The following is a 225,888-nucleotide window of genomic DNA, read 5'->3' on the forward strand; positions in this document are numbered from 1 at the left end:
GGAGCAAGTAACTCCCACTCCAGGTCGGTGAGTTCATGGCGGCGTATCACCCGACCATGATCCACCACCTGATGATCTTTGAAGACGGACCCTAGATCTCAGCGGACCCTCGACCGAAGCGCCGGGTTGGTCGACCGGCGTCGACAGCTTCCCGTGATGGACCGGTCTCTATAGAGCTACGGATCAGAAGGTGCCCGTGCCCGTTCGTGAGGGGACCTCGGGGAATCACGGTGCCGAGCGGGCACCACTCGACGCAACGGCCCCGACCCTTTTCACCTGTGCACAATTGCAGTGTGACCGACATCGTTGAAGCCGCCTGGCGCAAGATCCTGGCAACCGCCGGGGATCACACCCGGCCGGGGGGTTCGCCGCTCCTGGGGCCGTTCACCAAGATGGTGCAGGTTGCCTACGCCGAGCCGCAGCTCCGTCAGCTCTGCCCGTGGGCGGGTATGTGGGAGCTGCACTTCAGCAGGTGCACGGGGTTCCGTCCCACCTGGGACATCCCCTACATCGGCACTCTGACGGACGGCCGGTACTACGTCGAGGGACCGCATCGCAGCAGCCCGCGGATCGCCGAAACGGACAGCGCGCAGGCCGCCGTAGCCATGGTCATCGAGCGACTACCACCAGGCTGCGGCCCGGCCTTTGTGGGAACCGCCGAGGAACTGGCGGCTTACGAGACGAAGGCGGACCCGAGTGAGAGCAAGAGTCGATGAGTTCCGCGGGGCCGTCTCTGGGCCGTGCGAGGGTGCTCAACGACGACCGACGCCGACAACCGTCGACGGCTAAGTCGCAGGTCGCAGCGTTGGGCGATGGCGGGGGTGCAGGTCGGAGACCCGGCCCGCACTTCTTCGGCTACTGAGGTGGTCCATGATCGCCTGTTCGGATCCTCCCGGAGGTGACCAGGCGGTGCCTTCGAGCCCTGTCCGGGTGGTGGTTGTCCTGCCCGGTACTCGCCGGCTCGATGAACCGGGCACCGTGCGCTAGTGAGGGGCGGCCAGAGCCTGGAACTTGAGCGCTCCGATCCCCAGGACGATGAGCTGCACCGTGCCGGGGATGTGCCATCGCAGGGCCAGGAGGCCACCACCCGTGACCACGGCGCCACCGGCCAAGTACCACATTGCCTGCCGCGCGAACATCTGCGCCTCGGGTGCGATGCTGCCGTCGTCGGTCCATCCCGCGAGCCCATAACCGAACCACAGGCCGACGATGACCACCACGTCGCAGGCGAGCAGCAGTACACCGACCATCACCTGCGCGCCAACGTACGGCGCACTCCCGCGTTTCATACCCACCCCGACCTTGTTCGCAGTCGCCAGTCTGCCGATCACCCGCAGCCCAGCATGCTGACCCGGTGGGTGCCGTGCATGAGTACACGTACTCAGAAGCGAAGCGGGGCGCTCGGCTCTGCCGCACGATCGAGCGGCGAGTGTCCAACCGCATGACAGCCAACGGACAACGGCGGACGGGTACGAACGCCTATGGACCGTCAGCGCAGATGAGGATTGCACCAACCCAAGCTCGAGTGCTTGCCCAAGTTGCTTCGGGGCGAAGAGGTCGTGGGTTCAAATCCCGTCTCCCCGACACAGGTCAGAGGCCCATTCGCTTGATCGCGAATGGGCCTCTCCGCGTTCTTCACGTCCGACCGGACAGGTGTCGCCCGGGACCGAGACGAGGATGCGGCCGTGCGGAAGCCCGGCCGTGGGCCTCAGCGGGCGAGAGCGGCCTCGCTCGGCGCCCGGTCGTGGGGGTCGGCGGGCAGAGCGCGAAGGATCTCCTCGACGCTCTGCTTGGCGTCGCCGAAGAGCATGCCGCTGTTCTCGCGGAAGAACAGCGGGTTCTGCACACCCGCGTAACCGGAGGCCATGGAGCGCTTGAAGACGACGACGTGCTCCGCCTCCCACACCCGCAGCACCGGCATGCCCGCGATCGGGCTGGCGGGATCCTCCTCCGCCGCCGGGTTGACGGTGTCGTTGGCCCCGATGACCAGGACGACGGAGGTGTCGGCGAGGTCGTCGTTGATCTCGTCCATCTCCAGGACGATGTCGTACGGCACCTTGGCCTCGGCCAGCAGCACGTTCATGTGCCCGGGCAGACGGCCCGCCACGGGGTGGACGCCGAAGCGGACCTCCACGCCGCGCTCCCGCAGTCGGCGCGTGAGCTCGGCGACCGGGTGCTGCGCCTGGGCCACGGCCATGCCGTAGCCGGGGGTGATGACGACGGACCGGGCCTGCGTCAGCAGTTCGGCCACCTCCTGGGCGTGGACCTCGCGGTGCTCGCCCTGTTCCTCGTCCCCGCCCGTGGGAGCCTCGATGCCGAACCCGCCTGCGATGACCGAGAAGAAGGACCGGTTCATCGCCTTGCACATGATGTACGACAGGTAGGCGCCCGAGGACCCGACCAGCGCGCCCGTGACGATCAGCAGGTTGTTGTCGAGCAGGAAGCCCGCCGCCGCGGCGGCCCAGCCGGAGTAGCTGTTGAGCATGGAGACGACGACCGGCATGTCGCCGCCGCCGATCGAGGCGACGAGGTGCCAGCCCAGAACGAGCGCGAGGACCGTCACGGCGATCATCAGGCCGAGGTTCGGGCTGATGGTGAACCAGACCGTCAGCGCCACGAACGCCACCAGCGCCGCGACGTTGAGCGCGTTCTTGCCCGGCAGAACCAGCGGACGGGACTTGATGCGCGCCGACAGCTTGAGGAACGCGACGATCGAGCCCGTGAAGGTGACCGCGCCGATGAAGATGCCGATGAACACCTCGGCGTGGTGGATCCCCAGCAGGTCGGCGGTCACGTGCTTCTGGGCGGCTCCGTGCGCCTCGACCTCCAGGTAGCTGTTCCAGCCGACCAGCACCGCGGCGAGGCCGACGAAGCTGTGCAGCACGGCGATGAGCTCGGGCATCTGGGTCATCTCGACCTGCCGCGCCCGCCAGATGCCGATCGCGGCACCCAGCGCCATCGCGACGAGGATCAATGTGACCGCACCGGCGGTGATGCTCTGTGCCGCCAGCACGACGGTCGCGACCAGGGCGAGGGTCATGCCGGCGATGCCGTACACGACACCGGCACGGGAGGTGCGGTGCTGGGACAGTCCCGCCAGGCTCAGGATGAACAGCAGGGCGGCGACCAGGTCCGCAGCGTGGGACGCTGTAGTTGAAGTCATTGCGGCTCAGCCCTTCGAGAACATGGACAGCATGCGGCGGGTGACGGCGAAGCCGCCGAAAATGTTCACGCTCGTCAGCAGTATCGCCACGAACGAGAGCGTGGTGACGACCGCGCTCTCGTGCCCGATCTGCAGCAGCGCCCCGATCACCACGATCCCGGAGATCGCGTTGGTGACGGACATCAGCGGCGTGTGCAGCGCGTGGTGCACCTTGCCGATCACGTAGTAGCCGATCACCACCGCCAGCGTGAAGACCGTGAAGTTCGCCGCGAGTTGCGCGGGTGCGAAGGCGACCAGGCCGAACATCGCCAGCATGCCGGCGCCGATCAGGGCGAACCGGGCCGACGGGGTGAGCCGCGACTCCTTGGGCTGTGCGGCCTGCGCCGCCGCGGCCGCGGGGGCGGGCTGGGACGCCGCGGCCGAGACGGCCACGGGCGGCGGCGGCCAGGTGACCTCACCCTCGCGCACCACGGTCACCGCCCGCTGGACGACATCGTCGAAGTCGATGACCAGCCGGCCGTCCTTGCCGGGTGTCAGCAGCTTGAGCAGGTTCACCAGGTTGGTGCCGAACAGCTGGGAGGCCTGGGTGGGCAGCCGGGACGCCAGATCGGTGTAACCGATGATGGTGACGTCGTTGTCGGTGACCACGGTGCGGCCCGCGACGGTTCCCGCGACGTTGCCGCCCTGGGAGGCGGCCATGTCGACGATGACGCTGCCCGGCTTCATCGCCGCCACGTCCTCCGCGGTGAGCAGGCGCGGCGCGGGGCGGCCCGGGATCAGGGCGGTCGTGACGACGATGTCCACGTCCTTCGCCTGACCGTGGTACAGCTCGGCCGCGGCCCGGTCGTAGTCGGCGGAGGTCGCCTTGGCGTAACCGTCGGTGCTCTCCTCCTGCTCGACGTTCACCGCGAGGTACTCGCCGCCCAACGACCGCACCTGGTCGGCCACTTCCGGCCGTGGATCGGTGGCCCGGACGATCGCGCCGAGACTGGAGGCGGCACCGATGGCGGCCAGCCCGGCCACACCGGCCCCGGCCACCAGCACCTTCGCCGGCGGGACCTTGCCCGCGGCCGTGACCTGGCCGGTGAAGAAGCGCCCGAACACGTGCGCCGCCTCGATCACGGCCCGGTAGCCGGCGATGTTGGCCATGGAACTGAGCACGTCCATGGACTGCGCCCGCGAGATCCGCGGTACCGCGTCCAGGGCCAGTACGCTGATGGGCCGCCTCGCGAGCTCGGCGAGCAGGTCCGACCGCTGGGCCGGACTGATCAGCCCGATCAGCGTCGCGCCGTCGGGCACGCGCGCGATCTCGCCCGGCGAAGGGGAATTGACCTTCAGCAGGACGTCCGTCCGCCAGGCGTCGCCGATCTGTGCGCCCGCCTCGGCGTAGGCGCTGTCCGTGAAGCCTGACGCCGTGCCGGCGTCCGACTCGACGACGACCTCGTAGCCCAGCCCCACCAATTGGCGCACGGTGGCAGGCGTCGCCGCGACGCGCGTCTCGCCCGGAGTGGACTCGGCGACCACTCCGATGCGCTGGGGCGGATGCTGGGCCGATTCTTGTGCGGGCATGGCGATGTCTCCCTCAGGGGGCACAGAGGTGCTGGCACGAAATGGGTCATCAGGGGGAGAGTCCACGCCCCTTGGACGCAGGAACTTACATGGTGGAGCAGGCTGTTTGGCACAGCACGCAGCCGTGACTTGCTTCACGCAAGGTGTGTTGCCGACAACACGACGACGGCGTTCCGTGATCAGGCGTTCCGAAATGTGTTCCCCACTGTTTCGGTGTCGCGGGAGCGGGTATGAATTGCGGTCGCCGATTCGACCTGTCTCCATTCTGTGAAGTCGGCCTTGTGTGCCCGGACCGGACGGACACGGTCACCTCTTCGCACCCGGTACGGGGCGAAGACTCGGGACGGCTGCCCGGCGCGGTGCTCGTCGGCCTGAAGCGTCCGTCGTCCCCGAGGCTGTGCCTTCGGCCGCACCGGCGGAGCGAGTTCCGCAGGGGTCTTCGGCCGCAGTTCCTCGGCCACTCCGTCGTCCGGCTTGCGGTGCTTGCAAGATATTGCATGTTCAGCAGGGCGGTTCTCGCGCCGGGCCTTCCCTCGGTACCGGTCTCAGGGCTGGCTCAACTTCGCTGTTCCAGCGACTAATTGAGCGAGAAACTCGACGGTGCGCGATCGCTGTGCCGCAACACCGGCATGACCCTGGAAGCTTTTCGATCAATGTGGTTGATTTATTTTTCTGAAACTTGCAGAGGGCGGGCGCGGTGGGCTGCGTCAGCCGCTGCGGGCATGCGGCTGTGACAGGGGGCGGACTCGTGAGGGACCGGATGTCGAGCTGGGCCTGGGGCATGGCGGTGCTTGCCCTCGTAGGCGCGGGGACTGCGGGATGTCAGGCCACCAGGAGCAACGTGGTGCTCGAGGTGCGTACTCCGTCGGCGTTGGCGGACGAACCGGTGCACGCACGGATCAGCGGCCTTTCGTCCGGCGAGGAGGTCACCGTCACCTCGCGGACGGTGGACCGCAAGAGCGTTCCGTGGCACGGGCGGGCCACCTTCCGGGCGAACGCCCACGGCACGGTCGACCTGGACACGGCTCATCCGGTTTCCGGCACCTACCGGCGTCCGGACGGCATGGGCCTGTTCTGGTCGATGGTCCCCACGACCGGAGATCCCGAGGCCACGTCCTTCGTCCCGCCCCGGCACGGCTATCGCGTCACCCTCACCGCCACGGCGCACGGACACCGGCTCGCCTCTCGTACGGTGACCCGCGAATGGCTGGGCGCAGGAGTGACCGGCAGAAAACTCACCGTCGCGGCCGACAAGGTCGCCGGGAGCCTGTACCTGCCTGCCCCTGGGACCCCTCGGCATCCGGCGGTGCTCGTCTTCGGTGGTTCGGAAGGGGGAAACAGCGGTACGCCCGTCGCGGCCCTGCTCGCCTCGCACGGCTACCCGGCTCTGTCGCTGGGCTATTTCGACCTCCCCGGCCTCCCTCACGCCTTGGAGAACATCCCCTTGGAGTACTTCGCCTCCGCTGCCCGGCTGCTGGCCGCACAACCAGGGGTCGACGCACGTCACATCCTGGCGATGGGGTACTCCCGCGGCAGCGAGGCGGCCCTGCTTCTCGCCGACGACTACCCCGACCTCATCCATGGTGCCGTCGTCCATTCCCCCTCGGCTCAGGTCAACAGCGGATTCCCGGACTACGGCACCTTCGCCTGGACGAAGAACGGCAGGCCCGTGCACGAGGGACCCATCCCGCTCGGCCACGTCAGCGGCCCCGTCCTGGCCGTAGCGGGAGCCGGTGACCTGCTCTGGACTTCACCCCGATGGGCCCGGCAGATCGTCCGGGAACTCGACGCCGCCGGCAGCCGGTATCCGCACCGGGCACTGGTCTACCCGGACGCCGGGCACGGTGTCGGTATTTTCCCGTACCTCCCGGCCGGCATCCGTTCGGTTCACCCCGTGACGGGACGGGTGACCGACCTCGGCGGCACGCGCGCGGGCAATGCCGCCGCACGAGAGGCGGGGTGGCTCGAAGTCCTCGGGCTCCTTGCCTCGCTCGACTCCTGAAGAACTGCGCATCCGGCGAAAGGTCGAATGAATGCCGGCCGGGGCAACGGCACCTGCTCACGCCGGGGGCGCCAGGCCGTGCTCTCCTTCACGGCCGCAGGGCAAGCGCCGAGCCGAGTTCCTGCGGGGCGGCGGAGGGCGGTCCCGTCTCCTCGGAACGCTCCGTCAACCTTCAGCGCGCCGTCCTGCCTTGTGGTGACCGGCCGCGTGGCGCCGCTTGCCCGTGTTCGCGATGCAGCACAGTGGGCCGGTGTCTCCTCGCCCGCTGACCTTCCTGCTTCTGACGCTCCTGAGCATCACGGGCTGCACCACGGTGACGCCCGATGCACCGCCGGCCGACGGCCGTCCTGACGTGCGTGCCTCGCTCGCGGCGGACGGCCCGGCCTCGCCGACCCCCGCGGCGCCGGCGCAGACTTCCTCCCGGTCCGTGCTGGTGCAGCCCTCCTCCCGGTCCGTTCTGGTGCGGACCGGGCCCCGGCCGCCGCGGCGTACAGCCAAGACCGGCAAGGTTCCTCGACACCGGGCGGCGGAGCCGGCACGACACGCGCCCGGTGTGATCCCGCCGGGCCACCGCGTGCCGCATCCGCGAGCCGTCCCGCAGCACCGGGAGCCGTCGCGAGCGCACGCGTACGCGAAGCGCCGTCGCCCGCGTCCACAAGCGCCGCGTGTCCGTCCGCAGCCCCTGTCCGGCCAGATGCGTCAGCTCTGCCGCCAAGCGGACGGGGTCGCCTCCTCCGGAATCGTCGACCTGTGCCACCGGACCTGGGGTTAGCGCTTGCGCCGGCCCGCGAAGCGAGCGTGACGGACCGGGCGGCATCGACCGTGGCTGCTCCGATCGTGCGGATCACGGAAGAACTGTGTCGCGCGGGGCCCGCAGGGCATGCCGGTCGCCGATCCGCAGCGGGGTGGCACCTTCGCCGGCCGATTCACCGTTTCGGAACGTGTCGGTGACGGCGCGTCCGGAAGCCTTCGGAGTCGCGTTCCCGCAGGGAGTGACCCATTGTCTCCAGCACGTCCTCCTCGCCCCAGCCCAGTGCGAACGCCCAGGAAACGAAGTCTCCGGCCACCTCGGCCCTGTCGCGGGAGGGGGCGTCCGGCGGCAACGGGGCCACGCGTGTTCCGGCGCCCCGTCGGGTGTGGATCAGGGAAGTCGCCTCCGGCTCGCGGTAGGCGCGGGCCACCGTTCCCGCCGCCAGCCCGAGGTCCACCGCCAGTTGTCGTACGGTCGGCAGTCGTTCACCCTTTCCCGCGTGGTCGTCGTGGCCGGTCTCGTCCTCAGGGGTGGGACCTCTCGCGAGCCGTGACCACGGACAGTGCTGCGGAAAGCCGTACGACCGCGCTCACCCGCGCGGATGGATTCGTGCGTCCGGTGAGTGCAACGCCGCTCGTGGTGGCCGTCGGCGCGTGCGAACGCCGCGAGGCTGTCGCACATGATCACACCATATGTACGACCGGTGCGGATGTGGCGCGGCAGACGCCGCCGGTCCTTCCCGGCCCGGGCCGGAACCGTCGGGGCGGCCGTCCTGGCACTGCTCCTGGCCCTCCCCGGCACCGCGACCGCGGCCCCGGGAGGCCTGGACGCCACCTTCAGCGGTGACGGCAAGGTGCTCACCAGCATCGCCGCCGACGATCACGCCAACGATGTGGCGGTGCAGCCCGACGGGAAGATCGTCTCTGTCGGTGCTTCCGTCGACGACTCGGCGACGGAGAGCGACTTCGCGCTGACCCGCCACAACCCCGACGGCACCCCGGACACCGACTTCGGCACCGGCGGCAGGGTGACGACCGCCGTCAACAACATGGACCCGGCCCCGAACCTCCAGTGGAGCGAGGCACAGGCCGTGGCGCTGCAGAGCGACGGCAAGATCGTCGTGGTGGGCAGCAGCTGGCGGGAGTACGAGGACTGCTGCTGGTTCGTGGTGGCCCGCTACAACCCCGACGGGACCCTGGACAACACCTTCAGCGGCGACGGCCGGGTCTTCGCCGACTTCAACGGGCCGACCGAGGCCCGCGACGTGGCCATCGACTCGCGCGGCAGGATCGTCGCGGCCGGCTACACCGGGGGCCAGATGGCGGTGCTCCGCCTCACGGGCAACGGCACCCCGGACACCACGTTCGGGGGCGACGGCACGGTGACCGCCAATCCGGCGGGGCCGGTCCCACAGGAAGGCGGGGACGGCCGGGCCCTGGCACTGCAGCCCGACGGCAAGATCGTCGTCGGGGGCCAGGTCGGCTCGACCGCCTTCGACTTCGCGCTGATGCGCTTCAATGCCGACGGCAGCGTGGACACGAGCTTCGACGGCGACGGCATCGTCCGCACCGACTTCGGCGACTACGAGTCCGTGGAAGGACTCGCGCTCCAGCCCGACGGAAAGATCGTCGCCGCCGGCGCCAGCGGCACCAGGTTCGCTCTGGCCCGCTACCTCCCCAACGGTGCCCTGGACACGAGCTTCGACGGCGACGGCAAGGTGATCACCCCCGGCGGCGGAGCGGCGGACGTGGCGCTGCAGCCGGGCGACGGCCGGATCGTCATCGCCGGAAGCAATGGACCCGGCGGCGATTTCGCCGTCCTGCGCTACAACCCCGACGGCAGCCAGGACACCGGCTTCGGCACCGGCGGGCTCGCGACCGCGGACTTCGGCGGCACCGACGCCGCGCACGGCATCGCCCTCCAGACGGACGGAAAGACCGTCGCCGTCGGCGCGGGCGGACCGGACAGCGACTTCGCCCTGGCCCGCTTCGAGGGAGGCGGTTCCCCGCCCCCGCCCCCACCGCCCGGTGCGGACCTGGCGGTCACGAAGTCCGGCCCCACCACGGCCAGTATCGGTGACCGGGTCGCCTACACCGTGCAGGTGACCAACAACAGCACCACGACCTCCGCCACCAACGTCTCCCTGTCCGACACGCTCAGCGGTGTCGCCGCCTCCGTCGTCTCGGCGACCCCCGGCTCGGGCACCTGCACGACCACCGCCACCACCGCGAGCTGCTCCCTCGGCACCCTCGCCCCCGGAGCCGTCGCCACGGTGACGGTGGCCGCCGAACCGCGGGCCACCGGCACCCTCACCGACCGGACCACGGCCACGGCCACCCAGACCGACCCGAACTCCGGCAACAACACCGCCACGGCGACCACCACGGTCAACAACGCGCGCGGCTGCACCCGCATCGGCACCAGCGGCAACGACACCATCACCGGCACCGGCGGCAACGACGTGATCTGCGCCCTCGGCGGCGACGACACCGTCAACGCGGGCAACGGGAACGACACTGTCCACGGCGGGTACGGCAACGACCGCATCGACGGCGGTTCCGGCAACGACACCCTCAACGCGGGCCCCGGCAACGACACTCTGCTCGGCAACCTCGGCACCGACAACCTGAACACCGTCGACAACGTGTCCGGCAACGACACCGCCGACGGCGGCCCCAACACCGACACCTGCACGACGGACACGGGCGACATCCGCCGCAACTGCCCCTGAGCCGTGCACCCCCCCCCGCGACACCGGCCCCGTGCAGCGTGCGGGGCCGGTGCGGTGACCGTGGTGTCCAGCGCGGCCAGGGCCCCGGATCGCGCACGGGCGCCCTGCGCGGCGCCCGCCGTGCCCGACCGGCCGACCTCAGGGTGACCAGACGTACGGTGTCGTCGTGGTGACGGCGCGCAGGCCGAGGCGGGTGAGGATCGGGGCGCTGCCGGCAGAGGCGTCGACGTAGAGGTAGGGGATGCCACGGGCGGCGGCGAGCCGGGCCCGGTGGGCGACCATGGCCCGGTAGATGCCCCGACCGCGCCATTCCTCGAGAGTCGAACCGCCCCAGAGGCCGGCGAAGTCGACGCCGTCCTTGAACACCAGCCAGGCGGCACAGACGACTTCGGCGCCCGCCTCGGCGACGAGGACGACGGTGTTCTCCGGGGCGTTCTCGATCCGGGCCGCCAGGTCGTCGGCGAGCCAACTCCAGTCCTCGCCCCAGACGGCGCTCTCCATCGCGGCGATGCGCCGGAGGTCCGAGCCGCCGGTGACACGGCGGAGGGCCACACCGTCGGGCAGGACGGCGTCGGCGGCAAGATCCGCGGACCGTCCGACGAGTACGGTCTCGCTGTCCTCGGCGACGAAACCGGCCGCGCCGAGCCGGTCGGTGAGGTCGGCGGGCAGATCGTGGGCACGCGTCTTCCATTCGACGGCCTCGCCACGAGCGGCGTAGAAGTCACGCTGCCGCGCAATGAGGACGTCCAGTTCCGCCCCGCGCACACCGAGGTCACGCGGGCCCGTGACGAAGCCGCGGTGCCAGCCGACGACACGGGTCAACGGGCCGTCCGTCTCGACGCGGACGCCGCCGCCGGGAGGGGTGACACCACGTAGCTGGGCGTCGTACGCGGCACGGAGATCGATGATCGACTTGTCCTTCACCCGGACACCGTACGGACCGGGTCAAGTGATTTTCCCCGTACGGTGAGTGCCGCGTGTGCTTCGTCTCCCCGCCGCCCTCCTCGGCGGCCGCCTTCCTGCCCATGGCAGGGCGCTCTCCTGACGCTCCTCGAGCGACCTCCGGAAACGGGGAAGGGCGGGGCCGCGCCGGGACGCGGCCCCGCCGGGGACGGGGGAGGGAGGTCAGCGGTCCTGGGCGAGCGCGTACAGCTCGCCCAAGAGGCTTCCCTCGGTGGCGACGAGGGCGTCGAAGGTGCCCTCCTCGCGGATGCGGCCCCGGTCGAGGACGATGACGCGGTCGGCCATCCTCACGTTGTCCAGCCGGTGTGTGACGACCACGGTGATCCGGTCCGGAGCCATCTCGCGCAGCTTGCGGAAGATCAGATGCTCACCGCGGGCGTCCATCTCGCTGGTCGGCTCGTCCAGGACGAGCACGGCCGGCTCCCGGTACATCGCCCGTGCGCACGCCAGGCGCTGCCACTGCCCGCCGGACAGTTCGTGCCCGCCCCACACCGAACGGGCCAGCAGGGTGTCGAGTCGATCCGGGAGCCCGTGGAGGACCTCGGCCATGCCGACGCGTTCCGCCGCGTCCCAGACGCGTTCGTCACCGTGCTCGCGGGGCTGGCCGAGGGTGATGTTCTCCCGGGCCCGCAGCGGCCAGTGCCCGTTCTTCTGGGGAACGAGGCCCACGTGCCGCCAGGCCGATTCGGCGTCGGTGGTGGCGAGGTCCGTGTCGTCCCACCGGACGGTTCCGCCGGTCGGCACGGTCAGCCCGGTGAGCATGCGGATCAGGGTCGACTTGCCGGCGCCGTTCTCGCCGACCAGGGCGACGACCTCGCCGCGGTTGAGGGTGAGGGTGACCGGATGCAGGGCCGGGGCATCCTTGTTCGGGTAGGTGAACTCGGCCTCGCACAGGCGGATCTGCCGCGGCGCCGCGGCCTGGGTGGTGCCGCGCGAGGTGGTCATCGAGCCGACTTCGCCGACGAACGTGTAGTAGTCGCTGAGGTAGAGGCCGTGGTGGAACATCACCGCGCCGTACCGCACGATCGAGTTGAGGGCGCGTCCGGCTGTCTGCGAGGCGACGATCGCGGTGCCGGCGATCGCCGTGGACATGGCTCCCGAGAGGGCGAGCGCGGCCAGCGCCGCCCACATCCCGAGCGTGAACAGGCCCGCCAGGGACGCCGCGAGGAGCGTCACCAGCAGATACGGGCGGGCTCCCTGGAGTTCGCGCCCTTCGACCCGGTCGCACATCGCCCGGTACCAGGAGTGCAGATAAGGGCGCATGGTGTTGGCGCGCAGTTCGTCGGCGAGCTCGGAGGTGGTGAGCCACCAGCGCATCATGCCGCGCACATTGCGGGCGGAGAGGGTGCGGTCGTGGACGCGGTAGTCGATACGCGCGGCGATCACCCCGCCCAGGCCCCGGGGAACGACCGACAGCAGCAGCACGCCCAGGAGCAGGGGATGCAGCGAGGTCAGCACGGTCGCGGCGGACACCAGCTGGACGAAACCGTTGGTGAGCGTCTTGGCGTCGTCCGCCAGGTCCACCGCGCGCAGCGCCCCGATCTCCGCCGCCTGGCTCCGGTCGGTGAACCCCTCGGTGTCGTACGCGGACAGCTCGGCCCTCATGTGGAGGTCGACGAGGGTGAGGTCGGCGGCCGAGGCGATCTTCGGGTTCAGACGGCGGGTGGCCCAGTCCGCGAGGATCCACATCCCGGCGCCCGTCGCCATCGCCACGACCGCGACGGTCAGCGCCGGCCACGCGTGACGAAGTCCGGTGCGGGCGTCGGAGCCGGCGAGGTGGGGCAGCGCCTTGGAGACCGCGGTGAGCATGACGGCGGTGCCGAAGCCGGACAGCACCTGGCACAGGAGGATCGTGATCGTCATGCGCCGGTCGACGGACCAGGCCAGCCGGGCCGACTGCGCGAGTGCCATCGGGATCCGGCGGGCCATGTCCCACAACGTGGCGTCGTCCATGGCCCGGCGGTGTTTGCGCCCGTTGTAGTCGAGCTCGGGGGGAGCCGAGGGCCGAGGGGCCGCCGAGCGTGCCGCGGGAACGGCCGCCGTGTCGCCGGCCGTGGACAGGGCCTCTGGCGCGGTGGCCGCCCGCTGTCGGTTCGTCATGCGGAGTCGCTTCACGCGAACACCCCCGTCATCAGCCGGTGCAGGGTGCGCCGTCCGCGAGCGGCGACGTACGGATCGCCGTGGTCCTCGCCCCGGGTGAGGGCGCTCACCGCGGCCAGCCCGGCCAGGCACTTCAGCACGTGGTGCTCCTGTGGTGTCAGCTCGCGTCCGTACCCGCCGAGACAGGCGGTGCGCAGCCGCGGCCGGTCGGCCCACACGCCACTGGCCAGGGTGACGAAGTCCTGGACGACGGGCGCGAACCGGGACCGCTCGAAGTCGATCCAGGCCGCGTGCCCCGACCAGAGCAGGTTCCTCGGCCGGGCGTCGCCGTGGATGAACCCGAGCGGCAACGGCCCCACCCGACGCAGCTGGTCGGCCAGGCCCCGTACGAGCGAGCGCTCCGCCTCGGTCAGCCGGTCACCGGCCTCGTCCAGATGTCTGTGCACGCCGTGCGCCGCGGTGTCCAGCGCGCCTTCGGCCTCGGCGCGCCAGTGGCCGGTCAGGTCACCGGCCGCGTGCAGCCGGGCCAGGAGCAGACCGCCCTGCCGGTGCGCCTCGTACTCCTCGGCGGCCGTGAGCGGGAGTTCCCCCGCCGGGCGGCCGGGCACGGCGGTCGTCAGCAGTGCCAGGTGCTCGGCGCTGGACGCCCGCAGGTGGGGCGCTCTGCCGGCTCCCAGCGCGGGCGCCGCGTGACGCAGGGCGAACGTCTCCCTCTCGTACGTCCGCGCCGTGGGCGAGACCTTCAGGTAGAACCGGCAGCCGTCGGCGCGTACGAGCTCCCACACCCGGGAGTTCTGCCGCGGGTGGGAGGCGTCCCGGGCCTCGGCGATGCTCCCGGTCTCCCGTTCGGCCCAGCCGCGCAGAGCCGCGGGAAGTGTCTTGGTGTCGCTCATGCCCCCCACCTCGGTGACGGTCGTGATGCCGATGCGAACGGGGCGCGGCGGGCGTCCGCCGGACGCTGGAGCACGACGGGCTTGATGGACAGGGCGGGGGGATTTTCGAACGCGGGGTGGGCGGCGGGAAGAGGACGCACGGGATTCACGGTTTTCTCCTCGGTAGGGATCGGGTGGAGCACCCCGGACAACGTGGCTGATCACGGGGCCGATACGGGGTGGACCGGGCGACAGTTCGAGTACAGGTTCGAGAGGTGGTGCGGCGGGCAAGCGCGGTCGGCGCCGCCGCCCGTTCGATTCACTCGGCCAGGGGACAGCGGCGAAGGCGTGACCCGAGCGGGGGATTGCGTGCGGGTGTCGAGAGCACAGGTCTCCTCGGTGGGGCGTGGCGAAGGCTGCGGGACGGAAGCCTCGGCCACGCCACTGACAACCGCGCGGGCCAGGTGCCGCGATCCGGACAATCCGAGCGGTCCCCCGAAGGTGGGCACCGGTTCTCGAGCGGGCCCGATGGCCTGGGGCGGAGTCGGGAGAAAGGATTCTCGAACCGGTCGACGGATCCCCGGAGTTGAGCGGCCGACGAGATGGCTTGAACTGCCCGGACGGTGACGACGGAAGGGTCGGATTCGGAGTGGCGGACCGCGGTCGGGCGTGACCGGCGGCTACCGTCAGCACCTTCGACGCCGGTCGCCCGTCGCCGTTTGCCGGTCGCTCGTGAGGTCGGAGCTCACGCATGTCGAGCCCCGGTCCGGAGGACCGATACGTTCGACGCCCCGGCCGGGGCCCGTGGCACCGCGCTGTCGTGAGCCGCGGCCCGCGGGAAGGTGACGAAGGAGCGCAGCATGGCCATTCCCGGCCCGCACGTTCACGACGCGGTCACCGCCTGTCTGCGTCGCCATCCGGACGAACGAGAGCTGCTGCAGCGGCTCCTCGACCGCCTCGCGGCCGGCCGTGACGTCACCGACCGCACCGACTCCGACGGCCACGTGACCACCTCGGGTGTAGTCGTCCACGACGACGCCGTCCTGTTCGTGCGCCGAAGCCCGGACGACCGCCGCGGTGGTACCTGGGAGCTCCCCGGCGGCCACCGCGTGCCGGGCGATTCCGTCCTGGACTGCCTCATCCGGGGGCGAGGAGGACACCGGCCTGGCCGTCGCGTCGGTCGATCAGTACCTGGGGCACTTCGACCACACCGACGAACGCGACCGCGTCAGCCGCCGGTTCGTGTTCGCGCTGACTCCCGACAAGCCGGCCCTATCACCCCGACCGGGTACGACCGCCACCAAGCGCAGAGCGCACGGCGTAAGCACCTTGGAAGCCGCGAGTCCGTCATCGGCTCCTCAGGCGGGGCGATCATCCAGTCTGACCGCCCACAACGTCTCGTCGTGGCTGCCGGAGGCATCAAGGCCGAACTCCGCCTCGCCGACCGCCTCGGCGCCCGAGTCGTCGTAAAGGAGCACTCGCAAAGGCGGGTTGAGGAGGAGCTTCTGGCGGCGGATGTCGGCAAGGCTCCTGTTCCGGCAGAGCAGGACACGACCGAGCTCGTCCCGCTGGGCGAAGTCGGCCCAGACGCGGGGCGGAGAGACATCGGCAACGTACGAGAGGATCGCCCCGCCCTCACCGTCCCTGTGGAGCCGCCCGCAGTTGCCACAGATGTACAGCGGCGAGAACGACGCCTCTATGGCGTGTTGTCGCTCCGGGGTGCCGAGATCGGCGGGAGCGGGCCAGGCGATCCGGTCGAACAACTCGTCAGGGACGATCCGGAACTGCTGACCCGGGTTGTGAGAACCGCTGAAGCTGTTGCCGCATCCACACTTGAAGCCACCCATGTCCGCCCTCCCTTCCAAGCGTTTCTACCAGGCGCTCGTGCGACGGGAGCAGCGGGGTCGATGAGGCGTGACCGCCGGGCAGGCGCGTGTCTCCCTCGCCCAGTGCCGGACGTCAACGCGTCAACGTCGCTTCGTGGCCGGCCTCATGAATGTCCGCTTTTCGCGACCTCGTAGTAGTCAGCCGGCGCGAGGTCCAGTTGGAATACCATGCCGTACCGCTTGCGGACGGCGGCAACCGATGTGGAGCGGGGCTCCATCACGCATCTGGTCACCGGCGGATCGGGGTGCGCGCAGGGGGCAGGCTCGGCGATCGTGACGTGAGAGCGCCCGTCATGTCTTACGGGGTCCCAGTACAGGGTCTGGCCCGGGCCGCCGGTCAGCAGTGTCGGCTCGTCGGCATCGGCGCCGATCGGGTTCGGTCCTTTCCCCCGGTAGTAGGCGATGAGGTGATCACGGTAATAGTCATGACCGAAGGCCACGTGGGAGTCGGTCATGTCTCCTTTGTCGAGGATGCTGTCCAGCGTGTCTCCCATTCGCTTCGGATCCGCACCGAAGTAGGCCGTCATCCTCAATGAACACTTGATCTTGTACGGGTCGTAGCCGTCCGGGTCGAATAACTGCGTCGCCTGGCCGCCGTGGCAGTCGTCACGGAGCGAGATCAGGCCGAGTTCAAGTCTGGTCTGTTCTGCGTAAGCGCTGACGTCAAATCGGAGGCGTTCCTCCGCGTCCTGCCGCGCTGTCACGGCCTGGGGGCTGTCGGCGAGTCTGCGGACTTCTTCGGGGCTGACGGCCTCGTCCTTGGACGAACAGCCGGAGACCGTTACCACCAGGATCCCCAAGAGGCTTCCCAGCAAGGCCTTGCTTCGCCGGCGACTGTGCAACATGGGGCTCCTCTTCCGCGGGATGTCTCCCGCCAGGCTGCAGAAGGCGCCATGCAAACGCATGAGTATCCGTACTCAACAGGGCTGTGTTCTGGACCCGCTGGCACGCGTACCGCCCGCTGCGATCATGCGGTGGCAGCCTTCGGGACGGCACGGTTCCTCGGCCAAGCCGCATCGCCCGATCCTGGACGAGCTCGGCTCGCAAGGGGATCTGGACTGGTCGCGGCGCGCGATCGACCCCTCGGCCAGGCTCGGCCGACACCGCTGGACCGTCGAACGGACGGTGAGCCGGCTCGGCGGCGTCCGCAGACAGGCCGTGCTCGGCCGCCTTCGACTTGGCGATCTTCTTGATCTCCCGGACCCGCACCCGTTCAGCCACGTGATCATCCTGGCGGCCCGTGCCGGGGCGGGCGGTGAGGCGCGATGCCCGGCTCCTACGATTTCAGTCATGGCACGCTTTGAGGATGTGCAGGCCGGTTTCTGGAAGCCCGGCAGCAGCTACGGAGTGCACCGGCCGTTGACCGATGAGGCGGTGCGCGACGCCGAGCGATTGCTCGGTGTCTCGCTTCCGACTTCGCTTCTTGGCCTGCTGCGCGCTCAGAACGGGGGCGAGTCCGCAGCCGACCGGGACGCCTGCCCAACGGACCAGCCGACTTCCTGGAGTGCCGATCACATCCCGTTCGACCACTTGATGGGCATCGGCGACCACGAACACACGGTCTCTCTGCTGGACAGTCCGTACCTGATCGAGGAATGGGGTCTTCCCGCGCCTGTCGTGCTCCTCTCCGGCGGCGGGCACTACTGGATCGCGCTCGACTACCGGGCATCCGGCCGACACGGGGAACCATCGGTGACGTGGTTCGACGCCGACCGCGATGAAGAGCTGGCCCTCGCCCCGGACTTCCGGTCCTTCGTCGAGAGCCTTACCTCCGCCAGCGACTTCGACAGCGAAGCCGTACCCGACTGACGTCTGGCCGAGAAGAACATCCCGTCGGCGCACAACACCAGCTCAGACGTCACACCAGGGCGAACATTGCCTGACGTGGCACTGGCGTCGCCTCTCATGATCGCGGTGGTCGTCACCATCCGGCTGGCGTTCGTCGGCGCGCTGAAGAAGGAACAGGCCCGTCTGTTGGGGTGACGGCAGGAGAGCTGGCCACGGTCGGTGCGGCGGCGAGCCCGCGTCGGGCGTCGTCGCGCGTGAACTCGTCGATCAGGAAGCCGGATTGGCGGACCTGTCGGCTGTGACCAGGCCACGGGCCGGGAGTTCACCCGTCATTCGCTCCTGGGCGGTCATGACCTCGTCGCCGCCTCCAAGGCCCACGCGTCCAGGGCGTCGACCGGATCGAGCAACGTCCGTCCCGGAGAGGTGAGTTCGTACTCGACACGTGACGGTCTTTCGGCATGGGCATTCCGAACCACCGGTCCGTCGAACTCCAGCCGCCGCAGCGTCTCGGGTTATCCCCACCCCCGGTCCGCCAGCAGTCACCATGGTCCGCGGTGACCGCGATCCGTAGCGTCGAGGTGTCGCTACGAAGAGATCGTGAGAGGACGGAACATTGAGGCTGCGCGGGAACAAGCGGCGAACGACGGACGACCGGGCGGAAGTTCGGGGCACGTCCGGTCTCGCCGTCGAACTGCGCGGTGTCCGGCGGCAGTACGGCCGCGGCAGCGACGCCGTACACGCCCTCGCCGGAGTCGACCTCGCCCTGCCCCGTGGCACCTTCACCGCCGTGATGGGCCCGTCCGGCTCCGGCAAATCCACGTTCCTGCAGTGCGCCGCCGGGCTCGACCGGCCGTCGGCCGGCTCCGTACGCCTGGGCGGCACGGAGATCACCGGTATGCGCGAGAACCAGCTGACCGAGCTGCGCCGCAGCCGCCTCGGCTTCGTCTTCCAGGCGTTCAACCTGCTGCCATCCCTGACCGTCGAGCAGAACGTGCTGCTCCCCATGCGCCTGGCCGGACAACGCCGGGACCGCCGCCGCGCCGCCGAAGTCCTGGCGCAGGTCGGGCTCGCCGACAAGGCCGGGCGCCGGCCCGGCGAGCTCTCCGGCGGTCAGCAGCAGCGCGTCGCCATCGCCCGCGCGCTGGTCGCCGACCCGGACGTGATCTTCGCGGACGAGCCCACCGGCGCACTCGACACCAACACCGCCACCGAGGTCCTCGGCCTGCTCCGGCACGCGGTGGACGTCCTGGACGCCACGGTTGTCATGGTCACCCACGACCCGGCCGCGGCAGCCTGGGCCGACCGCGTGCTGTTCCTCGCGGACGGCGTCTTCGTCGGCGGTCTCGACGGTGGTTCGGCCGAGCGGATCGCGGCGCGGATGGCCGCCCTCAGCTCTCGTACGGGCGTGATGGCGGGGGCCGCGGCATGAGGAGCCTCGCCCCCAACGGCCTGGCCCGCGCGGCCGTGCGCTTCAGACCCGCCTCGTTCGCGGGCACGTTCGTCGCGCTGATGATGGCGGCGCTGATCGTGTCCGCCTGCGGAATCCTCCTGGAGACGGGCGTCCGCGCCTCGGTGCCGGCAGAGCGGTATGCGAAGGCGCCGGTCGTCGTCGCGGCCGACCAGTACGCCCACCTCGTCACCGGCAGCGGCGACGGCCGCTCGGACTCCCCGGAACTCCTGCCGGACACGGCACGCGTGGATGCCGCGCTGGCGGACAGGACGGCGCGCACGCCCGGCGTGAAGGCGGCGGTACCCGACTTCACGTTCCCCGTGCACCAGGGCGAGGACGCGCTCACCGGGCACGGCGGGAGATCACACACCTTCACGGGTGCCCCGCTCACCGGGCACGGCTGGGACTCACACACCTTCACCGGCACCCGGCTCACCTCCGGGGCCGCGCCCCGTACCGGCGAGGTCGTGCTCGACGCCGCGGCCGCGAGAGCCGCGAAGGCCGGCGTCGGCGACACCGTCGTACTCGAAACCGCCGCCGGGCGTGCCGAGTTCCGTGTCTCCGGACTGGCGAGGGCCGGATCGGGTGACGCCGGACCGGGTGACGTGGCCCGAGGCGCCACGGGCTGGTTCGCCGACGCCCAAGCCTCCGCGCTCGCCGGGCACATGGGCAAGGCCGACGCCATCGCCGTCATGGCGAACGACGGCACGGACGTGAACGGCCTTGCCGCCGCCGTGAAGAAGGCGCTCGCCGGCTCCGGTGTCAAGGTGTACACCGGCGAGGACCGCGGAGCCGTCGAGGAACACCGGCTCGGGTACGCCAAGGAGACGCTCACCGGCCTCGGCGGTTCCTTCGGCGGGATCGCCGCCGTGGTCGCCGTCTTCACGGCGGCCGGCACGGTCGCCCTGTCCGTCGCCCAGCGCACCCGGGAATTCGCCCTGCTGCGCGCCGTCGGGGCCACCCCGCGGCAGATCCGGCGCGCGGTCGCCGCCGAGGCCCTGCTCGTCGCGCCCGTCGCGGGCCTGGCCGGCTGCCTGCCCGGAGCCGGGCTCGCGCACTGGTGGTTCGGACAGTTGAAGGACCGCGGAGCCGTCCCGGCGGCCGTCCATCTGCACGTGTCGTTCATCCCGCTCCTCGTCGCCGTCGCGGTCGGACTGCTGACCGCGCTCGCCGCCGGCCGGGCGGCCGGCCGCAGGCCCGCGAAGATCAAGCCGGGCCAGGCGCTCACCGAGGCGTCGGTGGAGCGGCTGCGGCCGGGGGTGATCCGTACCGGGCTGGGCGTCGGCGCTCTCGTCGGCGGGGCGTTCCTCACCGGCCTCGCCGCCCGGTCGGCCGGGGACGACGCCGCCAATGCCGCTCTCGGCGTCGTCATGCTGTTCATGCTCGCCGTCGCGCTGCTGGGCCCTCTGGTGGCGTGGCTGTCTGCCGCGCTGTTCGGGCTGGCCCTGCGCGAGGGCGGCGCCGCGGCCTCGCTCGCGGCCGCCCATTCCCGTACGAACGCCCGTCGGCTGGCGTCCGCGATCACCCCGATCGTGCTGGCCATGGCGTTCGCCTCGACGCTCGTCTTCATGCACACGAGCGAGAGCCACGTCGCCGCGCAACAGTTGCGCGCCGGTGTCATCGCGGACCATGTGGTCACGGATCCGGCCGGACTGCCCGCCGACACGGTCGACCGGGCCGCCGGGCTGCCCGGTGTCGACGCGGCGGTGGGGCTGCTCGACACGCAGGTCCTCGTGCCCGTCGGCTCCGGCGGCGACCGATGGCTTCAGGGCTCGGCGACCCAGGGCATCTCCGGCTCCGGCGCGCAGCTCGCGAAGGTGCAGGATCTCGACGTACGCAGTGGCGCCCTGGACCGGATAGGCAGGGGCCGGATCGCCATCGACAGGACGCTCGCCACGTCGGCGAAGGTCGAGGTCGGCGACAGACTGCCGCTCTACCTCCCGGACGGCACCAAGGCCGACCCCGAAGTCGTCGCCGTGTACGGCCGCGGTCTCGGCCTCGCGGCGGTGACCATGGACCGCGCGTCCCTGGCCGCCCACGTCACGTCGGGCTTCGACAGCACGCTGCTGGTACGGGGCGGAGAGACGAGGGCTCTAGCTGCCCTGGGCAAGGTCACCGGCGCTTCCGGCTACGCCGTCGGCCGGGACTCGGACCGGGAGCTGAACGCCTGGGCCAACTACACGATGGCCGGTGTCCTCGGCGGTTTCGCGGCCGTCACCGCGGTCAACACGCTCGTGATGACCGTGCTCGATCGACGCCGCGAACTCGGGATGCTCCGTCTCGTCGGTTCGACCCGGCTCCAGGTGCTGCGGATGCTTCGCTGGGAGGGTCTGCTGGTGGCGGTGTCCGGCGTGGTCCTGGGCACGGCCATCGCCGCGGCCACGCTGATCCCGATGATGCGCGGCCTGACGGGGGAGTTCCCGTATGTGCCCCCGCTGGTGTACGGGGCGTTCGCCGCGGTCGCGGTGGGCCTCTGCCTGCTCGCCGTCAGCCTTCCGGCACGCGCGGCACTGCGGGATCGGCACGCTTGAGACGGCGGCACGGACGCGTCTCCGTGGCCGACGATCCGCCGGATGTTCCGGTGACCCGGTTCGTCGGACAGCCGATCCGCTCGGTCCGGGAGATCGACTACGACGACGGCCGTGCCGCTTTCACCGTCGGCCTCGCGCTCCGGTTCCCCGCCGGGAGCATCCGCCTGCTCGGACTCGACGACGACCTGCTCATCGCCCAGCCGCGATGACGCGGTCACCGCGATGACGCGGTCACCGCGATGTACTCCGTGCCTGACGACGCCTGGTATCTGGAGTTGGATCTCGTCCGCGGACAGCGGACGCTCGTCACCGTGGTCGTGCCCGACGAGGACCCGTCGCGCGAGCCGACGGTGCGCGTCGAGCCCCAAGGGCACGACCACGACATCCCGTACGAGGTCATGTGCTGGTTCATGGACCAGGTGGACGACGAGACCCGCAGGTCCCGTGCCTGGATGCGGCTGCGGGGGTGGGTGCCGCGCGGCTGCTGACACCCCGATCGAGGGCACCCGGTGACCTTGGCCGGGGCGTGCTCAGCCGACGGCAGGGAGCTCACGGGCGAAGCGGCGGACCGCATCGGTGAAGGCCTCGGGGTCGTCGAAGTTCGCGAGGTGCCGTGCCCGCGGGATCAATTCGACGCGGGCGTTCGGATGCGCGTGGGCGAAGTCCGCCTCCCCGGCCCGGAAGACGGTGTCCTTCTCGCCGTTCAGGATGAGGACCGGAGCCTTCACATGACGCATCGCACCGGCGTCGAAGCGTCCGAGTACCTCGTCCCAGGCCGTCGGCAGGGTGTGGAACGCGTAACCGGAGCGGATGGTCGCCTCCACCACTTCCTGTGGGTAGAGCCGCCGCAGCAACCGGTCGTTCCACCGGGCCAGGCGATCCGCGGGCATACGGGGGACCAACTGGGTGACCCACCGATAAGGCGCTGCCCGGAGACCGAGGGTGGAGGCGCTGGCTCCCGCGAGGACGAGCCCGCGCAGGTGTTCCGGACAGCGCCGCGCGAACTCCAGCGAGGCGTACCCGCCGAGCGAGTGCCCGACGACCAGAGCAGGTCCGCGGCCGAGCGAGTCCACCGCCGAAGCGATGATCTCCGTCGCGGCGCTCAGACTCCAGGGCTGAGTCGAGCGCTCCCCGTGGCCGGGCAGGTCGACGGCGACCACCGGGAACTCGTCCCGGAGCGCGGCGAGCTGCACGCTCCACTGCCCCGCGCTGAAGCGCGTCCCGTGAACGAAGACCACGGGCACCGCATCCGCTGCCGTCACACGTCCCCCAGGTGACACCGTCCTGAGTCCGACTCTACCGACGGGACCCTTCTCGCGATCGAGGGAGATGCCGGAAGGCGCTCGAAATGGACGACTGCGCGGCTCTCGGACGTCTGCGGAGCCGAACGATCACATCCGGTCTCTTGCCTGTCGCGGCACTAGTATCCAGGCATGTCACCTGAAAGCACCCGTCGCGGCCGGGCCTGGCAGAGCAGCCCCGCGGCCGGGGCCGGATCGATCTTCGATGCCGTCGTCGACCGCAGGAACAGCAATTCCATGAAGTGGGCGAGTGCCGACCAGTTCCTGACGGCCGACGAGGCCGCGGCGGACCCGCTGCCCATGTGGGTCGCCGACACCGACTTCAGGGCTCCTCAGGTGGTGATCGACGCGCTCCACCAGGCGGTGGAACACGGGGTGTTCGGGTATCCCGGCGGTGCGACCGACAGCTATCTCGACGCCGTGACCGGCTGGCAGGCGAGGCGCTTCGGCTGGGAGGTGCCCCGGGAGTGGGTGATGCAGACCTCCGGCATCATCACCACGCTCAAGACGGCCGTGCAGGCGTTCTCCGCACCGGGCGACTCGGTCCTGATCCAGCCCCCGGTCTACGTCCACTTCCACGAGGACGTCCTGCTGAACGGCCGTCACCTCGCGTTCGCGCCCCTGCGGCGGACCGGCGACGGCTACCGTTTCGACGCCCGTACGTTCGAGGCGGCCATCCGTCCCGACACCAAGCTGTTCATCCTCAGCCACCCCCACAACCCCACCGGGAACGTGTGGACGGAGGACGAGCTGCGGACCATGGGAGAGATCTGCGCCCGGCACGACGTCCTGGTCGTCTCCGACGAAGTCCACCAGGACCTCATCATCAACCCGGACCGCCGGCACATCCCTTTCGCCTCGCTCGGCGAGCAGTTCGCACGGAACAGCGTCACCTGCACCTCTCCCAGCAAGACGTTCAACCTTCCCGGCCTGCAGAGCGCCAATGTCCTCGTGCCGGAGCCCCGCCTGCGGGCCGAACTGGCCCGCCAGTACGACCGCAACGTGTTCCCGTTGGTCAACGTGCTGGGCATGGTCGCTGCCGAGGCGGCCTACACGCACGGTGAGCCCTGGCTGGAGGAACTGCTCACCTACCTGCGCGGCAATCACGCGCACTTCGCGCGGGCGGTCAATTCCGCCACGTCCAAGGTACGGGTCCTGCCGGCCGACTCCTTGTATCTGGCGTGGATGGACTGCCGGGGCCTGGGGATGGACGCCGAGTCGCTGGACACGTTCATGCTCACCAGGGCGCGGCTGTGGCTCGACAAGGGACAGAAGTTCGGGACCGAGGGCCACGGCTACATGCGGGTGAACCTGGGCTGTCCCCGCTCGACGGTCGACGAGGCCGTAGCGCGCCTGCTCACGGCCATCGAGGACCTCTGAGAAGCGCGGCCCGTCGGCTTCCTGCGGACGGACGCCTCGCGGCATCCGCGTTCAGCGCATCCACGTCGTCACCGGTCGGCCCGCCTCTGTGACAGGGCGGTCCGGCGGCGATCGGCACCAGAGCGCCGTCGTGGAACCCGGTGGGGCCGTCCGGGAAGAGGCCGGCGAGTCCGTGGCCGTCGACCGGTGGCTCCAGACCGAAGCGGGCGAAGCCGCCGAGCTGCGGCTCGCGGACGGCAAGTCGGTCGATGTCGGTGTCCTCGGCGACGGCGGCGACGGCGTGCAGACAGGCGGCTTCGACCGGTCCGTGTCGTTCCGTGGGATTCCTGGCAAACGCCGACGGACGAACCCACAGGCGCGTACCCAGCAGATGTCAGGACCCCGGTAGGTCGGTGGCTTACTCGCGGCAGTCCCCGCGCATGGAGCGCGCCAGCTCGGAGACGTGCCGTGCCTGGGCGCCGGAGAGGCGCCGCGCCTCCCACAGCAGAGCCGAAGCGTCCACCGCCTCCGGTGCCGGGGGCGGCGGCGCCTCGGTCAGGCGGACGCCCGTCAGCGTGGCCAGTTCTCGGGCGTCGATCCCCAGCAGGGCTGCGAAGTCCGTCACCAAACGGGGCGTCAACTCCTTGCGTCCGGAGCCGATCACACCGTACGTGGATGCCGACAGGTAGGTGGGCGTCACCATCGCCAGGACCTTCGCGATGCCCGTCCAGCCCAGATTGCGGTACTGGAGCATGCGGATGACCCGACCGCTCGAACTGGCAAGGGGTGCGAGCACCTTCGGGGCGAAGACGGTCGGCCGTTCCTCCTGCGGCAGTGAGCGGATGAGCCGCAGGAGTTCACGCCGTTCCGTGTCAGGGAGACGCACCGCATCCATCACCATGTACGGCGTCCACCGCGAGGCCTCGGCATCCGACGGTGCCAAGTCGTCCGGGACCTCCAGCCCGGCGAGGACGAAGAGGTCGACGGCGTGGAAACCCAGGGCAGGTGCGATCCGCCGGAGCAGCCTTTCGCCGGGGGCTCCTCCCACGAGCACCGATCGGATCTCGCTGTCCGTCAATCCGGCACGAACGGCCAACTCCCGCCCGCTGAGCCTTCTGTGGTCCAGCAACCGTGCCAGCGTCACAGCGAAACCGGGGTGCTCCGTCATGCCCGCAGCTTATTCAGCTGCGCAGGCCCGGCGCAGCTCTCGCCCAGGTCGGCCGACCCGGGCATGCGACCGGTGGGCTGCCTACCACTGCTGATACCAGTCGTCTCCGCCGGTACGCAGTGAACGGCCGAGGTAGTCCCGCAAGTTGTTGGCCACCCATCGGCGGCTGTCGTTCTCGTGTTCCCACACGAACACGTCCGGACGCTCAGGCTTCCGCACGAAGGCGAACTGGTCCCCGCCCCCGTTGTCCCCGAAGAACAGGAGGGCGTCGAAAGGCATGTAGAGGTGGACGAAGGATTCGGCAGTCCAGAAGAGGAGGTTCTGCTCGACGATCTGGTCGACGGGCCAGACGGTGTCGACATGAGAGTGGCCGGTCACACCGTTGCTCTCCAGAAGCAACTGCTTGAGTTCCAGCGGCAGATACTGCCCGAGCCGCTTCTCGGCTTCGGCGAGCGCCGATGCCTGAACAGGCTACCGGATTCCCGCCCCGGGAAAGACTTCCAGCACCGTTTGCCTCCACATGGCCGAAAGCTTAGTGGTCGGCGCTCGAAGTCCTTCGGGGCAGCGGGCACGGGCATCGGGCAAGGGAAGCGGCATGTGGAAGCGGGCATGTGGAAGCGCGCCGGTAGCAGGCCGAGTCCGTCTCCACGTCCCGTGACGTCGTGACGACATCCCCCGGGGCGCCGAAGAAAATCGCTGGGCTGCCCGACTCGCTTCAGGCACGATCGACTCGTGGACACCTACCTTGAGACCGAGCGCCTGGCCCTGCGCCGCTTCACCGCCGATGACGCGGACCTGCTGATCGAGCTGGACAGCGACCCGGCGGTGATGCGCTACCTGACCGGCGGCAGTCCGACCGCGCCGGAAGTCGTCCGCGAGCGCTACCTGCCGAACATCCTCGCCGGCTACGAGAAGTGGGGCGGCGACCTCGGACTGTTCGCCGCGCACGAGAAGGACGGCGGCGCGTTCATAGGCTGGTTCATCCTGCGTCCCGAGCCGGACGGCCCGCTGGACGAAGTCGAACTCGGCTACCGGCTGCGGCAGGTGGCTTGGGGCAAGGGGTATGCCACCGAGGGCTCGCGGGCCTTGCTGGGCAAGGCGTTCACGGAGCTCGGTGTGCGCATGGTCTGGGCCGAGACGATGTCCGTGAACCGGGGGTCGCGCAACATCATGGAGAAGCTCGCCATGACGCACACGGACACCATCTCCACTCCTCCCGACATGGAGATGATCGAGGGCTCCGAGCATGGAGGCGTGCGGTACGAGATCACCAAGGAGCAGTGGGAGCAGAAGTAGCCCTGGACGGGGCCGTCCCCTGCGTCGACTGCCCGGCCGCGTGGGGCACCGTCACGGAATCCGGGGCGATGGACTTCGATTAGGGTTGCGCAATGTTCGAAGGAAGTTTGGTAAGGCTGCGTGCGCTGCGTTCCGAGGACGCGGAGCATCATCTTCGGTGGCGCAACGACCCGGAAGTGGTGCGCTGGGCAGCGGCCGGCGACCCGTGTTTCGGACCGGTCTCGGCAGAAGCGCTCGGGCTCGGCTTCGACACCATGCTGCGCCTGATCCCGAGAGAGTCGGCCGTGTTCACGGTCGAGGATCTCGCAGGCGGAAGGGTGATAGGCATGGCCGACTATCGGGACCTGGACCCGTACGCCGGAGTGGCCACGCTCGGAGTCACCATCGGCGAGCGGGAGTTCTGGGGTCGCGGCCATGGCAGTGACGCGTTGCGGCTGCTCGTGGGCCACCTGTTCGGCGCGTACTTCCTGAGCAGGCTGGAACTGGACACCTGGAGCGGCAACGAGCGCGCCATGCGCGCCTTCGCCAGGCTCGGCTTCCGAGAGGAAGGTCGCCGCCGGTCGGCGGTGCTGGTGGAGGGGAAGCGCTACGACCGCGTGCTCTTCGGGATGCTTCGTGAGGAGTGGACGCCCCCCGCGTGACTCCGTTGCCCATCGCGGCGCGGGGGTTACGGCATCGGCGGCTTCGATCGCGTCGGCCGCAACGGGCGTCAGGTGCGGTCGGGGGGTGTGGGGTTGGTATGGAGGATCTGGCGGGCCTGTTCGGCGGCGCGCGTGATGCTTTCGCTGATGTGGTCGAGGAAACGGGCGACGTTCTCGAGGCGGATGGCGGCGGGAGTGTCGTGGCCGAGGACGGCGGCGCCTTCACGGGCGGTCTTGACCACTTCGTCGTTGGCGCGGGCGCTGGCGATGGTGGCCTGGTAGAAGAGATCGTCGTCGATGACGTAGCGGTCGCGGCGGCCCTCGTCGCGTTCGCGGCGGACGAGGCTCTGGCTCTCCAGGAAGGTGATGGCTTTGGAGATGGAGGCGGGGCTGACCTGAAGGCGCTGGGTGAGCTGGGACGCGGTGAGGCTGCCTGCGTCGGAGGTGAACAGGCTGGTCAGGACACGCGCGGGGATCCTGGACACGCCGGATCTCATGAGGACGGTGGTGAAGGTCTCCTCGTAGTCCGCTACGGCCCGGGCGTTGCGTCCGTGAGGCTGGGGGGCCGATTCCGGTTCCTGGGAAGGGGCGTTCCTGCTCCGGTGGGCGCGGCGTTCGGTGGCACGGTGAGCGAGGTCGGCGCGGTAGGAGGTGGGCCCGCCGTTGCGCATCACCTCACGAGTGATCGTCGAGGTGGGGCGGCCCAGGTTCCGGGCGATCTCGGCGTAGGGGAGGCTGTCGGCCAGTCCCAGCGCGATCTGCTGGCGTTCCTGCTGGGTGAGTCTGCCTCCCGGCATCGCGGTCTCCTCGGTGATTTCTCGTAGTGCTCCCTGATCCTTCTCACCGTAGTGTTCACCTCCTGCCCATTGCAATGACGTGAGTGCTCTACGTTGCGTCATGCCCCGGAGTGTCCTGGTGGCTTGCTGCCGTTGGCCTGTATGGATGTTGTCCCCGGGTGACAGGTTCGTTGTCCGGCGGTGGAAAGCAACGTAGCGTTTTCGGTGCCGGAAACGACTCGTGGGGTGGATGCGGTGAGCGGGGCGGGTGCTGTCCCGCTCGGTGCAGGGTGTTCCGAGTCGCCGCGAGCGGGAGTCGCCCCGGTTCCGCTGTAGCGTTCACCCTCATTCATTGCAATGTCTGCGATGAAGGTCGTTGCGTTAGGCGCAAGGTCATTGCAACAATTTTGCGTACTTCACCTGTGGAAACGGCGAGTTCTCGCAATTAATACGTTGTCGAACTTATGAATGCAACGTAGCGTTTCTGGTGTTGGAAACGTCGGCCGAAGGTCTCGCGTGCCGGGAGCGTGCGTTTCGGGAAGCGGGCGGACCGGGCGAGCGGCCAAAAGGGGTGGGGACGATGGAAACAGTGCAGGGCCGGCGGCGGGCCACCGCTCCGGGCGCCTTCACCGCGTTCGCGCGTTTCGTGCTCTGCGGCGGGGGAGTGGGGCTCGCCTCCAGCTTCGCGGTGGCGGCCCTCGCCTCCTGGATGTACTGGGGTCTTGCCAACGCACTGGTCACGGCGGCATCCACCCTTCTGGCGACCGAACTCCACGCCCGTTTCACGTTCGGCGCGGGCGGGCGCGCGACCTGGCGCCAGCATGTGCAGTCGTCCGGGTCCGCCGCGGCCGCGTACGCGGTGACCTGCGGGGCAATGCTGGTGCTGCACCAGATGGTGGCGGCGCCCGGCACGGCGCTCGAGCAGGCCGTCTACCTGTCCGCCTCCGCGCTCGCCGGTGCCGCACGGTTCGCGGTGCTGCGCCTGGTCGTCTTCGCGCGCGGTCACGCGAGCGCCGCGCGGGACACGGCCACCGCCGGCCGCGGCCGCGCACGGCGCGCGGCCGGCATCCGCACCGCGCGCCCCGTGCCTGCGGCCGCGGTCCACGGCACGGAACCGGCCGGCCGGGCGGCACTCTGCCGTGCCGCCTGACAGGAACGCGCGAACTCTCCTGGTGGTGTGACCCTTTGGGGCCGTGCCCGGTGGTACCCGCGCATACCGGCTCCGGCATCCCCCGGTGGTGCGATCCACGGGTGGAAGGCCGGAGTCTCCCGGTTCCCGACCGGCCGGGCTCGGCCGGTCGAGCCGTCACATCCGCGGGTCCGGCTTGAGCAGGGCGAATGCCGCGCCGAACGGGTCCGCGAGCCAGGCGATCCGGCCGACCTCCGGGACGTCCGCCGGTGGCATCAGGACCGTCCCGCCGTTCGCCGTGGCCGCCGCGGCCGTGGCGTCGGCGTCCTCCGCGTGGAAGTAGGGCACCCAGCGGGGCTGCTCGCCCTGGCCGTCGCCCATCGGGGCGACCCCGCCGAAGGAGGCGTCCTGCTGGTCACCGTCCTTGGTGCTCAGCACCCGGTACGTCATCCCCGGCGCCTGCATGTCCTGGCTGCGCCAGCCGAACAGGCCCTGGTAGAAGGCGATGGCGGCGAGGGGGTCGGGGACGTGCAGCTCTGCCCAGAGCAGCGTGTTCGGGGCGGAGGCGATCTCCAGCCCGACGGTCTTGCCGGGCTGCCAGAGCGCGAACTCGGCGCCCTGCGGATCGGTGGCCTGCGCCAGATGGCCCTCACCCATGACGTCCATGGGCTCCATCCGGATGGTGCCGCCGCCCGCCGTGACGGCCGAGACGGTGGCCTGGATGTCGTCGGCCTTGAAGTGGATCATCCAGGCGGACTTCGCGCCCTCCTGGGTGAGCGGCCCGAGCGCGGCGACGGTCTTCCCGTCGATCTGGAAGAACCCGTACCCACCGGCTTCCGGTCCGGCGGAGGCGAACTGCCAGCCGAAGACGGCGCCGTAGAACGCGGCGGCGGCCTCGGTGTCGGGGCTGCCGAGGTCGAGCCAGTTGGGCGATCCGGTGCTGAAGTCGGTACCGGGCATGAGGAGTCCTCCAGGGCGTCGGTCGATCGGGCGGGGGCAACGATGCCGACCCGGCCCGCGGCGGGCCACCTGTGACCGCTGGCGGGTCACGTGCTTCACCCGTATGGAGCAGCGCGCGTGCCACTTCGGGTCGGAAGCGCGACCGCTGGGCTCCGCTTCGCTCCTGCCGCACCTGTGCCGTGCTGTCGCTGTGCCGTGCCGCGGAGTGCTGCCTCTGTGCCGTGCAGCGGAGTGCCGCCGTCCGACCGCAGTGGTCCCGTTCGGCATAGCGTTCACCTTCATCCATTGCAATGAATCTCATGTGGGGCGTTGCGTTAAGCGTAAGGCTGTTGCAACAAAAGATGGGCACTCACCTGCGAATAAAGGAACTTGACGCACTAACGGTGTTGCCTGATCCGTGAATGCAACGTAGCGTTTCTGTCATCGGAAAGCAGCGGGCCGGTCAAGGCGCGCGATATCGGAGAAGGAGAGCACCATGCAGAAGTTCGACACCCCCGCCCCCGTTTCGGCCGTCGTCGACATCCCCGCGGGACGCATCCGGTTCATCGCCGCCGACCGTGCCGACACCACCGTCGAGGTCCTGCCCGCGGACGCCTCCAAGGGCCGCGACGTGAAGGCGGCGGAGCAGACCGAGGTCTCCTGCGCCGACGGTGTCCTGCGCGTCGAGATCCCGGGGGCGGGGAACCGGCTGCTCGGTTCGTCCGGGTCTGTCGAGGTGACCGTGCAGCTGCCGGCCGGCTCCCGCGTCGAGGCGAAGGCGGCCGCCGCCGAGCTGCGCGGCGTGGGGCGGCTCGGCGACGTCGCCTTCGAGGGCGGCCACCGCACCGTCAAGCTCGACGAGGCCGACAGCGTCCGCCTGGCCGGCCTCGACGCCGACATCACCGTCGGCCGCCTCAACGGCGCCGCCGAGATCAGCACGCAGAAGGGCGACCTGAACATCACCCGGGCCGCACAGGGCACCCTCACGCTCAGCACCCTGGCGGGCGACATCACCGTCGGCCAGGCCGCACAGGGAACCCTCACGCTCACCACCCGGAAGGGCGACATCACCGTCGGCGCGGCCCCGGGCGTCTCCGCGACCCTGGACGCCGGCACCACCCTCGGCCGGATCAGCAACACCCTCAAGAACACCGGCGACACCCCCGCCCTGACCATCCACGCCACCACCGCCCACGGCGACATCACCGCCAGCAGCCTGTGACCCGCGGTTTCCGACAGGCCCGGACAAAGGAGAGCACCCCATGACCGCCCCGGCCATCGCCGCACACGGGCTGCGCAAGTCCTACGGCGACAAGACCGTCCTCGACGGCATCGACCTGACCGTCCCCGAAGCAACCATCTTCTGCCTGCTCGGCCCGAACGGCGCCGGCAAGACCACCGCCGTCAAGATCCTCTCCACGCTCGCCTCCCCGGACGCCGGATCCGGACCGGTCCACGTCGGTGGCCACGACCTGGCCACCCAGGCGCAGGCCGCACGCGCCGTGATCGGGGTCACCGGCCAGTTCTCCGCCGTCGACGGCCTGATCACAGGCCGGGAGAACATGCTCCTCATGGCCGATCTGCATCACCTCTCCAAGGCCGAGGGTCGACGTGTCACCTCCGAACTCCTGGAGCGCTTCGACCTCTCCGAGGCCGCCGACAAGCCCGCCTCCACCTACTCCGGCGGCATGAAGCGCCGCCTGGACATCGCCATGACCCTGGTCGGCAGCCCGCGCGTCATCTTCCTCGACGAGCCGACCACGGGCCTGGACCCGCGTTCCCGCCACACGATGTGGCAGATCATCCGTGAACTCGTCGCCGGCGGTACCACGGTCTTCCTCACCACCCAGTACCTGGAGGAGGCCGACGAACTCGCCGACCGCATCGCCGTCCTCCACGGCGGCAGAATCGCCGCCGAAGGCACCGCGGAGGAACTCAAACGGCTCGTCCCCGGCGGACACGTCCGCCTGCGCTTCACCGACCCCGCCGCCTACCAGGCCGCGGCCGCCTCGCTGGCCGATGCGTCCCACGACGCCGAAGCCCTCGCCCTGCACCTGCCCAGCGACGGCAGCCAACGCGACCTGCGCGCCGTCCTCGACCGCCTGGACGCGGCCGGCATCGAGGCCGACGAACTGACCGTGCACACCCCCGACCTCGACGACGTCTTCTTCGCCCTGACCGGCAGCGCCGTACCGAACCAGCCGGGCACGTCGAACCAACCGATCAAGCCGAGCCTGCCCGAGGAGGCTGTCCGATGAGCTCGTTCTCCCTCGCCGTACGCGACTCGTCCACGATGCTGCGCCGCAACCTGCTGCACGCCCGCCGCTATCCCTCGCTCACCTTGAACCTGCTGCTCACCCCGGTGATGCTCCTGCTGCTGTTCGTCTACATCTTCGGCGACACCATGAGCGGCGGCGCGGGCCGCTCCGCCTACATCGCCTACATCGTCCCCGGCATCCTGCTGATGACCGTCGGCTCCACCGTCGTCGGCACCGCCGTGTCCGTCGCCACCGACATGAACGAGGGCATCATCGCCCGCTTCCGTACGATGGCGATCCACCGCGGCTCGATCCTGTTCGGACACGTCGTCGGCAGTGTGCTGCAGTCGCTCATGAGCGTCGTCCTGGTCGGCGCCGTCGGTGTCGCCATGGGTTTCCGCTCCACCGATGCCACCGTCGTGGAATGGCTGGCGGCGTTCGGGCTGCTCGCCCTGTTCGCCCTGGCCGTCACCTGGATCGCGGTCGGCATGGGCATGGGCAGTCCCAACGCCGAGGCGGCCAGCAACAACGCCATGCCCCTGATCCTGTTGCCCCTGATCTCCAGCGCCTTCGTCCCGTTGCACTCCATGCCCGGCTGGTTCCAGCCGATCGCCCGGTACCAGCCCTTCACCCCCGTCATCGAGACCCTGCGCGGACTCCTGCTGGGCACCGGGATCGGCAGCAACGGGTGGATCGCCCTGGCCTGGTGCCTGGGCCTGAGCGTTCTGGGATACCGCTGGTCCAGGGCCCAGTTCGACCGCGAGCCCCAGTAGCCCGCACACCGGACGAACAGACGGCACGACCATGCGGTACGACAACGCACCCGGCTCTCGACCTTGTCCCGCCCCCGGCGGCGTACCCGGCACCCCGCCGGAGTGCGCCGCCCAGGCGTTTCCCCACCACCTGCCGGTCCTGCCCGGCGCGGACAGCGGCGTACGGCTGCCTGCCTGTGAAGAGCAGGGCGCGCCGTTCCATGACACCTGTCATACGAAAGCCCGTACACCGGGCACTGGGGCGCGGCGGTGCCCCGGACATACCTTCTTCCCATGAAGAAGACAGGCGGTACTCAGCAGCAGAAGACCGACGTCAAGGTGAGCCTGATCGGTGGTCACCGGCTCGAGGGCGAGACCCTGCACGAGCGCACGGTCACCGCCTCGCTCGTCGGAGGAGCCGATGTCGACCTCACCGGCGTCGAGATCCCCGACGGCGCCGAACTGCGCATCACCAAGCTGAGTCTGATCGGCGGCGTCAGCCTCAAGGTCCGTCCCGACGTCGTCGTGAAGGTGCACGGCATCCGCCTGGGCGGGGTCAAGGACGACGGCCCGGACCGACCGGGCGGGCCGACGGTCCGTATCGACGCCTGGGGTCTGCTCGGCGGAGTGACCGTCACCCGAGGGTGAGGCCGTCCGGCCCGGTGCCGACGGCACGGCCGCACACGACGGCCGGCCGGCCCGGAGGTACGCACAGACGACGTTCTACGTGCGCGGCGAAGCTCTAGATGCTCAACGACGCGGCAAGAAGGACGGCGGTCTTCTCGCCCGCTCGCTGTTTGATCAGGCCTTCTTTGGCAGCGGCACGAAGCCCGACCTTCGCGCCGCCGTCGCCGTCATGTGTCACCACCGCGGTGACCACGACGGGATTCAAGCCGCCGACCCCACCCCCGGTGACGACACGGATCGTCAACTGGTCCATGCCAGGCTCGACATGTACGGGCCCCACCGCTCGTCCGGCTCGGCCGAGCACGTCGGCGACGTGCCTGACGGCATCCTCGAACGGCAAGGGGACGACGAGGCCGATCTCATGGACGTTCTTCCTCATCAGATTCGCCACGAGCCGGGTCAGGCGGCCGCTGCCGCCACTCGCGGCCCCCAGAGCCGCGAGCTCCGCGGCCAGGATCTCGTCCTCACTCCGGTCCATGCACCCCCGCCTTCCTGCTCCAGGTTCCTCCACGGTTACCCTTCCCGTCCGTTCGAAAGTCTCCGGAGGAGTTCCCGTGCACATCACCGTTCTCCTGCTGCGGAGCGCCCTGGGCCTCGGCGGCGCCCTGGTGATTCTCGGGGAACTGACCCGCCAGGCTTCGGGACCGGGCTGGAGAAGGCCCCGGGTCCTCTGTGCGGTGGCGGCCGTGATCCTCGCCGGGCTGCTCGCCGCGTAGGGACACCTGGCCCGACAACCCGTCCCGCGTCGGGATCAGCAGCCGCTGCCCGTGGGGGTGAAGTCCATGCGGGCGTGCTTGTCCGTTCCGACGGCCGTGTTGTAGGTCGTCGCACTGACCCGGTACCAGACGTCGTCCTTCTCGGGGTCGCCATTGACGTCGTCCAGGCTGACGCACCATCGTTGCGGCCGGACGACGCGCCTGTAGGTCTCGGTTCCGGTGCGGACCTGCTTGCAGCTTCTGGAGTGTTCGGTGGAGTACCAGGTGCGGGTATGCCGCTTGGTGCCCGATCCGGTGGTGGTCGTGTGCTTGACCCGATGCGTGGCCGTGGTGCACTTCTTCGTCATGTGCGGCCGCGTGGCCCGGGTGGTCGTCGCGGCGCGGTGCCGGACCTCGTTCCGCAGGCCGAAGACGCTCGCATCATCCGTGGTGGCCGTGTCCGTGCCGGGTTCCCCGGCAGCGCTCCCGCTGTCCTGACCGGCGCCCACCGAGTGGTTCGAGACCTTGTCGTGGGCATCGTCCTTATTGCCGCACGCGCCGAGCCCGGCTATCGCGACGGCCGTCAAGGCGGCCGCCACAAGTCGTTTGAACATGTCTTCCTTCGCGATCGACGGCCCGCAGCGTAACGGATCACCGGTCGGGACCGAACAGCGGGGATCGACGCCCGCCTCGGTGGACGGTGCGAGCGGGTCGTTCCGGTCGGCGGCGGCAGCCTGCGCCTGGACGGCGTCGCGTCCTACCCGGCGGAAGCCGTCACGCTCCAGGAAGTGGACGGTGGGCTCGGGCGTGACCGACCAAAGGGTCGTTCGCCCGCGAGACGTCCCGACCGGGCCCGCCCACGCGTCGGCGAGACGGCGGGTGAACTCCGGATCCTTCTGGGGGAGCGGCGTTCTGCTCGTGTGCCGAACGGCCGGCCCGGGGCGGTCTCCGGTGAGCCGGGCTCAGATCCAGCCCGGAGCCGGAGGGAGGGGCCACCTGGGCGGGGTCGGGAGCGGACCGTCCGAATGGAGCCCCGTGTCCCTGCCGCGTCCGGCGAGCCAGGCGAGGACGGAGCGGCCCGTGCCGGTGACGGTCGGGGTGGCGTCGGCCGGGGCCAGGGTCCAGGTACGGCCGAGGTCGGTGGCATGGATGCGGGCGACCGGGAAGCCGCGTGCGGTGAGTGCGGCGACGGTGTCGTCGAGCGCCCAGGTGACGTAGCCGCAAGGCCAGTCGGCCGCGGTGTAACCCAGGTTCAGGTCGACGTGGTGCGTCTCGAGTTCACGCCGGCAGCGCTGGAGGGTGAACCAGGCGGGGTGCCGCCATCCCGCGAGTGCCGTGACCATGATGAACCAGCGTTCGGCAGGCATGGTCCGCGCCTCGTCGAGCAGCCGGTCGAGGCTGTCGCGCAGGTCGGCGACGAGCTCACCGGCGGAGCGCTCGGCACCCTCGCGCAGCGCACGGTCCAGGGCGACGGCGTCCGCCCGTGGCCCGGGTTCCGCGCCGGTGCGGGCCAGAGTCAGCAGCCACCGGTAGACATCGGCGCTGCGGGCGAGATGGGTGATGACGTGACCGCGGCTCCACCCGGGCAGGCCCGACGGCTCGCGGGCCTGGAGACGGGTCGGCGAGCCGAGGCGGGCGTCGAGGCGTGCGACGGAGCCTCGGATCTCGTCGAGGAGAAGATCGATGTCCGCGAGAGCGATGTCGGTGGTCCCGGTCACGGCCGTACCTTACGGGCGGTGGGCGACGCCGGTCACCCGTGGCCGCGCTGTCCTCGGTGAAGGCCCGATGCCAGGTGTCGTGGGAGCCGAGGAACGGGGCGCGGGTGTGGCGCCCGCAAGGCACGGGTCTGTCGTGGGTCCGGTGCGAGGCGCCGCATTGCGCTGTTGCGGAACGGCCCGCGGAGCGTGGCCCGCGTGGGCCTCAGCGGCTTCGACTCCGCTGTGGGCTTCGTCTTCCGCCGTCCGGCCCGGGGGTTGTCCACCACAACCCGCTCCTTCCCCGCACCGACTGTCGTTCCGACAGCTGATCTCGGGTACGACAGGTTGCTCTCACTTGCCTCAACCGTCCCGCGCGTGCCCGGAATTGTGGCTTCCGTCATGGCGGATGTGATCTTGTCCTGATGAGATCGGCGGATGCTCGGTTTCCTCATCCGTCGCCTGCCGTTCTGGGTCCGTGAGCCCCTGCTCATCGTGATCGGATCCGTTCTCGGCGTACGCATCATGTATCTCGCCGTCCGCGATCACGATCGGATCGCGGCCGGTCTCGGCGTGGTGTTTCTCGTGTTCACCGCCATACGGGTCTACGCGGTGATCCAGGCCCTGCGTGCACGCCGGAACCCGAGTCCGGCGGCCTCCGCGGACGGGGCGTCAGCCGATGCCGCTGCCCAGTCTCAAGCTCACCCCCAGCCTCAAGTCCAGCCCCAGGCCCAGGCCCAGATCCACTCTCAGGCCTCGGCCGGGAGTGCGCCGCGCCCCGGGCAGGGCACTCCGAAAAAGGATCACAACGCGTTGGGTCAGGCCGTCGCGGCCTTGGCCGTGTTCGGGGCGCTCGGGGCCTCGGTATGGGTGATCCCCCACGTCATGCCGTCCAGCGACAACGTCGCGAAGCCCGCCTCGTGTTCGGACGACGAGACGCACGACAAGCTTCCGAAGGCATACGAGCGCACGCCCCGGCCCGTGACCGGTGAGCAGCTGTGCAAGGCACTCGACAGGCCGGACCTGGCCAAGCTTCTCGGCACGCCCGGAGAAACCGCGACGAATGTTTCCAGCGGCAACAACACCGCCGCTCTGACCGATGGGAAGGTCGCCGAACCGGAGGCCGAGGTCGAGTTCGACACGTACACCGTGAACGTCTCGGCGACTTACAACGACATGTCGACCGACCAGTACGCGAAGCTGATGAAGTATGGCGATGAAAGGGACGTCAAGACGCTGAAGGTTCTCGGTCGCCGTGCGGTTCTCTCCTCGGATCACACCATGATGCTGGAGATCAATCTCGGGAGCAGTGGATCCGGTGGCCCGGTCCAGCAGGGCCCCCTCGCCAGGACGCTGTCCGTGGCGCTGGACCGTCATGACCGGGGTGGCTACTGCGAGATCAGTGTGTGGAGCAAGTCCGGAGCGCTCCCGAGCGACAGTGTTCTCGTCGACATCGCTCAGAAGGTCCTTCCGGAGATCCCCGAACGATCTGCTCGGTGAGGCGCCGGCACCCTTGCGGTGAAGGGCTTGGTGCCGTCGTGCCGTAGACGGCGGCACCAAACCGCGACCGTCCAGGATCGCGGCCCCCGAAGACGCCGCGGGGGAGCGACGGACCCCCGCCGTCGTACGTCATCAGGAACGGGGTCGGCGGACACTCCGCGGACTCCGTTCCTGATGCACCGTCAGTCCATAGGTGTGACGTCGGCCGTTGCCGGAGACGATTCACCCGCCTCTTGGTTGCCGAAAGCCGGATACCCCGGCAGCGGGGCCACGTCCCAGTCTCCGGCGACCTCGTGCAACAGCAGTCGCATCGTCTCGGCGAGCGCCGGGAATTCCTCCAGTCCGCTCGCCATCTCCCAGCGATGCACCAGCACTTGGCGCCTCGTCGGGACCGGACGTCGCGTTCGGTGGAGGGGGCCGTCCTCCACCGTGCGAGGCAGCAGCCGCACCGTCGCGTCCACGGTCCAGACCGCTACGGCCTGCCGCATGCCGGCCTGCCACACCTCGTCGTCGGCCAGCGCCGGGTACACACCGACGACCTCCCCGCGATACGCCTGCTCGATCTCCGCGGCCGTCTCGGCCGGCAGTCTGAAGACGCACCAGCAACTGGAGAACGGCATCCGGCAGTACGCGGCCGTCAGGAACACGGACTGGTAGCAGGCCACCTCGAAGTCGATCAGACGCAGCCCCTCCGGGGTGAGCAGGTTGTTGTCGGGGCAGGTGTCGCCCGGCGTGAAGGCGGGATACTCCTCCGCGCCCGCGGTACCGATCCGGGCCAACTCCTCGGCAAGGCCCGGCGGAGCTGTGATTCCGGCGCTGTCGAGCAGCCCGATCAGCTTGGCGGCGTTCTTCGCGATCCACGGCTCGTCCTCCCAGGACGGCATGCCCTTGTCGTACCGGGTCCACAGCCGGGTGAGATCGGCGCGCCGGTGCACCGATTCGGCGGCCAGCCTCCCGAGCCCGCGGGCCCAGGCCAGCAGCCCGTCCTCCGCAACGGCCGGATCCTTCCCGAGCAGAACGTCCGCCAGGGTAGGTGCGTTCCCGAGGTCCGTCATCACCAGCAAGGGGAACTCGGGGTCCACACCCAGGACCTCGGGACCGGCGATCCCGAGAGACAGTCCGGCGGCCTCGGCCGTGAAGCAGCGCAGCGAATCAGGCTCGTTGCCGAACGCCTTGACGATCACACTGACACCGTCCGCCGTCTCGCAACGCAACACGGTGCTGCGCGAGCTGCCGCCCAGATCGACCGGGCCGGAGAGTTCGGCGTCCAACAGTTCACCGGCGGCGCGCAAGATCGACTCCATCGCGGCATTCTGCCACCGACGCCCTGGACGCCGCAGACCGGTGTCGGACCGCCGGCCAGGGATTGCCCGAACGCGTCGGCGAACTCCTCGCACACCTGCCCGAGGCCCCAACTTCCTTGCCGCATCGGCGAGATGCGACTCGGGGTCGGCCGGGGGAGTCCGGCTCCGACGCGCTATCGTGTCCGGCATGTCCGCCCCTGAGCTGATCCGCATCGTCTCCCGCGACTCACCCATGGCCCTGGCCCAGGTGGAACGTGTTCGCGCCGAGCTCGGTGCCCTTTACCCCGATCTTCGAACCGTCGTGGTCCCGGTCAAGACGACCGGCGACAAATGGATGGGAGATCTCTCCAAGGTCGAGGGCAAGGGGGCGTTCACCAAGGAAGTCGACGCCGCCCTCATCGCCGGGGAGGCGGACATCGCCGTGCACTGCGTCAAGGACGTGCCGGCGGACAGACCCCTGCCGGCCGGTACGACCTTCGCCGCGTTCCTCAAGCGGGACGACATCCGTGACGCCCTCGTCCACCCCGGCGGCCTGCGCCTCGACGAGCTCCCCGCGGGAACCCGGATCGGAACCTCCTCGGTGCGCCGGGTCGCTCAACTCGCCGCCTCCCACCCGCACCTGCAGTGCGTCCCGTTCCGCGGCAACGCCAACCGGCGGCTCGACAAGCTCGCTGCGGGCGAGGTCGACGCACTGCTGCTCGCCGTCTCCGGACTGGAGCGCATCGACCGGTCCGACGTGATCACCGAAGTCCTGTCGGCCGAGACGATGTGTCCACCGATCGGTGCCGGTGTCCTGGCACTTCAATGCCGTGAAACCGATACGTCCACGATCGACGTCGTCAGCGGTCTGAACGACGCCGACACGTATCGGGAGGCCACGGCGGAGCGGATGTTCCTGCACGTCCTCCAAGGCCACTGCAACAGTCCGATCGCCGGATACGCGAGGGCCTCCCGGGGCGATCTGTCGCTGCGCGCCTGCGTGTTCAGCCCGGACGGCAAGACCGTGCTGAACGCTCACGAATGGGCCGGGCGGCTCAGCCCGTCGGATCTCGGCGCTTCCGTCGCACTGGCTCTGCTGCGACAGGGCGCGCGCGAACTGATCGACGACATCGCCCACTGACATACGTCATCGGCCCGCCGCCAGCAGCGCGCTCAGGGCGGAGGCCTGGGTGCGCCAGTCGCGGGCGTCGGGGTGGGCGGTGGAGCCGCCGCCGGACCAGCGTTGGCCGAGACGGTTGAGGCTGTCGCGGTCGGCGGTCCAGACACGGTCGGCCTGAGCGGTGGCGAAGGCGAGGTAGCTGTTGCCGGTGGCCGAGTCCAGGTCCTGGAGGTACCGCATGAAGACCCCCTTGAACTGCTTGGCGTTGTCGTCGCAGTCCGAGGTGAGCGCGTCGCAGGACTCGGTGAGGATGCCGGAGTTCACCAGCGCGGGGGAGGCGAGAGCGGCGTCGGCGAGGCGGCGGGCGGTGGTGAGCGCGGCGGCATCGCCGGTGGCCCGCGAGATCTCCACAGCGGCTCCGATCGCCATACCCTGGTTGTAACTCCACACCGTCTGGCCGTTGTTGGCGCAGCCACTGGTGAGGCCGTCGTTGACCAGACCGGAGGCGTTGACCATGCCGCTGCCCAGGAACCAGTTCCATGCGGTGGTGGCCCGGCCGAGCCAGACGGTGTCGCCGGGCAGCCGGTTGTGCAGCGCGGCGGTGAGACGTACGTACAGCGTGGTGGTGATGGCGTTCTTGTACGTCCGCTCGCGGTCCCACCACACTCCGCCGCCGCAACTGCCGCTGTCCCAGAGACCATTGACGTACCGAGCGATGGTGACGGCCTCGTCGAGATAGCGACTGTCGTGGGTGAGGTCGTAGGCGTCGATCCAGGCCAGTGCCCACCATTCGGAGTCGTCGGTGGAACGGCTGATGAAGTCCCCCTCGATGGGATCGGAGCTGCGCGCCCCGGCGGGGAAGGCCACGCGGTTGGTCGTGAAGGTCTGCCCGACGATCCAGGTGTACCTGGTGTCGCCGCTCTGTCGCAGGTAGTCGACGACCGTGGTCAGCGCCACCGCGGAGTTCCACCAACTGGAGGGCCAGTAGGCCGTGTCGGGGTCGTACGAGTACATCAGCGCGTCGGCCGCGGCGGCCGCGCGGTCGGTCACCGGCCGGGCCCAGGCGGTGCAGCTGCCGTTCTGGCCCTCCACCGCACGGCCGCAGGCCCGTACCGATCCGCCGTAGAGGCGGCCCAGCGGATCGGTGGTGTTGAAGCGCGCCGTGCCGGTCCCGGTCGCCCCGGTGGGTACCGACAACCGGCCGAGCGAGGAGCCGTCGGGCCAACTCGCGCCACTGTCCCAGGAGCGGTCCAGCCACACCTCGTCGCCCGCCCGGCCGCCTGTCACGGTCGCCCAGGCCATCCCGGTGCTGTCGGTGTGCAGGGCGATGGTGCGCCCGGCGAGGGTCGTGGGGGTCACCGGCTGCGTGTCTCCGGGGGCGGTGCCCGTGCCGTCGCAGACTGCCGCGCAGACCGCGGTGTGCGCCCACCCCGTGCAGGTCACGCCCTGTGCGTCACCGCAGGCACGCAGCAGGCCGCGCCGATGGCCGCCGGGGTCGTAGAGGTTGTACATCAGGGTTCGGGTACCGGTCCACGTCGCCGGAACGGCCGCCTTTCCCAGCAGTCCCTCCCAGGTGGCACCGCCGTCCCAGGAACGGTCCAGCCAGACGGCGTCGTTCGGCACCCCACGGTCGATGCTCGCCCAGGCCATGCCGTCGGCGTCGTCGACGTGCAGCCGCAGCAGCCTGCCGTTGAGGTTCACGTCGGGCACCGGGAAGGTCTCCTGAGCGGCCTTCGACGGGTCGAGCGTGTCGCAGTGCACGGAGCACACCGAGGCCGAGGCCGCCGGCTGAAGTGCGGCGGCGCCCGGCGCCCGGTGCCCGCCCGTCGCGAGCAACAGCGGTACCAGCGCCAGCAGCAGCACAATTCTGGGCAGGGGACGCACGGACATGGCTGATCCTCCTGACAGCCTGACAGCACAGGGTCTACAGGAACCGCCACAGGTGGTCGGCGGTGCCGTTGTCCTCCCACTGGGTGACCTGGGCGGAGTCGGCGCCGGACATCCCGTCGACGGCGAGCAGCTTCCCCGAACGGACGTTCACGATCTTCGACCAGCCGCCGCCGTCGTCGACGATCCGCCAGACGTGGTCCGGGGTGCCGTTGTCCTGGTACTGCTGCACATGGGCCCCGTCGTCCAGGCTCTGGTCGTGCACCGCCAGCACCTTGCCACTGTTGCGGTTGGCGATCCGCACGGTGCCGTCGCCGTTGTCGATCAGCGTCCACAGATGATCGACGGTGCCGTTGTCGGCGTACTGGGTGACCTCGGCGCTGTCGGCCAGGGACGTCCCGGAGACGGCCAGCACCTTCCCCGAGTTGCGGTTCTGGATCCGGCGCCAGACGGTGCCGGAGGCGGCCGGAGGCAGCAGGAGCGCGAAGGCCCCGCCGACCACGGCCCGGTCGGCGAAGCCCCGCTGGGCGGCGGTGGCGACCACGTACCAGTCGGTGAAGGGGGCTCGCTGCGCGGTGCTGTTCGCGAAGTCGTAGACGCCGTTGACCAGGGTGTCGCGGGTGGCGGCGTGATCGGCGAGCCAGGCCGCGGTCCACAGCTCCCAGTCGACCTTCGTGTAGTCGTTGCGGGGGTCGAGGATCACCCCGTACGTCCCGGCGTGCGCCGCGTACCAGGACGCCTCGCGGGCGGCGGTGCCCAGCGGCACCAGGTCCAGACCGAGCAGCCGGTCGGGGAAGCCGTTGTACTTCAGGCTCCAGGTGCCGTCCTGGTCGTAGGCCAGCTTGAGGTGACGGCCCGAGGAGTCCTCGGAAAGGGTCGTCCAGCGGCTGATGCAGCCGCGGGCCAGCGCGGAGTAGCGGGCCGCGTCGCCGGTGTCGCCCGCGGCGCCGGCGACGACGCCCATGGCGCCGATGCCGATGATGCCCTTGAGCGCCAGGTTGGAGCTGTGGGCGATGAAACCGGTGAAGTCGTCGGTCTGGTTCTGGTAGCCGGGGTCCAGGGCGTTGGCGGTCAGGTACTCGGCCCACTGGCGCAGGATCGTGTAGTGGGTACGGGCGAAGGCGGCGGCGTCCGCGGCAGGCAGCCGCTGGACGACCGCGGCCGCCATGATGAGCATGTTCGCCGACTCCTCGACCGGCATCGACTCCTCGTTGCCGTCGTCGTGGCCGTCCGCGTTCGGGTAGAGCCGGCCCAGATCGTGTTCGGCGAAGGCGTTCGGCCAGCCGCCGTGCTCCGGGTAGTCCAGCAGCGGCTCCAGCAGCATCCGCAGATAGGCGGGGGAGAGGTACAGATACACCGGGAACGTCGGGTACACCACGTCCACCGTCGACATGTTGCCGCTGGAGGAGATCTCCTTCTGGAACGCCCAAGGGGTGCCGCCCCGGTCCACCAGCTCGGCACTTCCCACGGCCTGACGCAACGCCAGGGCGCACACGGCGGCGTAGTGCTCACCCGTGGTGCCCCCGCCCGCGGCCGCGACCGCGTCGTCATGGATGCGCTGGTCCAGGGCGACGGCGGCGTCCGACGCGGCGGCATGGTCGGCGTCGAACCAGACGACCATGTCGGCCCAGGAATCCCAGTAGTGGGTCCACCAGGGCTGGAGCCGGGCGCCGAGGTAGCTCACGGCGGGCGTACGGACATGGCCGAGGGTCAGCGTGAAGGCGGGCGAGGGCGCACCGGGGCCGACGGTGCCGAAGTCCCGGTTGAAGCCCAGTACCGGCCAGCGGTCGTTGATCGCCCTGGGCTGCGCGCCGTCCACGGTGCCGGCGAGGCGTCCGCCGCTCGCCGAGGAGGCACGTACGACCGTGTCCTGTCCGATCTGCCAGCTGGTGTCCGTACCCGTCCGGGCCGCGAGCACCAGCCGCCCCCACGCTGCCTGGTCACCGTTCTCCTGGAGGACCCCGGGAGAGGCGGGCTGCGCGCTGAGGACGGTCATCCCGCCGGTCTGCTGTTGCGCCCAGGTGATGGGCGTGCCGCTGTCGCCGTGTACCCACTCCCCGGAGACATCGACATGGACGTCGACGCTGTGAGCCCGCCCGTCGTTGCCGGCCGCCTGCACGGTGACATAGCTGAGCGGCACCGACTGGCGCTGGAGGTTCTCCAGGTCCACCGGGGAGAAGAACGTGACGGTGAGGGTCACACCGCCGCCGCTGAGGGTGTAGACGGAGCGGGTGGCGGTGAGCCGGAGCGAGAGCTGCTGCATCGTGGTCAGGGTGGGGCCGCCGGGCAGCGAGGGGGATCCGGCGAAGACATAGGCCACACCGTCGATCCTGGCCAGACCGCACAGGGCGGTGATGTGACCGGTCCAGAAGGTGGCCCAGGTCCCGGCCAGGTTGTCCGCGGGCACCCACGTGGAGAGGTAGGGCGAGCGCACGGCCAGCGGGACGGCGGGCGGGCGCAGCGGACTGAACGTGGACGCGGCGAGGGCCCTCGGAGCAGGGGCCGCACGTACGGCGGACGGCGTGGCGGCCTGCGCGGCTCGCGCGGCGAACAGCCCGTCGGTCGCCGCCGCGACGGACAGTGCGCCACTCCACCGTAAGAGCGCACGGCGGCTGGGACTTGGGGTGCGGGAGTCTTCGGGATTCACCATGTGATCCGCTCTCCGATGCGTGGGGGACGGCGGAAGGCCGTTCGGAGACTTTCAGATGCTGAGCGGGGCTCGGCCTCCGGTGGAGGCGCGGTGCGTGAGCGGAGATCGTCGGCACTGAGCTGCGTTGCCGGAGGCGGTCCGGAGCGGTGGCCGAGGGCGGCCTTTCTAACGTTGCAAAGGATGGTGCCAAACGGAATGACACCACCGGCAACCTGTCATGTCTATGCCCCCGACAGAAATCACCGGTCGAGCCGGCGGCGCGGTGGTCCTGCGGATCATTCCAATGAGTCACGGGCGTCCTCGCCGCGTGTCGGGAGGCGCTCGACGCGTGAGCCTTCTCGCCGCTGTGTCGGTCGGTTTCGGGTGAGGTGGCCGTCCCTGGCACCCGTAGCCTGACCAGCCGGCGAACCCTGTGTGGTCACGGCACCCGTCATGGGCGGAGAATTCGTCCCGCCATGTCCCGGATGGTGTCGGCCGGGGTGCCGGGAGCGGTGAGGTGGGCGATGTGTCCCTGGCCGGTGAGCGTGACGATCCGCGCGTTCGGCAGGGCTGCCGCCAGGTCGGCCAGACGTTCACGCAGGTGGGCTGGGCTGAGATCGCCCTCGATCAGGGTCGTCGGTGTCTCGAGCGCCGCGAAGCGATCAGTACCGACGCCGAGCGCGTCGATCGCTTCGTCGTCCGCGATCTGTGCCGCCGCGTACGCGGACAACGCTGCTCGTACGTGCTGATCAGCGAACATGGCATCGGCCACGGGCGCGGGCATGCGGACGATGTCCCGCATGTGGATCCGCATCGCCTCGACCGGGTGGCCCCCGTCAGCCCCTGAACCGCGTCGATAGGCTCACGGACGGAAGAGTGCGGCACGGCTCGCACGGCTTCTCGGCCCGCACAACGATGACTGACGGCTAGTGCCCTGAGCCGGGGATTCACCGCCTGCTGCCGGCGAATCCCCGGCTCAGGGCACTAGATCGCGAGGACTGTCGCAAAGCCTTAAAAGTCAGGGCGAGCTCGGAGGTGTTCCAGGGCGGGCGGGGTGTGCTCGGGGGTAAAGGACCAGCCGGGCATACCTCCCCAGGTGATGGAGAGGCGGAGGTACTCGACCAGAGTGACACCCTCGCGGCCGCCGACACCCTCCAGGACCGGGTCGGCAAGGCGGGAGGGCAGAGCGATGTCGTGGGTGGCACCGCTGTAGTTGGCCTTGTGGAGTTCGTCGGGGGCGAAGTCGAACACGAAGCCGTCCTCGGCGGCATCCGGGTCGTCCTCGACGTTCTCCTGGTACTCGTCCCAGCTCCAGCGCAGTTCCTCGACCAGCGGCAGTACCAGTGGATCGGGCAGTATCGGCGCGTCAGTGTACTGGTCGCTGTTGCGGTAACTCAGCCCGAGCTGCGGGCAGTCGCCCGTGAACGACACCCCGCCCACGTGGCGCAGGCAGGCATACAGCGCGGCGGGCAGCCCGCCGATCTCGGCGTCCAGCCGGTCCAGGTCGGCCAGTTCCTCCGGGCTCGTGGGGAACCGCAGCTTGGCCGCCGGTGCCAGCCCCAGCGTGTCCAGTTCGCCGGTGAGCCGTTCGATGTGCCGGGCGACCCGGCGCATCGTTTCGGCCGCCACCGCAGCGCAGTCCTCGGCGAGTCGCTCAGGTATTGGCCCCAGCGCCCGGAGGTCCACCCATACGTCCTGGTGGTCCCCAGCGAGGTACCGCTGAAGATAGGAAGTCACGGGCGGCATCCTGTCCCACCGTCCGAGCACAGGGCAAGATCCGCCGGACAGACCCCAGTCGAGAGGGCTGGGCTCGATCTCCATGCGATCGAAGTCCAGCCCCTGGCTCCGCTTGCTGGTGGGGTGGATGATCACAGCGGCGAACAGGAAGTGGAGGATGGAGTTCATACGGGCGTAGTCCTTCTCTTCCTCCAGCCGTCGCCAGTTCTTCCGTGCGTCCGCTCCGGCAATGCCTTCGAGCACCGCTACGGGCCGCAGCACGGTGCGGCGCTGCCGCCTTTTTTTGATCCTTTCCTCATGCCGGAGCTGCCGTACTTCGCCGCCGCGGATCAGTCCGGGCTACTTGAGCAGGCGGAAAGCGGGGTGCCCGGCCCAAGCCCGCAAGAACTCCGCCGTTCCCAGCGCCGTCCAGTCGTCGTCCGCGATCCCCAGCACTCCCGGCAGGCCAGTGACGACCGACGCCTGCCCCTCCACCAGCTCGGCTTTGGCCACACCCCCGATGACGTCCATGACGGCGGCGGTCAGCAGGGCCGTGGAAACGTGGTCGATCCCGCGATTGCAGCAGGCACTGACGTTGACGGCATGCGTCGGTCTGAAGCCGAGGACGGCCTCCACCTCGGGCTCGTCCACGTGCTCGGCCTCGAAGAGGCTCTCATCACCGGCACCCGGCCCCATCAGGTAGACCAGGAAGGGCCGACGCCAGTCCTCGCGGTGCGGATCGAATCCCACCAGGCCGGTGAGCTCCTCGTCCGCGGACGTGTTGCCGAGCAGCGGCAGCGGGAACGGCTTTCGCCAGTCCTCGTCCCGTCCGTCCTCGACGCCCAGGCGCTCCGCGGGCACGTTGATGTCGAAGAACCCGGGCCGCTTCTCGGTGAAGCGGGAGGAGATCCCCACGATCAACGCGCGGAATTCCCGCAGCGCGGCCGAGGAGAGCGGCTCCGCCAACTCGATCACCAACGTCGGACCAGACATGCCGGAAGCTTAGGCAGCCCGGTCTGAGCGTCGACTTGCGTTGGAGTGCGCTTCAGGTCATAGCGTCGTAGACACCGCGGCGCACGAAGCCCGTGGGCCGGCGCCTCCCACGGGCTACCTGGTGGTGGGAATCGTCGCTGGACGGATGAGGGCTTCGTGCCGCCCGACGAACGATGAACGACGAACGACGAACGACGAACGAGTGTGCAGAGAAGAGCTGGGAGACGGCATGTATAAGCGCAGTCTGCGGGACCTTCAGGTATCGGCCATCGGCTTGGGATGCATGGGCATGTCCGCCTTCTACGGATCCACGGATCAGGAGGAGGCGATCGCGACCATCCGGCACGCTCTCGATCTCGGGGTGAACTTCCTCGACACCGCGCAGATGTACGGGCCGCTCACCAACGAGTCGCTCCTCGGCGAGGCGATCCGCGGGCGCCGCGAGGAGTACGTGATCGCGACGAAGTTCAACTACCGGATGGACGACGCCGTACCCGGCGACATCAGCACGGTCGGCCCGCAGGACGGCTCGGCCGAGCACGTCCGCAGCTCGGTCCACGGCTCCCTGCAGCGCCTGGGAACCGACTACATCGACCTGTACTACCAGCACCGGGTCGACCCGAACGTACCCATCGAGGAGACGGCCGGCGCGCTGGGAGAGCTGGTTGCCGAGGGCAAAGTGCGGTGCATCGGACTGAGCGAGGCGAGTGCGGAGACCATCCGGCGCGCCCACGCCGTGCACCCGATCACCGCGGTGCAGAGCGAGTACTCGCTGTGGTCGCGGGACGTGGAGGCCGAGGTGCTGCCCGCCTGCCGTGAGCTGGGCATCGGCTTCGTGCCGTACTCGCCGCTGGGCCGCGGCTTCCTCGCCGGCCGGTTCAGCTCGCCCGACGAGCTGGACGCGAACGACTGGCGTCGCCAGAACCCGCGCTTCCAGGACGCCAACATCGAGGCGAACATGCGGCTGGCGGCGAAGGTGAAGGAGATCGCCGCCGAGAAGGACGTGCTCCCGGCCCAGCTCGCCATCGCCTGGGTACTGGCCCAGGGCGAGCACCTGGTGCCGATCCCGGGCACCAAGCGCCGCACCTACCTGGAGCAGAACGCCGCCGCGGCCGACATCGAGCTGACCAAGGAAGACCTGGCCCGCATCGATGCCGAGCTGCCCGAGGCCGCGGGTGAGCGCTATGACGAGGCGGGTATGCGATCCGTCAATCGCTAGCCGGACCCGTCCGCGGCAGGTACCAGGCTCCGCCGTCGCCATGATTCATCCGGGCCGTCGGGCTATGCGGCGAGGGCGGCGGGTTCTCCCAGCCGGGCGGCGGCCGTACGCCAGGCGGCCGTCACCGCTGTGTGGGCCCGCTCGGTCCGGACGGCACCGTCTGCTGCCATATCGAGCGGCTCGCCCACATGCACGTGCAGCCGCGGGCGGCGCAGCGGCGCCGTGAGCAGGCCCGCGAGCTGCTTGGCCGTGCTTCCCGAGGTGACCCGACGGGCTCCGGCCTGGCCCACGGGCACCACGGGAGCCCCGGTTCGTCGGACGAGCCGGGACAGACCGCTGCGGAAGGCCCCGGGGGCCGTTTCTGCCGCGTCCGCCCGGTGGGGGAGACCGCCCTCGGCGTAGATCAGAACCAGGCACCCGCGCTCCAGCGCCTCGGCGGCTCCATCCAGGGCGTCCGCCGCGCGTCGGTCGCCGCGGTGCACGGGGATGTGCCCTTCGCGGGCGAGCGCGCGTCCGAGGACCGGGACACGCCACAGTCCGGCAGTCGCCATGATCACCGGACGAGCCCCGAGGCGGTGCAGTGCGGCGAGCACGACGGCGGGGTCGGCGAGCGAGGTGTGGTTCGCGACGACGATGCTGCCAGGGGCGAGTTCGGTGCCCGCGTCGGTGGTGATCGTGAGGCGGCCGACGGCGGGCACCAGGACGTCGGCGAGGCGGCTGAGCATGTTCGGTCTCCCGATCTCGGCAGTGGTGACCTTCATCGTCGGCGGTGAAGGCCCCCGGGGGCCTGAGTAGCCGCACTCATCTTTTGCGTGCCGGTACCCATGGCCGTGGCGCCGTCCCACGCGTGGATCCGACCACGGAAGCGGTCCCGGCCAGGGACGACCTCAGGCCGGGACCGCCGGGCATGATCAAGGGACGTCCGCCGGGCTCCCCTGACGACACGCAGTGTCAGGCGGTACGGGCAACCGGCTGGACTCGCAGCGGCACGCTCACGTACGGGGCCGAGAGTAGGAAGGCGCAGCCTCGGTGGGGCCGAGAGCGGGAGGGCGCAGCCTGGGCGGGCCCGGCTGCGCCCTCGTCGCGCCGTCACCGCAGGCCGCTGTAGGCGGCCATCACGATCTCCATGCCGCGGTCGTCCTCCTGCCGTTCCCGGTCGATCATCCGGTTCATGACGTAGGCCACCGTCATGCGTGAACCGGGATCGTTCACGACCAGCGAGCCGCCCCAGCCGCCCCAGCCGAAGGTGTCGCCGAACTTGGCGAAGCCCGTCGTCCAGCACATCGGCGTCCCCAGAACACGGTCGTCGCCGCGGAACACCTCCTGCCACGCGGGCTCGCACCCCTGGGGGGACAGCAGTCGTACGCCGCCGGCCGAACCCCGGTTCGCCAGTACCGACTGGACAAGGGCGACGGAGCGGGCGTTGCCGTAACCGTTCACCGCGGGGATCTGCGCCCGGCGCCAGGCCGCGGAGTTGGCGTCCTTGACCCGGATCACGGCCCCGGTGGTCTTCCGGCGTGTGCCGTCCGGCCCCGGCGGGGCGTCGGCGGCGTACTCGTCCGTCAGGGACGGTGGCGGGATGAGAGGAGCGACGCGGTGGTCATGATCGGGGGAGAGCCCGATGTGGAAATCCGCGTCCAGCGGTTCGGTCACCTCTTCGGCGAAGAACTCGCCGAGACCGCGTCCGGTGATCCGGCGGACGATCTCCCCCATGAGGAAGCCGAAGGTGAGCGCGTGATAGCCGGCGGCCGTCCCCGGATCCCATTCGGGCGCCTGCGCGGCCAGCCCGGCCGTCACGCTCTCCCAGGAGTAGAGCTCCTCGACCGCCGTCGGCCCGGACAGGTCCGGCAGCCCCGCGGTGTGCGACAGCACGTGCCGTACCAGCACGTTCTCCTTGCCGGCCGCGGCGAACTCGGGCCAGTAGAGGGCGACCGGCGCGGACAGATCGAGTTCACCCCGGTCGGCCAGGATCAGCGCACACAGGGCGACCATGTTCTTGGTCGTCGAGTTCACGCCGGTGAGGGTGTCGCGGTCCCAGTCGACGGAGCGGTCCGTATCGGCGTACCCGCCCCAGAGATCGGCCACCGGTTCGCCGTCGACGTAGACGGCTGCCGAGGCGCCCACGTCGTCCTTGCCGAGCAAAGCCGCGAGTGCCTCACGGACTGCGGCGAACCGCGGATCACAAAAACCCTTAATATCGGTCATGCGTGTAAGCCTCAGATAATGCCGGGGCTTTCCGCCCGACAATTCCCGCACCGGTTTTGTCGGGCGGGACGCGATCGGATTTTCTCTACTCCGGTAAGGCGGCCTGACGGCCGTGCGGTCGGCCCGTCGGTGGACCGCTCCTGCCTCCGCCCCGCGGCTCGACCGGTCGTCCCCGGGACCGCCCGCATCGGCAAGGAAGGACGGATACGCGTGCTGGAGCGGCTGAATCAGGCGCTGGACCACCTGGAGGCCTGTCTCGACGGGGAGGTCGACATGGCCGAGGTGGCCCGGATCGCCGCGGTGTCGGAGTACCATTTCCGGCGGCTGTTCTCCGCGCTCGCCGGGATGCCGCTCCCGGTCTACGTACGGCGCCGGCGGATGACGCTCGCCGGGGCCGAGGTGCTGGCCGGGGAGCCGACGCTGCTCGATGTCGCGGTGCGCTACGGGTACGGCTCGGGCGAGGCGTTCGCCAGGGCGTTCCGGTCGGTGCACGGCATCGGGCCGAGCGAGGCCCGGCGCACGGGTGCGGTGCTCACGGCACAGCCGCGCATGTCCTTCCGCGTCGTCGTCGAAGGAAGTACGACCATGCGGTACCGGATCGTGGAGAAGGAGTCGTTCCGGGTCGTCGGCCGGAAAGCCCGGGTCCCGCTGGTGCACGACGGGGTCAACGCGGCCGCCACGGCACACGTGGAGAGCCTGGACGAACAGACGGTCGTCCGGATGAAGGAACTGGCCGACGGGGAGCCGCAAGGGGTCCTGTCGGCGGCGGTGTACCTGACCGGCAGCCGCGAGGAGGGCGCCGAGGCGGACTACTGGGTCGGCGTGGTGACCGGCCCCGACGCGGTCGCCGAGGAGCTCGACGCCCTGGACGTGCCGGCCGGGACCTGGGCCGTCTTCGACAACCACGGGCCCTATCCGAGCGCCCTCCAGCAGCTGTGGCGAGACGTGTTCACGCAGTGGTTCCCCTCGAACCTGTACACGACCCGACCAGGTCCGGAGCTTCTGCGGACGCAGCCGGTGGAGATCGGCGCGGAGACCGACTCCCAGCTGTGGATCCCGGTCGTGCGGGACAGCGGAAACGCCGGGGCGTGAACACGGCTGCCGGGCCCCGGAGTTCCGACTGACCTGCTGAAGCGGCCCGAGGCCCGTCACGACACCGCGGCCTCCAGGTACTGCCCCAGGTACCGGAACGCGCCGTGGACGACCTGGAACTCGAACATCGGGTCGTGGATGTAGCCGAACCCCGACTCGTACTTGACCGTGCGGGTGATGCCGGAATACGTGATCTCGGGCATCCGGCGGGCGATCGCGCCCCGTTCCCTCAGCATGGTGCCGTCCTTGTCGCAGGCCTTGGCCAGGAACCTCGCGGCGTCGTAGGCCTCCGCGGTGTACCAGCCGGGATCGGCGCCGAAACGCGCGCGGTAGGCCGCCGTGAACGCGCGGGCGGAGGCCAGGGCCGTCGGGTCGGTGAAACCGGTGGCGAAGACCCAGCCCGTCGCGGCGGCGCCCGCCGACGCGAGGAACTGTGGGTCGAGGGCGCGTTCGGTCGCCATCCGGGTGCCGGTGAACCGGGCGGCGGCCAGCGCCGACGCGAGTCCGGCGGCCCGGGCCGCGTCCCCGGTGAAGACGACCGCGTCCGCGCGAGCGGACTTCACCTCGGCGGCGAGCGACGCGTAGTCGATCCTCCCGGCGGCCACACGTTTCACCGTGGGGTCCCGGCCGAGCTGCCGCAGCGCCTGCTCGGCCCTGTTGCACACCATCCAGGCGAAGTCGCCCTGAGCCCGGTCGTCCACGACGAACACACGGCGGGCGTCGACGTGGTCGCTGAGGTAGCGGACGCAAGGGGCGGCGAGAAGGTCGTACGTGACGTGCAGCGCCGCATGGGAGTGGAAGAAGTTGTCGCCGAACCTCGAATTCAGGGTGCTGACGCCCACCGAGACGGACACGACGGGCATCGCCGCCTGGGTGTACGTCTTCTCGGTGGCCTGGAAACAGGCGTCGGTGGTGGGGCCCAGTACGGCGAGCACCTCGGCGTCCTTGGTCAGCCGGGTGGCCAGCTCGCCGGCCCGTCCGGTGTCGCCGCCGTCGTCGTGTACCTGCAGTTTCAGCGAAAAGGGGCGGCCACTCTGCGCGTTGAGCTGTTCGACGGCCAGCCGTGCACCGTTGAGCTGGGCCTTCCCGCTCTCCTTGTGGGCGCCGGTCAGATCGCCGTGGAACGCCACGACCAGCTCCGGGCGGCGGGGACCGCTCCCGGACGGCGTGGACGTTCCCGGCTTCGCCCGGGTGCTCCACCACCAGGCCCCGCCACCGCCCGCCGCGAGGAGCCCCGCCGTCGAGCCGAGGCGCAGGAAGCCGCGGCGGCCGACGATGAGCCCGGTGGGGCGGGTGGCGGTGACGGCCGTCATCGTCGCGGCCTCCGGAGAGGCCGTGCCGGCCGTGTCCGCGGTGTTCGACGGCGCGGACGCGGACACCTGGGTCGGCTCGATCGCGCCGATGGTGAGCACGGCGGCGGACCGGTCGTTGATCAGCCGGGTGACCGGCGCGGGCAGCCAGCCGGACGGTTCGGCGGACTCGGACGCCGCCGTGATCTCCCCGAGCGACGCACGGAGCTGCGCGAGGCTCGGGCGGCCGGCCGGCTCCTTGTGCAGGCAGGCCCGCACCAGGGCTGTCAGATCCTCCGGGAGCGACGCCGGGTCGGGCTCCTCGTAGATCGTGCGTAGCAGTACCCCCGCCGGCGCGCCGTCGCCGAAGGGCCGTACCCCGGTCGCGGCGAACGCCAGCACGCACCCCAGCGAGAACACGTCGCTGGGCGGGCCGATCTCACCGCTCCGCGCCCGCGCCTGCTCGGGCGACAGGAAGCCGGGCGAGCCGACGATCACACCGCTGGACGTGAGCGCGGTGCCCTCCGGCGCGCGGGCGATGCCGAAGTCGATGAGCCGGGGCCCGTCCGGGGCCAGCAGGATGTTCCCCGGCTTCACGTCGCGGTGCACGAGACCGGCCCCGTGCACCGCCTCGAGCGCCTCGGCGAGCCGCACGCCCAGCACCCGCACGGAAGCGAGCGACAGCGGCCCGAAGGTGTGCACCGCCTCGGAGAGCGAGGGCCCCGGCACGTACGAGGTCGCCAGCCACGGAGTCTCCGCGTCGGCGTCCGCGTCCAGCAGCGGGACCACCCAGCGGCTGCCGACCTGCCGGGCGGTCTCGACCTCACGGCGGAAACGGGCCCGGAATCCGCTCTCGTCGGCGTACGAGGGCCGGACCGTCTTCACCGCGGCGATCGCCCCGCCCGGCGCACGGGCGAGGAAGACCACGCCCATGCCGCCGGCGCCCAGCCGCCGCAGCAGGCGATAGCGGCCGATCCGGGACGGGTCGCCGGCCCGCAGGGGCTCCATCAGACGGTGAGCGGCGCGGGGCCGTCGTACACGAAGGCGCCCTGGTGCACCTGCCAGAGGAAGCCTCCGGTGCCGTCGAAGGCCATCGCGCCGTTCTTCTGGAAGGCGAACGTCTTGGTGATGCCCACGTACTTCCCGCCCAGGACGGCCGTCAGCAGGTTCTGCCGGGTGCGGCTCTTGGACGGCAGCCCGGCCAGTGCCTTGAGCAGCATCGCGGTCACGTCGTAGGCCTCCGCCGCGTACCGGGGCGGCGTCTCCTTGAAGTGCTCGCGGTAGGCGGCGGTGAACTTCCGTGCCTCGGGTTTGCGGGTCGCGTCGATGACCGGGGCCACCATCACCCAGCCCTCGGACCCTTCCTGAGCCTGCGTCAGGAACCGTTCGTCCAGCAGCGCCGGGCCGGACACCCGAGCCCCCTTGAAGGCGCGTTCCCGCAGCGTCCCGGCGATCAGCGCTCCCCGGTCGGGCAGCCCGGCGAAGAACACGGAGTCGGCGCCGGCGGAGAGCACCGCGTCCACCGTGCTGCCGAAGTCGCGGCGCATCGCGCTGACCACCTTCGGCACGGACGGGTACCGGATCTTGTTGAGGTCATTGCTGAGGGTGCTGGCCAGATTTGTCCCGTAGCTGCCGGCCGGGCGGTCGACGACGATGCCGATCTTGCGCGATCGCGCGGCGCCGCGCAGGTAGACGCTCGCGTAGAGGGGCAGCACCGCGTCGGGCATCCGTGCCTGCAGGAACGAGCGGAACCCTTGGAAGGACAGGGCGGTCGCACCGGGGGACACGCCGACGACGGGCAGCAGCCCGGCGTCGTACTTCGCGAGCGCCGCCTGCGCGGTCTCGTCGGTGGTCGGGCCGACCACGGCGAGGACCGTCGGATCGGCGGTGAGCCGCGCGGCGACCCGGGCCGAGGCCGCCGGATCACCCCCGTCGTCGACGGCTTTGACCTTCACGGTGAACGGGGCGTCGCCGCGCGCGTTGAACTGCGCGACCGCGAGCCGCAGTCCGCGCTCCTGGGCCCGGCCCGTCTCCCGCTGCGGGCCGCTGAGGTCACCGTGCAGCGCGATGGTGTACGCCGGGCGACGCGAGGACGCGGCGGCGGCACGGTGTTCGCCCCCCGAGCCGTTGTCGCGGTCGGCCGCCCACCAGGCCCCGCCCCCGCCCGCCGCCAACGCCACGGCCCCGCCGGCGAGCAGCAGGAAACGACGCCGGCCGGCCGGACGGGAGTCCCGCGGCTCCGCCTCCCCGGACGTCTCGCGCGTGTCGGGCTCCGCCGGGTCGGGAGCGGCCGGCGCGTCGGACGGCGCCAGCGTGTGTTCGATGTCGGGCAGCGCGAGCGCGGCGGCCGAGCGTTCGGCGATCAGCCGGGTGACAGGCTCGGGCAGCCATCCGTCCGCCCCTTCGTCCTGAGGGGTGGCTTCGGACGTCCCTTCGTCCTGAGGGGTGGTCTCGGATGCCCTCGGGTCCCGAGGGGTGGTCTCGGACGCTCTTGGGTCTTGAGGTGCGGCCCTGGATGCCCTTGGGTCCCGCGGTACGGCTTCGGACGCCGTCCCGTCCTGGGCGGCGCCGTCGGCCGTCAGCTCCAGTACCAGCTCACCGACATCGGGCCGCCGGGCAGGATCCTTCTCCAGGCAGCGGGTCAGCACCTCGTGCAGCCACGCCGGCACTCCATCGAGGTCCGCCGGGTCGTGGACGGCCCGGTACAGCAGGGCGTCGACCGCTCCGCTGCCGAACGGCGCCCGGCCGGTCGCCGCGAACGCAAGGACACAGCCGAGCGAGAACACGTCGCTCGCCGGGCCGATGCCGTCCCCGACACGCCCCTCGGCCTGCTCGGGAGACAGATAACCGGGTGTGCCGACCACCACCCCGGTCGCCGTGAGCGTCCGGTCCTCCGGTGCGCGGGCGATGCCGAAGTCGATGAGCCGCGGGCCGTCATGGGCGATCAGCACGTTGCCCGGCTTCAGATCCCGGTGGACCAGCCCGGCCCGGTGCACCTCGCCCAGCGCCTCGGCCAGCCGGGTGCCGAGCAGCCGCAGACCGCGCTCGGGCAGCGGCCCGTACGCGGTCACGGCCTCGGCCAGCGACGGGCCGGGCACGAACGCCGTCGCCAGCCAGGGCGACTCGGCGTCCGGATCGGCGTCCACCAGCGGCACCACCGAGGGGCTGTCGACCCGCCGGGCGACCTCGACCTCGCGGCGGAACCGCTCCTTGAAGCCCGGCTCCTCGGCGTACTCGGCGAGCAGCACCTTCAGCGCCACCAGCGCGCCGCCCGAGGAACGCGCCAGGTACACGACGCCCATGCCTCCGGCGCCGAGCCGCCCGAGCAGGCGATGGTCCGCGATACGCGCGGGATCCGACGAACGCAGCGACTCCATCACTTGTCTCCTCTGAGCTCGGACTCCACGCGGGTGAGCATCGCGCTGTCGGCCTCCGCCGCGTACTTGGCCACCTCGTTGTCCGAGTAGCCTTCGGCGCCCTTCACCGACACCGCCAGGGTCACCGTGCCGAGCCGGGTGACGTGCCAGTAGTAGGTCTGCTCGCGTTTCCCGGTGAGGTACTTGCCCATTTCCACGACCTGGTCGTCGGAGTAGGTGTTGTTGCCCTGGCCGTAGGGAATGGCGGTCGACATGAGTCCCGAGATCCACTCGTCGGTACGGACCTGCTGCTGCCGGCAGCGCAACGGCTCCTCCAAGGTGGTGGCCAGTTGCTCGTCGGCGTCGCGCACGGTGGTGTGCACGGTGACCGCGGCGCTCACCTTGAGCTCGCCCTTGCCGCCGGCGGCGGGAATCTCGCTGTAGCGGGAGAGCGAGGCAAGGACGCCGTGGGGCAGCGACCGCCGCTCCCACCGGCACTGCTCGTCCAGCACGGCGACGGTACCCGGGGTGCTCGCGGCCTGCTGCTGCGCCCGGAAACCGGCGCCCCATCCCTGCGGTTTCAGCGCGACGGCCGCCGCCAGTGCCTCGGCCCGGCTCTTCGTCCTGGGCACCTTGGCGGGGTCCGCCTGGAACGGTGTCCCCGGCGACGCGCCACCCCCCGAGGGCGACGCGGACGCCGTGGCCGAGGGAGAACCGGACGCGGCCGCGGACCTCGAAGGCGTCGAAGAGCCCGCCTCGGCCGTCTTGCCGTCGTCCCCGGAACTGCAGCCGCCGAGTACCACGGCCGCCGCGGCGATCGACGCGGCAACCCGCCACGGCCGCATGCTTCTGTGCACAACGGTATTGCCGTTGCTCATCCCCGTTTCCCCCTCGCTCACGAGCTCCCGCTCGCTTATGGTGATCTTACTGACGGACGCGAGGACCAGCCGCACGGTTGCACGAACAGGGGACGGGCTGAGTCCCTGTGCACCGGCCCCGTCCTCGTCGGCACATGCGGAGGACCGCAACGCCGAAGAGTCCCAATGGTGGTGATTGGTCGTCAGTTCACGGGACCGAACAGAGGATCACGAACCCAGGCCTCCAGGCGCCTGCCCTCCCGCGGCAGAACCTCGACCGCCGGCGGGCCGTCCGGCACGCACCCCGGCCACATCTCCGTGAGCCAAGCCTGCTCAGCGGCCCCGGTCCGCATCGCTTGGCCGGCGAGGTCACTTGGGCTCCTTCCCCTGGCTTCGTCCGGCCACCACCATGACATGCCACGCTGACATCCGGCCTCGCCCGTCTGCCGTCGGCGGCGCTACGGCCAACTGCCCCAACTCGCTTTGCGCCACAGGCACAGCGCGGGCCGAGGCCGATTCATTCGTCTGCGCCGCCCTCGGAAGGACCGGCCGATCGCGTTCTGAGCCGCGGGGGCCTTCACGGGGTTCGTGAAGGAAATCGGGCTGCGCCGGGGAGGGGCGGCCGGGCAGCATGGTGAGGTGCCGGATCTGCTGTGGGACGACGTCAGGAACTTCTTCGACCCTGACCTGATGGGTGCTCTGCCGGATGTGTCGGTGCCGGGCACCTCGGTCGAGGACTGGCAGGCAGTGTTCGACCTGGTCCGGTCGAGCGGCTGGACGTGGAGGTACGAGGCAGGGGGTGTCCCGGCGCCGCTGCCGCCGGCCGCGGAGGTCCTGGCGCGGCCCGCCGATGCCGAATCCGTCGACCTGTATGTGTGGCCGGTCCCCGGAGTTTTGGTGATCTTCCGTCCGATGTCCGCCGTGGAGATCGATTTCGACGTCGACCTTCGCGAACTGCAGGGCCAGGTGGGAGTGGGCACCTTGTGCGGCTTCCTGCGCGCGGTCGGCCGCCGTTTGGGAAAACCGGTGTTGATGACGCCCGAGGGTGACTACGGGAACCCGGTGATCCGGTTCGACCCCGCGGCCGACCGCGTGGTGCTGTCGGCGGATCCCCGTGGAATTGCACCGGCCGACGCGCCGGACCGGGACGCGTAGAAGGGGAAGGTGCGGTCGAGGGGTGGGTTCTGCTGCCGTCGCGGTGGTACCGCACTGCTGTACCGCAATCAACGACGGATGCCCGGAGCGGACAGAGGCAGGACGACACCGAGTCGGCCGCCGGTCGGCTGGTGATGCATGATGCGGCGTGGACAGGTCCTGCCGTGAGGATGGGGGAGGGGACACGTGACAGCGTCGCTCGCCCGTCTCGGCGTGCTGCTGGGGGAACCGGAAACCTGGGGCTGGGCCCGGCCGGGGCTGTGGACGGCGTCCGAGCAGTATCTCGGTGTCCGGCTGCCCTCGGACTACAAGGCGTTCCTGGATCTGTACGGGCCGGGGAGCATCGACGGCTTCCTGTCGCTGAGCCGGCCCCTGGAAGCCGACCGTGCCGAACTGGACCGGCTGTGGTCGCTGGAGGACTGGCGCCGCGCCCGGATCGGCGACCCGGACATGTACCCGTACCCTTTTCACCCCGACCCTGGCGGCCTCATCTCCTGGGGTTCGGACGAACACGGGGGCGAGTACTACTTCCTCGCGGTCGAGCCGGACCCTGATGACTGGCGCATCGTCGTGGGCAGCGAGTGCAACGACTGGTTCGAGACCGCGGGCACCTTCTGCGACTTTCTCGTACGCTGCTTCGATCGCATCGACCGGCCGCCCTTCACGGACCGCAGCTGGCCCAGCCCCGGCGCCCGGTATCACTCCCACGCCCAGTACGACACTCACACGGCCGACGGCCCCACCGCGATCACCTGACCCCCGCTCCGCTGTTACGAGTTCCCCTTGCAGTCGGCACGGATCGTGAGTTCGTGCAGCGACTTGCCATTGGCACCCAAGAGGGGCGCGCTCGTGCGGGTGACGAAAACCGCCCAGGTGCCACGGGTGAGCAGACTTTCGTCAGTACCCCCGGCGTGTATCTGCTTCCAGCCGTGTGCCCGCAATGCCGCTGCCACATTCTCACGGGAGTGTGGCGCGCTCTTCGTCGAGACGAAGCCGTCGAGAAAGATCGAGCAGTAATCACCGGACGGCTTTTCTTTGCCGTCTCCTCTGAACCCGCCGGGCACGTTCACCTCCGCCACTGCTTGGAGCAGCTCCGTGCGAACGGTCTCGTATTCCGTGCGGCGCTGCGCCGCTGAAGGGTCGACGCTCACCTTTGGCCGGCTCGGGGAAGGCTGGGGAGTTTGGGCGGTTCCGCATCCTGCGACCAATCCGATCAGGGGCAGGAGACAGGCGAGACGGGGTATGGCATGACGCATTCCAGAGATCATAAGCTGCTGGTCAGTGGGCCGATAGGCGTCAAATACGAGACAAGGGTCACGGAAAATTCGGTCGAGTCGAGGAGCGGGTTGCCGCCCCTCGACCGAGGAGAGTGCGACAAGTGCGGCCGGGGCACGATTGCGGTCTGGCCTCGTGCCAGGAGGACGACGGCCGCCATGATTCCGATCAGGCCTGCGACGGCAAGCACGGTGGCTATCACCAATGCCGCGCCAGTGATGTCATTCGTGAGGCAGGGGAACGGCGTGATGCTCCGTGGGGTGCTCGCACTGATCATCGAGGGGAGCGGGGGCTCGAATCTCTGGAGCCGGTGCTTCGATCGCGCCAGACATCTTCGCCCGGGACAGATTCGAATACGGTACGACCGCGCTCTTCATCGCAGGCAGTCCACGATCAGCACATGCCCCCGGAACAACGTCACCGGGCCGGGATCGGCTGAGTGAGGTTCACCGGGTTGCCGTCGGGGTCCTGGATGTGGGCGACGCGCTGTCCCCAGGGCATGTCCTTGGGGCCGCTGCGGACCGAGCCGCCCAGCGCCGTCACCCGGCCGAGCGTCTCGTCGACGTCGTCGACACCGATGCTGAGCAGGATCCGCGGTGCCCCTCCGGTCCCCGGGTCCTCCTTGGCCACCAGCCCGAGGTCGGTGTCGCCGATGCGCAAGCCGAGGTAGAAGGCCGGACCTTCCGCCGGCACCCGGAAGATCTCCTCGGCGCCGAACAATTTCGTATAGAAGCCGAGCAGAACGTCATGGTCGGCGGTCACGATCACTGGCTGGATGGTGGACATGGCACTCCTGTCGAGAACGGTCGTGTCGCTGGGTAGACCGTCCGCGGACGGCGAACTCATCGGCAGAACCACGCCGCCGGACGATCCAGCGCACGGACTGCCGCCCGCGACCGGCACGAGCACCCCGAAACGAGGTCGCGCCACTTCGCTGACCAGCCACTTCAAGATGGCGGAGCTTCAACGTGTGCCGGCGGTTCGGGCTGAGGGCACAGACCGGGTCGGTCGAAGGCAGGACCTGCTGTCGACCTGCGCGAATTCCGAGCGGGCGGCCTCCGGCGGAGCCGGGCGGATCACGGTCCGAGGGGACTCCAGTCGAACCAGCCTCGGGAGGTTTCGTACAGGGTCCCGGGTTCATCACAGGTCTGGGATGCCATGATCCGCGCGGCGACGGCATCCGCGCGCGCAGCGTAACCGTCCGCCAGGACCACCAAGGTCAGAACCGCAGCCAGCGTGAGCACGGGAAGAACCCGCCCGCGGCGTCCGAACGACACGATCAGCGCTGCCACGGCCAGCACGAGGCCGGCCAGCAGGAGCCACCGGTTCACGCTCGCTTCCCGGTGGAGTTCTTCTGTCAGTTCGACAGGGTCACTGCAGAGTGGGTACGACTTCGGTCCGTTGAGCAGCGACAGACAACGTTCCAGTCCTGCGGCCAGCACTATGAACACCCCGAGCACCGAAAGCCGGTTGAGACCTCTCTCCGGCTCTGCCACCGACCTGCCCTGTCCTCCGACCTCCACGGCCGTCTCTCCTTCGATCGCCAGACGGGCAGGTCCCGTTGTCGGCGCAGAGTACTGCTCGGTCGACGGGCCGATGCTTTTGGGCGGAGCCGCCGTAGGGGAGGCCGGGGGCAGCTCGTTGCCCGGCGGATTCGAATGAAGGTTCTGGACGGGCGGTCGCCCCTGTTAACGTCCCCTCGTGCCTTCGGAGATACAGCGCCTGGTCGATGACCTCGTCACTCAGATGAAGTCCGGTTCCGCTCCCGCCTACCGAACCGCGATGGAACGGCTTGCGGATGCTGCCAGGGCGGGAGGCCCCGAGAGCCTGACGGCCGCCGTGGAAGCTCTCGCGCCCTTGCTGCCGGATCTGGGTGGAGACTTCGCCATGACCGCGGTTCTGGCGGGCGCCTGTGTCGAGTGGGGAGCGTCCCCCATGGCCCTCGTCGACGTGCTGCCGCGGCGCGCCTCGGAAGCCATGAAGCTCAACGCGATGGTGCCGGGACTCTGGGACAAGGCTGCGCGCGGCCGGCCGCTGCCTGAACCGGTGAGCGCCAGTACCCACCCACTGCTACGGACGCTGACCGGACGGGCCCGGTGGCGTCTGGGCGTCGACAAGAACACCATGGCCCGGATCGCCATGTCCTGGTTCGACATGGAGCACTGGCTCAAAGCCCTGATCACCGTGATGGCGGACGCGGCTTTCCGCGAGGCCGTCGCCGACGACGTCAAAACCGAGTTGCGCGAACACGCCGAAGCGGTCGCCCACCGGTCTCAGCGAGCTGTTTGGGCCGGCGCGCTGACTGCCGTCCTCGACGACGAGCCGCTGGTCGTCATCGACCCTCGCGCACACCGGGGGTACGCCCTCACGATGAGCGGTGTCGGGGACAACGGCCAGTTGCACATCCTCCTGGCGGATCGCCTCGTCGGGGATCCCGGACAAGGCATGGTCGCCGGGGATCGCCCCGCGCGGTCCTGGGTCGAGGCGGCCACCAGCGGGGACCCCCGCCTCGGCACCGACGACCCGGCGATCCGCTGCTTCCGCCTCTTCGACGGTCAGGGGGCCTACATCGGCCCAGAAGGTGTGCCTGCCGACATAGGGCCCCTCGACGGTACTCGCGTCCTCGTGCTGCACCCCCCGAACGGCACGTACATGCTGGGCGTGGGCCGAGTGTTCGAGCACATGAAGCCGACTCTCCGCCTCGACCGGATTCTCGAACCGGCCGAGACACAGCGCTGGCTCGCCCGACTGGCTCCGGCCGTCGAGAACGACATGATGGCCGACCGGTAGCGGGAGCTGTCCCGCAAGACCAAGGGACCGAAGAACCGGGCCAGTACCCGCTCGCCGAGTCCGTGTACGACGCGGGATGGTCCGCCTTCATCGGCATGCTGGAGTACAAGGCCGCCCGGTACGGTCGCACCCTGGTCAGGATCGGCTGGTTCGAGCCGACGAGTCAGGTCTGCTCCACCTGCGGGGTCAAGGACGGACCCAAACCCCTGAACGTGCGGGAATGGACCTGCACCGCCTGCGGCGCTGTCCACGACCGGGACCACAATGCCGCACTCAACATCGAAACAGCCGCCGGACTGGCGGCATCGGCCTGCGGAGCGCCGGTAAGACCAGGAACGATCCCGGCACAGCGTGAAGAAACAGGAAGCCACGGATTCCCGACCGGAAACCGTGCCGCGTAGCGGCACGGCAACCAGTCGAGGAAGGCCGGAATCCTTGCCCTTCAGGGCGAGGAGCACGTCAATCAGAGGGTCGCTTTCCACGGGCAGCCGCCCAGCGGGCAGTGCGAATCGCCGACGTGCCCCTGAGAGCCGCAAGTTCGTTCGTCCCCTGCACGAGTCGGCATGCGCCGGTGTCCTGGTCGACGAGGATGGGCCAGTTCCCGCCCAATCGGATCGGACGCCCGTCCTTGTCCTTGGCGGTGGGGTACCAGGTGAAACCGAACATGCCCGTGACGGCCGGGGTCGCCCACAGACCGAGCTCGAAGGCCCATTCGTCCCACCGGTCGGTCAAGCCGCGAGCGAACTCCTCTGCGAGCAGCCTCGCCTCACTCTCCTCCAACAGGTCCCTCTCCTCAGCCGGTCAAATGATCAGACAGACCCTATGAGAACCGGCTCGATCGAGGTGCACATACCTCCGTACGTGATGGACGAGTCAGATGTGCCCGGCGGACACCAGCCCGATCGATGAAGGAGATATCGATGAAGGGGATGGTGACCGGCACTTCCTCAAGCCGTGGTGCGCTCACCCGAAGCCTCGGTGTGCTCGGGCGCCGACCGGGCCCGCTCCTGCCGGTAAGCCTTCGCCCTGGCGAGGTAGTCACGGTGCTCCTGCTCGGGGTCCGGCGGCAGATCCGGGGTGTCGGTGGTGGCGAAGAACTGCAGCAGGGCGTCGTTCGAGCTCACGGCCAGCTCTCCGGAGCGGGCGAACATGCCCGACTCGTACCGGGCGACAGCCTCGTCGAGGCCGGACGCCGGGTCGGGGCCGCCCGTCCGGCTGACGGCGTGCGCGAGTTCCGCGCCGTCCAGCATCGCGAGGTTGGCACCGTGACCGCCGAAGGGCGCCATCAGGTGGGCCGCGTCGCCGATCAGCGTGACCCCGGGGACGTGCTCCCAGGTGAGCGGGGCGGGCAGTGCCCAGAAGGACCGCGGTACGTAGTCGCCGTCGTTGCGGACGATCAGCGCGCGCATGGCCGTCGACCAGTGGCCGAACTCCTGCGCCAGGTGGGAGCGGATGCTCTCCCGGTCGCTGAGGTCCACGCCGGCCCCGATGTGCCAGTCGGGTGTGGCGCGGAACGCGATGTAGCCGCGGACCACGCCGTCGCCGTTGCGCTGCAAGATCACCGCGCGGCCGTCGTTGTCGTTGGAGAACATGTGGCCGGCGCCCACGATCCCGGCGACCTCGGGGTGGCGGGCGTCGACCTCGTCGAACCGGGCGTCCAGGAAGCAGACTCCCAGGTGTCGCGGGGCGGCGTCGCTGACCAGGGGGCGGATTTTCGACCATGCCCCGTCGGCGCCGATCACCAGGTCGGCGTCCACGGTGGTGCCGTCCGCGAACTCCAGGCGGTGCCCACCGTGATCGAGCCGGGTCGCGCGGACGAGCCGGTGGCCCCAGCGGACGGTGCCGGGCCGCAGGTGGTCGAAGAGCAGGCGGCGCAGCCGGCCGCGGTCGATCTCCGGAGCGGCCTCGTCGCCGGGGCGCGGGGTGAACTCCGCCAGGACCGTGCCGTGGTGGTCGCGGCGGGTCTTGGCCTGCCCCTCCGGCCTGGCCTGCGCCATGAAGGCGTCGAGCAGCCCGGCGTCCGCGAGGGCGATCTGCCCGGAGTCGGCGTGGAGGTCGAGCGTGCCGCCGGGGTCGCGGGAGTCGACGGCGTCGTCGGCGTCGTCGGCGTCGTACACGGTGACCTCGATGCCGTGCCCTTGCAGGACGCGGGCGCAGGTCAGGCCGGCGGGGCCGCCGCCGACTATGCAGATCCGGGGTGTGCTGTTCGTCATCGGGACCTTCCCCTCTTGGGTGGCGCGAGTCGCTGACGGGTCGCGGCAGCGCCGAGTTATGTGTAACCGCTAAAAAAGCGTAACAGCTAAACTTTCTAAGTCGATCCATGAACGCGGTAAGGTGGCCGGGTGACCGAGATGGGGCGCCGAGAGCGCAAGAAGGCAGCCACCCGCCAGGCCCTGGCGGACGCGGCACTGCGGTTGTTCGTCGAACGGGGCTACGACAACGTCGGGGTCCGCGAGATCGCGGACGCGGCAGACGTCTCGGTGACGACGCTCTTCAAACACTTCCCCGACGGCAAGGAGGAGCTGGTCTTCGACCAGGACGCGGACCGCGAGGCGGCCCTGGTCGCAGCGGTCCGCGAACGCCCCGCCGGCCAGTCCGTCCCACGAGCCCTGTACCGGATGCTGCTGGGCCAACACTCCCGACGGGTCCACACCGACCCCCGGTTCGACGACTTCCTGCGCCTGATCGACACCACCCCGGCGCTGCGCGAGTACGTCCGCCGGATGTGGCTGCGACACGAGCACGCTCTGGCCGCGGCGATCGCCGACGATGCCGGACTGCCCGCCGACGACCCGGGCTGCCGGGCCCTGGCCCACTTCGCCCTGGAGGCGCCCGTTCTCGTCCGCGGGTCCCGCGACCCCGACACCGCCCTCGACCGGGTCTTCGACCTGCTCGACAACGGCTGGACCGGCACCCGTGCCGACTGACCCGGCGTCAGCGGCCAGGCGTCACGAGCGGCACCATAGGGCGCGCGGCTTTCACCGTGCGCCGCGCCCTCGTCGCGACACCCGGAGCAGACCGGTCGCGTCAAATGACGGCAGCCACTCACCGTGACGACCTGGGCTTCAGCCCGAGCACGCCGTCGGGCTGGGCTTGTCCGGAGAAGACCGGATCACCGCCCTCGGCCTGCTTCCCGACGCGCTGTTGCCGGTCGACGCCAGGGACATGGACGCCACGGTCGGTCAACTGCACGCTGACGACTTCGAAGTTCGGCGCGAGGACATGGCCCGCCTCCCACCGTTTGCGGGGTGACCAAGTCCGGTAGGGCCGGTCTCCGTACTACTTCGACCGGGTCAACTGCGCCTGTACGCCGTAGTGGTCGGACAGGTAGGCCTGGCGGCCGTCGCCCAGCGTCACCTTGTCCTGGAACACGAGATCGGCGCCGCCGGTCAGGGTCTCCCCGGCTGCGGCCCGGACCAGTACGTGGTCCAGAGCCGGCGGCGACGGCCATTGAGGTGTCGGCCGGTAGGTCGGACGACTGTCGCCGGCGAGGAGGTCGCGCAGCCCCGCTGTGGCGACGAAGCCGGTGAGCGCCGCCGAGTCGCGCGGCAGGTTCAGGTCACCCACCACGGCGACGGGCACGGACGGGGCGACGGCCGCGATCAGCTCGGTGAGCACGGCCAGTTCAGCACCTGCGATCCGCGTGTACCGGTTCGTGGGGGACCAGTCGTCGTCGCGGTTGGCCGACAAGTGGGTGTTCAGGACCACCAGTTCACCGTCCGGGGTGGCGATGGACGCCAGCTGGGCACCCTTGCGCATGAGCAGTTCGCCGCGCACCGGTCCCGTCATCGGGAACCGCACGAACCGCCGACGGCTGATCGGCCACCGGGACAGCAGTACCAGGCCGCCCTTGAGCAGGACCGTGCCCGAGCAGGCGACGTGCCGGTATGCGGGAGCGGCGCGGCGGATCAGCCGGGCGTTGCGGCGGAACATGACCTCCTGCAGGCAGACGATGTCGTAGTCGGACCGGTCGAGCGCCGCGCCGAGCGCACGCAGCCGAGCCGGGACGTCGCCGGTGAAGAGAGTGTTCATGGTCAGCAGCCGCAGGGCCTTCACGAACTTGTCACCTTCCGTCCGGTGGCCTGTCGGGCCGTCGAGGAGCCGCTCACGGCGTTGATCGTACTGCCGCCCACGCCGAAGGCCCGAAGCCGGGACGGATATTGCCGCGAGAGGAACCGACGGCGTTCGGCCCGGGGCGGGCCCGCGACAGCCGCGTCTTGCCACTGCCCGGGCCCCAGCGACCCGCCGCACCCGCAGATCGCCGGCCTGGTCGACCAGCGCACCGCCGCGGTCGCGTCAGCGGTGCGCGGCGGGGAGAACGGGACCACCTGGCGGTCGGGGTCCAACGCTGCCGGCACACCGTCCGACGCGGCCGCACCGTTTGCCGCGCCGTGTTCCGCCGGGCCCGGGGGCTCCGGGGCCCGGGGGCTCGGAGGCACGTGGGGCCGCGGTCGGCACCAGGCCCGGCGGGCCGGAGGGTGACCGGTCAGCCGCGGGGGAGGGGGAGCGGGGGTTCCCCGTCCGGGAGCTGGGGGCGGTCTCAGATGCCCAGGACGCTCCTGATGGTGCGGACGACGCCGTCGTCGCTGTGCGCGGGGGCCAGGTGGCGGGCGCGGTCGATGACGGCGGGGTGGGCGTTGGCCATCGCGTACGACCACTCGGCGGCGTCGAGCATGCCGAGGTCGTTGAGGTAGTCCCCGAACACCATCGTCTGGGCCGGACCGATGCCCAGGTGCTCCTGGAGCCGGCGCACGGCGACCCCCTTGTCGGCGCTGTGGTTCATGACGTCGATCCAGTGCTCGCTGGAGACGACCACCTGGTGGGTGTCGGCGAAGGAGGCCAGGGCGGGTTCCGTGGCGCGCTCGGGCTGCCCGAAGTCGAAGATCGCCACCTTGACGATCTCGTCGTCCAGCGCGGTGGCGTCCTCGACCAGGCGGTGCGCGTGGTAGTAGGGGGCCACTTCGTCGAGGAAGGCCTGGTCACCGCGTTCGGTGTAGGCAGCGCGCTTGCCGCACACGACGGCGCCCACGTCCACGCCCTCGTCCGCCAGCTGCCGGACTGTCTTGACCAGGCGGGCGGCGACGGCGGGGTCGAGGGGGTCGGAGGAGATCTCCATGCCGTCGCGGACGACGTACGAGCCGTTCTCCGCTATGTAGACCATGCCGTCGTCCTCGCCGGCGAACAGATGGGCCAGCGTGGCGTACTGACGCCCGCTGGCAGGACTGAAGACGATGCCCCGGCGGCGCAGATCTGCGAGCAGGGGCCACAGCCCCTGCGGGACACGTCCCTCGGTGTCCAGCAAGGTGCCGTCCATGTCGGAGACGACGAGCCGGATGTCGGGACGGCCGGGGAGGGAGGCAGGGGCGGATTCGGTGCTCATCACATTCCTGGTGGGGTGGTGCGGAAGGGGGTTGGGGGTGGGGGTGGTCACCACTGCGTGGTGGGGTGTGCGGCGCGGACGATCAGGGAACCGAGCTCGTCGACGGCGCGTGCGCGCGCTCCGGTCAGCTCGGGCAGGGGCAGGGCCGCCGCGCTGACGGGGACGGACCGCGGCGAGCGGGTGAAGTGTTCCTCGATCGCGGTGATCAGGCGGGGATGGGAGCCCCAGCTTCCGCCGACGACGACCGTCTGGGGGTCTGTGAGGGAGAGGGCCGCGAACAGGACCCCGCCGATGGCGTGTGCCAGTGCGGCGCGTACCCGCTCGGCGCCGGCATCGGCGGCTTCCAGGACGCCCAGCAGTTTCGGCACGTCGACGGCGGTGGAGGAAGCCCGGCGCAGGTCGAGCGCGGCGAACACCTCGGTGAAGGCCATGGCTCGTCCGTCCGGCCCCGCGGTGTACAGGTGCGCGATCTCCCCGGCGAGCCCGCGGTGTCCGCGGCGTACGACGCCGTCGCTGACCACGGCGCAGCCCAGTCCTTCCCCGAGGTGGAGGTAGACGAAGTCGTCGACGTCCTGAGCGCAGCCGATCTCGTACTCCGCGCGGGCGGCCCAGTTCACGTCGTTGTCCACGAGAACCGGACCGGTCACCGTGTCGGCCAGGACGGCGGGCGGGTCGAGCGCGCCCACCAGGAACGGGGCGTCGGGTAGATGCACCAGCCGGCCGGTCGCCCGGTCGACGGGGTCGGCGGCGCTCACGACCGCCAGACGCAGCCCGCCGCGGGCCTTGCCGTTCAGCTCCACGGCTGCCGTGCCGAGTGCTTCGGCGGCCGCTTCCTGCCCCGCGTCGGCTTTCAGCGCGATACGGACCTGCCCGTGGGTGCGCCCGAGGGCGTCCACGGCCTCGGCGACGACGCCGTGCGGGGTGATGCTCGCCACCAGGGCGGTGCCGAGATGCGGTGCCAGCGCGTAGTAGGAGCCGACCCGGCCGCGCCCGGTGGTGCGCTCGCCGGTGTCGACGACCAGCCGTGCCCGTTCGAGGCGCTGGACGCTCTCGGAGATGGTCGGCTTGGAGATGCCGGTCCTGGTGGCGATCTCTGCCCTGGTCAGACGGTCGTGCGCCATCAGCAGGCGCAGCACGTTCTCGTCCGTCAAGCCGCGCAGCAGTTCCAGGGACGGTTTCGGCGCGTTCATACGAGCATTCTAGTAAGGAGTCTTGCCTAAACATGCAGGCGGATCTACGTTGTACTAGTTAGGAGTCCTGACTAAAGGAGCCGAGATGACGCTCACCGCCGAACAGCGCCCCGTGCCCTCACTGCCGCACTGGAACCGGACCCCCGAAGACATCGCTGCGGCCATCCGTGAGATCAAGCCCGCCCTGCGCGCCCGCATCGAAGCTCATGGCCGCACCGTGGAGCAGGCGTTCGCCGCCGTCGAGCAGCGCATCGAGGCACGCATCGCGGAGATCGAGGCGGACCGCGAGCACGGCGAGGAGATCTGGCCTGTACTGGACTACGACGCCATCGCCGCTGGCACCGTCACATCGGCGCAGAAGGCCAGGCTCAAGAAGCGCGGCTGCCTCGTCGTACGAGGGCTCTTCCCGCGCGACCAGGCGCGGGCCTGGGACCAGGACATCGTCGACTACGTCGAGCGCAACAAGTTCTTCGAGACCTACACCGGCCCCGGCGACGACTTCTTCGGCAGCGTCGGCTCCAAGCCCGAGATCTACCCCGTCTACTGGTCGCAGGCCCAGATGCAGGCCCGCCAGTCCGACCGGATGGCCACGGTCCAGTCCTTCCTGAACTCGTTCTGGAAGCACACCGACGACGACGGTACCCAGTGGTTCGACCCCGACCGCGACGCCCTCTACCCCGACCGCATCAGGCGCCGCCCGCCGGGCACGGACTCCGCCGGCCTGGGAACCCACTGCGACCCCGGCACCCTGGACCTCTGGATGACCCAGGAGTACCAGCAGGCGTTCCGCCACCTCTTCAGCGGCGATGTCGAGCGGTACGACCCCTGGGACGCCGCCCACCGCACCGACGGACCCCAGTACCCCGGCTCCACCATGTGCTCCGCGTTCCGCACCTTCCAGGGCTGGACCGCCCTGTCCGACATGGACGCCGACCAGGGCGTCCTGCACACCGTCCCGATCCCCGAGGTGATGGCCTACCTCCTGCTGCGCCCCCTGCTGCCGGACGTCCCCGAGGACTCCATGTGCGGCGTACGGCCCAACCAGGTCTTCCCCGTCACCAAGCGCTGGCACCCCTCGCTCTACCGAGCCCTCACACCGATCCCCGACGTCAAGGCCGGCGACTCCGTGTGGTGGCACTGCGACATGATCCACAGCGTCGCACCCGTCGAGAACCAGCGGGGCTGGAGCAACGTCATGTACATCCCCGCCGCCCCCTGGTGCCCCCGCAACGAGAAGTACGCGGCCCACGTCAGGGACGCGTTCACCACCGGCTCCAGCCCGAGCGACTTCCCCGAAGAACACTACGAGCGCTCTTGGACCGGCCGCTTCACCCCCGACCAGCTCAACGACACCGGCCGCCGGGGCCTCGACCTGAGCTGAGCGTCCGGAACGAGAGGCCGATCGGCCGGTGTCCCGGCTGTCACGCATGCGGCGGCTGTACAGCTGCTGGCCGGCAGCCGGCCCGGGCCGCGCCCTCCCGGCCACCGACCCGGCTGCGTCCAGCGCGGGTGAGACACCAGGGCCGACCCCGACCGCGGCTCCCCCCGGCTGTGCCGCCGGGGGAGCCGCGCCGCACAACTGGGCCGAGCGCAGGTCATGCCAATTTCACGTGACGGCACCAGTCGGCTCTGCGATCATCGGCCGATGGTCACGAAGCCGGATCTTCTCAGCCTGCGTATCGTCTGCCCACCGCCCGGCCAAGGTGCCATTGAGGTCCGCCCGATCGTCAGCGGCCGGGATCTGCTGGCCGACGTGCTTCCCGGTGGCCTGGGAGTGAGCCCCCGGTATCTGTTGGGGCCGGACGGGTCGCTGCACGCAGGTCCCACGCCCCACGAGGTTCGGCTCGCCGTCCCCAGGGGGTGCGGCTATGAGGGCTGCTGTGGTGCTCTCTACATGACGGTCAGGGGCGACGGGGAGCATGTGGTGTGGGCGGGCTGGCGCGACCCGGTCGATCAGGATGTCGACCTGCCGGAACTCCGGTTCGCCGCCGGTCAGTACGAGGCCGAGGTCCACCGAGCCGGAGAGGACCGCAGGTGGGAGTGGCCGGCCGGGGCGGTCGCCCGGCTGCTTGAGACGAGGCTGAGAAGACGCGAGGACTGGTCGGTCAGGTGGGACTGCGAGGTGGAAGACATCTGGGCCACCCGCCTGGAACCCGATCGGATCCACGTCGTCCTGATGCATCCCCGTATCCGGACCGAGCCGGACCGGCCCTGGCTCCAGTTCGGGATCACTCTCCCGATCTCCGCAGACGACCCGGCCGACCAGGCCGAGCACCTTGAGGCAAGCCTGACCGCAGGTGATCCCCGTGCCACCGCGGAGGTCTGGGGTGGTTCGCATGACGCCGAGCAACTCGGCTACCCATGGCCGCCCGTGTACCCGACGTCCATGTGAGCGGCGGCGGGTCGAGTGAGACCGGGGCGCCCCTCATGCCGTTGGGCGGCTGCCTCCGACCGCCATCGCCCGGGGAAACGTGACCGCGCGGGTGGGGAGTTACCTGCTCTGCCGGGGATCTTGTGACGTCACCTGCCTGATCTGGACAACCTCGCCGAGACCGACGCGGCCGAGCTCGAAGAGATCCGGGCCGTCTGCCCACACTCGACGCCACCGCGCGCCACGCTCGCGACTTCGCCGGCATGGTGCGCGATCTGCGGGGTGAGGCGAGGTGCTGTTGTCGTCCGCTGCGTCGTCCAACTGCTCCTCACTCCGGCACGTGCCGGAGCACACGCCGATGTGCTCCGGCGCGTACGGATGAACGTGCTCAGGAAAGACTGCGTGTCGTAGCGGGGCGGCGAGGGGGCGGCGTTGACGCTTGGACGGTGCGGTCGCGGGCCGTACGACCGGTGTCAGGAGGCTGAAGCGCATGCTTGTTCTGGGCCGCTCGCAGGTCGAGTCCCTGCTCTCCATGGACTCGCTGATCGACTCCCTGGCCTCGGCGATGGCGGACCTCAGCGCGGGCCGCGCCTCGGTACCCGACCGCGTCGCCGCCCTGGTGCCCGAACGCGATGGATTCCTGGCCGCCATGCCGGGTTTCCTGCCGTCGGCCAGGGTGCTCATGACCAAGCTGGTCTCGCTCTTCCCGCACAACGACGGGACACAACTGCCCACACATCAGGCGCTGATCGTGGCATTCGATCCGGACACCGGCGAGCCCGCCGCCCTGCTGGACGGTACGGCCATCACCGCAGCGCGGACCGGCGCCTGCTCCGCGCTGTCGGCGCGACTGCTGGCCCGGGAGGACGCGACGGTGCTGGCCGTACTGGGCACCGGCGTACAGGCCCGCTCCCACGCCCGCGCGATCTGCCGGGTCCGCCGGATCCGGCAGATCCGCGTGGCCGGCCGGGACCCGGAGAAAGCTGCCGCGCTGGCCGAGGAACTCTCGACCGCATTGGAGGTCGAAGTCCGGGCCGTGTCCAGTTACGCCGAAGCGCTCGACGGCGCGGACATCGCCGCCGCGACGACGCACGCCGTCGAACCCGTGGTCCGCCGCTCCTGGCTGACACCCGGGGTGCACATCACGTCCGTGGGATACAACCCGGTCGGCCGCGAGATCGACGACGCCACGATCGTCGAGGCGCTGGTGTGCGTCGAATCGCGTCGAGCCGTACTCGCCCCACCTCCCGCGGGCAGCAACGACCTGCTCGCACCGATCCGCGACGGGCTCATCACAGCCGATCACGTGCACGCCGAGCTGGGCGAGCTCATCGCCGGCAGCAGACCGGGGCGCACCACGCCCGACCAGATCACCCTCTACAAGTCGGTCGGCGTGGCGGTTCAGGACGCCGCGGCCGCGGCCCTGGTCATCGCTTCCGCCCGCGAGCGGTCGATCGGCGAGGAGCTCACGCTGCGGTGATGCCGTCACCGGCACACGGCCATCCCACCGTGCGGCGGCTGGACGGGATGCTCGCACCGAGGGCAAGTGCGCAGCGGTCCATGGACCTTGCGTCGCCCGCGGTCGTGCAGGGCATCACCACCCCGTTCGACTCCGACACCGCCCGACGTGACGGAGTGTCAGCGGTGCACAGGGGCACGCCCCGGTTTCACGGGAATCTCGCCGGGGCCACTCACACGAGTACGCGGACAGCGGTCTTCGTGGAGCGTGGTGATTTAACATGATCGGGGCGTGTGTGCGGAACAGGGCCGGGGGTACGACGTGGCCGTCTACGAACTCGAGAACCGTCTGGTTGTCGGTATTGCATCCAGCGCACTGTTCGACCTGGCTGAGGCGGATGCCGTCTTCCGTGATCAGGGAGAGGAGGTCTACCGCACCTACCAGGAGGAACACCTGGAGGACACGCTGGACAAAGGGGTGGCCTTCCCCTTCATCCGCAGGCTGTTGTCCCTGAACGACCTCTCACCCGATGACCCTCTTGTCGAGGTCATCATCCTGTCCCGCAACGATCCCGACACCGGGCTGCGGGTCATGCGGTCCATCCAGTCCTACGAACTGCCGATCAGCCGGGCCATCTTCATGCACGGCCGTTCGCCCTACCGCTTCATGCCCGCCCTGAACATGTCCCTGTTCCTGTCCGCGAACGAGGACGACGTCCGCGAGGCCGTCGCGCTCGGGCTGCCAGCTGGCCGCGTACTCGGCTCAGCGGTGGCCGACGAGGACGATGACCAGGACCTGCGGATCGCCTTCGACTTCGACGGAGTCCTCGCCGACGACGCCTCGGAACAGGTCTACCAGGCCGGCGGCATCGAGGACTTCCGCTTCCACGAGTCGGCGAACGCCGCCACCCCGCACGACCCCGGTCCCCTGCGAGACTTCCTCGCAGGCGTCAACCGGCTCCAGCGGCGCGAAGAGGAACAGCGGGCAGAAGACGCCGACTACAGAATGCGCGTCCACGTCTCCCTCGTCACCGCCCGCAACGCACCCGCTCATGAACGCCCGGTGCGCAGCCTGAAGAACTGGGGTGTGACCGTCAACGACGCCTTCTTCCTCGGGGGCATAGACAAGAGCACGATCATGGAAGTCCTCAAGCCCCACATCTTCTTCGACGACCAGGTCGGCCATCTGACCGGCACCGCCCGCAGTACGCCCAGCGTGCACATCCCCTTTGGGAAGGTGAACGAACCGGAGCGCCCGGCGACCGGGCAAGCACAGCAATGAGGCCGGCCCCGGACCGGATCCGGGCCGCGAAATGCCCGCGCCGGCAAAACCGGCTCGCTCCGATGCGTTCGCGGTGACAGCGGCTTCCGGCCCCGTCACCGGGTTTCGCGTACGTCGGCTCCGACGGTTCTGAACACCGGTTTCCTGCGCAAGGCGGGAGAGCCCGAGGAGCGCATCACGGCGGTGTCCTCTGAGTCCGGGTGGCTGAAAGCCGGTTTCGGGAAAGGTGGTTCGGCGAGGGTGGGATACGTTCGCATTTGTCGTGATCAAGTCAGACAGAAGGCGAACCGAGTCGATGTCCTTATATACCGCTCCCTGCCCGCCGGGCCGAGCCGGAAGACGGTCGACGGCAAGGTGGCCCGCGCGGACACGGCCCGGCGGGCCGCGGCGCGTCAGGTCCGTTGCCCTCGGCACCGTGCAGGCGCTGTTGTTCGCGCTCCTGGTGGTGCCGTTCACCGTCCTGGCCGCCGGGCCGGCCCACGCGGCACCTCCGGACGAAACTCCCTTCCTCACCTGGAACATGCAAGGAGCCACCGCGCAGGGCGAGGACCTCTGGACGGCGTACCTCCCGCAGATCCTCAACGCGGCCCGGACCGACAGCGGAGGCCGGGCCGACGTCGTCATGCTCCAGGAGACGGGCGCCGGCGTGCCGCACGGTGCCACCCTGCTGAGCAACCCGACGGGAACCGAAGGCAACCCGCTGGTCACCTACGTCAACTGGCATGCGTCCCAACGGCCCTCCGAGTGGTACATGGTCTTCCTGCAGACCAACGATCCCGACCCCGCGAACCCGGGCGGCCGGGCCGGCGGCGGCATTCCCGGCGTGGCCCGGTCCGTGACCATCGGCGCGGGCACACCGGCCGTCCCGACGGACGTCACGGTCAGGTCCATCGACGCCACCACCGTCCAGCTGAACTGGAAGGGGTCCCCCGAAGCGGCCGGGTACCGGGTGTGGGTGCGCAACGTGAACGACCCCGAGGGCTCGCCGACGCAGGGCCCGTACATCACGGACGGTCCCGAGCACCAGATCGCCTTCCTGTTCCCGGGCAACTGGAACTACGAGTTCTGCATCACCGCGATCAACGGTGCCCTGGAGTCCGGCAAGTCCTCCTGCGTCCACGTGCCGCTCCCGCCCCCGTCGACCGGCGGAACCCCACCACCGTCCAGCAGCAGCCGCAAGGCGCCGGATCCGGCCGAAGAGCCCCTGCTGAAACTGGGCCGGGCCGCCGCCGCGCAGAGGAACCTGGACGCGGCCGCACCCATCGGCTGAAGCCAAGAGCCACGTGACGTGCTCGCGGGCCGACCCGGCCCGCGAGCACGACTTCGGTGCGAGAGAGAGCAGTGCGCTGACGTGGCCGCGGCCGGAAGGACAGGGGAACGGGTTCTGCCTGTGCTCCACCCCGCGTCAGGTCATCACCGCGTGTCGAACTCCGTGTCCCGGGAGACCTTCTCCCACGCGGCGAGTTCGGCCCGTACCGAATCCAGGTGTCCGACGAGGAAGTCCACGGCGTCGCTGCCGAGGGCGAGCCTCAGCGGGGTGTTCTCGGCTTCCAGGGCCTGCCGGATCGCCGCCGCGGCCTTCGCCGGATCCCCGGGCTGCGTACCGGCGCCGTCCCGCACCATCTTCCGAGTCGCGCCGACCTTCTCCGCGTACGCCGGGTGCTCCTCGGAGAAGTAGGCCGCGCCCTTGCCGAACAGGTTGGTGCGGAAGGAGCCGGGCTCCACGATCAGCACCTTGACGCCGAACGGGGCCACCTCGTCGGCCAGGCCCTCGGACAGCTGTTCCAGCGCCGCCTTGGTCGCGCTGTACGCGGAGAATCCGGCGAAGGACAACTGCCCGCCGAAACTGCTCATGTTCACGATCGATCCGCTGCCCCGCTCCCGCATCTGCGGCAGCAGCGCCCGGGTCAGACGAGCCGGGCCGAACACGTGCAGCTCGAACAGGTCGCGCAGCTCTTGGTCGGTGGTCTCCTCGAACGCCCCGATCTGCGTGCGCCCGGCGTTGTTCACCAGCACGTCGACCCGGCCGTAGCGAGCCAGGACGTCGGCGGCCACCGCGTCGATCCGCCCGCCGTCAGTGACGTCGAGACCGATCGCTTCCACCCGGTCGGGGTGCGCGGCGACCAGGTCGGCCAGAGCTTCGGTCCGCCGGGCCGTGCCGATCACCGTGTCCCCGGCGGCGACCGCAGCCTCGGCGATGGCTCGCCCGAAGCCGCTGCTCGCGCCGGTGACCAGCCAGACCTTGCCGTTCTCGGTCATCTCTTCGTCTCCCTCGTCGACTGCCGTCCGGGACATCCCCGCCGACAGTCCCCATCCTCGGCCGGAATCCGGGGCAGAGTCCAAGACCCGCTGTGATAGCCATGCGTCATGGACGTCCACGGGCGCGATCTGCGCTACTTCGTCGCGGTCGCCGAGGAACTGAACTTCACACGGGCCGCCGAGCGGCTGTTCGTCTCCCAGCCCGCGCTCAGCAAGCAGATACGGATGCTGGAGAAACAGCTCGGCGCGTGTCTGTTCCGCCGGGACCGGAGGACGGTACGGCTGACGCCGGTGGGGAAAGCCCTGCTGCCGCACGCCCGCGAGACGCTGGCCGCCTGGCGGGCCGCCGAGGCGGCGGTGGAGGAGGCGAGGGCCGCCGAACGGAACACCTTGGTGATCGGCATGTCCACCAGCCCGGGCCGCGGGCTGCTGCCCGCGCTGCGGACCCGGCTGGTCTCCCTGTACCCGGACGCACGACCCGTCCTGCGGCAGGTCAACTGGGCCGATCCCAGTGCAGGGCTGGCGGACGGGTCCAGCGATGTCGCGTTCGTCTGGCTGCCGCTCCCGGACGGCGAACGCTATCGGTACGCGGTCGTGGCCCAGGAGCCGCGCGTTGTGGCACTGCCCCAGGGGCACCCCCTGGCGGCACGGGCCGCAGCCGACCGTGAGGGCGCGGTGGACTTCGCCGATCTCCTCGACGAGCCCTTCCTCGCCCTCCCTCCCGAGGCCGGTCCACTGCGGGACTACTGGCTGGCCCTGGATTCCCGTGGCGATCGCGCGCCGCGGATAGGCGGTGTGGTGGCCAGCGCCGAGGAGACGCACGAGGCGGTCGCCAACGGCCAGGGAGTGGCCCTGCTGGCGACCGGCAACGCCCCGCTGGTCGTCCGGGACGAGGTGATCGCCGTACCGGTCCGCGGCATTTCCCCGTCCCGGCTCGCGGTGGCCGCGCGCCAGGACGACGGGCGGCCCACCGTGCTGGCCTACTTGGCCGCAGCGGAAAAAGTGGGAGCCGGTACTTCCTGATCACCTGTCCGGAGCTGCCACCGGGCACTCAGCCGCCCTTCTCGTCGGGCTCCGTCCTCCTTCGAGCACGGGGCGCGCCGTGACGGCGGCCTCGTGCCGGCTCCGGTGACCGGACAGCTCCGAGGACGGCGGTGGCAGGTGAAGGTGCGAACGAGGTTCAGTGCTCGCAGAGGGAGAATTCCCGTTCGTAGAGCTGCTCGTTGTGTTCGTCGACGAAGAACTTGCGTTCCTGCATGAGTTGTTCGCGGTAGCTCTTGGCCTGTTCGAGCGTCATGGTCGAGGTGTCGGACCATGGTTGCTGCGGTGGCACGTCGGATGTCGAGACGATCTTTTCCGACGGGTCGACGAGGAAGAACGCGAGGATTTTGCGATGTCCCGGGCGCGTTGAATCCATGAGGCGGAACGAGTCGACGCGGTGTTGCAGGATGTTCGGGAACGCCAGGCAGCGGCCCGCCGGGGTCGTTGCCGATCCCAGCAGCTGGTTCAGCGCGTCTTCGTTCTCCAGGCCGTAGACGTCACGCACACCGTTGTCGTCACTCTGTTCGTAGTCCGGGTCGTCGAGTGCCGCCCGGAAACTCAGCCGGCTTTCGGTTATGTTCTCGCTGTCCCAGTAGTAGATGCCGGTCGAGACGATCCGCTCGTTCAACATCCCCTCGACATGCCAGGAACCGCCGGGGTACTCGGGCTTTTCCGGGGTGAGGTGAATGGTGGCGAGCTTGACGATGACCTGGAGACTCCGACCGCGCAGGTCGACCCGGGCGGATTCGTCAGGTGACTCGGGCGGGGTGAACGCCGGGGCGTCCGGGATGGTCGGGCGGCGGTTCTGCCACCAGTCGTCCTCCGCCTCTTCCCATACGCGGACGGCTTCCGCGTAGGCCCCGGCATCACCGTAGGAGGACTTGTCCGGATACTCCGGCTCCCGCGACTCGTACCACCCGTAAGGATCGGCTTCGATCCGCAGGGGCCGCGGATGGCGCAGATCGGTGAGCACGTTCTCCAGCAGCGGGCGAAAGCCTGCGAACAAGTCCGGCAGGACGGAGACCAGTTCGCGATGGGTCTCGGGGTGGACGTTGTTCACGTACGAACGGAAGGTGACATCACCGTCGTCGCTGACGTCGACGTCCGTGGGCAGCCACTGGAACTTCTCCGAGAACTCGTGTTTCGAGTAGCGGTTCGTCGGGTTCTGCCAAGCCCGTTCGGGTGCGCCGCTCGCCTCTCTCACCAGGCAGAACAGTGAGGGGTGAACCAGATCCAGGACCTGGCCGTCGGATCCGGGATGCCAGTCCTGTTCTGCTTCGGGGACCTGTTCCAGAACCCGGACCGCCTCGCGCAGCCGGGTTCTGAGCTTGTCGTCGACCAGTGTGTCCGACTGCCACACCCCGTCGACGGCGGACACCTCGACGCCGGTTCGTCCGTCCCGCAGCGCTGCGTAATGCGCGAGCTCGGCGAGCACGTAACGAACCTGCGCTTCGGTGAGGCCCTGGGAGACCGCTTCTTGCGTCCACCTGGCGACGATGCCGGCATCGTTCATCTTGTCGAACCATCCCGGCTTCGCCCGGATGTGGGCGCTGCACTGCATCATCTGAAGTTCCCGCAGTGTTCGGGGCTTCGCGAACGACAGGGAACGGGAAGCTTCAAAGGGCAGCGGGAAAGCAGTCAGGCCAGTCAATTCTCTTGGTCCTCCCAGTCGGTGTGCGGTGGCTGGAAGGGTACTTCAGGGGACTGACACCGCAGCCGTGGTCCTGTCGTCGCTGGTCCGGGAGCCGGAGTGCCGACGTGGCTAGCCCGCCCGGCAGCTCAGGACCGGTGAACCCGCGCCGCCCGGTGCCGCGCTGAACCCGAAGCCGGTCGAGGCGCCGGGCGCGATGGCGCCGTTGTGGTCGGCGTTGCTCGCGGTCACCGCCCTGCCCACCTGGCTGTAGGAGGCGTTCCACATCCCGGAGACGGTCTGGTTGCCCGTCCACTCCCATGTCACCTGCCACGACCTGGTCGCCGAGGAGCCCGTGTTGGTGACCGTGATGTCGGCGTTGAATCCGCTGCCCCAGTCGCTGCTCACCTTGTAGGTGGCCGTACATCCGCTGGAGCCGCCCCCGGTGCCGGCGGTCGTCGCGCTGACCGACGCGGACGCCGGAGAGGTGTTGCCGGCCGCGTCGTGAGCCCGCACCGTGTAGTCGTAGCGGGTCGCCGCGGTGAGGCCCGTGTCGGTGAAGGACGTGCCGGTGGCCTGACCGGCCTTGGTCGTGCCGCGGTAGACGTCGTAGCCGGTCACCCCGGTGTCGTCGGTGGAGGCTTTCCACGACAGGGACACACTCGACGCGGTGGTACCGGTCACGGCCAGTCCGGTCGGTGTCGAGGGCGCGGTCGTGTCACCGCCACCCCCGCCTCCGCCGCCGGAGAAGCCCGGAGCCTTGATGCTCGCGAGATAGCCGTCCTTGACGGTGTCCACGGTCTGCCAGTCGTCCTTGAGGATGCCTCCCGTGTCGCCGGAGTTCGGATTCCACGACCAGAAGGTCCAGTTGAAGCTGTCGGCCCCGTAGGTGCTCGTGGGGCGCAGGTAGTCGACGAGCGCCGCGAGCCACTTCTGGTCGACCGTCGACTGAAGCGTGGTGCCGAACTCGCCGATCCATACGGGCGCGATGTTCTGTTTGAAGAGGTAGCCCCAGTACTTGTCCCAGACAGCCGGCATGTTCGCCGGGAACGACGGATCGCTGAACCACGGTTGCTGCGCCACGCTGGTGGCGTAGTCGTGGGCCGAGTAGACCAGGCGGTTCGCGACGTTCAGCCGTACCGGCGCGGTGGCGGCCCCGGCGAGGTTGCCACCCCACCAGGTGCTCTGACCGTTCACCGTCTGGACGCCCTCGACGAAGATCAGCAGGCTGGGGTTGACGGACAGGACCGCGTTGCCGGCCCGTTCGGCGGCGAGCCGCCAGTCGGTGCTCGTGTCGCCGCACCCCCAGCAGGCGGGGTCGTGCGGCTCGTTGTGCAGATCGATCCCGATCACGGCGGTGTCGCCCTGGTAGCGCGCCGCCAGGGCCTTGAGGTCGGCGATCCAGGTCGTCTCGGGGACGGCGGAGGTGTACCAGAGCGCCGACTGGGCCGAGGAGTCGGGCCGATGACGGTCGAGTACGACCTTGAGACCGACCGAGCCCGCGTAGTCGACGATCTTGTCCATCACCTGGAGCGAGTTGAGACCTTGCAGGTCGGCGTTCAGACCGTTGGCGTAGCTGATGCCGTTGGGCTGGGTGCCCTTGAAGATGTCGTCGCTGTAGGGCAGGCGGATGGTGTTGTAACCCAGCGTCTTCATCTGGTCGATCATCGACTTGTAGTCGCGCGACCAGAGGCCGTGCGCCACGTAGTTGGACGTCTCGAACCCGAACCAGTTGATGCCCGCCATGCGTACCGGCTGGTTCTGCGCGTCGAGGAGCCGGCGGCCGTCTGTGTGCCAGTATCCGGCTCCGGACGCGGCTGCCGCGGACGACGGGGCGGCGGCCGCACGTGACGGGGACGGGGCGGGGGCCGCCTGCGCCGGCACCGCCACCGTGAAGGGAGCGAGCGCGGCGAGGGCCGCGGTGAGGAGCGCGACCAGGGCGCGCCGGACGCGGAATGAGGGTGGGTGACGCATGGTGGGGGGTCCTCTCCGGGTGGGAGCGCTCCCATTCTCGGGCGCGCGTCTCCGGGTGAGCAGGTGGATGGGCATCCGGTATGACGGCTCCCGCGACCGTCGCGAGTGTCCCGCTCCCGACGGCCGGCTCGTCGAAGCCGGACTGCGCACATGGAAGCCACTAAGCGTGTTCGCGTCAATACCCCGCGCGGCGATGGTGTCCCCGTGGGGAGTTGTCGGCCATGGGTGTGCGCCGTTTCGGCCACGCCCGGCCCGTGGAGGGGGTGACCCCGATTTCGGGATGCTCCCCCGGACGCTCCTCGGGCCCCTGTGCCTCCCTTGCGTGCCACGACCTGGCATGCGCCCGCACGGCCGTGGGTGGGCATGCACCATGAAGCCAGTGGATGACGATGCGTCAGGAATGCATTCTGTGCACGGGTGTTGACATCCGCAGTCCGAACGTCGCAGTTTGGGAGCGCTCCCACATTCAGTCCCAAGTCCCCGCCGTCACCTCGGTGACGGGCACCGTCTGCGCGGCGGCGAGCACGCCGGACCCACGTCCGGACGACGCCGCGGCACGCTCATGCTCGACGGCCCCAGTTCCACGATGCGCGACGCACACGATCGCACCTCCGTCATGCCTGAACGCAATGCCCGTCCGGCGGACTTCCGTCCGGTGTGCCCGAGCCGCGGCACACCGGGTGGCCCTCGGCGACCCCGCACACCGCCCGTACTCGCCTGCTCTCCCCAGGAGATGGCCGATGCCTTCCCGTAGACCCGACTCCACCGTGCGCCGAAGCGGACCGAAGCGGACCGCCGCTCTGGCCGTCGGCGCCCTCCTCGGCGCGCTGTCCGTCACCGCCCTGCCGACCCCCGCGGCAGCGGCCGCCAAACTCGACAACCCCTACGTCGGCGCGAAGGCCTACGTGAACCCCGACTGGTCGGCCAAGGCCGCGGCCGAGCCCGGCGGTTCGGCCATCTCGAACCAGCCCACCTTCGTCTGGCTGGACCGGATGGCCGCGATCCAGGGCACCGCCGACGCGCGTGGTCTGAAAGCTCACCTCGACGCGGCCAAGGCGCAGGGCGCCAACCTCGTCCAGCTGGTCATCTACGACCTCCCGGGCCGGGACTGCGCCGCCCTGGCCTCCAACGGCGAACTCGGTCCCGACGACCTGGCCACCTACCAGAGCAGCTACATCGACCCGATCGCCGCGATCCTCGCCGACCCGGCCTACGCGAGCCTGCGGATCGTCAACCTCATCGAGCCCGACTCACTGCCCAACCTCGTGACCAACGCGGGCGGCACCGCCGGCTCCACGACCCAGTGCGCCACCATGAAGGCGAACGGCAACTACGAGAAGGGCGTCGGCTACGCCCTCCACACACTCGGCGCTCTGCCCAACACCTACAACTACATCGACGCCGGCCACCACGGCTGGCTCGGCTGGGACAGCAACCTCACCCCGGCCGCCCAGGAGTTCAAGAAGGCCGCCACCACCAACGGCGCCACCGTGAACGACGTGACAGGCTTCATCGTGAACACCGCCAACTACTCCGCCACCAAAGAGCCGTACGTGAAGGTGACGGACACGGTGAACGGCCAGACCGTGCGCCAGTCGAAGTGGATCGACTGGAACCAGTACGACGACGAGAGCTCGTACGCGCAGGGCCTGCGCACCGCGCTCGTCGGGCAGGGCTTCGACTCCGGCATCGGCATGCTCATCGACACCTCGCGCAACGGCTGGGGCGGTTCGGCCCGGCCGACCGGTCCCGGCCCGACGACCAGCGTCGACGCCTACGTGGACGGCGGCCGTATCGACCGGCGCATCCACGCCGGAAACTGGTGCAACCAGAGCGGGGCGGGCCTGGGTGAGCGCCCGACGACCGCACCCGACACCGGAATCGACGCCTACGTGTGGGCCAAGCCCCCGGGCGAGTCGGACGGGGCCAGCCAGGCCGTCGACAACGACGAGGGCAAGGGCTTCGACCGGATGTGCGACCCCACGTACACCGGGAACGCGCGCAACGGGAACAACCTCACCGGGGCGCTCCCCAACTCCCCGCTCGCCGGGCACTGGTTCTCCGCCCAGTTCCGTCAACTGCTCGCCAACGCCAACCCGCCGGTGAGCGGATCGGGCGGCGGTGGCGGTGACACGCAGGCCCCCACCGTTCCCGGCGGCCTCACGGTCAGCTCCACGACGAGCAACAGCGCCTCCCTGACCTGGAGCGCGTCCACGGACAACACCGCGGTCACGGGATACGACGTCTACCGCGACGGCACGAAGGTCGGCAGCGCCACCGCCACGTCCTACACCGACAGCGGGCTCGCCGCCTCCACCACCTACAGCTACACCGTCAAGGCCAAGGACGCGGCCGGCAACGTCTCGGCGTCGTCCACGGCGGTGTCCGCCACCACCAAGGCATCATCGGGTGGGGGAGGAGGCTCGTCGGGTCTCAAGGCGCAGTACAAGAACAACGACTTCTCTGCCGGTGACAACCAGGTCAAGCCCGGCCTCAAGCTGGTCAACAGCGGTTCCGGCGCGGTCGATCTGTCCAAGGTGACCGTCCGCTACTGGTTCACCGGGGAATCCTCCTCCGCCGGCTACCAGACCTTCTGCGACTGGGCGCAGCTCGGCTGCTCCACGGTGAAGACTTCGGTGAGCGCCGTTTCCCCGAGCCGTACGGGTGCGGACCACTACCTGGAGGTGGGCTTCAACTCCGGTTCCCTGGCGGCCGGAGCGGACAGCGGTGAACTGCAGCTGCGCATGGCCAAGTCGGACTGGTCGAACTTCGACGAGTCGGACGACTACAGCCGCGGCACCAACAGCTCCTACGCGGACGCGGCGAAGGTGACCGTGTACGTGTCGGGCACTCTGGTCTGGGGCACCGAGCCGTAGAGCGGGCGGAGCCGACAGAGCGGACAGGGGGCCGGGGCGGCGACGCTCCGGCCCCCACGCCGCCTGGAGGCTGCTCGCGGCGAACAACGCGGTGGGCCGCGGGCAGGGGTGGCGTTCGACCGCGGCCGCGGCATCCTCGGGTCCGAGTCGCGTACCTCCAGTCCCTCGGAACTCTGCCAAAAACAGGGGAAGTTGTCAGATGTGTTGTGCGAATCGGCATTTTATGACTTCTGCCGGAGGTCAGTACGGTCGGATTCATGGAGTGGAACTTTCAGACTGCAGAAGAACTCGCGGCTGCCTTACGTGCCGGTGAAGTGACCTCGGCGGAGTTGACCGACGAGGCGATCGCCCGTATCGAGCGCGACGACAAGATGATCAACGCGATCTGCGTGCCGGACTTCGACCGTGCGCGGGCCGCCGCGCGCGGTGCCGACCAGGCGCGCGCCCGCGGCGAGGTCCGGCCGCTGCTCGGCATTCCGGTGACGGTCAAAGAGTCCTACGACATGGCCGGGCTGCCCACGACCTGGGGCATGCCGCAACACCGGGACCATGTGCCGGCCGAGGATGCGGTACAGGTGTCGCGGCTCAAGGCCTCGGGCGCGGTGGTGCTGGGCAAGACCAACGTGCCCTTGGGGCTGCAAGACATCCAGAGCTTCAACGAGCTCTACGGCACCACCAACAATCCATGGGATCACGGTCGCACGTCGGGCGGATCCTCCGGCGGATCAGCGGCGGCCCTGGCGTCCGGATTCTGCGCGCTGTCCATCGGCTCCGACCTCGCCGGTTCGCTGCGCACCCCCGCGCATTTCTGCGGCATCTACGCGCACAAGCCGACACTGGGACTGGCGGCAACCCGCGGCATGGTCGCGCCGCCGGCACTGCCATTGCCGGTCGACCTCGACCTCGCCGTCGTCGGTCCGATGGCGCGCACTGCCCGCGACCTCACGCTCCTGCTCGACGTCATGGCCGGACCGGACCCGCTGACGCTCGGCAAGGCGTACGACGTGACGCTGCCGCCCGCGCGCCACGAGCGGCTCGGCGACTTCCGGGTCCTGGTCGTCGACGAGCATCCGCTCATTCCGACCGGGTCCGCCGTGCAGGCGGGCGTGAACCGGGTGGCCGACGCCCTTGCCGACGGCGGCGCCCGCGTCGAACGGCACACTCCGCTGCTGCCCGATCTGACCGAAGCCGCGCTGCTCTACACGCAGTTGCTGTTTTCGAGCTCCGTCGCGCGTTTTCCCGTCGAGGGGTACGAGCAGCTGCGGACCCGCGCCGCCGGACTGAGCGCGGACGACCGGAGCCTCGACGCGACGCGGCTGCGCGGCATGGTGTTCAGCCACCGCGACTGGATGGAGGCGAACAACCGTCGCGAACTCCACCGCCACGGCTGGCGGCAGTTCTTCGCCGAGTTCGATGCCGTGGTGTGCCCGATCACGCCCACTCCCGCGTTCCCGCACGACCACAACCCCGATGTGCTGGAACGCCGGATCGACATCGACGGCGTCGGGTACCCGTACTTCGACCAGCTCGTCTGGGCCGGTCTGGCCACCATGCCCGGCCTGCCCGCCACCGCCATACCGGCGGGCAGGTCCCCCGAGGGGCTGCCGGTGGGAGTGCAGCTCATCGGTCCGATGTACGAGGACCGCACCCCGCTGCGGCTGGCCGAACTGCTCGAGCAGAAGATCGGCGGCTTCCAGGCGCCGAGGTAGGGCCTCCTACCGGGTGTCCGTCGAGGACGAGGTGCGGACGACGAGCGAGGGCTGAGGCCCGGTCCTGATGCTCGCGGCCTGACATGCGGGACCGGCCGTGCCGGCTGTCCAGTCGCCTCGACAGCCAGATCGTGTTCGCACCGGACGCGAAGCCGACATGCACCAGGGGCCGCGATCGCGTTCGACACCAGCATCGGCGACAGCGTCGAGGCGGCCATGCGTCGGCTCGGCGCGTAACCAGCCTCTGGGGCGGCGGAGGGAGAGACCTACGCCGCCCCAGAGGCTGAGGCGCAGCCCTCATGCCAGGGCGAACTTCTGGGCGCCGGAGCCGTTGCAGTCGTAGATCTGCAGCCGTGTGCCGTTGGCGGTGGCACCCGACGGTGAGTCGATGCACCGGCCGGTGGTCGGGTTGGACATCGATCCGTCGGCGTTGGCGACCCAGTTCTGGTAGCCGCCGCCGTTGCAGGTGGCCAACTGGAGCTTGGTGCCGTTGGCGTTGACGCCGCCGGCGATGTCCAGGCACTTGCCCAGCGTCCGCAGGGTCTGGCCGCTCCAGGTCCACTTCTGGTCCAGCGAAGTCGACTGCTGGCAGTCCCACAGCTGGACCGCGGTGCCGTCGCCGCCGGTGTCGTCACCCGCCACGTCGACACACTTGCCGCCCGGACCGTAGATCGGGGTACCGATCGCGAACTGCTGGGCGCCGGAGCTGTTGCAGTCGTAGATCTGCAGCCGTGTGCCGTTGGCGGTGGCACCCGACGGTGAGTCGATGCACCGGCCGCTGGTCGGATTCCGCAGGGAGCCGTCGGCCTGTCGCACCCAGTTCTGGTAGCCGCCGCTGTTGCACGTGGCGAGCTGCAGCTTGGTGCCGTTGGCGTTGACGCCGCCGGCGATGTCCAGGCACTTGCCAAGGGTCTGCAGGGTCTGGCCGCTCCAGGTCCAGTGCTGGTCCTTGGCCGCCGACTGGCAGTCCCACAGCTGGACCGCGGTGCCGTCGCCGCCGGTGTCGTCACCCGCCACGTCCACGCACTTGCCGCCCGGACCGGTGATCGTCTGGCCGGTCACCGAACCACCGCCGCCACCCCCGGAACCGGGCCCCTTGTTGTAGACGGCCACCGAGTCGATGACCAGCTTGCCGCCGGAGACCGTGGACGCGTTCGGACCTCCGCCGAAGGCGTCCGGAAAGCCGCCGCCCATCGCCAGGTCGTAGATGATGAAGAACGGGTGGTCGACCGCGTCGGACCAGGTCGTCGCGTCCACCTGGCCGGCGTTGACCGTGAAAAAGTTGTTCCCGTCGAGGTAGAACCGGATCTGCTCCGGCGACACCGAGCGGTCGATCTCCGCCGCGTAGTCGTGGAAGCCGGTCTGGCAGCCCGAACAGGCACGCTCACCCGAACCGATGCCGGTCGACTCGTTGCACGGCCCGCCCGGGTTCACGCCGCAGTGGAGGGTGCTGAAGACGGAGCTGCGGCCGTTGATGTCCTCCATGATGTCGACCTCGCCGGACTTCGGCCAGGTCACACCGTCACGCAGCGGCGCGCCGAGCATCCAGAACGCCGGCCAGTAACCCGCGCCGTTGGCGGTGGTGACGTTGGGCTGCTGAAGGACGGACTCGATGCGTACGACGCCGCCGGCCGCGGCGCCGAAGCCCGCCGACTGGGTCTCCACGCGCCCCGAGGTCCATCCGGCCCGCGGGTCGGAACCCGAGTGCAGGGCCTGGAGCACCAGATGGCCCTGGCCGTCGTAGTAGACGTTCGACGTGCTGCTGGTCATGGTCTCGATCTCACCGGTGCCGAAATTGCTGCCCGGCCCGGTGTCGTACTTCCACAGGCTCTGGTCGATGCCGGTGCCGGACGCGCCGTTGAAGTCGTCGCTCCAGGTGAGGGAGAAACCCGACGGCGTCGGAGGCACCGCAGCCTCGGCGTTCAGCGTTCCGACGACGGTGGTCGCCACCGTGACCGCGACGACGGGAACCAGTCTGAGCGCTCTCTTCCACCCGCCGCGCCGCGGTCCGGCAAAGGATAATTGCATGTGTCTTGACCTCCGAAGAAAAGGCATGACCGTGCTCGTCCGCTACGCCACCTCTGGTGATCTCCACCAACGGTGAGCAACGCACGCGCCCTTGCGGATCTGGATGACGACGAACAGGGCGAGGACCGGCACCTGGGCTGCCGTGAACAGGCAGGCCCGCAACGGGCGGCGGGCTCGCGCCCCTGACCAGCAGACGCGTCGTCAGTGCAGGTGACGGTCGTTGGTGTTGAACCATGTGGAGTTCTGTGCGGGGCGACGCTATTGGACCGGACCAATGTAGTCAAGGTTCGGAACCGACCATGGTTCGGAGGGAGCGATGCCGGTGGCTCTGTCCTCACGGCATGGCGCGGCACGGCGGGTGGCGGGCGTATGTGCGCATCGGGCGAGGGCCGCACGACAACGATCTTGAAGGTGGGCGTCATTGCCGGGATGCTGACGCGGGTGGAGAGTGAAGATGCCTATAGGTCGGTCCAGGAAGCCCTCGGGCGGGTGTTGTCACAGCCCGTTTCGTGCCTGGTCACCGCCGCATCCCGAGTCGCCGTCGAGTCCGTCGCGTGCTGGGATCTGCCTGATGACGACCGGGCCGCCCTGCTGGAGTGGGGCTTGCCACGGCTGCCGCTGTTCACGCCCCACCCTCAAGTCGGCGCCGTCCCAACGCTCTTGCCCAACCGCGTCGGCGCATACGAGCGCCACCTGGTCGAGGACGGACTACGGCTCTACGAAGTGGGCCACTGGGGGCCCGACGCGAACAGCTCCGTGGTCGCCGTGGTTCCCGGAGAGGGGCGGGTGCTCTGTCTTCGCCCCGCGCCGATCACCGTCGACGATCTGCCGGAGGTTCTTCGGCCGTACAACCAGGGGCTTCACAAGCCTGCGGTGTCCTTCTTCAGCTCCTCGGTCGCGCAGTACGTCGAGACGGCTTGGCGGTGGCATGCTGCCCTGCGGATCCTTCGGCGGATCGAGGAGCCTGAGTTCACGGTCGGAGAGGCGGAACTCCTGCGCCACTACGACCGTCTCCACTTGCTCGTGGAGCGTGTGGTGGATGCGGCAGCACGTATCGATCCCGCGGTCGAAGAGGCGATTCAGCCTTCGGTCTGGATCGAACTGATCCGTGAGAACTCGGTGTGATGGAGTGACAACAGGCGACGTCACCACAGGTGAAGGAAGCTCCGGGCATCGTCATGGCCGTCGAGGGCTCGACCGTCCACGTCCGACGGGTCCGCCTCGGCCCGCGCCGCCAGCGACTCCACCAGGGTACGGGCCTCGTCGCTGAGGCGCCCGAAGCGTCGAGCGGTATGGCCCAGGCACAGCCCGGCCAGTCCGAGCAGCGGACTGCCCGATACGGCCCGCGTCCCGACCTGCACGCACCAGTGCTCGACGAACCCCGCGTCGTCGTCGTTCAACGCGGTGCCGACCAGGACTCCCGCTGCCTCGCCCTCTGCCGAGCGGTCACGCAGAGCCCGCTCCAACGTCTCGACCACCACCCCGTGAGGCAGCGCGGGAGGGTTCTCGAAGCTCAGATGAGAATGCATCCCGCGAGACTACGCGGACCGTGTCCAACAACTTCCTGCCGCGGACCCGTCCGGTGGGACGGGGGGAACGTCGCTTGATGCGGCACGGGTAAGGGGTTTGTGCCGCTCGCCGGGTCGGCGCGGTTGCCGTGCGAGCCGGCCGTTGCCCGCCTCGTGGACCGTGTTCCGCAGGCCTTGAGTCCCCGGCGAACCAGTCGGCTTTTGGCCGTATGTAGTGGCAGGTTCCGGTCAAAGCTTGTCCAAGTGCCGGACACCTCCTGCCGTCGGTGGTCGGGTCGTCCCCGATGGCTGTATCCGTGCCCGTTCGGGAGGACCTGGTGCCAGAACTCACCCGCAAGAGACGATGGCTCGCGATCTGCGCCACCGCCGCATCCGCCGCACTCGTCGCGATACCCGCCGGCGCCGCGTCCGGCCCGAGCGGTACCCCTCTAGGTGCCCGCACCCTCGCCCGACTCGCCGCCGAACGTACCCAGTCGCTGGGCGCCGCCACTTCCAAGGCGAAGGCGAAGGCGGAGGACGACGGAGGCGACGACGGCAACGAGGCCGACGAGATAGCCGAGGGTGCGGACCAGTACGCCGAAGCCCGCACCTCACCCGGCATCGTCGCACCGGGCGCATACGGCGCCGCCTGGAACGGTCTGACCAACCTGCCGAGTACTAAAGGCAGTTGGCGCAACATCACCGACCTGCCGTACAACTCCGACGATGCGCGCTACCGCGACTACGACTCCAACTCCAGCGGCGGCTCGGGCAACGTGACCGGCCGGATGGCCGCGACGGCCGCCGACGACCACGGGTACGTGTACGCGGGCAGCGCCGGCGGCGGGGTGTGGCGCTCGCGCACCGGAGGAGGACGCTGGCAGCCGATCAGCGACAAACTGTCCTCGCAGTCCACCGGCGCGCTCGCACTCGACGGCGGCGGGCGGCTGTGGCTGGGCACCGGTGAGGCGACGACCAATGCGGACGCCTACCTCGGCAGCGGCGTCTACGTCCTGTCGGATCCGCATCACGGCACGTACTCCGCGCACAGCCGGGTCGGCGGCGACGAACTGGAGTCCACCACCATCCACGAGCTGCGCTTCGGCGGCGGCAAGGTGTGGGCGGCGACCAGCGCGGGCGTGTGGAGCCACTCCACGAAGAAGCTCGGCGGGGCCTGGAAGCTGGAGTTCGCGCCCAACCCCGACTATCTGCCGGGCGGTTCACTCGCGAACGACGCCTCGGCCGCGTACAAGAACATCGCCAACGACATCGCGATCGACCCGAAGGACCCCGCCAAGGTGGTCCTCGCGGTCGGCTGGCGCAGCGGTGACGACTACAACGGCTTCTACACCAAGGTGAACGGCGCCTGGACGCGGATCACCAGTGGCCTGGGCGACCTGCCTGCCGACGCCGACGACGTCGGCAACGTCACCTTCGCCCGCTCGGCCGACGGCTCGCGCTACTACGCCATCGATCAGTCCCCGGAGCAGCTGAACACCAACCCGGACAGCGGCCTGGAAGGCATCTACGTCTCCAAGTCCGGTTCCCCGCGCGGCCCGTGGACGAAGATCGCCGACTACCAGGGCCTGGCCGCCGACGGCTCGGCGCTGACGTCCAGCGGCTACATGCCCGGCGTGCAGGCCTGGTACAACCAGTTCCTGACCGTCGACCCGGCGAACGCGGAGCACGTGTACGCGGGCCTCGAGGAGGTCTACGAGACCAAGGACGGCGGCAGCAACTGGTCGACCGTCGGCCCGTACTGGAACTTCGGCTTCTCCTGCTGGAGCATCGACCCGGCCAAGCAGACCGGAGACTGCAACCAGACCACCCACTCCGACCAGCACGGTGTCGCGATCGGCAGCTACCACGGCAAGAGCTTCGTGTACGTCGGAAACGACGGCGGCGTCTACAAACGCCCCGTCAACGGTTCCCAGGACGCCTCCGGCCACGCCACCGACTGGACCTCGCTCAACGACGGCACCATCGACACCCTCCAGTACTACTCGGTGGGCATCGGCAAGGACCTGACCCACGGCGGGGTGTCCGTCACCGGCGGCCTGCAGGACAACGGCCAGTCCGTCCTGCGCAGCAACGACACGGTGATGGGCTCCAACTTCGGCGGCGACGGCGGCGACACCCTCACCGACCCGGCCAACGGCTGCAACATCGCCGAGGAGTACGTCTACCTGGCGATCCAGGTGACCCAGAACTGCGCAGTGAACGACGGCAGTTGGGTCACCGACCCGAGCAAGATCACGTCGTACGGCGTCGCCCCGGCCGACAACGCCACCGGCGAGGCCCGCTTCATCGCACCCATCACCGCCGACATGAAGAACAGCTCGACCTGGATCGCCGGCGGCCGCCACGTCTGGGTGCAGACCCACGGCTACGCCATCCGCAGCGGCGACGAGTGGACCAGCGTGTACGACCTCGGCGCCGGCCGCACCGCGACCGCCGTCGCGGCCTCGGGCGGCAAGGTGTACGCGGCCTGGTGCGGCCCCTGCAACAACCAGGGCTTCGCCCGCGGCATCTCGGTGGGTAACGCGGACGGCACCGGCTGGCACGACATCACCCTCCCGGCCACCGGCGCGGACGGTGCCGTGCCCAACCGCTACCTCAGCGGCTTCGCCGTCGACCCGAAGAACGCCAACCACGTGTACCTCGCGGTCAACGGCTTCTCCCGGCACTGGACCGAGGGGCCCGGCGCCGGTGTCGGCCACGTCTTCGAGTCCACCGACGGCGGCACCACCTGGAAGGACATCTCGAAGAACCTCCCCGACGTACCGACCGACTCCGCGGTCGTCACACCGAACGGCGGCCTCGCCGTCGCCACCGACCTCGGCGTCGTCTACCGCGCGCCGGGCCGTACGACCTGGCAGCGTGTCGGGAACCTCCCGGCCGTCGCCGTGCTCCAGTTGAAGCTGAGCCCGGACGGCAGGACGCTGTACGCGGCCACCCACGGCCGCGGCATCTACAAGATCAACGTGCGGGACTGCGGCTGATGCGGTGACGTCGCAGGGGTGGTCCCGGACAGCCGGGGTCACCCCTGCGGCGTATGCGGCACCACGCTCACGTCGAGCGTGAACGCGCCGCGCGCCGCGCCCGCCACGTCCGGCGCCTTCGCCGTTGCCGTGATCTCGGCGGTACCGCCCCGGGTGCCCGCGCACCGCAGCGATGCACGGGCCGTGCCGACCGCGTCCACGTGCCATCCGGACACCAGCACGAAAGCCGGTGCTGAACTCCGAACGGCCGTCCACCGCTTGTCATCCGCTCGAGGCCGCAGGACGAGAGACACCACGGTCCCGGGCCGCACGCACAGCCGCTGTGCGACCGCCTCACCGGGGTTGACGGTGACCTCGGTGTGCCTGGCGGCACAGCTTCCCGACGAGGCAGGGGGCGCGGTGGCCGATTCTGTCGGGCTCGGCTCGTTCGGGCCGGTGGGCCTCGATGGAAAGGGAGTCGAGGGTGAGGGCGAGGACGAGTGCGCGGAGGCGGGTGCCGATGTACGGGCCGACGGTTCCGCCGGCCGGCTCGCGGACGTCGTTCCGGCGGATCCTTCATCCGCCGACGAGCCGCAGGCAGCCAGGACGAACACCCCAGCGACCATCCACGCCTTGGTCCACCGACGCATGCGAGAACCTCCCGGCTGCTTGTACCGACACCAGCATGCCTCGCCGACGCCGATCAGTTCCCCCCTACGGCCGTTGTCGGCTGTGGAGGGAGCGCGTGTCAGGGCGATTCGGAGGGTGAGGCGAGTGACTCGAGGTGATCGCGCCAGGCCGCGGTCACGCTCGGCGGGATCTTCGTGGTCAGCCCGCCCTCCTTGGTGAAGGCGAGGCCCTCGTTGTAGGCGCCGCCACCGCAGCCGTCGGACTGGAGGGTGAGCCTCGCGTCGGAGGAAGCGTCGATCTCGGGACTGCTGCTTCCCTTCGGGGTGACTCGAAAGCGGACCGTGCCGACATCAGGGCCCACGTCGTCGGGAAGCGGCAGGTTCACTCGGGTGATGTCTTCCCGTTCGAGCTTGTCCTTGACGCATGTGTCCCCTGCGCACAGCTCATAGGAGGCGCCGGCGAGGTCGGTGTAGCCCTGCCGGAGGAACATCACGACGACCTGCGAGGTGACGCCGACGCCGGCGCACGGCTTGGGACTGCTGCACGCCGATGCGGACACCGCCACGGCGGACACGACCGCGAGGACTCCCAGCCCGACCGTTCGTTTCACCACTTCTTGATCCCTCCCGGGAGTGCTTTCTGTGCCAGAGCGATGTCCGTGAAGAACACCGTGCATGTGCCGTTCCGGGCATCGCTGCACTCGCCGTCGTCATTCGCCGAGTTGCAGCCCCCACCCGAGGGATGCCCTTGGCGTCGACGTGCCCGTTGGACCTCACGGTGCGGACGGGGCCGCCGGAGTCACCGCCGGCGGTGCACACTTCGGAGTCCTTCCGGCCCACGGTCACGTTGCGCACCACGTCGCCGTGATCGTACGTGAACGTCTTACTGGTCTCTCACCTTCCAGGCGCACAGCTCGCCGGTGCGTCCGCCTCCGTCAGCAACAGGCCATGACGCGGGTACGCGCGCACCGGACTGCACATCCCGATGCCGGAGAAGACCGACAGCCAAGCCGCCCGCCGGGCTGTCGCCGGCGCCCTGCGGCGTCGCCGTGGTTCTCCTGGCCGCACTCGCCCGCGTCGGCTGCGACGTTGACCCGACCGATCCCGAGACGCCGAACTGCCCTGGCTGCGATTCGGCTTCCCCTGCCCTGTGGGGCTGTTTCGGTGGCTGTCGGCGCCAGGGCCAGGACGACGCGAAAGTCGGTCGACCGGCTATCTTGCCGGGCATGCAGGCAGTGAACTGGGATGAAGTACGGGATCGGACCGCTGCTCTCCACGCGCGGCAAGGCACGGGCTTCGCCGGACAGGAGCTTCCGGAACCCCTGAGCGAGACGCAGGTGTGCCAGGCTGAGGAACAGTTCGGCGTGGAGTTCCCCGAGGACTACCGCCAGTACCTGCTGCATGTCAGTGCGGGCGGCCGGGTGCGGAAGCTGCAGTTCAACGGGTCGCGCTGGGACTGGGACGGCGCCTGCTATCAGGACCACGAGAAGCTGCACGTTCCCTTTCCCGACCACGACACGGCGATGACGGCGAGCGAGGACGCGTGGGACCGTCAGCCGAAACGGGAGGACTACCTCACCGATGCGGCCTACCAAGCTGATCACGACGCTTGGCGGGAGGTCGCGTATGCGATCGAAGCCGCTCGTGCCACCGGAGCCGTCTTCCTCCACGACGACGGCTGCGGCTTCTACACACTTCTCGTGGTCAGCGGGCCCATGCGAGGGACCATGTGGTTCGACGGGCGCGCAACGTGCGACCGCCTGAACCCGCTGCTCAACGATGACCGTCAAGCCGCGACATTCGCGGAGTGGTACCTCGACTGGCTCGCCCACGAGGAGTCGCTGACAACGCCCGACCAGCGCCGTGCCGCGCGAGAGAGCTGGCACGCAGGCGTAGGCAGACCCATCTGGTACCGCTGGTTCGACTCGTAGATCCAAGATCCGTAGTGGTCCCCGCGATCTCGCCGGCCGAGGCCGGTGGGGGCGCAGAAGCGGCCGCCGCTGATCATCGGTGTGATGACTGACGATCTTGCGGTGGCCGCGGGAGCAGCGTAGTACCCGCCCGATGGCAGACGGTGTTCGAGGACTTGGCGGCGCGGATTGCGGGACGATTCAGTCGGGTCGAACCTCGTCGTCGGGCAAGGCAGTTGCTGCTCGGGCTGATGGCGGACCCGCCCCCGACGACGACGGCACGAGCCCCGACGGGCTGATCCCGCTCACCTGCAACGAGATCCAGTGCCTGTTCGCCGCTCGGCTTCCTCGACCGGCCCAAGACCTGGCTCACCGATGGCACTGGTCCACCTGGCGACGACGCCATCAAGCCCGCGCCCGCCGTAGCCGCTACCGAGCAGTTCTCTGTGCTCCCGTCGGCCGATATTCACTCCTCCTGGGTGGTGACATGGATACGCCCCGACGGTTGACGCCCATGGGGCAGTGGTGAATGAGACTTGAACTCCGTTGTCTGAATGGGGAGTTCAGGTGGATCGATGGGACCGTGTCGGGAAGGTCGCGGGGTACGGGGCAGCGCTGGCGCTGACGCCCTACTTGCTGATCAAGGTGTCGTGGGTGGTCGGTTCGCTCTTGGGGTTGCTGCCCGTCGGGGCGGGGTTCGGCATGGCGGAGTGGGTGGTGCTCAACAGCGTGACGATCGGTATGGCAGGGATCGGGATCGCTGTGGCGCTCGCGCTGGTGCGGCCGTGGGGGATGCGCATACCGGGAGCGCCGTTGGCCTTCTGCGCTTGGGTCGGGACGGGGTTCCTCGTCCCGGTGTTGCCGTACGCCGTTCTCAGTTCGCTGCTGGACCCGGCGGACGGCAATCCGAAAAGCGGGAATGGCGCCGACCCGTCGATGCCGGTCTGGGAGGCCGCGCTGATCCAGATCGGGTTTGTGGGCATGGGGCTGGGCCTGGCCATCGCGCTGCCCACGTACTTGCGGCGGCGCTGGCCGGACGCGTTCGCGGGTCGGCTCGGGGACGGTGGGGAGGGCTCGCGGAGGGTGCTGCCGTGGATGACCGTGGTCGGCACCGCGGTCGGTGGTGTCTGGCTGTACTGGGCGGTGGGCGGCACCGCAGGTGTCGCCCACCGCGGCGAGCGGGACCTCGCTTGGTATGTGCTGTGCGGAGTGTTCGGGCTTTGGGCGTTGGCGGCGTCCGCCGCCACCTGGGCTGTTGTTCGAGGCCGGCCCGCACGCGTCCCCCGGTGGGTCCCGATGGTGTTCGGCTGGGTCGGTTCGGGCTCGTTGTTCGCCTGGAGCGGCTGGAAGTTTGCGCTCACCCTGTACCTGGTGGTCGCGCGACCGGCCGGTGCGGCCCTGCCGGAAGAGTTCGCGCTCGCGGCGGTTCTGCACCTTGCGGCGGTGGGGGCGGGGGCCGCGATGCTGCGAGAGCTTGTCCGTACGCGACTGGTGCCGGTGAACTCGTAACCACTGCCCCTCTCCCGCGTGCGTTTCCCGACAGCCGAGCGCTCACGGCCCTGGTGCTCACGGCCCGACCGGCGGCATCGTCGATCGCGCCGTGAGCCTCGCCGCCTACCAGGGCAGAGTGCCCGCCGCGTCGAAGTAGCCGCCGGTCGGGCCGTCCGGCCCCAGTCGGGCCATCCGAACGATGATCTCCGCTCCCTGCTCGACGGTCTGTCTGCCCTCGTGCCGGTTCAGGTCCGTTGCGGTGTAGCCGGGCTCCACGGCGTTGACCCGCATCAGCGGGAACGCCTTGGCGAACTGCACGGTGAGCATGTTGACCGCGGCCTTGGAAGCCGGATAGGCCACCCCCGGGTACCCCTCCCCGGCCCGGGCCAGCGAGGCCAGGCCGCTGCTGACATTGACCACGACCGGGGCGGCGGAGCGTTCCAGCAGCGGCAGGAAGGCGTGGGTCACCCGGACCAGACCGAAGACGTTGGTCTCGAACACCTCGCGCATCACGTCGGCGGTCAGCTCCGCGGCGCCGATGATGTCGCCCTCCGGTGACCGCACCTCGATTCCGGCGTTGTTGACCAGCACGTCCAGGCCGCCGTCGGCTTCAAGGACGGCCACCGCGGCGGCGACCGACGCATCGTCGGTGACATCGAGTTGCACGAACCGGGCCCCGAGCCCGGCCGCGGCCGCCGCGCCCCGCTCGGTGTTGCGCGCCCCCAGGTAGACGGTGTGGCCCGCAGCGATCAGGCGGCGGGCGGTCTCGTGGCCGAGACCCTTGTTGGCCCCGGTGATCAAGGTTGTCGTCATGAGGCACAGCTTTCCTCCGGGACGACGCGATCGGCCACTGCTTTACGACGTGGTCCGCGACGCTGCTCGGCCAGGGCGCCGAAGCCTGCCCATCGTGCGATCGCTGCACTGGTCTCGTGCTGCGGCGCAGGCGGTCGCGGCTCCGCAGGTCGCGCTCGGGGCTGACTCGCCTCCCGCACCGCTCCTTCCGGGATGCCACCCCACCACCGTTGGACCGACGCCCACGACCTGGCTCCGGGCACCAGGACACCGTCATGCGTGCTGTCCGGTCCGGCCCGCGGAAAGCCCATGAGGTGGTCAGTCGACCTCCGCCCCCGCGGCCGACGCATCGATCGCCGTACGCAGCGCGGCCAGTTCGGCCGGGGTGGGATCGGCCGGTTCGTGCGGTACCAGCGCGGCGGGGTTCACCACGGGGGCGGTGCCCTCCGGACCAGACACGGCCGTGGCGCGGGCCAGGAGCTCGCCGATGTCGGGCGGCGGGGTGCCGAGGCCGTCGCTGAGCCGCCGCAGTGCGGCCGCGAGCGGGGGCCGGGGGAAGGGGAAGTCCGCGGGGAGCAGCCCGGCCTGCTGGGTGTGGTCGTCGCCGCGGAAGTCCAGGACCCAGTTCTCCCACCCCGGCAACGGCCAGTTATGAATGCCGGCTACGGTCTGCACCGCCCAGAGCGAAACGGTGCGGGCCTGCGGGTCGAAATGGACGCCGCCGTGCGGCATGTCGGTGAGCGCAGGAGTGGCCGGCGACGCGACGATCGGGTCGATCAGGTCGGGCCCGGCGGCGAGGTGCTCGACGGGCTCCCAGTCGCTGCCCCACGCGCGAACGCTTCCGTCGGGCAGACGCAGGGAGACGACGGAGCAGGGCTCGGTGTACTCGGTGGCCGCGAACCCGGAAGGTTCGAAGGTCTCGAACCAGCCCGGTACACGGGTCAGGTCCCTGCCGAGGCCCAGGTGGTGGGTCAGATCACCCATGCCGTCGTGCGCGAAGCGAACGTCCCAGCCGGGCCATGTCCGGGCCAGTACGGTGCGGGCGGCGATGTGGTCGGCCCAACTGTTCGTGAAGGTGAACCAGAGCAGGATCCTGCGGTCGTGGTCGACGAGTGCGGCGCCCTCGCACCACACGTCGTCGAGCCATTCGTCGATCTCCCGGTTGGCGCGGAAGCAGCGTGTCGCCGCGACCGGACCGGGCATCAGATCCTCGGTCACCCGGTTGGCGGCCCAGTGCGAGTAGTACCGCTGCCAGACGCCGTTCTCGACCACCACGTACTGCGCTCGTGCTCCCATGACCAGCGAGGCTAACGCCGCTGGACGACGGACGACGAGCGCTTTTCAGGCGGCCGACTCGGGTTGGCCGCCCGCGACTTGGCGAGCGCCTCGAAGGAGCCCCGCAAGAGATACGCCTCCCTCCAGCGCGGGTGAAGATCAGGGCCGACCCGACCGTGGCTCCCCGGCTCTTGTGCGCACCGCGGGCTCGAGATCGCCGTTCGGTGCGGTGTTCTCTGGTGAGGGACATGGTTCGAGGGACATTCCGGCACCGGACGCCTTGAATGTCTGCTGGAAAGACAGCCAAGGGCGTCGGACCGGGGGAGGGCCGGTAAGGTGGCGCTCTTCGGGCGACTCGGCCTCGGAGTCCCAGAGGCGACTGCCCACGAATCTCCGCTCCATGACTGCTCGTTCCGATGCCTCGGTAGATCAAGTGTGGCGGCTTCCCGCTGTCGATGCCGTACGAGGGCATCGAGCCCTGTGGTGGAGCGTCGGGCCCGCCGGGGAACTCGCGGTCATGCTGGTCCACCGGCGCCACCTTCATCGCGCCCGCTACCCAAAGGGGTGGATCGGATGGAAGCCGGAAAACCCGTTCACCGGTGAGTTGGTCACCGTCACGGGGCAGGCTGAGCGGCGCGTCATGGTGAAGGACATCCGGATGCGGCCCGGCCACTTGGCCCTGCTTCCGGATTCACGGTTCCTGCTGGTGAGCGGCCGTACGTTCCTCGACGGGCCCGAAGGCCCCTGGGCGCCCAACGCCGTGGTGTTCTCCCCGTCCGGTGCACCTGAAGCCGAGTTCTGTGTCGGCGACGACATCCCCGCCCTGGTCACCGAAGTCCACGGAGGCATCTGGACGGCCTACGGCGATGAAGGCATCTACGGCGGCCACCCCGAGTCGGGAGCAGGCCTCGCGGGCTGGAACACCCGAGGCCGGGCGACCTGGACTCCCCACGGACGGCTGCCCGACCACCCACTGGAAGGCTGCACCGCCGCGACGGAGAACGACAAGATCTGGCTCGTCTGGTACTCCGGCAGCAGCAAAGGCGGCACCTTCCTGACACGGATCACCCCGTCCACCGGTGACGTCGTCAGTTATCGCAGCCCCGTCCCCGGACCGGACGGATTCGCGGTGCGCGGCAACCGGGCAGTACTGACCCGCCGGAACCACAACAAGAAGTCCGTCGAGCTCATACGTGCCGAACTCGACGGCACCACCTGGGCAGTGACCAGCCGCCGTCGGCTCCGGGTGAACGGCCGAGTCGTCATGCGCTGCGGCCAAGGCCGCGACGGCTCCCTCTGGCTCCGCGCAGGCGACACCTGGCTGCGTATCGAAGCATGAACACCCACTGAAACCTGAGCGTGCCGGGCGGAGGAGCGGATGACCGTCGCCGAGCCTGGTGGTGACGGCACCAGGACCGGCACACACTCCCGTTCCTCCGCCGGGCACTGCCAGGGTGGCTCGCATGACCCAGCGCACCACTTTGATCACCGGCGCCACCCAGGGAATGGGCCGCGCTCTCGCGATGGACCTGGCCCCGCGCGGCGGCACCGTTCTGCTGCACGGCCGGGACAGCGATCGACTGCAGGCCGTGGCCGCCGAAGTGAGGGCTGCCGCCCCCGGCACCACCATCCGTACCTACCTCGCCGACTTGTCCGACCTGGACCAGGTACACGCGATGGCCGAGCGGATTCGTACGGTGGAACCACACCTCGACGGCCTCATCAACAACGCGGTGGCGGGCGGCGGCACCGAACCGCTCAAACGCGAACTCAGCCGCCAGGGCCACGAACTCCGCTTCGCCGTGAACCACCTCGCCCCCTACGCCCTCACCCGCGACCTGCTGCCCCTGCTCACCGCTTCGGCTCCCGCCCGGGTGATCAACGTCGCCTCGATCGGCCAGGAGGCCATCGACTTCGACAACGTCATGCTGGAGCGGGACTACGAGGGGCTGCGCGCCTACTGCAGAAGCAAGCTGGCCATGATCATGGCAACCTTCGACCTGGCCGCCGAACTGCGAGGCACCGCAGTCACGGTGAACACGCTCCATCCGGCCCACCTGATGGACACGGACGGCGTCCGCGCGTACGGCCTCACCCCCGTCACCAGCACGGACGAAGGCGTCCGGCCGACGGTGCGCCTCCTGCTCGACCCGGAACTCGCCACCACCACAGGCCGATACTTCGACCGGTTCACGGATACGCGCGCCCACGAGCAGGCGTACGACACCGAGGCCCGTGAGCGCCTGATGAAACTGACGTACAGCATGATCGAGTAGGGCCTGCTGCCGATCGGCGATGTCTCGCGTACGGACGTCCACCGGGGATCTCCACGCCCCTACGGGGGACTCTCGCTCGGCGGAGGCCGCAGTTCAGCAGGCCGGTGAATTCTGCCGGTTGGCCCCTTCTCCGTCGGGTGATCGCTCGGCGCAGCCGTAACAACCGCTCGCCGCGGTGGTTGCCCGGGCACGAGCCCACGACTTTCGAGACCAGGGCTTCTGCGCCGCGACCGAGGTGAACTGTCCGACCGAGCCTTGCAAGGTGATCCCGCCCGCGAGTGCGTCTGCGGCGGGCGGCCGCAACGCCGAGCCGTCTCAGACGCCTTCCTTCGGGACATTGTGCGGCGCCTGGCACGGCCGAATGGTTCATGTGGTCGACAATGAGCGCATGAACGTCCCTGAGTTGCTCGAATCGGCTTCTCTGCTGGTTCCGGAAGAGACCGCCACCGAGAACGACATCACGGTGCGAGACATCTGGGACTACCTCGTCCACGACGAGTGGGAGATCGCCCTGGGCCTGCTGGAGGAGCTCGGGGACGCTCGCCGGCTCCCTCCGGCGTTTTGGGAGAAGCTCGCCGAAGCAGCCGAGCAGCTCCGGCTGGAGAGGAGCGCGGCCTGGTGCCATTGGCGGTGCTCCGAGATCCGCAACGGCATGATCCGGGCGGATCTGACGCTCCGTCCTGCCGCCGACGCGCGACGCACGACGCCAATTCCCGGAGCCGGTGTTCTGCGACCCATGTGGGACACCGGACAGCTCTCACCCACCGGTGGACGTGCGGTCAGCATCGCCTCGCTCTGGGTCGAGAACATGCCCGTTCTCGAGCCCGGCGGCCGAGCCACGGTTCGCCTCGTGCCCCTCACTCCCTCCCACTGGACGCACGTCCGGCCCGGCCGGCAGATCGCCATGCACGAGGACCGAACCGTGGCCGGCATCGCAGTCGTCCTGGAGGTTCACCGCCCCGCCACCGTCGTGCCTGCGCGATGACGTGACCGGCTCGCAGCCTCCCTGCCGGCGCACGTGTCTCCGTACTCGGTGAAGCACCCGCAGGAGGATCGTTTGCCGGGCGAACCGAACCGGTGGAGTCCGCGTTTGAAGTCGGACGACACCTGTCTGGTGGGAATCCCCCCGATCGTGGTGCACGTCCTGGCGGTCCATCACTTCGATCCGCCTCTGGTGACCGGGATGCTGCCACGGCCTGCGTCCTGCCTGGAAGTCCTGCGGCGGGGCGAAACCCATGACCCCGAATTCGGGGACCAGGGCTACGCGCTCGATCCGGAGGGCAGTGAACCGATCCGCATCGAACTGCTCTTCCGTCCCTACGCCTTCCTCGAACCAGGTGATGAGGCCGCCGACCGGGACGGGCGCGTCTGGCGGTTCGACGCGGCTGGGACTGGCACCCCTTCGACGAAGCGCAGCCCAGCGCTCCGGATCGGCCACTTGCTCTGCTCGTGGTGGGGGAGCCAGGGGCCTCGATGTTCCTCGTCAGGCGTGTGGGAAGTTTCGGTCCGGGGCCGATCTTCTTCGTGGAGCATGAGAACGTCTGGTTGTGCCGGAGACGACGAGTGGGCTGGAGGCGGCCTTGGCCGAGGCGTCGTCTCCTTCGTGGACGCAACGTGCTTGTGCCGGGCGTGACCTTGCTTCCTTCGCTGAAGTTCCCGAGGCTGCGGAAGCGTTGGTGGGGCTGCTGCTGGACATCGAGAACACGGCGGTGACTCGACAGACGGCAGAGGCCCTGACCCAGGTGGGAACGGCGGCCGCCATGAGGCTCGTCGCTCTCGCGGTTGCCGAGGCCGACGACAGCCAGGCCGACTGGTTGCAGACCGGGGTGCATGACGCGCTCGTGGATTCGGACGGTGGGTCGGACATCGCAACGGTCTGCGGGAGGCTCGCCCGGGATCCGGAAGAAGCTGTCCGTCGGGGTGCTGCAGACATCTCGGCGTGGACGGACGCCAAAGGGCGTTGATCCGGGCCCACCTGTCTATGGGCTGCTTCGTGCAGCCGTCGCCGGGGGAGGCGGGCTCCGCAGAAGGTTCCGTCGCGGAGCATGGCGACCAGGACGCTGATGCGGTGGCGGGCCATACGGAGAAGGACCTGAGGGCGGGCTTGCCGCAGACCCGGCACCGGTCACTTCATGCGCGTCCACACACCCAACATGCTCCTGATCAGCGAACGCGGGGAGACCTAACGAAGCACTACTAGACGTCCGGATCTCCCCGCGTCCTGCGGATCATCGAGCTGAGCCGAGCCGGTCAGCGATCTCGCGAGTGGGTCGGGGTATGCGAGGAGCATGTCTCCTCGGGCTGAGAAACCGAGGATGCCCGCTCTGGCCGCCGCTGTGCGCCGACGTTTGCCGTACGGGGTACGGGGTACGGGATCGCGGGCAGAAGGACGACAACGCTTGGCGTCTTCCGGGGCTTCGCGCAGCCGGTCGGGGGATCCGCCCCCGACGGCATGTCGCTCGCGGTCCGGCCGGCTGGACGTTTGCAGTGGTGTGACGGCCTGGCGGCGTCTGCGGGATTGGACCGATGCCGGTGTCTGGCCGCGGTTGCACGAGGTGCTGCCGGCCGAGTTGCCTGCTGCTGGCCTGCTGGCCTGCTGGACATGGACGACGCTGCGATCGACAGCTCGCACATCTGGTCGCTGAAGGGGGGTTGCTCACACCGGACCTTGGCCGGTCGACCGGGCACGGTCCGGGAGCAGGCACCATGTGATCGTCGATCGGCATGGCATCCCCTCGTGCCGGTGCCGTGAGGTCAGATCATGCGCAGGTTCTGGTAGTAGCCGCCGACCCGCTCGTGATAGTCGGCGTCGCCGACGTGCATGTCCTGGACGAACTCGGGAGAGTTCTTGACCTGGTCCTTGGTGAGCGTGACGTAGATCTTCTGCTCGTTCTGGTCGACCGACTGCACGGTGCCGGCGGGAAGCAGGACATGCTTGCCGAAGATCCATACGCCGGTGTCGACGACGAGGTAGGAGGAGTCGACCTCGTCCGAGTGCTTGTCGACCTTCCCGATGCTGCCGTCGGTGGCCTCGACCTTGTATCCGATCAGGTCGGTGCCCGCGATGTAGCCGGTGGTCGGCCGGTAGCCCCAGATGCTGTCACTCATGAGAAAGACTCCCTCATCGAAATTGATTGCATTCCGCGACCGAACCGCGGAATGTGCTGAGGCGTCACCGAATTCGGTGACGTTCCCTCAAGAGGCCGGGTTCCCAAGCCCTGGAGCCCCACACATTCCGACCTGTGAAAATGTTCGGATGGCTGGAAGTGCCGTGCCGGGGGCCAAGAGGGACCGGAAACGGGTGGGTCCCGGCGCTGGGGCGCCGGGACCCACCCGAACGGTGTGCGGCTCAGGCCGCCTACCAGCGGTACCAGCGGCCTCGATCGCCGCTGCTCGTCCCGGGACGGATGACGAAGCCGAGGGCCCACACGATCAGCACGATGACGGCGACCCACCACAGGGCCTTCAGCGCGAAACCGGCACCGAAGAGGATCAGGGCGAGCAGTAGAACCAGAAGAACAGGAACCATAGTTATCAACCTCCGGGCCGTCATGTGCCCTGCGGATCGATCTCCACTCCTGCGACCTCACATATTTCCTGCAGAGCCCTGCGGCTGTGCCAGGGCTGATTCAAAGTCCTGGTGATCATGTGGCGTTGCTGGTCAGGGCAGTCCGATCAAGTCCAGCGGACGGGTGAAGGGCGTATAGGAGGCCTCGCGTACGCCGGCGGCGATGCTGTGGTGGCCGGCTGCGCGCAGGGTGCTGATCGCGAAGCTGCGCAGTGTGGCCATGTTCGCCGGTCCGTGCCCAGTGCGGATCTTCGAGGCGTCCTCGCCGAACGTGGTGTCTCTGACGTGGTGCACGGCCTCGATGCCCCATTGTGCGCGGGCGAGTTGGCCGATGGCCTGAGGAGATGCCGCACGCGCCGTCAGGTCGGTGATGGCGTAGACGGTCTGGCGGGTGATATTGCCGGTCTTGAGGTCGGTGCGGTGCCGGTGGATCTTCGCGGCCTGCGCCACGTAGGGGAAGTCCAGCCCGTCAATCCCCTCGAACTGTTGAGATCTTCTAAGCGGCCAGTTCCAAGGCGGAGTTGGCCCGGTGGTCGTGTTCGTAGTCGATCGGACTCTGATATCCACACACGCTGTTGAACGCCTCGCTGACGGCGTCGTCGAAACACGACCCGACCCGGCCCATGGACTGTGTCACGCCCAGACGCCGGCAGGCCCGGCGGAAGCGCCGGGAGCCGTATTCGGCGAGTTCAACTGATCGATGCAACACCGGGTTGTTGGAGTGAGCGTAGCTGCTCGGCGAAGACCTCGGCTGGGGTCTTCCAGCCGAGGACCTTGCGGGGGCGGTTGTTGATCGCCAAGGCGACGGCCTCGAGTTCCTCGGCGGACCACCTGGCGAGGTCGGTCCGCTTTGGGTGCCTCTGCGTTTGTCAAGGTGTCTGGTGCGGTGGCGTAGGCTCGGTTTCGGCGGGTCCGGGAAGTGACTTGTCCGAAGAGTCGGCCGTCGGGGTTGGGCCGACCGCGCTGGATGCTGTAGTCGCCCCCGGTTGTCCTCCTGGGCCCGTCGTTCGGGGGCGGCGGCGTTCGTCGCCGACCATCGTGCGTCAGACGTGATCAGCCAGGCGGCGCTTCAGGCAGCGCTGCGCTTCCCTGGGTGTCCTGCCTTCTGCGATTTTGGCCTTGAAGTAGGCGTGACCCCGGGTACCGGGCATGCGGATCTGCGTGATGGCCACGGTGTGGAGTGCCGCGTTGAGCTGGCGGTCGCCGCGCCTGGACAGGCGGTGGCGTGCGCGGCCGGCGCTGGCTATCTCGATGGAGGCGGTGCCGGCGTACTGGGCGAAGGCGCTGGCAGTTGGGAAGCGGGTGGGGTTTCCGGTCCGGCCCAGGAGGCGGGCGGCGGTTATGGCTGCGATGCCCGGAGTATCGGGCAGCCGGCTTCCAGACTTTGCGACCAGTGCGGCCATGGCTTTGGCGTTGTCTTTCAGCTTCACGTCCCATGTACGGACCTCGGCGATCAGGTCGGCGGCGAGGGCGTGGCGGGTGGTTTCGGCGGGGCCGACGGGGACGACCGTCTCCAGCAGCTGCTCGGCCTTGGCCGCGGACAGATCGCGTGGCGCCCCTCCGGGCAGGAGGGCTCGCAGCAGCGCGTGGAGCTGGTTGACCGCGCGGACTCTGGCCTGGGCGAGGTTGCTGCGTCGTTCGTCCAGCAGAGCCAGTGCGTCCGTTGAGTTCTCGGGCTGCACCGGTCGCGCGTCGCCCTGGACAGCGGCAACGCAGGCCGCCGCGGCGGCATCAATGCGGTCGTTCTTGCGGCCTGCGCTGCGGGAGAGCTGGCGGACACGGGCCGTGGCGCTGGGCGGGACGTCGACGACCTGTTCTCCCCGGGCAAGCAGCCATGACGTCAGGTGGCGTCCCAGGCCCCTGGCGTTCTCGACGGCCCATCGCCGCTGGGGCCACTGGCGAGCCCAGTCCAGCATGCACTGGTACTCCTGGAGAGTTCCGTCGATGCGGATCGATGCCTGATCGCGGTTGGTTCCCACCCTGCGGATACCTCACACCACCGGCATACCGCAACGATCACACATCGTCAGCCCCAACGACATCACGCCGTAAAGATCAGTAGCGGTCTCTCGGTGGAGCGCAGCCCCGCCGTCCACGCTGCCTGGTTGCTGTGGTGGCTGCGCCCCGTGCCGAGGTGATCTCCGACGCTGTGGGGTTGGTCAGGTGACGAAATGCCGGTTGCGGGTCACCGGTCCGGATGGTCAGCTCCTGTCCGCTGTCATCCGATCGGAGCCTTTGACAGCGGACCCGGTCCGTCGCTGCTGGCCGGCGGACCGGGCCGACCTGGCGGACCTGGCGGTGCGGCGTAAGCATGTTGGGGCACCGTCCGGGAGCCTGGACGGTATCGCGTCGCAGCGTTCCCTGTTGATGCTGGAGCAGGCATGGTCAACTAGCATGGTGAGCCAGGTACTTACGACCTTCATCGCGGTGGCGGGAACGCTCATCGGTTCCCTTCTGGGGTATCGCTTCAGAAGCGTGTGGCAGACCAGAGCGAACGCCGCAGCGCCGTTCTCGCCTTCACCGCAGCGACCAACGAATTCATACGGAGCCAGCACGACTGGTGGCACCGTCAGCACGAGGAACGTGACGGTCCGGCGCACGTGGCGGCCAGAACGGAAGCTTTCCGGATCCGTGGTCAGGCCTTCCAAGCTGTTCACCGACTGCGCCTGCTCGTACCCGATGACGACCTGCATGCACAGGCGGAGCAGACCATCGGGATGATCGGCGCTCTTCACCGCGCAACAGAGCGCGAAGAACTGCGGATGAGGTCGGCTGAGGCGCGGACATTCCTCAACACTTCGTCGCGCACGCCTCGGCCCGGATCAGGTAGACGGCCGACGCCTCTCGCACCAGTGACATCCAACGTGGTCGCTGCAGGTCGGCGACGCGACGGCGACCGGCTTCCCTGCCAATGGACAGCTCCTGTCCGGCACGGTTTGCGCCGAAGTGGGTCACCGGTTCGGGAAACGCGGAACCTGCGGGGACTCCGATCGCTCCTGGTAGGTGAATTTCGTGTCCACCGTGAGGGCGCGGCGGGCTTGTTCTGTCCTTTGCCACGTCGGTCCGGCGCCGTCTCCTGCCTGCTCCGTCGTGTGCCCGTTCCGCCTTGGCCGCAAGAGGGGGCCGATAACGCACCGTTCTTCAACGCTCGGGCCGGTGTCGGCCTCAACCCCCTCCAGGCTGCGTCTTGTCCGGGTTCAGGCAGTCGCGGTCAGCGAGGGCCGGCCTGAGCCGGCGTGACGACCACCGACCACCGATTGCCGGGCAGTTGCTCCCGCTCGTCCTGTCCTCCACATGAGAAGGCTCACCAGTGATCCATGAGAAAACGCCCGTGTTGGTCGACGAGTCAGGGGAGGGGGTGAATGGCCGGCCGGCCTCCTGGGAGCGGCGGCTGCGGGACTTCGGGCACGTCGGGCGTCCGTCTGTGTCCGTGCGCGAGCGCCTGGTCGTGCCGTTTCCCGAACCCGGGTCATGGCTTTGGCGCACGCTCGGGTTCTCCCCGGCAGCGGGGCGCCGGCTGGCGCGCTGGTCGCAGTGGGGCGGGCCGCTGCTGGTGGCGCTCCTGGCCGGGCTGCCGCGTTTTTGGCGTCTGGGCAGCCCGCGGGCGGTCGTGTTCGACGAGACGTACTACGCCAAGGACGCCTGGTCGATGCTGCGGTTCGGCTACGAGGGCACCTGGCCCAGCAGCAAGATCTCCGACCCGCAGATCCTCGCCGGTCCGCAGGTGATCCCGCTCTCCGACACCGGGTCCTTCGTCGCGCACCCGCCGACGGGCAAATGGGTCATCGCCCTCGGCGAGTGGATCTTCGGCCTCACCCCCTTCGGCTGGCGTTTCATGACGGCGCTCCTTGGCACGCTGTCGGTGCTGATGCTGTGCCGAATAGGACGCCGCCTGTTCCGTTCGACCCTGCTGGGCTGCCTGGCCGGAGCGCTGATGGCCGTGGACGGTCTGCACTACGTGATGAGCCGCACCGCGCTGCTCGACCTCGTCGTCATGTTCTTCGTCCTGGCGGCGTTCGGCTGCCTGCTCATCGACCGCGACAGCTCGCGGGCCCAGCTCGCGGCAGCTCTGCCGGTCGACGAGGACGGCCGGGTGCGCCCGGACGGACACACCGGCGACCGTGCCGGGACGGGAGCGCGACCCTGGCGGCTTGCCGCCGGCCTGTGCCTGGGCCTGGCGGCCTCGACCAAATGGAACGGCCTGTACTTCCTCGCCTTCTTCGTGATCCTCACCCTGCTGTGGGACGTCGGCGCTCGCCGCGTGGCAGGAGCGCACCGCCCCTACCGCGCGGCGCTGTGTAAGGACCTCGGCTGGTCGGTGCTGTCCCTCGCCCCGGTCGCTGTCCTGACGTACCTGACGGCATGGACCGGCTGGTTCCTGTCCGACAACGGCTACGGACGCCACTGGGCGGACGCCCGGGGTGGCACATGGTCGTGGATCCCGGCTCCGCTGCGCAGCCTGTGGCACTACGAGCACGCCGTCTACCAGTTCAATGTGGGACTGAGTACTCCCCACAAGTACCAGTCGAACCCCTGGAGTTGGCCGGTCCTCGGTCGCCCTGTGCTGTTCCACTACGAGTCGCCGGCACCCGGGCAGGACGGCTGCCACGCGACGGCCGGCTGCGCACAGGCAATCCTCGCCCTGGGAACACCGCTCCTGTGGTGGTTGGCGTGCTGCGCACTCGTGTACCTGCTCTACCGATGGGCGCTGCGCCGTGACTGGCGCTCCGGCGCGATCCTCTGTGCGGTAGGTGCCGGCTATCTGCCCTGGTTCCTCTACCAGGACCGCACGATCTTCTCCTTCTACGCGGTCGTCTTCGTGCCCTACCTGTGCCTGGCCGTGACGATGATGCTGGGAGCCCTGTTGGGTCCTGCGGGAGCGACTCAGGGGCGCCGCATACGAGGTGCGGTGGCCGCGGGCCTGCTGGTCCTGCTCATCGCCTGGAACTTCATCTACTTCTTCCCGGTCTACACCGGACAGACGATCCCGTACGCCGACTGGCACGCCAGAATGTGGCTCGACACCTGGATCTGAGCCCAGCCACCCGCCACCCAGTACGCGGCGCTGCGCGCGTCCTCGACCCGACGGGAGCCGATCCGGCGTCCGTCACCGGGGCTGCGAACGATGCGAACGCTCACGCCATTCCGCACTGCCGGGGGACCGGGCGGCGGCCCCCGGGCAGTCCGTTCGCGTCCAGAGGACGCGCGCTGTGGATACGGCCTCGGGAGGCACCGTCGAACCGCCTTACGGGTGGGCATCGTGGAGCGATTGCTCCAGCATTGGCCGGCCGAGCCAGCGCAGGACTTGCCCGCCGTGCTCCATCGGGGAGAAACACGGCAGGAAACGGATGGCCACCCTGGGAGCCGTCTACGATGCCGAACCCGCGCCACGCACAGCCGACGACATCATCGCCGACCCCGACCGGCAGGACGACGCCGGCCACGGTGCCGAACCCGAGCGCCGCCAGGGGCCCAAGGCCCGGTCGAAGTGGCTGTGCGGCTCGGTGACCCACACCGCCGCGCAGGTGGTGGCCGCTGTGTTCGACCAGGCAGAGCACCGCGACCCCGGCCACCGACGTCCCTGGGTCGTTCTGGTCGACGGGGCCCGCCATCAGATCGACCTCATCAAGGCCGAAGCACAGCAGCGCGGCGTGGACGTCCATATCATCGTCGACCTGATCCACGTGCTCGAATATCTGTGGCGAGCAGCCTGGTGCCTGCACGACAGTGGCGATGCCTGCGCGGAGCACTGGGTCGCCCGTCACGCCCGCGTCCTGCTGGGCGGCGGCGTGCAGCAGACCGCCGCCGCACTCGAGGAAGCCGCCCGTGCCGCCGGACTGCCTGGCGCCCGGCGCAAGGGCATCGACGAGGCCGTCAACTACCTGACCGGCAAGGCCGAGCACCTGCGCTACGACACCGCCCTCGAACGCGGCTGGCCGATCGCCACCGGAATCATCGAGGGAGCATGCCGGCACCTGGTCAAAGACCGCCTGGGCATCACCGGAGCCCGCTGGGGCCTGTCCGGAGCCGAAGCCGTACTTAAGCTGCGTGCCGTCCGCGCCAACGGCGACTTCGACGCCTACTGGGCCTGGCACCAGCAGGAGTTCACCCGCAACCACCAAAAGCGCTACCGCGACCAGGACATACCCAAGGCCCAGGGCTGATTCAAAGGCCTGAGGGTCATGGAAACGTGCAGGTCGCTGGGGTGTGACGATCCGGCGGAAGACCGTCACGGACGCAACGAAGCTCCGGTTGACGGGGTGACCTTCCCAAGTCGCCCTGCCCGTCCGGAGCTTCGATGTGCCGCCAGTCTGCCACTGTCTGCCTGGCCAAGTCGCCCACCGCCGCCCAGCGCGGCGTGAACGGTGTCACCGAACGGCTGGCCGTTCTTCGCGATCCGCGCGATCGGCGGGGGCGGCGTCATTCGCTGGTGTCGGTCCTGCTCACCGCCTGCTGCGCGGTACTCGCCGGGGCTCGCTCCTATCTGGCGGTGGGCCAGTGGGCCCGCCACGCGCCCCTGGATGCACTCGCCCGGCTCGGCGTGCGCGCGGCCGGCCCGCTGGGTGTGCGCCGCGCACCGTCGAGTTCCACCATCCGCCGCCTGCTGACTCTCGTATGTCCCGGCGGGCTTGCCGACCTGCTCGGATGCGACCCTGCGGGCAGTCGGCACCTGGCTGTGGACGGCAAAGCCGCCCGCGGCTCACGCACGGACGCCGGCCCGGCCGCCCACCTGCTCTCCGCCGTCCTGGACGGCGGACGCACCGTCAGCCAGCCGCGGGTGCCGGACAAGACCACCGAGGTCACCGGCTTCACGAAGCTGCTGTCCCCGTTCGACCTGGCCGGTGTCGTTGTGACCGCCGACGCCCTGCACACCCATCGTGACCACGCCAGGTGGCTGGTCGAAGCGAAGAGGGCGCACTACCTGCTCGTGGTCAAACGGAACCAGCCGACGCTGCACAACACTTTGCGATCGCTGCCGTGGAAAGAGGTGACCGCCCGCCGCTACGACCGCGAGGCGGGGCACGGACGGCGTGAGACCCGCTCGGTACGCACTCTCACCGTCACCGGTCTCGGGCTGGACTTCCCCTACGTGGCGCAGGCCGCGAAGATCCACCGGCACCGCACCGACCTCAAGACCGGCAATATCACCCGCCAGACCGTCTACGCCATCACCGACCTGACGGCGCGTGCGGCATCTCCTCAGGCCATCGGCCAACTCGCCCGCGCACAATGGGGCATCGAGGCCGTGCACCACGTCAGAGACACCACGTTCGGCGAGGACGCCTCGAAGATCCGCACTGGGCACGGACCGGCGAACATGGCCACACTGCGCAGCTTCGCGATCAGCACCCTGCGCGCAGCCGGCCACCACAGCATCGCCGCCGGCGTACGCGAGGCCTCCTATACGCCCTTCACCCGTCCGCTGGACTTGATCGGACTGCCCTGACCAGCAACGCCACATGATCACCAGGACTTTGAATCAGCCTTAGCGGCTGTGCAGAGCCCGTTCTGCGGCGTCGCGGTTCGGCGGTGGAATACGGGGCCACGCCAGGGGTGACCCTATTTCCAGCGAGACAGGGCGAGTGGCTGCGGCTGCGGCTGCGGCTGCGGCTGCGGTGGCGGTGGCGGTGGCGGGTGCCGGGAAGGACCGGCATGTCGTGCGTCGTGCACCGACAGCCGTCGACGGGCGCCGCCGACGGCGAACAGGACCCGTTCAGGAGTCCAGGCGGCGTTTGGCGAGCCAGGTGGCGATCTTCGGGTCGTGGTGGTCGAAGAACAGGGAGCTGCCGGTGTCGAGGGTGGCGATCCGTGCCATCTGCTCGTCGGTGAGCTGGAAGTCGAAGACGTCGAAGTTCTCCGCCATCCGTTCGGCGCGCACCGACTTGGGGATGGCGATGACGCCGCGCTGGGTCAGCCAGCGCAGGACGACCTGCGCGACGGACCTGCCGTGCTCCTTGCCGATCCCGGTCAGCAGCGGGTCGGTGAACAGGTCGTTCCTGCCTTCGGCGAAGCCGCCCCAGGACTGGATCTGCACCCCGTGCTCGCGCATCAGGTCCTGGTAGTCGGCGCGCTGGAAGAACGGATGGGTCTCGATCTGGTTGACCGCGGGAGTGATCTCGTTGTTGACGATCAGGTCGAGCAGTCGGTCGGGGTAGAAGTTGGCGACACCGATCGCCTTGGCGAGCCCCTCACGGTTCAGGGCCTCCATGGCGCGCCACTGGCCGTAGACGTCGCCGAAGGGCTGGTGCATCAGATACAGGTCGAGGTGGTCCAGGCCGAGCTTGTTCAGCGAGGTCTCGAACGCGCGGCGGGTGTTGTCCTCGGCCGGGGCGTCCTGGATCCACAGCTTGGTGGTGACGAACAGGTCCTGGCGGGCGATGCCGCTGGACTTGACGGCGCGGCCGACGGCTTCCTCGTTGCCGTAGGCGGCGGCGGTGTCCAGCAGGCGGTAGCCGGCCGCGAGGGCGTCGGAGACGGCGCGTTCGGTGTCCTCGGCGGGGATCTGGTAGACGCCGAAGCCGAGGAGCGGCATCGTGACGCTGTTGTTCAAGGTCACGTACTGCATGAGTGGTGTCCTTCGCGGTGTGCGGTGTGTGGGGGAGGAGAGGGTGGGGGAGCGGGGGTTGGTCAGGGGCGGATGAGGGCCTTGAGCACCTGGCGGTCGGCCATGGCCCGGTAGGCGTCCGGTGTCTGTTCGAGGGGGAAGGACCGGTCGAAGACCCGGCCCGGGGTGATGGTGCCGTCCAGGACGTCGGGCAGCAGCTGCTCGATGTAGGCACGGGCCGGGCTTGCGCCGCCGGTCAGGGTGATGTTGCGCATGAACTCGGCCGGTCCGATCGGCCCCAGCTCGTACTGCGGAACGCCCAGGCGGCTGATGGTGCCGCCGTCCCGGACCGCGCCCAGAGCGGTGTCCAGAGCCTGGCGGGTGCCGACCGCCTCGATCACCTTGTCCACGCCGCCGGTCAGCTCACGGATGCGGGCGATGCCCTCCTCGCCGCGTTCGGCGACGACATCGGTGGCGCCGAACTCGCGGCCCAGGCCGGTGCGCGCCTCATGGCGGCCGGCGAGCACGATCCGTTCGGCGCCGAGCCGCCGGGCGGCGATCACCGCGCACAGACCGACCGCGCCGTCGCCGACGACCAGCACCGCATCGCCACGGCCGACGCCGGCGCTGACCGCGCCGTGGTGGCCGGTGGTCATCACGTCCGACAGCGCCAGCAAGGACGGCAGCAGCGCGGAGTCGGCGGCCACCGGCAGCTTCACCAGGGTGCCGTCCGCGTGCGGGACACGGACGGCTTCGCCCTGGCCGCCGTCGACGCCGTCGAAGCCGTACCGGCCGCCGTTGCGGCACGAGATGTGCAGACCCTTGGCGCAGTAGTCGCAGGTGTTGTCGCTGTAGGTGAACGGGGCGACGACCAGGTCGCCGGCCTTCAGTCCCCTCACGTTCGCACCGGTCTCCTCGACGACGCCGAGGAACTCGTGCCCCATGGGGCGGCCGGTGCCGGTGGCGGACATCGACCGGTAGGGCCACAGGTCACTGCCGCACACACACGTGGCCACCGTGCGGACCACCGCGTCGGCCGGGCTCACGATCTTCGGATCGGGCCGGTTTTCGACGCGGACGTCTCCGGCTCCGTACATCACTGCTGCACGCATGAGAGGGGCTGCTCCAAACAGGGGTCGTGCCTGGGTGGTGTGGACGATCAGCGTTCGAGCAGCTGCGCCTGGGCCTCGGTGTGGGTGTCACCGGCGGCGGGCGGCAGGCTGCCGAGAGTGCCGAGTTGCTCCGGAGTGAGGGCGACCGCGTCGGCGGCGGTGTTCTCCTCGACCCGGTCGACCCGCTTGGTGCCGGGGATCGGGGCGATGTCGTCGCCCTGGGCGAGCAGCCAGGCCAGCGCCACCTGCGCGGGCGTGGCGCCGACCCGGTCGGCCACGGCCTGGACCTCGTCGGCGATCGCCAGGTTGCGCCGGAAGTTCTCGCCGGTGAAGCGCGGGTTGTCGCGCCGGAAGTCGTCCTTGTCGAACTGGTCGGTCGAGCGGACGGTGCCGGTCAAAAAGCCGCGGCCCAGCGGGGAGAAGGGCACCAGGCCGATGTTCAGCTCCCGCAGCACGGGAAGGACGTGCTCCTCGATGCCGCGCGTCCACAGGGAGTATTCCGACTGCACCGCGGTGACCGGCTGGACGGCGTGCGCGCGGCGGATCGTGTCCGGCCCGGCCTCCGAGAGGCCGAACGCGCGCACCTTGCCCTCGGCGATCAGCTCCGCCACCGCGCCGGCGGTCTCCTCGATCGGTGTGTTCGGATCCACCCGGTGCTGGTAGTACAGGTCGATGTAGTCGGTGCCCAGCCGCTTCAGGGAGCCCTCGACGGCCGTACGGATGTTGCCCGGCCCGGAGTCCAGGTTCCAAGCACCCTTGCCGGCGTGGGAGACCAGGCCGAACTTCGTGGCCAGCACCACCTTCTCCCGGCGCCCCTTCAGTGCCCGCCCGAGCAGCTCCTCGTTGGTGTAGGGCCCGTAGATCTCGGCGGTGTCGATGAGCGTGACACCCAGCTCCAGCGCCCGGTGCACGGTCCTGATCGACTCCGCCTCGTCGGTACCGGAACCGGTGTAGCCGTGGGACATGCCCATCGCCCCCAGGCCGATCCTGGAGACCTCGAGGTCACGCAGCTTGATGTAGCGCATTTCGCCCTCTTCGTATCGTGGCGTCGCCCGGCCCCCTCACTCTCGCCCGGCCCGGCAGGACATGCCTTGCGGTGGCCGGGGCGAGGGGCCGGCGTCTTGCCCCTTCACCTTCGCCCTGATCGCGCCGGTGTGGCAGGGCGGGCTCTTCAGGGGTAACGACAGGGCCCCCCTCCCACCGGCACGGCAGGTACGGGGCGGGTGAGACTGGAGGCATGGCATCCCAGAGCGCGCACAGCGAGGGCGCCGAGCTGGGCCGCTACCTGCGTGCCCGCCGCACCCAGACCAGCCCCCAGCACGTCGGCCTCACCGTCGGCACAGGCATCCGCCGCACCCCCGGCCTGCGCCGCGAAGAGCTCGCGACTCTGGCCGGCATCAGCATCGACTACTACGTACGCCTCGAGCGCGGCAAGGAGACCCGTCCCAGCCCCGCCGTCCTCGACGCGCTCGCCCGTGCCCTGCACATGGACGACCAGGAACACCAGCACCTGCGCGAGCTCGCCGCCCGGGCCGCCCGCTACACCTCCGAACCCCCGCCCGCACCCAGCCGCACCGTGCGCCCCCACCTCAGACTGCTGCTCGAATCACTGCGCCCCAACCCGGCCTACGTCATCAGCCGCAGCATGGACCTGCTCGCCTGGAACCCCGGAGGCCTCGCCCTCTACCCCGGCCTCGACGACTGGCCCGCCAAGCAGCGCAACCTCGCCCGCTACCTCTTCCTCCACCCCGTCGCCCAGGACCTGTTCGCGGACTGGGACCGGCAGATCACCGGCTGCGTCGCCCGCCTGCGCGCCATCGCCGGCACCACTCCTGACGCACCCGACCTGACCAACCTCGTCGGCGAACTCCTCCTCAAAAGCCCCGACTTCGCCGGACTCTGGGAACGCTACGAAGTCACCGGCCGCAAGCCCGCGCACAAGACCTTCCACCACCCCCAGGTCGGCACACTGACCCTCACCTCGCAGTCCCTGCACGTGGAAGGCACCCCGGGCCAGCGCATCGGCGTCTACACCGCCGAACCCGGCAGCCCCGACCACGATGCCCTCCTCCTGCTGGACATGACCGCACCGCGACCGGCGCAGCGTCCCGCAACCACCCCGAAAGCCGCCGGCCAGCAGCCGTAGGCCCGTCTCCCGGGGCTTCGACCGGGCGCTTCCTACGTCCCGCACCTCGCCTTCGGGGCGGCGGCAGGGCGGCTCGCGCCGGCCGCACCGGAGACGGGCGGGCAGGCCCCTTTCGCCCGCAGTTCCGACACCGCCCACGAACACGACGCCCGCTGCTTCCGGCGTACCGCCCTGCCCTTGGCGGCGGCAGGCACGGTCTTCCCGGCAGGTCACGGGGCGTAGAGCACTCCATGACCACAGGAACCTTCCCGGCATCGTTCCCTGGTCACAGCAACGTTGCAGCCTCGCCCGCCACCCAGGTCCGCCAGACACGACGGCTGTTCGGCAGGTCAGGGCGGTCAAGGAGCCAGAGCACATACCCGGCGTGGCACCGCGCCCACGGACTGTCCGAATCGGCTGCCCGATCGAGTCTGCCGCGCAGGTCAGCGCTGTCGACAGCCCGGGCCACCCGCACGTATTCGCGATCCTTGCAGCGATACGCCCGGCGGACGACGAGCTCGACCAGGTCGGTGAGCTTCGCCTTGATCGCCTCCTCCTGGGCAGCACGGGCCACCTCACGAATCAGGCTCTGCTTCGTACCCCACGCCTTCGCATGCCGCGTCCACTCCAGCGGGTACCTCGCCTCCCACTCCAGGAAGAGCAACACATAGGGCAGTCCCGGCCACGTCGCCAGATCCCCGCCCACCGGTCTATTCCACACCCCATCAGGCAGCGAATGCCCCTGGGCTTGCCATTGCCTCTGGAGTGCCTGTCGAAAGGCCGGCTCCCGGTACTGCTCGTCCGCTCCCAGGGGCCGCGTCAGCCACCACATCTCCCTGGACCGGGCGACCGCGTCCGTGACCTTTCTCTGGGCCTCGGCCAGATGAACGAGCGCTGCGGCTCTCACGGCCGGATCCTCCGCTATCAGTCCGAACGCCCAGCCCAGTCGCTCAGCCCACGCACCAGCGTCGTCCGCGTCTGTATCCGCCTCTTCAGTCACGTACGGGATCATCGCCCAGCGCGGTCGGCCGGCTCCACCCGACGGTGCGAGGGAGACGCAAGGGCTCCGGGGTGCGACGGACGTGAGCAGCCTTTGGTGCGCTGCCGCGCTGTGTCAGCTCAGCGGGTTCCGGGCGCCGGGACTGCGACCGGTTCGGACGGCGCCGAACGGGCCGGTCAGTAGCCGCCGCTCTGTGACGATGGCGGGGCCTTGGTGATCGCGTTGCCGTCGGTGCCCAGCACGTACCACTTGGCGCCGAACGCGTCGAGCCCCTGCCCGTTGGTCTGCCCGGCCTTGGTGTCGTCGATGAACGTGTACAGCGGGTGCCCCTTGTACGTGACCTGCTTCGAGCCGTCGCTGCGCGTGATGGTCGACAGCAGCTTGCTGTTGACGCCGCCTCCGGCGGTCGGCTTCCCTTGCGCCTTCAGCGGTGGCCAGGCTTTGGCACAGTCTCCGTTGCAAGTGGACTTGTTGGTTTTGTCGGACTGGAAGAGGTAGAGGGTGTGCCCCTTACTGTTGACCAGGATCTTGCCGAGCGGACCGGACTTGGTGGACACCGTCGCGGAGGACGAGGTGCTCACCGTCGATTGCGCTGCCTGTACGCTGCGTGCCCAACCGGGGCTGCTGCCATCGGCGTACGCCACGGTGGCCGTGGACAGGAAGAGTGCCGTTCCGGTTGCTGCGATGAATGCTCGGGTGTGGTACTTCACGAGAAGTCCTCCGGCTACGATCGCCTAGGAGTGTCTTGCGGCCGTTGTACCTCGGCGCGCATCGCGCACCTTCCATTACACGCCAAAGTTGACGCCCCAGCCACAGGACCGTCCCGCCGCACGCCCTCTCTGACCTGTTTTTGCACTTGAGTGGCGCAGTAATGGACGGGGCATTGTTGATGCTGACGTCCGCGGTCCGGACGCGGCCGTGCCGCCCGCCGCGACGTCTGCCTCACGGCCCGGACACCTCCGTCGAAAGCGGCCATCTGCAGGCGTCGGCCTGCTCGTCGACGACCGGTGTCCCGCCTTTCGGTGCCGGGGTGCGTGCTCGCCAAACGCTGTCGAGGCGCGGATCCTGCTGGTGCAGGCTCTTGAAGCACCTGAGAACTGCGCACAGTCGCTCTCGGACGCCCCGGGTCACCCACGAGCAGCTGGCCGCCGTGCTCCTCGACGGGACTGAACGAACGAGGGCGCCGCTCCCGCTACTGCCCCCACTCACTGCCCCCATCGCATGGTAACAACTGTTACCATGCGGGTATGGCGAAGACACAGCTAGGTGCGCGCGTGGATGAAGACGTGGCGGAACTCGCGAAGAAGCGAGCCGCCGACCTGGGCCTGAGCATCGGCGACTACCTCGCCCGCCTGGTGCAGGACGACACCAGCGGTCTGCGCGCCCGCGCAGTGGACGCGGCCACCCGCTTCCTGGCCGAACACCAGAGCATCTTCGACGAAGCCGAGAACGCCCAGCAGGCGCCCCGGGGAGCGCGCGCGGCCTGATGAACCTGCACATCGACGTTCCCTGGATCCTGCAGGTCGCCGAGGCCGCCGGAGCCAGCGATCCGGCCCCCGACGACTACGGCGTTCCCCTCTCGGCGGTCGCCCGCCACCGCGCCGAACTGTTCGAGCAGCCCGTCTACGACGGCCCCTACGCCAAAGCCGCCGCCTTGGTGCACACGCTGGGCCGGTGCCGCTGGCTGGAACGCTCCAACATGGCCGTCGCCGCCGCGTCCGGTGTCATGTACCTGGAGGCTGTCGGCATCCCCGTCAAGCCCGCCCGCGAGGACGCCATCGCCCTCAAGGACCTGCTCATGGACTCGGCCTGCACCGCCGGGAAGATCGCCGCCCTGCTGCGGACTTGGCCCACGACCACCTGAAACGACTCGGTTGCCGCCCCGCACACCGGCGCGGGCCGCGCTCCAGGCGGGACACCAGGCCGGATCGATCGCGTCCAAGGCGCCCGGGGGGCCTTTTTTGAGAGTTCTCCAGCCGGCCGCCGCGATGGGGGAGCGGGGCAGTGGGGCGGGCAGACGGGGACCCCGTGGCACGCTGCATGATCCGTGGCGGCGCACCGTGCCCGGTCCGGACGTCGGACGGGGCGAGCGGTGGACGCCGCCTCCGCCACGAGGACGTCGAAGGAGTCGCTGACCCGCTCCACTCGCACATCGATCCCGGGAAACAGCGCAGCCTCGCCCGTTTCGCTCGTCATGCCAGGACGTACGCTGCTGAAGGTCCGCGGCCACCGTGTGGTGCGTTCTGACCAGTGGGCTGCGCTGAGGTCGATGCCGGTCAGGTCCGCGTTCCTCAGGTTGGCGGTGGTGAAGTCGTCCTCGGGCGGACCGAACTCGCACTCCGTGCTACGGCCGGAGCTGATGGACTTCTTCCTCGGCGAGACGCCGGCGAAAAGGTTCGCCACGGGTCTGGCGCCGGAGTGCGGCCTGTGACGGACTCGTGTTGGACGTCTTCGTCAGCAATCACTGGCAGGTGCCGACCCCGCCGCTCACAATGCGGCGCCGCTGATGGGGAGAAGACCCCGGTCAGGGGCACCCCGGCGGCGGCCTACATCACCATTTCCGGGGCCGGCACATGCCGCCTCACAAGAGTGCGGGCGAAGCGTGGCTCAGCCGGGCAGGGTGGATTTCTGGCCGGACGGGGTGACGGCGTACCACTGTTCGTCCTTGCCCTGGCCGTTCATCTGCCCAGCCTCGGTGTCGCCGATGTACCGGTACAACGGCCAGCCGCCAAGCGTGAGTTGCGTCATGCCGTCGCGGTGGACCGTGCCGAGAAGGCTCTTCTCGATACCACTGGTCCGTACGGCATCCTGCACGATGACCGGCATCCACGTCTTCGTGCACTGACCGGCGCACGTCCACCTGGACGGCTTCGGCCGGTCCTTGTCGTAGCGGTAGAGAGTCATTCCCTTGTCGTCGGTGACTACGCTGCCCGTTCCCTTCATCGCCCTGACCGTCAGCAGGGTAGCCGTGGCCGTGTGTCCGCTCCCGGAGGTGTCGCTACCAGCGGTAGCGGAGGTGGCGGGTGCGGAGGCCGCGGGATCCGATGCGGCCGTGGCGACCGGGGCGGTGCTGTCCGGGCCCGTGCTGGAGACATTGTTCGCAGAGCCGCACGCCGTCAGGAGGAGCGCGGAGGCGAGCCCTGCCGCCGAGGCGAGGACCATACGTTGCCGGATCATGGAGCTGTCCTTCTTCCTGAGTCGCCGTCCACCTACTGCTTCAGTACGTCGGACGACTCCCAGCCTCTCAGCCGCTGATGTCATCTGACGCAGTCTTGACCATCAGCCGTCTCCGGACACGGCGAGACATGGATCAAGAGGGCATCTGATCTAGGGGGTTGTGAAAGTCCTGGCCGTGCGGGGTCTGCCCTGCATGGGTGGCGCCGTTGTCAGTGGTGTTGTGCATGATCGGCGCGTCAGCTCTTCGCGGAGATAGGAAAGTGCCATGCCGATCACAAACCAGCAGGTAGCGGGACACGCGTTCCTGCGGCCGATGTACGACGACCCGTACTTCCCTGATCACGTAGTCGACCGGGGGAAGGCGATCCTGCTGCGGCTGTGCGAGCGCATTGAGTGCGGACAGCCTTCGGATCTCGATGCCCTGTATGGGCTCACCCAGGCTGCGACGGAGGAGTTCAATCTGCTGGACAGGGAGTTCGTGGCGGCCGGGAGCGAAATCGAGACGGTTGCACGCGAGTGGATCTGCGACGAGTTTTGTTTCGTCGCGGCGGCATACGGGTTCACGGACGCGGATGCCGAGGTGCTGACCGCCGGCCGGGACTGGTAGACGAGTACGGGAAGGCCACCTCCGTTCAAAGCCATTCGTTGAGAGCTGCGATCAACTGCCGCCCGGACCAGACAGGCGGACGACCCACTTTTATGCCCTTCGGCAGCAACGGCTCCAGCACCGCCCACTGTTCATCAGCGAGATCTCCCCGCCCCTTGAGCTGTGATCATTCACAGCTCAAGATCCACTTTCGGCGCACCCCCAGCGGTAGACCGTCATTGCGACAGCGAGAACGTGAGAGTCCAAGGTCCGCTCGGTCCATGCCGGGACCAAGTCCCCCTTGCTGCTTCCGTAGTAAACCCGGAAGGAGTTGCCGTGGGCCTTGGTGTGTTCGACCGCGTGCCGGTCGAGGGCGGCCACGTAGGCGCAGCCCGTCGTAGAGAAGGGTGGAGATGCGCTTCGCGTCCTCCTCCCAGCCGGCGCGGCCCGCATCTTGCAGTCGCGCCGCTCCCGTGGACGCGGGAGGTGTTCGAGGTGGACGGGCCCTTCCTCCAGCCGCGTTCGCGCGGTTGGCGTTCGCGCGGAAGTCGGCGGGCGTCAGGGAGTCCTTCGACCGTGTCGCCGCGACATGTCCTTCGCGGGCTCGCCCGTCCGGGACACGGAGCCACCGGGGATCCACGCCGCTGTGGCCGAGGCCGTCCGGAGCGACCTCGCGGCCCGCCTGCGCATCGTCCGGCCGCTCTGCCCCAACCACCGCACCGGCACCCACCCGAAGGCGGTCTCGGACCGGGCGGTGTGGTGGTGCACGCCCGGGGCCCGTGCGAGCGAACCGGTGTGCTGACGGCCGCCCGGCGGATCCGTAAGAGCCTCAGGACATGCTGCCCCGGCACACCGTCCCCGGGGCCGGGGTGCGGCCCGTGCGGAGGTACCGGTCGACCGTCTCCTTGACGCAGCGGTTCTGCGGGTAGGTGCCGTGGCCCTCCTCCTCGGCCGTCAGGAGCACGCCGACACCGTCGCCCAGGGCGCGAGCCATGTGGCGGGCGCCGGGGTAGGGGGTGATCGGGTCGCCGGTGCCGCCGACCACCAGGACAGGGGCCGCGCCTTCGGCGTTCACCTGGAGCGTGGCGCGCTCGCCGTCGAACGGCCAGTCGTAACAGAGGTAGACGCCGGTGGACCAGGCCGCGCCGAAGACGGGTGAGGCGGCTTTGACGCGGGCCTCGTCCCTGTCGAGGCGTTCGAAGCCGGGGCGCAGGCTGGAGTCCGCGCAGGTGATCGCGGTCTGCGCGGCGCGGCTGCTGTCGCGCGGGGTCGCCGCGCGGTCGGCGGAGCCGATGTCGTCCACGTCCTTGCTCAGCGGACGGCCGTCGTTGTGGTCGATCAGCGCGGTGAGGGCCTTGGCGAGCGGCGCCCAGCCGTCCGTGCCGAGGCGGAGGTGGTCGCTGACGGCGCGCGCCAGGTCGTCGGCGTCGAGGTTCCTTCCGCCGCGGGCCGGGGCGGGCTTCTTCTTCAGACGGTCGGCCAGGCGCGCCATGCGTCGCGCGGCCTCCTCGGGCCCGTCGCCGGTCGGGCAGTGGCGGATACGGGCCGCGCAGTGCGCGGCGAACCGGTCGAACGCCGCCTGGACCGCCTTGACTTGTGACACCTGCTCCTCGTCGAGGTCCTCGGTCGGATCGACGGACGCTTCGAGGACGAGCCGTCCCACGTGCGACGGGTACAGGTGGGCGTAGACCGCGCCGAGCGCCGTTCCGTACGAGACGCCGAAGTAGTGCAGCCGCTCGTCGCCGAGGAGGTAGCGCATCAGGTCGAGGTCGCGCGCGGTGTGCGAGGTGCCGATGTACGGGAGGATCGCCCCGGAGTGCTCGGCGCAGGCGTCGGCCCCGTCGTAGCCGGTGTCGTCCGCGGTCTTCCCGCAGCGCACGGGGATGGTCGCGCCGACGCCGCGCGGGTCGAAGGAGACCAGGTCGTAGCGGTCGAGGAGCGGCTCGTACTGGTTGAGGCGTTCGGGCAGTCCGCTCACGCCGGACTCGCCGGGGCCGCCGAAGTTGAGGACGAGCGACCCGATGCGCCGGGCGTTCGGGCCGGTGGCCTTGAGGCGGATCAGGGCGACGTCGATCGTCCTGTCGTCCGGTTTCCGGTAGTCGAGGGGGGCCTTCATGGTGGCGCAGTCGTAGCCCGTGCGCGCGGTGGGTGGCGAGGTGCAGCGGGACCAGTGGAGGTGCTGGCCGGTGGTGAGCGCGGTGGGCAGACCGGCGGGCGGGTTGTTCGCGGTGAACTCCGTACGCGGCTCCGCGCTCCGGCCGGGAGCGTCGTGCTGGAACCAGGCGCTGACGGCCCCGATCACGGCGAGGACGACCACGGCGATGATGCGCACGCCGACCGATAAGCCCGGTTCGCGGCTTCGTATCGGATGTGTGTCACTCATCGAAATCCACGCGCTCCCGCCCCTGGACGTCCGTCTCATGCCCGCATGTCCGCATGTCCGCATGCCCGTACCCGTGATCGTCCGATCGTCGAATGCGTGCAGGATACAAGCCGCCTCCGACAGCGCGGCCGGATGCCCGGCGTGCGATGTCCGGGGCGGCGGCCTCGTCACGGCTGGTCAGCCGGTGCCGGACGGAGGCACGGTTCGACCACCGGTGTGCGGGTGCCGCCCAGGCCCGACAACCGGCGGACAGGTACCGGCGCCGGCGCGGCAACCCGTCGCATGAACCGTCGCCTGGCCGCACGACCTCGTCGGCCTGCTGCCCCGTCGGCAGGGTGAACCTTCCGGGCTTCGTCTCCACCAACCAGCCGGCCCCGTTCCACCAGCCTCTTCAGCCGTGCTCGCGCACCCTCGACCCGTGAGGCGGAGGCACTGTCCCAGCCCGGCGCCACGGCCGCCCGCCGGGCACCCAACCCGTCGCCTCCGGCCTCCGCCGCAGCCGCCGTCACCGCCTGGTAGTCCACCGGCAGGTCCCCGAGTCCGGCCGCGTTCTCCCGATCCGGCACCGCACGGCGCGGACCCATCGGCTTCCTCCGCGACGGACCGACGGCCATCTCTGCGGCCTGTTCCTCTTCGATCGGTGCCTCCAGATACTGCTCGAGACCGATCACCCGGCGCATGAGGACCTCTTCGGCGTCCGCCAAGGCCACCCGAACCCGCTCGAGTTCGGCCTCGACCGGAGCGAAGGGGGACCGGCTCTTGCGAATCTCTGCGGTGAGGCGGGCGGTCAGGCCGCCGGCCGGATCCGGTCGCCGGTTGCGTGGTGCAGTGCGGTCTTGAGCCGGTCCCGGATCGCGATCTGGGCGGCGATGCGTTCGTCGAGGACCGTCAGTCGCTCTGATGCGACCTGCAGGCCCTTGTCGGACGGTGGCGTCGTGGTCACGTCTCCGTCCAGGCACGGCAGGAAGATCTGCACGTCGTCCAGGGTGAGCCCGGCGGCCAGCAGGTGGCGGATGTTGCGGACCCGCACCACCGTCCGCTCGTCATAGACGCGGTAGCCATTGGGGGCCCGCTCCGAGCAGATCAGCCCCGCCTGCTCGTAGTGCCGCAGCGCACGGGCCGTCGTCCCGGTCGTCTTGGCCAGCTCACCGATCTGCACCTGCTCCACCTCCACGGTCACTCCTATCACGCCACGACCGCCCCGCCGTCGACCGGGAGTACCACGCCGGTGACGAACGACGCGGCTGGTGCGGCGAGTTGGGTGATTGCCCAGGCCACCTCCTCCGGTCGGCCGATCCGGCCCAGCGGGGTGTGCGCCAACTGCCAGTCTCGTAGTGCTGCCATCCGTTCCGGCGTCAGTCCCTGGTGCTCGCCGATCGGGGTGTCGACCGCGCCGGGCGCGACCGCCACCACCCGGACCCCGCGGGGTGCCAGCTCGACCGCCCAGCTGCGAGTCAGCAGTTCCAGCGCGGTCTTGGTCGCCGCGTAGACCGAGCTGCCCGGCCAGGCCCGCTGCCCCACCGACGTACTGACGTTGACGATCGTTCCGCCGGACGCCTCGAGGGACGGCAGCGCGGCCTGGGCCAGCAGGATGGGTGCGATCAGGTTGGTGGCGATCTGCGGCGTGATCATCTCCGGCGTGAGGGTGCCGAGGGCACCGCCGTGCACGATGCCGGCGTTGTTGACCAGCACGTCCAACCGGCCGTGCGCCTCCAGCGCGGTTCGGACGATCCGCTCGGGCCGGCCCTCGGCGGTGATGTCGGCGGCCAGCGGGGTGATCCTCTCGTGCCCGGCTGCGGTCTCGCGGAGCGGTTCGGCCCGCCGGCCGATGGCCAGGACGTGGGCGCCCTTGGCGGCGAACGCGCGGGCGGTGGCCCGGCCGATGCCGGTGCCGGCCCCGGTGACGGCGACGACCCTGCTGATCGGAGGTGCGGTGCTGTTGTCCATGCCGGTCATCGTCCAACCCTGCCGCCAGTGGCAAGGTCAAGCGGCGGCTGGTGGCCCTGTGGTCACCGAGTGCGGTCTCCGGGGGCGTAGTGTCGCCAGGTTCCTCCGGCCTCGGCGGCGAGTCGGGCGGTGGTGTCGTCGTCGTAGCCGAGCATGCGGGCGATCACGGGGCGGGGGCTTGGAGTACGAGGTGGCGGTGGGCATCCGCACCCGGGTCCACCTCGCCCGCCGCACCGACCGGTCGTCCGACCGGCCGCGCAGTGCGTCCCCGACGCCGGCTCCGCCGACGCAAGCCCAGCGCCGGACAGTGGTCCTCGGCACCTGCCGTGATGGCGTACGGTGGGGGATACCGACGCGGGGTGGAGCAGCTCGGTAGCTCGCTGGGCTCATAACCCAGAGGTCGCAGGTTCAAATCCTGTCCCCGCTACTGCAGAGGAGGGCCCGGATCCATACGATCCGGGCCTTCTCGCCGTCCTGGACGATCTCGCGTCCTGCTCCTGCCTGGCCCGGGCCTGTTCTCTCGGACTGCTGCGGTGGGGGAGCGGGGGCAGAAGGGCAGACATGCGGTGACCCCGCGGTATGCCGTATGACCTTCGGGTCCATCCATGCCGAAGAACGGTCTCCCGATGCCCGCCCTGCGTGTGTGGGGGCCTGCGACCATGAGCCGGTACCGGGCGGCGTCGCCGATCGCTGTGTCCTGGTCCAGCAAGGCGTACTCCCGGTCCGCGACGCCGAAGGTTCCGGCGTCGCAAGCCCGACAAGTTTCCGGCCCGCTGATCGAAGGCGACCTCCTACGAGAGCCTCCTGCCGATGGCCGCGGTGGCGACCTCGTGGGCTTTGCACCGCCACCACTCGTCGATGTTCGCCGAGACGATCAGCGCCGCGGTTCGGAGATCCGCCTCCTGCGCACCTTCGCCGAAGAGGTTCCCGGCGTCCTCGTCGAAGTCCAGGCTCAGTACCCAGCGCTGCGGCTCGTTGTCCGGCTGGGCCACCGAAACCTCGACTTCGAGGAAGGCCCGTTCGGTCTCGACCGCCCCTCCGGTGAACCTGCGCTGCGTCAACTGCAGTTGCTCGACACGGATCGGGACGGGGTACGTCGACTCGTACTCGCGAAGCAGGTCACACAGCCGGGCCCGCATGTCAGGTGTGAGGATCATGGCGCGTGCTCCATCAGCAGACAGGGCGTCGCGGTTCGGCAGAGGAAGCGCGGCTGAAGCCGGGTGCGGCGTCCACAGAGTAAGCCGTGATGATGCCCTGCGGGTTGATTCTGGGTGTGCGCCCGTAAGCGTTCGGGTTGTCCAGTACGCCGAGGTACTTGCTGCGCGGAGGCATGGCTTCCCTGTGTAGTGCCATCTGGCGAGACTGCCGGCCGAACTGGGGCGGCTGGAGCGGGCTTTCGCCGATCGGGTCGGTTGGGCGCCGGCGCTGAGGGCCTGGTTCGGCGCAGGCACCGGACACGCTGCCGGATACCTTTACGCGAAGAGGTGCCCGGCCCACTGCCCAAGGGCGTGCCCAGCTTCGGTCCGGCAGGCTCCCCGGGCCGACTCGCTTCACTACGTGGGAGCAGTCGCCGCTGCTGTGGTGTCTGCGACTGGCCGGACGCTGGTGCACATGGCCCGGGGCATCCTCGCGGCGCCCGGCCCGCGGCACGTCGTGTCCCGGATGTTCCTGACCAGTTCACCGAGCCGGTCGGGCGCCAAGGGTGGCTTTCTTCGGATAGCGCGCGCAGGCGCAGTTCACCCGGCTCCTTCGGATCTCCCGTGCCATACGGTGCCGCGTATCCGGCGGGGCCGGATCCGATGATGACCTCGCGTATGCCGGTGTCCGCGACGGGCGTTACGCCTGCTGCTTCGCGTCGATCTCGGTGATCAGGGCCTCGATGCGGGTCTTGATCTCGTCGCGGATCGGGCGGACGGACTCGACGCCCTTGCCGGCCGGGTCTTCGAGGGCCCAGTCGAGGTACTTCTTGCCGGGGAAGATCGGGCAGGCGTCGCCGCAGCCCATGGTGATGACGTAGTCGGACGCCTGGACGGCCTCGGTGGTGAGGATCTTCGGCTTGGCGTCGGCGATGTCGACGCCGACTTCCTTCATGGCCTCGACCGCGGCGGGGTTGACCTGGTCGCCCGGGAGGGAGCCGGCGGAGCGGACCTCGATCCGGTCGCCCGAGAGGTGGTTCAGGAATCCGGCGGCCATCTGCGAGCGTCCGGCGTTGTGGACGCAGACGAAGAGCACGGAGGCGAGCGGGCTGGAGGACATCGGTTCTTCCTTCGTAAGTGATTGAGCGAATGGTGTGGCGGGGTGCGTACCGGCCGAGGAGGCGACGGCGTGGCCTCCGGCGCGATGCGCGAGCAGGGCGGCGGCCGTCTGCGAGCGGCCCGCGTCGTGGCTGCACATGAATAGTGCACGGAGCAGGCCCACCCCGGGCGCCCCCTGGATGTGCGCGAGGGCGTCGAGCTTCTCGGTGGCAAGGTGCCCGGCCGGCACGGCGAGGTGCGTGTGGACGCGGGCGTGCTCGGCGAGGCGCTCGTAGGGGGCGATGGCCGGGCGCTGGATGCTCTCGGGCGAGAAGCGTCCGCGGTGGCGGAGGGCAGGACCGGCGGTGCCGGCCGCGAGACGTTGATCTGGCAGGGCAGGGGGCGGGGATGCGGTCATGGGAACTTCTTCGGGGGGCGTGGGTCCCCACCTGTGCGGGGATGCGGGTCCCAGGAATCACTCCACGCTGGTATCAGCCTGGAGTGATGTGAAAGTATCAGTCCATGATGACGTCAGTCGACACTGATCTGATGCGGGTTCTGGCCGACCCGCTCCGGCTCCGGATCGTCACCCTGCTCGCCAGGGAGACGCTCTGCAGCACGCACCTGATCGAGGAGACGGGCGTCAAACAGACCAACCTCTCCAACCATCTGAAGGTGCTGCGCGAGGCCGGTGTCGTCGACACGGAGCCGTGCGGCCGGTTCACCTACTACCGCCTCAGGGCCGATGTCATCGCCTCCCTCGCGGGCCAGTTCGCCGACCTGGCGGAGACCGCGCGCGCCACCGCCGAGAACAACGTCAAGCGGTCCTGCCCCTGATCCCCGCCCCCGCGGCGACCTGCAACGAGGAGTCCTGTTGACCGCCACCGAGGCCACCGAGCGCGACGGCGCCGAGGGATCTGCCACAGCCCCTGACGCGCCCGTGCCGCAGTCCGCACCGGGCGCCACTCCGCCCCAGGCGCCCCCGCTGATCGCCAGGGCGGCAGCCGAGCTGGTCGGCACCGCGGCCCTGGTCGCGATCGTGGTCGGCTCCGGCATCCAGGCCACCGAATTGACCAAGGACGTCGGCCTGCAACTGCTTGCCAACTCCACCGCCACCGTCTTCGGCCTCGGCGTCCTCATCCTTCTGCTCGGCCCGGTCTCCGGCGCGCACTTCAACCCGGTAGTCACCCTGGCCGAGTGGTGGACCGCCCGCCGTGGCGGCGGAGGAGTCACCCTGCGCGAGACGGCCGCCTACGTCCCCGCTCAGATCGTCGGTGCGATCGCGGGCGCCGTCCTGGCCGACGCCATGTTCGGTGAGCCGCTGGTCAAGTGGTCCGCCCACGACCGCTCGGCGGGGCATCTGCTGCTGGGCGAGGTCGTCGCGACGGCCGGACTGATCCTGCTGATCTTCGGACTGGCCCGTACGGACCGACTGCGCTTCGCGCCCGTCGCGGTCGCCTCCTACATCGGCGCCGCCTACTGGTTCACCTCGTCCACGTCCTTCGCCAACCCGGCCGTCACGATCGGCCGCGCCTTCACCGACACCTTCGCCGGCATCGCACCCGGCTCGGTTCCCGGGTTCATCGGCATGCAGATCATCGGCGCCGTGGTGGGACTGGTGCTGGTAGCGCTCATCTTCGTGCCCGGCGGACGCAAGGCCGAGCAGTCCGTCACATGACGCCGACAGCTCGGGTCGTAGTGATCGGCGGTGGCCAAGCCGGGCTCGCCGCCGGGTATCACCTACGCCGACTGGGCATCGAGTTCGTCATCCTCGATGCCCGGTCCACACCGGGCGGCGCCTGGCAACGCACCTGGGAATCGCTCCACCTGTTCTCACCGGCCGCCCACTCCTCGCTGCCCGGCCGCTTCATGCCACCGCAGCCCGGCCAGGTCCACCCGGACGCCCGGCACGTGGTGGAGTACCTGACGGACTACGAGAAGCGGTACGAACTCCCCGTCGAGCGGCCCGTGCGCGTGATCGGCGTCCATCGCGACGGTCTGTTCCTGAGGGTGGAGACCGACTCGGGCACCTGGCAGGCGCGAGCCGTGATCAGCGCGACGGGAACCTGGTGGCGCCCCTTCCTGCCCACCGTCCCCGGCCGTACGGCCTTCGAGGGCCGCCGGATGCACACGGTGGAATACAGCAGTCCCGACGATCTTCGCGGACGCAAGATCGTGGTGGTCGGCGGCGGCAACTCCGGGGCGCAGATCGCCGCCGATCTCGCCTACGACACGCAATTGACCTGGGTCACTCGGCGGCCGCCTCGATTCCTGGCCGACGACATCGACGGGCGCGCCCTGTTCGACGCGGCCACCGCCCGTCGGCGCGCGCTCGACAGCGGACTCTCCGACACGGGCGGTGTCGCCTCGCTCGGGGACATCGTGGCCGTCCCGCCCGTACGTGAAGCCCGCGACCGTGGTCTGCTCAAGGCGAGCCCGATGTTCTCCCGCCTGATCCCGGGCGGCGTCGAGTGGGCCGACGGTACGCGTGCCGAGGCCGACACGATCATCTGGTGCACCGGCTTCCGCCCCGCCCTGTCCCACCTCGCACCCCTCCGACTCCGTGGCCGACGCGGGCGCATAGCCGTCCACGGCACGAGGGCGGAGGGCGAGCCACGCCTGCACCTCCTCGGCTACGGCGACTGGACCGGCCCCGCTTCCGCCACCCTCATCGGCGTCGGACGTCCCGCCCGCGACGCGGTCCAGGACATCGGTGCGCTGCTTGCGGCCGTATCCCCGTAGGCGCGGCGGGAGATGCGCGGTTTCCTCCAGTGCCGCCACAAGTCCGGGGCCCTGAAGACTGCCAGTCATGACCACGGCCCCGGAATCCGGTCATCCGCCTGCCTGGAGGGTGCCGGCCCTGGTCGGCTTCGTGCTGACCGCCCGCCACTGAAAGGCGGCGCATCGACGGTCGGCTCTCACGTTCGCCCGTCAGCGCCTTGCCATCAGCGCCTTGCCGTCAGTGCGAGCTGTCGGCGGTGGAAATCGAAGTGCTCGGTCGGATAGCGGTACAGGTCCGCGATGGTCATCACGTCGCGGAAGAAGGGGTCCCAGCGGGTGGGGTAGTGCATGCTCAGCGCGAGGTCGGACTCCCGTTCGGCGTCGAGGCGATGGTGCAGGTCGGCGATGACACGGTCGAACACCCTCCCCATCCGCCGGCGCCCGAGGACCTTCGCGCCGCCCAGGGGGCCCAGGTAGTTGACGACGTCGAAGGGCCCGGTGGCGGCGTTCAGGAGACCGGCGAAGATTCGGCCGGCTCCGCGCGGCAGCCGCCCGAGGGCCCGTAGCAGGACCAGGAGGGGCCGGATCAGGATGTAACCGAAGAGCATGTGGAACAGCATCTGTTCGTTGGTCCAGCGGGTGCCGTCGGTCGGCCGGCGCAGGTCGGCCTCTGTGGCGTGGTCAAGGAGCTGGTGGAACGTCGCGCGGGTGCGTTCCATCTCCTCGTGGACCGTCTCGCGGTCCATCGCGGACTTGCTCAGCGAACCCACCTCCGTTCGAGCGCGTTCAGCCCTTGGTGCCCAGCATCTGCCCCATCGCGGCGACCACCGACGGCTCGACCCGGTAGTAGACCCAGGTACCGCGGCGCTCGGAGGTCAGCAGTCCCGCCTCCTTGAGCTTCTTGAGGTGGTGGGAGACGGTCGGCTGGGACACGCCGACGTCGGAGATGTCGCACACGCAGGCCTCGCCGCCCTCGTGCGAGGCGACGAGTGAGAACAGCCGCAGGCGCACGGGGTCACCGAGCGCCTTGAACATCGCAGCGGTCCGCTCGGCTTCCTCGGCCGTCAGCGCGCGCTCGGTGAGCGGCGGGCAGCACGGTTCCACGGCCTGGTCGGCGGGATCCAGCAGCGGCAGCAGCTTCGTATTCGACATATATCTATGTTGACATACGTCGAACCAGCCTGGCGAGGGCTGGAACGGTCGCCCGGACGCTCTCACCGGGGCAATGAATTAGATGGATATCTATGTTGACGTTCATCGAATCAGGTGCCATGCTGGCGGCGCAAGCCATCGACAGATGTCGAAATAACGAGGAGCCGACCGTGAACGCGCCCGTCACCACCGATCTGCCCGTCGTCGTGATCGGAGCCGGCCCCGCCGGACTCGCTGCCGCCGCCCACCTGGTCGACCGCGGCCTCACCCCGCTGGTCCTGGAAGCCGGTCCCGTCGCCGGCGCGGCGGTGCGCGAGTGGGCGCACGTCCGGCTGTTCTCCACCTGGGGCGAGGTCACCGACCCGGCCGCCGAGAAGCTGCTCGCCCCGACGGGATGGGTGAGGCCGGATGCCGCCACCTACCCCTCGGGCGGGGACTGGGCCGACCGGTACCTCCAGCCGCTCGCCCAGGCCCTCGGCGAGCAGGTCCGCTTCGGGGCCACGGTCACCGGTGTCTCCCGCTCGGGCCGGGACCGGATCGTCGACGCCGATCGCGAGGCCCAGCCGTTCGTCGTCCACGTCACCCACGCCGACGGCCGTGAGGAGCGGCTGTTCGCCCGCGCGGTGATCGACGCCTCCGGCACCTGGACCACCCCGAGTCCGGCCGGCGGCAGCGGCCTCCCGGCCCTCGGCGAGAAGGCGGCGTCGGACCGGATCACCTACCGCGTGCCGGACCTCAAGGACCCGGTCGTCCGCGCCCGGTACGCGGGCAGGCGTACCGCGGTCATCGGTTCCGGCGCCTCCGCCTTCACCGCCCTCGCCCACCTGGCCGACCTCGCCGAGGAGACCCCCGACACCCACGCCGTGTGGATCCTGCGGCGCGGTATCAGCGGCTCCACCTTCGGCGGCGGCACCGCCGACCAACTCCCCGCCCGCGGCGCCCTCGGCCTCGCCGCCAAGGCCGCCGTCGACAACGGCCACGCCGACGCGGTCACCGGCTTCCGCACCGACGCCGTCGAGCGTGACGCCGACGGCCGCCTGGCGCTCGTCGGAGAGGACGGCCGTCGCCTCGACCCGGTCGACGAGGTCATCGTCCTCACCGGCCTGCGCCCCGATCTGTCCTTCCTGTCCGAGCTCCGTCTCGGCCTCGACGAGCGCCTCCAGGCCCCCGTCGAGCTGGCCCCGCTCATCGACCCCAACCAGCACTCCTGCGGCACCGTCTACCCGCACGGCGTCAACGAGCTGTCCCACCCGGAGAAGGACGTCTACCTCGTCGGCATGAAGTCCTACGGCCGCGCCCCCACGTTCCTGGCGATGACCGGCTACGAGCAGGTCCGCTCGATCGCCGCCGCCCTGGCGGGCGACCACGAGGCCGCCGAGCGGGTCGAACTGACCCTGCCGGAAACCGGGGTCTGCGGCGGCGCCGGCCTCTTCGACGACCCCGCCGCCGCCCAGGACGGCGACGGCGGGGGCTGCTGCGCGGCCCCGACCACCCTTCAGATCGGCATCGGCGGCCCGGCCCCGTCCGGCGGCTGCTGACCCACGGCTCCAGACCCGCCACCCCACCCATCACTCAACAGGAGGCTCGCCATGTCCCGCGTACAGCTCGCCCTCCGCGTCCCCGACCTCACCGCGTCCATCGCCTTCTACACCAAGCTCTTCGGCACCGAGCCCGCCAAACTCCGCGACGGCTACGCCAACTTCGCCATCACCGAGCCCCCGCTCAAGCTCGTCCTGATCGAAGGCGCCGCGGGTGAGGCGACGCGCATGGACCACCTCGGGGTAGAGGTCGAAACGACCGAAGCGGTGCACGGCGCCACCGCCCGCCTGGCCGAGGCAGGCCTGGCCACCGACGTGGAGAACGACACCACCTGCTGCTACGCCCTCCAGGACAAGGTCTGGGTCCACGGCCCCGGACAGGAACCCTGGGAGGTCTACGTCGTGAAGGCCGACGCCGACACCCTCGCCGAACAACAGGGCAGCACCTGCTGCACCGGCCCGAGCGAGGATGCCCCGGATGCGTCGACGGCCTCATCGGCGCGCTGCTGCTGACCGTTGACGACCGACCTTCCAACCAGCGGGGCCGCGACCGGAACCGGGGACCGGTCGCGGCCCTGCCCGCACTGTGCCCCACCCGGATCACCAGCTGGGGCATCGTCCACTGCGCCTTTCCCGTACTGAATCCGCAGATCGCCGCTCGGACCGGCTGGTCGGCGGGAGTCCTGTTTCAGGGGAGGCGCCCGCCTGCTTCGTCGCGTGCGACGGATGGTGTCGTTCGCATGTGTCCGAAGCTCTGTCGAGAGCACGCCCGTGGCCTCGATGATCGCGCGAGCGTGCTGGGGCGGTAGCTACTCGCGGACGGGGTTGGCAACTGTTGCCTGTTGACTGTGCGTAAGTGTGTTCTGGCGTGCGTGAGTGAGTGTTGACGGTTTCCGCTCGCACGAGGTTCGGGGAGGGAACGGAAGTTCCTGTCTCGAATGCGTGACCTCCATGGAGGGTGGTCGTTGGGCGGGGTGACGGGCTGTTCGGTCCGGATGGGGCTGGGGGTGACGGCGTGGGGGATCTGCGGGCGGTGGCGGCGCCGTTCGTGGTGCCCGGTCCGTCGGGGGTGGCGGTCCGAGACCGGCTCAAGGACCTGACTGCCCAGGACGAGAGGGTGCTGCGGCTGGTCGGCGGTCATCTCGGTTCGCTCGCCGCGCGGGATCTGAAGGCGCGGTGTGCGGTCGGTCTGGAGCATGGCAGTGAGTCGTGGGCGTTGCGGAAGCGGGAGCTGACGGGGTTGTCGTCGTCGCGGTGGGCGGGGTCGTTGACGAAGGCCACGCATGACCTGTGGGCGCTGGCCCGGCGCGGCCAGCTGGCGCACATCCGGCAGTTGGAGGCCGGCGTGGCCACGATCCGGCACCGGCTGTCGCTTCCACTCGGGGAGAAGGGTTCGAAGCGTGCTCCGGGTGGTTACCGGAGTCGGCGGGAGTGGCATGCCAAGACCCGTCGGCTGCGGGTGTTGGAGGACCGGCTGGAGCGGGCGCGGGCGGACTGGGTGGCCGGTCGGGTGCGGGTGGTGCGGGGCGGGAAACGGCTGCTCAACACCCGCCACCACCTTCAACAGGCGCAGCTCAGCGAGGAGGCGTGGCGTGCAAGGTGGGAGGCGGGGCGCCGGTTTTTGCAGGCGGACGGGGAGTCCGGGAAGCGGTATGGCAACGAGACCATCCGGGTCGGCCCCGACGGGCAGGTGAGCGTCAGGCTCCCGGCCCCGCTCGCCCATCTCGCCAACGCGGCGCACGGCCGCTATGTCCTGGCGGCGCGGGTGTCGTTCGCGCACCGGGGTGAGATGTGGCGTGACCGCGTAGTGGCGAACCGGGCGGTGGCGTACCGTATCCACGAGGACACCGGCCGCAGCCGCTGGTATCTGACCGCCTCCTGGACCCTCCCACCCGTCCCCGTCGTGCCCCTGGCCACGGTCCGGGCCGGTGGTCTGATCGGGGTGGACACCAACGCCGATCACCTGGCGGCCTGGCGGCTGGATGCGCATGGCAATCCGGTCGGGGCCCCGCGCCGCTTCGACTACACCCTGTCCGGCACCGCCGACCACCGTGACGCCCAGGTGCGTCACGCGCTGACCCGGCTGCTGCACTGGGCCGAGCGTCACCGCCTGGCGATCGCGGTCGAGGATCTCGACTTCACCGCCGAGACCAGCCGGGAGAAACACGGCCGCCAAAAGAAGTTCCGCAAGCTGATCTCCGGCATGCCCGTGGCCCGGCTCCGCGCCCGCCTGGTGTCCATGGCCGCCGACCTCGGCATCCCCCTGGTGGCGGTCGATCCCGCCTACACCAGCAGGTGGGGTGCCCAGCACTGGCAAAAACCCCTCACCACCGGCAAACGCACCACCACTCGCCACGACGCTGCCGCCGTGGCGATCGGAAGGCGCGCCCTGGGGCATCCGGTCCGGCGTCGGACGGCACCGCCCCGTACCCACCAGAGCGATGGATACGGGCATCGGACCGTCCAGGCCCGACCGGACACCCTGGGGCGTGAGAGACCCCGCCCCCGTATTCCCGGACCACGGACACGATCCGTGCCGCCCGGCCGCGGAGCGAACGCGGGCCACCAGAACACCCAAGACCGTTTGGGGTGTTCGGCTGAGCATGAGGCCTGGCGACAGGACTCACTCCCGCTCAGTCCATAGGAACGGTCAGTGCCAGTTGCTGATCCGCACGTCGTGCGGGTGCGGTGCGCCGGTGCCCGTCTCCACCAGGGATTTCAGGCTCATCAGGAACAGGGCCCACTTGGTGGTGCAGTGGTTCATGAACTCCACCTGCTCGCGCCACCCTTCGTGCGCGAACAGGATGACCGTCCACTCGCCTTCCTGCTTGAGGTCGAAGGTCACCGTGGTGCCGATCCATTCCTCGGGCCCGGCGACGACCTCCCACCGCACCCGGGTGTCCGGCTGGAGTTCGAGGACCTTCATGTCGAAGCCGCCGACGTCGCCGAAGCGGAACTGCAGCACGTCTTCGCCGCTGCCCTCGGTGTCGGTCGTCCACCATGCGGCCAGACCGTCGACCGTGGTGAGTGCCTGATAGACCGTGTCCCGGGTTGCCGTGGTGCCGACCCGGTGCAGGATGTCCGCCATTTCGATCTCCTCACTTCTTCGTGTTCGTGGCTCGTTGGATCGCCTCGGCGAGGCTCTTGATGCGCTGCAGTCGGGCGTCCCACAGTGCGCCCACCGATTGCAACTGGGTGACGGCGCGCGCCAGTTGTGCCTCGTCGACGTGGTAGCGCCGCTCCCGGCCGGCCGCCGTGGACCGGACGAGTCCGGCCCGGTCGAGCACGGCCAGATGCTTGGTCACGGCCTGCCGGGTGACGGGCAGACGGGCGCTGAGGGTCGTCGCGGTGCCCTGCCCCTCGGCCAGCAGCAGGTCGATCATGCGACGCCGGGTCGGGTCACCGATCGCCGACCACAGGTCGTCGTCGACCGCGGCGCTCATCGCGCGCCCGCCACCTGCTTGGCGGTCGCCGCCAGGCGGGGCAGATAGAAGTCCCAGCCCTGTCGGTGGTCGTTGTAGTGCGCCTCGAGCACGGCGGCCTCCCAGCCGCGTTCGCGGTACCCGCTCTCGCGGAAGCGGAGCGTGGTTCCCTCGCCTGCCGGGGCGAGTTCGAAGGTCACCAGCAGCGAGTTGCCGGGGGCCGCGGTCTCCCCCTCCTCGTAGGTCCACCGGAACGACAGCGTGCGCGGCGGATCGGACTCGACGACCGTGAACGGCACGGACTTGCGGACGCCGCTGTCCTCGTTCGTCCAGGTGAGGCTGCCCGGTCGGCCGGGTGCCGCCTCGAAGTCGGTCTCCGCACTCCACCAGTCCCGGATGTGCTCAGGGTCGGTGAGCACGTCGAACACCACCTGGGGTGAGGCGTCGACGTACAACTCGCGCTCGATGCTCCCGTACTCCATGTCCGCAGCCACCTTTCGCAACCTTTGGTTGCACATCACGATAGATGACGCCGAGGCCTTTCGCAACCGAAGGTTGCTCGTCGGTGTCAGGTCTGCGCGGCGGTCACCGGCCTGCGGGCGTGAGTGCCAAAGCCGACCACAGCGGCACGTCCGGATCGAACAGGAACGCAATGCCATATGTGCAGGGGACACATGCGGCTGCCCCGAACACCAGGCTCCAGACAACGGCGCTCATCCTCGCCGCCCAGGCCCCCGCGGCTCGATCCGCCAACCTCGTCCTGCGCCGCACCATGGAACTCGCGGTCGTCTGGTAGGTCCGGGGGACGCATCTCTTCCGGGTCGCTCCGTCAGCCCGATCACCGCCGGCAGGAAGGAGCACGCGGCACCCGCCTGTCACGCCGACAGCGCATGGCGACCGGTCACCCAACCGTGATCCACTGACCGGGACCGCTGAACAACACCGCCCGAGCGCGCTGCTCTTCCTCTTCGGCCGGCGGTGTGGATCCGCTGGCGGGGCGGCGGGGGCAAGTGCGCCACGGCGACGCCCATCCGCCGCGGTCAGGGCGCCTCGTGGCGAACGGCGGTGACAATGTGCCGACTTGGTGTCCTACAGTGTCTGTCGCCCGATTTGGCGACCAAGGAACCTGTGAGGAATACGAAGCATGACGACCGAAACGTTCGAGTTCCAGGTAGAAGCCCGCCGGCTGCTCCAGCTGATGATCCACTCGGTCTACTCGAACAAGGACGTCTTCCTGCGAGAGCTCGTCTCCAACGCCTCCGACGCGCTCGACAAGCTGCGTCTGGCCGCGTTGCGGGAGGACGGGCTCGACGCCGACACGTCCGACCTGCACATCGCGATCGAGCTCGACCAGAAGGCCCGTACGCTCACCGTGCGGGACAACGGCATCGGGATGTCGTACGACGAGGTCGGCAAGCTCATCGGCACCATCGCCAACTCGGGCACGGCCGCCTTCCTCCAGGAGTTGAAGGAGGCACAGGACGCGGCCGGGGCCGAGGGGCTCATCGGACAGTTCGGCGTCGGCTTCTACTCCGGCTTCATGGTGGCCGACGAGATGACCCTGGTGACCCGGCGCGCCGGGGAGCGCAGCGGCACCAGGTGGTCGTCGCGCGGCGAGGGCACGTACACCCTGGAGACGGTCGACGACGCGCCGCAGGGCAGCGCCGTCACGCTCCACCTCAAGCCGGCCGACCCCGACGACCAGCTGCACGACTACACCTCCGCCTGGAAGATCAAGGAGATCGTCAAGCGGTACTCCGACTTCATCACCTGGCCGGTCCGGCTCCTCGCGCCGGCGGCCGACGGCGAGGACACGCCCGAGCCCGAGACGCTGAACTCGATGAAGGCCCTGTGGGCACGCTCGCGCGACGAGGTCACCGACGACGAGTACCACGAGCTGTACAAGCACGTCAGCCACGACTGGCGCGATCCCCTGGAGACGATCCGCCTCCAGGCCGAGGGCACCTTCGAGTACCAGGCGCTGCTGTTCCTCCCGGCTCACGCGCCCCACGACCTGTTCACCCGGGACTTCCGCCGCGGTCTGCAGCTGTACGTCAAGCGCGTACTGATCATGGACGACTGCGAAGCGCTGCTGCCGCCCCACCTCCGCTTCGTCAAGGGTGTCGTCGACGCGCAGGACCTCTCGCTCAACGTCTCCCGGGAGATCCTCCAGCAGGACCGGCACATCCGGATGATCCAGCGCCGGCTGACCAAGAAGGTCCTGTCCTCGGTCAAGGAGATGATGGCGAACGACACCGCCAAGTACGCCACGTTCTGGCGGGAGTTCGGCGCCGTACTCAAGGAAGGCCTGCTCGGCGACCCCGGCAACCGCGACGCCCTGCTGGCCGTGGCGTCCTTCGCCAGCACCCATGCCGAGGAGGCGCCGACCACGCTCCAGCAGTACGTGGAGCGGATGAAGGACGGCCAGGACGACATCTACTACATGACCGGATCGTCCCGGCAGACCATCGAGAACTCCCCGCACATGGAGGCGTTCCGGGACCGGGGCATCGAGGTCCTGCTGCTCACCGATCCCGTGGACGAGGTGTGGGTCGACGCCGTGGGCGAGTTCGAGGGCAAGCGGCTGTCGTCCGTCGCCAAGGGCGAGATCGACCTCGACGTCCACGGCGGCGAACAGGCCGACGACGGGCGGGAGAAGCAGGCCGAGACGTACGCCGCTCTGCTGGGCTGGATGAAGGAGCACCTGGGGGAGGAGATGAAGGACGTCCGCCTGTCGACCCGGCTGACCGTCTCCCCGGCCTGTGTCGTCTCCGACGCGCATGACCTCACTCCGGCGCTGGAGAGCATGTACCGGGCCATGGGGCAGGAGATTCCGCCCACCAGGCGTATTCTCGAACTCAACCCCGCTCACCCCCTGATCCAGGGTTTGAACCAGGCGTACCAGGAGAGGGAGGACCGCGCCGAGCTCGCCGAGACGGCCGACCTGCTGCACGGACTCGCCGTGCTCGCAGAGGGCGGCCGGCCGAAGGAGCCGGGGCGTTTCGTGAAGCTGGTGGCGGAGCGACTGGAGCGCACACTTCGCTGAGCCGGACGGCGGCGTGCGTCCGCTGAACCGGACGGCGGAGCCCACCGGACCGGCAGCGTCGACGTGTACCCGGTTCTCGATCCGAAGGGGCCGGGTACACGTCGACGCCGCTGTCCACGACGGCTGGTGCCGTGACCACGAGCGTTCACGGTGGCGGCTGCCACGCCATGCCGTTCCGGGCGCACGGCGTCGGGTGGGGCATCCGCAAGCTCCGCTTCAGCCGCCCAGTTCGACCGCACGGTGTACGTCGGCGGCGTAAGCCTCGGGCTGTTCCCAGGCTGCGAAGTGGCCGCCGGCGCGGTGTTCCACATAATCGCAGACGTTCAGGAACGCCTCGGCGTAGCTTCGCGGCTCCGGTTTGATGTCGCGCGGGAACACGGAGAGCACGGTCGGAGTGTCGATCCGGTCAGGGAGGACGGCCGGTTCGACATAGGTGGTGAAAGATGTGCCGATCGTGCCGGTGACCCAGTAGGCGGTGACCCAGGTGAGAAGTTCGTCCGGAGTGAAGGCCGACTCGTCGGACCAGGACTCCAGTTTCTCGATGATCCAGGCCGCGAGGCCGGCGGGTGAGTCGCCGAGGGCGACGGCGAGTGTGTTCGGCCGCGTCGACTGCTCCGCGATGTACCCGCCCTCGGTCCGGAACCACTGCGCCGACCGGCGGAGGTAGGCCGCCGCGTCGGGCGCGAGCTTCGCCGGGTCCGCCGTGAGCGCACGCTGTGGGGCGATGTTCGTGAGGTGCAGGGCAGCCACCCGGTCCGGGTGTTCGGCCGCGAGGAGTTCCGCGACGGTACCGCCCACATCGCCGCCGGATACGGTGTACCGCGAGTAACCGAGTTCATCCAGAGCGTCCGCGACGATCCCGGCGATCCGGTTGACCGACATGCCGGGGGTGGTGAGCGGGGTCGCGAACGGGAAGCCCGGCAGTGCGGGAACCACCACGTGCATGTCCGCGAGCAAAGGCAGGACGCGCTCGAACCGCAACACCGAGTCCGGCCAGCCGTGCAGCAGCACGACAACCGGGGCGTCGGGACTAGCGGACCGCTGGTGGATCACGCGCAGGTCGGTGTCGCCTGCCCGCACCGTCACCCAGGGGAACTCGCCGATGCGGCGCTCGTGCACGCCCCAGTCGTACCCGTTCGCCCAGCGTTCGAGCAGTTCGTCGAGGTGGGTGCCGCGGATGCCGCGCGTCCCGTCGTCACTCCACGGGGTCGCGACGCGCCGCGTTCGCCGGAGTCGTTCCCGTATCTCGTCGTCCATGTGTATCAGCGTACACATGATGTGTATGCTCGTACACATGACTTTGCGCAATGCGGCTGCCACCAGACAGCGGATCCTGGAACACGCGCAACGCCAGTTCGCCCAGCACGGATACGCGGCGATCACGGTCAAAGGCGTGGCCGACGCGGCCGGGGTGTCGCCCAATCTCATCACGCGCTATTTCGGCGGCAAGGACGGCCTTTTCCTGGCGGCAACCCGGGTGGAGATTCCGGTCTCCACCTCCTTCGACGGCGACCGTTCCGCGCTGGGTTCGCGCCTCGCGGCGAGCATCGTCCAGCGCTGGTTCGGTGCACCCGGAGAGGATCCACTGCTCGTGCTGCAACGCGCGTCCGGCGAACGCCCGGAGGCGGCGGAGGCGCTGGCCGCCTTCCTCGACACGCACTCACTGGAGCCGCTGCACCGCTACCTGCGCGACAGCGGCCTGGACGACGCGGAGGCCCGCAGCCGAGCCGCAGCGATCGACGCCTTCGTGCTCGGCGTCTCGACCCGCCGCCGGGTCCTGCGTTCCGAACTCGGAGACCCCGCCGATCTCCAGGCCTGGCTGAGCGTCACCATCCAGCGTCTTGCCGACGGGTGATGCACGACAGCAAGAAGTACTGGGACTCCGCTTCCGGTCAGTACCTGCGGTGCAGTCGTCGGCATCTGTCCGACCATCGCGATCACGGCACTGGCGCCGTGACCAAGAACGTTTGAGGTGCGGGGGTCGGGCTGCTCGGGTGGTGGGTCGGCCCCAGCGTCGTTGTCGTTGGCCCGGGAGGCGTAGGCCGGGGTGAAGCACGGTTCGACCTTGCTCCGAGCCGCCCGTGCTCGGATCTTGGCGCCCTTGTGGGCGGACAGGTTGTCCAGGACGACGTAGATCGGTGCCCCGCCCGGCCGCGCTCGGTGGATGGATCTGAGCGCGGCGAGGGTGTTCGCGGTGCCTTTGCGCCGGTGGACGACGCCTCAGAACTGGTCGTTGCCCACGCGCGATGCGAGTCACTTTCTGTGACGGCGCTGCGGCTCAGCGCCCTGGGCTCGCAGGTCCTCTGTCGCATTCGGCGCGGAGTGCGTCGCGGAGCCTGCGCAGGTCGTCGGCGGGCCTTCCCAGACCGTTGAGGTGGAGCCGGGCCGCCTCACCGCTCGGATGCGGGTTCGTGGGGAAGGCGAGGTCCATGGCCTCGCGCATCATCCACTGGTCGTAGGCGAGCAGCCGCCCCGCGTACTCCTGAGCCCGGACGAGATCACTCTCCGTCAGCTGCAGATCACGCATGCGCGCGTGCAGCCGGTGCAGGGCCATGCACTGCCGTCCGGCCTCCTGGGCGGTCTGCCCGGAGAGGGGGCCCGGTTCGCCGCAGGCCGCCACCACCCGGTCCGCTGGCGTCTGTGCCGCCACTGCCTCGTCCAGCAGAGCGGTGAGCGCCCGCAGTTGGGCGGCGCGCGGGGGACGGACCGGTGCGGGGCGGCGGCGCAGGTTCGGTAGGAGGCGCGCGGCACGCCGAAGCGGTCCGCCTGGCTGCTGTCCGGGCGCCGTACCTGGCGTCATGGCTCCTCCCGGTCTGTGCCACAGGGCCCCGGCCACCGGCGGTTCCCTCCGCGATCGCGCAGCGCCTCGGCGGCACACTCCGACGGGGAGTGCCCTTCCAGTGTGCGTCACCGCGCGCTGCGGGCCGGTGCCGTCGGATGCCGTCGATCGCGCGGACGGTGCGGAGGGCGGTCGTGTATCCGGTGGGCCCGGACCCGATGGCGATGGTCTCGCGTGCGCCGGTGTCCGGCACGGACGTCACGCCTCCCGCTTCGCGTCGATCTCGGCGGTCAGGGCCTCGATGCGGGTCTTGATCTCGTCGCGGATCGGGAGGACGGACTCGACGCCCTTGCCGGCCGGGTCTTCGAGGGCCCGGTCGAGGTACTTCCTGCCGGGGGAAGATCGGGCAGGCGTCGCCGCAGCCGATCGTGATGACGATGTCGGCGGCCCGCACGATCTCGTCGGTCAGCGGCCCGGGAAGGCGCCCGTGATGCCCACGCCGTGGTCATCGTGATCGACGATTCCGGGGACCGCAAGGGCGGCACGGCGACCACGCACGTCGGCAGGCAGTGGCTGGGCCGGTTGGGCAAGACGGACAACGGCATCGTCATGGTGACCACGGCGTGGACCGACGGCCGAGTGCACTACCCGCTGCACGCGCCCCTCTACACCCCCGCCCGCCGCTTCGCCCGCGGCCGGGCCGATCCGGCCTTCCGTACGAAACCGCAGCCGACCGCCGCTCTCGTGGTTCGCGGCAAGGGGATCGACGAGGTCACCGGCGGACACGGTATTGATCTCTACTGCCGGATTCGGCGAACCGCCGGTAGCTGCCGATGCCCTGGGCCGAGTGGTTGCTGAGCTGTCCGAGCTCGCCGGGTTGTGGGGCGAGACCGCGGATGAGCCGAAACGGCCCGAGGCGTTGCCCGCCTCCGGGATGTCCTCGCGCTTGTGGTCCCGCCACAAGAGGAAGCGCTCTTCGGGATCTGTGGATCATCGGATCCGCTCGGGTGAGTCGACGTCGGCCGGGCGGAAGCGGACATCATGGTCACCGGTTGACGCCGACGTCACCGGCGGATGCCCGTGACCAGCCACGCCGCTGTCCGCATACGTACACCGGTCGCCTGTTCGTAAGGGGCGAGGGCGGCGCGGAGCGCGGCCCGCACGCGATGCGTCCCGTCCCTGTCGCCCGCGGATTCTAGTAGTTCCACCAGGTGCCGCCCGGGCCCTGACCCCAGCAGGAGTTCGGCCGCGGCGTCGGCGTTCCGCCCGAAGTTCCCGAGCGCGGCGACGGCTTCGGTGCGTACGTCGTCGAAGCCGGCCTTCCCGAGAACCGCCCGTACGGTCACCGGGTCGGCGAGCGAGAACATGCCCGGGCCGGCCGAGTCGCCGGACGACTGCGGCACGTAAGGCAGAGCCGCGCTCACCGCGCCGTACGCCTGGACCCACTCGCAGCGGGCGGGGTCGGCCATGCACACGAAGGCGAGCCGACCGCCGGGGCGCAGGGCACGGGCGATGTTGCCGAACGCGGCGGCCGGATCCTCGAAGAACATGACCCCGAAGCGGCTCACGGCCACGTCGAAATCGGCCTCGGCCAGGTGATGCACCTGGGCGTCGCCCTGCTCGAAGCCGATGTTGCTCAGGCCCTCCTCCGCGGCCAGAAGGCGCGCCCGGTCGAGCATGGGGCCGGACAGGTCCAGGCCCAAGGCCGAGCCTCGGGCGGCGGTGCGGGCGGCCAGTCGCGTGGTCTGGCCGGCCCCGCAGCCGACGTCGAGCACACGGTCCTCGGGGCCGATCCCGGCCGCGGCGAGCAGGAGAGCGTTGAACCCTTCGTTGACGGCGTTCCAGCGGTCGTGGTGGTTGCTCCAGTGTCGGCCCTCGTCGCCGTTCCAGGCCTGGGACTGTGCGGTGTTGACGAGCTCGCGCATGGGATGACTCCTGCCGGGGGAGCTAGTATGGGCATCTGCCCATATCAAGGTATGGGCAGATGCCCATACTGGCAAGTGTCGACGTCTCGAAGTGTCGAATGGCGACCGGGAGGAACCCATGTCACCGCGCGGAGTAGCGATCCCCGATGTCAGGGAGCGGCTCTTCGCCGCGGCGGAGCGCGTGTTGGCGCGCGAGGGTACAGCCGGACTGACCAACCGGTCCGTCACGGAGGAGGCGGGCTGCGCGAAGGGGCTGCTCTACAACCACTTCACGGACCTGGACGACTTCGTGACGCAACTCGTCCTGGACCGGTTCGCAAGGATCGCCGCGGAGGTGAGCCCGCTGCCCGACCGGGCGGGCACCGGCACTGTGCACGACAACCTCACCGGCGCGGCACTGGCGATGCTCGGCACGAGCGGCCCCGCGATCGCAGCGGCCGCTGTCTCCCGCCACCAGGTCGCTCAACGCGTGAGCCGTTCCTGGGCCGACGGCGCTCCCGGACCGAGCGCCGTCGAGGACGCGATGACCCGCTACCTCGAGGCCGAACAGCGGCTGGGCCGCGTGGTCCCGGACGCCGACTGCCCCATGCTCGCGCTCGCCCTGACCGGCACGGTCCACCACCTCCTCATGCACCCGGGCCCACAACCGGAGGACGCCGCCCCGCTGATCCGGCGGCTGGTCACCGCCCTGGTGGCCTCCCCGCACGAGTCCACGGCGTCCCTCTGAACGGATGGCCGGACGGTCCCACAGGCGACCGCGGTGCGGATCTGCGGCCTGTGGTGCCGTATCGCGCTCACCAACCCGCGAAAGGGGCCCGGGCTCAGTGCCGTTCGACGCCTATCGTCCGTCTACGGACACCGCCGCCTCACCTCGCGTCCTCGCCATCGGGCTCGATCCGTACCGGGTGCCCGGGCCGTGGGATCCCGAGCCGGTGGCCAAGGCGATCGAGGCGGGACTGACCGAATTCGCCGAGCACGGCATGGGCGTGGAGACCTGCCTCATCGGCCTCGACGGACGTGACGACGTGGGAAACGTCGTCGTGAATGCCCTGCGATCCCATCCGTGGGAGTGCGTCACCATCGGCGGCGGCCCAGGGCACTCGGACGATTGGCTATGCGCACGACTTTGGGTTCCGGCTCAGGTTTTGCGGCGGGTGACGCTCTGTCATTGCTCGATATCGAACAGCGGGATGGACGGTGACGGCGGAGCAAGGACTGCGCGAAGGCGGTTGAGGTTGGCTCGCCACTGCTTCCAGCCTTCCGGGTCGACCCAGTTCGAGGCCGGCCCGGCCTCCTCGCCGATGACACGAGCGAGGGCCTCGTCCGCGAGCGTCCGGAGATCGTCAGGGAAGGCGAGCATGGGTTCTTCAGGGCCGTAAGGCGTGTCGATCGGGTCGCCGCCAGGGCATTGCGCCGCAATCAGCGCGGCAGCGGCCACCGCCTCTTCTCCTTCGGCGAGCCAGCCGGTGGCGTCGACGGTGCGCGTGAGGACGCCACGGACCAGTGCCTCGCGCTCCTCGGGTCTGGCGTCGTCGAGAGCATGGGCGAAATCCGCGGCCGTGTCGTTGTCGAAGGGGCCGGTGTCCCAGGTGCCCATGTCGATCTCCTCGTGTGGCTGCGCCAGGATCCTTGCATCAGTCGCCGACAATGCGATCACTGTGCGAGCAGTACGCGCTTCCGAAGAAGGGCGAAGCCGGCACGCCCGAACATCTGACGCTTGAGCATCTTGATCCGGTTGGCATGCCCCTCGACCGCGCCCGAGCTCCAGGACAGGCTGAGTCCGGCGGAGGCGACCATGACGACGCCGGGCGTCACCGCCCTACCTAGGAGGCCTCGCAGGGCCGGGGCTTGTACAGGTGTCCGCCCGGCGCCGGGGTGAATGCCCGCTCCCGCGGAGCGGGGCAGGGGAAGTCGAATCGCCGCCAGGGCGGTTCGGTGTCTCGGGAGAGGCGGTGGTGAGGCCGGCCTCGAGCGGGTGCGGCACCTCGGAGCCGACGGTGGCCGACTGACTGGCTGGCGGTCGGTGGTCGGGTGGGTCGGTGGCCGGGAATGGTCGCTCGCACGGGTGGTGTCGGTCGATGGTGTGGGCGGTCGGGGAACGTGCGGGCTAGGTTCACGGTCATGGCGCGGTTTCGGATGTATCCGACGGGTGAACAGGCGGGCGTGATGCTCGGTCACTGCGCGCATGCCCGGTATATCTGGAACCTGGCCGTCGAGCAGCACGCGCACTGGTACAGGGGTCGCAGGGCGGCGCCCGGTTTTGCGGAGCAGTGTCGTCAGCTCACCGAGGCGCGGCGTGACAACGCCTGGCTCGGGGCCGGGAATGCGGATGTGCAGCAGCAGGCGTTGAAGGATTTCGCCGCGGCGAAGAATGCCCGCTTCGCGTCCGGGTTCGGTGAGCCGACCTGGCGCAGGAAGCACGTGCACGAGGGCTTTCGCGTCATCGGCACCGACCGCATCGGGGAGTTCGAGGCGGACGGCTCACCGCAGCTGAACGCCAGGGGCAGGCAGGTCATGGGCCGGTCGGTCGTGGTGCACAGGCTCAACCGCAGGTGGGCGCGGGTGAAGGTGCCCGGCTGCGGCTGGGTCCGCTTCCGACTCACCCGGCCCGAACCGCCCAAGGCCAAGACGTTCCGTGTCACCTTGCGCAACGGCCGGTGGCACATCGCGTTCGCCGTCATCCCCGTGCCGATCGATGGGCCCGGCACGGGTGAGGTCATCGGTAAGCACCAGCGCCGGGCCGCCCGCGCGCCCAAGGACAGCGAGCAAAAGAGCGCCGAGTACGCCAAGGTGGCCAGGCTCAAGGCCCGTGAGGCGGACCGGCGCAAGGACTGGTGCGAGAAGACCAGCACGATGCTCGCCCGCAGCTACGACCTGGTGCGGTTCGAGAAACTGAACATCAGGAACATGACCGCCTCCGCGAAGGGGACGGTCGAACAGCCCGGCAAGAACGTCCGGGCCAAGGCCGGGCTGAACCGGGCGGTCCTCGCCCAGGGCTGGGGCCTGCTGCGGCAGCGCACCGGGCACAAGGCCCCCGGCCGCATTGAGGACGTCCCCGCCCCCTGCACCAGTCTGCGCTGCAGCGCCTGCTGGGGGCACCTCCCACGCCCTTAAGGCAGTGGGGGAGGATCGACAAGAACTCGCGCAAGAGCCAAGCCGAGTTCCTCTGTTCCTCCTGCGGCTTCACCTGCAACGCCGATGAGAATGCAGCAGTCAACGTCGCGGCAGGACAGGGCGGGATCCCCCGCCCCCGGCGAACAGCCGGTGCCGGAGGGGTGACAGCGGCCATCGGCCGTTCGAACACCCGTGAACCCCAACCCGTATGGGCTGGAATCCCCCCTCTTTTAGGAGGGGGAGGATGTCAAACGAGTCAGATCCGCCGGTGACCGGGGTCGCCCGCCGCCGGGCCGCCCTCCAACACCGGGCGTCCGCGCAGCCGTACGGCGTTGAGTATGTGTTCGCCCATGGGATCGGAGTCCAGGTGGGGATGGGCGTCGATCCGGAGGCGGCGCCCGCCATGGGAGACCACGTGGTAGGCGAGCACCTTGCCGCCGAAGAGCTTGGTTCCGTGGACCTGCCGTGAGAGCACCAGGCGGTCGACGTCGTCCCAGGCCACGGCGAGAGGGCGGCCGTAGGAGGTGTATACGAGACCGTTGGCGTACAGATGCGTGCGGACGAACCCCTTGGGCATTCTCCACAGCATGACCGGAAGCGCGATGATCGCCAGGAAGAGCGCCGCGAGCAGGTAGAGCACCAAGGTGGTCACCAGGTCCTGGAGGCCCGGGATGTCGGTCCCGGTCTTGCTCAGGACCCAGTTCACACCCCACAGCGCTCCTACGATCGAGGCGCCGATGGCCATTACGGCGACCACGACCTCCAGCGGGCTGGTGTTCTTGCGGGTGAAGACGTGATCGCCCAGGGAGCGCTCCGCCGCAAGGCGGGTGACGCGGGCGGACGGGGCGTACCCCTTCATCTGCGCGGCATCGGGGAACCGCTTGATGACGGCAACGCCCAGGACCGTGACGGCCAGACCCGCGAGGAGGACGGTGGTGGCGGACAAGGCCGGGGTGTCGCCGAAGATCAGCACTCCCAGGCCGTACAGCATCGTCGCCAGCCCGCCGCACACCAGCAGCAGCATGAGGCAGCCCAAGTTCAACAGGGGCCCCTCGGAGTGCTGTTGCGCTTCGTCCGTCATGGCGTCCCCCAGAGAAATCGTGGATGTCGACGCCGAATGTAGCCGTTCTCCGGCGGTCGGCCGGGCTTCCTGCCCCTCGCCAACAGTGACTCCGACACCGCCTACTGCTCGTCCGTCAGGTCTTCACGTGTCACGAACGAAGTTCATCTCACCCATTGTCGTTACCGAGGGCAGCTGAAAGCCCACCTGCAACACGTTCTCACGGCCATCGCCGTGAACGCCGAACGATTCAGCAGTCGGTCAGTGAGGTTTTCTCAGTGGAGATCGATGCCCGGGGGCGAGCGGACGAAGGTGCCGGCGGGCGGCTTCGCGGAGATTGACCCGTCGGCAGGCGCGTGGCAGCCTGCCTGCTCACGCACCTGCTGGACACGGGGGGACCATGCCCTTCTTCAAAGCCGTTCTCCTCGACTGGGTTGGAACGCTCATCGTCCCGAAGTGGGGTCCGACTCGTGGGCGGCCTAGAGGAGCCTCGTGGATCGAGCGCTCGTTGACACAGGTCGGGCGGGACGCCTCATCGGCAGAAGTCGAGCGGATCAGCGCAGCCCTGAGCGCAGCAGGCGAGCGCTCTGACGTCGCAGAGGGCTGGGCGGGAGCGGACCTGTCCGCTGTGGCCCACCGGGAGAGCTATCTCCGCTGGGTGACGGCCGCCGGCGTGGACTGTGCCCTGGCCGAGGCGATGTATGAAGCTCTGTGTGACGCCGCCGACAACGTGTTCGCCGTCGATGTCGAACCCACCCTGGGGGCGCTCAAAGCGGCCGGGGTGAAGGTAGCGATCGTCAGTGACATCCACGTCGACATCCGCCCCAGCTTCGCAAAGGCTTGCTTGGACAGGCACGTCGACGACTTCGTCCTGTCCTTCGAGCGTGGTGCGTGCAAACCTGACCCGGCCATCTTTCGCACCGCCCTGGAACGGCTCGGCGTCCAGCCCCACGAGGCACTGATGGTCGGCGATCGCTCAGGCCACGACGGTGCGGCCGTCGAAGCCGGGATCACGACGTTGCTCGTTCCACCGTTGACGCACGCCACGGAGAAGCGGCTGCACCTGGTCCTCGCCGCCTGCGGCGTCGCCGGCTGTTGAAGGCCTCGCCGGACGACGGTCACACGGGGCGTGATGCCGCCCCCACCCTGCCCCGGCGGAGGGCCCGCGCCAACAGGCGTGAAGCCCCTGGCAGGAACAGGTCTGCCAAGATCATGTCCGCTGAACCAGAGGCTTCACGTCGGTCACCTATGCTGCGACGCCCGACGTCCCGTGCCACGTGGTGGAGTACCTCGCCCGGCTGTTGGCCGCCCACCGTCGCCGGATCGGCACTCCGAAGGGCTCCCGCGTCCTCGGGCCCTTCCGACAGGCGGTGATGGTGCTGCGCCGGCTCCGTGAGCGCGGCTGCGTGCACTGCCCGGCCCGCGATACCGGCGTTTCCCGGGCCACCGGCTACCGCTGCTCCACGAGGGCATCGACGTCCTCGCCGACCAGGCTCCCGACCTGCACGACGTCCTGAACCGCTGCCGACGCGAGGGCCTGACGCACGTCATCCTCGACGGCACACTGATCGAATCCGACCGTCTCGCGGGCGTCCGCGAGAGCGGCAACGGCCTGCGGTTCAGTCAGAAGCACAAGGCGTTCGGCGGCGACATCCAGTTCCTGTCGGCCCCGGACGGCACCCTGCTGTGGGTCTCCGACGTCGAACCCGGCTCCACCCAGGACGTCACCGCCGCCCGAATCCATGCCTTGCCCGCCCTCTGCAAAGCGGCGACTGACGGCCTGCCGGCCCTGGCCGACAAGGGCTACATCGGCGCCGGTATCGGCATCCGCATCCCGGTCCGCCGTCCCAAGGCCAAATCCGAACAGGCACTTCACGTCGACACCCGAATGTTCAACACCCTGCTGCGGCAAGTGCGGGCCTTCGGCGAGCGGACAGCCGCCGAACTCAAGCAGCGGTGGCGCACCCTGCAGCACATCATGCTTAGGCCGTGTCCGGTCGATCATCTGATTCGTTGATCTGGTTATGGGTCGGGGTGATCTGACTGACGAGGAATGGGGGCGGCTGAGGCCGCTTCTGCCAGTGAGCAACGGTCGCTGTGGCCGGTGGAGGTATCACCGGCAGGTGATCGACGGCATCCTGCACCGCGTGCGCACAGGCGTGCAGTGGCGTGACCTGCCAGAGCGATTCGGGCCGTGGAAGACGGTCTACGAGCGGCATCGGTTGTGGTCGGCCAACGGCGCATGGGAGCGGCTGCTGCGGCAGGTCCAAGCCGCGGCTGACGTGGCTGGGGAGATCGACTGGGATATCTCGGTCGACTCCGCTGCGATGCGCGCCCACCAGCACGCGGCCGGTGCCCGTCGGACACCCCCACCGACCGTCACTGCTTCAAAAGGGGCAGCGGTGGTGGGACACCAGAGCGAATCACCGTGGACGAGCCTCGTCGCCCGGCTGGTGGAGATGGTCCAGCAGGTGAGGGACTCGGTCGCTCGCGCGGCGGTTTCACCACCAAGGTCCATCTGAGCGCGGACGGCCGATGTCGGCCGCTGTCGCTGATCATGACGCCAGGCCAGCGGGCCGACTGCACCCAGTTCATCCCCGTCCTGGAGGAGATCCGCGTGCCTCGCCTCGGGCCGGGCAGGCCACGCAAGAAGCCGGACAGCGTCGCCACCGATAAGGCGTACAGCAACGGGCCTTGCCGCCGTTACCTGCGCCGACGAGGCATCAAGCACGCGATCCCGGGAAAGTCCGACTCCCGGGCCGCCCGTCTGAAGCGAGGCACCAGGGGCGGGCGGCCGCCGGGCTTCGACAAGGAGCGCTACAAGAAGCGGAACGTCGTGGAACGGGCGATCAACAGGCTGAAGCAGTCCCGGGCCGTGGCCACTCGCTATGACAAGCGGGGCCACGTCTTCCTCGGCACTGTGACCGCAGCGGCACTTCTCATCTGGCGCAGGACCTGACCTGCCGCAAGCTCCCACAGTAGAGTTCCTCACCGAGATCACTACTTGCGAAAGAAGAGTCATGCCCCGCAAGACGGCGGCTGCTCTGCGTCTGGACGCCCTCTGCCGGTCCCATCTTCGGGGCTACCGGCGCCAGCCTTCACGGCTCTCACCTCACACACTTCGTCAGGCGGCCCGCTTCGAAGCCGAACGCGGCCTACCCATCCGGCAGCTCGAAGACGCCGTCCACTGCTGGCAAGCGTTCGTACGCCGTCCAGGATGGCCTCTCTACCTGCCCGAGCCACACCTGCCCGGCTACGACATCTGGGATGACCGACTCCTGATAGAGCGAGCCATCGGCGCTCTCGACAGACGAGCAGCCCGGGAAATTGCGTCGATCGTGAAAGATGCCGACGCCGACTTCCTGGCACGCACCCTGCCCAACCCTCATGCTCCACGTGCCTGGCCGTGGTGGCGTCGCAGATGCCAGGACCTGGGCGACATCATGCACGTTCCATCCCAGACGAATGATCGGCCGGACACGGCCTAGTTCCAGCCGGATCGGGGATATCGTCCGTGCCGCCCTCGTCCTCAACGAAATCTGGAAATGAGCACCGTTGAGAAAACGACCTCAATGTGACATCGGGCCGGTGACACCCGTTGAGGTCGCTCAGTGGACCAGCCGGTTCGCCTACCGCGTGGAGCACATACACGATCGCCGACGGGCGTGTGAACAGCGCACTGGAGTCCGCCTCAAGTCCCACTCCACCACTGTGCCCGCGCTCAAGCCGTCCATAGTCTCCGGGGCCGGCCAGAGAACGTCCTCCTGCAGTGCGAGTACCTTGCTTGTCCCACGGTTATAGAGAACTCGACTCCACTCGCCCCTACCGTCAGGCAGCCGCCCCTGTTCCCAGGAGACACCTTTGCGGCCCCGCCTCGCCACCCTCGGCTGATCCCAGCGACGTCGTCGAGGCGGGGCTAGCTGGTCACTAGCCGGGGTATCGGTCCATCCAGTGCGGGTCCCAGCCACCGTTGTATCCGTCACCGCTCGGGAAGTCGGTGAGCTGGGTGATGAGGTCGCGGGCCAGGGTGTCGAGGACCCAGGCCAGTTCGTGGCGGCTGATCAGATCGACGGGCAGGGCCTCGACGCCGTGTGCCGCTCCGAGCAGCGCGCCGGTCACGCAGGCGACCGAGTCGCCGTCCGGCGCCCCGGCGGCGAAGCGCAGTGCGTCGTGCACCTGAGCCGGCTCGGGGAAGGAGGCGGCGACATACAGGCCGCCGAGCAGAGCCGAGGGCGCGGTGGCGTCCGGTGCGAGTTCTGCGAGGCATCCTGCGTCTGCGGGCTGGTCCTCGGCCTGCTGCAGCGCCCTGATGAGCTGCTTCTGCTCGGTGTTGGTCAGACCGGGGGCGGCTTCTGGAAGGGCATGTATGCCGTCCGTCAGGGCTTGCCGCACCTGCGACTGTCCCCCGAACAGGGAATCCTGCATCTCGGGGGTGCTGGTCAGGCAGTGGCTGACCAGCACGGCTGCATGGGCTGTTGCGGACTGCGCGGCTCGGTCGCCGTGGGTGAGGGCGGCGATTTCCCGGGCCAACTGGGCTGACAGCTCCGAGCCGTGAACGGTACCGACAACAGCGACGGGAAGGGTACGGGTGAGCGCGTGGCAGCCCCGGCTGGCCGTCGGCACCCCCATGTTTCCGTGCTCGGTCTTGGACAGGGCCGTCACGGTCGCCGGTGCCGAACCGCGCCGCTGTGCCAGCGCGGGCACCTGGGCGAGCCAGCCGTCCGGCCACACCTCGGCGAGGTCGGCCCAGCGCTCCCGCATCCGCTCGACCTCGATCCCCTGCAGGGCCGCCCACCGGCAGTAGGCGTGCCACACCACCCCCGACGGACCCCAGACGCCCCTCTGGGTGCCCCGCACCCAAGCACGGATCGTGCCCTCGGCAGTGAAGCAGGCCAACTGGGTGCTGACTCCGGCCCGCAGCGGGCCTTCGGCAGGCAGCTTGCCCTTCGCCGCTCCCAACGTGTCGCCCAGCGCCAGGCCCAGCATCATCCCGCGCACCCGGGACGCCGCACCCTTCTCCTTCAGGAACTCCCTTTGCCGCTCCGGCTCCTCGTCAGGACCCAGGTCCAGCTCCTCCTGCCTCTGCTCGGCAGGTGCCCGGTCCCGTTCCCGCGGCGCGGTGCGGTAGGCCGGTGCCGGGCCGGCCGTGACCGGATCAGTCGTCGTAACGCCTGGACCGGCCGGCTGCCCGCCTCCGGCGCGCCCGGTGGTCAGCTCGTGCACCGCGTCGTGCATCTCCGGGTGTGCCTCGAGGTGCCAGCCGTTGGTCAGTACCTGGCGCAGGTCGTTGAGCGCGGTCCTGGAGTCGGTGCCGATGGCCAGGTGGCTGTAGATCGCGGCAACGGCCGGGGTGCGGCTCTGTCCGGCAAGGCAGTGGAGCAGGACGCGCTTGCCCTCCTGGCGCAACCGCACTACCTGGCGGGCGGCCTGGTCCAGAACGTAGTGGAGGTTGGCGTTCTCCCCTTCACTGTCCACCAGCCACACGCGGACGTGCTCGACGTCGATGCCGGGCAGGATCGGGTCCGTGCCCATGCGGCACAGCGAGACCACGGCGTCGACGGGGACCGCCTCGGTGCCCTGGGCCAGCGCCAGGTTGCCCAGCACCACTCCGGGGTCATGCGGGTGGGATATGGCGAAGCTGCGGTGGCCGCCGAGGGACATGCGGGGCGCCGAGGGCCAGCCCTGGGCGTCGTCGCTCCCGCCTCGGGCGGTGCGCACCGCCAGCCGGACCAGGTCGGCTCCGGTGGTGTGGCCGGGCCAGCCGTGCACGGCCTGCTGCCACTCCAGCGGGATGCCGGAGCAGCCCCAGCGCGCGCCGAGCAGGGCGCCCGCGATCGCTGCGACGGTGTCGGTGTCCGTCCCGGCCCGCACCGCCGCCTCCAGAGCGAGGGCGAAGTGCTGCGCGGGGAAAGTGTTCTCGGCGGGGCTCAGCTCGGGCACGGGGGTGCGGGTGATCGCCGACCAGGCGGCCTGGAGCGCGTGGACGACCCAGCCGTTGTTGGTGAAGTGGTGCGGCGGATTGGCCTCCGCCTCGTCCAGCCGCTTCGCCCACACCTCGCGGCGCTCGGCGGGGATCAGGTTCAGGCCGGCGCGCACGCCGTCGAAGGTTCCGTGCAGCACCGCGGTGCGGATGCCGGAGCACCACAGCACGCAGGCATCGGCGCAGTCGGGGTCCGGGTGGGTGAGCGCGCTGACGGCGACGGCGGCTTCGGTCATCTCGGCGGCGTCACCGAGATGACCGAGGGCGACGATCCCGGTGCGCATCAACGAGCCGTTCCCCGCACTGCGGTTGGTGCCGGCGGTGAAGCTGCGGGCGGCGGCCAGCATCGCCGCGCCCGGCGCTCCGGGGGCGCTGTCGGCGGCGCCCAGGACGGCGCGGGTCTGGGCGCCGACATCACTGGCACCGCCGCTCAGCCAGCCCTGGAAGTTGGCGGCGATCGCGTCAAGAGCCGCGGGTGTGCGCAGATCCGCTCCGTCGGCCGCGACCTTGGCGATGCAGACCTGCATCTGGGTGTCGTCGGAGTACTCGCCCGGCTCGTACGGCCCCAGGCCACCACCGATCATGCGCGGCTGCTGGTCGTCGCGCAGTGTCGCCTTGAACTCGTAGGGCACGCCCAACGCGTCGCCCACGGCCGCGCCGAGCAGTACACCGGCGGCCCGGTCGGCAGCCTGTGTATCCAGGCGGGGCTGCGGGGCATGGGTCATGGGGACTCCGTAAGGTGCGGTGGTGTGCGGAGGGTGGGCTGGGCCGTGGCGTGCAGGAAGCGATCCCAAGCGCAATCAACTGGGACGGTGCAGGCGCGTCGGAATGCCGAAAAAGGGTTATTTCTGAGCGGGGCGACGTTCCGCTAGCTTGGCACGGCATCCCACTTATCGTCAATGGGACGATAGTGGGAGTGGAGTAGGCCGCGGCGAAGACAGCTCTGCAGGGCATCTGCAACGTCAAGGACTCTGCCTCACAAGGGGTCTGCGTTGGAGGTGCTTTCGTGCCCGGCGCTTCAGTTGGAAGCCCGCCCGGCTGCAGCCGGGACGGCCTGCCGACGGGCTTCTCTGGGTCCGATCCGGATCCGGAAAGACGGTGAAGCCCCGTGAATGATCAATGCGGCCGGGATGGCACCGCACCTGCTGACCTGTACAGACGAGGAAAAGAGGGGTGTTCAGGGAAAGTCGAGGCAACTTTCTGACGAGGCCGCCACTCATTGGATCGAATGACGACAGCACGCCCGACGTGTGCCGCCCACCAGTGCCGACCGCTACCCCCGAGACCACGTTCTGGACGAGCGTGCGAGACCTGGGATCACGCGACCAGTGACCTGGAGAACGCGGCCGACATCGCGGCGTGCGAGCGTCACGCCCTCCTCATGGCCTGATGTACCTCCCTGGGGACAGGCGGCTACGGCGAGGCCCCACCGTTCCGGCTCGATGCACTGCTGTGCCCGAGCCTGCGGTGATGCGCTCTGCGATACGGACCAAGCCGCCGGACTCGCACAGGTCAGCGGGGACCTCGGGTATCACGTCGGCGAGCCGGGACACCCGCAGCGCGTGGTTGCTGGAACCGGACGACCGTGTCGATGAGGTCATTGCCCTGCTCCGCACCTCGAAAGAGGGCATGGTTCCCCCTGGAACCGGCCCCGTTGCTTGTGAGATCGGGCCGACTTCACGAGACGCTCGGGGTAATGCCCGCGGTAGCGGCCTTGCGGCGGAGGGCGGGTGACACGAACGCTGAAGCGGCGGTTTCGAGGTGCCCTCAGACGATGAGCCCCTGCGGGTGCGGGCATCGCCCACGGCGCGTCCCGTCCCGCCCCGCCCTGTCAGTCCTCGTGGCCGGGGCTCTCGGCGAGGGCGACGCGCCCCGACCGCAAGGACGTCCGCCGTGGTGCCGAGCCACCGAGAGCGTGGGTGAGGCTTTGGAGGTCGTGGTCGGACACCACCCGCAGGCCGTGCTCCGCGAGGAGAGAGGCCATCTGCTGAGGCTTCCAGAGCGAGCGCCATGGTTCGCCGGAGGTGATGGCACCGCCGATCACCCGGGTCAGCAACCGGCCCACGGACGCCCTCGCGGAGGGCGTCTGGTAGTTGACGACGAGGACACTGCCCGGGGCCGTCCGGGCGGCGAGCGCGGCCACCGTGGCGCGCACCTCGTCGCGCGTCAGGTAGGGGACGACACCTTCCCACAGCCAAGCCGTCGGTACGGAGGGGGCGTGCCCGGCGCCGTCCAACGCCGCGCCGAGGTCGTCGACGGAGAAATCGACCGGTGTGAACCGCACGGAACGGGCGACGACCGGCAGTTCGACCGCGGGACGGCCGCTCTCCTGCAGCCCTCGGACCTCTTGTGCGGCCTCGGCGAGGCGGGCTCGCTTGTCCCGCTGGGAGGCCGGATGGTCGACCTCCCACACGTCTGTCCGCGCAAGCTCGGGCAGACGCCACGCACGCGTGTCCAGACCGGCTCCGAGAATCACGAGCTGGCGGGTCACGTGGGTGCGCAGGGCCTCATCGATCGCGACCGTACGCGGCACCATCACTTCGGCGCACGCCCGTACACTCTCGTACCGCGAGCGCGCCTGCCAGCCTTCCGGCGGCACTCCCGTCCGCACCTCGTCCACCGGTACACGTTCCTCGGCGCGCAGCAGCCGCACCGCCACCGGATCCGAGAACCGGCCGGCAGCGACTCTCCCGTCCGCCACGGCCCGCCCCTGGCAGACCAGTACCGCCGTCCGACTCGCTGCACGCCCCATCTCGTTCACGGATCCCTATTCAACCCGACCTCGGGCGCACAGGTGAAGAAGGTATGCCGCAGTCGGCCGGCAGGCGGTGGTCACGTCAGGAAGCCATACGGCACACGGGGGAAGACCGAGGTCGCCTCACAAGACGAGCTTTCCGCCACCCGAGGGTCGTCGGCGCCGCCGATTGACATCGCACCGTCGACCGGCCGATCGGCCAGTAGTGCTTCGTTGGGTTCGTGCTCTGGTTCTGCTGGTGGTGATGGGGACGGCCGCAGGTGGTGCAGGTGCCGGTCCAGTACCTCAACAGGGCTTGGAGTGCGTCGAGGGTCTGGTAGAGGGGCGGGCCGGTGTTCGGGCTTTGGGTCGAACCTGCGAAGGGTGAGGAAGGCCTGGGCGGCGGTGACGAGGGCGACGTGATGGTGCCGGTCGCGTCAGGTGCGGCCCTCGAAGTGGTCCAGGCCAAGGCCCTGTTTGGGTTCGCGGCAGTCGTGCTCGATCCGCCGGCGCGTCTTCGTCCACCGCACCAGGTCGGCGACCGCCGTGGTGGCGGGCAGATTGCTCATCCAGTAGCCGGTCGGTTCACCGGCGTCCCAGGCCGTTCGACAAGTGAGGTCCGTAGCGGCAGCACCCCGTGGGGTCGGATCGAGCCGCTGATGCCGGCCGATCCGGTTCGTGGACGGCGGTGGGCCGGCCACCGCCGCACATCGGAGGTTATTGCTTGGAGGTACCGCGCTTGTTCGCCCTGGCGTGACCTGCCTGCCGAACCGGGTTGGGTGCGGATCCTTTGAAGGGAACGGCGTGTGCCGGGCCGTGGCTATGAGGCGTCGGCGTAGGCGAGGTGGGTGCCGCAGACAGTGCAGCGGAAGAGCATGGCGCTTGCCCCGTGCCCGAGGTGGGTCAGGAAGTCCTCAAGGCGCGACGTGTCGTGCCATCCGCCCATGCGCAGGTCGGTTCGGAGCTGGTCGAGGGCCTCGGGGTGGGCCGCCAGTTCGGCGTATCCGACCTCGCCAATGAAGGCCGCCGCGTCGTTGCAGTGGACCAGCCAGTGCGGATCCTGCCAGGCGCGGAAGCCGGGGGTGCGGCGGGTGACCTGCTCCAGAGTTTCCTCGCTGATGCCGTCAAGTCCGTATGAGTCGGTGAATTCGCCTTCGAATCGTTCAGCGGCGCTGCCATCGGCGATGCACCAGGGGCAGAATCTGCCGCTGACGTCCTGGGCGGTGTAGAAGGTCGCGGTGTAGATCCAGCCCGTACAACGCTGGCAGCAGGCGCATGCCTCGGCACTTTCTTGGACGGAGCCGCTGGCGACGGGGTCGGGGTGGTAGCGGAAGGAGGGCAGGCCGGCGCTCACTGGTGAACCTGCCGCTGCGAGGCGAGGTCCGCCTCGACGGCGGTGGTCTGTGCGCCGGCGGGCGCTCCTGTGAACCTCATGGTCGCAGTCTGTCTGCCGGCAGACCCGTGATCAAGCCGTGCGGTCGAGGCTCTGCTGCTCGGGGCGGGGTAGGGGCGCTGGTGCTCGCGGCGAGCATGGTGTCGCCAGTAGTCCTCGAAGCCGCTGCTGGTGACCAGCGTGCGGAGCCGGAGGACGGCTTCGGCCCCGGCGAGTTCCCAGCGGGCGCCGGTGATGTCGAGGCGGTCGGCGATCAGATGGCGGTAGGCGCCCTCGACCACGCCGGTGGCGGTGGGCCAGCCGTTGGCCAGCGCCGTGCCGTAGAGGAGTTGGTCGAGGCGGCCGGTCAGACAGCGGTGGCAGGCGGCTACCGCTTCGCGCCGGACGGCAGGTAGGCGTTCCCGGTCGGCCTGGACGGTCATCTCGGCGACGGCGCGAGCGGCCTGGCCTGGCTTGGCCTGAGAGGATCACGGTCAGGTGGTCGGCAGCCCAGGCTTCGGCTTCGTGGCTGCCGGGCTTGTGGAAGGCGTGCACGACGGCCCAGACGTACTCGGCGATGTGGACGAAGTCCAACAGGACGTCCACCGTGGTCCTGCGCCGGTCGGTCTCGGCGGGGATCAGGCCGAGCTGGTGGCGGGCTCCGTCGATCAGGATCACCCAGGGCCGCAGGTGCTCGGGGTCGCGGGCCTGAGTTTGGTCGAAGGCGTCGGCGATGACCTGCTCGGGCGGGTGGGCCAGGGAAGCGGTGCACCACTTGTTCTCCGCTTTCGGCCCCGGGCGGGCAGGAAGCTGACCGCTGCGGCCGTTGGGCAGGTGGATCACGTCGTGCGGGCGCCTGGGGCTGGTCGGGTGTCGAAGACACAGGCCACGGTCGCCATCCGCTCGGCGTTTGCCCAGCACGTTCCCGCAGAGGCGGGTCACCGTCTGGTGGGCGTGGTCGAACGAGTCGCGGACGGCTTCGGTGACCGCGAGCCGGCGTAAGCCCATCGATCGCCGGCCGCCGGCAGCGACAGCGCGGCATCGGAGGGATGGACGTTGCCGATGCCGTGGCCTCGGTGGGCGACCCTGGTGACTCGGACCAGCCCGAAGATGCCGGTCAGCCAGCGTGAGTGCCCGGTCTCCCACCAGGCCGCATCCGTCCTTCCGGCCCGACCCCGACCGGCCCGGCACCAGAGCGGACCTGGTCCTCCTCCTCATGCCGGACGCGCAGATCCAGGTGGTCCTGCAGCAGCATGCGGAGCACTTCCCGTTCTGCCGCCTGCAGGTGTTCTTCCAGTGCAGCGTGGGTTCACCGGCTCGCGTCGCTGCCTGACAGGGTGCCTGTCAGCATCTCGAAGGCGCTGATCGAGCGGGCAAAGGGGGCAGCGGTTGCTTCGTGTGCGACGACACCGTGAGCACGAAGAGCTCACGCATAACCGGCAGACGGGGCCGCTGACTACGTGGCTCCATCTTCAGAGAATCAGTTCGTGGAGTCCCATTCGTCCGAGGTCATTGGCCTGGCGTCGGGGTAACGCCGTTGGATCTCACTCAGCACCCACGCGTCGGCTGTGCGGACATCCCAGCCGGAACTGTCGAACTCCCTCAGGGTCAGTACGAGTTCGTTGCCCGCATAGCCCTCGAAGTCTCCATCGACCGCCTGCAGATAGGGCGCGTCCATGGCCAGCAACTCAAGGGTGGGGATTCCGGTGCCTGCCGAAGCCTTCACCATCCGAGCGAACGCCGGGTGCGGTTGCTCGTCGAACATCCGAGCCTTCCATGTCAGCCCGAGTCCATAACTCCCCAGTCGGACCAGAAGCTCAGCCAGGGTGACGTAGCGGCGATCAGCCGGGCGACCCGGGTGAAGGGCATCGTCCCGCCAGGCCGCAAAGGTGACCATCTGCATGGTGGACGGCGCTTCATTCATCGGCTCAGCAACCTGCTTCGATCTCGGAGAGTCGCTACTTCCAGCTCTTCCATTGTCCGAGCTCGCGCCATCCAGACGAAGCGGATTACGTCTCGACCCGGTCCGTGGGAGCACGGCAAGCCAAACAGGGCACACAGATGATCGGGCGAGTCGAGCATGACCGGTGGTCCGTTCGGAGAGGTTCCGGCTGATCGGTGCAGGCCAGGTGGAGGTGTCGGTGCTGGCCGTCGCCTCGGACGGGCTGTTGATAGTGCGTCAGCTTCGACAAGGTCGGCTGACTTGTCCGGCCTGTGGGGCGGTTCTGGCTTCGTGGGGTCATGGCCGGGCCCGGGAGATCCGGGGCGACCTGGGTGCCCGGCTGTTTCTACAGCCATGCCGTACGCGCTGCTCGGGCTGCAAGGTCACGGGCGTTCGCCGGACGGGCGGAGGCAGTACGACCAGCACACTGGGAGACAAGCAAGATCACGGTTGAGGCATGAGTGTGGACCCAGTGAAGGATTCGGGGTTAATTTGTGCCGCCCGACTCTTTGCGCACGGTGTCGTTGCCGGTCAGGGCTCCGAGGGGGTTGCTGTGGAAGACACTCCGTACGTCCTGCCGGAGGACTATGAGAGCGACCCGGAGTACCAGGCCATCATGGCGAGACTGGCGAAGCCCTGGTGGCAAAAGCCGGCGCTCCTTGTATCGAGCGGTCTCGCCGCTGTCGTCTTGGCCTTCCTCGCAGGTTTTTGGGCCGGGCGTTCCGACGACGGCTCGGGTGCGCCATCCCCGGATCCCTGGGTGCAGGGTCAACTGGACGACCAGTCACAGAACAACCAGCAGCAGAACAATCAACCTGCCGGGGTGTCCGCCGCTCAGAAGTTCCAGATCCTGAACAGGTTCTGCACCCAACAGGCCGGCGGTCCGTACGACGTGTCGGAGGCCGCGCTCATGGAGTGCAACAGCAGCTACTACGTGACGGATCAGGGCCAGGTCCTGCCGAAATAGGGCGCTTCCGCTTCTGCGGAACCCGGTCCGATGCCCGCCAAGGAAGCCTGGGCATCGTCCTCGATGCCCTACCTCGATGCGTACGATTCATCCCAGATGCGTAAGCTTCGGCAGCCCGCCCACCGACTTGCCCGGTCCCATCGCCACAAGCTAGGAAAACGGTGTCTCACCGCAAGTACGCCCACACCCTTGGAACGCTCCTGTTCGCGGCCGCTCTTACCGCGTGCGGCAACTCCTCGCCTTCCCCCGAAGGCGCGCCTCCGGCCGTGCACAGCCCTTCCGGCTCCAGTGCTGCTGGCGCTTCCCCCGCCTCCCCTAGCCCCGAGGCGCAGCTCCTGAGAAAAAAGGAACTGGCCTCGGCGCTGCTGTCCCTGTCGGACATGCCTGCCGGCTGGTCCGCCGACACCAGTGGCGGCTCCAGCACGAACAAGACCTTCTGCGACTACAAGCAGCCCCACCAGGCGAAGGTCACGGTGTCCGGCAACTTTCAGAAGGGTGCGGGCGTCGCCGGCTCCATCGCGGCCGTCGGCTTGCGCCAGTACGCGAGCGTCGATGACGCCGCCGACGCGTTCGATGCGCTGGAGCAGGCCCTGAAAACCTGTCACAAGGAGACGTTCGAGGGTTCCGTCCTCAACTACTCGGCCATGAGCGTCGAAAAGCTCGGTGACCGTTCCCTCGGCGTACGCATCGAAAGTGGCGGCTACACCCTCCTCCAGCAGTTCACCCTCGACGGTCCCACCCTCATCAACGTCGGCACCGGCGGAATGGCCACCGTCGACGCCGACACGACCGCGCTCCTGCTCCGCAAGCAGGTCGAGCGATACGAGGCTGCAGCCGCACGATGACCTTCGGGGATCATCTCCTACGGCTCCCTGAATCCCGTGCGTAACCGGGGTGCCCCGTGGTTTCCGCCCGGGGTACCCCAGTGCTACCAGGACCCCCCTACCTGCCCGGCATACGCAGGACAACAGGCGCTGTCACGTTGGCTCTTCATGATCAGCGTCACGTAATTCCCCACCCGGGCCGAGGCCGGGACGGGCCGCCTGACAGCTGAGTGTGCGGCTGGTCCGGTCAGTCAAGGGTGCCTACGCCGGCGTTCCGCGTAGGCCTTACGGCCACCCCGGACAGCCCTGATATCTGCGGCCTTGTCGGCGCACATGCAAGGAGCGCAATGCCGTCAAGCGGTGCATCGCCCGACTCGAGCAGTGGCGCGGCCTCGCGATGCGAACGGACAAGCTCGCCATCGCCTGCCGCCCCGCCCTTCCCTGTTCCCGCTTTCCGATGACGGGGTCTATGCGGGAGCAGATCCCTTCTGCGATCGGTTCTGTGTCATTTCACCGTGCCGGTGAAGATCGCGGCTTCGGAGTCGTAGTCGGGTGAGACCTCGACCTGCAAGAACTTCTCGTTTTTGGGGAGTTCGCACGCCCAGGGGACGGAGAGGGAGCGGCCGTCGAGTATGCGGGTGTCGGGGAGGCCGTCGAAGTCATCGTCGTAGATGGCTTCGCCTTCCTTGCCTTCGTCGCCGTAGGCGCAGTTGACGCTCATTTGGCTGGCGTCGATCTTGCGGCCCGACTTGTTGCTGATCTTGATGATGAACTTGGCGTAGGGCGTGTTCTCGGGTGCCGCGTAGTCGTTGGAGGTTCCGCGACCGAAGCCCGAGAGGCTGACCTCGACGTCGTTTTCGTAGGAGACCGTGTCATTGAGGCTGTAGGAGTCGCTGCCGGTTTCCTCGTCGGTGGGGTCGGCTGCGGCGTCCTCGGTGTCGTCACCGCTGCTCGCGGCCTCGGTTTCGGTGACCGTGACGGTGGGAGCGGGTTTGGCTTCGCTCTTTCCGGTGACGCCGACGGTGATGGCGGAGGCGAGGATCGCGGCGACCACGGCGGCAGCGCACGCGACAACGGCCGTGTGAGCCTTCTTCGGCGGTTGCGGAGGCGGCTGGGGTGCGAATGGCGGTATGGGCGGTGGCGTGACGTCGTGACTCATGGTCCCCCCAGGGATCGTTGGCGAGTGGTGATCATCCCTCTTGTGGAGTCGATCTGGATGCTTCGTGTTGAAACTGTGCCCATGGCGAGTGCGGCTCGCCCCGCCCGGGTCCGCCGAGGGGTCAGGAACCTCCGCCCGAACCTGCCCTGTCCGACCCGCGCACCCAAACTCAACCGGTCCGATCCCGGCAAGACCGCTCGGCTCGAAGAACCGGCACCCCGTCACCCGCTTCGAAGCCGGACGAGTCCTCGCCGCCGACGAGTCCTGCACCCGACCCGCGCACCACAAGGAAGGAACCAAGCCCCGGCGGGCTGGTGGGACGGCCCGCCCGATGAGTAATCCGGGGCGCGAATCTGCCCCCGGATCTGGCATGCTGGCCCTGTGAACAACAAGCTCAGAAAGGACGATGCCGCGTAATCGGCCGTCCCAAGTCCGCGCCTCCGGACGTCACCCGAGGCGGCAGGCGCATGAAACACCAACGCCTGGGTTGCCGCGTGGCTCCGGCAGGCTCGCCGGAGCGGTTTCCCGCCTCGAACACGACCGGCTCTGGCCTGGGGCGATAGCCCAGGCCTTGCGGCAGTGGTCAGGAACAGCCCACCGCCCCAGCCGTGGTCTCTCCGATGGTTGCGGTTGCCCTTTGTGCAACCCCTTCTACACGACCGACGAGCGGGGGGTTCTGGAAGCGGCAATGTACGCCCTTCCGCCACAGGCGGCACGTGAACTGCGGCGTCTGGTGAAACCGCTCGACGATCTCTACACCGCCAAAACCTGGCCCGACCCCTTCGCCTCGCCCGACGACGGATGGTGGGCAAGGCGCTGTTATGGATAGGCCTACCGTGGCAGCCAGGAAAGTCGCCCGCACGGTCACAGTCCCGATCAGTGGGGACCAGGAGTGGTACGAGGCGGCTGGGGTCATGGTCGAGGTGATCTGGCATGCGAGCGAGGCCGCCGGGCTGCCGCCGCTGGAGGGGCGGCAGAACTGTCAGGATTGCCTTCGGGACTCCATGGGCGGTGAGGTTCCCCAGTGGTGACGGGGCGGCGGGGCGGCCGGTCCAGCAGGCAATCACCCCGCCAGCCACTCGCTCCGGTGAACCGCGGGTCCTGCCTGATAGGCGCACCGGTAACTTCTGCCTGCCGGGAGTCGGGGAGCTATCTGCCTCCTGCCGTCAGGCCACCACACCGTCATGGGTGCTTCCTCGCGGGTGGTGCGTCCAGAACGGTGCCGGAGCGGGCTCGGGTTCGTCCCGGCCCGCCGAACCGAGGGCCGGACCGCGACCTCGTACGAGTGGCGGACGGCTGCGGCCGACGCCGACTCGGTGTGACACTGCGCCGGTGTCGGGATTCACGAGGGACACCAAGCGCTATGGCGACAAGCTCGTCTACGGGGTGTTGGGCACGAAGTGGCGCCGTTTGGCCTCCTGAGCCGAAGCGGGATAGTTGCCGCACAGGCGGGTTCGTTGTCACCGTGGCTGAGTTGGTAAGCGTCACGACCAGTTGAGCACCGACGCCGGTCAAAGCGGCAGCGGCCTGTCAGTGGCCGGTGGCAAGATCGCCGGCATGGTTTTCGTACGTACTACTCCGCCGCGGCCTGTCGACGTCACCGCGGTCTTTCCCGAGTTGGCTCCGTTGGCGCGTGCGGCGATTCGGCTGCATCCACGTGCCGGGTCGCCCTCGGTACGGGACAGCTCTGTCGGTGGCCCGTTGCTGTGGCCGGCCGAGGAGCCATGGCCGCACTGCGAAGCCGTGCACCCCGGCACCGGACGGTGCAAGTCGCCGGCAGACATACGCCTCGACAGGCGCCGGCAAGCCCGGCTCCACCGTGATCCCCAAGGTCCCCTCTACACGCCGGAGGAGACGGTGATCCTGCACCGCAACGGCGCAAGGTTCATGGAGCGACTCGAAGCCGGCCCTCCCTGGCCCTTGGAGAGTCCGGTCCCCATGCTGCCCGTCGCCCAGTTGTACGTGCGCGATGTCCCTCTCCTGCGGCCGCCCGGGAAGGCCGACCTGCTCCAAGTGCTGTGGTGTCCCTACGACCACGAACCGCATGCCAAGCCCGCGACCGCGCTGTTCTGGCGATCCGCGGCCGATGTCGACGATGTCCTGGCTCTGCCGCCGGACCCGTACGAGGCGGACCGGGACGGCTATGTGCCGGAGCCCTGTCGACTGGCGCCAGAAGCGGTCACCGAGTATCCCCACAGCCTCGATCTCAGCCTGGAGATGCGGCTGACGATGGGGGACTGGAGCAGGTGGCAGGCCGCCGGCGCCGATGTGGACAGCTCGTACGCGAGCTGTCCGGTGGAGTTCTATGACTGCAATCTGGCAAACGCTCCCGGCTGGAAGGTCGGCGGCTGGCCCCCGTGGGGCCGCACCGACCCCAACCCCCGATACTGCAGTGTCTGCGAGGTACAGATGGTCCCGCTGCTGACCATTGCCTCCTTCGAATGGGACCACGGCAAGCGCGGCTGGGCGCCGTACGAGGACGAAGCTGCCGCCTGTGCCGCCGGTCATCACGCCGGCCAGAACCCTGCGCAGCCGACCAAGGTGGAAGTCGACAGCACCGACAACATGCAGCTCTACGTCTGCCCGACCTCCCCCGAACACCCGCACACCGACCTGATCCAATGAGCTGTCACCGACCCTCGCGCAGACGGTGACAGAAGTGCTGCCGAGCGCGGGTGTGTGACAAGCCGCTTGCCTCACTGTCCTCGTACTCCTGCGCCGTCGCCGGCCGCCGCGGCATACCGACCGACCGGACGACCGCGAGCATCATCGACGCCTCGGCTCACTGCGAATGTAGGGACCACGAGCGTTGTCGACAGTGGGCGGCGGAGACATGATCAAGGTTGACGGCGCGTTATGGGCAAGGGGAAGCCGGTCGGAGCCGTGTGGTCGCCCACTGTCTCATCTCGTGGACACCGCTTCATCGCACGATCTCTCCTCGGGAGGTTCACCCTGCACGAGGGCGCCTGACGCGTGATCAGGCATGCGGCGTGCCACTGTCCGCCGCCAGGCGTGTGAGCCACTCGCGCAGCAGGCGCTGCTCGGCGTCGCTCAGGACATCGGCGTCGTCGGGGAGGGCGGCGCGCAGCGCGCGGGCCGCCGCGGCGGGACCGGACTCCGCGGCGGGGACCGCCGGCTCGGCGCGGGTGACGGCTGTGACCATGGACTCGCGCAGGACGGTCAACAGCGCCGGATTGCGGCGGTCCGCGGGGGTGGAGTGCCAGGTGGTGACCGCGCCCTGGCCGGTTGCCTGGATGATCTGGGCGGCCAGCTCCTCGTCGACCCGCAGCCACCCCCCGGCCGCCAGCCGACGCACCCGCCCATGGAGGATCTCCAAGCCCGCGCGGTGTGCTGCGTCCGATCCCCGGCCGGTGGCCCGGTTCATCACCGCGAACAGCTCGGGGCGGGAGACCCCGAACTCGACCACCATGTCCCAGCCGCAGCGCAGCTCCTCCACCGGGTCCTGCGGGGCGGGGTCGAGCTGCGCGCGCTTCCTCTCCAGGAACTGCGCGTAGCCGTGCTCGGCGACGGCCTCAAGGAGCCCCTCCTTGTCTCCGAAGAGGCGGTAGATCGCCGGCGGCTGCATTCCGGCCGCGGCCGCGACCGCGCGGGTGCTCACCGCGTCGGGGCCGCCGTTCTCCAGCAGCTCGACGGCCGCCTCGACGATGCGGCGTCGAGGGCTGTCGGTTGAGTCGCGCGTAGCCATGAACCGATGATACCGAGGATTTGATTCCATCGGAATTTCCAGTGTTACTGTTGAAATGATTCCACTGGAAACAGCGTCGGGAGAACCCAATGATCATCGTGACCGGAGCCACCGGAAAGCTCGGCCGCCGTGTCGTCGAGCGCCTCCTGGAGCGCGTTCCCGCCGGCCGCGTCGGCGTCAGCGTCCGCGACCCCCGCAAGGCCCAGGACCTCGCCGACCGCGGCATCCGCGTCCGGCAGGGCAGCTTCGACGACCCCGCCTCGCTCGTGCACTCCTTCGAGGGTGCCGAGCAAGTGCTCCTGGTCTCCCTCGACCGCACGGGCCAGGAGTGCGTCAGCGGCCACCGCGCCGCCATCGACGCCGCCGTGCAGGCCGGCGTCGGCCGCATCCTCTACACCAGCCAGATGGGCGCCGCCCACGACGCCCGCTTCCAGGCATGCCGCGACCACGCCCAGACCGAGGACCTGCTGCGCGCCACCGGCCTGCCCTGGACCGCGCTGCGCAACGGCTTCTACGCCTCCAGCGCCCTGCAGTTCCTGGAGTCCGCCCGCCACACCGGCGACATCGCCCTCCCCGCCGACGGCCCCGTCGCCTGGACCGGCCACGACGACCTTGCCGAGGCCACCGCGGTGATCCTCACTGGGGAAGCCCGCTTCGAGGGGCCCACCCCGCCGCTCACCGGCCCGGCGGCGCTCGACTTCGGCACCGTCGCCGAGATCGCGTCCCAGGCCACCGGGCGCTCCTTCACCCGTACCGTCGTCCCCGATGACGCCTTCCGCGAGCAGGTCCTGGCGCACGGCGCCCCGGCCCCGATCGCCGACCTGATGCTGAGCATCTTCGCCGCGGCGCGGAATGGCGAGTTCACCGCTGTCGACTCGACGCTGGCCGAGCTGATCGGGCGAGAGCCCGCCACCTTCCGCACCCAGCTGGAGCGTGCCTGGGCCGAATAGATCCAGTGGGGCGCGCAGACGGCCCCGGCCCGGCTCGCCGCCCACAAAGGCTCGTCCTCTGTCGCCCGAGGACGTCGATCACCAGATCGGCAGCCTCGGGCACAAACCCGGACTCCGCATCAGATTCCGCACGATCTCAGAGGATTCCCGTTCCAAGCACCACGGCCTCACGCAAGGCCAGGGGGCTTGCCGGACCTCATCACCATCAGCGATCCGGCCGCGGCGCGACCCGGGGCTGAAGCCGATGTCCACCCTGCGGGCGGAGACCGCCCGCAGGCGCAGCCCGAGTCCGGCAGGGCTCCCGGAACGGGCCGCCCCGCCTCGTCCCGGCGTCGTGGTCCTTGTCTCCGGCGGTGAACCGGATGGTGCCGGAGAGGATGTAGAAGCCTTCGTCGTGTCGGGTGTGGCGGTGTTGCGGGGGTCCTTGGGTGTGGGGGGCGAGGACGGACTCGGTGATCGCGAGGCGGTGTCCGGTGTGGCTGCCGTCCTCCAGGACGCGCATGTGCGTGGTGCCCAGGACGATCGTCTCGCCGTCGCCGGGACCCACCACCGATAGGGCGGGGTGGGTCTGCGGCTCGCCGGTCTTGGCTTCTTCGGTCATGCTCACGAGTTCACCGCCGGCGCCCCAAGACTGTCCAAGACCCGTCCTGCGGCGCCGATACCCCGTGGGTATCGTTGCAGCGTGGAGTTACGGACCTTGCGTTACTTCGTGGCGGTCGCCGAGGAACTCCACTTCGGCCGGGCCGCCATCCGACTGCACATGAGTCAGCCGCCGCTGAGCCGGGCGATCAAGCAGTTGGAGGCCGATGTCGGGGCCCTGCTGTTCACTCGCTCGCCTACGGGGGTCACCCTCACTCCGGTGGGCTCGGTGCTGCTCGACGAGGCGCGGGCCCTGCTCGACCATGCCGATCGCGTCCGGGTACGCGTGAGCGCGGCGGCCGGCGTCGCGACCATCACCATCGGCATCCTGGGCGACGGCACCGACCCGGGAGTGGCCAGGTTGGCCGCCGCCTACCGTCGAAGCCGCCCCGGCATCGACATCCGCATCCGCGACACCGATCTGACCGACCCGACCTGCGGGCTGCGTAATGGACTGGTCGACGTCGCGCTGACTCGGGCGCCGTTCGACGAGACTGCCCTGACGGTGCGTGAACTGCGGGCCGATCCGGTCGGCGTGGTCCTGCGCGCCGACGATCCGCTGGCCCGCCGCGACGGGCTGCGGCTGGCCGAGCTGAGCGACCGCCGCTGGTTCCAGTTCCCGCCGGGCACCGACCCCGTCTGGCAGGCGTACTGGAACGGCGGCAGGCCCCGCGAGGGCCCAGTGGTGCGAGCCGTCCAGGAATGTCTGCAGGCCGTGTTGTGGAACGGCACGGTCGGTCTGGCTCCGCTCGGACACGACCTGCCCGCGGAGCTGGCCGTGGTGCCGCTGATCGACATGGCGCCGAGCCGAGTGGTGGCGGTGTGGAACAAGGGCGACACCAACCCGTTGGTCCGATCCTTCATCGAGATCGCGACAACCGCGTACCGTCACTGAGGGGGAGTGTCTGAATCAACGCCCCTGTCCGGGGGAAGCAGGGCGTTCTGACGGCTTTGCCGCAGCGCCCGGCGCGTGCGATCACCGTACGACCGGGTGCCGCTGCTTTTCACGAGAAGGTCGCGAGCCGCCTCGATCGTGGATCAGTCGAAGAGGGAGAGGTCGATGGATTCCGCGAGGGCGGCATAGCCCGCGTCACTGCCGTGGAGGTTGTCACCCGTGTGCAGGTCGCTGCGGATGCGGGCGGGGTCGGCGGGGTCGCGCCAGACGGCGTCGAAGTCGAGTACGCCGTCGAAGGTGCCGCTCGTGCGGATCCACGCGTTGACCTGCTCGCGCGCCTTGTCACCCTCGGCCGAGTACATTTCCGAGCCGCCGTAGGGGGCGATGGTCGCGGCGTGGACCTTCACGCCGTGTGCGCGGGCCCGCGTCGCCAGCTGGAGGTGGGCCGCGATGACGTCGTCCACGCCGACGGGTGAGCCGGGGAACATCGAGAGGAATCCGGCGGTCTCCTCGGTGCGTGGGGCGAAGGAGAAGACGAGGTCGTTGCCCACGGCGATCACCACGTGGCCGAGGCCGGGCGTGGCGAGGATGTCGCGGTCGAAGCGGGCGAGGGCGGCGGTGCCGATGCCGTCGGTGAGCATGCGGTTGCCGCTGATGCCCTGGTTGACCACACAGAACGCCTGTCCGCCGCGGGCTGCCAGACGCTCGGCGAGCCCGTCCGTCCAGCGTCGGTCGGTACCGGGAGCGGATCCCATGCCGTCGACGCGGGAGTCGCCGATCACGGCGATGGCCCGGGTCGGTGTCTCAGGCTGCACTTCCACGGCCGTGACCAGGGCCTGCGCCGACAAGGGGGCGGCGTCCGCGGGCAGCGACACGAGGGCGGTCGCGTCCCCGGGAATGAGCCAGCCGAGCGTGTGGAAGGTCCCGTGGCAGGTTGCGGTGTCGACTCGGCCAGGCAGGTAGAGGCTGATGGTCAGTCGGGACAGCGCGGCGGTCCGCAGACCGATGGGGTCACTGAGGATCGGCGCACCTGCCGGCACGAGGGCGGTCGACCGGCCGCTGAAGGTCACCTCGTGATCGCTTCCGTGCCGGCTTCCGTCACCGGTGTCCGTGACGGCGACACGGGCGGCACCGATGGTCAGCGGTGCGGTTCCGTACTCGTTGCTGATGCGGATACGGATGCGGTGTCCGCCGCCTGTGATGCGGACGATCTGTCGCAGCGTCGCGTTCTCGAAGGGCTCGATGCAACTGACGGAGTTGTCCGGTGCCTGCGGGGAGGCACCCCAGGTGCGAACCCATGCAACTGCGTGCGGGGCCGAACCTTCAGAGCCGGAGCGGGTGTTGATGACACTGTCCACGGTCGTTGCCCTTCGGCTGTCGGGTATGACGGCGGTGCTCGAGGTGTTGGTGCTCGACGAGTTCGATGTCGGGCGGCCTTGCCTGATGCGGTGGAGGGGCGCCTCGGGCTCTTTTGCGGTCCCGGGCTTCCAGAGCGATGCCCTGGCGCAGGGGAGGTCGATCCGCGGCGGGTGAACGGCACCGCCTCTGGAGCGGGGCCGGGTGGCAGCCGTTCGTTCTAGTTCTGCGGCGCGCCGAACCACTGGGCGGCCGCCTGCTCGAACGTGTCGCGATCCGGGGTGGGCTCGCTCGCCCAGGCCACGACGCCGTCGGGCCGAATCAGCGCGGTGCTCAGCCCGAGGTCGTTGCGCGCCGGGCCGGCCGCGTAGTGAATCCGGCCTTCCCACCCCTTGGCCGCGACCTGCAGTGCCCGGTCGGTGCTGAAGTCGAGCACGACTCCCCGCCCCTGGCGCAGCAGTTCGCCGAGGTGGGTGCCGTCCTCGAAGCGGAAGTCCGGGGCGCTGCAGCCGGTGATGGGATGTTCGCTGCCCAGGTCGTAGCGGTTGAACAGCCCCGACGTCTTTCGGTACACGTGGGTTGTTCCGTCGGTGGTGCGCATCAGGTCGTGGACGAGTCGACGCAGCGCGGGGGCGTTGGGGCCCGGCTTCATGGTCGCGACCTGGGCGCGGGACCAGTCGAGCACGGCGGCGCCGACGGGGTGCCGCTCGGTGGTGTAGGTGTCGAGCAGGCCCTCGGGCGCCCAGCCGCACGCGGTGGCGGCGAGCTTCCAGCCGAGGTTGACGGCGTCGCCGATGCCGAGGTTGAGGCCCTGGCCGCCCAGGGGCGAGTGGATGTGTGCCGCGTCGCCGGCGAGCAGCACCCGGCCCTCGCGATACGTCGTCGTCTGCATCGCGCGGTCGGTGAAACTGGAGGCGAGATGGACCTCGCTCAGCGTCACGTCGGTGCCGCTGATGCGGCGCAGGACCGTCTGGAGGTGTTCGCGGGTCAGCGGCCGGGAGCGGTCGAAGGTGCTGCCGTCGAAGTCCATCATGCCCAGGTGCCCTTCGAGGGGCGTACGCAGATACATGCCGTTCGGCGTCAGGTTGAACCCGAGCGGCAGCTGCTCCGGGTCGGCGAAGGTGACCTTGGCGACGTAGCCGGTGAACAGCGGCTCGGTGCCCACGAATTCGAAGCCGGCGAGCCGGCGTACGGCGCTGCGCCCGCCGTCGCAGCCCACCAGCCAGCGCCCCCGGTACTCCTGGCCGCCTGCCGTGACGAGGACGGATCCGGTGTCCTGAGCCACGGCCGTGACGGGAGCGTTCCGGATGATCTCGACTCCGAGCGCGGTGGCCCGCTCGCACAGTACCGAGCCGGCCGCTTCCAGGCTCGTCATGAACCCCTCCATCGCCGGGCCGGGCAGCCGGGGCGGGAGGGCGGCTGTGTCGATGCCGGCCGCGTCGAGCGTCATGCCCGCGAAATGGCTCAGCTCACGAGGGCCGGGCGCCTCGACCGCTTCCGGATCCGCGCCCACCTTCCGCGGGTCGACTCCCGAAGCCTGCGCCATCGCTTCCAGGAGGCCGCGGCGGTAGAACGTCTCGGCCGACCCGGCGTTCAGACCCCGCAGCCCGAGCGGGAACGCCTTCAGGGGCGAGGTGAGTTCCGGGTCCCGCTCAAGGACCAGGACCGAGCAGCCGGACAGGGCCAGCTCGCCGGCCAGGAGCAGACCGACCGGGCCGCCGCCCGCGATCACGACGTCATGCATGAGAGGTGTCCTTCCGAGAAACGAACGACGGGCTGACCCGGCCGGATCGGCCGGGTCAGCGCAGATGGGTGAGGCCGTCGAGGATGACGGCGATGCCGGTGAGGAACTGCTCGCGGTCGTCGTGCTCTCTCATCTGGCCGACGATGGCGTGCATGAACGGGTAGGACTCCGGGTCGAGCCCCTGCCATGCCGCCGACGCCGCGTCGAAGAACTCGTCGCGATCCTCGGCGGGGTCGATCCCCGAGGTGTCCCCCTCGATGCGGGCGTTCTGGCTGACGGCTCCGAGGATGTAGTGCACGAGCGTCGAGGCCGCGTCGAACCAGGAGGCCCGCGGCACGCCCAGGGCGCCCATCTGCCCGCCGATCCGCTCGAAGATCCCCACCGTCACCGGGCCGACCGGATTCCGGATGATCTGCAGGGTCAGCCGCGTGGCGAGCCACCGGTGTGCGGCGATCGCGTCGAACAGGGCCAGCGCGACGACACGGATCTCGTCCCCGGGCGTGGCCGCGGCCCCGGCGGGCCGGGTCGCCAGCGCCGCGCCGATCACGGTTTCCGTCGCGGTGTCGAGCAGTTCGTCACGGTTGCCCACGTGGTAGTAGATCGCCCCGGAACCGGTGGACAGTCGTTCGGTCAGCGCTCGGATGGTCAGCGCGCTCTCGCCGCCCGCATCGAGCATTCCGACCGCAGTGCCGATGATCTGCTCCCGGGAGAGCACCTGATTGCGCCGCTGTGGTCGGCGCGCTCGCGTCGTCATACCTCGATGGTGCCATCTTTGGTGCGGCGATCCAAATTGGTGCACCGTACCAAAGTTGCATGGGTCCCACTTTGGAACAGTGCTCACTGTCGTCCAACTGCCTTCCTGTAGGCCGGACTTGAACCCGTGGAGGGCATCTGGTCCCTGCTGCGGCACGGATGAACGGCCAACGCCCCATTCACCGACCCCGACCACCTCGTCCGAACCCTCCGACGAGGCCTCGCCCACATCCAGCACCGTCCCGAACCCATCGACGGCTGCCTCACCGAGACCGGACCGACCCTCACCCCAGATCCCCGAAGCCAATCCGAAAGGTCAGTAGTGCCGGCCGACTCCACTCGCGGGCCCGTGCAGATGCTGCGCCGCCGCGGACCGCCGCCCGCCGGTGCCGCCTGCGCAGGCAGCACCAGGACCCCGATGGCGGGGAGATCGCGAATCTCGCAGTCCGTCCTTTCGGGCAGCCGGGGTGCGGCGGAAGGCTGCGCGCGGCGACAAGCCTTCGGCCGACGCCCGCGCCGGTTCGGGTGACCGGCAGACCGGTCCGGCCGGCAGGGGCCGACGCCGTCCTACAGAAGGTCCACTTCGGCGTCGACGTATCCGAACTCGAGAGCCATACGTACCAGCGCCTGCCGCATCAGGCTCCGGCGCTCCCTGCGGCCCATGGCGGGCGGAGCGGTGACCGTGACCGCCATGCACGACCGGCCGCCGTCGTAGCCGACGCCGAGCGGTGCCAGGTCGACGAGCGTGCCCAGGGCGGGCAGGACGCCGTTGTCGGCGGGCCGTTCGCAGGTCATCCGCAGCTCGGTGGTGGGCGGGGCCGCCCACCGGAGTCGGGCCGGATCACCGACGAGGCCGGGCAGCAGTTCGGCGGCCGTCTCCCACGCGTCCAGCAGGACGGTCTGAACCTCGTCGAAGTCGAGCCGTGTGTTCGGGCCGGTGCCAAGCGTGCGCGCCCACGCTGCCGGGTCCTCGACCAGGATCTCCGCGCAGGTGACCACGGTGGAGTTCATCGTGGTGGGCAGGGCGAGCATGGCGGCAGCCCTCAGGGCCGGGCCGCCGTCGGGCGCGGGGATCGTGCACGTGTAGGCGGCGGAGCGAGCCGAGTTGCCGGACGATGCCCGCTCCCAGACAGCAGTACGCGGGTCGGCGCCCCGCCGCCTGGACAGCATGGTCACCGCGCCGGCCAACACACCGTAGGGAAGCTGCCGTTCGAGCTGGACGCGCTGCGGCTTGGTGATCTCCAGCGTGCCCGATCCGGCCCAGGGCAGGTTCACCACGGCACGCAGGCGCAGTGCTGGCTGGCGGCCGGCTGTCCAGTTCTCGGCCGACCGGCTCTGGTGGAGACCGAAGCGGGGGAGCGGGTCCCACCGCCACACGCGGTCCGGGCATGTCAGGCGGCCCGCGCCCCACGTGCCACCGCTCAGGTCCACGCTCTGGGCGTCGACCCCGATCACCCACGGCCCGGCCGCGCCTTCGGGCGGGACGGGACAGCCCACGGCCGTGAGCGGTTCCTGGCCCGGGGCGAGCCGGCCGGCGTCGATGATCGCCTGCCACACGGGCGCGGCGACGGCCACCGGCGGCCGGCCGACCGCCAGACACAGCACCCAGCCGGGCTCGTCGCCGCGCGCGTGGTGGAAGTCCTGCAGGACAGCCGGCCCATGAGCCCGGACCGGTCCGGCCGGCTGCCCCAGCCCGGCCCCGGCGAAGTCCTTGTGCGCCTCGCGCATCTCCCGTTCGTGTTCCGGGAGCCCCTGGCCGACCCGCAGTTCACTGCCGCCCGGCCCGGCTTCGGACACCGCTTCGCGTACGAGTGCGGCAAGGGCCTGGGCGGTGGGCATCCCGGAAGCGCGGATCCCGGCCGAGAGCAGCGACTGGATCTCGGTGCGCGGCAGCCAGTGCGTCCCGTCGCCGTCCCGCACCGGCACGGCGACCGTGTCCGTGCGCTGAGCACCCGGTTTGCCCGTCGGCGCCGCGACGAGGAAGAGGGTGCCGAGGGCCTGCGCGGGGACGTGGATGAACACCACACGCCCGTCACCGTCCCCGTCGCCGGACCAGCCGATGCGCACCCCGCGCGGGGACGGGGTGATCCGGGCGCGGAGCAGCTTGCGCACCTGGTCGAAATTCACCGCCTCCGGGCCGACGCCCACGATGCGGTCGAGGACCTCCTCGTCGTTGTCCATGCGGGTGGCGATGCCGATGACGATGACACCACCGCCCCCGTTGGACAGCGCCGCGACGTCCTTGGCGAGCTCCTCGGCCGCCCGGGGATCCTCGGCAAGCCGGTACGGGGCGGCCTTCGCATCGAGCCACTGCGTCTCACGCAGCCCCAGCAGGGAACCCGGCTCATGGCAGTCCAGCACGGCCAGCGCGCTCATCAGATCCGTCGGCACCCCGGCAGTATCCACCGCCCTCCAGCCTTCCGCCGTCGCGTTTGACAGACTCATGAGCAGTGATGCACCGCACCGCGGTACGAACCCGGAAGACGACAGGACGTGCCGCGGAGCCGGGACTCGTAACGTGCAGTACCGGGAGCAGCGACCCCAACCCGCCGAGCGGCTCCGTCACCCGGCGTGAGCCGGACACCGACCTGCTCCACCGCTTCGGGAGCCGGGCCCGGAAGAGCGAGGCCGCGGACTCCGCCCGCCACTTCACCGGGGTCACACCGGTCCACCTCGACGCCGGCGAATACGACGTCGAGCTCACCACTACGACATCGAGCTCACCACTACGTACACCGCTGGAGCCGACGGGTCCCGCGTGCACCGCCCGGCCCGTGACTTCGCGCGCTGGTGGGACGGCGGCGACGGTGACGAAACGGCCCGGAATCTCGTCGTCGCCGACACCGACGGGCAGTACCTTGCCGCCCGCGACCTGCACTCCCCGGAGGAATCGTCGTGACCGACGCAGTCGAGCGGACCTCAGCGGCACGATGGTGCCGAGCGCCTGAAGGACGCCGCTGAAGCGAGGCCCGGACAGCAACTGCATCCCGCTCCATGAACGGAACGAGGAGAGCGCTGCGGCTTTGGGAGATCCCAACAGGCTTTTGCGTCAGACGCGTTGACACTTCCCGTAGCGCGCTCCACGATGACCGGGCGGTCATATGACCGCCCGGTCACACTCGGGAGCGCCCATGACCACACCACCCTGGCAACGGCTTTCACCGACCCGGCGACCTTTTGGCCGCCGCCCCGGATGAGTTCGGCACGCACGGCTCCTCCCCGGGCAGCCTCCTCGCCGTAGTCCGTGAGGCCTGAGCCGCCGAGGACCTACTTATCCAGCACTTCTTCGGCAAGCTCGACCTGCTTCACCCACATGGTCCCGCCCATGCCCCGCACCGTCCTACGGCCACAGCCACGGCTCCCGGAGCCCTGCGTCTGTCGCCCCTTGGAGAGGATGCGCGATGACTCCCTGCCTCACAGCACCCCCGGCAGTTCCCCGGCCGCCGGACGCTCACGTGCAAAACGGCGCCGACGCTGGGCGGCGAACTCGAAACGAGCCGTGTCGGCAACAGGGCTGAACCGAGGCTCGCGCGGCCCCGTTGGACTGTGTCCGAGCGCAGCCCGTCGAGCCCACTCGCGCACCGGCCCCCTGATCGGCCTGACCCGCCGGTACTTCCGCCTGCGCTTCGGCGACTGATCGCAGGCGCCTGCCCAGGCGCCCCACGCCGCGTCATCCGGGGTGCCGTCACCGTCCCGTCCCACGTAACCCCTGCCCTGCTCCGTCCACATCCGGCTTCGCCTGGCAGGACGCCCCTGTTGCCGACGGCAACCGGGGCGGTCTTCCCCTCGGCGCGGCACCCGACGGCACGACCGGTACGACAGAGCCACCGGATCCCGGGCGCCGTCGAAGGTTTCCGCTTCCTTGCACACAACCGCACCCAGAATGAGGAGATCGCATGGTACGCCAATTCTCACGGTTGGTGATCGCTCTGCTGCTCAGTGCGGCAGCAGCCTTCGCCGTCGCGCCGACAGCGGGCGCGCTTCCTGCCGTGAGCCCTGCAGCGGTCGTAGACCCTTCCGCCACCGGATCCTTCCCCGTGGCCTACTCCGATGTGACCGTCTCGGCCTCCGGCCGCTCGTACAGCGCACGCGTCTGGTACCCGGGAACCACAGCCGGGGCCAACGCGGCCGTCGCACCGGGCGCCCATCCCGGACTCGCCTTCGGACACGGATTCTTCCAAGGAATCACCCAGTACGAAAGCCTGCTCAAGCACTACGCGTCCTGGGGCTTCATCACGGTCACCCCCACATCGCAAGGCGGCCTCTTCCCCGACCACTCCGCCTTCGCCGACGACCTCAACGCCGCTCTCACATGGCTGACCAGCCAGAACACCACCAACAGCTCCCGCTTCGCGGGCGCCGTCGACACGGATCGTCTCGGGGTTTCCGGTCACTCCATGGGCGGCGGCGCAGCGCTGCTCGCCGCCAGCCGCAACCCGGCCATCAAAAGCGTGTCCACGCTGGCGGCGGCGGAGACCAACCCGTCGGCCGTCACCGCTTCGGGAAAGCTGACGGTGCCGGCCCAGTACGTCGGAGGCAGCGCCGACACGATCGCAGGCGTCGCCGGCAACCAGCAGAAGATGTACGACGCCAAGCCCGCCCCCGCCCAACTGCGCGTCATCACAGGCGGTTTCCACTGCGGATTCGAGGACAGCTCCGGATTCGGGTGCGACAGCGGAGCCATCACTCGCGCGGCACAGCAGAAGCTGACCCGGGGCATCACCACCTCCTACCTGCTCTACACCCTCGGAGGCGAATCCTCGATGTACGACCAGGTATGGGGCTCCGAAGCCCAGAACCAGGCGGGGGTCGTGTACACCGCCAAGCCCTGACCTGTCCCGGTTCCCTCTTCCGGCCCTCGCTCTGGATGCCGGGCCGTAGCTGTGGTGGCCCACCCGCCTTCCGGTTGCCCGGCAGGTCGCCGGCCGTCCGGACAAGCGTCGCAAGGTCCGCGAGATGGCGCTCGCCTCGCGCAGGCCTGGTCTCTCACGGATCAGCGCTTTGATCGCCTGAGCCTTCTGGCCGGTCGGCTCAGGCGGTCATGGCCGGCGCACGGATGCCAAGCCCGCGACCTCGAACCACCTCTGGGCTTGTCGTTCAACGTCGGCTCGGGCTGGTGGGCTGGGCCGGGCTGGGCTGGTGCGCTGGGCTGGGTTGGCGAGCCTGACATGCTTCGTGGCATGGAGTCTCGCTTGCACCAAGCGGAGAGCTTGCCGCGTCTGAAGGACGTATGCCCCAGTCTCGTCAGGGACGTCGTTGCGCTGCTGCGGGAGGCGCCTCACGAGGGTCCGATCGCTGACCTGCCTTTCCACGGTGTCCGCCGCGGCTATGTGCTGACTGCTCCGGAGGACTGGCCCACTCCGTCGGTCCTGCCGCTGGAGCAAGGGGCGAAGTGCTGTTCCTCCTGGGCCTTGATCCTTCTCGCTTGATGGTCACGTGGGTGGATGCCCTCGACGGCCGCGCACTGCCTCCACAAGCTCGGATGGATGTTCTCGCCGCTGTCGTCCACCGTGACGATGGGACGTGGCACCGAGAATTGCCTGTCGATCTCGATCCGGATCTCGGTGTCGCCCGTGGCCGTCCAGCGGATGTCCTGCCTGTCGGAGAACTCGTCCAGGGCCGTTGACCAGTCGTCGATGACTTCCGGTGACAAGCACAGCCCAAGGCGCCCATTGGCGAAGGCGCTCGTGATGACGAGCTCGGCATCAAGGTGGTCGTTGTACGGCGTGTCCCCGATCCTGTTCCGCCCCAGAATGCGTACCCGGACGCTGCTGTCCGGGTCGATCAGGCAGATCAGGTCCACTCCCTTGCCCTTATCCACGCGCCCTCCCGAAACCCCCGACGTTTCCGATCATCATGCACGAGTCACGAACTGGTCCCGGTCGGCATTTCATCAGGAGTTCTTACGCCTCGATCGTCATACGCCCGATCGCACGATCCGAGCGGCTTCGTCGCCGGGCTGGCAAATGAACAAAACGCCTTTTTGGATTGCAGGGCCGCCGGCACACCGAAGTGGCGGCCCGGCACGCCGCCCTCCCACTCCGAAGACACAGATCTCCCAGACGATCTGCTGATCGAAGGCAGAGAGATACGCCCAAAGTCGGGCGCGGATCAGGCTCTGCCTCCTCGGCGTCAGGGTGTTCACCCGGCCCCGGACCGCCCAACAGGGATACGAGGGGGTCTCCACGTACGGCCCCAGTGCCCTGCTCGGACAGGACGGCAGAGGCTGGCGGTCCCGCACCCCTTCGCGCACCGCGCGGGACCGCTCTGCCATCTCTGATTCCGGAGCCTTCAGAGTGAAGAACTGGGGGCACCTCTCAATCTGACCTGCCTATTGACCGAGGATGAATATCGAATCGGCACCCAAGAAAGGAACGGAGCAATGGCAAGCGGGAATTATCCGACGGACGCCCAAAAGGACGTGTACGAGGAGAACGCTGTCGCCCTCGGCAAGGCCGAGGAGCAACTTCGGATGGCTCAACAGGAGGCCCGTGCGAGGCTGAAGGCGGTGGGCATCGGTGATGGCCCCGACGATGACGACGGAACCTCGTGCTTGAGGTGCGGATGTCCGGCGTATGTGCCGACACCGCATCACCCCGCCGCCCCTTGTCCGAGAGAATTCTGTGGGCACTCCTGGGCCAGCCATCATTGGTGACAGGGCACATCCGGTGAACCCCGGGTCTGTCCCGCTTCGCTACCAGGTCCTTTCATGCTGGGCTTCGGAGCAGCTGCCGACGCCCGGCCGTCCGACACAACCTGGCCCGTACCTGGGCGAGTTGCGGGACGCCGAGCAGCGGGCCCGGGGTCATGAAGTCCGTGACCAGGCCGGTCGGCACGCGGGTGGGCGCTTGTCCGTGGTAGCCGTACCCCCGAAGGTCGAGCGCCGAATTTGGTCCACGCATCACACGGAGTTCTCGCGGATCAGTTCAATCCGTACCGACGGCCGTCCGGCAGCCTCAGCTTCAGGATCGATGCGTCGTGCCGCGTTGGCCTGTTCGCGGACACCATGATTCATGACAAGCTGTGCTTCCCATTGCCCGAACCCGGAGGTCACCATGACTGCAGAGCCCTCACAGCAAGAAGGTTCGGAGCCGACCGACATCGAGGAGCCGGCGCCGGCACCCGACGACGTGCAGGATGACTTGAAGCGCAAGTTCCGGGACGCCCTGGCGCGCAAGCGGGGCATGCAGGCGGACGCGGCCGCCCTCGCTGCGAACGCCGATACGTCGAAGATCCGTGGGGCGCACGGCCCGGCTGCGAGTCAGCGGTCGTTTCGGCGCAAGAGCGGCGGCTGAGTCCGAACGGCCGCCGGAGGGGACTCTCGGGGTGCGGTCCGGCAGCTGTGCCGGGCCGCCAAGCTCCGTCCTGGGTCGCCCACTCATGACCCACCGGATGAGGCTTTGCCTCACAGGTTCGGCACAGGCCGTCGTCAGGAATCGCTACGGCACCGGCAGGCGGCCCGCATCGAAGCTCCTGATCACCCGGTGCAGCTGCTCGGTGGTGGCCGTCCGGCACTGGGCCGGCACGGCCAGCGCCAGCCGGTCTCCGCTGCCCGTGTCCCACGCCGATCATCACGGTCCGGTCCGGTTCGCTTTCCGTCCGGTGCGGCGCCGTTTTGCCTGGCGCCGCACGTCCCGGTCCCAGCAGCAGTCGGCCCGACCGGAGCCCCGGCCACGAAGGTCCGACCACGGTCACGAAGCGACGACCCCTCCGTGGACCAGGCCCAAATCCCCTACGACAGCGCGGTCGACAACCGTCCGGACCTTCTGCCGGGCCTGTCCGCGAACCCGCAGCTCAGTACGCTGGTCCGGCCGCGCCCCGAGCCGTGGCAGCTGGCTCGCGCCGGTGGTGCAGCGCGGGCGGTGGGCAGCGCTTCGACAGCGTTCGGGACCGTCTCCGCCTGGTGAGATGTTCATGAGTTTCAACAGCTCTGGGCTCCGTCATGGCAGTGCTGTCGAATTGCGGATCCGCGCTGTCGATCACGAGCTCAATCGGATGGTGTGACCGGGGACCACACGCCGAACCACTGCTCGGCGCCCCACTTCTCAAACCGTTGTACCTCGGTGAACCCCAGCTTCGCCGCGAGGCGCATGGAGCGGTCGTTGGCGGTCTGGGTGTAGAGCACCACGGGCTCGCCGGGAAGCGAGTCGGTGAACCAGTCGAGCGCCGCCGCGCACGCTTCGGCTGCATACCCGCGTCCCCACGCCTGCGGCAGGAACAGGTAGCCGAGATCGACCTCCCTGGCATCCGGACGGGCCTGACTCCGATGCTCCGTGTCGCGCCGGTTGAACTCGATGGTGCCGATCATCGTTCCGTCGAGATCGACCACGAAAAAACCGGGGCGCCGCCCGGGCACCTCAGGCAACGCGCGCTCCAGCTCCTCACGCGATTGAGGGCCACCGATGTAGGTGCCCACCTCCGGCGAGGCGCTCAGCTCGATGAACGCCGCACGGTCCCGGGCCTCGGACGCGCGGAGCACGAGCCGCTTGGTCCTGATCGGGGCAGGTGGCCAGGCCATGGATCCGAGCTCAGTCATGCCCGCCAACCTAACCAGCAGGCTCGAAAGCGATCAAGACGCACCGACCGATCGAGCCACCCGCCCTGGCCTCGCCCTCATCAACGGGGTTGGGCCTTGCAAGCCACGCCTGCCAGGGACGGGATGCCTCTCGCTCTCATGAACATCGACTTCGGCAGCGGCGGCCGCCTCCCGAAGTGCCGTACATCTGCTGTCGGGGTTCGGGGTTCGGGGTTCGGCTCAACTCTTGTGGAACAGCAGCGCTGCGTGCTGCCGACATCCCGGCCTTGGGCGAAGGCCCGATCTCCTGGTGGGTGGTCCCGTGTGCGGCCAGCTACCTTGGTGAAGTGCGTGGGTGGAGGGTGAAGCTTCCGCTACGTTCTTCGGACCGAACCGCCGCGTGGACAGCGCTCGCTTGATGGTGCTGTGGTCCTTGGCTGGCGGGCGAGTGCAGGATGCCGCCGACCCGGGTTCCACCCGGTGCGAGGCCATCTGCTCGGCCTCCTGCGGCCCGAGGCGGTGGTCGGTAGTGCGTGCCGGGTCAGCGCTGCGTGCGGCGGTCATGTCTCCGTGCCCGGCGTTCTCCTCTGCGTACCGGCGGGATGTATGGCGCATGACGGATCACCCCGGATCAAGCGGACGTGACACGCACTCGACGTACCTCGTTGTAGACGGTTGAACGCCTCCTGGCGCTGCTGGTCACTGCGGCTGAGCTGCTCCAGGACGAGCTTCCCGAGCTGTCGAGCGCCTGCTGGCCGGTGGCGCGCCCTTGATCGCCACCGCTCTGGGCATCGCCGTCACCGTCACCTCCATCGCCACCGTCCTCGGGGTCATCGCCGCGCTGCGGCCCGCCCTCGGCCGCTGGATCGAACGCGCCGCCGACCTCGTCATCCTCCTCCCGGCCGTCCTCGGCATCATGCTCGTCGCGCTCGCTTGGCCCGGCGGAGGCCGCCTCGCCATCGGCGCCGCCGCCACCGTCCTCGGCATCCCCTACGCCGTGCGCATCGTCGCTGCCGCGGCCGCGCCGATCGCCGCCACCGGCTACGTCGAAGCAGCAGCCGCGGGCGGGAAACACCTGTGGCACCTCGCCGTGCGCGAAGTGCTGCCCAACCTCCGCGCCACACTCCTCGCCCTGTTCGGACTGCGCTTCGTCGAAGGCGTCTACGTCGTCTCCGTCGCCGCCTTCCTCCAGCTCGGCCCCCAGCCTCCCGAGGCCGACTGGGCCCTGATGATCCGTGAGAACGCCGCCGGCATCACCCTCAACCCGTGGGCCGTGGCCGCGCCGTGCCTGGCCATCGGACTGCTCGCCGTCAGCGTCAACCTCGCCGCCGAAGCCCTCGCCCCTGCCCGGCCCACCCCGGAGACACCCCTGTGAGCACCCCCTCTCCCGTCGCCACGGTCACCGGCCTGTCCGTCACGCTGGGCACCTCACGCCTCCTAGACCATGCCACCCTGGCGCTCACCCCCGGCCGCGTCCAGGCCGTCACCGGCCCCTCCGGCGCCGGGAAGACCACGTTGCTGTCGGCGCTCATCGGCGCACTCCCGCCCGGCGCCCACATAGCCTCGGGCAGCGTCACCGTGCTCGGCGAGAACATCCTCACCCTCCCGGCCGACCGGCTCCGCCGCCTGCGCCGCCACCGTCTCGCCTTCGTCGGCCAGGACCCCGGCTCGGGACTCAACCCGCGGATGCGCGCCGGGCGCATCATCACCGAGACCGCCACCCGGGCCACCCCCGCGACCGTCGCCGAACTGCTGCGCCTCGTCCGCCTCCCGACCGACGAGCACCTCGAACGCCGCCGCACCACAGGCCTCTCCGGAGGCCAGCAGCGCCGCGTCGCCATCGCCCGCGCCCTCGCACGCCGCCCCGACGTCCTCCTGCTCGACGAACCCACCGCCGGGCTCGATCCCGCCCTGCGCGACGAGATCGCCGACCTCCTGCGCGACCTCGCCACCCGAGACCAGATCGCCATCGGCCTCACCAGTCACGACCCCGACTTCGTCGCCCGCTGCGCCGACGACACCCTCGCCCTGAGTCCGGTCGTGCCCCTTGCCGTCCCGCCTCCACACCGGCCCGATCCCGGTCCCGTCTCGCGCCCGGCCCGCGAGAGGGGAGAGGTGATGACCGTCCGCGGCCTCGGCGCCCACCACGGCACCGCTCCCTCGCGCCGCCCGGTCCTGAGCGACCTCGACCTCGACCTGAACCCCGGCACCCTCACCGCCGTCGTCGGCCCCTCAGGCTGCGGCAAGACCACATTGGTCCGCGCCCTCGCCGGCCTCCACCCACCCACCCGCGGCGCCGTCACCCTCGGCGACACACGACTCGCCGGCCCGTACCGTCGGCGTACCTGGGACCAGCGGCGCCGCATCCAGCTCGTGCCGCAGAACCCGCTCGGCGCCCTCAACCCCGCCCACACCGTCGGCGCCACCCTCACCCGGCCGCTGAAGCTCCACTTCAACTTGCCCGCCGACGCGTGCGACGAGCGCGTCACCGAACTCCTCACAGCCGTCGGACTGCCACCCGAACACGCCGACCGCCGCCCTCACGAACTGTCCGGCGGACAACGCCAGCGCGTTTCCATCGCCCGCGCACTGGCCGCCGAACCCGACCTGCTGCTGTGCGACGAGGTGACCTCCGCCCTCGACTCCGGCACCGCGGCCGGCATCATGGGGCTTCTCTCCGGCCTGCGCATCCAGCGGGGGCTTGCGGTCGTCCTCGTCACCCACGACCAGCACCTGATCGCCGGCCACACGGACGACATCCTCGACCTCACGGCGTTCGGCCAACCCGCGCCCACCGCCGGGCGAAAGGAGGGGTTGACGCTCGGTTGAACCCCGCTCATTCGCGCTCCTCACCCGGTTACGCCGACGGCGGCGCCCTGAGGAGCCCCGCCCGATGCCGCCGCGTGCGGTCGACCAAAGGTCAGCTTCCGCGTACGGCGATGGCCGCGTACTCCACGTACTCGTGCAGCCCGTAGGCCAGCGCGACCGCGGCCAGCGCCGGGAAAGCCACCGTCACCGCCAGCCCCAGGGCACCGATCCGGCGGGCGCCACCCTTCGGCGCCACCGGTTCCGGCAGGAGCAGCGCCTCGACCCGCTGCGGCACGGGGCCGCTCGTCACCGACAGCATCGGGTACCCGCCGCCGGTGTTCCGGTTCTGCGAACCGGCCAGAGCCGCCCGGGCAATGGCAGCCGCCGCGACCCTTCGGTCGCCGACGGTGGCGGCCGCCACTTCGTCCGCCCACCGCTCGAGGTGGAAACCCAGCAATCCCCGAAGGCTCCGCAGCGCGGGGTGGACCGTCGCGGACAGATCGACCACGGCAAAGAGCAAGTGGTGGCGGCCGGACAGATGGGCGCGCTCGTGGGCCAGCAGCACCGCACGCTCTCGCGGCTTCAGGGCTCTCAGCATGCCGACGGTCACCACGATCCGGCTGCTGCGGCCCCGGTATCCAGGAAGGGCGAAAGCGTCCACATCGTCCCCGGGGACGACCAAGAGGTCCCCGTGACCCGTCCCCTCGGCAGCCGCCCGCCAGGCGCGTTCGAGCACGACCCGGTGCTCGAACCCGCGCCGGAACAGCAGAACCGCCTGAACGGCCATGACCAGGGCGGCCGTGCAGGCGGCCGGAACCGCCACCGGCCACACCTCCAGCACCCGGTGGAGCGGTACCTGTTCAAGTGACGCAAGGAACGGCACATGGAGCAGGCCGGCCAACGCCGCGATCGTGCCGCCAGCCATGAGGAGCGTCGCGGCAGTCAGAGCCCAGCACGCGTCCCGGGGCGGCAGCACGGTGGCCAGACGGCGGGCCGCTGCCACTGCCGCCCAAGGAAACGCCAGTGCCAGCGCGACCAGGACCAGTGCAAACGTCACTCGGTCTCGTCCTCGGCCTCAAGAAGCAGGCTCCGCAGGATCTCCTCGTCGCCCGCGGACAAGGAGGTCACGAACCGCCTCAGCACCAGGTCCCGGCGCGGCTCGCTTTCCAGCTCACGATGCATGCGTCCGGCGACGAGCCCGGCGGCGTCCTGCACAGGCTCGTAGGCGAAGCCCCGGCCCGACGGGGTCCGGCGCAGCGTTCCCTTCTCGTGGAGGCGGGTCAGGATGGTGGCCGTCGTCGTCCTGGCCAGCCCCTTGCCGAGCGCCGCGTTGACCTGCTGAGCGGTCATCGGTCTGCCGGCCTCCCACAGCACCGCGAGCACGTCCGCGACGAGCTCTCCGTGCGGACGTCTTTCGTCTCGCCCCTTGCCTGGCATCCCTCTCCCGCTCTCCGGCAGCCACGCTTACAGCGACCGCCCCCCACCGCACCAGCCGCTGCGTCGACGCAGGCAGGCGACGTAAGCCCTCCTTAGGCATACCTAATCTACCGCCCGCGAAGAACGGGCACGGGCCCTACCGGACTAGAGGGCCGGTTCCTCCTGGCTGTCCTGGCCGACGGGCAGGAGGAGCATGAACGTGGTCGGGTCGCTGTGCGTCACGGAGAGCCGCCCCCCGAAGGAGACGGTCAGGTCACGGGCGAGGGCCAGGCCGATGCCTGTTCCGGAGCCGCCGCCGGAGTGTCCGCGGTCGAACACCCGCGCCGGATCCCCGTCGATGTTTCCTTCGTCGGCCACGTCGAAGGCGAGGGCACTTCCCAGATCACGGGTGTGGATCCGCACGGTGCCGCGCCCGTGAACTCTGGCATTGTCGAGGAGGATGCCGAGTACCTCGGACACGGGCCCGCTGGGGATGCGGACATCCGCGGGCACGTCATCGGTCGAGCTCACCAGGCGTCGGCCCTCCCGGGCGAAGAGGCCGTGCCACCGTTCGACCGTCTCCTGAACGAGCTGCTGCGCCGGCACACGGGTCGCGGCCGAGGGGGCCCAGCCGTGGGAGCGGGACAGACGCAGAAGCTCTTCGACTGTCTGATGCAGGCGCTGGGTCGTGGCCAGTGCCTCGGACACGACCGGCCGAAGACGTGTTTCGTCGTCCTGGTCGAGCCCCGCCTCCAGGGCGAGTTGCAGCCCTGTGAGCGGGGTGCGTAGCTGATGGGAAGCGTTGCCTGTGAAATCACGCTCGTGGCGCAGGAGTTCGGACAGGTTGTCGAGCATCTCGTTGTGGGTGCGCGCGACCTGATCGATCTCGGCGATGCTGCTCGAGTCGGCTCGTCGGGACAGATCGCCCTCCGCGACGGCCCGACAGTGGCGTGAGAGACCTTCCAGCGGTGCGGCCAGTGCACGTGCCTGGCGACGGGCGACGAGTACCGCGACGCAGACCGCCACGAGCGCCACGCCCAGCAGCACGGCCCACGCCACGAGGACACGGCGCTGCACGGCGCCGGCCGGCGAGGACGCCCGGACGACGCCGATCACCTGCTCGGCATGAGAGACCGGCACGGTGACGACGATCTGCCCGTCCGTCCCACGCCGGACCAGCTCTCCGCCCAGTGCACGACGGACCGAAGGGTCACCGGTCGCCGGACCGCTGCCCGCCCGTAGCCGTGCCTGCGGGTCGTACAGGCCCAGACGTCCGCCGCGCGGGGGAGAGGGCAGCTCCACGGGGTCGCCGGTGGCGTAATCGGGGCTCACGTGCACCGCACCTGCCAGTGCCGCCCGCTCCAGAGCGTCGCGCTGCGCCGTGTACAGCGATGACCGGATGACCAATGCCAGGGGAGTGGCAAGGAGAACCACGGCGACCAGTGCGGCGGTAAGGGCTACGCGCACCACTCGCTGTCTCATGACTTCATGATGCGGGCCCGCCCCTGGCCCGACGCGACGCGGCGCGGCTTTTGCCTTCGTCTAACCCTTGCCGGTCGGAACGTTAACCCGCCGGTCCCTAGCGTCGCTCTCATGGCCGGCCGACACGGCACTCATGAGAGGGGCAGCAACCATGGGACGACACACACGGGCGGTCGCGGCTGTTGGAGTGACGATCGCCGTCGCGGCGATCGCCGGCTGCTCCGGCTCCGGCGCGCACGGCCCGGCACCGACGAAAACCACGGCGAACAGCGCCGGGCAGGCTCAGGCCGCCGCCCCCACGGAGTCCAATCCGCCCGGTGACATCCCCGACAACCAGGCCTACGTCGCCTACCGGCCGACCAGCGGTTCTTTCAGCGGTTTCACCGTGAAGGTCCCCGAAGGCTGGGCGCGCACGGTCCAGGGCGACACCACGACGTTCACGGACAAACTGAACACCATCACCATCACGTCCGTGCCGGCCTCCGCCGCTCCGACGACCGGTTCGGTCAGTGCCACGGTCGTCCCGAAACTACGTGCACAGACACCGAAGTTCGCCGCCCCGAAAGTCTCCGAGGTGACCCGGCACGCGGGACACGTCGTTCTGCTGACCTATCGGGGCGACTCGGCCAAGGACCCGGTCACCGGCAAAGTGGTGCGCGACGCGTTCGAACGCTACGCCTACTACCGGTCCGGCCACGGAGTGAACCTGACACTGTCCGGCCCGGTGAACGCCGACAACGTCGACCCGTGGCGCATCGTCAGCGACTCCGTCACATGGCGGTGAGAACAGTGCCCAGAACCTCGCGCGACCGTACCCGCCCACGTTCCCTGGACGACGCTGTCCTCACCGCCCGCGAGCTGTACCGTTTCTACCGCGCCGGCGAGGAGGAGACACTCGCACTGCGCGGGGTGTCACTGGCGGTGCGGCGCGGTGAGACGGTCGCCGTCGTAGGACCCTCGGGGGCGGGCAAGTCCACCCTGCTGGCCTGTCTGGCAGGGCTCGACGAACCCTCCGGAGGCGAAGTCCGCGTCGACGGCGTCCGCATCAGCCACCGGCCCGAGACGGAACGGGCCCGACTCCGGGCCCGCCACATCGGCGTTCTGCTGCAGACCCGCAACCTGCTGCCGCATCTGAGCGTGCGTGACAACATCCGGCTGCCGCAGCAGGCCAGTGGCCGCAAGCCGACCGTCACGGCCGACGACCTCCTGGCGCAGGCGGGGATCACCGAGCGATCCCACGCCCTGCCCCGACACCTGTCCGGCGGAGAACTCGCGCGGGCCGGACTGGCAGTCGCCCTGGCGAACTCTCCCGCCGTCCTCCTGGCGGACGAACCCACGGGCGAACTCGACGGTGAGACCGAACAACTAGTCCTCACCATGCTGCGGCAGCGGGCGGCGGAAGGCTGTGCGGTGCTGATCGTGACACACAGCGCGGAAGCTGTCCGGGTCGCCGACCGGGTCATCGCCCTGGATGACGGCAAGGCCACCGACAGGCCGTCCTCCGCACCCCCTGCCGTCCCGGAGGGAGCTGACGATGCCGCCCGATGACGCACTCGTGACCTGCACCGACGCGGCCCTCACCTTCGGCCGGGACGCGCAGGCGGTGGTGGCGGTGCACGGAGCGAACCTGACGATCCGTCCCGGCGAACGGCTCGCGATCGTCGGATCGTCCGGCTCGGGCAAGAGCTCCCTGCTCCATCTGATCGCCGGACTCGAACGAGCCACCACCGGAACCGTCACCCGGGCCACAGGCCTCGAGCCGGGCGACATCGGGCTGGTCTTCCAGAACGACAGCCTCATTCCCGCGCTGAACGTGGCCGAGAACGCCGCCCTCCCGCTGGTACTCGCCGACCACCCCGAGGACGAGGCACAGGAGGCCGCTCTCACGGCGCTGGCACAGGTCGGCGTCCGGCACCTGGCCGACCGGCTGCCCGAAGAGATCTCCGGAGGCCAGGCCCAACGCGTGGCCGTCGCCCGCGTACTGTCCCAGGCCCCCCGCCTGATCCTCGCCGACGAACCCACCGGCCGCCTCGACCACGCCAGCGGAGCTCGCGTCCTGGACGCCCTGCTGGCCGCCGCGGACCTCACACAGGCCGCACTCGTCGTCACGACCCACGACCCCTCCGTCGCCGCCCGGCTCGCACGGCGCCGCACCATGCGCGACGGACGACTGCTCGCACCCGAGGAGACGCCATGATCACCGCATGGGCGAAAGGACTGACCCGTCACCGGACCGGACGGCTCCTGGCCGCCCTGGCCGGCGTCGCCCTGGCCGTCGCCCTGATCGCGGCACTCGGCTCCTTCCTCACCGCGTCGCAGGCCACCATGACCCAGCGCGCCCTGCGTTCGGTGGCCGTCGACTGGCAGGTCCAGGTCCAGCCCGGCGCCGACCCGAACACCGTCCTGTCCCTGGTCCGCAGGACCCCCGGCACACAGACCGCACTCCCGGTCGGCTCCACACACACCACCGGCTTCAGCGCCCAGGCGCACGGAAGCACCCAGACCACAGGGCCCGGAATCGCACTCGGCCTGCCCGACGGCTACCGGAACCGGTTCCCCGACGAGATCCGCACCCTCGCCGGTTCCCCGACCGGCGTCCTGCTGGCCCAGCAGACCGCGTCCAACCTTCACGCGGCCCCGGGAGACACCATCACCATCGGGCTCCCCGGCATCGGCCGCCGCCAGGTCACCGTGAACGGAGTGGTCGACCTGCCCCAGGCCGACTCCCTCTTCCAGACCGTCGGCGCACCCAGCCAGTCCCAGCCCACCGCGCCACCGGACAACGTCGTCCTCCTGCCCGCCGCGCAGTTCGCCGCACTCACCCACGGCGTCACCGCGACCACGACACAGATCCACGTCGCCCGCGACCACACCCACCTGCCCACCGACCCCGCGGCCGCCTTCACCACCGTCACGGGCGCCGCCCACAACCTGGAGGCCCACTCCGCGGGCACCGCACTCGTCGGCGACAACGTCGGCGCCGCCCTGGACTCCGCCCGCCAGGACGCCCTGTACGCGCAGGTCCTCTTCCTCTTCCTCGGCGTCCCCGGTGCCGTCCTCGCCGCCGCCCTGACCGCCGCGGTCGCCTCGGCCGGCGGTGACCGCCGCCGCCAGGAACAGGGACTGCTGCGCCTGCGCGGACTGCGCCCCGGGCAGATCACCGTGCTCGCGGCCCTGGAAGCCGCCCTGATCGGCCTGCTCGGCGGCCTCGTCGGACTGGGCACAGCCGCCCTGACCGGACACCTCGCCTTCGGCGCCGCGTCCTTCGGCGCGGGTGCCGGCACCTGGGCGATCTGGTACGGAGTGGCCTTCGCCCTCGGGATCGCGGTGGCCGCCGGAGCCGTCCTCATACCCGCCCTGCGTGATCTGCGCACCGTCACCGTGACCGACACCCGCAAGGAGAACAGCTCCCGGCGCGCGCCCTGGTGGATGCGCTGCGGCCTGGACTTCGTCCTGCTGATCGGTTCGTGGCTGGTCTTCCACGCCTCCTCCGGCAACCAGTACGCACTCGTCCTCGCGCCTGAGGGCGTACCCACCATCTCCGTGTCGTACTGGGCCTTCCTCGGCCCCGTACTGCTGTGGATCGGCACCGCCCTGCTCGTGTGGCGCCTCACCCTGCTGGCCCTCGACCACGGCCGCCCCGCACTGACCCGGCTCGCCCGCCCACTGACCGGGAACCTGGCCGGCACCACCGCGGCCACCCTCTCGCGCCGAAGCCGCCCGCTCGCACGATCGGTGGTCCTGCTCGCCCTCGCCATCTCCTTCGCCGTGTCCACCGCGGTCTTCAACGACACCTACCGGCAACAGGCCGAGGTCGATGCCAGGCTGACCAACGGCGCCGACGTCACCGTCACCGAACCTCCGGGCGCTCACACACCACCGGGCGCGGCGAGCACCCTGCACGTCGGCGGCGCACGGTACGTCGAGCCGCTCCAGCACCGGTTCGCCTACGTCGGCTCCGACCTTCAAGACCTCTACGGCGTCCGCCCCGACACCGTCACCCGGGCCACCTCTCTGCAGGACGCCTACTTCGCCGGCGGGACCGCGAAACAGCTCATGCACAGCCTTGCCCGACGCCCGGACAATCTCCTCGTCAGCGAGGAGACCGTGCACGACTTCCAGCTCCGGCCCGGCGACACGGTCAACCTCCGCATCCAGGACACCCGGACCAAAACCCTGCGCACCGTCCCCTTCCACTACGCCGGAGTGGTCAAAGAATTCCCCACCGCCCCCAAGGACAGCTTCTTCGTCGCCAACGCCTCCTACATCACCAAAACCACCGGCAGCGACGCAGTGGGTGCCTTCCTCATCGACACGGGCGGCAGCCGACAGCAACAGATCGCCGCTCACCTGCGCAAGCAGTTGGGCAGCAGCGCCACCGTCACCGACCTGACCCAGACCCGCGGCACGGTCGGCACCAGCCTGACCTCCGTCGACCTGGCCGGCCTCACCCGCATCGAGCTCGTCTTCGCGGTACTGCTGGCCGCCGGAGCCGGAGGACTGGTCCTCGCCCTCGGACTCGCCGAGCGGCGCCGCACCTTCGCCATCGCCACCGTCCTCGGCGCGACGAAACGGCAACTGCGCGGCATGGTCCTCACCGAGGCACTCCTGCTGGCCGCGACCGGCCTGGCCGCAGGCACCCTCATCGGCTGGGCCCTGTCACAGATGCTCGTCAAGGTCCTCACCGGGGTCTTCGACCCCCCGCCGACCACTCTGGCCGTCCCGGGCGCCTACCTCGCCCTCACCGGGATCGCCGCCGTGACCGCCGTACTGGCCGCGGCCCTCAACGGCATCCGCACCTCCCAGCGCCCCGCCGTGGAGGAGCTGCGCGACATGTGAACCACACCGACAAACCACGACGACCGAAGAGATCACCAAGGGACCTACGCTGTCGACCATGGGAACGTCCACGGCACCGGACCGAAACCGTCTGCGCGTACTCGTCGTCGAGGACGACGAGACCATCGGCCACCACCTCAGGACCGGCCTGCGCGGCAACGGCTACACCGCGGCCTGGATCCGCACCGGGGTCGCGGCGCTCACCGAAGCAGGCACCTCCTCCTACGACGCCGTCCTGCTCGACCTCGGGCTGCCCGACATCGACGGACTGGACGTCGCACGAGACCTGCGCACCCGCTTCCCGGACCTGCTGATCGTCATCCTCACCGCACGCACCGACGACATCGACATCATCGCAGGCCTGGAGGCCGGCGCCGACGACTACCTGGTCAAGCCCTTCTCCTTGACCGTGTTGCTCGCCCGTCTGCGCGCCCATCTGCGCCGACGAGCAGTCACGCCCGCCGAGGAGGCACCGGTACGGCTGCACGACCTCGTCATCGACGCGAAAGCCCGCCGGTGCACCCTCCACGGCGAGGAGATCAAACTGCGCCCCAAGGAGTTCGAACTGCTGGCCACGCTCGCCCGACACCCGGGAGAAGCTGTCGCACGTGAAACCCTGATGGCCGAGGTGTGGGACGAGAACTGGTTCGGTCCTACCAAGACGCTGGACGTCACGATGGCCGGCCTGCGTCGTCGGCTTGCCCAGGCGGCCGACGCGGCGAGGCGCCCGTGCCGACTGCCTCGCATCGTCACGCTGAGAGGACACGGCTACAGGCTGGAAATCTGACGATCCGCTTCCCCGGTCGACGGAACACGAAAGCCTCGGCCGAATCGCGCGCACTGAGGGTCCGCTGGAACTCGCCGTGCAGACCTGTCTTCTTGGCGATCTGCGACAGGCTCATCGTCCTGGTCTCGATCGGCCGCACGACATCACAGTTCCGACCAGGCGCGACTCCGTGGCCCCTGCCGATCGGCGCCCCGCCACACACGACCGTGCAGCAGGCTCTGATCGACATTCCTCAACGCATCAGAAGTCGTTCTCTTTCGGAACCTCGTGTGCGGATTCCGCTGGTCAGATAGGGGACGGCGACTGCCACGGAAGTCTTGGGCCGTTGCCGGCCGAGATGGTGTGGGGTGGCGGGTGCCGTCGATGCGAGCGGTACTGGAAGTGCGGCGGAAGACCGCCGTGGTGCGGGCGGAGGAGCTCGAGGCTGAACTGGAGCGGGTGCGGGCGGACTTGGAACCCGAGACGGTGACGGTCTGCTCGTCCAGGGCGGCGAAGACGTCCTCGACCCGTCGTTCGGCCATCCTCGGGGCTTTCGGCCGTAACCGTGTGATCAGGCGGCGTCGGCCGGCGCGTTCTGGCGGGGCCTGCGGTCGTGGCGAACAGCACCCGCAGCGGTTCGGAGCTCAGCCGCTGCCGAGACGCGCATGCGGCTTCCCCGCCAAGGGTTCTTTGCCGCCGAGCGCGGCGTACCCGCCGCCGGTCCGTGGCGTACAGGCTCATCCTGTGCCCAGGCCCTCGATGGACGATCGGAGCAGAACGGCGGCACGGCCCTGCCCGTTGTGGCGCAGGCCGTCCGCAACCCGGCCGGCGGTGTCCCTCAGGCGCTCGGCGGAAACGCGGTCCATGGTGGGCAGATGGCGGCCGAGGGCCTCCACGTGCGGCAGCAGGACGGGCCACCACCACGCCTGCGACTGGTCGGACGTGGCTGACACCGCCTGGCGGTGCAGCAGTTCCACCGCCGCCGCCTGGAACACCGCTGCTTGGGTGGGCTCTGCGGCCAGGGCGTCGCGCTGCGCCTGCGCCACCGCGGGATCGAGGGCGAGGTAGCGATCCTGCTCGTCGATGGCCCGGTCGGGGCCGAAGGTGTGCAGCAGGCCCAGGCTTCGGAGCGTCCGGACGGCCACATAGAGCTCGCCGTCGGTGAACGAGGGCGCCAGATCGCCGTCGGGATGGTCGCCGGAAAGGCCGGGGATCAGGCGGTCCAGCTCCTCGGGAACGAGCAGTTCACTCGGGAAGGAGGAAACGGCGAACCAGCTGAGCAGCCGCAGGATCGGGCGGGCTTCTGGTATCCCGCGTCGGGCCGCCAGGTCGAGGGCCAGTTCGCACACCGCCGCGAGCGTCCCCAGCTGTGGTGCGCCGGGGTCTGACACCCCACGTCGTGCCGCATCGGTGTCCAGCAGGGTCTCGTAGTCGCGGTAGGCGCAGGCGTTCACCACCGCCTTCGGCGTCGAGCTGATGTGGAGGTGGTTTCCGGCGATGCGCAGGGCGAGGGGATGGCCGCCGAGCCGGTCGGCCAGGTGGTCGGCCTCCTTCGAGGTCCCGGCGGCCGCCCCACCTCGGCGTCGTAGCTGCTCGCCCGCGGGTGGGGTGGGCAGCGGGCCGACCGGGGTCACGGTGATCCACGGGGGCCATGCCTCGCGGTCGCCGAGGCGCGACGTCACAATGATCTGACCGAAACCGTCCCGGAATGCTTGGCGGAGATTTCGACGGAGCAGGCCGGCGGGCGACCAGGCCCGGGCGACCATCCGTGGGTCGTCCAGCCCGTCCAGCAGCAGCACCCAGTTCTTCGGGCTCTGCAGTAGGGCATTCAACGCCCGCTCTTCCGGGGTTTGTTGCCCGTACGGCCGGTTGTCCCCGCCTTTCGCGGCCCCCCTGGCAGTGAGTCGGCGGGTCAGGTCGGTGAGGCCTGCCGCGAGTGATGACTCGTCATGGGCGTTGACGAAGTGGACGTCCGATCCCTCGTTCCAGTGGTAGGGGTCGAAGTAGCTGCGGGAGCCGGTGTTGGTCCGGTCCAGAGCGAGCAGGGTCTTGCCCGTGCCGGCCGGGCCCACGAGGACATGAACGGGGACGCTGATCCCGATCCACCGCCGTCGCCACGGGCCGGTTCCTGCGCCCCGGTTCTTGACCTTCGCACGCCCGCGGCTGCCCTGAGCGCGTGCCTTCACGACGTACGGCGGGACGGTCGGGTGGTACCTCTCCCGGGCACCGAACTGCTTCGGATGCAGGTAGAACGGCGGTTCCCACCACTGCAGGCTCTCGGTCTCCGGCACTTCGGTTGCTTCTTTCGTCGGTCAGGGGGCGTGCGCCGCTGAAGGAACAGGTGCCGGGCACTCAGGCATGGGGAGGTCAGGGGACGACCGGCCGGCAGGTCGGCGATGCGCGCAGGATCGGGGCCAGCAGCAGGAAGACACTGACGGCGGCGGTGGCGATCCAGACCGCGTAGTGGGCCATGGCGCCCATGCGGTGCCGGCTGAGGGCCGAGGCGGCGCTGCCGACTGCCGCACCGAGGGCCAGTGCCGCGACCAGGCAGGCCGGGACCATCAGCGCGGGCTCGAGGTGGGCGGGGACAGGGGGCGCGGTCATCTCGCAGAGATCAGCGGCTCCTATGAAAAGCATCAGCAGGGCCATCAGACTTGCCGTCACCGCCGCCGCCCACGCCAGGGTGCTCAAGGCGCGGCCGAGCAGGTGCCGACGCCGATCGGAGGTGTCGAGCCGGACGGCGCTCGCCAGGGCCGCCGTCATCAGCAGGGCCGGCACGGTGAGCAGAACCGGAACGAGCAAGCCGGTGGTGTGCCGGGGCGCGTTGCTGTCCGACCAGTAGAAGAGGTCGAACGCCTCCATGACGGCTGCTTCCAGGAGCAGCCAGGCCAGCCCGTAGGCGGCGGTCCGGGCCGCGCCGCGCGGCACCCTGCGCACCGGCCACAGGGCCGCCGTCCGGTCCAGGCGCCTGCGGGTGCTCCCAGGCGTACCCGGAAGCCTTCCGTCGAGCGGTATCACCGTGGTGTCCTCCCGGTCCGTGTACTTGCGGCCACCGCGCCCGCTCGCGCGTGATCGCTCCAGGACACCGCTGTGGGTGCAGCAGCGAAGTCCCGTGTCTCACCTGTGGTGACTCGCCTGCGCCCTCGCCCGGTTCCGGGGTGCCCGCAGATGCCCGCAGTCGGTCACTTCCCGGAGCCGGAGCCGGAGCCGGAGCCGGAGCCGGAGCCGGAGCCGGAGCCGGAGCCGTTCCCGCGACTGCGGCCCGTGGCGGTGCTCGAAGGCATCGCCGGAGTGGACGCACGGAAGAATTGGCGACGGCTGGAGGAGGAGAAGGACTACATCCGCATGAACTCCATCTTCCGCTTCCTGTTCGCCGCTGTGATCATCCACCCCACCGGCAAGCGGGGTCAGGGGCTGGACTTCGACCGCATAGAGATCGAGCCCAACCCGCTCGACCAGGCGGTTTCGTTTGGATGACGGCTGGCCCGCTCGTCCTAGGCCGTCACTTGCCTGTCCAAGTTGCGGAGCCGAGCCGGATAAGCTCGAGGGATGCCGGACACCGCGCTGCTCATCATCGACATGCAGACTGCCTTGTTGCGCGACGTCTATGACGTCGAGGCTTGTCTGCACAAGGTCGCCGACCTGGCCGAGCAGGCTCGCTCCGCCGGGGTGCCGATCGTCTACCTGCGGCAACGGCTCCATGACGTGCCTGCTGATCTCGCCGACGTCCATCCGGCGATGGCGCCCCAGCTGCAGTCGGGTGATGTAGTACTGGACAAGGACAGCGCGGACTCCTTCCTCGACACCGGGCTCGGTGATCTGCTGGACGCGTGGTCGGTGTGCCGTGTGATCATCACCGGCTTCGCCACCGAGTACTGCGTTGACTCCACCAGTCGCGGTGCGCTCTCACGCGGCTACGACCTTGTGCTGGTTTCAGACGGACACACCACGCCGGAACGCCCACCTGGCGTTGCGCCGTCAGCCGCTCAGGTCATCGCCCACCACAACATGACCTTCTCAGCCATCCAGTACGCCGGCCGCTCCATCACGGTCACGCCGGCTGCGCACGTTCGCTTTGATACTGCACTGGCGAGTTGAGCGGTCCGGATTGGCGGACGGACCAGAGGCGGCCTGGAGCGTGTCTCTTTGGCTGGGTATATGTCCTGGTGGCGGGGTAGTTGAGGGTGCTCGGGGCAGGTGCTGGGCGATGGTTTTATGGGCACGACCGGAGTGTGACGAGGGTGAGCGGGCAGTCGTTGGCCGGCTGTCGCGGGCGCGGAAGGCGCCGCGGGATGTGGTGATGCGGGCCCGGATGATCGAGTTGAGCTGGTCGGGGATGCGGGTGCCGGCGATCGCGGTGGAGCTGGGCTGCAGCCAGAAGACGGTCCGCTGCTGGCTGCACCGTTTCAACCGGTCGGGCTTGCAGGGCTTGGACGATCTCGGCGGGCAGGGCCGCAAGCGACGCATCACCGGTCGAGGACGCCAACCCGACCGGGAAGATCTGGATCGCCACCGACAACCTGTCCTCCCACAACAGTGTGTCCACCCGGACCTGGCTCGAGGACCATCCCCGCATCCACCACGCCTTCATTCCCGTCGGCGCGTGCTTGCTCAACCTGCAGGAAGGCTGGTGGCGCATCTTCCGCAAAGCCGCCCTCGCCGGCCGGTCATTCGCCAACCGCGACGACATCGCATACACCACCACCCTGGCCACCAGCCAGCTCAACTCCTGTGCCAAGCCTTGGGTCCGGGGCAGGCCCGCACCGCCAACCCGCCGCTTACGGCGCCGGTGTGTGTACACCGTTCAAGGAACCCAGCACTGGCCGCATTCGCGCCGGAGATGCGCAGCAGCTCGGTCAGCACCTGATCGAAGGCGGCTGCCTCAATGACCATTGCGTCATGCCTCTCAAGCCCTGCGGGAGTGTGATCGGCGGTGGCTTCAGGGAAGCCACCGCCGATCAGCTCCGTCAGCGCATATCTGTGAGGAGGGTGTTGAGCTCAGCCTCCTGCTGTGCCGGCGACATCGGCGGGTTCGAGTGGTCGATGCCGAAGGTCTTCAGCACCTGGTCCATCTGGGCGTCGAGAAACGTCCAGCCGGTGTTGTCCAGCGGCTGCAACGTGGCCTGATCGGCATCCCAGAGATCTCGCAGGGACTGGGCAGCCTTGTGGGCACCGGACGCGTTCCCCGAGTGTGCGTCCTTGAGCGAGGCCGAAGCGAGTGCCTTCAGCGCGTCGACCTTCGCCGCCGGGAACTTCTTCACGGCCTGGCCGGGGGCGAGTTGAACGGTGGAGGTGGCGTCGTCCTCCGGCGCCGGTCCGACGTGCGGCTGGCTGTGCGCCCAGACCAGCAATGCCCCGGTGGCGACCGCGAGGAGGCCGAAGCCGGCCAGCGCGACACGCTCCCTTTGCGGATTGGCGGTGACCTGCGGGGTGTGCGTAGCGTCGTAGGTCTCGGTCACGTCGGAGCGCGTCACCGTCAGGTAGACGACGGTCGCCAGGATCAGACCAAGGAAGATCAGGCTGGTGGTGAAGGTGCCCAGCGCGAGGCCGGTCGGTTCACCGGGGCCCTGAGCGACCTTCGGTGCGGCAAGCCAGTCACCGATGTTGGCACCCAGCGGGCGGGTCAGGATGTAGGCGAGCCAGAAGGACAGCACCGGGTTCGCGCCGAACTTCCACAGCAGCGTGATCGCCGCGATGAGGCCGAGCGGCAGGAGGACCGACACTCCCGGGCTCCAGCCGGTGAGCTCAAGGGTCCAGTCGCCGGTCGCGGTCCCGAGCGCGAAGGTGACGAGAACGGTGAGCCAGTAGAAGGACTCACGCGAGCGCGTCGTGACCGAGTGGATCGAGAGGGTGCGCTCGCGCAGCCACCACACGCCGAAGACCACGGCGAGCATTACCGAGAACACGCTGGAGCTGATCCACAGCGGCACGTTGAGCTGGTCGGTCAGGATGTCGGTGTAGAGCGTTCCCGTGACGCTGACAACGACCACGGTCAGCCAGTACGGGAACGGGACGTACCGCTTCAGCCGCATCTGGACGGCCAGGACCACGACGAACACCGCGGTGAAGATCCACGCCGTGTTCACCAGGCCGACGCCCAGCTTCATGTTGATCCAGTCGGCGAAGCTCTCACCGACGGTCGTGCACAGGATCTTGATCACCCAGAACCAGATGGTGACCTCGGGAACCTTGTTCAGCATCAGCCGCCCGCTGCGGCGGCCGGCATCGACTTCGCTTGTCGTCGTCATGCGGCAAGGCTGGCTCGGCCAACCTGCACTCAACCTGACTACGCGATCGCCTCCGGCGTGGGGAAGGTCACCTCGACGCGACCGTGACCATCGGCGATCGCGCGAACCGCCACGCCCGCGGACGCGGCGAGGCGCTTCACCACGGCCAGCCCCAGCCCGTGCCCGCCGCCGCTGGTCACACCCGCTTCGAAGACCCGGTCCACCTCGGCCGGATCGAACCCCGGGCCATCGTCGAGGACATCGATCACGACCCCCTGCGGCTGGACGCGCCCCGTGACCCAGACGCGCGACCTTGCATGCCGCAGGCCGTTCTCCAGCAGGGGTGACAGCACAGCGACGACGAATTCCGTGGCCACGGCGACGTCGACGTCGGCCGGGACGGCGAGATCGATGGAGCGACCGGCGATCGCCTGTCGCGCCGCTGCCGTGAGATCGCAACAGGTACCGCCATCGATCCGTGACCGGGCGGAGCCCAGAATCGTCGTGATCGCCGTGTTCAGACGGTCGACCTCGGTCAGAACGGACTCCGGTGCCAGATGATGACCGGAAAGCTGAGCCAATTGCGCCTCACCCCGCAGGGCCGTCAAGGGGGTCCGCAATTCGTGGGCGATCTCATCGGTGAGCCGGCGCTCGTCGGCGAGCGCGTTGTCCACACGGTCGAGCAGGCGATCGAGAGTTCGCCCGAGCTCCCCGAACTCATCGCGCGGAACGCCGAGGTCGAATCGGTGCCCGGGTTCGTGATGGCCCCAGTCGTCGGCGAGCGCGGCCATTTCGTGGACCACCCGCAACGCACGACCCACCACGACGTGTGCGACGACGCCTGCGAGAAGGATGACGATGCCGCCCAACATGAGCGACATCATCAGGCTGCGCTGCTCCGACGTCTCATACGGAGTCAGGTCCACCTGCACGACCGCCATCACGTGGTGGCCTTCGAGCTTGATCGGCCGGGCGTACAGAAGGTGACTGCCGACCGTGGTGGTTCGGGACTGCCCGGAACCGACCAGCACATCGACGCGGTCAAGGACGCTGTCCGGCACGATCCCGTCGATGAGGTGCCCATCGGCATACACCCACGAGACCGTGTCCAGCGCTTCGTTGCCACCCTCGATCAGCACGACGTGGCGACCGCGTACGACCACGTTCGCCGCCACTGCCTCGGCGCGGGTATGCGCCAGAGTGTTCGCATCCACGTCGGTCACCTGGCTCAGCAGCACGTGTGAGACCACCACCAGCACGGCGACCACCGCTGTTGCGATCAGAACCGCGAGCGCGACAACCCTCCCACGGAAGCCCGTCACTCCCATCGATAGCCCACCCCACGGACCGTCGCCAGGCGATCGGCCACGCCCAACGTACCGAGTTTGGTCCGTAGCCGCCGGACAAAGGAGTCAAGGGTGTTGTCGCTGACCTGCGCGCCGTGCGGCCAGCCGGCGGCAACGAGGGCGTGGCGGCGCACGGCGTCGCCCTGCGAAGCGACCAGTCTGCCCAGCAACCGGAACTCGGTCGGCGTGAGATTCTCGCTCGTCGAACCGTGGATCACGACGTGCTTCGCCGGGTCGAGAATGACGCCACTCTGCGGGGTCGCCGCGGTTGTTCTGCGTAGCAGGGCGCGAACCCTCACCAGGAGCTCCGGGATGTCGAACGGTTTCGTCATGTAGTCGTCGGCTCCCGCCTCGAAGCCGCCCACCTTGTGGTGCATGCCATCCAGAGCGGTGAGCATCAAGACCGGAGCATCGACGCCACGTGCCCGCAGCGCCAGGCAGACATCGCGGCCGTCGGCGTCCGGGAGCCCCAGATCCAGGACGATCAGGTGTGGGGTCGGCTCGAGGTTGCCCAGCAGGCTGTCCGCCGTGGGGGCGACGGCGATCCTGTGGCCGTCGTGCTCAAGGGCGCGCTTGAGCACGTCACGGACAGCCGCGTCGTCCTCACACACCATGATGAAAGCCACGTGCTGCCCCTAGGTCGTCCAGCCGGAGTGCATCATTCTTCGCGGTCGCCACACTTGCCTTCCGTGGGACTCATGACGACGTCCCCTTCCGGCGCGGATGGACGGTCCTCGCCCCCGGCGAGCTGCCGTGCATCCGCGCACCGTTCCTTCGGAACGATGAGCGCAGACCGGACGCCTAAATGACTACAGTCTTGTAGACGCCACCTGGAACCTTAACCGCTCACCGGGGGGCTCCCGCATCTCGCGTCGAGGCGACCGACAGAAGGCCCCCCGTCTCCGGCCGAATGTCGTCCCGGTCCCCGTGGCACGCTCACGGTACCCCTGCCCCTACATGATGTAGTAAAAGACTAGAAATCGTTTGGAAGCTCACATTTTGCAAACAAAGTCCGATCGCGCAGCACAGCGCTCGTCCCCATCCGATTCAGCGACCTGCGCCACAGTCGCCACGCGCGGCCCATGTGTCTGATCTTGCCCAGGCCACTCAGGCCACGTGCCGACTGTCGTGCTCCGGGTCGGTGACGTCCACACGCGTTGCGGCCAGGTATACGACCAGTCCGAGTATCACCATCAAGAACAGTGCACTGGTCACGACCGTACCCAGCTCCAGACCACCGTCGCCGCTCGGTCGGGAGAGGTAGTCGCCGATGGAGGCGCCGAGCGGACGGGTCAGGATGTAGACGGTCCAGAAGCTCCACACCGCGTCCAGGTCGAGCTGGAAGTGTGCCAGGCCCACAGCGGCGATGGCGAGGCCGAACAGCACCGCGGACAGCCAGTAGCCCAGGTGCAGCCGCTCCGACACAAGGTCGCCGGCGGCGGTGCCGAGGGCGAAGGTGAACAGCACGGCCAGCCAGTAGAAGGACTCGCGGCTGGTCGTGTCGATGCTGTGGATCGACAGTGTGCGCTCGCGCCGGTACCAGACCACGAACACGATCGCGAGGGCGATCACGAAGACCGCGGAGGTCGTCTCGAGCGTGACGCCCGTGGCGTCGATGAGGCTGTCGCTGGCCAGGGTGCCGACGATGCTGACCAGGGCGACGGTCGGCCAGTACACACCCGCCCGGTACTCCGTGCTGCGGAACTGGGCGGCTAGCACGACGGCCAGCAACGTACTCATCAGCACCGACACCCCGGTCAGGCCGAGACCGGCCTTCTCGTTCAGCAGATCGGCCGCGGTGTCGCCGACCGTCGTGCAAAGGATCTTTATGGTCCAGAAATAGACCGTGACTTCGGGGACTTTGTTCCAGCCCGGCCGACGACCGGACGGCGGAACCGCACGCGGAGTCGCCACTGGGAACCCGGACGTCTCAGAGCTCTCAAAGGTCATGGTGTTCGACCGTGCCGCAGGGAACCTGAACACATCCTGACCACCGCGGGGCACCACGCACACCGCCGGACGCTTTGAAGCAGCATGGCCCCATGAACCATGGCTCGAATCGCCGCCGCATACCGCCCCTCCGTCCCTCACCAGCCGATACAACGGACGAAGGCCCCCTTGAGCACAGCACGACCCCCTTCCCACCCTCCGACTGAGCGTGCCGGCGTCTGGCTGAAGCACCGGCTGAACCAGGCGGTGGTCCTTTCCTGTACAGCCGCGGCACTGCTCCCTGCCCCGGGACTGTGGCTGCGGCGCGCCCACCGCCTGCCGCTCGGCCACGTGGTGCAAGTACCACTGCCCCCGCATCTGTCCTGCTGGCCCTGGTGCTCTGCTCAGTCGGGCTGCAGGTCCCCGTGCGGGCACTGGCCGGCGTCCTGCGCAGCCCCAGAACCTTGCTCGCCGGAATCGTCTTGCACCTGACGGTCCCGCTGCTACTCATCCCCGCCGTGGCATTTCTGCTGCACCGCACACCCGGCAGCGACGGCGGCAGCGGGCTGATCACCGTCATGATCCTCATCGCGGCCATGCCGGTCGCCGCCGGGGCGACGGTGTGGACAAGTACGGACGACGGCGATCAGCCGACGATGGTGGGACTCGTCCTCCTCTCCACCCTCCTCGGTCCCCTCACCATCCCCCTCTTCAACGAGGCCCTGTTGCCTCTGGTGGACGGCAGCGGTACGGCCGCCTCGCGGCTACCGGGCACACCACCTGCGGGTGGTGCAGGTGCCGGTCCAGCACCTCAGCAGGTCTTGGAGTGCGTCGAGGGTCTGGTAGAGGCTCGGGCCGGTTCCTCGACTTTTGGGTCGAGCCTGCGGAGGGTGAGGAAGGCCTGGGCTGCGGTGACGAGGGTGACGTGGTGGTGCCAGCCGCGCCAGGTGCGGCCCTCGAAGCGGTCGAGTCCCAGGCCGTGCTTGAGTTCGCGGTAGTCGTGTTCGATCCGCCGGCGCATCTTCGCCCACCGGACCAGGTCGGCGGCCGGTGTGGTGGCCGGCAGGTTCGATATCCAGTAGTCGGTGGGTGCGTCCTGGCCGTTTGGCCATTCGACCAGGAGGGTCTGGGTGGGCAGGACACCGTCCCACCGGTTGCGGCCGCCGCCCGATGCCTGAGCGGCTGCCAGGGACTGCTTGCCCGCGGGCCGCAGCGTCAGCACCATGAACCGTGAGGTCATCGCGCCTTTACTGCCGTGCCGCCAGGTCACCTCGGTGCATCGCTCCGCACCCACCTGCGCCGCGAGGGCGGAGACGGGCCCGGGGCGGGGTGCGGTAGCGGGGCTGGAGGGCGAGCATCGGTCCGAGGCGGTCGATGATGCGGTCGGTTGCCGACTTCGACACCCCGGACAGCGGCGCGAGCTGCCGCATCGTGAGGTTGGTTCGCCAGTATGCCGCGACCAGCAGGAGCCGGTCCTCCAGCGGAAGGCTCCATGGCCGGCCCTTGCGGACCGCGTCCGCACCTCGCAACGCAGAACCGTCACCGGCTTCCGCAAGACACGCGGGCTCAGCCCGGTGAACGGGGCTGTCCAGGGAGGCTCCGACGACTTGATCGCACCAGTCACGCCGCGATCGTCGCACCTGGAGAGGCACGATCATTCAGATGCGGGAGCTCAGCCGCAGTGCAAGCAGGCGGCGTGGACGAGCAGAGGACCCTCGAAGAGTCCCGAGCTTTCTCACCTCGTCGGTCTCAAGCTCTGGCCGGCCCACTAGGGCAAGGATGGCGACGTAGGGCCTTTCGCCCTCGTCGAGCTTCGCTGCAACGCCATCGAGCACAGCTCGGAGAACGATGCGGTTTGCCCCCGGGTGTTCGGCCAGGAGGCGAGGGAGCCGGTTGTCGTTCCAGACACTGTCGCGCGCCTTGCTCAGCTCCAGGAGAGCCGCGGGCGGGGTGTGAGGACTGGCGGCCAGAACCTGCCGGACGAAGGGGTACGGACACTGAACGAGGCGGTATAGGACAGAGCCGTCCTTCTCGGCACGCGCCAGTGCGAGGTAGTCGGCAGGCGTGGGCACGAGGGTGGCCTCTCAGGATGGTCGGAGCCGTCATCTTGCCATTGCGGCTGGCCATGAACAGGCAACGAGACCGCCCAACCGCGGCTCGCCCCAGCCGGCAGTCACGGGACAGCCTTTAGAACTCCTGACGGAGTGAGGCCGGAACAATCTGTTTGTGGACGAAGCTCTGGTTCAGCAGCATGAGCCCTGGCCGTGAAGGAAAACGGAACAGGGGTGCACGGTGGAACTGATCAGCCTCTCGGATGGCGACAACGGCTTCCGGGTACGTGTGCTGGGACGTCGGTCGCCAGGTGTGTTACATCTTCACGACCGGCTCGACGCAGAGGTCCTGATCACGAGCAGCTTCGTCAGCGGTTGCCTGGCCATGTCCCTGTTCCCTTCCGACCTGGAGGACTGGTCCCGTGCACTGGATCTCCTCGCCGCGGGTCAGGACATCTGCTGGAAGGGCGACGATCACAGCCCTGGGATCAGGATCCAGCCGCACAACGAAGAGCATGAGACTCCCTCTGTCCATGTAGAGGATCTGGGCAGTTCGTGCGTCTCCGTGCTTCTTCCCGTCAACCTTGAAGATGGCTGGATCGACGAGCAGCGGAGGCTGCTCGGGCAGGTGTTGAAGGAGTGGCCGAGCGAGGTCCTGCAGTCCTCACCAGGCGTCTATGAGTGGCGGCGCTGAACTGAAGCCAAGCGTCGCCAGCAGGTGAGTGTGCATCCGAGGGTGCGGAATGCTTCGTGGATGTCGTCGCGTATCTCCCAGCGGATCCGTGGCGGCGAGACCGGTGCAGGTGGGTGAAGGCGCGTTCCACGAACCAGCGTTGGGTGTCCAGGCCGGAGCCGTGGATGGGGGTTGCGTCGGCGGCCAGGCGTTGAGCAGATTTCCTCTCGGCATCTGCGGCCAGTACCCGGGCGTCGGCCCGTTCATCGACGGTGGGCTGCGTGGTTGCTTCGGGTGCAGGCGGGGGAGGGGGCAACGGCACGCCGCGAGGTCTGCGATGCGGCTCGCGCCGAGGGCGTGGACGCGGCAGAGGCAGAGCCCGTTCTCGTGGACAGAGCCACCGGGTAGCCCACTCGTCCGGGTCAGCGGGCGCGCGGACACCAGCTGGGGGATGCACGGTGGTGGTGCCGACGTCGCGGAGCTCCGGCCGGACCACGGCATCGTCCGCGTGCTCGGCCCACCCCGGGCGCGAGGCCGCTCATGCAACCACTAGGAGGAACCGTGCACGACAAGCCGCTCCTCAAGAGCGTCGGCGAACTGCTGCGCCGACGGCACGGCTCGGCGCGCCCTGCCGGCCAGATCGTGCAAGAGGGGTTCGCCCTGGACAGCGCGAAGGTCAGTGACTTCATCGCGGGCACGCTCAGTTCCCAGGACGAGGGGAAACTGGCCGACGAAGTGGCCGAGTTGCTACCCCATCACTGGGACATGCCCACCAAATCGGTGGAGGCACTGACCCCGCTCGTGGACCACTTCGGAAGCCAGCAGGAGCTGATGGCCTGGTTGGACGGCCACCCCGGACGGCCCCGGCTGACCGCGCGGATCTACGTCCTGCTCGGCCATCTCGACCAGTACAGCGAAGACCCCGCAGTACTCGCCGCGGTGCAGCATGCCCGGGCCCAGGACCCCTACCCCGACGGCCTGCGCGGCTACCTGACCCCCGAGACCAACGACGAGACCCTGGGTAGCCTCGCCTTCCGGATCGAGAAACTCCTCGGTGACAACCGCGAACAGGACGCCACCGCCCTCGCCCTGACCACCGCCGATTGGCTGCACCGCGCGGCGCAGAACGCCGAGGCCCCCGACGCCGACGTCCGTGAGATGGGCGAACTCATGGGCCACATGCACCAGGACATCAGTGAGGCAGCCCCGCACACCTGACCGGCCCGGCACTCTTCCGCGCCTTCACGGCCATCGCGGCAACCCTCCTATGCCACCGCCTCATCACGTCGAGGCTCGACGGACGACCCTGAGCCCCTGATCGGCCGGATAGTCAGGCCGTGCTTCCGATCCCTCCGAGTCCAGTGCCTGCAGGACGACGGACGAGGAGAACTGGGCCCACGCCGCCAGGTCGGGCTTGATCGTCGTCAGTGGGGGTGCCGAGACCAGGCCGTTCTTCTCTCCGTCCATGCCGATGACGGCCATGTCGTGCGGGCAGGCCAGTCCCGCGGTCCTGATCCCGTGCAGGACGACAAAGGCGACGTCGTCGTTGTAGGCCACTACAGCCGTCACACCTTCGCGATGCCAGCCCTGGACGATCGTGGCGGCGTCGGATCCGTCGGCGGCGAGCCTCGCCTCCCGCGGCTCGGGCAGGCCGAGCTCGCGGGCGGTCGCGCGCACCCCGGCTTCCCGCCCGGCACGGAAGGGTTCGAGACCGATCTCGTCGGTGCCGGCGAAGGCGATTTCGCGGTGCCCGAGATCGTGGAGGTGGCGGAGCTGCATCGCCCCGATCGTGTTCTGATACCCGAACCCAGGGGCATCGGGGTCGCTCAGCGAAGACACAACTCGGACGCCGGCGGCGGCGAGGAGCTCGGATTCCCCGGCGGGCAGCGGCACCATCGCGACGACGGCCGATGCGTCCAGTCGCTGTGCGACCTCGGCGATCGAGGCGCTGCCGCTGGACTGGAAGTGCGTCGAGAGCGTCAGGCCGCGAGTCGCCAGCTCGCTCGTCAGGGTCGCGGCCAGCTCGACGATCATCTCGCCGAGCCGCGCGTGTGGAAGCACGAGGAGGACGAGCCGGCTCTGTCCGGAGGCCAGACGCCGCGCGGCCTCATTGGGCCGGTACCCGAGCTCCTCGGCGGCCCTGCGGACGGCCTCACGGGTCTGATCGGAGATCTTCTGCCCGGTCTTGTTGTTGAGGACGTAACTCACCGTGGCGCGCGAGACGCCCGCCAGCCGAGCGACGTCGGAGCTGGTCACGCGCGGTATCTCGGCGGGTTCCACAGCTCTCCTCGCTGCATCTTGACAGGTACGTCCTTGCAGCTACTCTACCGCTTACGCGCGTCACTTACGCGCGTAAGTACAGGGAGGCGCAGTGGGAAGAACAACGATGTCCGCACCACGGAACCTGACCGATGAGCAGCTCCGCGGTGAGAACTCCGCGCAGGCCGCGGGCGACGACAGGCCGCTGCGGGGAACCGTGGGCCATGCCCGGCTCATCACCGCGCTGGCAGTCGGCGCACTGGCGTGGACGGTGCCGTTCATGGCGTCGATCATCGTGCTGCTGCCCGCACGCCTCGATCAGCTGGACGCGGCGCACAAGGTCACGGACTTCGCCACGGTCACCGTCGTCGGGTCGGTCGTCGCGTTGGTGGCCAACATCGTCTTCGGGGCGCTCTCGGACCGGACGCGGTCGCGCTTCGGCGCTCGCTCGCCGTGGATCGTCGCGGGTGCCGTCGGACTCGGGCTGTCGTTGGTCGCCCTCGGCGCCGCGCCGACGTTCACGGTCCTGCTGCTCGTGTGGTGTGTGCTCCAGCTCTTCCTGAACATGTTCCTCGCGCCCGTGACCGCGATCATGGCCGATCGCGTCGCGCCGAGCCGGCGCGGTGTGGCCGCAGGTCTGGCCGGCACCGCGACCATCATCGGCCAGGCGGCCGCCGCGGCCACGGGTGCGGCGTTCATCGGTCACCCGAGCGCCGGGTTCTTCGCCCTCGCCGCGCTGCCGGTCGTTGGCGGTGTCGCGGTCGTGCTGACCGCTCCCGACACGTCGAACCTCGACGTCCCCAGAGCCGCGCTCACCGCGAAGACGTTCCTGGAGACGTTCACCTTCCCGCGCAAGGCCGCGGACTTCTACTGGGCGCTCTCGGGCCGGTTCCTGCTCGTCATCGGCTACTTCCTGATCATGAACTACCAGCTGTTCATCCTCACCGACTACATGCACCTGTCCGACGCGGCGGCGGCCCGCGTCGTCATGCTCGCCGGCCTGGTCACCGTGGTCGTGGGCATCGTCGCGGGGCTCGCCACCGGCCCGCTGTCCGACCGCATCGGGCGCCGCAAGCTCCCCGTGATCGCCTCGACCGTCCTCATCGGCGCCGGCGCGCTGATCCCCTTCCTGGCCGCGGACAGCTGGGCGATGCTGGCCTTCGCTGGCGTGGGCGGGTTCGCCATGGGCATGTACGGAGCGGTGGACCAGGCCCTCGTGGTCGAGGTACTGCCCAACAAGGCGACCGCCGCCAAGGACCTGGGCATCCTCAACATGGCCAACACCGGCGGCCAGATCGTCGCACCCGCCATCGCCGCGGCCGTGATCGCCGGAGCAGGCGGCTACCGCTCACTGTTCCTGGTCTGCGTGATCGCGTGCGTGCTCGCCGCGGCCTGCATCCTTCCGATCAAGAGCGCACGCTGAGCCGTACGTCCCACGCCGCCGACACCCACAACGCGCCGTACGCACGAAAGGCCCGCACCCGTGAGCACCACGATCGCAGACATTCCCCTGGGCACGGGGGAGCGGTCCGTCAACCCGTTCCTGCCCGGCAACGAGTTCATCCCGGACGGGGAGCCGCGCGTGTTCGGCGACCGTGTCTACCTCTACGGTTCCCACGACGTGGCGGGCTCCTCGACGCGCATGTGCGCGGGGGACTACGTCTGCTGGTCGGCGGCGCTCGACGACCTCGCGCACTGGCGCTATGACGGCGTCATCTACCGCAGGCTCCAGGACCCGTATGTGCGCAGCGTCGCGGACAAGCGGGACCCGAACGGAATGGTGTCGGGTCTGTTCGCCCCGGACGTCATCCGCATCGACGACGCCTACTACCTGTACTACGGCGTCGGGATGTCCACGTCCGGGTTCGGCGTCGCGAAGGCGGCGTCGCCGACGGGGCCGTTCGCATACGTGGGGCGGGTCCGTCACCCGGAGGCGGACAAGCCGGCCGGGTGGCGCGACGACCAGGACGGCATCGACGACGGAGACCTGGCCTTCGGCAAGGGCACCGGACTGTTCCACCGCGGCCGGATGTCGAAGGAATTCCCCTACGACCCCGCCCTGCTGCACCACGACGGGCGGCTGTTCCTCTACTTCGGTCTCGGCAACTGCTCGGTGGTCGAGCTGGACCCGGCCGACAAGCGCACCGTCGTACGCAACGAGACGACGGGCGAGTACGTGACGCCGATCTTCCGCGCGAGCGCGATCGGGCCCGCACTCGCTCTGGCCTCGGGCCGACGCCGTAGGACGGCATTCATGAACGGCCCGTCCATTCGGGAGATCGACGGCCGGTTCTGGCTGTCCTACTGGGCCGTCGGCGGCAACAGCTTCTGCGGCATGTATCACGCGGTCGCCGACCATCCGCTCGGCCCGTTCGAGCCGGTGGGTCCGCTCGTCTCGCTCGGCAACGCGTGGAAGAACACTCCGCCGGAGCCGACGGACCGCAGGGGGAACACCCACGGCGGGATGTTCGAGGCCGGCGGCACCTGGTACCAGGTCTATCACCGCCACACCGCGGACGGACGGCAGGCCTGCGCCACACCCCTCACACGCGCGCCGCACGGCGGATTCGAGCACGCCGAGTACACCTCCCGGGGCCTGGACGCCTCCGACCTCGACGCGTTCCGGGCCTGGCCGGCCTCCATCGCCTGCCACCTGGTGGGACCGCGCGGCCTGCCGGGCCGTTCCCGGCGCCCGTCGATCGTGCTCCGCGAGGACCCGCGCGGTACCGAGGACGAGTCGGGGCGGCACACCCTCCAGGTCGTCGGCAACACCCACCGCGGCGGCACGATCGGCTTCAAGTACCTCGACTTCGGCCCCGACCAGGTCCCGCACACCCTTCTGGTCGAGATCGACGCGCGCAGCACCGGCCGGATCCAGGTGTACGTCGACGCACCGCACACCGGCACGCGCATCGCGTCCGTCGCAGTCCCGGAGAGCGCGGTCGGCGCCGGATGGTGCACCATCGAGGCCGAGACGGCGCCCGTGGCCGGTTCGCACGCACTGTTCATGGTGTTCGAACCGGACCGCGGTCAGCTCGGCGACCTGTCCTTGTTCGCCTTCCGGCGCCGCGAGGACGACGCCGAGTGATCGGAGCGTGAGCCCATCGCGGGCCTCGCGCAGGTCTCCGCCGCTCGCCTCACGGCCGCTCAGTGACCGTGAGACGAGCGACGGAGGCGCGGTGAGCCTTGTGCCCGGCCTGCCCGGCCTGCCCGGCCTGCCCGGCCTGCCCGGCCTGCCCGGCCTGCCCGGCCTGCCCGGCCTGCCCGGCTGTGCTGGCGGCGAGGGTGATGCTTTGCTCGGCTCTGACACCGGCGAGTTCGCCTGTTCGACAGTCGCCAATTCTTCGTGAAGTCCAGTCCACTGGTGGCCATGCGTGATTGCCGACGGCGATGTCAGCGACTGTTGCCAGGACGGTCGTCATGACTCACACCACGGGGACGGTCAGCCAGGGACCCGGCCATGACCACGGCTGGACTTTCAACGGACACTCGGCGGCGAACGACTGGGCGTCAGCCGAGGAGCAGTTGGCTGGGATGCTCGCCTCCTGGGCGGAGCACATGCCCGCGCAGGCCCCGGGGGACTGGGCGGGCTTCAAGCTCTGGGCCGCGCGGGACTGGGGACGCACTATGACCGTTTCCTGCATTCGTCGGACACCGGCGCCGTGTTCCACCTCGCCATCGAGGACCGGGACCGGGAGCAGACGCCCGAGTGTGCGGCGGAGATACGCGCTCGTGGCCGGCAGGACGTCGACGAGCACCGATGGTGGTGCGCCATGCAGCCCGAGGAGGAGAGGATCCGACGGCGGCCGCCGCCCTCGTGCGCGTGGCCATTGCCGATCCCCGGTCCCGCGGCACCATGTGCCCCGACGAAGTGACCGCGTGGGACATCAGCGCCGGTGACCACGGCGAACTTGTGGGTGCCTGGCATCGGGGTCAACGTGCAAACGCGCCGCGGAGAGCATTACTAGAGCGGTTGCAGAAGCGGTACAGCGGTTAGCGGTGCGATGGAGATTTGAGTTCCGGCGGCGGCCCGGTGTGCTGGGTGACCAGGTGGACTGCGCCAGAACGCTGTGACTGGGATCCCCGCGGGGAGCTTCGGCCCCTCCTTCCTGGGGGGCTGCTTGCGTATACCTCATCGCCGTCCCGGCCGCGATGCCGAACATCCGCGTCAAGTGCCCTGGGGTGCCGATGAGTTGGGCCTCGTGGCTCATGCGGTCCTGCCAGAGGGGCCGTGCGGGAATCGCGGTTTCCTCGAAGGTGTACTGCAACAGCCCGTTGCTGACGAGGGTTTCGCGATGTCCAGGGCGGTCTGGCTGACGACCAGCAGGTGGGGTTGGCGGAGGCCGGCCAGGTCCGCTGTCGTCGGCGAAGCCAGTCGACGAGGAGCCCGATGGCGAGCGGATCGAGGACTCGGTGTCCGTGCGCAGGATGTTCGCCAGGACGACGGCATCCTGGCGGTCGGACTTCTTGCGGGAGACGGCGTGCCGGTTGCGATAGCCGGCGACGGCCACTGTCACGGTGCTCGGCGAGCAGGTGCAGCAGAACCTGCACCAGACCCGCCGGCCGCGTCGTCGCTGGTATTGAATGCGACCTCTGGCGGGGTGCGGCGTTATGCCGAAACTCGCCGGAGAGCCGCACGTTTGCTTCAGTCGTCAGACGAGATCAGGCAGTCTTTCGACGGGATACCGGTGAGTTCACACGCGGCCACGTCATCCTGGCTCATGGATGGGTGTTGCTGGAGATACGCCGCTGTCGCGCGGGTCCCGGCGTCGAAGCAGGTCGGATTCTGTCCCACGATCAGGCTGAGGATCTTCAGCCGAGCTGTGGCGATCTCGTACTGTCTGGTGGTGTCGTTCCCTTGGGCGATCCGTTGCTGCTGCTTCCGGAACTGGCCGGCCCGCACCTCGAAGTCCTGCTTCGTCTGTTCGCACCTGGTCGATTGCTCGGACGCGCCGTCGTCCGGCGTCGCCCCGACGGCATAGCCGCCCAGAGCGAGTGTGATTGCTCCCGCGCTGACCAGCGCGATCATCGAACGCTTCATGGCCGGGGATCGTATACGCCCAGGTGAGGCCGCTCGTCACCGGCGCCCGCCGGCCTGCCGTGGATGAGCCTCTAACGCTGGCGACAGGGGTCGCAGGCGTTGGCGCCCCCGCTTGCGGTCACCATTGCTGATGGCCGGCGCGTCAGCGGTCAGCGAGTCATTCGGGCGGGCCCCGGAAACCGGATGCGAGGCATGCGGCTGGGGTCTGCTGCAGGTTTGGCGGGCGTTGCAAGGGCCTCAGCCCGGCCAGGCTGGTGGATGCCAGGGTGCCTCTGGCCATGCCTCGATCGTCTGTCATGCTGCGCGGGCAAGCATGCACGGACCGGCCGCGTACGGTCGGGGGAGGCGGGACGGACATGACGGAATCCCAGGTGAGCGGAGCCTCGGCCCCGGAGACGATCCGCTTCCGGCCCGGCATCTGGCAGTGTGTGCCGCCCGTGCTCCTTATGACCGTGTGCCTGTGGTTCGGCCCCGTCCTGGGGACGGTCACCGGTGTCGGCCGGCCGGCGTTCGACGCATGGACCCTTGCCATGTGGATCGTGTTGGTGGTGTTGGTGGCTTCACCCTTCGGGGTCACGCTGACCCCGTCGGCCGCCCGGGTGCACGACTTCCGCCGCCGTACCGTTCCGTGGGCGTCCGTGCAGAGCGTCCGCGTCGAGCAGGTCATGGGAGGCCGGGTCGTGGTGCTGTACGAGGCCGACGGTCGCCGCACCCGACTCCGGGCACCGGTCACCGGATTCCTTCAACGGGACCGCGGCTTCGAGGAGAAGTTCCACATCATTGGCCAGTGGTGGTTGGCGCATCGCGGCACTGACTGGACTGCCCTGCCACCTACCTGGCCCGTGTCCTCGTGGGCCCCCGCCCCGGGACAGCCGGCGCCGCCGCCCGGCGCACCGCTGGAACTCTGAAAGAGAGCTTTGTCCCGCTAGGGGTGTTTGAGGAGTGGCCGGTCGGCTGCCGCTCGGGCTGCATCGAGTTGACGTGAGGAAGCTCTGACAAGATGACGTAATGTTCGATTTTGGCATCGCGGGTTACCAGCCGCTGTGGCTGAACCGCCGCAGTGACGTCGTGCGGGAGCATGCGCAGCGCCTGCGTGGTCTTGCCGGCCGGACTCTGACGAGAGTCTGGATGGTCTGGGATCGCCAGGACGACGAGTGGTTCTGTGACTGCCCGGTCTTGTTCGACTTCGAGGGTGAGCAGGTCGAGATCAATCATCATAAGTTCGACGATCTTTCCCTCACATGGAACACGATCGACCCCAACGCCCCGGTCCGGTGGCCAGACTTCGACCTGCAGTGGCGTTCCGACCCTCTTCCCGAACTGCACGCTCTGCGGGGCCTGTCTCTCAAAGGGGTCGAACTGCTCGAGTGGACAGGCAAGGGTCTGACTCAGGGAAACGTCGACGTCAGTTTCGTCTTCGAGACGAGTCGGGTGACCGTTCTCAATGCTCTCGACGAGAACGGGCTGAGCTTCGCCCCGCCTGATCCGCATCAGCGGTCCCACCCGCTTCACTGAAGCCCCTGGAGCTAGGTATGACGCCAGTTCGGGGTGGATTCTCGGGTGAGCCTGCGGCTCGTGAGGTCGATCATCGCGATACGGATCATGGCTTCGGAACGGTGTGGATGGGTTTCGTAGTCGTGGGCGAGCCGCCGGTGGTTCATGAGCCGTCCGAAGGTCCGCTCGACGGCCCAACGTCGGGAGATGACCTTGAACCCCTTTTGGTCAGGGTCCCGGCGGGCGGTCTCGACGTCGATGCCGAGGGTGGCGCCGTGGTCGATGGCCTTGGTGCGGTAACCAGTGTCGGCCCAGGCTTTCGTCACGCGCGGATGGACCTTGGCGATCTTCGAGAGCAGGCTGATGCCGCCAACGTTGTCGGACACGCTCGCCGCGGTGACCCAGACTGCCAGCAGAAGACCGAGCGTGTCGACACCGATGTGGCGCTTGCGACCCGCGATCTTCTTGCCCGCGTCGATGCCCTGACCAGCGGCCGGGACGTTCGCTGATGTCTTGACGCTCTGCGCGTCCAGCACGCACGCACTCGGCTCGGCATTCCGGCCTTCGGCTTCTCGAACCAGCCTACGGAGCAGTCCGTTGAGCTGGTCGAACACTCCGTCCTTCCGTCAGGCCGCGAAGTATCCATACGCGGTTTCCCCCGGCGCGAAGTCGTGCGGTAGGTACCGCCACGGGATCCCTGTGCGATCGACGTAGAGGACCGCGTCCATGATCCGACGCAGATCATGTTCGGGCGGCCGCCCGATGTCGAGGCCTTTCCCTCTCCGCTCGGCCCTCCAAGCCGACAGAATGGGCTCGAGTAGTTTCCATCGGGCATCGGACAGGTCACTGGGATACGGCCGCGGTCGTTGGTACATGTTTCGTCAGTACGGCTCACTGCCGCTCCGCCACAGGGCGCAAACGGGCGTGAGCAGGGGTGCCTTGGGATCGGACAGGAGCGAATGCGCCGAAACGGACCCGCAATCACCGTCGTCGGCCACGTCCGCCACACCATCATCAGCAGCCACGATCACCCCGCGGCAGCCGCCCACCCATCCTCGAAACAGACACCTTCGCCAGGACAAGACCCTCTTTAAGGGGGCGGTTCGTGATCTCATGTCCGTTTCGGATATGGCGAATCACTTCAGTTGGCGAGTGAACGCGTCGGGGGCAATGGCTTGGCTGGAGGATTGCGGCTGTGGGGCCTCGTGACACGCCCGGCAGAGGTGCGTCACGATGATCGCTATGACCGACGGAATTACATGGCTTGCCGCTCCTCAGTCGATCGCCTTCGGTGGCTACAGCGTGGTGCTCGCTCGAGAGTTGGATGCCGAAGAGCTGGTGTCTCGGCTGACCGCGACAGTGTTCGGGCCGACGCGCACGGCGCGTAGTCTGGCCCACCTCACCAGCAAGGACCTGATCGATGTCGTGGAGGACGGCCCCTGGGACCCTTACCCCGCGATAGGTCTGCGTTATGGAGAGATCGGCGAATGGGTCTTCGTGGTCAAGTACGGTGGCTGGCAGGCGGAGTTCGGCCCGCAGTCGCCTGTTTCTCGGGGTGGTGCACACGTCTTCCAGCTGGAATTCGAAGAGGAGAACGGCAAGCCGGTACCGCCTCAGTTCTCCTATCTCCATGATGATCGTCTTATGTGTGCCTTCAATCTCCACCTGGACCGTTCATGGGGATACGACGGCGTGAACGGTGATCGCGAGGTGGCGGCACGCGTCGAGGAGATGCTGGCTGCTGCCGGCCTGCCAGACGCCAACATGCCTCGCCGGGAAGTGCACCGCACCGTACTGGAGATCATCGAACGATACTTCGGCCTTTCCCTGCCACGCAGGCAAGTCCTGGAGGCCGCGCTACCCGCTGTGGTCCTGGAGATCGCGGAGCCGGCAAATCCCTTCAACTCAAGCAGCTAGTCACATCGAGGTGAGGCCGCGGCAGGATTGCTGGTCGCTTACTACTTCCTGGCGAAGCCGCCGGCGTCGACTTCGGTGAGGACATCGAGTTTGACGAGGCGTTTCAGCTTGGCGCGGGTGCCTTCGATGTTCTTCGGCAGGAGTTCGTGGTCGAGGACTTCGCAGACGTCTCGGGCTCGGAGGGGTCAGTGGCCTCGTTGAAGACGGCGAGGATGCGGGGGTAGTCCGGGTGTTCGGGCAGGCCGGGTGAGACTGGGCTGGCTGGGAGCCGGTCCGCGAGGGCAGTGACGGTCTTGCGGGTAATCGCGAGGTGTTCGAGGTGGGTCTCGGCTTCCCGTAGCCGTCCCTGCAGTTCGGTGACCTGTGTGCGGAGGTCGTCGGCCAGGGCCCGGGTGGCGTCCTCCTGGATGTGGAGTGCGTCGAGCAGGGGCTGGACGTTCACGCGGTCACCGGCTGCGGGGCGCGCCAGGTGGGCGTGTTGGCGCCGGTGAGCCGACGGGCCATTACCTGGGCCATCGCCCAGTAGACGCGGGAGGCGGAGGAGGCTGGGTGGTGTTCGTAGTCGCGGACCAGGCGCCGGTGCAGTATCAGGATCCCGTAGGTCTGCTCGACTCTCCACCGCTTCGGCTGTGGGACGAACCCCTTGTCCTCCGGGTTGCGTTGGACGGTCTCGACGTCGATGCCCAGGAGGGTGCCGTGGGCGGCGACCTGGTCCTTGAAGCCCTGGTCGACGAGGGCTTTCTCGACGGTGCCACTGGTGTGTTCGGCGACCTGGTCGAGCAGGGCGATGCCCGCGGCGTTGTCGTGGGTGTTCGCGGAGAGGACGGTGACGGCGATGACGAGGCCCAGTACGTCCACGGCCAGGCCCCGCTTGCGGCCCGGCACCCGTTTCCCCGGGTCCAGGCCGGTCGTGGAGGCGGGGACCCCGGCAGCTACGTGGACACTCTGCGTGTCCAGCACCACCAGGGTCGGGTCCTCGGTCCTCTAATCGGCGGGCCCTCTCACGGACCTGGCAGCGCAGCAGTTCATGGATGACCTGGTCGGTCCCGTCGTCCCGCCACGCGGCAAAGTAGTAGTACGTCGCGCTCTTCGGCGGCAGGTCGTTGGGGAGGTGGGCCCACTGGCAGCCGGTCCGGCCCTGATAGAGGATCGCGTTCATGATCTCCCGCATCGCATAGGCGCCCTGGTGGCTGCTGACCGATCGGTGCCGGTCCTTCCACGCCGTGATCACCGGCTCGATCAACGACCACTGGCCATCCGATAAGTCGCTCGGGTACGGCTTGCGTTCACTCCCCCCCCGCCACCCCAACAGACCACCGCCCGTGGACCAGCGGATTCCGCTCGCACCCACACCATCAGGCGACGACAGAACCTCCCAAAGACTCACGAACCGACCTCTAGGGTCGTGTTTGAGATCTGGCCAGCCCAGGTTGTGTCGACGCGGTTGCCGTGCTCACTGTTGGCAGATGCCTCGGAAAGTCACAAGTCAGCTGAAGCCCAGCTCGGTGAAGGCGCAACCCCCGCGTTCGGCATAGGGCAACGCCTGCCGGGATACGAGTCTCGGAGTCTGCCGGAAGTACTGACGGAAACCGGAGGCCCGGAACTTCAACTCGAACGCGTGGCCTTCGATGTGCTAGAGCGGACAGTGTGCAAAGTTCGGGCGGGCATCGTCCGGCACCAACCGGTGCACCCTGTCGACCTCCAAGTCCAGGGCCAAACCCTTGAAGTCGAGGTCGCCTTCAAGGTCGAAGACATCGTCGAAGACGAGTGTCGCCGGAGAGACCCAGAACGAAAAGTGTTTCGCGGGCGGGACCGGGTGGACCCAGCGGACGATGTAATCAAGGTCGAGGAGAAGACGCGGCAGGATGTCGTTGGTCGGCTGAACGGACAACCCGTGGATGGTGACGTCATGCCACCCCATGTCTTCGAAATCTGCGTCGCTCCAGGTGCTCTTGGAGAGACCTGATTCCTCGTGGCTACCGTTGCCCATGTCCGCATCCAACCAGACACCGCAACGGAAGCAGCCACAGGCCAGGCGCGGACGAGAGGGGACGGGGCCTGGTCGTGAGGCCGGCCCACGTCGAGTGAGTCGACGGATCATGATGTCGATCATTGCCCAGCGGATCATGGTCTCGGACCGGGCCGGGCTGGCCTCGTAGTCGCGGGCCAGGCGCCGGTGGGAGGTGATCCGCGAGAGTGTGCGCTCAACGGCTCACCGCTTCGGCCGGACCTGGAAACCGCGCTGGCCCGGGGCCTTGGCACGATCTCTAGCTCGCGGTCGAGGACGGTATTGGTCTACTCCACGAGGCATCCGGTGAAGCCTTGGTTGCCCAGATCTTCCGCACGCCCGGGTGGTCTGGGCGGGTCCAGAGCAACGAACGCTTCGCACCGTCGAGGTCCTGGATGTTCGCTGCGACCACGTGGACCGCCAGAAGCAAGCCGAGGGTGTCCGTGACGATGAACCGCTTGCGGCCCTTCACCTTCTTCCCCGCATTGAACCCTCCGGTCGTCGCGGTCACCGTGCCGGCAGACCGAACCGACTGTGAATCGATCAATCCGGCGCTCGGCCCGGTGTCGCGCCCGACGGCACCGCGCACTTGGTCTCGCAGGGCGTCGTGGACCTGCTCGACAGTGCCGTCGTCGTGCCACCAGGTGAAATACCATTACACCGTCGGCCAGGGCGGAAAGTCCTTCGGTAGCTGCCGCCAGGCACATCCGGTCCGCACCACGTAGAAGATCGCGTCCACGATCCGCCGCCGCGGGTTCTTCTCTCGCCGTGCGCCCTTCGGCCCCGCCCTCGTCGCTGCTGCCCAAGGTCGAGCGGCGGACCCGGCATCCGGGACGCAAGCGGCATCCGGACCGGCTGGTTTTCCAGGGCATCCTGTTCGTCCTGCATACCGGGATCGCTTGGGAACATCTGCCGCAGGAAATCGGCTTCGGCTCAGGTATGACCTGCTGGCGCCGCCTGGCCGAGTGGACCGGGGCCGGGGTGTGGCCCCGGCTGCACGAGGTCCTCCTCGCGAAATTTCGCAGCACGGACGCCCTGGACTTCTCCCGGACAGCCGTCGACGGTTCCCACATCCGGGCGTTAAAAGGGGCCCCAAGACGGGACGAAGCCCTGTCGACCGGGGCAGGACGGGCAGCAAACACCACCTGATCGCCGACGCCACCGGTATCCCGCTCGCCGCCACCCTGACTGGCGGCAACCGTAACGACGTCACCCAGCTGATCCCGCTCCTCCAAGCCGTGCCGCCTGTTCGCGGCAAGCGCGGCAGGCCCCGGCGCCGCCCCGATGTGGTGCCGGGCGGCCGCGGCTACGACCACGACAAGTACCGCCGTCCAGTCCGGGAACTCGGCGTGAAGCCGATGATCGCCCGTCGCGGCACCGAGCACGGCTCTGGTCTGGGCACTCAACGCTGTGTCGTGGAAAGCGCCTTCGCCCACCTGTACTGGCTCCGCCGCCTGCGCATCCGCTGGGAGATCCGCGACGACATCCACGAAGCATTCCTTACCCTCGGATGCGCACTCATCTGCTGGCGCCGGCTCTCAACGGCTCAGCGCCGCCACTCGTAGGTGCCGGGAGAGGTCTTCACAACCTCCTGGGGCCAGGCAGCACGGACACGCTGCAGCCGTTCGTGGTGCTCATCGGCCCATCCGCCAGCCAGGCGCACCGGGACACGGACGGAGGTCCTCGATGCAGCCGCGTCCTCCACCACGAACACGGCAACCCCTTCCTGACCGGCCATCTCGAAGCGGATCTCAGGGTTGCGCCCGTCATCCATCCAGACGGCATTCCGCCCGGCTGCGAGCTCTCCCAGGACCTGTGACCAGCTGTCCAAGTCGTCCGGAGCCAGACACACATCGAGACGTCCTTGGGCGAACCCGCTTGTGACGACGATCTCCGCATCGAGGTAGTCGTGCATGGTCAACACCCCGGGCATCGTCCGGCCGAGAACCCGAACCTCAAGGCTGCTCTCCCCGTCGGCCAGACGGATGAGATCCTCAGTGCGGTCCTCGGCCACGTCCACTCCCCACTCTCGCATCGACTCTTGTCACCATGCACGTGCGTCAGCACTCGGCAGTATGGGGCATTGCGTTAGGAGTTCTTGGTGAGTTGCGGACGCTAGGGCCATCGCGAAAGCCGAAGAGGCCACCCCAGCCCAGGGCGCGTCTTCTGGATCTTGGTTCAGAGGGCTCCGGACGCTGCTGCCGGCACATATATTGACGGGGTGGACGAAGCCGAAGCGAGCGGTCAGGTGTGGAGGGACGAGGTTCGCGCGCGTCCGACAGCTGAGCAGGATCGGGACGCGTTGGCACGGCTTGTCGAGGTGGACGCAGACTCCTTCGAAGTCGAGTTGTACGAGCGAGCAGCAGACCCCCAAGTACTTTCGGTTGATCGCGCTCAGAGGTCGCGGGCTGGGCAGTACGCCAGGCATGTGCGACGGCTTCGAGAGCGTCAGCAGCGCCAAGGCAGTTGAGCAGTAGCCTTCGGATCATCTGAACGTTGATCGTGTGTGTCGTTGACTGACGCCCAGTGGGCGCGCCTCGATCCGTTGTTGCCGGACCGGACGTCTCGGCGGGGTGGGCGGTGGCGTGATCACCGGCAAGTGGTCGACGCGATCGCTTTCAAGTACCGGACCGGGACGCCGTGGACGGACCGCGGATGGGCCGCTTCCTGAAGTCGGACGAGCACCCGGGGGTGGTGGTCGACTTCGTCCGCCGCGCGGTGGAGCTGTCGGAGGGAACCGTGCCGTTGTGGGCGACGGGCCGGACGGGGGAGCGGCAGCGTACGGAGGTGCGCCGCCGAGTGGGGGCAACGTACGACCAGGCCGAGGCCCGCCGGATCGCGGAGGGATCGATCCGGAAGGAGGCCGTGGCGAAGAACCGCCCGGCGGACCTGATCAACATCGCGTCGGAGAAGGTGGTGGCGGCCGGGCGGGGGCTGCCCGTGTTCTCCACGCTCAACGCGATGGCCTCGACGGTCCGCAAAGAGGTGAACGCGTCGATCCGCGCGGGCATCCACGACCGGATGAGCGCGGTGGAGCGGGCGGGGCTGCTGCGGCTGCTGGAGGAACGTGACGCAGACGGCACCACGCATTACAACCGGCTGAAGAAGTCCGCGCAGAGCCCGACCTGGTCGCACTTCAAGCGGTTCGGCGAGTACAGCACGTACGAGCTCGCCGTCGAGCCGGAGGCGTACGACCCCAAGCTCGACGTCGACTTCACCCCGCTGCGCGAGCAGGACCTGACTGTCGTCGGCTTCGGCCAGGCCGCCTGAATGGCGAAGGACCCCGCTGTCTCCGCCACCGTACGCACGGTCGGGCTGTGCGTGCGGCCTTGGCGCATGCGCCGCCAGGACCGCGGACGTCAGTATGGCGGCTGCGCCGGCCACCCAGACAAGCGGCAGCCAGGCCTGGATCGACGCGATGGTCAGGTGCAGCCGGTAGACGGCCAGCATGACCAGCGCCAGTGGCATGGTGGTGCCCAGGACGCTGATGCGGGCGTACCCGACCCGGATCAGCAGCGGGAACTGGATCGCGATGTTGACGGCGAACAGCGCCCAGGCCAGTGTCAGCATCGTCTCCAGGGTGCGACCGCCGAACGGTACGCCCTCGGCCCGCGCGAGGATAACGGCCGGCGCCGTGCCTGCGGTGACGCTGGCGACAAAGCTCGCCAGCGCCCAGGCGTAGTGCCCGAGGAGCACCGTGCGGCGAGGCAGGGGCAGGACGGCGTACAGCGTCTCCAGGCCCGCCTTGTCGGCGACCACGAACGGGTGCACGGCGATCAACGGCGCGAGCAGCACCGCGAGCGCCGGTACGACATGATCAGGGTTGCGGGCGAGCACCAGGACCAGCAGGCCGAACACCAGCAGGCCCTGGGTCCGGTACGGCGCGACGGTACGCAGGTGCAGCACGGCCATACGGGCGACGGCGCTCATGCGATCGCCCCGCGCCGGCCGTTCCGCGTTGCTGCGGGCTTTGGCGGCCGCGATCCGATGTGGATGGCGATCTCCCACAGTGCGTTGACGCACGATGCGGAGGGCGGCACCTCAACGCCGATGTTGTCGGACCGCTCCCGCCATGCCTCCGTCCGGTCCCTGGCGAGGTACGCCCGGCCCGGCGTCGACGCCGTCGCCCAGTACGTCGCCGAGCGTGACCCTGCGGTCCGCCGGCAGAGGTGGATCCGGACGCCCAGGGCTTCAAATCAACTACTGCGGCTTCTGGGCTTACCTCGGCGTTCCCCCAACGTGATGGCGAAGGCCCAGAGTTCGACGTTCGTCGGGCCGAACTCCAGGTTGAAGTCGTTCCGGTCCTCCCCGAGCCGTTCGATGCAACCGGCAATGCCAACCAGCTCAATTCGGGCGGGCCGGTGGCGCCACGCGACGGTGCACCAGCCCGCATCTACGTGTCTTTGGAGGACTCTTCGTGGACTGGTCGTACAGGAAGGTCACTTCCTTCGACGTCAGAAACTGCTCCCGGTCTGCACTTCCTCCTGCCCTGGGTTTCGACCGCCCGGTTTTTGGGGCTGGTCACCGGGATACTCGCCTCAACCGACCTGCGGTCGGGCGGTTGTTGGTTGTCATGGTTGGTGGTTGGCCTCGGAGGTTCCGTACAGGTTCCAGGGCTCGACCCGTCGCCATCGGGGTCGGGCCGTACCGTGTCGGGCCGTCGGGCCGCCACGAAGGGAAGATCAAGAAGGCATCGACGCCTCTCCGGCAGACCTAATAGGATGCGGCGCTCAATCCAACCGCGATCATGCAAAGAGGGGGCGCGGGATGCTACTGACGTGCCGGAAGTGTCGACAGCGTGAAGTTGCTTTTGACGGGATCAAAGGACTGTGTCCGGTCTGTCAGCAGGAGAGCGACGCGTCGAAGCCGCCTCAGCGCCGCGGGCGCAACGACAAGGCGGCGTTGCTGGTCCAGTCCAAAGTGAGTCCCGGTCGGGTCTCGCTGTCGGGCCCACTGCTTACGGTGCTGGCCGCAGCCGCGGTAGCCATCGTCAACGAGGTCGTACGGTTCTCCGCCGAGCGCACGCGGGCTCACCAATGGGCCTTGATCGCCGCCGACAACGGCTACGACCGGCAGGCTTTGCACAGCGCGCTCCAGACGATCAGCACCACGGGCGTGTTGCGCTTCGTAGCCTTCATGGCAGTTCTGTATGCCTACCAGCGGTGGGCGCGCGTCGGCCATGCGAACGCCATGTCACGCACCGACATCGGGCTGGGATGGATCAGAGCCCTGCCAGGCGGCAGCGGAGTCGTCTGGGCCTACGGCGCGTGGTTCCTGTCGGTTTTCGCCGCGCTCTACGTCTCGTTCGTGACCAACTCCAGCCTCCAGACGCCCGACGACTACGAGACCGCGGCGAACATCGATGCCGGCTACAGCCTGGTCCGAATAGTTCTGGCCGTCCTGCTGAGCGTGTTCTCCGTGCAGTTGACCCTTGGACTGAACAAGCTGCTGGCCACGCCGCAGACGATGGACGTGGCCGACCGGCCCGTCGAGCTGCAGACCGTCGACGAGGAGTAACGCGCCACGGCCGGCCGTAACGCCGCCTTGAGCAGGGCACGGAGAGCCGCTAGCGCTAGAGGTCGCGATAGCGGCTCTACGCCCAGGAAGAGCAAGGCGGATACCCGGCCTGACCCGTCGGCACGGTCAGCGGACCGAGTGGCTGCGCGCGACGTCGGCTGCGGTCGGTCTCGCCCCGGCGGGCCGTGCCGGCGCCCGCCTGAGCTCCGTGCTCGGGGTCTGCGTCATCCGGAGCACCGTCCTGTGCCTGGTCGATGCTGTCCCCGAGCCGGAAGTGCCCGCCCCGCGTGTGGTCGGCGTTGACGAGTACGCGACCCGCAAGGGCTGCCACTACAACATCGTTCTCGTCGACGTCGAGACCTGCCGCCCCGTTGACCTGCTGCGATAGATTGCGGGCGACACGAGAGAAGAGCTCGCATGGACTCCCGCATCCCGCGGTTGCGACGCAAGCTGGCACGCATCCCCTACCTGCCCAACCGGAGCCACTCCTTTGGGGAGGAGCGGCACGAATTTCGTCTCGGCCCCCGCCTCACCAAGGGGCAGGCAGAGGCCTTTCAGGCCGAGCACGACGTGGAACTCCCGCAGCCCTATCGAGACTTCCTCATCAACATGGGCGGCAGCGGTGCGTCTCCGTACTACGGACTGATCCCGTTGGAGGACTGCACGCTCTTCACGATGGACCTCAGAGACGCCAGCGCGGGCTCAAGAGGATTCAGCCGGGCCTATCGCCCCACCCGCCGTGGTGACCTGTTCCTGCACGCCATCGAACGCGGCTGCAGCGATCTCGTCCTCATCGGCATAACCGGCCCTCTCACCGGGCGCATGCTCATCGGCAACGCAGACGGCTTCTGGGGCCCGAACGTCTCCTCAGCCCCGGACTTTCTCGCCTGGTACGAACGATGGCTCGACCACATGGCTGCCGGACAGGACAACCGGGCTCTGGAGCTCACCTCCCCCCAGCTCCGAGCGCATTCGATTCGGCAACGGCTCGCTCACTCGCCATGACCACTCCACGACGGCCCAGGGGGCGTGAAGCCAGGGGGGAACGAGCTGGTCAGGCCGCCAGTCGCCTCAGTGGCGCTGGTATTGAATGCGGCCTCTGGCGGGGTGCGGCGACTCCTAGTTCCGCTTGCCGTAGGTCGCTGCCATCACCGCGGCCACGACGATCAGTATCACCACGGACAGGAAGCCGTAGATCCAGACCGCCGTGAGCCGGTCAAGCTTCATCTTGACGCCGGGGTTGTCCTGTTGGGCGATGGAATGCTTGATCAGACGGCTGCGGACCGGAGCGATGGCGATGGGGACAGAGGTGATTGCGGTGCTGTACATGAACAGGATCGGAGATGCCGGACCGGACCGGAGCAGGCTCGATCCAAGGACGGCGGTGAAGAGCACGGGACCGCCGAGGTAGAACAACCACTTCCGCTGTCTACTCTGCTGTTCCGGTGTGCGTCGCGGATCGGCCTGGTACCTCATCCCAGTGGCCAACGCCGGTACGGCGATCATGAAGAAGGCCGTCGCCACCGCTGCGATCAGCCACCAACCGCGCTCGGGTATCGAAAACAACAACGCCCTCGTTCCTGCCGTCTCAGCGGCTTGATCATCCTGTCGGGCCCTCGGCGATGCCCGGAGATGATCGTTGACGATGCGGGGCTGACAGTCCAGACCTCCAGGGGCATTCGACAGGGAGGGCAACCATGCTGGAAACGCCGCCACTTCGAGGTACGGGACATCAGCCGTGACGCAGCCGAACGTCGCGGGGCTCGGCCGCCCGGCAGACGCCAGGCGCGCGAGCCCCGCGAACCCTCCACGATGCGAGGAAGGGGCCGTTCGGACTCAAGCGCGACCGCGCACTCGTTTCACCGGCGCTGCACCCTCGTTCCTGACGATCGGCCTTCTGATCCGTAGCTCTACAGAGATCGGCCATCAGCGGCCATACAGGCTGCCGAACGGGGGGTGAGGGACGCCGACGGCCCTGGTCGGTTGCTGTACTTCGCTGCTGTACCGCCACCAAATGTTGCCGCGCGACACCCGCTTTAGGAGCGAGGTTGGACAAGTGCTCGTCTTGACCTGCGAACTGTTCACTTGGGCGGACGGGTCTGCCGCACGATCGGGTGACATCTTGACCTGCCCCACGGTTTGGGTTCCAGCTGCGGTGGCTAACTGGCGGCGGGGGGGGTGTCTTGTGCGGAGAGTAGTTCGTACTCGATGGGGGTGC

The 225,888-nt window shown here is 69.4% G+C and carries 202 protein-coding genes, 1 tRNA gene and 23 pseudogenes; 109 read left to right on the top strand and 117 right to left on the bottom strand.

Going from position 1 to position 225,888, the window contains the following annotated elements:
* Positions 1-293: 293 nt before the first annotated feature.
* Entirely contained in the window at positions 294-716 is a 423-nt protein-coding gene (locus tag ACH4S8_RS34285; RefSeq protein WP_398401157.1) for a DUF6193 family natural product biosynthesis protein, read from the top strand.
* Positions 717-983: 267 nt separating this feature from the next.
* Here the strand turns inward: ACH4S8_RS34285 and ACH4S8_RS34290 are convergent, their stop codons facing one another.
* The 3 genes from ACH4S8_RS34290 to ACH4S8_RS34300 form a co-directional block, all read right to left on the bottom strand.
* Positions 984-1,289: a hypothetical protein gene (locus tag ACH4S8_RS34290; protein WP_398401159.1), complete on the bottom strand. Its 306-nt coding sequence runs from the start codon at positions 1,287-1,289 to the stop codon at positions 984-986.
* A gap of 419 nt (positions 1,290-1,708) precedes the next feature.
* Entirely contained in the window at positions 1,709-3,163 is a 1,455-nt protein-coding gene (gene pntB / locus ACH4S8_RS34295; protein WP_398401161.1) for a Re/Si-specific NAD(P)(+) transhydrogenase subunit beta, read from the bottom strand.
* A 6-nt stretch (positions 3,164-3,169) separates the two neighbouring features.
* Positions 3,170-4,732 carry a Re/Si-specific NAD(P)(+) transhydrogenase subunit alpha gene (locus ACH4S8_RS34300; RefSeq protein WP_398401163.1) on the bottom strand — a complete coding sequence of 521 codons (1,563 nt, stop codon included), beginning with the start codon at positions 4,730-4,732 and terminating at the stop codon, positions 3,170-3,172.
* Positions 4,733-5,576: 844 nt separating this feature from the next.
* Between ACH4S8_RS34300 and ACH4S8_RS34305 the strand changes: the two genes are divergently transcribed.
* Entirely contained in the window at positions 5,577-6,734 is a 1,158-nt protein-coding gene (locus ACH4S8_RS34305) for an acyl-CoA thioesterase/BAAT N-terminal domain-containing protein (protein ID WP_398401165.1), read from the top strand.
* Positions 6,735-7,660: 926 nt separating this feature from the next.
* Here the strand turns inward: ACH4S8_RS34305 and ACH4S8_RS34310 are convergent.
* Positions 7,661-7,942, bottom strand: coding sequence for a hypothetical protein (locus ACH4S8_RS34310; RefSeq protein WP_398401168.1), 282 nt, complete (start codon positions 7,940-7,942; stop codon positions 7,661-7,663).
* Between the two features lie 222 nt (positions 7,943-8,164).
* On the opposite strand from ACH4S8_RS34310, the gene ACH4S8_RS34315 reads away from it, so the two are divergent.
* The gene (locus ACH4S8_RS34315; RefSeq protein ID WP_398401170.1) at positions 8,165-10,216 is read left to right on the top strand and encodes a calcium-binding protein; all 2,052 of its coding nucleotides are present in this window, start codon (positions 8,165-8,167) and stop codon (positions 10,214-10,216) included.
* Positions 10,217-10,354: 138 nt separating this feature from the next.
* On the opposite strand, the gene ACH4S8_RS34320 is transcribed toward ACH4S8_RS34315, so the two are convergent.
* From ACH4S8_RS34320 to ACH4S8_RS34330, 3 genes are all read right to left on the bottom strand, one after another.
* The gene (locus ACH4S8_RS34320; RefSeq protein ID WP_398401172.1) at positions 10,355-11,140 is read right to left on the bottom strand and encodes a GNAT family N-acetyltransferase; all 786 of its coding nucleotides are present in this window, start codon (positions 11,138-11,140) and stop codon (positions 10,355-10,357) included.
* 201 nt (positions 11,141-11,341) lie between these two features.
* Positions 11,342-13,279 (bottom strand): ATP-binding cassette domain-containing protein, encoded by a 1,938-nt coding sequence (locus tag ACH4S8_RS34325; protein ID WP_398401175.1) that lies wholly within the window; start codon positions 13,277-13,279, stop codon positions 11,342-11,344.
* An 11-nt stretch (positions 13,280-13,290) separates the two neighbouring features.
* Positions 13,291-14,172, bottom strand: a complete 882-nt coding sequence (locus ACH4S8_RS34330) for a phosphotransferase enzyme family protein (protein WP_398401177.1) — start codon at positions 14,170-14,172, stop codon at positions 13,291-13,293.
* Between the two features lie 839 nt (positions 14,173-15,011).
* Between ACH4S8_RS34330 and ACH4S8_RS34335 the strand changes: the two are divergent.
* A pseudogene (locus ACH4S8_RS34335) lies at positions 15,012-15,284 on the top strand (NUDIX domain-containing protein); the annotation flags it as partial.
* Positions 15,285-15,509: 225 nt separating this feature from the next.
* Here the strand turns inward: ACH4S8_RS34335 and ACH4S8_RS34340 are convergent.
* Both ACH4S8_RS34340 and ACH4S8_RS34345 read right to left on the bottom strand, forming a co-directional pair.
* Complete coding sequence (locus ACH4S8_RS34340) at positions 15,510-15,998, bottom strand: hypothetical protein (RefSeq protein WP_398401573.1); 489 nt, start codon at positions 15,996-15,998, stop codon at positions 15,510-15,512.
* A 143-nt stretch (positions 15,999-16,141) separates the two neighbouring features.
* Entirely contained in the window at positions 16,142-16,882 is a 741-nt protein-coding gene (locus tag ACH4S8_RS34345; RefSeq protein WP_398401179.1) for a hypothetical protein, read from the bottom strand.
* A 58-nt stretch (positions 16,883-16,940) separates the two neighbouring features.
* On the opposite strand from ACH4S8_RS34345, the gene ACH4S8_RS34350 reads away from it, so the two are divergent.
* Positions 16,941-17,846 (top strand): SMI1/KNR4 family protein, encoded by a 906-nt coding sequence (locus ACH4S8_RS34350; RefSeq protein WP_398401181.1) that lies wholly within the window; start codon positions 16,941-16,943, stop codon positions 17,844-17,846.
* Positions 17,847-18,172: 326 nt separating this feature from the next.
* Here the strand turns inward: ACH4S8_RS34350 and ACH4S8_RS34355 are convergent, their stop codons facing one another.
* Positions 18,173-18,301, bottom strand: coding sequence for a winged helix-turn-helix transcriptional regulator (locus ACH4S8_RS34355; RefSeq protein ID WP_398401183.1), 129 nt, complete (start codon positions 18,299-18,301; stop codon positions 18,173-18,175).
* A 137-nt stretch (positions 18,302-18,438) separates the two neighbouring features.
* Between ACH4S8_RS34355 and ACH4S8_RS34360 the strand changes: the two genes are divergently transcribed.
* From ACH4S8_RS34360 to ACH4S8_RS34375, 4 genes and pseudogenes are all read left to right on the top strand, one after another.
* On the top strand, positions 18,439-19,254 hold the full coding sequence (locus ACH4S8_RS34360) for an ABC transporter ATP-binding protein (protein WP_398401185.1): 816 nt from the start codon (positions 18,439-18,441) through the stop codon (positions 19,252-19,254).
* Complete coding sequence (locus tag ACH4S8_RS34365; protein ID WP_398401187.1) at positions 19,251-21,806, top strand: ABC transporter permease; 2,556 nt, start codon at positions 19,251-19,253, stop codon at positions 21,804-21,806. The genes ACH4S8_RS34360 and ACH4S8_RS34365 overlap by 4 nt, the downstream gene beginning before the upstream one ends.
* 23 nt (positions 21,807-21,829) lie before the next feature.
* Positions 21,830-22,015 carry a hypothetical protein gene (locus ACH4S8_RS34370; protein ID WP_398401189.1) on the top strand — a complete coding sequence of 62 codons (186 nt, stop codon included), beginning with the start codon at positions 21,830-21,832 and terminating at the stop codon, positions 22,013-22,015.
* Positions 22,016-22,045: 30 nt separating this feature from the next.
* Positions 22,046-22,270: pseudogene (locus ACH4S8_RS34375) on the top strand (hypothetical protein); the annotation flags it as partial.
* Positions 22,271-22,336: 66 nt separating this feature from the next.
* Here the strand turns inward: ACH4S8_RS34375 and ACH4S8_RS34380 are convergent.
* A complete protein-coding gene (locus ACH4S8_RS34380) occupies positions 22,337-23,068 on the bottom strand; it encodes an alpha/beta fold hydrolase (RefSeq protein ID WP_398401191.1) in 732 nt (243 codons plus the stop codon).
* A gap of 171 nt (positions 23,069-23,239) precedes the next feature.
* Between ACH4S8_RS34380 and ACH4S8_RS34385 the strand changes: the two genes are divergently transcribed.
* Entirely contained in the window at positions 23,240-24,487 is a 1,248-nt protein-coding gene (locus tag ACH4S8_RS34385) for a MalY/PatB family protein (protein WP_398401193.1), read from the top strand.
* Between the two features lie 130 nt (positions 24,488-24,617).
* On the top strand, positions 24,618-24,875 hold the full coding sequence (locus ACH4S8_RS34390; RefSeq protein WP_398401195.1) for a hypothetical protein: 258 nt from the start codon (positions 24,618-24,620) through the stop codon (positions 24,873-24,875).
* 9 nt (positions 24,876-24,884) lie between these two features.
* Here the strand turns inward: ACH4S8_RS34390 and ACH4S8_RS34395 are convergent, their stop codons facing one another.
* The gene (locus ACH4S8_RS34395; protein WP_398401197.1) at positions 24,885-25,634 is read right to left on the bottom strand and encodes a hypothetical protein; all 750 of its coding nucleotides are present in this window, start codon (positions 25,632-25,634) and stop codon (positions 24,885-24,887) included.
* Positions 25,635-25,715: 81 nt separating this feature from the next.
* Positions 25,716-26,093 (bottom strand): annotated as a pseudogene (locus ACH4S8_RS34400) (SMI1/KNR4 family protein); the annotation flags it as partial.
* 273 nt (positions 26,094-26,366) lie between these two features.
* On the opposite strand from ACH4S8_RS34400, the gene ACH4S8_RS34405 reads away from it, so the two are divergent.
* Entirely contained in the window at positions 26,367-26,930 is a 564-nt protein-coding gene (locus ACH4S8_RS34405; protein WP_398401199.1) for a GNAT family N-acetyltransferase, read from the top strand.
* 92 nt (positions 26,931-27,022) lie between these two features.
* A complete protein-coding gene (locus ACH4S8_RS34410; RefSeq protein WP_398401203.1) occupies positions 27,023-27,571 on the top strand; it encodes a GNAT family N-acetyltransferase in 549 nt (182 codons plus the stop codon).
* A gap of 68 nt (positions 27,572-27,639) precedes the next feature.
* On the opposite strand, the gene ACH4S8_RS34415 is transcribed toward ACH4S8_RS34410, so the two are convergent.
* Complete coding sequence (locus ACH4S8_RS34415; RefSeq protein ID WP_398401205.1) at positions 27,640-28,368, bottom strand: helix-turn-helix domain-containing protein; 729 nt, start codon at positions 28,366-28,368, stop codon at positions 27,640-27,642.
* A 559-nt stretch (positions 28,369-28,927) separates the two neighbouring features.
* Between ACH4S8_RS34415 and ACH4S8_RS34420 the strand changes: the two genes are divergently transcribed.
* Complete coding sequence (locus ACH4S8_RS34420) at positions 28,928-29,497, top strand: hypothetical protein (RefSeq protein WP_398401207.1); 570 nt, start codon at positions 28,928-28,930, stop codon at positions 29,495-29,497.
* A gap of 156 nt (positions 29,498-29,653) precedes the next feature.
* On the opposite strand, the gene ACH4S8_RS34425 is transcribed toward ACH4S8_RS34420, so the two are convergent.
* On the bottom strand, positions 29,654-30,436 hold the full coding sequence (locus tag ACH4S8_RS34425; RefSeq protein WP_398401209.1) for a VOC family protein: 783 nt from the start codon (positions 30,434-30,436) through the stop codon (positions 29,654-29,656).
* Between the two features lie 475 nt (positions 30,437-30,911).
* Between ACH4S8_RS34425 and ACH4S8_RS34430 the strand changes: the two genes are divergently transcribed.
* The 4 genes from ACH4S8_RS34430 (at position 30,912) to ACH4S8_RS34445 (ending at position 34,073) form a co-directional block, all read left to right on the top strand.
* Positions 30,912-31,637, top strand: a complete 726-nt coding sequence (locus ACH4S8_RS34430; protein WP_398401211.1) for a DUF4097 family beta strand repeat-containing protein — start codon at positions 30,912-30,914, stop codon at positions 31,635-31,637.
* Between the two features lie 40 nt (positions 31,638-31,677).
* On the top strand, positions 31,678-32,673 hold the full coding sequence (locus ACH4S8_RS34435; protein WP_398401213.1) for an ATP-binding cassette domain-containing protein: 996 nt from the start codon (positions 31,678-31,680) through the stop codon (positions 32,671-32,673).
* Positions 32,670-33,446, top strand: a complete 777-nt coding sequence (locus ACH4S8_RS34440; protein WP_398401215.1) for an ABC transporter permease — start codon at positions 32,670-32,672, stop codon at positions 33,444-33,446. The genes ACH4S8_RS34435 and ACH4S8_RS34440 overlap by 4 nt, the downstream gene beginning before the upstream one ends.
* Before the next feature lie 273 nt (positions 33,447-33,719).
* Positions 33,720-34,073 carry a hypothetical protein gene (locus tag ACH4S8_RS34445; RefSeq protein WP_398401217.1) on the top strand — a complete coding sequence of 118 codons (354 nt, stop codon included), beginning with the start codon at positions 33,720-33,722 and terminating at the stop codon, positions 34,071-34,073.
* Positions 34,074-34,167: 94 nt separating this feature from the next.
* Here the strand turns inward: ACH4S8_RS34445 and ACH4S8_RS34450 are convergent, their stop codons facing one another.
* Complete coding sequence (locus ACH4S8_RS34450) at positions 34,168-34,590, bottom strand: hypothetical protein (RefSeq protein ID WP_398401219.1); 423 nt, start codon at positions 34,588-34,590, stop codon at positions 34,168-34,170.
* 76 nt (positions 34,591-34,666) lie between these two features.
* On the opposite strand from ACH4S8_RS34450, the gene ACH4S8_RS34455 reads away from it, so the two are divergent.
* The gene (locus ACH4S8_RS34455) at positions 34,667-34,828 is read left to right on the top strand and encodes a hypothetical protein (RefSeq protein WP_398401221.1); all 162 of its coding nucleotides are present in this window, start codon (positions 34,667-34,669) and stop codon (positions 34,826-34,828) included.
* Between the two features lie 35 nt (positions 34,829-34,863).
* Here ACH4S8_RS34455 and ACH4S8_RS34460 read toward each other — a convergent pair whose 3' ends face one another.
* A complete protein-coding gene (locus tag ACH4S8_RS34460) occupies positions 34,864-35,421 on the bottom strand; it encodes a hypothetical protein (RefSeq protein WP_398401223.1) in 558 nt (185 codons plus the stop codon).
* A 348-nt stretch (positions 35,422-35,769) separates the two neighbouring features.
* Positions 35,770-36,525: a maleylpyruvate isomerase family mycothiol-dependent enzyme gene (locus ACH4S8_RS34465; RefSeq protein WP_398401225.1), complete on the bottom strand. Its 756-nt coding sequence runs from the start codon at positions 36,523-36,525 to the stop codon at positions 35,770-35,772.
* Positions 36,526-36,939: 414 nt separating this feature from the next.
* Here ACH4S8_RS34465 and ACH4S8_RS34470 point away from each other — a divergent pair, with 414 nt between their 5' ends.
* Positions 36,940-38,001, top strand: coding sequence for a DUF6215 domain-containing protein (locus tag ACH4S8_RS34470; protein ID WP_398401227.1), 1,062 nt, complete (start codon positions 36,940-36,942; stop codon positions 37,999-38,001).
* Positions 38,002-38,183: 182 nt separating this feature from the next.
* Here the strand turns inward: ACH4S8_RS34470 and ACH4S8_RS34475 are convergent, their stop codons facing one another.
* A complete protein-coding gene (locus ACH4S8_RS34475) occupies positions 38,184-39,305 on the bottom strand; it encodes a hypothetical protein (protein ID WP_398401229.1) in 1,122 nt (373 codons plus the stop codon).
* Between the two features lie 187 nt (positions 39,306-39,492).
* On the opposite strand from ACH4S8_RS34475, the gene hemC reads away from it, so the two are divergent.
* Positions 39,493-40,425 (top strand): hydroxymethylbilane synthase, encoded by a 933-nt coding sequence (gene hemC / locus ACH4S8_RS34480; protein ID WP_398401231.1) that lies wholly within the window; start codon positions 39,493-39,495, stop codon positions 40,423-40,425.
* A 6-nt stretch (positions 40,426-40,431) separates the two neighbouring features.
* Here the strand turns inward: hemC and ACH4S8_RS34485 are convergent, their stop codons facing one another.
* From ACH4S8_RS34485 to ACH4S8_RS34505, 5 genes are all read right to left on the bottom strand, one after another.
* On the bottom strand, positions 40,432-42,294 hold the full coding sequence (locus ACH4S8_RS34485; protein ID WP_398401233.1) for a glycoside hydrolase family 76 protein: 1,863 nt from the start codon (positions 42,292-42,294) through the stop codon (positions 40,432-40,434).
* Between the two features lie 34 nt (positions 42,295-42,328).
* The gene (locus tag ACH4S8_RS34490; protein ID WP_398401235.1) at positions 42,329-44,941 is read right to left on the bottom strand and encodes a glutaminase domain-containing protein; all 2,613 of its coding nucleotides are present in this window, start codon (positions 44,939-44,941) and stop codon (positions 42,329-42,331) included.
* Between the two features lie 430 nt (positions 44,942-45,371).
* A complete protein-coding gene (locus tag ACH4S8_RS34495; RefSeq protein WP_398401237.1) occupies positions 45,372-45,722 on the bottom strand; it encodes an alpha/beta fold hydrolase in 351 nt (116 codons plus the stop codon).
* 209 nt (positions 45,723-45,931) lie between these two features.
* On the bottom strand, positions 45,932-46,918 hold the full coding sequence (locus ACH4S8_RS34500) for a hypothetical protein (protein ID WP_398401239.1): 987 nt from the start codon (positions 46,916-46,918) through the stop codon (positions 45,932-45,934).
* A 78-nt stretch (positions 46,919-46,996) separates the two neighbouring features.
* Positions 46,997-47,629 (bottom strand): DUF6368 family protein, encoded by a 633-nt coding sequence (locus ACH4S8_RS34505; RefSeq protein ID WP_398401241.1) that lies wholly within the window; start codon positions 47,627-47,629, stop codon positions 46,997-46,999.
* Between the two features lie 229 nt (positions 47,630-47,858).
* Here ACH4S8_RS34505 and ACH4S8_RS34510 point away from each other — a divergent pair, with 229 nt between their 5' ends.
* Complete coding sequence (locus ACH4S8_RS34510; RefSeq protein ID WP_398401243.1) at positions 47,859-48,848, top strand: aldo/keto reductase; 990 nt, start codon at positions 47,859-47,861, stop codon at positions 48,846-48,848.
* Between the two features lie 62 nt (positions 48,849-48,910).
* Here the strand turns inward: ACH4S8_RS34510 and ACH4S8_RS34515 are convergent, their stop codons facing one another.
* Together ACH4S8_RS34515 and ACH4S8_RS34520 are read right to left on the bottom strand one after the other, a co-directional pair.
* Positions 48,911-49,573, bottom strand: coding sequence for a lysophospholipid acyltransferase family protein (locus ACH4S8_RS34515; RefSeq protein ID WP_398401553.1), 663 nt, complete (start codon positions 49,571-49,573; stop codon positions 48,911-48,913).
* Between the two features lie 364 nt (positions 49,574-49,937).
* Positions 49,938-51,053, bottom strand: coding sequence for a serine hydrolase domain-containing protein (locus ACH4S8_RS34520; RefSeq protein ID WP_398401245.1), 1,116 nt, complete (start codon positions 51,051-51,053; stop codon positions 49,938-49,940).
* 210 nt (positions 51,054-51,263) lie between these two features.
* Between ACH4S8_RS34520 and ACH4S8_RS34525 the strand changes: the two genes are divergently transcribed.
* Positions 51,264-52,145 (top strand): GyrI-like domain-containing protein, encoded by an 882-nt coding sequence (locus ACH4S8_RS34525; RefSeq protein ID WP_398401247.1) that lies wholly within the window; start codon positions 51,264-51,266, stop codon positions 52,143-52,145.
* Positions 52,146-52,201: 56 nt separating this feature from the next.
* Here ACH4S8_RS34525 and ACH4S8_RS34530 read toward each other — a convergent pair whose 3' ends face one another.
* The 3 genes from ACH4S8_RS34530 to ACH4S8_RS34540 are packed head-to-tail and all read right to left on the bottom strand — an operon-like array spanning position 52,202 to position 57,635.
* On the bottom strand, positions 52,202-54,442 hold the full coding sequence (locus ACH4S8_RS34530) for a bifunctional serine/threonine-protein kinase/ABC transporter substrate-binding protein (RefSeq protein ID WP_398401249.1): 2,241 nt from the start codon (positions 54,440-54,442) through the stop codon (positions 52,202-52,204).
* On the bottom strand, positions 54,442-56,811 hold the full coding sequence (locus tag ACH4S8_RS34535) for a bifunctional serine/threonine-protein kinase/ABC transporter substrate-binding protein (protein ID WP_398401251.1): 2,370 nt from the start codon (positions 56,809-56,811) through the stop codon (positions 54,442-54,444). The genes ACH4S8_RS34530 and ACH4S8_RS34535 overlap by 1 nt, the downstream gene beginning before the upstream one ends.
* A complete protein-coding gene (locus ACH4S8_RS34540; RefSeq protein WP_398401253.1) occupies positions 56,811-57,635 on the bottom strand; it encodes a hypothetical protein in 825 nt (274 codons plus the stop codon). The genes ACH4S8_RS34535 and ACH4S8_RS34540 overlap by 1 nt, the downstream gene beginning before the upstream one ends.
* A gap of 651 nt (positions 57,636-58,286) precedes the next feature.
* On the opposite strand from ACH4S8_RS34540, the gene ACH4S8_RS34545 reads away from it, so the two are divergent.
* Entirely contained in the window at positions 58,287-58,802 is a 516-nt protein-coding gene (locus tag ACH4S8_RS34545; protein WP_398401255.1) for a hypothetical protein, read from the top strand.
* 186 nt (positions 58,803-58,988) lie between these two features.
* Positions 58,989-59,558: an SMI1/KNR4 family protein gene (locus ACH4S8_RS34550; protein WP_398401257.1), complete on the top strand. Its 570-nt coding sequence runs from the start codon at positions 58,989-58,991 to the stop codon at positions 59,556-59,558.
* Between the two features lie 14 nt (positions 59,559-59,572).
* On the opposite strand, the gene ACH4S8_RS34555 is transcribed toward ACH4S8_RS34550, so the two are convergent.
* From ACH4S8_RS34555 to ACH4S8_RS34565, 3 genes are all read right to left on the bottom strand, one after another.
* Positions 59,573-59,953 (bottom strand): hypothetical protein, encoded by a 381-nt coding sequence (locus tag ACH4S8_RS34555; protein WP_398401259.1) that lies wholly within the window; start codon positions 59,951-59,953, stop codon positions 59,573-59,575.
* A gap of 541 nt (positions 59,954-60,494) precedes the next feature.
* The gene (locus tag ACH4S8_RS34560; protein ID WP_398401261.1) at positions 60,495-60,863 is read right to left on the bottom strand and encodes a VOC family protein; all 369 of its coding nucleotides are present in this window, start codon (positions 60,861-60,863) and stop codon (positions 60,495-60,497) included.
* Positions 60,864-61,153: 290 nt separating this feature from the next.
* Entirely contained in the window at positions 61,154-61,573 is a 420-nt protein-coding gene (locus tag ACH4S8_RS34565; protein ID WP_398401263.1) for a hypothetical protein, read from the bottom strand.
* Positions 61,574-61,778: 205 nt separating this feature from the next.
* On the opposite strand from ACH4S8_RS34565, the gene ACH4S8_RS34570 reads away from it, so the two are divergent.
* Together ACH4S8_RS34570 and ACH4S8_RS34575 are read left to right on the top strand one after the other, a co-directional pair.
* Complete coding sequence (locus tag ACH4S8_RS34570) at positions 61,779-62,867, top strand: hypothetical protein (RefSeq protein ID WP_398401265.1); 1,089 nt, start codon at positions 61,779-61,781, stop codon at positions 62,865-62,867.
* A gap of 50 nt (positions 62,868-62,917) precedes the next feature.
* Positions 62,918-63,268: pseudogene (locus tag ACH4S8_RS34575) on the top strand (zinc ribbon domain-containing protein); the annotation flags it as partial.
* A 58-nt stretch (positions 63,269-63,326) separates the two neighbouring features.
* Here the strand turns inward: ACH4S8_RS34575 and ACH4S8_RS34580 are convergent.
* A complete protein-coding gene (locus ACH4S8_RS34580) occupies positions 63,327-63,647 on the bottom strand; it encodes a hypothetical protein (RefSeq protein ID WP_398401267.1) in 321 nt (106 codons plus the stop codon).
* Positions 63,648-63,814: 167 nt separating this feature from the next.
* Entirely contained in the window at positions 63,815-65,080 is a 1,266-nt protein-coding gene (locus ACH4S8_RS34585) for an FAD-dependent oxidoreductase (RefSeq protein ID WP_398401269.1), read from the bottom strand.
* Positions 65,081-65,218: 138 nt separating this feature from the next.
* Here ACH4S8_RS34585 and ACH4S8_RS34590 point away from each other — a divergent pair, with 138 nt between their 5' ends.
* Complete coding sequence (locus ACH4S8_RS34590; RefSeq protein WP_398401555.1) at positions 65,219-65,794, top strand: TetR/AcrR family transcriptional regulator; 576 nt, start codon at positions 65,219-65,221, stop codon at positions 65,792-65,794.
* A gap of 352 nt (positions 65,795-66,146) precedes the next feature.
* Here ACH4S8_RS34590 and ACH4S8_RS34595 read toward each other — a convergent pair whose 3' ends face one another.
* The 3 genes from ACH4S8_RS34595 to ACH4S8_RS34605 all read right to left on the bottom strand — a co-directional run bounded on the left by ACH4S8_RS34595 (position 66,147) and on the right by ACH4S8_RS34605 (position 69,437).
* Positions 66,147-66,923 carry an endonuclease/exonuclease/phosphatase family protein gene (locus tag ACH4S8_RS34595; RefSeq protein WP_398401271.1) on the bottom strand — a complete coding sequence of 259 codons (777 nt, stop codon included), beginning with the start codon at positions 66,921-66,923 and terminating at the stop codon, positions 66,147-66,149.
* A gap of 484 nt (positions 66,924-67,407) precedes the next feature.
* Positions 67,408-68,247 carry a Cof-type HAD-IIB family hydrolase gene (locus ACH4S8_RS34600; protein ID WP_398401273.1) on the bottom strand — a complete coding sequence of 280 codons (840 nt, stop codon included), beginning with the start codon at positions 68,245-68,247 and terminating at the stop codon, positions 67,408-67,410.
* Between the two features lie 47 nt (positions 68,248-68,294).
* Positions 68,295-69,437 carry an ROK family protein gene (locus ACH4S8_RS34605; protein WP_398401275.1) on the bottom strand — a complete coding sequence of 381 codons (1,143 nt, stop codon included), beginning with the start codon at positions 69,435-69,437 and terminating at the stop codon, positions 68,295-68,297.
* Between the two features lie 85 nt (positions 69,438-69,522).
* Here ACH4S8_RS34605 and ACH4S8_RS34610 point away from each other — a divergent pair, with 85 nt between their 5' ends.
* The 5 genes from ACH4S8_RS34610 to ACH4S8_RS34630 all read left to right on the top strand — a co-directional run bounded on the left by ACH4S8_RS34610 (position 69,523) and on the right by ACH4S8_RS34630 (position 75,818).
* Positions 69,523-70,818, top strand: a complete 1,296-nt coding sequence (locus ACH4S8_RS34610) for a DUF1479 domain-containing protein (protein ID WP_398401277.1) — start codon at positions 69,523-69,525, stop codon at positions 70,816-70,818.
* A 513-nt stretch (positions 70,819-71,331) separates the two neighbouring features.
* A complete protein-coding gene (locus ACH4S8_RS34615; protein WP_398401279.1) occupies positions 71,332-71,829 on the top strand; it encodes a hypothetical protein in 498 nt (165 codons plus the stop codon).
* Between the two features lie 469 nt (positions 71,830-72,298).
* Positions 72,299-73,288 carry an ornithine cyclodeaminase family protein gene (locus tag ACH4S8_RS34620; RefSeq protein WP_398401281.1) on the top strand — a complete coding sequence of 330 codons (990 nt, stop codon included), beginning with the start codon at positions 72,299-72,301 and terminating at the stop codon, positions 73,286-73,288.
* Between the two features lie 300 nt (positions 73,289-73,588).
* Positions 73,589-74,548 (top strand): 5'-nucleotidase, encoded by a 960-nt coding sequence (locus ACH4S8_RS34625; RefSeq protein ID WP_398401557.1) that lies wholly within the window; start codon positions 73,589-73,591, stop codon positions 74,546-74,548.
* A gap of 415 nt (positions 74,549-74,963) precedes the next feature.
* Positions 74,964-75,818 carry an endonuclease/exonuclease/phosphatase family protein gene (locus tag ACH4S8_RS34630; RefSeq protein WP_398401283.1) on the top strand — a complete coding sequence of 285 codons (855 nt, stop codon included), beginning with the start codon at positions 74,964-74,966 and terminating at the stop codon, positions 75,816-75,818.
* Positions 75,819-75,961: 143 nt separating this feature from the next.
* On the opposite strand, the gene ACH4S8_RS34635 is transcribed toward ACH4S8_RS34630, so the two are convergent.
* The gene (locus ACH4S8_RS34635) at positions 75,962-76,807 is read right to left on the bottom strand and encodes an oxidoreductase (protein WP_398401285.1); all 846 of its coding nucleotides are present in this window, start codon (positions 76,805-76,807) and stop codon (positions 75,962-75,964) included.
* Between the two features lie 108 nt (positions 76,808-76,915).
* On the opposite strand from ACH4S8_RS34635, the gene ACH4S8_RS34640 reads away from it, so the two are divergent.
* Positions 76,916-77,830 (top strand): LysR substrate-binding domain-containing protein, encoded by a 915-nt coding sequence (locus ACH4S8_RS34640; RefSeq protein ID WP_398401287.1) that lies wholly within the window; start codon positions 76,916-76,918, stop codon positions 77,828-77,830.
* Between the two features lie 157 nt (positions 77,831-77,987).
* Here the strand turns inward: ACH4S8_RS34640 and ACH4S8_RS34645 are convergent, their stop codons facing one another.
* Both ACH4S8_RS34645 and ACH4S8_RS34650 read right to left on the bottom strand, forming a co-directional pair.
* Complete coding sequence (locus ACH4S8_RS34645; RefSeq protein WP_398401289.1) at positions 77,988-79,499, bottom strand: DUF4246 domain-containing protein; 1,512 nt, start codon at positions 79,497-79,499, stop codon at positions 77,988-77,990.
* 111 nt (positions 79,500-79,610) lie between these two features.
* Positions 79,611-81,452 (bottom strand): cellulase family glycosylhydrolase, encoded by a 1,842-nt coding sequence (locus ACH4S8_RS34650; protein WP_398401291.1) that lies wholly within the window; start codon positions 81,450-81,452, stop codon positions 79,611-79,613.
* A gap of 740 nt (positions 81,453-82,192) precedes the next feature.
* On the opposite strand from ACH4S8_RS34650, the gene ACH4S8_RS34655 reads away from it, so the two are divergent.
* Positions 82,193-84,328 (top strand): glycoside hydrolase family 6 protein, encoded by a 2,136-nt coding sequence (locus tag ACH4S8_RS34655; RefSeq protein WP_398401293.1) that lies wholly within the window; start codon positions 82,193-82,195, stop codon positions 84,326-84,328.
* Between the two features lie 257 nt (positions 84,329-84,585).
* Complete coding sequence (locus ACH4S8_RS34660; protein WP_398401295.1) at positions 84,586-86,037, top strand: amidase; 1,452 nt, start codon at positions 84,586-84,588, stop codon at positions 86,035-86,037.
* 297 nt (positions 86,038-86,334) lie between these two features.
* On the opposite strand, the gene ACH4S8_RS34665 is transcribed toward ACH4S8_RS34660, so the two are convergent.
* Positions 86,335-88,065 (bottom strand): ricin-type beta-trefoil lectin domain protein, encoded by a 1,731-nt coding sequence (locus ACH4S8_RS34665; RefSeq protein ID WP_398401297.1) that lies wholly within the window; start codon positions 88,063-88,065, stop codon positions 86,335-86,337.
* Positions 88,066-88,476: 411 nt separating this feature from the next.
* Between ACH4S8_RS34665 and ACH4S8_RS34670 the strand changes: the two genes are divergently transcribed.
* Positions 88,477-89,190 (top strand): SUKH-4 family immunity protein, encoded by a 714-nt coding sequence (locus ACH4S8_RS34670; protein ID WP_398401299.1) that lies wholly within the window; start codon positions 88,477-88,479, stop codon positions 89,188-89,190.
* A 20-nt stretch (positions 89,191-89,210) separates the two neighbouring features.
* Here ACH4S8_RS34670 and ACH4S8_RS34675 read toward each other — a convergent pair whose 3' ends face one another.
* Complete coding sequence (locus tag ACH4S8_RS34675) at positions 89,211-89,594, bottom strand: hypothetical protein (protein ID WP_398401301.1); 384 nt, start codon at positions 89,592-89,594, stop codon at positions 89,211-89,213.
* Between the two features lie 284 nt (positions 89,595-89,878).
* Between ACH4S8_RS34675 and ACH4S8_RS34680 the strand changes: the two genes are divergently transcribed.
* On the top strand, positions 89,879-92,575 hold the full coding sequence (locus tag ACH4S8_RS34680; protein ID WP_398401303.1) for a glycosyl hydrolase: 2,697 nt from the start codon (positions 89,879-89,881) through the stop codon (positions 92,573-92,575).
* Positions 92,576-92,613: 38 nt separating this feature from the next.
* Here the strand turns inward: ACH4S8_RS34680 and ACH4S8_RS34685 are convergent, their stop codons facing one another.
* Both ACH4S8_RS34685 and ACH4S8_RS34690 read right to left on the bottom strand, forming a co-directional pair.
* Complete coding sequence (locus ACH4S8_RS34685) at positions 92,614-92,790, bottom strand: hypothetical protein (RefSeq protein ID WP_398401305.1); 177 nt, start codon at positions 92,788-92,790, stop codon at positions 92,614-92,616.
* Positions 92,791-93,302: 512 nt separating this feature from the next.
* Positions 93,303-93,797 carry a hypothetical protein gene (locus ACH4S8_RS34690; protein WP_398401307.1) on the bottom strand — a complete coding sequence of 165 codons (495 nt, stop codon included), beginning with the start codon at positions 93,795-93,797 and terminating at the stop codon, positions 93,303-93,305.
* A 612-nt stretch (positions 93,798-94,409) separates the two neighbouring features.
* Here ACH4S8_RS34690 and ACH4S8_RS34695 point away from each other — a divergent pair.
* Both ACH4S8_RS34695 and ACH4S8_RS34700 read left to right on the top strand, forming a co-directional pair.
* Positions 94,410-95,114 (top strand): SMI1/KNR4 family protein, encoded by a 705-nt coding sequence (locus ACH4S8_RS34695; protein WP_398401309.1) that lies wholly within the window; start codon positions 94,410-94,412, stop codon positions 95,112-95,114.
* A 546-nt stretch (positions 95,115-95,660) separates the two neighbouring features.
* Positions 95,661-96,602 carry a hypothetical protein gene (locus tag ACH4S8_RS34700; protein ID WP_398401311.1) on the top strand — a complete coding sequence of 314 codons (942 nt, stop codon included), beginning with the start codon at positions 95,661-95,663 and terminating at the stop codon, positions 96,600-96,602.
* Between the two features lie 105 nt (positions 96,603-96,707).
* Here the strand turns inward: ACH4S8_RS34700 and ACH4S8_RS34705 are convergent, their stop codons facing one another.
* Positions 96,708-97,397: an SDR family NAD(P)-dependent oxidoreductase gene (locus ACH4S8_RS34705; protein ID WP_398401313.1), complete on the bottom strand. Its 690-nt coding sequence runs from the start codon at positions 97,395-97,397 to the stop codon at positions 96,708-96,710.
* A 297-nt stretch (positions 97,398-97,694) separates the two neighbouring features.
* Entirely contained in the window at positions 97,695-98,672 is a 978-nt protein-coding gene (locus tag ACH4S8_RS34710; RefSeq protein ID WP_398401315.1) for a hypothetical protein, read from the bottom strand.
* A gap of 619 nt (positions 98,673-99,291) precedes the next feature.
* Here ACH4S8_RS34710 and ACH4S8_RS34715 point away from each other — a divergent pair.
* From ACH4S8_RS34715 to ACH4S8_RS34735, 5 genes and pseudogenes are all read left to right on the top strand, one after another.
* Entirely contained in the window at positions 99,292-99,990 is a 699-nt protein-coding gene (locus tag ACH4S8_RS34715; protein ID WP_398401317.1) for a hypothetical protein, read from the top strand.
* Positions 99,991-100,114: 124 nt separating this feature from the next.
* Positions 100,115-100,927, top strand: coding sequence for an SDR family NAD(P)-dependent oxidoreductase (locus tag ACH4S8_RS34720; protein WP_398401319.1), 813 nt, complete (start codon positions 100,115-100,117; stop codon positions 100,925-100,927).
* Between the two features lie 388 nt (positions 100,928-101,315).
* Positions 101,316-101,912, top strand: coding sequence for a hypothetical protein (locus ACH4S8_RS34725; RefSeq protein ID WP_398401321.1), 597 nt, complete (start codon positions 101,316-101,318; stop codon positions 101,910-101,912).
* Positions 101,913-102,507: 595 nt separating this feature from the next.
* On the top strand, positions 102,508-102,891 hold the full coding sequence (locus ACH4S8_RS34730; RefSeq protein WP_398401323.1) for a hypothetical protein: 384 nt from the start codon (positions 102,508-102,510) through the stop codon (positions 102,889-102,891).
* Positions 102,892-103,410: 519 nt separating this feature from the next.
* Positions 103,411-103,662, top strand: a pseudogene (locus ACH4S8_RS34735) (IS5/IS1182 family transposase); the annotation flags it as partial.
* A gap of 19 nt (positions 103,663-103,681) precedes the next feature.
* On the opposite strand, the gene ACH4S8_RS34740 reads toward ACH4S8_RS34735, so the two are convergent.
* The 6 genes and pseudogenes from ACH4S8_RS34740 to ACH4S8_RS34765 form a co-directional block, all read right to left on the bottom strand.
* Entirely contained in the window at positions 103,682-104,035 is a 354-nt protein-coding gene (locus ACH4S8_RS34740; protein WP_398401325.1) for a PRC-barrel domain-containing protein, read from the bottom strand.
* A gap of 250 nt (positions 104,036-104,285) precedes the next feature.
* Entirely contained in the window at positions 104,286-104,456 is a 171-nt protein-coding gene (locus tag ACH4S8_RS34745) for a hydrophobic protein (protein WP_398401327.1), read from the bottom strand.
* 132 nt (positions 104,457-104,588) lie between these two features.
* The gene (locus ACH4S8_RS34750; RefSeq protein WP_398401329.1) at positions 104,589-104,945 is read right to left on the bottom strand and encodes a hypothetical protein; all 357 of its coding nucleotides are present in this window, start codon (positions 104,943-104,945) and stop codon (positions 104,589-104,591) included.
* Positions 104,946-104,991: 46 nt separating this feature from the next.
* Entirely contained in the window at positions 104,992-105,201 is a 210-nt protein-coding gene (locus tag ACH4S8_RS34755) for a hypothetical protein (RefSeq protein ID WP_398401331.1), read from the bottom strand.
* Positions 105,185-105,358: pseudogene (locus tag ACH4S8_RS34760) on the bottom strand (IS30 family transposase); the annotation flags it as partial. The pseudogene ACH4S8_RS34760 and the gene ACH4S8_RS34755, both read right to left, overlap by 17 nt.
* A 180-nt stretch (positions 105,359-105,538) precedes the next feature.
* On the bottom strand, positions 105,539-106,474 hold the full coding sequence (locus ACH4S8_RS34765) for a transposase (RefSeq protein ID WP_398401333.1): 936 nt from the start codon (positions 106,472-106,474) through the stop codon (positions 105,539-105,541).
* Positions 106,475-107,853: 1,379 nt separating this feature from the next.
* Between ACH4S8_RS34765 and ACH4S8_RS34770 the strand changes: the two genes are divergently transcribed.
* The 3 genes from ACH4S8_RS34770 (at position 107,854) to ACH4S8_RS34780 (ending at position 111,942) form a co-directional block, all read left to right on the top strand.
* Complete coding sequence (locus ACH4S8_RS34770; RefSeq protein ID WP_398401335.1) at positions 107,854-109,530, top strand: dolichyl-phosphate-mannose--protein mannosyltransferase; 1,677 nt, start codon at positions 107,854-107,856, stop codon at positions 109,528-109,530.
* A 313-nt stretch (positions 109,531-109,843) separates the two neighbouring features.
* Complete coding sequence (locus ACH4S8_RS34775) at positions 109,844-110,659, top strand: hypothetical protein (RefSeq protein WP_398401338.1); 816 nt, start codon at positions 109,844-109,846, stop codon at positions 110,657-110,659.
* A 134-nt stretch (positions 110,660-110,793) separates the two neighbouring features.
* Positions 110,794-111,942: an ISAs1 family transposase gene (locus ACH4S8_RS34780; RefSeq protein ID WP_398401340.1), complete on the top strand. Its 1,149-nt coding sequence runs from the start codon at positions 110,794-110,796 to the stop codon at positions 111,940-111,942.
* A gap of 267 nt (positions 111,943-112,209) precedes the next feature.
* Here ACH4S8_RS34780 and ACH4S8_RS34785 read toward each other — a convergent pair whose 3' ends face one another.
* The 3 genes from ACH4S8_RS34785 to ACH4S8_RS34795 form a co-directional block, all read right to left on the bottom strand.
* Complete coding sequence (locus ACH4S8_RS34785; protein WP_398401342.1) at positions 112,210-113,061, bottom strand: aldo/keto reductase; 852 nt, start codon at positions 113,059-113,061, stop codon at positions 112,210-112,212.
* A 62-nt stretch (positions 113,062-113,123) separates the two neighbouring features.
* Complete coding sequence (locus tag ACH4S8_RS34790) at positions 113,124-114,152, bottom strand: zinc-binding dehydrogenase (RefSeq protein ID WP_398401344.1); 1,029 nt, start codon at positions 114,150-114,152, stop codon at positions 113,124-113,126.
* A 47-nt stretch (positions 114,153-114,199) separates the two neighbouring features.
* Positions 114,200-115,177 (bottom strand): aldo/keto reductase, encoded by a 978-nt coding sequence (locus ACH4S8_RS34795; protein ID WP_398401346.1) that lies wholly within the window; start codon positions 115,175-115,177, stop codon positions 114,200-114,202.
* Positions 115,178-115,389: 212 nt separating this feature from the next.
* Here ACH4S8_RS34795 and ACH4S8_RS34800 point away from each other — a divergent pair, with 212 nt between their 5' ends.
* Complete coding sequence (locus ACH4S8_RS34800) at positions 115,390-116,298, top strand: helix-turn-helix transcriptional regulator (protein ID WP_398401348.1); 909 nt, start codon at positions 115,390-115,392, stop codon at positions 116,296-116,298.
* Positions 116,299-116,563: 265 nt separating this feature from the next.
* On the opposite strand, the gene ACH4S8_RS34805 is transcribed toward ACH4S8_RS34800, so the two are convergent.
* Both ACH4S8_RS34805 and ACH4S8_RS34810 read right to left on the bottom strand, forming a co-directional pair.
* Positions 116,564-117,277 (bottom strand): hypothetical protein, encoded by a 714-nt coding sequence (locus tag ACH4S8_RS34805; protein ID WP_398401350.1) that lies wholly within the window; start codon positions 117,275-117,277, stop codon positions 116,564-116,566.
* Positions 117,278-117,453: 176 nt separating this feature from the next.
* The gene (locus ACH4S8_RS34810; protein ID WP_398401352.1) at positions 117,454-117,987 is read right to left on the bottom strand and encodes a hypothetical protein; all 534 of its coding nucleotides are present in this window, start codon (positions 117,985-117,987) and stop codon (positions 117,454-117,456) included.
* 537 nt (positions 117,988-118,524) lie between these two features.
* Here ACH4S8_RS34810 and ACH4S8_RS34815 point away from each other — a divergent pair.
* The 3 genes from ACH4S8_RS34815 to ACH4S8_RS34825 all read left to right on the top strand — a co-directional run bounded on the left by ACH4S8_RS34815 (position 118,525) and on the right by ACH4S8_RS34825 (position 119,708).
* Positions 118,525-118,764, top strand: coding sequence for a hypothetical protein (locus ACH4S8_RS34815; protein ID WP_398401354.1), 240 nt, complete (start codon positions 118,525-118,527; stop codon positions 118,762-118,764).
* Positions 118,764-119,141, top strand: a complete 378-nt coding sequence (locus ACH4S8_RS34820) for a fic family toxin-antitoxin system, toxin component (protein WP_398401356.1) — start codon at positions 118,764-118,766, stop codon at positions 119,139-119,141. Before ACH4S8_RS34815 ends, ACH4S8_RS34820 begins: the two co-directional genes overlap by 1 nt.
* Before the next feature lie 330 nt (positions 119,142-119,471).
* Complete coding sequence (locus ACH4S8_RS34825; protein WP_398401358.1) at positions 119,472-119,708, top strand: hypothetical protein; 237 nt, start codon at positions 119,472-119,474, stop codon at positions 119,706-119,708.
* 176 nt (positions 119,709-119,884) lie between these two features.
* Here the strand turns inward: ACH4S8_RS34825 and ACH4S8_RS34830 are convergent, their stop codons facing one another.
* Positions 119,885-120,454: a hypothetical protein gene (locus tag ACH4S8_RS34830; RefSeq protein WP_398401360.1), complete on the bottom strand. Its 570-nt coding sequence runs from the start codon at positions 120,452-120,454 to the stop codon at positions 119,885-119,887.
* A 265-nt stretch (positions 120,455-120,719) separates the two neighbouring features.
* Here ACH4S8_RS34830 and ACH4S8_RS34835 point away from each other — a divergent pair, with 265 nt between their 5' ends.
* Positions 120,720-121,061 (top strand): DUF5713 family protein, encoded by a 342-nt coding sequence (locus ACH4S8_RS34835; protein ID WP_398401362.1) that lies wholly within the window; start codon positions 120,720-120,722, stop codon positions 121,059-121,061.
* Between the two features lie 625 nt (positions 121,062-121,686).
* Positions 121,687-121,842: a hypothetical protein gene (locus ACH4S8_RS34840; RefSeq protein WP_398401364.1), complete on the top strand. Its 156-nt coding sequence runs from the start codon at positions 121,687-121,689 to the stop codon at positions 121,840-121,842.
* A gap of 27 nt (positions 121,843-121,869) precedes the next feature.
* On the opposite strand, the gene ACH4S8_RS34845 is transcribed toward ACH4S8_RS34840, so the two are convergent.
* The 4 genes and pseudogenes from ACH4S8_RS34845 to ACH4S8_RS34860 form a co-directional block, all read right to left on the bottom strand.
* Positions 121,870-123,372 (bottom strand): alpha/beta hydrolase, encoded by a 1,503-nt coding sequence (locus tag ACH4S8_RS34845; RefSeq protein ID WP_398401366.1) that lies wholly within the window; start codon positions 123,370-123,372, stop codon positions 121,870-121,872.
* A 334-nt stretch (positions 123,373-123,706) separates the two neighbouring features.
* Positions 123,707-124,214 (bottom strand): annotated as a pseudogene (locus ACH4S8_RS34850) (hypothetical protein); the annotation flags it as partial.
* A complete protein-coding gene (locus tag ACH4S8_RS34855; RefSeq protein ID WP_398401559.1) occupies positions 124,211-124,582 on the bottom strand; it encodes a MerR family transcriptional regulator in 372 nt (123 codons plus the stop codon). The pseudogene ACH4S8_RS34850 and the gene ACH4S8_RS34855, both read right to left, overlap by 4 nt.
* 26 nt (positions 124,583-124,608) lie before the next feature.
* Complete coding sequence (locus ACH4S8_RS34860) at positions 124,609-125,379, bottom strand: SDR family NAD(P)-dependent oxidoreductase (protein ID WP_398401368.1); 771 nt, start codon at positions 125,377-125,379, stop codon at positions 124,609-124,611.
* 344 nt (positions 125,380-125,723) lie between these two features.
* Between ACH4S8_RS34860 and ACH4S8_RS34865 the strand changes: the two genes are divergently transcribed.
* Positions 125,724-125,797: transfer RNA gene (locus tag ACH4S8_RS34865), tRNA-Met, on the top strand.
* A 364-nt stretch (positions 125,798-126,161) separates the two neighbouring features.
* On the opposite strand, the gene ACH4S8_RS34870 is transcribed toward ACH4S8_RS34865, so the two are convergent.
* The 3 genes and pseudogenes from ACH4S8_RS34870 to ACH4S8_RS34880 form a co-directional block, all read right to left on the bottom strand.
* Entirely contained in the window at positions 126,162-126,527 is a 366-nt protein-coding gene (locus ACH4S8_RS34870) for a hypothetical protein (RefSeq protein WP_398401370.1), read from the bottom strand.
* A 679-nt stretch (positions 126,528-127,206) separates the two neighbouring features.
* Positions 127,207-127,626 carry an arsenate reductase ArsC gene (locus tag ACH4S8_RS34875; RefSeq protein ID WP_398401561.1) on the bottom strand — a complete coding sequence of 140 codons (420 nt, stop codon included), beginning with the start codon at positions 127,624-127,626 and terminating at the stop codon, positions 127,207-127,209.
* A 195-nt stretch (positions 127,627-127,821) separates the two neighbouring features.
* Positions 127,822-128,022, bottom strand: a pseudogene (locus ACH4S8_RS34880) (arsenate reductase ArsC); the annotation flags it as partial.
* A 104-nt stretch (positions 128,023-128,126) separates the two neighbouring features.
* Between ACH4S8_RS34880 and ACH4S8_RS34885 the strand changes: the two are divergent.
* From ACH4S8_RS34885 to ACH4S8_RS34895, 3 genes are read left to right on the top strand one after another with little or no spacing between them, the layout of a single operon-like run.
* Positions 128,127-128,441 (top strand): ArsR/SmtB family transcription factor, encoded by a 315-nt coding sequence (locus ACH4S8_RS34885; protein ID WP_398401372.1) that lies wholly within the window; start codon positions 128,127-128,129, stop codon positions 128,439-128,441.
* Between the two features lie 37 nt (positions 128,442-128,478).
* The gene (locus ACH4S8_RS34890) at positions 128,479-129,282 is read left to right on the top strand and encodes an aquaporin (protein ID WP_398401374.1); all 804 of its coding nucleotides are present in this window, start codon (positions 128,479-128,481) and stop codon (positions 129,280-129,282) included.
* On the top strand, positions 129,279-130,346 hold the full coding sequence (locus ACH4S8_RS34895) for an ArsO family NAD(P)H-dependent flavin-containing monooxygenase (RefSeq protein ID WP_398401376.1): 1,068 nt from the start codon (positions 129,279-129,281) through the stop codon (positions 130,344-130,346). Before ACH4S8_RS34890 ends, ACH4S8_RS34895 begins: the two co-directional genes overlap by 4 nt.
* Positions 130,347-130,549: 203 nt before the next feature.
* On the opposite strand, the gene ACH4S8_RS34900 is transcribed toward ACH4S8_RS34895, so the two are convergent.
* Both ACH4S8_RS34900 and ACH4S8_RS34905 read right to left on the bottom strand, forming a co-directional pair.
* Positions 130,550-131,095 (bottom strand): DinB family protein, encoded by a 546-nt coding sequence (locus ACH4S8_RS34900; RefSeq protein ID WP_398401378.1) that lies wholly within the window; start codon positions 131,093-131,095, stop codon positions 130,550-130,552.
* A gap of 16 nt (positions 131,096-131,111) precedes the next feature.
* Positions 131,112-131,477: an ArsR/SmtB family transcription factor gene (locus tag ACH4S8_RS34905; protein ID WP_398401381.1), complete on the bottom strand. Its 366-nt coding sequence runs from the start codon at positions 131,475-131,477 to the stop codon at positions 131,112-131,114.
* A 170-nt stretch (positions 131,478-131,647) separates the two neighbouring features.
* Between ACH4S8_RS34905 and ACH4S8_RS34910 the strand changes: the two genes are divergently transcribed.
* The 3 genes from ACH4S8_RS34910 to ACH4S8_RS34920 all read left to right on the top strand — a co-directional run bounded on the left by ACH4S8_RS34910 (position 131,648) and on the right by ACH4S8_RS34920 (position 135,659).
* Positions 131,648-133,015 carry an NAD(P)-binding domain-containing protein gene (locus ACH4S8_RS34910; protein WP_398401383.1) on the top strand — a complete coding sequence of 456 codons (1,368 nt, stop codon included), beginning with the start codon at positions 131,648-131,650 and terminating at the stop codon, positions 133,013-133,015.
* A 51-nt stretch (positions 133,016-133,066) separates the two neighbouring features.
* Positions 133,067-133,528: an ArsI/CadI family heavy metal resistance metalloenzyme gene (locus ACH4S8_RS34915; protein ID WP_398401385.1), complete on the top strand. Its 462-nt coding sequence runs from the start codon at positions 133,067-133,069 to the stop codon at positions 133,526-133,528.
* A gap of 502 nt (positions 133,529-134,030) precedes the next feature.
* Positions 134,031-135,659 carry an IS200/IS605 family accessory protein TnpB-related protein gene (locus tag ACH4S8_RS34920; protein ID WP_398401387.1) on the top strand — a complete coding sequence of 543 codons (1,629 nt, stop codon included), beginning with the start codon at positions 134,031-134,033 and terminating at the stop codon, positions 135,657-135,659.
* Positions 135,660-135,665: 6 nt separating this feature from the next.
* Here ACH4S8_RS34920 and ACH4S8_RS34925 read toward each other — a convergent pair whose 3' ends face one another.
* From ACH4S8_RS34925 to ACH4S8_RS34935, 3 genes are read right to left on the bottom strand one after another with little or no spacing between them, the layout of a single operon-like run.
* Positions 135,666-136,103 carry an SRPBCC domain-containing protein gene (locus ACH4S8_RS34925; RefSeq protein ID WP_398401389.1) on the bottom strand — a complete coding sequence of 146 codons (438 nt, stop codon included), beginning with the start codon at positions 136,101-136,103 and terminating at the stop codon, positions 135,666-135,668.
* A gap of 10 nt (positions 136,104-136,113) precedes the next feature.
* Positions 136,114-136,458, bottom strand: coding sequence for an ArsR/SmtB family transcription factor (locus tag ACH4S8_RS34930; RefSeq protein WP_398401391.1), 345 nt, complete (start codon positions 136,456-136,458; stop codon positions 136,114-136,116).
* On the bottom strand, positions 136,455-136,919 hold the full coding sequence (locus tag ACH4S8_RS34935) for an SRPBCC domain-containing protein (RefSeq protein ID WP_398401393.1): 465 nt from the start codon (positions 136,917-136,919) through the stop codon (positions 136,455-136,457). The genes ACH4S8_RS34930 and ACH4S8_RS34935 overlap by 4 nt, the downstream gene beginning before the upstream one ends.
* Before the next feature lie 170 nt (positions 136,920-137,089).
* Here ACH4S8_RS34935 and ACH4S8_RS34940 point away from each other — a divergent pair, with 170 nt between their 5' ends.
* Both ACH4S8_RS34940 and htpG read left to right on the top strand, forming a co-directional pair.
* Positions 137,090-137,233 (top strand): hypothetical protein, encoded by a 144-nt coding sequence (locus tag ACH4S8_RS34940; RefSeq protein ID WP_398401398.1) that lies wholly within the window; start codon positions 137,090-137,092, stop codon positions 137,231-137,233.
* Positions 137,234-137,581: 348 nt separating this feature from the next.
* Complete coding sequence (gene htpG / locus ACH4S8_RS34945) at positions 137,582-139,483, top strand: molecular chaperone HtpG (RefSeq protein ID WP_398401400.1); 1,902 nt, start codon at positions 137,582-137,584, stop codon at positions 139,481-139,483.
* A 216-nt stretch (positions 139,484-139,699) separates the two neighbouring features.
* Here htpG and ACH4S8_RS34950 read toward each other — a convergent pair whose 3' ends face one another.
* Positions 139,700-140,740, bottom strand: coding sequence for an epoxide hydrolase family protein (locus ACH4S8_RS34950; RefSeq protein WP_398401402.1), 1,041 nt, complete (start codon positions 140,738-140,740; stop codon positions 139,700-139,702).
* 37 nt (positions 140,741-140,777) lie between these two features.
* Here ACH4S8_RS34950 and ACH4S8_RS34955 point away from each other — a divergent pair, with 37 nt between their 5' ends.
* Positions 140,778-141,338: a TetR/AcrR family transcriptional regulator gene (locus ACH4S8_RS34955; RefSeq protein WP_398401404.1), complete on the top strand. Its 561-nt coding sequence runs from the start codon at positions 140,778-140,780 to the stop codon at positions 141,336-141,338.
* Between the two features lie 143 nt (positions 141,339-141,481).
* Here ACH4S8_RS34955 and ACH4S8_RS34960 read toward each other — a convergent pair.
* From ACH4S8_RS34960 to ACH4S8_RS34970, 3 genes and pseudogenes are all read right to left on the bottom strand, one after another.
* Positions 141,482-141,703 (bottom strand): annotated as a pseudogene (locus tag ACH4S8_RS34960) (transposase); the annotation flags it as partial.
* A 58-nt stretch (positions 141,704-141,761) separates the two neighbouring features.
* On the bottom strand, positions 141,762-142,283 hold the full coding sequence (locus ACH4S8_RS34965) for a hypothetical protein (protein WP_398401406.1): 522 nt from the start codon (positions 142,281-142,283) through the stop codon (positions 141,762-141,764).
* A 237-nt stretch (positions 142,284-142,520) separates the two neighbouring features.
* A pseudogene (locus tag ACH4S8_RS34970) lies at positions 142,521-142,740 on the bottom strand (phosphotyrosine protein phosphatase); the annotation flags it as partial.
* 32 nt (positions 142,741-142,772) lie between these two features.
* On the opposite strand from ACH4S8_RS34970, the gene ACH4S8_RS34975 reads away from it, so the two are divergent.
* Positions 142,773-143,120, top strand: coding sequence for a transposase (locus ACH4S8_RS34975; RefSeq protein WP_398401408.1), 348 nt, complete (start codon positions 142,773-142,775; stop codon positions 143,118-143,120).
* Between the two features lie 206 nt (positions 143,121-143,326).
* Here the strand turns inward: ACH4S8_RS34975 and ACH4S8_RS34980 are convergent, their stop codons facing one another.
* The gene (locus ACH4S8_RS34980; protein WP_398401410.1) at positions 143,327-144,187 is read right to left on the bottom strand and encodes a class I SAM-dependent methyltransferase; all 861 of its coding nucleotides are present in this window, start codon (positions 144,185-144,187) and stop codon (positions 143,327-143,329) included.
* A 118-nt stretch (positions 144,188-144,305) separates the two neighbouring features.
* Between ACH4S8_RS34980 and ACH4S8_RS34985 the strand changes: the two genes are divergently transcribed.
* Positions 144,306-144,914, top strand: a complete 609-nt coding sequence (locus tag ACH4S8_RS34985) for a TetR/AcrR family transcriptional regulator (RefSeq protein WP_398401412.1) — start codon at positions 144,306-144,308, stop codon at positions 144,912-144,914.
* 438 nt (positions 144,915-145,352) lie between these two features.
* Here the strand turns inward: ACH4S8_RS34985 and ACH4S8_RS34990 are convergent, their stop codons facing one another.
* Positions 145,353-145,784, bottom strand: coding sequence for a DUF4259 domain-containing protein (locus ACH4S8_RS34990; RefSeq protein ID WP_398401414.1), 432 nt, complete (start codon positions 145,782-145,784; stop codon positions 145,353-145,355).
* A gap of 56 nt (positions 145,785-145,840) precedes the next feature.
* Complete coding sequence (locus ACH4S8_RS34995) at positions 145,841-146,002, bottom strand: hypothetical protein (protein ID WP_398401575.1); 162 nt, start codon at positions 146,000-146,002, stop codon at positions 145,841-145,843.
* A gap of 306 nt (positions 146,003-146,308) precedes the next feature.
* On the opposite strand from ACH4S8_RS34995, the gene ACH4S8_RS35000 reads away from it, so the two are divergent.
* Together ACH4S8_RS35000 and ACH4S8_RS35005 are read left to right on the top strand one after the other, a co-directional pair.
* Entirely contained in the window at positions 146,309-147,301 is a 993-nt protein-coding gene (locus ACH4S8_RS35000) for an RNA-guided endonuclease InsQ/TnpB family protein (RefSeq protein WP_398401416.1), read from the top strand.
* 14 nt (positions 147,302-147,315) lie between these two features.
* Complete coding sequence (locus ACH4S8_RS35005; RefSeq protein WP_398401563.1) at positions 147,316-147,573, top strand: zinc ribbon domain-containing protein; 258 nt, start codon at positions 147,316-147,318, stop codon at positions 147,571-147,573.
* On the opposite strand, the gene ACH4S8_RS35010 is transcribed toward ACH4S8_RS35005, so the two are convergent.
* Positions 147,558-148,382 (bottom strand): hypothetical protein, encoded by an 825-nt coding sequence (locus ACH4S8_RS35010; RefSeq protein ID WP_398401419.1) that lies wholly within the window; start codon positions 148,380-148,382, stop codon positions 147,558-147,560. The two genes, ACH4S8_RS35005 and ACH4S8_RS35010, sit on opposite strands and share 16 nt — an antisense overlap.
* 379 nt (positions 148,383-148,761) lie before the next feature.
* On the opposite strand from ACH4S8_RS35010, the gene ACH4S8_RS35015 reads away from it, so the two are divergent.
* The 3 genes and pseudogenes from ACH4S8_RS35015 to ACH4S8_RS35025 all read left to right on the top strand — a co-directional run bounded on the left by ACH4S8_RS35015 (position 148,762) and on the right by ACH4S8_RS35025 (position 151,320).
* Entirely contained in the window at positions 148,762-149,460 is a 699-nt protein-coding gene (locus ACH4S8_RS35015; RefSeq protein ID WP_398401421.1) for an HAD family hydrolase, read from the top strand.
* Positions 149,461-149,973: 513 nt separating this feature from the next.
* Positions 149,974-150,378: a transposase family protein gene (locus tag ACH4S8_RS35020; protein ID WP_398401565.1), complete on the top strand. Its 405-nt coding sequence runs from the start codon at positions 149,974-149,976 to the stop codon at positions 150,376-150,378.
* Between the two features lie 7 nt (positions 150,379-150,385).
* Positions 150,386-151,320 (top strand): annotated as a pseudogene (locus ACH4S8_RS35025) (IS5 family transposase).
* Positions 151,321-152,288: 968 nt separating this feature from the next.
* Here ACH4S8_RS35025 and ACH4S8_RS35030 read toward each other — a convergent pair.
* From ACH4S8_RS35030 to ACH4S8_RS35040, 3 genes and pseudogenes are all read right to left on the bottom strand, one after another.
* The gene (locus ACH4S8_RS35030) at positions 152,289-155,066 is read right to left on the bottom strand and encodes an ADP-ribosylglycohydrolase family protein (protein ID WP_398401424.1); all 2,778 of its coding nucleotides are present in this window, start codon (positions 155,064-155,066) and stop codon (positions 152,289-152,291) included.
* Between the two features lie 1,106 nt (positions 155,067-156,172).
* On the bottom strand, positions 156,173-157,093 hold the full coding sequence (locus tag ACH4S8_RS35035) for a class I SAM-dependent methyltransferase (protein WP_398401426.1): 921 nt from the start codon (positions 157,091-157,093) through the stop codon (positions 156,173-156,175).
* Between the two features lie 288 nt (positions 157,094-157,381).
* Positions 157,382-157,712: pseudogene (locus tag ACH4S8_RS35040) on the bottom strand (IS701 family transposase); the annotation flags it as partial.
* A gap of 22 nt (positions 157,713-157,734) precedes the next feature.
* Here ACH4S8_RS35040 and ACH4S8_RS35045 point away from each other — a divergent pair.
* Positions 157,735-157,851 (top strand): annotated as a pseudogene (locus ACH4S8_RS35045) (IS5/IS1182 family transposase); the annotation flags it as partial.
* Between the two features lie 44 nt (positions 157,852-157,895).
* Here the strand turns inward: ACH4S8_RS35045 and ACH4S8_RS35050 are convergent.
* From ACH4S8_RS35050 to ACH4S8_RS35060, 3 genes and pseudogenes are all read right to left on the bottom strand, one after another.
* Positions 157,896-158,429, bottom strand: coding sequence for a CbrC family protein (locus tag ACH4S8_RS35050; protein ID WP_398401428.1), 534 nt, complete (start codon positions 158,427-158,429; stop codon positions 157,896-157,898).
* A 140-nt stretch (positions 158,430-158,569) separates the two neighbouring features.
* A pseudogene (locus tag ACH4S8_RS35055) lies at positions 158,570-159,813 on the bottom strand (ISKra4 family transposase); the annotation flags it as partial.
* Between the two features lie 114 nt (positions 159,814-159,927).
* Positions 159,928-160,371 (bottom strand): hypothetical protein, encoded by a 444-nt coding sequence (locus tag ACH4S8_RS35060; RefSeq protein ID WP_398401430.1) that lies wholly within the window; start codon positions 160,369-160,371, stop codon positions 159,928-159,930.
* A 475-nt stretch (positions 160,372-160,846) separates the two neighbouring features.
* Between ACH4S8_RS35060 and ACH4S8_RS35065 the strand changes: the two genes are divergently transcribed.
* The 3 genes and pseudogenes from ACH4S8_RS35065 to ACH4S8_RS35075 form a co-directional block, all read left to right on the top strand.
* Positions 160,847-161,356, top strand: a complete 510-nt coding sequence (locus ACH4S8_RS35065; RefSeq protein ID WP_398401433.1) for a hypothetical protein — start codon at positions 160,847-160,849, stop codon at positions 161,354-161,356.
* A gap of 161 nt (positions 161,357-161,517) precedes the next feature.
* On the top strand, positions 161,518-162,201 hold the full coding sequence (locus ACH4S8_RS35070) for a hypothetical protein (protein ID WP_398401435.1): 684 nt from the start codon (positions 161,518-161,520) through the stop codon (positions 162,199-162,201).
* Between the two features lie 316 nt (positions 162,202-162,517).
* Positions 162,518-162,619 (top strand): annotated as a pseudogene (locus ACH4S8_RS35075) (IS5/IS1182 family transposase); the annotation flags it as partial.
* A gap of 66 nt (positions 162,620-162,685) precedes the next feature.
* Here the strand turns inward: ACH4S8_RS35075 and ACH4S8_RS35080 are convergent.
* A complete protein-coding gene (locus ACH4S8_RS35080) occupies positions 162,686-163,339 on the bottom strand; it encodes a hypothetical protein (RefSeq protein ID WP_398401437.1) in 654 nt (217 codons plus the stop codon).
* 836 nt (positions 163,340-164,175) lie between these two features.
* On the opposite strand from ACH4S8_RS35080, the gene ACH4S8_RS35085 reads away from it, so the two are divergent.
* Both ACH4S8_RS35085 and ACH4S8_RS35090 read left to right on the top strand, forming a co-directional pair.
* Positions 164,176-164,370 carry a hypothetical protein gene (locus tag ACH4S8_RS35085; protein WP_398401439.1) on the top strand — a complete coding sequence of 65 codons (195 nt, stop codon included), beginning with the start codon at positions 164,176-164,178 and terminating at the stop codon, positions 164,368-164,370.
* Between the two features lie 526 nt (positions 164,371-164,896).
* Positions 164,897-165,964 carry a hypothetical protein gene (locus ACH4S8_RS35090; RefSeq protein WP_398401567.1) on the top strand — a complete coding sequence of 356 codons (1,068 nt, stop codon included), beginning with the start codon at positions 164,897-164,899 and terminating at the stop codon, positions 165,962-165,964.
* Positions 165,965-166,316: 352 nt separating this feature from the next.
* On the opposite strand, the gene ACH4S8_RS35095 is transcribed toward ACH4S8_RS35090, so the two are convergent.
* Entirely contained in the window at positions 166,317-167,045 is a 729-nt protein-coding gene (locus ACH4S8_RS35095; protein ID WP_398401442.1) for a TetR/AcrR family transcriptional regulator, read from the bottom strand.
* A gap of 89 nt (positions 167,046-167,134) precedes the next feature.
* Between ACH4S8_RS35095 and ACH4S8_RS35100 the strand changes: the two genes are divergently transcribed.
* Positions 167,135-167,995, top strand: a complete 861-nt coding sequence (locus ACH4S8_RS35100) for an SDR family oxidoreductase (protein ID WP_398401444.1) — start codon at positions 167,135-167,137, stop codon at positions 167,993-167,995.
* A gap of 205 nt (positions 167,996-168,200) precedes the next feature.
* Here the strand turns inward: ACH4S8_RS35100 and ACH4S8_RS35105 are convergent, their stop codons facing one another.
* Entirely contained in the window at positions 168,201-168,596 is a 396-nt protein-coding gene (locus ACH4S8_RS35105; RefSeq protein ID WP_398401446.1) for a cupin domain-containing protein, read from the bottom strand.
* Between the two features lie 81 nt (positions 168,597-168,677).
* On the opposite strand from ACH4S8_RS35105, the gene ACH4S8_RS35110 reads away from it, so the two are divergent.
* Positions 168,678-169,529, top strand: coding sequence for a LysR family transcriptional regulator (locus ACH4S8_RS35110; protein ID WP_398401448.1), 852 nt, complete (start codon positions 168,678-168,680; stop codon positions 169,527-169,529).
* A gap of 143 nt (positions 169,530-169,672) precedes the next feature.
* On the opposite strand, the gene ACH4S8_RS35115 is transcribed toward ACH4S8_RS35110, so the two are convergent.
* The 4 genes from ACH4S8_RS35115 to ACH4S8_RS35130 form a co-directional block, all read right to left on the bottom strand.
* Positions 169,673-170,887, bottom strand: a complete 1,215-nt coding sequence (locus tag ACH4S8_RS35115) for an SGNH/GDSL hydrolase family protein (RefSeq protein ID WP_398401450.1) — start codon at positions 170,885-170,887, stop codon at positions 169,673-169,675.
* 218 nt (positions 170,888-171,105) lie between these two features.
* On the bottom strand, positions 171,106-172,629 hold the full coding sequence (locus ACH4S8_RS35120; protein WP_398401452.1) for an FAD-dependent monooxygenase: 1,524 nt from the start codon (positions 172,627-172,629) through the stop codon (positions 171,106-171,108).
* A 55-nt stretch (positions 172,630-172,684) separates the two neighbouring features.
* Positions 172,685-173,383: a TetR/AcrR family transcriptional regulator gene (locus ACH4S8_RS35125; RefSeq protein WP_398401454.1), complete on the bottom strand. Its 699-nt coding sequence runs from the start codon at positions 173,381-173,383 to the stop codon at positions 172,685-172,687.
* A 566-nt stretch (positions 173,384-173,949) separates the two neighbouring features.
* Positions 173,950-175,773 carry an RNA-binding domain-containing protein gene (locus ACH4S8_RS35130; protein ID WP_398401456.1) on the bottom strand — a complete coding sequence of 608 codons (1,824 nt, stop codon included), beginning with the start codon at positions 175,771-175,773 and terminating at the stop codon, positions 173,950-173,952.
* A 367-nt stretch (positions 175,774-176,140) separates the two neighbouring features.
* Here ACH4S8_RS35130 and ACH4S8_RS35135 point away from each other — a divergent pair, with 367 nt between their 5' ends.
* Together ACH4S8_RS35135 and ACH4S8_RS35140 are read left to right on the top strand one after the other, a co-directional pair.
* On the top strand, positions 176,141-176,281 hold the full coding sequence (locus ACH4S8_RS35135; RefSeq protein WP_398401458.1) for a hypothetical protein: 141 nt from the start codon (positions 176,141-176,143) through the stop codon (positions 176,279-176,281).
* 997 nt (positions 176,282-177,278) lie between these two features.
* Positions 177,279-178,214, top strand: coding sequence for an alpha/beta hydrolase family protein (locus tag ACH4S8_RS35140; protein WP_398401460.1), 936 nt, complete (start codon positions 177,279-177,281; stop codon positions 178,212-178,214).
* Positions 178,215-178,708: 494 nt separating this feature from the next.
* Here ACH4S8_RS35140 and ACH4S8_RS35145 read toward each other — a convergent pair whose 3' ends face one another.
* Positions 178,709-179,203, bottom strand: a complete 495-nt coding sequence (locus tag ACH4S8_RS35145; protein WP_398401462.1) for a DUF5959 family protein — start codon at positions 179,201-179,203, stop codon at positions 178,709-178,711.
* A 1,234-nt stretch (positions 179,204-180,437) separates the two neighbouring features.
* Here ACH4S8_RS35145 and ACH4S8_RS35150 point away from each other — a divergent pair.
* Together ACH4S8_RS35150 and ACH4S8_RS35155 are read left to right on the top strand one after the other, a co-directional pair.
* On the top strand, positions 180,438-180,677 hold the full coding sequence (locus tag ACH4S8_RS35150) for a DUF5302 domain-containing protein (RefSeq protein WP_398401464.1): 240 nt from the start codon (positions 180,438-180,440) through the stop codon (positions 180,675-180,677).
* Between the two features lie 417 nt (positions 180,678-181,094).
* Positions 181,095-181,289: a hypothetical protein gene (locus tag ACH4S8_RS35155; RefSeq protein WP_398401466.1), complete on the top strand. Its 195-nt coding sequence runs from the start codon at positions 181,095-181,097 to the stop codon at positions 181,287-181,289.
* An 80-nt stretch (positions 181,290-181,369) separates the two neighbouring features.
* On the opposite strand, the gene ACH4S8_RS35160 is transcribed toward ACH4S8_RS35155, so the two are convergent.
* Positions 181,370-181,918 (bottom strand): GNAT family N-acetyltransferase, encoded by a 549-nt coding sequence (locus tag ACH4S8_RS35160; RefSeq protein WP_398401468.1) that lies wholly within the window; start codon positions 181,916-181,918, stop codon positions 181,370-181,372.
* A 748-nt stretch (positions 181,919-182,666) separates the two neighbouring features.
* On the opposite strand from ACH4S8_RS35160, the gene ACH4S8_RS35165 reads away from it, so the two are divergent.
* Positions 182,667-183,272 carry an ABC transporter permease subunit gene (locus ACH4S8_RS35165; RefSeq protein WP_398401470.1) on the top strand — a complete coding sequence of 202 codons (606 nt, stop codon included), beginning with the start codon at positions 182,667-182,669 and terminating at the stop codon, positions 183,270-183,272.
* Positions 183,269-184,726: an ABC transporter ATP-binding protein gene (locus ACH4S8_RS35170; RefSeq protein ID WP_398401472.1), complete on the top strand. Its 1,458-nt coding sequence runs from the start codon at positions 183,269-183,271 to the stop codon at positions 184,724-184,726. Before ACH4S8_RS35165 ends, ACH4S8_RS35170 begins: the two co-directional genes overlap by 4 nt.
* 91 nt (positions 184,727-184,817) lie before the next feature.
* On the opposite strand, the gene ACH4S8_RS35175 is transcribed toward ACH4S8_RS35170, so the two are convergent.
* From ACH4S8_RS35175 to ACH4S8_RS35185, 3 genes are all read right to left on the bottom strand, one after another.
* Complete coding sequence (locus tag ACH4S8_RS35175; RefSeq protein WP_398401474.1) at positions 184,818-185,762, bottom strand: M56 family metallopeptidase; 945 nt, start codon at positions 185,760-185,762, stop codon at positions 184,818-184,820.
* A complete protein-coding gene (locus ACH4S8_RS35180) occupies positions 185,759-186,142 on the bottom strand; it encodes a BlaI/MecI/CopY family transcriptional regulator (protein ID WP_398401476.1) in 384 nt (127 codons plus the stop codon). The genes ACH4S8_RS35175 and ACH4S8_RS35180 overlap by 4 nt, the downstream gene beginning before the upstream one ends.
* A 144-nt stretch (positions 186,143-186,286) precedes the next feature.
* Positions 186,287-187,603 carry a histidine kinase dimerization/phospho-acceptor domain-containing protein gene (locus ACH4S8_RS35185; RefSeq protein ID WP_398401478.1) on the bottom strand — a complete coding sequence of 439 codons (1,317 nt, stop codon included), beginning with the start codon at positions 187,601-187,603 and terminating at the stop codon, positions 186,287-186,289.
* Between the two features lie 151 nt (positions 187,604-187,754).
* On the opposite strand from ACH4S8_RS35185, the gene ACH4S8_RS35190 reads away from it, so the two are divergent.
* Genes ACH4S8_RS35190 through ACH4S8_RS35210 form a run of 5 tightly spaced genes read left to right on the top strand, consistent with a single transcriptional unit; the run spans position 187,755 to position 193,229 of the window.
* Positions 187,755-188,387 (top strand): hypothetical protein, encoded by a 633-nt coding sequence (locus ACH4S8_RS35190; protein ID WP_398401481.1) that lies wholly within the window; start codon positions 187,755-187,757, stop codon positions 188,385-188,387.
* Positions 188,388-188,392: 5 nt separating this feature from the next.
* Positions 188,393-189,151, top strand: a complete 759-nt coding sequence (locus tag ACH4S8_RS35195; protein WP_398401484.1) for an ABC transporter ATP-binding protein — start codon at positions 188,393-188,395, stop codon at positions 189,149-189,151.
* On the top strand, positions 189,138-189,800 hold the full coding sequence (locus tag ACH4S8_RS35200) for an ABC transporter ATP-binding protein (RefSeq protein ID WP_398401486.1): 663 nt from the start codon (positions 189,138-189,140) through the stop codon (positions 189,798-189,800). The genes ACH4S8_RS35195 and ACH4S8_RS35200 overlap by 14 nt, the downstream gene beginning before the upstream one ends.
* The gene (locus ACH4S8_RS35205) at positions 189,797-192,442 is read left to right on the top strand and encodes an FtsX-like permease family protein (RefSeq protein ID WP_398401488.1); all 2,646 of its coding nucleotides are present in this window, start codon (positions 189,797-189,799) and stop codon (positions 192,440-192,442) included. Before ACH4S8_RS35200 ends, ACH4S8_RS35205 begins: the two co-directional genes overlap by 4 nt.
* Positions 192,443-192,500: 58 nt before the next feature.
* Positions 192,501-193,229 (top strand): response regulator transcription factor, encoded by a 729-nt coding sequence (locus ACH4S8_RS35210; protein ID WP_398401490.1) that lies wholly within the window; start codon positions 192,501-192,503, stop codon positions 193,227-193,229.
* 716 nt (positions 193,230-193,945) lie between these two features.
* Here ACH4S8_RS35210 and ACH4S8_RS35215 read toward each other — a convergent pair.
* Both ACH4S8_RS35215 and ACH4S8_RS35220 read right to left on the bottom strand, forming a co-directional pair.
* Positions 193,946-195,499 (bottom strand): hypothetical protein, encoded by a 1,554-nt coding sequence (locus tag ACH4S8_RS35215; protein WP_398401492.1) that lies wholly within the window; start codon positions 195,497-195,499, stop codon positions 193,946-193,948.
* A gap of 76 nt (positions 195,500-195,575) precedes the next feature.
* Complete coding sequence (locus ACH4S8_RS35220) at positions 195,576-196,226, bottom strand: hypothetical protein (RefSeq protein WP_398401494.1); 651 nt, start codon at positions 196,224-196,226, stop codon at positions 195,576-195,578.
* Between the two features lie 150 nt (positions 196,227-196,376).
* Between ACH4S8_RS35220 and ACH4S8_RS35225 the strand changes: the two genes are divergently transcribed.
* From ACH4S8_RS35225 to ACH4S8_RS35240, 4 genes and pseudogenes are all read left to right on the top strand, one after another.
* Positions 196,377-196,685, top strand: a complete 309-nt coding sequence (locus tag ACH4S8_RS35225; protein WP_398401496.1) for a hypothetical protein — start codon at positions 196,377-196,379, stop codon at positions 196,683-196,685.
* 72 nt (positions 196,686-196,757) lie between these two features.
* A complete protein-coding gene (locus ACH4S8_RS35230; RefSeq protein WP_398401498.1) occupies positions 196,758-197,306 on the top strand; it encodes an isochorismatase family protein in 549 nt (182 codons plus the stop codon).
* 202 nt (positions 197,307-197,508) lie between these two features.
* Positions 197,509-197,664, top strand: a pseudogene (locus ACH4S8_RS35235) (helix-turn-helix domain-containing protein); the annotation flags it as partial.
* A 43-nt stretch (positions 197,665-197,707) separates the two neighbouring features.
* Positions 197,708-198,097: a hypothetical protein gene (locus ACH4S8_RS35240; RefSeq protein ID WP_398401569.1), complete on the top strand. Its 390-nt coding sequence runs from the start codon at positions 197,708-197,710 to the stop codon at positions 198,095-198,097.
* A 78-nt stretch (positions 198,098-198,175) separates the two neighbouring features.
* Here ACH4S8_RS35240 and ACH4S8_RS35245 read toward each other — a convergent pair whose 3' ends face one another.
* The 4 genes from ACH4S8_RS35245 to ACH4S8_RS35260 form a co-directional block, all read right to left on the bottom strand.
* A complete protein-coding gene (locus ACH4S8_RS35245) occupies positions 198,176-199,456 on the bottom strand; it encodes a hypothetical protein (protein WP_398401500.1) in 1,281 nt (426 codons plus the stop codon).
* A 38-nt stretch (positions 199,457-199,494) separates the two neighbouring features.
* Complete coding sequence (locus tag ACH4S8_RS35250; protein ID WP_398401502.1) at positions 199,495-200,763, bottom strand: sensor histidine kinase; 1,269 nt, start codon at positions 200,761-200,763, stop codon at positions 199,495-199,497.
* Positions 200,754-201,407: a response regulator transcription factor gene (locus tag ACH4S8_RS35255; RefSeq protein WP_398401504.1), complete on the bottom strand. Its 654-nt coding sequence runs from the start codon at positions 201,405-201,407 to the stop codon at positions 200,754-200,756. Before ACH4S8_RS35255 ends, ACH4S8_RS35250 begins: the two co-directional genes overlap by 10 nt.
* A gap of 481 nt (positions 201,408-201,888) precedes the next feature.
* Positions 201,889-202,731 carry a hypothetical protein gene (locus ACH4S8_RS35260; protein WP_398401506.1) on the bottom strand — a complete coding sequence of 281 codons (843 nt, stop codon included), beginning with the start codon at positions 202,729-202,731 and terminating at the stop codon, positions 201,889-201,891.
* A gap of 404 nt (positions 202,732-203,135) precedes the next feature.
* Here ACH4S8_RS35260 and ACH4S8_RS35265 point away from each other — a divergent pair.
* Positions 203,136-203,381, top strand: a pseudogene (locus tag ACH4S8_RS35265) (sodium-dependent transporter); the annotation flags it as partial.
* A gap of 140 nt (positions 203,382-203,521) precedes the next feature.
* Here the strand turns inward: ACH4S8_RS35265 and ACH4S8_RS35270 are convergent.
* From ACH4S8_RS35270 to ACH4S8_RS35280, 3 genes and pseudogenes are all read right to left on the bottom strand, one after another.
* A pseudogene (locus tag ACH4S8_RS35270) lies at positions 203,522-204,056 on the bottom strand (IS701 family transposase); the annotation flags it as partial.
* Positions 204,042-204,334 (bottom strand): annotated as a pseudogene (locus tag ACH4S8_RS35275) (transposase family protein); the annotation flags it as partial. The pseudogenes ACH4S8_RS35275 and ACH4S8_RS35270, both read right to left, overlap by 15 nt.
* A gap of 34 nt (positions 204,335-204,368) precedes the next feature.
* Positions 204,369-204,782, bottom strand: a complete 414-nt coding sequence (locus tag ACH4S8_RS35280) for a hypothetical protein (protein WP_398401508.1) — start codon at positions 204,780-204,782, stop codon at positions 204,369-204,371.
* 220 nt (positions 204,783-205,002) lie between these two features.
* Between ACH4S8_RS35280 and ACH4S8_RS35285 the strand changes: the two genes are divergently transcribed.
* Both ACH4S8_RS35285 and ACH4S8_RS35290 read left to right on the top strand, forming a co-directional pair.
* Positions 205,003-205,455, top strand: a complete 453-nt coding sequence (locus ACH4S8_RS35285) for a DUF5959 family protein (RefSeq protein WP_398401510.1) — start codon at positions 205,003-205,005, stop codon at positions 205,453-205,455.
* Positions 205,456-205,995: 540 nt separating this feature from the next.
* The gene (locus ACH4S8_RS35290; protein WP_398401512.1) at positions 205,996-206,652 is read left to right on the top strand and encodes a hypothetical protein; all 657 of its coding nucleotides are present in this window, start codon (positions 205,996-205,998) and stop codon (positions 206,650-206,652) included.
* Between the two features lie 63 nt (positions 206,653-206,715).
* Here ACH4S8_RS35290 and ACH4S8_RS35295 read toward each other — a convergent pair whose 3' ends face one another.
* On the bottom strand, positions 206,716-207,690 hold the full coding sequence (locus ACH4S8_RS35295; RefSeq protein WP_398401514.1) for a LacI family DNA-binding transcriptional regulator: 975 nt from the start codon (positions 207,688-207,690) through the stop codon (positions 206,716-206,718).
* Positions 207,691-207,820: 130 nt separating this feature from the next.
* Between ACH4S8_RS35295 and ACH4S8_RS35300 the strand changes: the two genes are divergently transcribed.
* From ACH4S8_RS35300 to ACH4S8_RS35310, 3 genes are all read left to right on the top strand, one after another.
* Positions 207,821-209,116 carry an MFS transporter gene (locus tag ACH4S8_RS35300; protein ID WP_398401517.1) on the top strand — a complete coding sequence of 432 codons (1,296 nt, stop codon included), beginning with the start codon at positions 207,821-207,823 and terminating at the stop codon, positions 209,114-209,116.
* Positions 209,117-209,176: 60 nt separating this feature from the next.
* On the top strand, positions 209,177-210,781 hold the full coding sequence (locus ACH4S8_RS35305; protein ID WP_398401519.1) for a family 43 glycosylhydrolase: 1,605 nt from the start codon (positions 209,177-209,179) through the stop codon (positions 210,779-210,781).
* Positions 210,782-210,872: 91 nt separating this feature from the next.
* Positions 210,873-211,043 carry a hypothetical protein gene (locus ACH4S8_RS35310; protein ID WP_398401521.1) on the top strand — a complete coding sequence of 57 codons (171 nt, stop codon included), beginning with the start codon at positions 210,873-210,875 and terminating at the stop codon, positions 211,041-211,043.
* Positions 211,044-212,075: 1,032 nt separating this feature from the next.
* On the opposite strand, the pseudogene ACH4S8_RS35315 reads toward ACH4S8_RS35310, so the two are convergent.
* A pseudogene (locus ACH4S8_RS35315) lies at positions 212,076-212,204 on the bottom strand (IS110 family transposase); the annotation flags it as partial.
* Positions 212,205-212,338: 134 nt separating this feature from the next.
* Complete coding sequence (locus ACH4S8_RS35320; RefSeq protein WP_398401523.1) at positions 212,339-212,734, bottom strand: hypothetical protein; 396 nt, start codon at positions 212,732-212,734, stop codon at positions 212,339-212,341.
* 356 nt (positions 212,735-213,090) lie between these two features.
* Here ACH4S8_RS35320 and ACH4S8_RS35325 point away from each other — a divergent pair, with 356 nt between their 5' ends.
* Both ACH4S8_RS35325 and ACH4S8_RS35330 read left to right on the top strand, forming a co-directional pair.
* The gene (locus ACH4S8_RS35325; RefSeq protein WP_398401525.1) at positions 213,091-213,642 is read left to right on the top strand and encodes a hypothetical protein; all 552 of its coding nucleotides are present in this window, start codon (positions 213,091-213,093) and stop codon (positions 213,640-213,642) included.
* A gap of 100 nt (positions 213,643-213,742) precedes the next feature.
* A complete protein-coding gene (locus ACH4S8_RS35330) occupies positions 213,743-214,249 on the top strand; it encodes a hypothetical protein (RefSeq protein WP_398401527.1) in 507 nt (168 codons plus the stop codon).
* Positions 214,250-214,260: 11 nt separating this feature from the next.
* On the opposite strand, the pseudogene ACH4S8_RS35335 reads toward ACH4S8_RS35330, so the two are convergent.
* Positions 214,261-215,103, bottom strand: a pseudogene (locus tag ACH4S8_RS35335) (IS5 family transposase).
* A 358-nt stretch (positions 215,104-215,461) separates the two neighbouring features.
* Here ACH4S8_RS35335 and ACH4S8_RS35340 point away from each other — a divergent pair.
* Positions 215,462-216,145 (top strand): hypothetical protein, encoded by a 684-nt coding sequence (locus tag ACH4S8_RS35340; protein ID WP_398401529.1) that lies wholly within the window; start codon positions 215,462-215,464, stop codon positions 216,143-216,145.
* Between the two features lie 103 nt (positions 216,146-216,248).
* On the opposite strand, the gene ACH4S8_RS35345 is transcribed toward ACH4S8_RS35340, so the two are convergent.
* From ACH4S8_RS35345 to ACH4S8_RS35365, 5 genes and pseudogenes are all read right to left on the bottom strand, one after another.
* Positions 216,249-216,587 (bottom strand): hypothetical protein, encoded by a 339-nt coding sequence (locus ACH4S8_RS35345; RefSeq protein WP_398401531.1) that lies wholly within the window; start codon positions 216,585-216,587, stop codon positions 216,249-216,251.
* A pseudogene (locus ACH4S8_RS35350) lies at positions 216,584-217,454 on the bottom strand (IS5 family transposase). Before ACH4S8_RS35350 ends, ACH4S8_RS35345 begins: the two are co-directional and overlap by 4 nt.
* A gap of 324 nt (positions 217,455-217,778) precedes the next feature.
* Positions 217,779-218,135 carry a hypothetical protein gene (locus tag ACH4S8_RS35355; RefSeq protein WP_398401533.1) on the bottom strand — a complete coding sequence of 119 codons (357 nt, stop codon included), beginning with the start codon at positions 218,133-218,135 and terminating at the stop codon, positions 217,779-217,781.
* Between the two features lie 277 nt (positions 218,136-218,412).
* On the bottom strand, positions 218,413-218,742 hold the full coding sequence (locus tag ACH4S8_RS35360) for a transposase (RefSeq protein WP_398401535.1): 330 nt from the start codon (positions 218,740-218,742) through the stop codon (positions 218,413-218,415).
* A gap of 66 nt (positions 218,743-218,808) precedes the next feature.
* A complete protein-coding gene (locus tag ACH4S8_RS35365; RefSeq protein WP_398401571.1) occupies positions 218,809-218,892 on the bottom strand; it encodes a transposase in 84 nt (27 codons plus the stop codon).
* Positions 218,893-218,921: 29 nt separating this feature from the next.
* On the opposite strand from ACH4S8_RS35365, the gene ACH4S8_RS35370 reads away from it, so the two are divergent.
* A protein-coding gene (locus ACH4S8_RS35370; protein ID WP_398401537.1) for an IS5 family transposase occupies positions 218,922-219,718 on the top strand; the annotation gives its coding sequence in 2 pieces (ribosomal slippage) (positions 218,922-219,237 and positions 219,237-219,718; 798 coding nt in all).
* Here ACH4S8_RS35370 and ACH4S8_RS35375 read toward each other — a convergent pair.
* Entirely contained in the window at positions 219,700-220,167 is a 468-nt protein-coding gene (locus ACH4S8_RS35375; RefSeq protein ID WP_398401539.1) for a DUF5959 family protein, read from the bottom strand. The genes ACH4S8_RS35370 and ACH4S8_RS35375 overlap by 19 nt on opposite strands.
* Positions 220,168-220,659: 492 nt before the next feature.
* Between ACH4S8_RS35375 and ACH4S8_RS35380 the strand changes: the two genes are divergently transcribed.
* Together ACH4S8_RS35380 and ACH4S8_RS35385 are read left to right on the top strand one after the other, a co-directional pair.
* Positions 220,660-220,824, top strand: coding sequence for a transposase (locus ACH4S8_RS35380; protein WP_398401541.1), 165 nt, complete (start codon positions 220,660-220,662; stop codon positions 220,822-220,824).
* Positions 220,809-221,423: a DUF4158 domain-containing protein gene (locus ACH4S8_RS35385; protein ID WP_398401543.1), complete on the top strand. Its 615-nt coding sequence runs from the start codon at positions 220,809-220,811 to the stop codon at positions 221,421-221,423. The genes ACH4S8_RS35380 and ACH4S8_RS35385 overlap by 16 nt, the downstream gene beginning before the upstream one ends.
* Before the next feature lie 147 nt (positions 221,424-221,570).
* Here ACH4S8_RS35385 and ACH4S8_RS35390 read toward each other — a convergent pair.
* Positions 221,571-222,083: pseudogene (locus ACH4S8_RS35390) on the bottom strand (ABC-2 transporter permease); the annotation flags it as partial.
* Positions 222,084-222,920: 837 nt separating this feature from the next.
* On the opposite strand from ACH4S8_RS35390, the gene ACH4S8_RS35395 reads away from it, so the two are divergent.
* From ACH4S8_RS35395 to ACH4S8_RS35405, 3 genes are all read left to right on the top strand, one after another.
* Complete coding sequence (locus tag ACH4S8_RS35395) at positions 222,921-223,670, top strand: hypothetical protein (protein WP_398401545.1); 750 nt, start codon at positions 222,921-222,923, stop codon at positions 223,668-223,670.
* A 208-nt stretch (positions 223,671-223,878) separates the two neighbouring features.
* On the top strand, positions 223,879-224,058 hold the full coding sequence (locus tag ACH4S8_RS35400) for a hypothetical protein (RefSeq protein WP_398401547.1): 180 nt from the start codon (positions 223,879-223,881) through the stop codon (positions 224,056-224,058).
* Positions 224,059-224,087: 29 nt separating this feature from the next.
* A complete protein-coding gene (locus tag ACH4S8_RS35405; protein ID WP_398401549.1) occupies positions 224,088-224,675 on the top strand; it encodes an SMI1/KNR4 family protein in 588 nt (195 codons plus the stop codon).
* Positions 224,676-224,789: 114 nt separating this feature from the next.
* Here ACH4S8_RS35405 and ACH4S8_RS35410 read toward each other — a convergent pair whose 3' ends face one another.
* A complete protein-coding gene (locus tag ACH4S8_RS35410; protein WP_398401551.1) occupies positions 224,790-225,194 on the bottom strand; it encodes a hypothetical protein in 405 nt (134 codons plus the stop codon).
* Positions 225,195-225,888 lie beyond the last annotated feature (694 nt).

It is taken from the genome of Streptomyces sp. NPDC021080 (genome assembly GCF_044333225.1).
Lineage (GTDB): Bacteria > Actinomycetota > Actinomycetes > Streptomycetales > Streptomycetaceae > Streptomyces.

Excerpts from the sequence above, each read along its gene's own strand:
- ACH4S8_RS34415 (WP_398401205.1), bottom strand. The coding sequence starts at position 28,368 with ATGCCGGGAGGCAGACTCACCCAGCAGGAACGCCAGCAGATCGCGCTG.
- ACH4S8_RS34665 (WP_398401297.1), bottom strand. The coding sequence starts at position 88,065 with ATGCAATTATCCTTTGCCGGACCGCGGCGCGGCGGGTGGAAGAGAGCG.
- ACH4S8_RS34710 (WP_398401315.1), bottom strand. The coding sequence starts at position 98,672 with ATGGGAGCACGAGCGCAGTACGTGGTGGTCGAGAACGGCGTCTGGCAG.
- ACH4S8_RS34515 (WP_398401553.1), bottom strand. The coding sequence starts at position 49,573 with ATGCTCAGCCGCCTCGCCGACGTCCTGGTGCCCGCCGTCGGCCGCCTC.
- ACH4S8_RS34780 (WP_398401340.1), top strand. The coding sequence starts at position 110,794 with ATGTGCCGCCAGTCTGCCACTGTCTGCCTGGCCAAGTCGCCCACCGCC.
- ACH4S8_RS34915 (WP_398401385.1), top strand. The coding sequence starts at position 133,067 with ATGTCCCGCGTACAGCTCGCCCTCCGCGTCCCCGACCTCACCGCGTCC.
- hemC (WP_398401231.1), top strand. The coding sequence starts at position 39,493 with ATGTCCGCCCCTGAGCTGATCCGCATCGTCTCCCGCGACTCACCCATG.
- ACH4S8_RS34930 (WP_398401391.1), bottom strand. The coding sequence starts at position 136,458 with ATGAGCGCCGCGGTCGACGACGACCTGTGGTCGGCGATCGGTGACCCG.
- ACH4S8_RS34950 (WP_398401402.1), bottom strand. The coding sequence starts at position 140,740 with ATGGACGACGAGATACGGGAACGACTCCGGCGAACGCGGCGCGTCGCG.
- ACH4S8_RS34925 (WP_398401389.1), bottom strand. The coding sequence starts at position 136,103 with ATGGCGGACATCCTGCACCGGGTCGGCACCACGGCAACCCGGGACACG.
- ACH4S8_RS35330 (WP_398401527.1), top strand. The coding sequence starts at position 213,743 with ATGTTCGATTTTGGCATCGCGGGTTACCAGCCGCTGTGGCTGAACCGC.
- ACH4S8_RS34905 (WP_398401381.1), bottom strand. The coding sequence starts at position 131,477 with ATGTCGAATACGAAGCTGCTGCCGCTGCTGGATCCCGCCGACCAGGCC.
- ACH4S8_RS34885 (WP_398401372.1), top strand. The coding sequence starts at position 128,127 with ATGATGACGTCAGTCGACACTGATCTGATGCGGGTTCTGGCCGACCCG.
- ACH4S8_RS34800 (WP_398401348.1), top strand. The coding sequence starts at position 115,390 with ATGGCATCCCAGAGCGCGCACAGCGAGGGCGCCGAGCTGGGCCGCTAC.
- ACH4S8_RS34935 (WP_398401393.1), bottom strand. The coding sequence starts at position 136,919 with ATGGAGTACGGGAGCATCGAGCGCGAGTTGTACGTCGACGCCTCACCC.
- ACH4S8_RS35030 (WP_398401424.1), bottom strand. The coding sequence starts at position 155,066 with ATGACCCATGCCCCGCAGCCCCGCCTGGATACACAGGCTGCCGACCGG.
- htpG (WP_398401400.1), top strand. The coding sequence starts at position 137,582 with ATGACGACCGAAACGTTCGAGTTCCAGGTAGAAGCCCGCCGGCTGCTC.
- ACH4S8_RS35250 (WP_398401502.1), bottom strand. The coding sequence starts at position 200,763 with ATGGGAGTGACGGGCTTCCGTGGGAGGGTTGTCGCGCTCGCGGTTCTG.
- ACH4S8_RS35080 (WP_398401437.1), bottom strand. The coding sequence starts at position 163,339 with ATGAGTCACGACGTCACGCCACCGCCCATACCGCCATTCGCACCCCAG.
- ACH4S8_RS34615 (WP_398401279.1), top strand. The coding sequence starts at position 71,332 with ATGACGGTCAGGGGCGACGGGGAGCATGTGGTGTGGGCGGGCTGGCGC.
- ACH4S8_RS35210 (WP_398401490.1), top strand. The coding sequence starts at position 192,501 with ATGGGAACGTCCACGGCACCGGACCGAAACCGTCTGCGCGTACTCGTC.
- ACH4S8_RS35120 (WP_398401452.1), bottom strand. The coding sequence starts at position 172,629 with ATGCATGACGTCGTGATCGCGGGCGGCGGCCCGGTCGGTCTGCTCCTG.
- ACH4S8_RS34520 (WP_398401245.1), bottom strand. The coding sequence starts at position 51,053 with ATGACCGATATTAAGGGTTTTTGTGATCCGCGGTTCGCCGCAGTCCGT.
- ACH4S8_RS34290 (WP_398401159.1), bottom strand. The coding sequence starts at position 1,289 with ATGAAACGCGGGAGTGCGCCGTACGTTGGCGCGCAGGTGATGGTCGGT.
- ACH4S8_RS35385 (WP_398401543.1), top strand. The coding sequence starts at position 220,809 with ATGGGCCGCTTCCTGAAGTCGGACGAGCACCCGGGGGTGGTGGTCGAC.
- ACH4S8_RS35190 (WP_398401481.1), top strand. The coding sequence starts at position 187,755 with ATGGGACGACACACACGGGCGGTCGCGGCTGTTGGAGTGACGATCGCC.
- ACH4S8_RS35325 (WP_398401525.1), top strand. The coding sequence starts at position 213,091 with ATGACGGAATCCCAGGTGAGCGGAGCCTCGGCCCCGGAGACGATCCGC.
- ACH4S8_RS34470 (WP_398401227.1), top strand. The coding sequence starts at position 36,940 with ATGCTCGGTTTCCTCATCCGTCGCCTGCCGTTCTGGGTCCGTGAGCCC.
- ACH4S8_RS34445 (WP_398401217.1), top strand. The coding sequence starts at position 33,720 with ATGAAGAAGACAGGCGGTACTCAGCAGCAGAAGACCGACGTCAAGGTG.
- ACH4S8_RS34695 (WP_398401309.1), top strand. The coding sequence starts at position 94,410 with ATGCAGGCAGTGAACTGGGATGAAGTACGGGATCGGACCGCTGCTCTC.
- ACH4S8_RS34440 (WP_398401215.1), top strand. The coding sequence starts at position 32,670 with ATGAGCTCGTTCTCCCTCGCCGTACGCGACTCGTCCACGATGCTGCGC.
- ACH4S8_RS35405 (WP_398401549.1), top strand. The coding sequence starts at position 224,088 with ATGGACTCCCGCATCCCGCGGTTGCGACGCAAGCTGGCACGCATCCCC.
- ACH4S8_RS35205 (WP_398401488.1), top strand. The coding sequence starts at position 189,797 with ATGATCACCGCATGGGCGAAAGGACTGACCCGTCACCGGACCGGACGG.
- ACH4S8_RS34895 (WP_398401376.1), top strand. The coding sequence starts at position 129,279 with ATGACGCCGACAGCTCGGGTCGTAGTGATCGGCGGTGGCCAAGCCGGG.
- ACH4S8_RS34315 (WP_398401170.1), top strand. The coding sequence starts at position 8,165 with ATGATCACACCATATGTACGACCGGTGCGGATGTGGCGCGGCAGACGC.
- ACH4S8_RS34620 (WP_398401281.1), top strand. The coding sequence starts at position 72,299 with ATGCTTGTTCTGGGCCGCTCGCAGGTCGAGTCCCTGCTCTCCATGGAC.
- pntB (WP_398401161.1), bottom strand. The coding sequence starts at position 3,163 with ATGACTTCAACTACAGCGTCCCACGCTGCGGACCTGGTCGCCGCCCTG.
- ACH4S8_RS34410 (WP_398401203.1), top strand. The coding sequence starts at position 27,023 with ATGTTCGAAGGAAGTTTGGTAAGGCTGCGTGCGCTGCGTTCCGAGGAC.
- ACH4S8_RS34725 (WP_398401321.1), top strand. The coding sequence starts at position 101,316 with ATGAACGTCCCTGAGTTGCTCGAATCGGCTTCTCTGCTGGTTCCGGAA.
- ACH4S8_RS34825 (WP_398401358.1), top strand. The coding sequence starts at position 119,472 with ATGCCAGGACGTACGCTGCTGAAGGTCCGCGGCCACCGTGTGGTGCGT.
- ACH4S8_RS35320 (WP_398401523.1), bottom strand. The coding sequence starts at position 212,734 with ATGAAGCGTTCGATGATCGCGCTGGTCAGCGCGGGAGCAATCACACTC.
- ACH4S8_RS35095 (WP_398401442.1), bottom strand. The coding sequence starts at position 167,045 with ATGGCTACGCGCGACTCAACCGACAGCCCTCGACGCCGCATCGTCGAG.
- ACH4S8_RS34740 (WP_398401325.1), bottom strand. The coding sequence starts at position 104,035 with ATGAGTGACAGCATCTGGGGCTACCGGCCGACCACCGGCTACATCGCG.
- ACH4S8_RS34830 (WP_398401360.1), bottom strand. The coding sequence starts at position 120,454 with ATGATCCGGCAACGTATGGTCCTCGCCTCGGCGGCAGGGCTCGCCTCC.
- ACH4S8_RS34385 (WP_398401193.1), top strand. The coding sequence starts at position 23,240 with ATGTCACCTGAAAGCACCCGTCGCGGCCGGGCCTGGCAGAGCAGCCCC.
- ACH4S8_RS35160 (WP_398401468.1), bottom strand. The coding sequence starts at position 181,918 with ATGACTGAGCTCGGATCCATGGCCTGGCCACCTGCCCCGATCAGGACC.
- ACH4S8_RS34325 (WP_398401175.1), bottom strand. The coding sequence starts at position 13,279 with ATGACGAACCGACAGCGGGCGGCCACCGCGCCAGAGGCCCTGTCCACG.
- ACH4S8_RS35150 (WP_398401464.1), top strand. The coding sequence starts at position 180,438 with ATGACTGCAGAGCCCTCACAGCAAGAAGGTTCGGAGCCGACCGACATC.
- ACH4S8_RS34475 (WP_398401229.1), bottom strand. The coding sequence starts at position 39,305 with ATGGAGTCGATCTTGCGCGCCGCCGGTGAACTGTTGGACGCCGAACTC.
- ACH4S8_RS35090 (WP_398401567.1), top strand. The coding sequence starts at position 164,897 with ATGGTTTTCGTACGTACTACTCCGCCGCGGCCTGTCGACGTCACCGCG.
- ACH4S8_RS34965 (WP_398401406.1), bottom strand. The coding sequence starts at position 142,283 with ATGACGCCAGGTACGGCGCCCGGACAGCAGCCAGGCGGACCGCTTCGG.
- ACH4S8_RS34815 (WP_398401354.1), top strand. The coding sequence starts at position 118,525 with ATGGCGAAGACACAGCTAGGTGCGCGCGTGGATGAAGACGTGGCGGAA.
- ACH4S8_RS34955 (WP_398401404.1), top strand. The coding sequence starts at position 140,778 with ATGACTTTGCGCAATGCGGCTGCCACCAGACAGCGGATCCTGGAACAC.
- ACH4S8_RS34495 (WP_398401237.1), bottom strand. The coding sequence starts at position 45,722 with ATGCGGGACATCGTCCGCATGCCCGCGCCCGTGGCCGATGCCATGTTC.
- ACH4S8_RS34560 (WP_398401261.1), bottom strand. The coding sequence starts at position 60,863 with ATGTCCACCATCCAGCCAGTGATCGTGACCGCCGACCATGACGTTCTG.
- ACH4S8_RS34425 (WP_398401209.1), bottom strand. The coding sequence starts at position 30,436 with ATGCCCGGTACCGACTTCAGCACCGGATCGCCCAACTGGCTCGACCTC.
- ACH4S8_RS34745 (WP_398401327.1), bottom strand. The coding sequence starts at position 104,456 with ATGGTTCCTGTTCTTCTGGTTCTACTGCTCGCCCTGATCCTCTTCGGT.
- ACH4S8_RS35000 (WP_398401416.1), top strand. The coding sequence starts at position 146,309 with ATGGCGCGGTTTCGGATGTATCCGACGGGTGAACAGGCGGGCGTGATG.
- ACH4S8_RS35035 (WP_398401426.1), bottom strand. The coding sequence starts at position 157,093 with ATGGGGCGTGCAGCGAGTCGGACGGCGGTACTGGTCTGCCAGGGGCGG.
- ACH4S8_RS34590 (WP_398401555.1), top strand. The coding sequence starts at position 65,219 with ATGGGGCGCCGAGAGCGCAAGAAGGCAGCCACCCGCCAGGCCCTGGCG.
- ACH4S8_RS34990 (WP_398401414.1), bottom strand. The coding sequence starts at position 145,784 with ATGGGCACCTGGGACACCGGCCCCTTCGACAACGACACGGCCGCGGAT.
- ACH4S8_RS35125 (WP_398401454.1), bottom strand. The coding sequence starts at position 173,383 with ATGACGACGCGAGCGCGCCGACCACAGCGGCGCAATCAGGTGCTCTCC.
- ACH4S8_RS35200 (WP_398401486.1), top strand. The coding sequence starts at position 189,138 with ATGCCGCCCGATGACGCACTCGTGACCTGCACCGACGCGGCCCTCACC.
- ACH4S8_RS34875 (WP_398401561.1), bottom strand. The coding sequence starts at position 127,626 with ATGTCCTCCAGCCCGCTCGCCTCCGTGCTCTTCGTCTGCGTCCACAAC.
- ACH4S8_RS34635 (WP_398401285.1), bottom strand. The coding sequence starts at position 76,807 with ATGACCGAGAACGGCAAGGTCTGGCTGGTCACCGGCGCGAGCAGCGGC.
- ACH4S8_RS34785 (WP_398401342.1), bottom strand. The coding sequence starts at position 113,061 with ATGCAGTACGTGACCTTGAACAACAGCGTCACGATGCCGCTCCTCGGC.
- ACH4S8_RS34585 (WP_398401269.1), bottom strand. The coding sequence starts at position 65,080 with ATGACGAACAGCACACCCCGGATCTGCATAGTCGGCGGCGGCCCCGCC.
- ACH4S8_RS34795 (WP_398401346.1), bottom strand. The coding sequence starts at position 115,177 with ATGCGCTACATCAAGCTGCGTGACCTCGAGGTCTCCAGGATCGGCCTG.
- ACH4S8_RS34980 (WP_398401410.1), bottom strand. The coding sequence starts at position 144,187 with ATGCGCGAGCTCGTCAACACCGCACAGTCCCAGGCCTGGAACGGCGAC.
- ACH4S8_RS35185 (WP_398401478.1), bottom strand. The coding sequence starts at position 187,603 with ATGAGACAGCGAGTGGTGCGCGTAGCCCTTACCGCCGCACTGGTCGCC.
- ACH4S8_RS34985 (WP_398401412.1), top strand. The coding sequence starts at position 144,306 with ATGTCACCGCGCGGAGTAGCGATCCCCGATGTCAGGGAGCGGCTCTTC.
- ACH4S8_RS35180 (WP_398401476.1), bottom strand. The coding sequence starts at position 186,142 with ATGCCAGGCAAGGGGCGAGACGAAAGACGTCCGCACGGAGAGCTCGTC.
- ACH4S8_RS35010 (WP_398401419.1), bottom strand. The coding sequence starts at position 148,382 with ATGACGGACGAAGCGCAACAGCACTCCGAGGGGCCCCTGTTGAACTTG.
- ACH4S8_RS34860 (WP_398401368.1), bottom strand. The coding sequence starts at position 125,379 with ATGACCGGCATGGACAACAGCACCGCACCTCCGATCAGCAGGGTCGTC.
- ACH4S8_RS34650 (WP_398401291.1), bottom strand. The coding sequence starts at position 81,452 with ATGCGTCACCCACCCTCATTCCGCGTCCGGCGCGCCCTGGTCGCGCTC.
- ACH4S8_RS34490 (WP_398401235.1), bottom strand. The coding sequence starts at position 44,941 with ATGGTGAATCCCGAAGACTCCCGCACCCCAAGTCCCAGCCGCCGTGCG.
- ACH4S8_RS34870 (WP_398401370.1), bottom strand. The coding sequence starts at position 126,527 with ATGATCCTCACACCTGACATGCGGGCCCGGCTGTGTGACCTGCTTCGC.
- ACH4S8_RS34460 (WP_398401223.1), bottom strand. The coding sequence starts at position 35,421 with ATGTTCAAACGACTTGTGGCGGCCGCCTTGACGGCCGTCGCGATAGCC.
- ACH4S8_RS35100 (WP_398401444.1), top strand. The coding sequence starts at position 167,135 with ATGATCATCGTGACCGGAGCCACCGGAAAGCTCGGCCGCCGTGTCGTC.
- ACH4S8_RS34350 (WP_398401181.1), top strand. The coding sequence starts at position 16,941 with ATGAGTATCCGTACTCAACAGGGCTGTGTTCTGGACCCGCTGGCACGC.
- ACH4S8_RS34340 (WP_398401573.1), bottom strand. The coding sequence starts at position 15,998 with ATGGGTGGCTTCAAGTGTGGATGCGGCAACAGCTTCAGCGGTTCTCAC.
- ACH4S8_RS34530 (WP_398401249.1), bottom strand. The coding sequence starts at position 54,442 with ATGGAGCCCCTGCGGGCCGGCGACCCGTCCCGGATCGGCCGCTATCGC.
- ACH4S8_RS35340 (WP_398401529.1), top strand. The coding sequence starts at position 215,462 with ATGATCGCTATGACCGACGGAATTACATGGCTTGCCGCTCCTCAGTCG.
- ACH4S8_RS35105 (WP_398401446.1), bottom strand. The coding sequence starts at position 168,596 with ATGACCGAAGAAGCCAAGACCGGCGAGCCGCAGACCCACCCCGCCCTA.
- ACH4S8_RS34835 (WP_398401362.1), top strand. The coding sequence starts at position 120,720 with ATGCCGATCACAAACCAGCAGGTAGCGGGACACGCGTTCCTGCGGCCG.
- ACH4S8_RS34430 (WP_398401211.1), top strand. The coding sequence starts at position 30,912 with ATGCAGAAGTTCGACACCCCCGCCCCCGTTTCGGCCGTCGTCGACATC.
- ACH4S8_RS34775 (WP_398401338.1), top strand. The coding sequence starts at position 109,844 with ATGGCCACCCTGGGAGCCGTCTACGATGCCGAACCCGCGCCACGCACA.
- ACH4S8_RS34680 (WP_398401303.1), top strand. The coding sequence starts at position 89,879 with ATGGCTGTATCCGTGCCCGTTCGGGAGGACCTGGTGCCAGAACTCACC.
- ACH4S8_RS34365 (WP_398401187.1), top strand. The coding sequence starts at position 19,251 with ATGAGGAGCCTCGCCCCCAACGGCCTGGCCCGCGCGGCCGTGCGCTTC.
- ACH4S8_RS34345 (WP_398401179.1), bottom strand. The coding sequence starts at position 16,882 with ATGTTGCACAGTCGCCGGCGAAGCAAGGCCTTGCTGGGAAGCCTCTTG.
- ACH4S8_RS35245 (WP_398401500.1), bottom strand. The coding sequence starts at position 199,456 with ATGACGACGACAAGCGAAGTCGATGCCGGCCGCCGCAGCGGGCGGCTG.
- ACH4S8_RS34720 (WP_398401319.1), top strand. The coding sequence starts at position 100,115 with ATGACCCAGCGCACCACTTTGATCACCGGCGCCACCCAGGGAATGGGC.
- ACH4S8_RS35065 (WP_398401433.1), top strand. The coding sequence starts at position 160,847 with ATGAGTGTGGACCCAGTGAAGGATTCGGGGTTAATTTGTGCCGCCCGA.
- ACH4S8_RS35260 (WP_398401506.1), bottom strand. The coding sequence starts at position 202,731 with ATGACCTTTGAGAGCTCTGAGACGTCCGGGTTCCCAGTGGCGACTCCG.
- ACH4S8_RS34790 (WP_398401344.1), bottom strand. The coding sequence starts at position 114,152 with ATGCGTGCAGCAGTGATGTACGGAGCCGGAGACGTCCGCGTCGAAAAC.
- ACH4S8_RS34435 (WP_398401213.1), top strand. The coding sequence starts at position 31,678 with ATGACCGCCCCGGCCATCGCCGCACACGGGCTGCGCAAGTCCTACGGC.
- ACH4S8_RS34540 (WP_398401253.1), bottom strand. The coding sequence starts at position 57,635 with ATGCGGCCGTGGCGGGTTGCCGCGTCGATCGCCGCGGCGGCCGTGGTA.
- ACH4S8_RS34510 (WP_398401243.1), top strand. The coding sequence starts at position 47,859 with ATGTATAAGCGCAGTCTGCGGGACCTTCAGGTATCGGCCATCGGCTTG.
- ACH4S8_RS35015 (WP_398401421.1), top strand. The coding sequence starts at position 148,762 with ATGCCCTTCTTCAAAGCCGTTCTCCTCGACTGGGTTGGAACGCTCATC.
- ACH4S8_RS34940 (WP_398401398.1), top strand. The coding sequence starts at position 137,090 with ATGCCATATGTGCAGGGGACACATGCGGCTGCCCCGAACACCAGGCTC.
- ACH4S8_RS35230 (WP_398401498.1), top strand. The coding sequence starts at position 196,758 with ATGCCGGACACCGCGCTGCTCATCATCGACATGCAGACTGCCTTGTTG.
- ACH4S8_RS34450 (WP_398401219.1), bottom strand. The coding sequence starts at position 34,590 with ATGGACCGGAGTGAGGACGAGATCCTGGCCGCGGAGCTCGCGGCTCTG.
- ACH4S8_RS35225 (WP_398401496.1), top strand. The coding sequence starts at position 196,377 with ATGCCCGCAGTCGGTCACTTCCCGGAGCCGGAGCCGGAGCCGGAGCCG.
- ACH4S8_RS34675 (WP_398401301.1), bottom strand. The coding sequence starts at position 89,594 with ATGCATTCTCATCTGAGCTTCGAGAACCCTCCCGCGCTGCCTCACGGG.
- ACH4S8_RS34395 (WP_398401197.1), bottom strand. The coding sequence starts at position 25,634 with ATGACGGAGCACCCCGGTTTCGCTGTGACGCTGGCACGGTTGCTGGAC.
- ACH4S8_RS35060 (WP_398401430.1), bottom strand. The coding sequence starts at position 160,371 with ATGAATGAAGCGCCGTCCACCATGCAGATGGTCACCTTTGCGGCCTGG.
- ACH4S8_RS34715 (WP_398401317.1), top strand. The coding sequence starts at position 99,292 with ATGGTGAAGGACATCCGGATGCGGCCCGGCCACTTGGCCCTGCTTCCG.
- ACH4S8_RS34300 (WP_398401163.1), bottom strand. The coding sequence starts at position 4,732 with ATGCCCGCACAAGAATCGGCCCAGCATCCGCCCCAGCGCATCGGAGTG.
- ACH4S8_RS34610 (WP_398401277.1), top strand. The coding sequence starts at position 69,523 with ATGACGCTCACCGCCGAACAGCGCCCCGTGCCCTCACTGCCGCACTGG.
- ACH4S8_RS35300 (WP_398401517.1), top strand. The coding sequence starts at position 207,821 with ATGTCCGCACCACGGAACCTGACCGATGAGCAGCTCCGCGGTGAGAAC.
- ACH4S8_RS34505 (WP_398401241.1), bottom strand. The coding sequence starts at position 47,629 with ATGTCTGGTCCGACGTTGGTGATCGAGTTGGCGGAGCCGCTCTCCTCG.
- ACH4S8_RS34535 (WP_398401251.1), bottom strand. The coding sequence starts at position 56,811 with ATGGAGTCGCTGCGTTCGTCGGATCCCGCGCGTATCGCGGACCATCGC.
- ACH4S8_RS34655 (WP_398401293.1), top strand. The coding sequence starts at position 82,193 with ATGCCTTCCCGTAGACCCGACTCCACCGTGCGCCGAAGCGGACCGAAG.
- ACH4S8_RS34820 (WP_398401356.1), top strand. The coding sequence starts at position 118,764 with ATGAACCTGCACATCGACGTTCCCTGGATCCTGCAGGTCGCCGAGGCC.
- ACH4S8_RS34600 (WP_398401273.1), bottom strand. The coding sequence starts at position 68,247 with ATGAGCACCGAATCCGCCCCTGCCTCCCTCCCCGGCCGTCCCGACATC.
- ACH4S8_RS34660 (WP_398401295.1), top strand. The coding sequence starts at position 84,586 with ATGGAGTGGAACTTTCAGACTGCAGAAGAACTCGCGGCTGCCTTACGT.
- ACH4S8_RS35140 (WP_398401460.1), top strand. The coding sequence starts at position 177,279 with ATGGTACGCCAATTCTCACGGTTGGTGATCGCTCTGCTGCTCAGTGCG.
- ACH4S8_RS34330 (WP_398401177.1), bottom strand. The coding sequence starts at position 14,172 with ATGAGCGACACCAAGACACTTCCCGCGGCTCTGCGCGGCTGGGCCGAA.
- ACH4S8_RS34640 (WP_398401287.1), top strand. The coding sequence starts at position 76,916 with ATGGACGTCCACGGGCGCGATCTGCGCTACTTCGTCGCGGTCGCCGAG.
- ACH4S8_RS34485 (WP_398401233.1), bottom strand. The coding sequence starts at position 42,294 with ATGTCCGTGCGTCCCCTGCCCAGAATTGTGCTGCTGCTGGCGCTGGTA.
- ACH4S8_RS34605 (WP_398401275.1), bottom strand. The coding sequence starts at position 69,437 with ATGAACGCGCCGAAACCGTCCCTGGAACTGCTGCGCGGCTTGACGGAC.
- ACH4S8_RS35355 (WP_398401533.1), bottom strand. The coding sequence starts at position 218,135 with ATGGGCAACGGTAGCCACGAGGAATCAGGTCTCTCCAAGAGCACCTGG.
- ACH4S8_RS34705 (WP_398401313.1), bottom strand. The coding sequence starts at position 97,397 with ATGACGACAACCTTGATCACCGGGGCCAACAAGGGTCTCGGCCACGAG.
- ACH4S8_RS35395 (WP_398401545.1), top strand. The coding sequence starts at position 222,921 with ATGCTACTGACGTGCCGGAAGTGTCGACAGCGTGAAGTTGCTTTTGAC.
- ACH4S8_RS34420 (WP_398401207.1), top strand. The coding sequence starts at position 28,928 with ATGGAAACAGTGCAGGGCCGGCGGCGGGCCACCGCTCCGGGCGCCTTC.